General features: G+C 65.0%; 203 protein-coding genes, 11 tRNA genes, 1 other RNA gene and 4 pseudogenes (2 of these 219 only partly in view). 121 read left to right on the top strand and 98 right to left on the bottom strand.

Features of this window, described 5'->3' with window-relative positions:
• Positions 1-1,056: the 5' portion of a translational GTPase TypA gene (gene typA / locus XaplCFBP3123_RS04330; RefSeq protein WP_104532911.1), read on the bottom strand. The gene continues 774 nt to the left of window position 1, outside the view; 1,056 of the gene's 1,830 nt are visible here — the first part of the coding sequence; it begins with the start codon at positions 1,054-1,056; the stop codon falls past the left edge of the window.
• A 217-nt stretch (positions 1,057-1,273) separates the two neighbouring features.
• On the opposite strand from typA, the gene XaplCFBP3123_RS04325 reads away from it, so the two are divergent.
• On the top strand, positions 1,274-1,768 hold the full coding sequence (locus XaplCFBP3123_RS04325) for a peptidylprolyl isomerase (protein ID WP_016904578.1): 495 nt from the start codon (positions 1,274-1,276) through the stop codon (positions 1,766-1,768).
• 116 nt (positions 1,769-1,884) lie between these two features.
• The gene (locus XaplCFBP3123_RS04320) at positions 1,885-2,871 is read left to right on the top strand and encodes a malate dehydrogenase (RefSeq protein ID WP_104532910.1); all 987 of its coding nucleotides are present in this window, start codon (positions 1,885-1,887) and stop codon (positions 2,869-2,871) included.
• Between the two features lie 190 nt (positions 2,872-3,061).
• Here the strand turns inward: XaplCFBP3123_RS04320 and XaplCFBP3123_RS04315 are convergent, their stop codons facing one another.
• From XaplCFBP3123_RS04315 to XaplCFBP3123_RS04295, 4 genes are all read right to left on the bottom strand, one after another.
• Positions 3,062-3,676, bottom strand: a complete 615-nt coding sequence (locus tag XaplCFBP3123_RS04315; RefSeq protein ID WP_104532909.1) for a glutathione S-transferase family protein — start codon at positions 3,674-3,676, stop codon at positions 3,062-3,064.
• A gap of 64 nt (positions 3,677-3,740) precedes the next feature.
• A complete protein-coding gene (locus tag XaplCFBP3123_RS04310; protein WP_016905076.1) occupies positions 3,741-4,202 on the bottom strand; it encodes a cell wall hydrolase in 462 nt (153 codons plus the stop codon).
• 1,212 nt (positions 4,203-5,414) lie between these two features.
• Complete coding sequence (locus tag XaplCFBP3123_RS04300) at positions 5,415-7,454, bottom strand: NADPH-dependent 2,4-dienoyl-CoA reductase (protein WP_104532908.1); 2,040 nt, start codon at positions 7,452-7,454, stop codon at positions 5,415-5,417.
• Positions 7,455-7,992: 538 nt separating this feature from the next.
• Positions 7,993-9,015 carry a zinc-binding alcohol dehydrogenase family protein gene (locus XaplCFBP3123_RS04295; RefSeq protein ID WP_104532907.1) on the bottom strand — a complete coding sequence of 341 codons (1,023 nt, stop codon included), beginning with the start codon at positions 9,013-9,015 and terminating at the stop codon, positions 7,993-7,995.
• Positions 9,016-9,431: 416 nt separating this feature from the next.
• Here XaplCFBP3123_RS04295 and XaplCFBP3123_RS04285 point away from each other — a divergent pair, with 416 nt between their 5' ends.
• The 3 genes from XaplCFBP3123_RS04285 to XaplCFBP3123_RS04275 all read left to right on the top strand — a co-directional run bounded on the left by XaplCFBP3123_RS04285 (position 9,432) and on the right by XaplCFBP3123_RS04275 (position 12,097).
• A complete protein-coding gene (locus tag XaplCFBP3123_RS04285) occupies positions 9,432-10,529 on the top strand; it encodes an OmpA family protein (protein ID WP_104532906.1) in 1,098 nt (365 codons plus the stop codon).
• Between the two features lie 190 nt (positions 10,530-10,719).
• Positions 10,720-11,235: a hypothetical protein gene (locus tag XaplCFBP3123_RS04280; RefSeq protein ID WP_104532905.1), complete on the top strand. Its 516-nt coding sequence runs from the start codon at positions 10,720-10,722 to the stop codon at positions 11,233-11,235.
• Between the two features lie 19 nt (positions 11,236-11,254).
• Positions 11,255-12,097 (top strand): pseudouridine synthase, encoded by an 843-nt coding sequence (locus XaplCFBP3123_RS04275; RefSeq protein ID WP_104532904.1) that lies wholly within the window; start codon positions 11,255-11,257, stop codon positions 12,095-12,097.
• Here XaplCFBP3123_RS04275 and XaplCFBP3123_RS04270 read toward each other — a convergent pair.
• Entirely contained in the window at positions 12,051-12,440 is a 390-nt protein-coding gene (locus tag XaplCFBP3123_RS04270; RefSeq protein ID WP_104532903.1) for an HNH endonuclease, read from the bottom strand. The genes XaplCFBP3123_RS04275 and XaplCFBP3123_RS04270 overlap by 47 nt on opposite strands.
• Complete coding sequence (gene kbl / locus XaplCFBP3123_RS04265; RefSeq protein WP_104532902.1) at positions 12,440-13,648, bottom strand: glycine C-acetyltransferase; 1,209 nt, start codon at positions 13,646-13,648, stop codon at positions 12,440-12,442. The genes XaplCFBP3123_RS04270 and kbl overlap by 1 nt, the downstream gene beginning before the upstream one ends.
• A gap of 89 nt (positions 13,649-13,737) precedes the next feature.
• Here kbl and XaplCFBP3123_RS04260 point away from each other — a divergent pair, with 89 nt between their 5' ends.
• The 5 genes from XaplCFBP3123_RS04260 to XaplCFBP3123_RS04240 all read left to right on the top strand — a co-directional run bounded on the left by XaplCFBP3123_RS04260 (position 13,738) and on the right by XaplCFBP3123_RS04240 (position 18,703).
• On the top strand, positions 13,738-14,838 hold the full coding sequence (locus XaplCFBP3123_RS04260; RefSeq protein ID WP_104532901.1) for a sulfate ABC transporter substrate-binding protein: 1,101 nt from the start codon (positions 13,738-13,740) through the stop codon (positions 14,836-14,838).
• A gap of 3 nt (positions 14,839-14,841) precedes the next feature.
• A complete protein-coding gene (gene cysT / locus XaplCFBP3123_RS04255) occupies positions 14,842-15,702 on the top strand; it encodes a sulfate ABC transporter permease subunit CysT (RefSeq protein WP_104532900.1) in 861 nt (286 codons plus the stop codon).
• On the top strand, positions 15,699-16,652 hold the full coding sequence (cysW, locus tag XaplCFBP3123_RS04250; RefSeq protein ID WP_104532899.1) for a sulfate ABC transporter permease subunit CysW: 954 nt from the start codon (positions 15,699-15,701) through the stop codon (positions 16,650-16,652). Before cysT ends, cysW begins: the two co-directional genes overlap by 4 nt.
• Before the next feature lie 7 nt (positions 16,653-16,659).
• Positions 16,660-17,691, top strand: coding sequence for a sulfate/molybdate ABC transporter ATP-binding protein (locus XaplCFBP3123_RS04245; RefSeq protein WP_104533284.1), 1,032 nt, complete (start codon positions 16,660-16,662; stop codon positions 17,689-17,691).
• Between the two features lie 295 nt (positions 17,692-17,986).
• Positions 17,987-18,703 carry a TorF family putative porin gene (locus XaplCFBP3123_RS04240; RefSeq protein ID WP_104532898.1) on the top strand — a complete coding sequence of 239 codons (717 nt, stop codon included), beginning with the start codon at positions 17,987-17,989 and terminating at the stop codon, positions 18,701-18,703.
• A gap of 698 nt (positions 18,704-19,401) precedes the next feature.
• Here the strand turns inward: XaplCFBP3123_RS04240 and tdh are convergent.
• Together tdh and XaplCFBP3123_RS04225 are read right to left on the bottom strand one after the other, a co-directional pair.
• Positions 19,402-20,436, bottom strand: a complete 1,035-nt coding sequence (gene tdh, locus XaplCFBP3123_RS04230) for an L-threonine 3-dehydrogenase (protein ID WP_172453076.1) — start codon at positions 20,434-20,436, stop codon at positions 19,402-19,404.
• Between the two features lie 525 nt (positions 20,437-20,961).
• Positions 20,962-23,307, bottom strand: a complete 2,346-nt coding sequence (locus tag XaplCFBP3123_RS04225; protein ID WP_104532897.1) for a TonB-dependent receptor — start codon at positions 23,305-23,307, stop codon at positions 20,962-20,964.
• 194 nt (positions 23,308-23,501) lie between these two features.
• Between XaplCFBP3123_RS04225 and XaplCFBP3123_RS04220 the strand changes: the two genes are divergently transcribed.
• The 11 genes and pseudogenes from XaplCFBP3123_RS04220 to XaplCFBP3123_RS04170 all read left to right on the top strand — a co-directional run bounded on the left by XaplCFBP3123_RS04220 (position 23,502) and on the right by XaplCFBP3123_RS04170 (position 35,505).
• Positions 23,502-25,583, top strand: coding sequence for a phosphocholine-specific phospholipase C (locus tag XaplCFBP3123_RS04220; RefSeq protein WP_104532896.1), 2,082 nt, complete (start codon positions 23,502-23,504; stop codon positions 25,581-25,583).
• An 11-nt stretch (positions 25,584-25,594) separates the two neighbouring features.
• Positions 25,595-25,786 (top strand): annotated as a pseudogene (locus XaplCFBP3123_RS04215) (S46 family peptidase); the annotation flags it as partial.
• A 94-nt stretch (positions 25,787-25,880) separates the two neighbouring features.
• Positions 25,881-26,525, top strand: a complete 645-nt coding sequence (locus tag XaplCFBP3123_RS04210) for a histidine phosphatase family protein (protein WP_104532895.1) — start codon at positions 25,881-25,883, stop codon at positions 26,523-26,525.
• Positions 26,526-26,557: 32 nt separating this feature from the next.
• On the top strand, positions 26,558-27,169 hold the full coding sequence (locus XaplCFBP3123_RS04205; protein WP_429001608.1) for a hypothetical protein: 612 nt from the start codon (positions 26,558-26,560) through the stop codon (positions 27,167-27,169).
• 115 nt (positions 27,170-27,284) lie between these two features.
• A complete protein-coding gene (folC, locus tag XaplCFBP3123_RS04200) occupies positions 27,285-28,577 on the top strand; it encodes a bifunctional tetrahydrofolate synthase/dihydrofolate synthase (RefSeq protein ID WP_104532894.1) in 1,293 nt (430 codons plus the stop codon).
• A gap of 59 nt (positions 28,578-28,636) precedes the next feature.
• Entirely contained in the window at positions 28,637-29,710 is a 1,074-nt protein-coding gene (locus tag XaplCFBP3123_RS04195) for an SPOR domain-containing protein (protein ID WP_104532893.1), read from the top strand.
• A gap of 224 nt (positions 29,711-29,934) precedes the next feature.
• Entirely contained in the window at positions 29,935-30,681 is a 747-nt protein-coding gene (locus tag XaplCFBP3123_RS04190) for a CvpA family protein (protein ID WP_104533282.1), read from the top strand.
• Between the two features lie 30 nt (positions 30,682-30,711).
• A complete protein-coding gene (gene purF / locus XaplCFBP3123_RS04185; protein ID WP_016902228.1) occupies positions 30,712-32,178 on the top strand; it encodes an amidophosphoribosyltransferase in 1,467 nt (488 codons plus the stop codon).
• 268 nt (positions 32,179-32,446) lie between these two features.
• The gene (locus XaplCFBP3123_RS04180) at positions 32,447-33,250 is read left to right on the top strand and encodes a ferritin-like domain-containing protein (protein ID WP_104533281.1); all 804 of its coding nucleotides are present in this window, start codon (positions 32,447-32,449) and stop codon (positions 33,248-33,250) included.
• 446 nt (positions 33,251-33,696) lie between these two features.
• Positions 33,697-34,950: a zinc-dependent metalloprotease gene (locus tag XaplCFBP3123_RS04175; protein ID WP_104532892.1), complete on the top strand. Its 1,254-nt coding sequence runs from the start codon at positions 33,697-33,699 to the stop codon at positions 34,948-34,950.
• Between the two features lie 135 nt (positions 34,951-35,085).
• The gene (locus XaplCFBP3123_RS04170) at positions 35,086-35,505 is read left to right on the top strand and encodes a hypothetical protein (RefSeq protein ID WP_104532891.1); all 420 of its coding nucleotides are present in this window, start codon (positions 35,086-35,088) and stop codon (positions 35,503-35,505) included.
• A gap of 264 nt (positions 35,506-35,769) precedes the next feature.
• On the opposite strand, the gene lpxH is transcribed toward XaplCFBP3123_RS04170, so the two are convergent.
• The 8 genes from lpxH to XaplCFBP3123_RS04130 all read right to left on the bottom strand — a co-directional run bounded on the left by lpxH (position 35,770) and on the right by XaplCFBP3123_RS04130 (position 46,358).
• Complete coding sequence (lpxH, locus tag XaplCFBP3123_RS04165; protein ID WP_104532890.1) at positions 35,770-36,513, bottom strand: UDP-2,3-diacylglucosamine diphosphatase; 744 nt, start codon at positions 36,511-36,513, stop codon at positions 35,770-35,772.
• A 166-nt stretch (positions 36,514-36,679) separates the two neighbouring features.
• Complete coding sequence (locus XaplCFBP3123_RS04160; protein WP_104532889.1) at positions 36,680-37,222, bottom strand: phosphatase PAP2 family protein; 543 nt, start codon at positions 37,220-37,222, stop codon at positions 36,680-36,682.
• Positions 37,203-38,339 (bottom strand): glycosyltransferase family 4 protein, encoded by a 1,137-nt coding sequence (locus XaplCFBP3123_RS04155; RefSeq protein WP_104532888.1) that lies wholly within the window; start codon positions 38,337-38,339, stop codon positions 37,203-37,205. Before XaplCFBP3123_RS04155 ends, XaplCFBP3123_RS04160 begins: the two co-directional genes overlap by 20 nt.
• Before the next feature lie 235 nt (positions 38,340-38,574).
• Positions 38,575-40,101 carry an exopolyphosphatase gene (gene ppx / locus XaplCFBP3123_RS04150; protein WP_104532887.1) on the bottom strand — a complete coding sequence of 509 codons (1,527 nt, stop codon included), beginning with the start codon at positions 40,099-40,101 and terminating at the stop codon, positions 38,575-38,577.
• A 57-nt stretch (positions 40,102-40,158) separates the two neighbouring features.
• The gene (gene ppk1 / locus XaplCFBP3123_RS04145; protein ID WP_104532886.1) at positions 40,159-42,261 is read right to left on the bottom strand and encodes a polyphosphate kinase 1; all 2,103 of its coding nucleotides are present in this window, start codon (positions 42,259-42,261) and stop codon (positions 40,159-40,161) included.
• Between the two features lie 122 nt (positions 42,262-42,383).
• Positions 42,384-43,712, bottom strand: coding sequence for a phosphate regulon sensor histidine kinase PhoR (gene phoR, locus XaplCFBP3123_RS04140; protein ID WP_172453074.1), 1,329 nt, complete (start codon positions 43,710-43,712; stop codon positions 42,384-42,386).
• Positions 43,713-43,789: 77 nt separating this feature from the next.
• Positions 43,790-44,479: a phosphate regulon transcriptional regulator PhoB gene (gene phoB / locus XaplCFBP3123_RS04135; RefSeq protein WP_002806631.1), complete on the bottom strand. Its 690-nt coding sequence runs from the start codon at positions 44,477-44,479 to the stop codon at positions 43,790-43,792.
• 172 nt (positions 44,480-44,651) lie between these two features.
• Positions 44,652-46,358: a M48 family metalloprotease gene (locus XaplCFBP3123_RS04130; RefSeq protein ID WP_172453073.1), complete on the bottom strand. Its 1,707-nt coding sequence runs from the start codon at positions 46,356-46,358 to the stop codon at positions 44,652-44,654.
• Positions 46,359-46,446: 88 nt separating this feature from the next.
• Between XaplCFBP3123_RS04130 and grxC the strand changes: the two genes are divergently transcribed.
• The 3 genes from grxC to XaplCFBP3123_RS04115 all read left to right on the top strand — a co-directional run bounded on the left by grxC (position 46,447) and on the right by XaplCFBP3123_RS04115 (position 48,505).
• Positions 46,447-46,755 carry a glutaredoxin 3 gene (gene grxC / locus XaplCFBP3123_RS04125; RefSeq protein WP_104532884.1) on the top strand — a complete coding sequence of 103 codons (309 nt, stop codon included), beginning with the start codon at positions 46,447-46,449 and terminating at the stop codon, positions 46,753-46,755.
• Positions 46,752-47,147 carry a carboxymuconolactone decarboxylase family protein gene (locus XaplCFBP3123_RS04120; protein WP_104532883.1) on the top strand — a complete coding sequence of 132 codons (396 nt, stop codon included), beginning with the start codon at positions 46,752-46,754 and terminating at the stop codon, positions 47,145-47,147. Before grxC ends, XaplCFBP3123_RS04120 begins: the two co-directional genes overlap by 4 nt.
• Positions 47,148-47,497: 350 nt before the next feature.
• Positions 47,498-48,505 (top strand): isocitrate dehydrogenase, encoded by a 1,008-nt coding sequence (locus tag XaplCFBP3123_RS04115; protein WP_104532882.1) that lies wholly within the window; start codon positions 47,498-47,500, stop codon positions 48,503-48,505.
• 142 nt (positions 48,506-48,647) lie between these two features.
• On the opposite strand, the gene XaplCFBP3123_RS04110 is transcribed toward XaplCFBP3123_RS04115, so the two are convergent.
• Entirely contained in the window at positions 48,648-49,409 is a 762-nt protein-coding gene (locus XaplCFBP3123_RS04110; RefSeq protein ID WP_104532881.1) for a Bax inhibitor-1/YccA family protein, read from the bottom strand.
• Between the two features lie 152 nt (positions 49,410-49,561).
• Between XaplCFBP3123_RS04110 and XaplCFBP3123_RS04105 the strand changes: the two genes are divergently transcribed.
• From XaplCFBP3123_RS04105 to XaplCFBP3123_RS04085, 5 genes are all read left to right on the top strand, one after another.
• Positions 49,562-49,638 (top strand) — tRNA-Pro (locus XaplCFBP3123_RS04105).
• A 42-nt stretch (positions 49,639-49,680) separates the two neighbouring features.
• Positions 49,681-49,757, top strand: a tRNA-Arg gene (locus XaplCFBP3123_RS04100).
• A 30-nt stretch (positions 49,758-49,787) separates the two neighbouring features.
• Positions 49,788-49,864 (top strand) — tRNA-His (locus XaplCFBP3123_RS04095).
• 83 nt (positions 49,865-49,947) lie between these two features.
• A tRNA-Lys gene (locus tag XaplCFBP3123_RS04090) sits at positions 49,948-50,023 on the top strand.
• Positions 50,024-50,095: 72 nt separating this feature from the next.
• On the top strand, positions 50,096-50,713 hold the full coding sequence (locus XaplCFBP3123_RS04085; protein ID WP_104532880.1) for a hypothetical protein: 618 nt from the start codon (positions 50,096-50,098) through the stop codon (positions 50,711-50,713).
• A gap of 17 nt (positions 50,714-50,730) precedes the next feature.
• Here XaplCFBP3123_RS04085 and XaplCFBP3123_RS04080 read toward each other — a convergent pair whose 3' ends face one another.
• The 16 genes from XaplCFBP3123_RS04080 to XaplCFBP3123_RS04010 all read right to left on the bottom strand — a co-directional run bounded on the left by XaplCFBP3123_RS04080 (position 50,731) and on the right by XaplCFBP3123_RS04010 (position 58,610).
• Positions 50,731-51,912, bottom strand: coding sequence for a site-specific integrase (locus XaplCFBP3123_RS04080; protein ID WP_172453072.1), 1,182 nt, complete (start codon positions 51,910-51,912; stop codon positions 50,731-50,733).
• The gene (locus XaplCFBP3123_RS04075; RefSeq protein ID WP_074056798.1) at positions 51,912-52,133 is read right to left on the bottom strand and encodes a hypothetical protein; all 222 of its coding nucleotides are present in this window, start codon (positions 52,131-52,133) and stop codon (positions 51,912-51,914) included. The genes XaplCFBP3123_RS04080 and XaplCFBP3123_RS04075 overlap by 1 nt, the downstream gene beginning before the upstream one ends.
• Positions 52,130-52,336, bottom strand: coding sequence for a DUF7696 family protein (locus XaplCFBP3123_RS04070; RefSeq protein ID WP_104532879.1), 207 nt, complete (start codon positions 52,334-52,336; stop codon positions 52,130-52,132). The genes XaplCFBP3123_RS04075 and XaplCFBP3123_RS04070 overlap by 4 nt, the downstream gene beginning before the upstream one ends.
• Positions 52,333-52,605, bottom strand: coding sequence for a hypothetical protein (locus XaplCFBP3123_RS21455; RefSeq protein WP_104532878.1), 273 nt, complete (start codon positions 52,603-52,605; stop codon positions 52,333-52,335). The genes XaplCFBP3123_RS04070 and XaplCFBP3123_RS21455 overlap by 4 nt, the downstream gene beginning before the upstream one ends.
• The gene (locus tag XaplCFBP3123_RS21450) at positions 52,602-52,847 is read right to left on the bottom strand and encodes a hypothetical protein (RefSeq protein WP_104532877.1); all 246 of its coding nucleotides are present in this window, start codon (positions 52,845-52,847) and stop codon (positions 52,602-52,604) included. Before XaplCFBP3123_RS21450 ends, XaplCFBP3123_RS21455 begins: the two co-directional genes overlap by 4 nt.
• Positions 52,844-53,119 carry a hypothetical protein gene (locus XaplCFBP3123_RS04055; RefSeq protein ID WP_104532876.1) on the bottom strand — a complete coding sequence of 92 codons (276 nt, stop codon included), beginning with the start codon at positions 53,117-53,119 and terminating at the stop codon, positions 52,844-52,846. The genes XaplCFBP3123_RS21450 and XaplCFBP3123_RS04055 overlap by 4 nt, the downstream gene beginning before the upstream one ends.
• Positions 53,112-53,288 carry a hypothetical protein gene (locus tag XaplCFBP3123_RS21445; RefSeq protein WP_164517441.1) on the bottom strand — a complete coding sequence of 59 codons (177 nt, stop codon included), beginning with the start codon at positions 53,286-53,288 and terminating at the stop codon, positions 53,112-53,114. The genes XaplCFBP3123_RS04055 and XaplCFBP3123_RS21445 overlap by 8 nt, the downstream gene beginning before the upstream one ends.
• Entirely contained in the window at positions 53,281-53,691 is a 411-nt protein-coding gene (locus XaplCFBP3123_RS04050) for a hypothetical protein (protein ID WP_104532875.1), read from the bottom strand. Before XaplCFBP3123_RS04050 ends, XaplCFBP3123_RS21445 begins: the two co-directional genes overlap by 8 nt.
• 78 nt (positions 53,692-53,769) lie before the next feature.
• Positions 53,770-54,033 carry a hypothetical protein gene (locus XaplCFBP3123_RS04045; protein WP_104532874.1) on the bottom strand — a complete coding sequence of 88 codons (264 nt, stop codon included), beginning with the start codon at positions 54,031-54,033 and terminating at the stop codon, positions 53,770-53,772.
• Entirely contained in the window at positions 54,030-54,308 is a 279-nt protein-coding gene (locus XaplCFBP3123_RS04040) for a hypothetical protein (RefSeq protein ID WP_164923345.1), read from the bottom strand. The genes XaplCFBP3123_RS04045 and XaplCFBP3123_RS04040 overlap by 4 nt, the downstream gene beginning before the upstream one ends.
• Positions 54,305-54,523 carry a hypothetical protein gene (locus tag XaplCFBP3123_RS04035; protein WP_104533278.1) on the bottom strand — a complete coding sequence of 73 codons (219 nt, stop codon included), beginning with the start codon at positions 54,521-54,523 and terminating at the stop codon, positions 54,305-54,307. Before XaplCFBP3123_RS04035 ends, XaplCFBP3123_RS04040 begins: the two co-directional genes overlap by 4 nt.
• A gap of 320 nt (positions 54,524-54,843) precedes the next feature.
• Positions 54,844-57,540: a toprim domain-containing protein gene (locus XaplCFBP3123_RS04030; protein ID WP_172453071.1), complete on the bottom strand. Its 2,697-nt coding sequence runs from the start codon at positions 57,538-57,540 to the stop codon at positions 54,844-54,846.
• A gap of 9 nt (positions 57,541-57,549) precedes the next feature.
• A complete protein-coding gene (locus tag XaplCFBP3123_RS04025) occupies positions 57,550-57,762 on the bottom strand; it encodes a hypothetical protein (RefSeq protein WP_104532873.1) in 213 nt (70 codons plus the stop codon).
• Positions 57,759-58,037 carry a hypothetical protein gene (locus XaplCFBP3123_RS04020; protein ID WP_104532872.1) on the bottom strand — a complete coding sequence of 93 codons (279 nt, stop codon included), beginning with the start codon at positions 58,035-58,037 and terminating at the stop codon, positions 57,759-57,761. The genes XaplCFBP3123_RS04025 and XaplCFBP3123_RS04020 overlap by 4 nt, the downstream gene beginning before the upstream one ends.
• A 10-nt stretch (positions 58,038-58,047) precedes the next feature.
• On the bottom strand, positions 58,048-58,368 hold the full coding sequence (locus XaplCFBP3123_RS04015; RefSeq protein ID WP_104532871.1) for an ogr/Delta-like zinc finger family protein: 321 nt from the start codon (positions 58,366-58,368) through the stop codon (positions 58,048-58,050).
• A 2-nt stretch (positions 58,369-58,370) separates the two neighbouring features.
• Positions 58,371-58,610 carry a DNA-binding protein gene (locus XaplCFBP3123_RS04010; protein WP_228426897.1) on the bottom strand — a complete coding sequence of 80 codons (240 nt, stop codon included), beginning with the start codon at positions 58,608-58,610 and terminating at the stop codon, positions 58,371-58,373.
• An 88-nt stretch (positions 58,611-58,698) separates the two neighbouring features.
• On the opposite strand from XaplCFBP3123_RS04010, the gene XaplCFBP3123_RS04005 reads away from it, so the two are divergent.
• Positions 58,699-59,136: a helix-turn-helix domain-containing protein gene (locus tag XaplCFBP3123_RS04005; protein WP_104532869.1), complete on the top strand. Its 438-nt coding sequence runs from the start codon at positions 58,699-58,701 to the stop codon at positions 59,134-59,136.
• Between the two features lie 369 nt (positions 59,137-59,505).
• On the opposite strand, the gene XaplCFBP3123_RS04000 is transcribed toward XaplCFBP3123_RS04005, so the two are convergent.
• From XaplCFBP3123_RS04000 to XaplCFBP3123_RS03875, 26 genes are all read right to left on the bottom strand, one after another.
• Positions 59,506-60,291, bottom strand: coding sequence for a hypothetical protein (locus XaplCFBP3123_RS04000; RefSeq protein WP_253254131.1), 786 nt, complete (start codon positions 60,289-60,291; stop codon positions 59,506-59,508).
• Between the two features lie 896 nt (positions 60,292-61,187).
• Positions 61,188-62,171, bottom strand: a complete 984-nt coding sequence (locus tag XaplCFBP3123_RS03995) for a phage late control D family protein (protein ID WP_104532867.1) — start codon at positions 62,169-62,171, stop codon at positions 61,188-61,190.
• Positions 62,168-62,569 carry a phage tail protein gene (locus XaplCFBP3123_RS03990; RefSeq protein WP_104532866.1) on the bottom strand — a complete coding sequence of 134 codons (402 nt, stop codon included), beginning with the start codon at positions 62,567-62,569 and terminating at the stop codon, positions 62,168-62,170. Before XaplCFBP3123_RS03990 ends, XaplCFBP3123_RS03995 begins: the two co-directional genes overlap by 4 nt.
• A gap of 12 nt (positions 62,570-62,581) precedes the next feature.
• Positions 62,582-65,890, bottom strand: a complete 3,309-nt coding sequence (locus tag XaplCFBP3123_RS03985; protein WP_104532865.1) for a phage tail tape measure protein — start codon at positions 65,888-65,890, stop codon at positions 62,582-62,584.
• Between the two features lie 29 nt (positions 65,891-65,919).
• A complete protein-coding gene (locus XaplCFBP3123_RS03980; protein WP_005922203.1) occupies positions 65,920-66,033 on the bottom strand; it encodes a GpE family phage tail protein in 114 nt (37 codons plus the stop codon).
• Positions 66,034-66,041: 8 nt separating this feature from the next.
• Positions 66,042-66,344, bottom strand: coding sequence for a phage tail assembly protein (locus XaplCFBP3123_RS03975; RefSeq protein ID WP_011038109.1), 303 nt, complete (start codon positions 66,342-66,344; stop codon positions 66,042-66,044).
• A 45-nt stretch (positions 66,345-66,389) separates the two neighbouring features.
• On the bottom strand, positions 66,390-66,899 hold the full coding sequence (locus XaplCFBP3123_RS03970; protein WP_006450505.1) for a phage major tail tube protein: 510 nt from the start codon (positions 66,897-66,899) through the stop codon (positions 66,390-66,392).
• Positions 66,900-66,929: 30 nt separating this feature from the next.
• Positions 66,930-68,096: a phage tail sheath protein gene (locus XaplCFBP3123_RS03965; protein ID WP_104532864.1), complete on the bottom strand. Its 1,167-nt coding sequence runs from the start codon at positions 68,094-68,096 to the stop codon at positions 66,930-66,932.
• Between the two features lie 11 nt (positions 68,097-68,107).
• On the bottom strand, positions 68,108-68,467 hold the full coding sequence (locus XaplCFBP3123_RS03960) for a GPW/gp25 family protein (protein ID WP_039816912.1): 360 nt from the start codon (positions 68,465-68,467) through the stop codon (positions 68,108-68,110).
• Positions 68,464-69,027, bottom strand: a complete 564-nt coding sequence (locus tag XaplCFBP3123_RS03955) for a phage baseplate assembly protein V (protein ID WP_039816910.1) — start codon at positions 69,025-69,027, stop codon at positions 68,464-68,466. Before XaplCFBP3123_RS03955 ends, XaplCFBP3123_RS03960 begins: the two co-directional genes overlap by 4 nt.
• Before the next feature lie 78 nt (positions 69,028-69,105).
• Positions 69,106-69,333 carry a hypothetical protein gene (locus tag XaplCFBP3123_RS03950; RefSeq protein WP_039816908.1) on the bottom strand — a complete coding sequence of 76 codons (228 nt, stop codon included), beginning with the start codon at positions 69,331-69,333 and terminating at the stop codon, positions 69,106-69,108.
• A 1-nt stretch (position 69,334) separates the two neighbouring features.
• Positions 69,335-70,540 (bottom strand): phage tail protein, encoded by a 1,206-nt coding sequence (locus tag XaplCFBP3123_RS03945; protein WP_104532862.1) that lies wholly within the window; start codon positions 70,538-70,540, stop codon positions 69,335-69,337.
• A 3-nt stretch (positions 70,541-70,543) separates the two neighbouring features.
• Positions 70,544-71,092 carry a phage tail protein I gene (locus tag XaplCFBP3123_RS03940; RefSeq protein ID WP_104532861.1) on the bottom strand — a complete coding sequence of 183 codons (549 nt, stop codon included), beginning with the start codon at positions 71,090-71,092 and terminating at the stop codon, positions 70,544-70,546.
• Positions 71,085-71,975 (bottom strand): baseplate assembly protein, encoded by an 891-nt coding sequence (locus tag XaplCFBP3123_RS03935; RefSeq protein ID WP_104532860.1) that lies wholly within the window; start codon positions 71,973-71,975, stop codon positions 71,085-71,087. Before XaplCFBP3123_RS03935 ends, XaplCFBP3123_RS03940 begins: the two co-directional genes overlap by 8 nt.
• Before the next feature lie 106 nt (positions 71,976-72,081).
• Positions 72,082-73,335, bottom strand: a complete 1,254-nt coding sequence (locus XaplCFBP3123_RS03930) for an STAS-like domain-containing protein (RefSeq protein ID WP_104532859.1) — start codon at positions 73,333-73,335, stop codon at positions 72,082-72,084.
• Positions 73,336-73,582: 247 nt separating this feature from the next.
• Positions 73,583-74,029, bottom strand: coding sequence for a phage virion morphogenesis protein (locus XaplCFBP3123_RS03925; protein ID WP_104532858.1), 447 nt, complete (start codon positions 74,027-74,029; stop codon positions 73,583-73,585).
• Positions 74,017-74,436 carry a phage tail protein gene (locus tag XaplCFBP3123_RS03920; RefSeq protein WP_104532857.1) on the bottom strand — a complete coding sequence of 140 codons (420 nt, stop codon included), beginning with the start codon at positions 74,434-74,436 and terminating at the stop codon, positions 74,017-74,019. The genes XaplCFBP3123_RS03925 and XaplCFBP3123_RS03920 overlap by 13 nt, the downstream gene beginning before the upstream one ends.
• Complete coding sequence (locus XaplCFBP3123_RS03915) at positions 74,433-74,921, bottom strand: hypothetical protein (RefSeq protein WP_104532856.1); 489 nt, start codon at positions 74,919-74,921, stop codon at positions 74,433-74,435. Before XaplCFBP3123_RS03915 ends, XaplCFBP3123_RS03920 begins: the two co-directional genes overlap by 4 nt.
• Positions 74,921-75,559, bottom strand: coding sequence for a glycoside hydrolase family 19 protein (locus XaplCFBP3123_RS03910; RefSeq protein ID WP_172453070.1), 639 nt, complete (start codon positions 75,557-75,559; stop codon positions 74,921-74,923). Before XaplCFBP3123_RS03910 ends, XaplCFBP3123_RS03915 begins: the two co-directional genes overlap by 1 nt.
• Positions 75,559-75,834 carry a phage holin family protein gene (locus XaplCFBP3123_RS03905; protein ID WP_104532854.1) on the bottom strand — a complete coding sequence of 92 codons (276 nt, stop codon included), beginning with the start codon at positions 75,832-75,834 and terminating at the stop codon, positions 75,559-75,561. The genes XaplCFBP3123_RS03910 and XaplCFBP3123_RS03905 overlap by 1 nt, the downstream gene beginning before the upstream one ends.
• Positions 75,827-76,183, bottom strand: coding sequence for a phage holin family protein (locus XaplCFBP3123_RS03900; protein ID WP_005929454.1), 357 nt, complete (start codon positions 76,181-76,183; stop codon positions 75,827-75,829). Before XaplCFBP3123_RS03900 ends, XaplCFBP3123_RS03905 begins: the two co-directional genes overlap by 8 nt.
• Positions 76,184-76,187: 4 nt before the next feature.
• Positions 76,188-76,397, bottom strand: coding sequence for a tail protein X (locus tag XaplCFBP3123_RS03895; protein ID WP_005917735.1), 210 nt, complete (start codon positions 76,395-76,397; stop codon positions 76,188-76,190).
• The gene (locus XaplCFBP3123_RS03890) at positions 76,397-76,864 is read right to left on the bottom strand and encodes a head completion/stabilization protein (protein WP_104532853.1); all 468 of its coding nucleotides are present in this window, start codon (positions 76,862-76,864) and stop codon (positions 76,397-76,399) included. Before XaplCFBP3123_RS03890 ends, XaplCFBP3123_RS03895 begins: the two co-directional genes overlap by 1 nt.
• A 98-nt stretch (positions 76,865-76,962) precedes the next feature.
• A complete protein-coding gene (locus XaplCFBP3123_RS03885) occupies positions 76,963-77,682 on the bottom strand; it encodes a terminase endonuclease subunit (RefSeq protein ID WP_104532852.1) in 720 nt (239 codons plus the stop codon).
• Between the two features lie 3 nt (positions 77,683-77,685).
• Positions 77,686-78,702 carry a phage major capsid protein, P2 family gene (locus tag XaplCFBP3123_RS03880; protein WP_104532851.1) on the bottom strand — a complete coding sequence of 339 codons (1,017 nt, stop codon included), beginning with the start codon at positions 78,700-78,702 and terminating at the stop codon, positions 77,686-77,688.
• Between the two features lie 51 nt (positions 78,703-78,753).
• A complete protein-coding gene (locus XaplCFBP3123_RS03875) occupies positions 78,754-79,596 on the bottom strand; it encodes a GPO family capsid scaffolding protein (protein ID WP_104532850.1) in 843 nt (280 codons plus the stop codon).
• A gap of 142 nt (positions 79,597-79,738) precedes the next feature.
• Between XaplCFBP3123_RS03875 and XaplCFBP3123_RS03870 the strand changes: the two genes are divergently transcribed.
• Together XaplCFBP3123_RS03870 and XaplCFBP3123_RS03865 are read left to right on the top strand one after the other, a co-directional pair.
• Entirely contained in the window at positions 79,739-81,502 is a 1,764-nt protein-coding gene (locus XaplCFBP3123_RS03870; protein ID WP_172453111.1) for a terminase ATPase subunit family protein, read from the top strand.
• A complete protein-coding gene (locus XaplCFBP3123_RS03865; protein ID WP_104532848.1) occupies positions 81,502-82,515 on the top strand; it encodes a phage portal protein in 1,014 nt (337 codons plus the stop codon). The genes XaplCFBP3123_RS03870 and XaplCFBP3123_RS03865 overlap by 1 nt, the downstream gene beginning before the upstream one ends.
• Here the strand turns inward: XaplCFBP3123_RS03865 and XaplCFBP3123_RS21645 are convergent.
• Positions 82,484-82,690 carry a hypothetical protein gene (locus tag XaplCFBP3123_RS21645; RefSeq protein WP_253254147.1) on the bottom strand — a complete coding sequence of 69 codons (207 nt, stop codon included), beginning with the start codon at positions 82,688-82,690 and terminating at the stop codon, positions 82,484-82,486. The two genes, XaplCFBP3123_RS03865 and XaplCFBP3123_RS21645, sit on opposite strands and share 32 nt — an antisense overlap.
• Here XaplCFBP3123_RS21645 and XaplCFBP3123_RS03860 point away from each other — a divergent pair.
• A pseudogene (locus tag XaplCFBP3123_RS03860) lies at positions 82,601-82,786 on the top strand (Com family DNA-binding transcriptional regulator); the annotation flags it as partial. The gene XaplCFBP3123_RS21645 and the pseudogene XaplCFBP3123_RS03860 sit on opposite strands and share 90 nt — an antisense overlap.
• Positions 82,704-83,411: a DNA-methyltransferase gene (locus XaplCFBP3123_RS03855; RefSeq protein ID WP_104532847.1), complete on the top strand. Its 708-nt coding sequence runs from the start codon at positions 82,704-82,706 to the stop codon at positions 83,409-83,411. The pseudogene XaplCFBP3123_RS03860 and the gene XaplCFBP3123_RS03855, both read left to right, overlap by 83 nt.
• A gap of 103 nt (positions 83,412-83,514) precedes the next feature.
• Here the strand turns inward: XaplCFBP3123_RS03855 and XaplCFBP3123_RS21640 are convergent, their stop codons facing one another.
• Entirely contained in the window at positions 83,515-84,519 is a 1,005-nt protein-coding gene (locus XaplCFBP3123_RS21640) for a DUF4238 domain-containing protein (RefSeq protein ID WP_253254130.1), read from the bottom strand.
• Positions 84,520-85,540: 1,021 nt separating this feature from the next.
• Between XaplCFBP3123_RS21640 and XaplCFBP3123_RS03840 the strand changes: the two genes are divergently transcribed.
• Entirely contained in the window at positions 85,541-87,781 is a 2,241-nt protein-coding gene (locus tag XaplCFBP3123_RS03840) for a methyl-accepting chemotaxis protein (RefSeq protein ID WP_104532846.1), read from the top strand.
• A gap of 432 nt (positions 87,782-88,213) precedes the next feature.
• The gene (locus XaplCFBP3123_RS03835) at positions 88,214-88,651 is read left to right on the top strand and encodes a hypothetical protein (RefSeq protein ID WP_104532845.1); all 438 of its coding nucleotides are present in this window, start codon (positions 88,214-88,216) and stop codon (positions 88,649-88,651) included.
• Positions 88,652-88,761: 110 nt separating this feature from the next.
• On the opposite strand, the gene XaplCFBP3123_RS03830 is transcribed toward XaplCFBP3123_RS03835, so the two are convergent.
• Positions 88,762-90,057 carry a two-component system sensor histidine kinase NtrB gene (locus tag XaplCFBP3123_RS03830; protein ID WP_104532844.1) on the bottom strand — a complete coding sequence of 432 codons (1,296 nt, stop codon included), beginning with the start codon at positions 90,055-90,057 and terminating at the stop codon, positions 88,762-88,764.
• Positions 90,058-90,331: 274 nt separating this feature from the next.
• On the opposite strand from XaplCFBP3123_RS03830, the gene XaplCFBP3123_RS03825 reads away from it, so the two are divergent.
• From XaplCFBP3123_RS03825 to XaplCFBP3123_RS03780, 10 genes are all read left to right on the top strand, one after another.
• A tRNA-Leu gene (locus XaplCFBP3123_RS03825) sits at positions 90,332-90,416 on the top strand.
• A gap of 201 nt (positions 90,417-90,617) precedes the next feature.
• On the top strand, positions 90,618-91,910 hold the full coding sequence (gene tig / locus XaplCFBP3123_RS03820) for a trigger factor (RefSeq protein WP_104533275.1): 1,293 nt from the start codon (positions 90,618-90,620) through the stop codon (positions 91,908-91,910).
• 98 nt (positions 91,911-92,008) lie between these two features.
• Positions 92,009-92,635, top strand: coding sequence for an ATP-dependent Clp endopeptidase proteolytic subunit ClpP (gene clpP / locus XaplCFBP3123_RS03815; RefSeq protein WP_002806026.1), 627 nt, complete (start codon positions 92,009-92,011; stop codon positions 92,633-92,635).
• A 125-nt stretch (positions 92,636-92,760) separates the two neighbouring features.
• Positions 92,761-94,047, top strand: coding sequence for an ATP-dependent Clp protease ATP-binding subunit ClpX (clpX, locus tag XaplCFBP3123_RS03810; RefSeq protein ID WP_003483788.1), 1,287 nt, complete (start codon positions 92,761-92,763; stop codon positions 94,045-94,047).
• A gap of 146 nt (positions 94,048-94,193) precedes the next feature.
• The gene (gene lon / locus XaplCFBP3123_RS03805) at positions 94,194-96,665 is read left to right on the top strand and encodes an endopeptidase La (protein WP_104532843.1); all 2,472 of its coding nucleotides are present in this window, start codon (positions 94,194-94,196) and stop codon (positions 96,663-96,665) included.
• 214 nt (positions 96,666-96,879) lie between these two features.
• Positions 96,880-97,152, top strand: a complete 273-nt coding sequence (locus XaplCFBP3123_RS03800) for an HU family DNA-binding protein (protein ID WP_024938423.1) — start codon at positions 96,880-96,882, stop codon at positions 97,150-97,152.
• Positions 97,153-97,163: 11 nt separating this feature from the next.
• Positions 97,164-97,238 (top strand) — tRNA-Val (locus XaplCFBP3123_RS03795).
• 28 nt (positions 97,239-97,266) lie between these two features.
• Positions 97,267-97,343 (top strand) — tRNA-Asp (locus XaplCFBP3123_RS03790).
• Between the two features lie 95 nt (positions 97,344-97,438).
• A tRNA-Asp gene (locus tag XaplCFBP3123_RS03785) sits at positions 97,439-97,515 on the top strand.
• A gap of 164 nt (positions 97,516-97,679) precedes the next feature.
• Positions 97,680-99,650, top strand: a complete 1,971-nt coding sequence (locus tag XaplCFBP3123_RS03780; protein WP_104532842.1) for a peptidyl-prolyl cis-trans isomerase — start codon at positions 97,680-97,682, stop codon at positions 99,648-99,650.
• 428 nt (positions 99,651-100,078) lie between these two features.
• Here the strand turns inward: XaplCFBP3123_RS03780 and XaplCFBP3123_RS03775 are convergent, their stop codons facing one another.
• On the bottom strand, positions 100,079-101,263 hold the full coding sequence (locus XaplCFBP3123_RS03775; protein WP_104532841.1) for a lytic transglycosylase domain-containing protein: 1,185 nt from the start codon (positions 101,261-101,263) through the stop codon (positions 100,079-100,081).
• Positions 101,260-102,027: a hydroxyacylglutathione hydrolase gene (gene gloB / locus XaplCFBP3123_RS03770; protein ID WP_104532840.1), complete on the bottom strand. Its 768-nt coding sequence runs from the start codon at positions 102,025-102,027 to the stop codon at positions 101,260-101,262. The genes XaplCFBP3123_RS03775 and gloB overlap by 4 nt, the downstream gene beginning before the upstream one ends.
• A gap of 12 nt (positions 102,028-102,039) precedes the next feature.
• On the opposite strand from gloB, the gene XaplCFBP3123_RS03765 reads away from it, so the two are divergent.
• From XaplCFBP3123_RS03765 to dnaQ, 3 genes are read left to right on the top strand one after another with little or no spacing between them, the layout of a single operon-like run.
• Positions 102,040-102,696, top strand: coding sequence for a hypothetical protein (locus tag XaplCFBP3123_RS03765; protein ID WP_026064332.1), 657 nt, complete (start codon positions 102,040-102,042; stop codon positions 102,694-102,696).
• Between the two features lie 31 nt (positions 102,697-102,727).
• Complete coding sequence (gene rnhA / locus XaplCFBP3123_RS03760; RefSeq protein WP_016902541.1) at positions 102,728-103,180, top strand: ribonuclease HI; 453 nt, start codon at positions 102,728-102,730, stop codon at positions 103,178-103,180.
• A 12-nt stretch (positions 103,181-103,192) separates the two neighbouring features.
• A complete protein-coding gene (gene dnaQ / locus XaplCFBP3123_RS03755; RefSeq protein WP_104532839.1) occupies positions 103,193-103,927 on the top strand; it encodes a DNA polymerase III subunit epsilon in 735 nt (244 codons plus the stop codon).
• Positions 103,928-104,092: 165 nt separating this feature from the next.
• Here dnaQ and XaplCFBP3123_RS03750 read toward each other — a convergent pair whose 3' ends face one another.
• The gene (locus XaplCFBP3123_RS03750; RefSeq protein ID WP_024938430.1) at positions 104,093-104,797 is read right to left on the bottom strand and encodes a PP2C family protein-serine/threonine phosphatase; all 705 of its coding nucleotides are present in this window, start codon (positions 104,795-104,797) and stop codon (positions 104,093-104,095) included.
• Positions 104,798-104,995: 198 nt separating this feature from the next.
• Between XaplCFBP3123_RS03750 and XaplCFBP3123_RS03745 the strand changes: the two genes are divergently transcribed.
• Both XaplCFBP3123_RS03745 and XaplCFBP3123_RS03740 read left to right on the top strand, forming a co-directional pair.
• A tRNA-Ser gene (locus XaplCFBP3123_RS03745) sits at positions 104,996-105,086 on the top strand.
• A 98-nt stretch (positions 105,087-105,184) separates the two neighbouring features.
• Entirely contained in the window at positions 105,185-105,589 is a 405-nt protein-coding gene (locus XaplCFBP3123_RS03740) for a DUF6165 family protein (protein WP_104532838.1), read from the top strand.
• Positions 105,590-105,826: 237 nt separating this feature from the next.
• Here XaplCFBP3123_RS03740 and XaplCFBP3123_RS03735 read toward each other — a convergent pair whose 3' ends face one another.
• Positions 105,827-106,876, bottom strand: a complete 1,050-nt coding sequence (locus XaplCFBP3123_RS03735) for a glycosyltransferase family 9 protein (protein ID WP_104532837.1) — start codon at positions 106,874-106,876, stop codon at positions 105,827-105,829.
• A gap of 20 nt (positions 106,877-106,896) precedes the next feature.
• On the opposite strand from XaplCFBP3123_RS03735, the gene XaplCFBP3123_RS03730 reads away from it, so the two are divergent.
• From XaplCFBP3123_RS03730 to XaplCFBP3123_RS03705, 6 genes are all read left to right on the top strand, one after another.
• Positions 106,897-107,646, top strand: a complete 750-nt coding sequence (locus tag XaplCFBP3123_RS03730; protein ID WP_104532836.1) for a 3-deoxy-D-manno-octulosonic acid kinase — start codon at positions 106,897-106,899, stop codon at positions 107,644-107,646.
• The gene (locus XaplCFBP3123_RS03725; RefSeq protein WP_104532835.1) at positions 107,646-108,395 is read left to right on the top strand and encodes an MBL fold metallo-hydrolase; all 750 of its coding nucleotides are present in this window, start codon (positions 107,646-107,648) and stop codon (positions 108,393-108,395) included. Before XaplCFBP3123_RS03730 ends, XaplCFBP3123_RS03725 begins: the two co-directional genes overlap by 1 nt.
• Complete coding sequence (gene moaA, locus XaplCFBP3123_RS03720) at positions 108,395-109,426, top strand: GTP 3',8-cyclase MoaA (protein WP_104532834.1); 1,032 nt, start codon at positions 108,395-108,397, stop codon at positions 109,424-109,426. The genes XaplCFBP3123_RS03725 and moaA overlap by 1 nt, the downstream gene beginning before the upstream one ends.
• 76 nt (positions 109,427-109,502) lie before the next feature.
• Positions 109,503-110,000: a cyclic pyranopterin monophosphate synthase MoaC gene (moaC, locus tag XaplCFBP3123_RS03715; protein WP_104532833.1), complete on the top strand. Its 498-nt coding sequence runs from the start codon at positions 109,503-109,505 to the stop codon at positions 109,998-110,000.
• Positions 109,997-110,242: a MoaD/ThiS family protein gene (locus tag XaplCFBP3123_RS03710; protein WP_104532832.1), complete on the top strand. Its 246-nt coding sequence runs from the start codon at positions 109,997-109,999 to the stop codon at positions 110,240-110,242. Before moaC ends, XaplCFBP3123_RS03710 begins: the two co-directional genes overlap by 4 nt.
• The gene (locus XaplCFBP3123_RS03705; protein WP_104532831.1) at positions 110,239-110,688 is read left to right on the top strand and encodes a molybdenum cofactor biosynthesis protein MoaE; all 450 of its coding nucleotides are present in this window, start codon (positions 110,239-110,241) and stop codon (positions 110,686-110,688) included. Before XaplCFBP3123_RS03710 ends, XaplCFBP3123_RS03705 begins: the two co-directional genes overlap by 4 nt.
• Before the next feature lie 48 nt (positions 110,689-110,736).
• Here XaplCFBP3123_RS03705 and ffs read toward each other — a convergent pair.
• Together ffs and XaplCFBP3123_RS03695 are read right to left on the bottom strand one after the other, a co-directional pair.
• Positions 110,737-110,833, bottom strand: an RNA gene (ffs, locus tag XaplCFBP3123_RS03700) — signal recognition particle sRNA small type.
• A gap of 69 nt (positions 110,834-110,902) precedes the next feature.
• Positions 110,903-110,995, bottom strand: a tRNA-Ser gene (locus XaplCFBP3123_RS03695).
• A 244-nt stretch (positions 110,996-111,239) separates the two neighbouring features.
• On the opposite strand from XaplCFBP3123_RS03695, the gene dnaX reads away from it, so the two are divergent.
• From dnaX to XaplCFBP3123_RS03675, 4 genes are all read left to right on the top strand, one after another.
• A complete protein-coding gene (gene dnaX / locus XaplCFBP3123_RS03690) occupies positions 111,240-113,255 on the top strand; it encodes a DNA polymerase III subunit gamma/tau (RefSeq protein ID WP_104532830.1) in 2,016 nt (671 codons plus the stop codon).
• A gap of 6 nt (positions 113,256-113,261) precedes the next feature.
• Positions 113,262-113,582 (top strand): YbaB/EbfC family nucleoid-associated protein, encoded by a 321-nt coding sequence (locus XaplCFBP3123_RS03685; RefSeq protein WP_005913896.1) that lies wholly within the window; start codon positions 113,262-113,264, stop codon positions 113,580-113,582.
• Positions 113,583-113,679: 97 nt separating this feature from the next.
• Positions 113,680-114,273 (top strand): recombination mediator RecR, encoded by a 594-nt coding sequence (gene recR / locus XaplCFBP3123_RS03680; protein WP_104532829.1) that lies wholly within the window; start codon positions 113,680-113,682, stop codon positions 114,271-114,273.
• Between the two features lie 127 nt (positions 114,274-114,400).
• Complete coding sequence (locus XaplCFBP3123_RS03675; protein WP_104532828.1) at positions 114,401-114,751, top strand: histidine triad nucleotide-binding protein; 351 nt, start codon at positions 114,401-114,403, stop codon at positions 114,749-114,751.
• Between the two features lie 109 nt (positions 114,752-114,860).
• Here XaplCFBP3123_RS03675 and XaplCFBP3123_RS03670 read toward each other — a convergent pair whose 3' ends face one another.
• From XaplCFBP3123_RS03670 to XaplCFBP3123_RS03655, 4 genes are read right to left on the bottom strand one after another with little or no spacing between them, the layout of a single operon-like run.
• Positions 114,861-115,394: a Slp family lipoprotein gene (locus tag XaplCFBP3123_RS03670; protein WP_024938444.1), complete on the bottom strand. Its 534-nt coding sequence runs from the start codon at positions 115,392-115,394 to the stop codon at positions 114,861-114,863.
• Positions 115,391-117,343: a transglutaminaseTgpA domain-containing protein gene (locus XaplCFBP3123_RS03665; protein ID WP_104532827.1), complete on the bottom strand. Its 1,953-nt coding sequence runs from the start codon at positions 117,341-117,343 to the stop codon at positions 115,391-115,393. Before XaplCFBP3123_RS03665 ends, XaplCFBP3123_RS03670 begins: the two co-directional genes overlap by 4 nt.
• The gene (locus XaplCFBP3123_RS03660) at positions 117,336-118,292 is read right to left on the bottom strand and encodes a DUF58 domain-containing protein (RefSeq protein ID WP_104532826.1); all 957 of its coding nucleotides are present in this window, start codon (positions 118,290-118,292) and stop codon (positions 117,336-117,338) included. The genes XaplCFBP3123_RS03665 and XaplCFBP3123_RS03660 overlap by 8 nt, the downstream gene beginning before the upstream one ends.
• A gap of 5 nt (positions 118,293-118,297) precedes the next feature.
• Positions 118,298-119,251, bottom strand: coding sequence for an AAA family ATPase (locus XaplCFBP3123_RS03655; protein ID WP_104532825.1), 954 nt, complete (start codon positions 119,249-119,251; stop codon positions 118,298-118,300).
• Positions 119,252-119,287: 36 nt separating this feature from the next.
• On the opposite strand from XaplCFBP3123_RS03655, the gene XaplCFBP3123_RS03650 reads away from it, so the two are divergent.
• The 3 genes from XaplCFBP3123_RS03650 to XaplCFBP3123_RS03640 are packed head-to-tail and all read left to right on the top strand — an operon-like array spanning position 119,288 to position 123,965.
• Positions 119,288-121,129, top strand: a complete 1,842-nt coding sequence (locus XaplCFBP3123_RS03650) for a glycosyltransferase family 39 protein (protein WP_104532824.1) — start codon at positions 119,288-119,290, stop codon at positions 121,127-121,129.
• 8 nt (positions 121,130-121,137) lie between these two features.
• Complete coding sequence (locus tag XaplCFBP3123_RS03645; protein WP_172453069.1) at positions 121,138-122,133, top strand: glycosyltransferase; 996 nt, start codon at positions 121,138-121,140, stop codon at positions 122,131-122,133.
• Positions 122,133-123,965 carry a hypothetical protein gene (locus tag XaplCFBP3123_RS03640; protein WP_104532823.1) on the top strand — a complete coding sequence of 611 codons (1,833 nt, stop codon included), beginning with the start codon at positions 122,133-122,135 and terminating at the stop codon, positions 123,963-123,965. Before XaplCFBP3123_RS03645 ends, XaplCFBP3123_RS03640 begins: the two co-directional genes overlap by 1 nt.
• A 113-nt stretch (positions 123,966-124,078) precedes the next feature.
• Here the strand turns inward: XaplCFBP3123_RS03640 and XaplCFBP3123_RS03635 are convergent, their stop codons facing one another.
• Positions 124,079-124,654: a Maf family protein gene (locus XaplCFBP3123_RS03635; RefSeq protein ID WP_104532822.1), complete on the bottom strand. Its 576-nt coding sequence runs from the start codon at positions 124,652-124,654 to the stop codon at positions 124,079-124,081.
• Positions 124,655-124,764: 110 nt separating this feature from the next.
• Between XaplCFBP3123_RS03635 and XaplCFBP3123_RS03630 the strand changes: the two genes are divergently transcribed.
• The 13 genes and pseudogenes from XaplCFBP3123_RS03630 to XaplCFBP3123_RS03570 all read left to right on the top strand — a co-directional run bounded on the left by XaplCFBP3123_RS03630 (position 124,765) and on the right by XaplCFBP3123_RS03570 (position 135,389).
• A complete protein-coding gene (locus XaplCFBP3123_RS03630) occupies positions 124,765-125,274 on the top strand; it encodes a YceD family protein (RefSeq protein WP_104532821.1) in 510 nt (169 codons plus the stop codon).
• A gap of 97 nt (positions 125,275-125,371) precedes the next feature.
• Entirely contained in the window at positions 125,372-125,566 is a 195-nt protein-coding gene (rpmF, locus tag XaplCFBP3123_RS03625; RefSeq protein ID WP_003483870.1) for a 50S ribosomal protein L32, read from the top strand.
• Positions 125,567-125,656: 90 nt separating this feature from the next.
• On the top strand, positions 125,657-126,634 hold the full coding sequence (locus XaplCFBP3123_RS03620; RefSeq protein ID WP_104532820.1) for a beta-ketoacyl-ACP synthase III: 978 nt from the start codon (positions 125,657-125,659) through the stop codon (positions 126,632-126,634).
• Between the two features lie 60 nt (positions 126,635-126,694).
• A pseudogene (locus tag XaplCFBP3123_RS03615) lies at positions 126,695-127,463 on the top strand (serine/threonine protein phosphatase); the annotation flags it as partial.
• Between the two features lie 107 nt (positions 127,464-127,570).
• Positions 127,571-128,515 carry an ACP S-malonyltransferase gene (gene fabD, locus XaplCFBP3123_RS03610; protein WP_104532819.1) on the top strand — a complete coding sequence of 315 codons (945 nt, stop codon included), beginning with the start codon at positions 127,571-127,573 and terminating at the stop codon, positions 128,513-128,515.
• 82 nt (positions 128,516-128,597) lie between these two features.
• On the top strand, positions 128,598-129,341 hold the full coding sequence (fabG, locus tag XaplCFBP3123_RS03605; RefSeq protein ID WP_104532818.1) for a 3-oxoacyl-ACP reductase FabG: 744 nt from the start codon (positions 128,598-128,600) through the stop codon (positions 129,339-129,341).
• Positions 129,342-129,497: 156 nt separating this feature from the next.
• Entirely contained in the window at positions 129,498-129,737 is a 240-nt protein-coding gene (gene acpP, locus XaplCFBP3123_RS03600) for an acyl carrier protein (protein WP_002814322.1), read from the top strand.
• Between the two features lie 140 nt (positions 129,738-129,877).
• Complete coding sequence (gene fabF, locus XaplCFBP3123_RS03595) at positions 129,878-131,113, top strand: beta-ketoacyl-ACP synthase II (protein ID WP_104532817.1); 1,236 nt, start codon at positions 129,878-129,880, stop codon at positions 131,111-131,113.
• A 182-nt stretch (positions 131,114-131,295) separates the two neighbouring features.
• On the top strand, positions 131,296-132,651 hold the full coding sequence (locus tag XaplCFBP3123_RS03590; protein WP_104532816.1) for an aminodeoxychorismate synthase component I: 1,356 nt from the start codon (positions 131,296-131,298) through the stop codon (positions 132,649-132,651).
• Between the two features lie 60 nt (positions 132,652-132,711).
• Positions 132,712-133,776, top strand: a complete 1,065-nt coding sequence (gene mltG, locus XaplCFBP3123_RS03585) for an endolytic transglycosylase MltG (RefSeq protein ID WP_104532815.1) — start codon at positions 132,712-132,714, stop codon at positions 133,774-133,776.
• Positions 133,773-134,732, top strand: a complete 960-nt coding sequence (locus tag XaplCFBP3123_RS03580) for a DNA polymerase III subunit delta' (protein WP_104532814.1) — start codon at positions 133,773-133,775, stop codon at positions 134,730-134,732. Before mltG ends, XaplCFBP3123_RS03580 begins: the two co-directional genes overlap by 4 nt.
• Positions 134,729-135,082 (top strand): PilZ domain-containing protein, encoded by a 354-nt coding sequence (locus XaplCFBP3123_RS03575; RefSeq protein ID WP_104532813.1) that lies wholly within the window; start codon positions 134,729-134,731, stop codon positions 135,080-135,082. The genes XaplCFBP3123_RS03580 and XaplCFBP3123_RS03575 overlap by 4 nt, the downstream gene beginning before the upstream one ends.
• Before the next feature lie 232 nt (positions 135,083-135,314).
• Positions 135,315-135,389: transfer RNA gene (locus tag XaplCFBP3123_RS03570), tRNA-Val, on the top strand.
• Positions 135,390-135,594: 205 nt separating this feature from the next.
• Here the strand turns inward: XaplCFBP3123_RS03570 and XaplCFBP3123_RS03565 are convergent.
• Both XaplCFBP3123_RS03565 and XaplCFBP3123_RS03560 read right to left on the bottom strand, forming a co-directional pair.
• Positions 135,595-135,852, bottom strand: coding sequence for a Txe/YoeB family addiction module toxin (locus tag XaplCFBP3123_RS03565; RefSeq protein WP_104532812.1), 258 nt, complete (start codon positions 135,850-135,852; stop codon positions 135,595-135,597).
• Positions 135,849-136,100 (bottom strand): type II toxin-antitoxin system Phd/YefM family antitoxin, encoded by a 252-nt coding sequence (locus tag XaplCFBP3123_RS03560; RefSeq protein ID WP_104532811.1) that lies wholly within the window; start codon positions 136,098-136,100, stop codon positions 135,849-135,851. Before XaplCFBP3123_RS03560 ends, XaplCFBP3123_RS03565 begins: the two co-directional genes overlap by 4 nt.
• A 184-nt stretch (positions 136,101-136,284) precedes the next feature.
• On the opposite strand from XaplCFBP3123_RS03560, the gene XaplCFBP3123_RS03555 reads away from it, so the two are divergent.
• Complete coding sequence (locus tag XaplCFBP3123_RS03555) at positions 136,285-136,611, top strand: hypothetical protein (protein ID WP_104533273.1); 327 nt, start codon at positions 136,285-136,287, stop codon at positions 136,609-136,611.
• 204 nt (positions 136,612-136,815) lie between these two features.
• Here XaplCFBP3123_RS03555 and prpR read toward each other — a convergent pair whose 3' ends face one another.
• Positions 136,816-138,417 carry a propionate catabolism operon regulatory protein PrpR gene (gene prpR / locus XaplCFBP3123_RS03550; RefSeq protein WP_104532810.1) on the bottom strand — a complete coding sequence of 534 codons (1,602 nt, stop codon included), beginning with the start codon at positions 138,415-138,417 and terminating at the stop codon, positions 136,816-136,818.
• A gap of 147 nt (positions 138,418-138,564) precedes the next feature.
• Between prpR and prpB the strand changes: the two genes are divergently transcribed.
• Both prpB and prpC read left to right on the top strand, forming a co-directional pair.
• Positions 138,565-139,461, top strand: a complete 897-nt coding sequence (prpB, locus tag XaplCFBP3123_RS03545) for a methylisocitrate lyase (RefSeq protein WP_104532809.1) — start codon at positions 138,565-138,567, stop codon at positions 139,459-139,461.
• Positions 139,462-139,536: 75 nt separating this feature from the next.
• A complete protein-coding gene (prpC, locus tag XaplCFBP3123_RS03540) occupies positions 139,537-140,691 on the top strand; it encodes a bifunctional 2-methylcitrate synthase/citrate synthase (RefSeq protein WP_104532808.1) in 1,155 nt (384 codons plus the stop codon).
• A 23-nt stretch (positions 140,692-140,714) separates the two neighbouring features.
• On the opposite strand, the gene XaplCFBP3123_RS21440 is transcribed toward prpC, so the two are convergent.
• The gene (locus tag XaplCFBP3123_RS21440; protein ID WP_216361726.1) at positions 140,715-140,903 is read right to left on the bottom strand and encodes a hypothetical protein; all 189 of its coding nucleotides are present in this window, start codon (positions 140,901-140,903) and stop codon (positions 140,715-140,717) included.
• Positions 140,904-140,944: 41 nt separating this feature from the next.
• Here XaplCFBP3123_RS21440 and acnD point away from each other — a divergent pair, with 41 nt between their 5' ends.
• The 12 genes and pseudogenes from acnD to pbpC all read left to right on the top strand — a co-directional run bounded on the left by acnD (position 140,945) and on the right by pbpC (position 162,919).
• Positions 140,945-143,536, top strand: a complete 2,592-nt coding sequence (gene acnD / locus XaplCFBP3123_RS03530) for a Fe/S-dependent 2-methylisocitrate dehydratase AcnD (protein ID WP_104532806.1) — start codon at positions 140,945-140,947, stop codon at positions 143,534-143,536.
• A 91-nt stretch (positions 143,537-143,627) separates the two neighbouring features.
• Positions 143,628-143,870 carry a type II toxin-antitoxin system ParD family antitoxin gene (locus XaplCFBP3123_RS03525; protein ID WP_104532805.1) on the top strand — a complete coding sequence of 81 codons (243 nt, stop codon included), beginning with the start codon at positions 143,628-143,630 and terminating at the stop codon, positions 143,868-143,870.
• A 20-nt stretch (positions 143,871-143,890) separates the two neighbouring features.
• Positions 143,891-144,184 (top strand): type II toxin-antitoxin system RelE/ParE family toxin, encoded by a 294-nt coding sequence (locus XaplCFBP3123_RS03520; RefSeq protein WP_253254128.1) that lies wholly within the window; start codon positions 143,891-143,893, stop codon positions 144,182-144,184.
• Positions 144,185-144,277: 93 nt separating this feature from the next.
• On the top strand, positions 144,278-145,477 hold the full coding sequence (gene prpF / locus XaplCFBP3123_RS03515; RefSeq protein ID WP_104532803.1) for a 2-methylaconitate cis-trans isomerase PrpF: 1,200 nt from the start codon (positions 144,278-144,280) through the stop codon (positions 145,475-145,477).
• A gap of 188 nt (positions 145,478-145,665) precedes the next feature.
• Entirely contained in the window at positions 145,666-147,882 is a 2,217-nt protein-coding gene (locus tag XaplCFBP3123_RS03510; protein ID WP_104532802.1) for a TonB-dependent receptor, read from the top strand.
• 105 nt (positions 147,883-147,987) lie between these two features.
• Positions 147,988-148,959 carry a nucleoside hydrolase gene (locus XaplCFBP3123_RS03505; RefSeq protein WP_104532801.1) on the top strand — a complete coding sequence of 324 codons (972 nt, stop codon included), beginning with the start codon at positions 147,988-147,990 and terminating at the stop codon, positions 148,957-148,959.
• A 571-nt stretch (positions 148,960-149,530) separates the two neighbouring features.
• Entirely contained in the window at positions 149,531-154,432 is a 4,902-nt protein-coding gene (locus XaplCFBP3123_RS03495) for an alpha-2-macroglobulin family protein (protein WP_172453068.1), read from the top strand.
• A 150-nt stretch (positions 154,433-154,582) separates the two neighbouring features.
• Positions 154,583-155,050, top strand: a pseudogene (locus XaplCFBP3123_RS21820) (REP-associated tyrosine transposase).
• Positions 155,051-155,264: 214 nt separating this feature from the next.
• Positions 155,265-158,363: a TonB-dependent receptor gene (locus XaplCFBP3123_RS03485; RefSeq protein WP_104532799.1), complete on the top strand. Its 3,099-nt coding sequence runs from the start codon at positions 155,265-155,267 to the stop codon at positions 158,361-158,363.
• Between the two features lie 165 nt (positions 158,364-158,528).
• Positions 158,529-159,476 carry a glycerophosphodiester phosphodiesterase family protein gene (locus XaplCFBP3123_RS03480; RefSeq protein WP_172453067.1) on the top strand — a complete coding sequence of 316 codons (948 nt, stop codon included), beginning with the start codon at positions 158,529-158,531 and terminating at the stop codon, positions 159,474-159,476.
• Positions 159,477-159,611: 135 nt separating this feature from the next.
• Complete coding sequence (locus tag XaplCFBP3123_RS03475; protein ID WP_253254125.1) at positions 159,612-160,388, top strand: CPBP family glutamic-type intramembrane protease; 777 nt, start codon at positions 159,612-159,614, stop codon at positions 160,386-160,388.
• Positions 160,389-160,498: 110 nt separating this feature from the next.
• Entirely contained in the window at positions 160,499-162,919 is a 2,421-nt protein-coding gene (pbpC, locus tag XaplCFBP3123_RS03470; RefSeq protein ID WP_104532797.1) for a penicillin-binding protein 1C, read from the top strand.
• Positions 162,920-163,235: 316 nt separating this feature from the next.
• On the opposite strand, the gene XaplCFBP3123_RS03465 is transcribed toward pbpC, so the two are convergent.
• Together XaplCFBP3123_RS03465 and XaplCFBP3123_RS03460 are read right to left on the bottom strand one after the other, a co-directional pair.
• Positions 163,236-163,796 carry a ferritin-like domain-containing protein gene (locus XaplCFBP3123_RS03465; RefSeq protein WP_104532796.1) on the bottom strand — a complete coding sequence of 187 codons (561 nt, stop codon included), beginning with the start codon at positions 163,794-163,796 and terminating at the stop codon, positions 163,236-163,238.
• Between the two features lie 43 nt (positions 163,797-163,839).
• A complete protein-coding gene (locus XaplCFBP3123_RS03460; protein ID WP_016903926.1) occupies positions 163,840-164,322 on the bottom strand; it encodes a peroxiredoxin in 483 nt (160 codons plus the stop codon).
• Between the two features lie 161 nt (positions 164,323-164,483).
• Here XaplCFBP3123_RS03460 and XaplCFBP3123_RS03455 point away from each other — a divergent pair, with 161 nt between their 5' ends.
• The 8 genes from XaplCFBP3123_RS03455 (at position 164,484) to XaplCFBP3123_RS03420 (ending at position 172,409) form a co-directional block, all read left to right on the top strand.
• Complete coding sequence (locus XaplCFBP3123_RS03455; protein WP_104532795.1) at positions 164,484-164,960, top strand: Hsp20/alpha crystallin family protein; 477 nt, start codon at positions 164,484-164,486, stop codon at positions 164,958-164,960.
• 140 nt (positions 164,961-165,100) lie between these two features.
• Complete coding sequence (locus XaplCFBP3123_RS03450) at positions 165,101-165,997, top strand: DnaJ C-terminal domain-containing protein (RefSeq protein ID WP_104532794.1); 897 nt, start codon at positions 165,101-165,103, stop codon at positions 165,995-165,997.
• A gap of 379 nt (positions 165,998-166,376) precedes the next feature.
• A complete protein-coding gene (gene pilH / locus XaplCFBP3123_RS03445) occupies positions 166,377-166,763 on the top strand; it encodes a twitching motility response regulator PilH (protein ID WP_104532793.1) in 387 nt (128 codons plus the stop codon).
• 513 nt (positions 166,764-167,276) lie between these two features.
• Complete coding sequence (gene hflK, locus XaplCFBP3123_RS03440; RefSeq protein ID WP_047130417.1) at positions 167,277-168,416, top strand: FtsH protease activity modulator HflK; 1,140 nt, start codon at positions 167,277-167,279, stop codon at positions 168,414-168,416.
• Positions 168,416-169,279, top strand: coding sequence for a protease modulator HflC (gene hflC / locus XaplCFBP3123_RS03435; protein WP_016903921.1), 864 nt, complete (start codon positions 168,416-168,418; stop codon positions 169,277-169,279). The genes hflK and hflC overlap by 1 nt, the downstream gene beginning before the upstream one ends.
• A 422-nt stretch (positions 169,280-169,701) precedes the next feature.
• Positions 169,702-170,166, top strand: a complete 465-nt coding sequence (locus tag XaplCFBP3123_RS03430) for an REP-associated tyrosine transposase (RefSeq protein ID WP_104532792.1) — start codon at positions 169,702-169,704, stop codon at positions 170,164-170,166.
• Between the two features lie 329 nt (positions 170,167-170,495).
• Positions 170,496-170,681, top strand: a complete 186-nt coding sequence (locus XaplCFBP3123_RS03425; RefSeq protein ID WP_039407247.1) for a DUF2065 domain-containing protein — start codon at positions 170,496-170,498, stop codon at positions 170,679-170,681.
• A 435-nt stretch (positions 170,682-171,116) separates the two neighbouring features.
• Positions 171,117-172,409: an adenylosuccinate synthase gene (locus tag XaplCFBP3123_RS03420; protein WP_016903917.1), complete on the top strand. Its 1,293-nt coding sequence runs from the start codon at positions 171,117-171,119 to the stop codon at positions 172,407-172,409.
• A 262-nt stretch (positions 172,410-172,671) separates the two neighbouring features.
• Here XaplCFBP3123_RS03420 and XaplCFBP3123_RS03415 read toward each other — a convergent pair whose 3' ends face one another.
• The 3 genes from XaplCFBP3123_RS03415 to bdcA all read right to left on the bottom strand — a co-directional run bounded on the left by XaplCFBP3123_RS03415 (position 172,672) and on the right by bdcA (position 175,854).
• A complete protein-coding gene (locus XaplCFBP3123_RS03415) occupies positions 172,672-173,997 on the bottom strand; it encodes a Smlt3024 family type IV secretion system effector (protein ID WP_172453065.1) in 1,326 nt (441 codons plus the stop codon).
• 25 nt (positions 173,998-174,022) lie between these two features.
• Positions 174,023-174,886 carry a Smlt3025 familytype IV secretion system inhibitor gene (locus tag XaplCFBP3123_RS03410; RefSeq protein ID WP_104532791.1) on the bottom strand — a complete coding sequence of 288 codons (864 nt, stop codon included), beginning with the start codon at positions 174,884-174,886 and terminating at the stop codon, positions 174,023-174,025.
• 254 nt (positions 174,887-175,140) lie between these two features.
• Entirely contained in the window at positions 175,141-175,854 is a 714-nt protein-coding gene (gene bdcA / locus XaplCFBP3123_RS03405) for an SDR family oxidoreductase (RefSeq protein ID WP_104532790.1), read from the bottom strand.
• Positions 175,855-175,924: 70 nt separating this feature from the next.
• Here bdcA and XaplCFBP3123_RS03400 point away from each other — a divergent pair, with 70 nt between their 5' ends.
• The 11 genes from XaplCFBP3123_RS03400 (at position 175,925) to XaplCFBP3123_RS03345 (ending at position 188,724) form a co-directional block, all read left to right on the top strand.
• Positions 175,925-176,515: a TetR/AcrR family transcriptional regulator gene (locus XaplCFBP3123_RS03400; protein WP_104532789.1), complete on the top strand. Its 591-nt coding sequence runs from the start codon at positions 175,925-175,927 to the stop codon at positions 176,513-176,515.
• 789 nt (positions 176,516-177,304) lie between these two features.
• Positions 177,305-177,940 carry a hypothetical protein gene (locus tag XaplCFBP3123_RS21435; protein ID WP_172453109.1) on the top strand — a complete coding sequence of 212 codons (636 nt, stop codon included), beginning with the start codon at positions 177,305-177,307 and terminating at the stop codon, positions 177,938-177,940.
• A 23-nt stretch (positions 177,941-177,963) separates the two neighbouring features.
• Positions 177,964-179,604: an XVIPCD domain-containing protein gene (locus XaplCFBP3123_RS21430; protein ID WP_429001607.1), complete on the top strand. Its 1,641-nt coding sequence runs from the start codon at positions 177,964-177,966 to the stop codon at positions 179,602-179,604.
• Positions 179,605-179,918: 314 nt separating this feature from the next.
• Positions 179,919-180,182, top strand: a complete 264-nt coding sequence (locus tag XaplCFBP3123_RS03380) for a YlcI/YnfO family protein (RefSeq protein ID WP_104532787.1) — start codon at positions 179,919-179,921, stop codon at positions 180,180-180,182.
• Positions 180,183-180,188: 6 nt separating this feature from the next.
• Positions 180,189-180,497: a type II toxin-antitoxin system RelE/ParE family toxin gene (locus XaplCFBP3123_RS03375; RefSeq protein WP_104532786.1), complete on the top strand. Its 309-nt coding sequence runs from the start codon at positions 180,189-180,191 to the stop codon at positions 180,495-180,497.
• Positions 180,498-180,576: 79 nt separating this feature from the next.
• Positions 180,577-182,958 carry an EcoAI/FtnUII family type I restriction enzme subunit R gene (gene hsdR, locus XaplCFBP3123_RS03370; RefSeq protein WP_104532785.1) on the top strand — a complete coding sequence of 794 codons (2,382 nt, stop codon included), beginning with the start codon at positions 180,577-180,579 and terminating at the stop codon, positions 182,956-182,958.
• Positions 182,959-183,045: 87 nt separating this feature from the next.
• Positions 183,046-183,657 (top strand): transcriptional regulator, encoded by a 612-nt coding sequence (locus tag XaplCFBP3123_RS03365; RefSeq protein WP_253254124.1) that lies wholly within the window; start codon positions 183,046-183,048, stop codon positions 183,655-183,657.
• Positions 183,657-184,379 (top strand): hypothetical protein, encoded by a 723-nt coding sequence (locus XaplCFBP3123_RS03360; RefSeq protein ID WP_104532783.1) that lies wholly within the window; start codon positions 183,657-183,659, stop codon positions 184,377-184,379. Before XaplCFBP3123_RS03365 ends, XaplCFBP3123_RS03360 begins: the two co-directional genes overlap by 1 nt.
• Before the next feature lie 4 nt (positions 184,380-184,383).
• Positions 184,384-185,853: a type I restriction-modification system subunit M gene (locus XaplCFBP3123_RS03355; protein ID WP_104532782.1), complete on the top strand. Its 1,470-nt coding sequence runs from the start codon at positions 184,384-184,386 to the stop codon at positions 185,851-185,853.
• Entirely contained in the window at positions 185,850-188,075 is a 2,226-nt protein-coding gene (locus XaplCFBP3123_RS03350) for a restriction endonuclease subunit S (RefSeq protein WP_104532781.1), read from the top strand. Before XaplCFBP3123_RS03355 ends, XaplCFBP3123_RS03350 begins: the two co-directional genes overlap by 4 nt.
• 388 nt (positions 188,076-188,463) lie before the next feature.
• A complete protein-coding gene (locus tag XaplCFBP3123_RS03345; protein WP_104533269.1) occupies positions 188,464-188,724 on the top strand; it encodes an XAC0095 family protein in 261 nt (86 codons plus the stop codon).
• A 283-nt stretch (positions 188,725-189,007) separates the two neighbouring features.
• Here XaplCFBP3123_RS03345 and XaplCFBP3123_RS03340 read toward each other — a convergent pair whose 3' ends face one another.
• Positions 189,008-189,460, bottom strand: a complete 453-nt coding sequence (locus XaplCFBP3123_RS03340; RefSeq protein ID WP_146091266.1) for a hypothetical protein — start codon at positions 189,458-189,460, stop codon at positions 189,008-189,010.
• A gap of 99 nt (positions 189,461-189,559) precedes the next feature.
• Positions 189,560-190,189 carry a TetR/AcrR family transcriptional regulator gene (locus tag XaplCFBP3123_RS03335; protein WP_104533268.1) on the bottom strand — a complete coding sequence of 210 codons (630 nt, stop codon included), beginning with the start codon at positions 190,187-190,189 and terminating at the stop codon, positions 189,560-189,562.
• A gap of 173 nt (positions 190,190-190,362) precedes the next feature.
• On the opposite strand from XaplCFBP3123_RS03335, the gene XaplCFBP3123_RS03330 reads away from it, so the two are divergent.
• Both XaplCFBP3123_RS03330 and XaplCFBP3123_RS03325 read left to right on the top strand, forming a co-directional pair.
• Positions 190,363-191,151, top strand: coding sequence for a histidine phosphatase family protein (locus XaplCFBP3123_RS03330; protein ID WP_104532779.1), 789 nt, complete (start codon positions 190,363-190,365; stop codon positions 191,149-191,151).
• A complete protein-coding gene (locus XaplCFBP3123_RS03325; RefSeq protein ID WP_104532778.1) occupies positions 191,151-192,020 on the top strand; it encodes an NAD(P)H-hydrate dehydratase in 870 nt (289 codons plus the stop codon). Before XaplCFBP3123_RS03330 ends, XaplCFBP3123_RS03325 begins: the two co-directional genes overlap by 1 nt.
• 268 nt (positions 192,021-192,288) lie before the next feature.
• On the opposite strand, the gene XaplCFBP3123_RS03320 is transcribed toward XaplCFBP3123_RS03325, so the two are convergent.
• Positions 192,289-192,585 carry a hypothetical protein gene (locus tag XaplCFBP3123_RS03320; RefSeq protein WP_146091265.1) on the bottom strand — a complete coding sequence of 99 codons (297 nt, stop codon included), beginning with the start codon at positions 192,583-192,585 and terminating at the stop codon, positions 192,289-192,291.
• Here XaplCFBP3123_RS03320 and XaplCFBP3123_RS03315 point away from each other — a divergent pair.
• Positions 192,483-193,943 carry a glycoside hydrolase family 30 protein gene (locus XaplCFBP3123_RS03315; protein ID WP_104532776.1) on the top strand — a complete coding sequence of 487 codons (1,461 nt, stop codon included), beginning with the start codon at positions 192,483-192,485 and terminating at the stop codon, positions 193,941-193,943. The genes XaplCFBP3123_RS03320 and XaplCFBP3123_RS03315 overlap by 103 nt on opposite strands.
• Before the next feature lie 313 nt (positions 193,944-194,256).
• Here XaplCFBP3123_RS03315 and XaplCFBP3123_RS03310 read toward each other — a convergent pair whose 3' ends face one another.
• Both XaplCFBP3123_RS03310 and XaplCFBP3123_RS03305 read right to left on the bottom strand, forming a co-directional pair.
• On the bottom strand, positions 194,257-195,159 hold the full coding sequence (locus XaplCFBP3123_RS03310; protein ID WP_104532775.1) for an SDR family oxidoreductase: 903 nt from the start codon (positions 195,157-195,159) through the stop codon (positions 194,257-194,259).
• A gap of 179 nt (positions 195,160-195,338) precedes the next feature.
• Positions 195,339-197,693 (bottom strand): GH92 family glycosyl hydrolase, encoded by a 2,355-nt coding sequence (locus tag XaplCFBP3123_RS03305; RefSeq protein WP_104532774.1) that lies wholly within the window; start codon positions 197,691-197,693, stop codon positions 195,339-195,341.
• A 309-nt stretch (positions 197,694-198,002) separates the two neighbouring features.
• Here XaplCFBP3123_RS03305 and XaplCFBP3123_RS03300 point away from each other — a divergent pair, with 309 nt between their 5' ends.
• Together XaplCFBP3123_RS03300 and XaplCFBP3123_RS03295 are read left to right on the top strand one after the other, a co-directional pair.
• Positions 198,003-198,641, top strand: coding sequence for an alpha-ketoglutarate-dependent dioxygenase AlkB family protein (locus XaplCFBP3123_RS03300; protein ID WP_104532773.1), 639 nt, complete (start codon positions 198,003-198,005; stop codon positions 198,639-198,641).
• Positions 198,642-199,009: 368 nt separating this feature from the next.
• Positions 199,010-200,704 carry an FAD-dependent oxidoreductase gene (locus XaplCFBP3123_RS03295; protein ID WP_104532772.1) on the top strand — a complete coding sequence of 565 codons (1,695 nt, stop codon included), beginning with the start codon at positions 199,010-199,012 and terminating at the stop codon, positions 200,702-200,704.
• Positions 200,705-200,837: 133 nt separating this feature from the next.
• Here XaplCFBP3123_RS03295 and XaplCFBP3123_RS03290 read toward each other — a convergent pair whose 3' ends face one another.
• Positions 200,838-201,584 (bottom strand): EAL domain-containing protein, encoded by a 747-nt coding sequence (locus XaplCFBP3123_RS03290; RefSeq protein WP_104532771.1) that lies wholly within the window; start codon positions 201,582-201,584, stop codon positions 200,838-200,840.
• Positions 201,585-201,732: 148 nt separating this feature from the next.
• Between XaplCFBP3123_RS03290 and XaplCFBP3123_RS03285 the strand changes: the two genes are divergently transcribed.
• Positions 201,733-202,371, top strand: a complete 639-nt coding sequence (locus tag XaplCFBP3123_RS03285) for an HD domain-containing protein (protein WP_104532770.1) — start codon at positions 201,733-201,735, stop codon at positions 202,369-202,371.
• A 639-nt stretch (positions 202,372-203,010) separates the two neighbouring features.
• Positions 203,011-205,554: an excinuclease ABC subunit UvrA gene (locus XaplCFBP3123_RS03275; RefSeq protein WP_104533267.1), complete on the top strand. Its 2,544-nt coding sequence runs from the start codon at positions 203,011-203,013 to the stop codon at positions 205,552-205,554.
• Between the two features lie 523 nt (positions 205,555-206,077).
• Here the strand turns inward: XaplCFBP3123_RS03275 and XaplCFBP3123_RS03265 are convergent.
• Positions 206,078-208,360: a glycoside hydrolase family 3 N-terminal domain-containing protein gene (locus tag XaplCFBP3123_RS03265; protein ID WP_104533266.1), complete on the bottom strand. Its 2,283-nt coding sequence runs from the start codon at positions 208,358-208,360 to the stop codon at positions 206,078-206,080.
• A gap of 173 nt (positions 208,361-208,533) precedes the next feature.
• Here XaplCFBP3123_RS03265 and XaplCFBP3123_RS03260 point away from each other — a divergent pair, with 173 nt between their 5' ends.
• Positions 208,534-209,040: a DUF421 domain-containing protein gene (locus XaplCFBP3123_RS03260; protein ID WP_104532769.1), complete on the top strand. Its 507-nt coding sequence runs from the start codon at positions 208,534-208,536 to the stop codon at positions 209,038-209,040.
• Between the two features lie 88 nt (positions 209,041-209,128).
• Here the strand turns inward: XaplCFBP3123_RS03260 and XaplCFBP3123_RS03255 are convergent, their stop codons facing one another.
• The 5 genes from XaplCFBP3123_RS03255 to XaplCFBP3123_RS03235 are packed head-to-tail and all read right to left on the bottom strand — an operon-like array spanning position 209,129 to position 216,870.
• Positions 209,129-210,307: an SGNH/GDSL hydrolase family protein gene (locus tag XaplCFBP3123_RS03255; RefSeq protein WP_253254123.1), complete on the bottom strand. Its 1,179-nt coding sequence runs from the start codon at positions 210,305-210,307 to the stop codon at positions 209,129-209,131.
• A gap of 20 nt (positions 210,308-210,327) precedes the next feature.
• A complete protein-coding gene (locus tag XaplCFBP3123_RS03250; RefSeq protein WP_104532768.1) occupies positions 210,328-211,080 on the bottom strand; it encodes an SDR family NAD(P)-dependent oxidoreductase in 753 nt (250 codons plus the stop codon).
• Between the two features lie 50 nt (positions 211,081-211,130).
• A complete protein-coding gene (locus XaplCFBP3123_RS03245; protein WP_104532767.1) occupies positions 211,131-212,441 on the bottom strand; it encodes an MFS transporter in 1,311 nt (436 codons plus the stop codon).
• Positions 212,438-214,681 carry an oligoalginate lyase gene (locus tag XaplCFBP3123_RS03240; RefSeq protein ID WP_104532766.1) on the bottom strand — a complete coding sequence of 748 codons (2,244 nt, stop codon included), beginning with the start codon at positions 214,679-214,681 and terminating at the stop codon, positions 212,438-212,440. The genes XaplCFBP3123_RS03245 and XaplCFBP3123_RS03240 overlap by 4 nt, the downstream gene beginning before the upstream one ends.
• Positions 214,678-216,870 carry a polysaccharide lyase 6 family protein gene (locus XaplCFBP3123_RS03235; protein WP_253254122.1) on the bottom strand — a complete coding sequence of 731 codons (2,193 nt, stop codon included), beginning with the start codon at positions 216,868-216,870 and terminating at the stop codon, positions 214,678-214,680. The genes XaplCFBP3123_RS03240 and XaplCFBP3123_RS03235 overlap by 4 nt, the downstream gene beginning before the upstream one ends.
• Positions 216,871-217,133: 263 nt before the next feature.
• Here XaplCFBP3123_RS03235 and XaplCFBP3123_RS03230 point away from each other — a divergent pair, with 263 nt between their 5' ends.
• Positions 217,134-220,019: a TonB-dependent receptor gene (locus XaplCFBP3123_RS03230; protein WP_429001606.1), complete on the top strand. Its 2,886-nt coding sequence runs from the start codon at positions 217,134-217,136 to the stop codon at positions 220,017-220,019.
• An 81-nt stretch (positions 220,020-220,100) separates the two neighbouring features.
• Positions 220,101-220,844 carry a FadR/GntR family transcriptional regulator gene (locus XaplCFBP3123_RS03225; RefSeq protein WP_104532764.1) on the top strand — a complete coding sequence of 248 codons (744 nt, stop codon included), beginning with the start codon at positions 220,101-220,103 and terminating at the stop codon, positions 220,842-220,844.
• Positions 220,845-221,106: 262 nt separating this feature from the next.
• Here XaplCFBP3123_RS03225 and XaplCFBP3123_RS03220 read toward each other — a convergent pair whose 3' ends face one another.
• The 3 genes in view from XaplCFBP3123_RS03220 to XaplCFBP3123_RS03210 are tightly spaced (each overlapping or abutting the next) and all read right to left on the bottom strand, a layout consistent with a single transcriptional unit that may run on beyond the window.
• Positions 221,107-223,404: a xanthine dehydrogenase family protein molybdopterin-binding subunit gene (locus XaplCFBP3123_RS03220; RefSeq protein ID WP_104532763.1), complete on the bottom strand. Its 2,298-nt coding sequence runs from the start codon at positions 223,402-223,404 to the stop codon at positions 221,107-221,109.
• The gene (locus tag XaplCFBP3123_RS03215) at positions 223,401-224,489 is read right to left on the bottom strand and encodes an FAD binding domain-containing protein (protein WP_172453063.1); all 1,089 of its coding nucleotides are present in this window, start codon (positions 224,487-224,489) and stop codon (positions 223,401-223,403) included. The genes XaplCFBP3123_RS03220 and XaplCFBP3123_RS03215 overlap by 4 nt, the downstream gene beginning before the upstream one ends.
• Positions 224,462-224,774, bottom strand: the 3' portion of a protein-coding gene (locus XaplCFBP3123_RS03210; protein WP_104532762.1) for a (2Fe-2S)-binding protein. 263 nt of this gene lie beyond the right edge of the window; 313 of the gene's 576 nt are visible here — the last part of the coding sequence; the start codon falls outside the window, past its right edge; its stop codon occupies positions 224,462-224,464. Before XaplCFBP3123_RS03210 ends, XaplCFBP3123_RS03215 begins: the two co-directional genes overlap by 28 nt.

Here is a 224,774-nt window from a genome sequence, read left to right as displayed (position 1 = left end):
GACCTTCAGTGCGACGTTGTGCACCTTCTCGCGGTCCAGGCGGTCGCGCAGCTGGCGGCTGGTCAGGAACTTGCCACCGGACAGGTCCTTGTTGCCGGCGAACGGCGAGTTGTTGACCTGGAAGGTCATCGAGATGGTGGGTTCGTCCACGGTCAGCGCCGGCAGCGCTTCCGGGGTGTCGAGCGCACACACGGTGTCGGAAATGGTCAGCTCCGAGACGCCGGAGATGGCCACGATGTCGCCGGCTTCTGCGGTGTCCTGCTCGATGCGCTCCAGGCCCAAAAAGCCCAGCACCTGCAGCACCTTGCCTTGACGCTTCTTGCCTTCGCGGTCAACCACACTGACCGGCATGTTCTTCTTCAGCACGCCGCGCTGGATGCGGCCGATGCCGATCACGCCGACGAAGTTGTTGTAGTCCAGCTGGCTGATGCGCATCTGGAAGGGGCCGTCCGGATCCACGTCCGGTGCCGACACGTGCTGCATGATCGCTTCGTACAGCGGGGTCATGTCGCCGTCGCGCACGCTCGAATCCAGGCTGGCGTAGCCGTTCAATGCGGAGGTGTAGACGATCGGGAAATCCAGCTGCTCGTCGGTGGCGCCGAGCTTGTCGAACAGGTCGAACACCTGGTCGATCACCCAGTCCGGGCGTGCGCCGGGACGGTCGATCTTGTTGACCACCACGATCGGCTTGAAGCCCATCGCGAAGGCCTTCTGTGTCACGAAGCGGGTCTGCGGCATCGGGCCGTCCATCGCGTCGACCAGGATCAGCACCGAGTCCACCATCGACAGCACGCGCTCGACTTCGCCACCGAAGTCGGCGTGTCCCGGGGTGTCGACGATGTTGATGCGGTTGCCGTTCCAGGTGATGGCCGTGTTCTTGGCCAGGATCGTGATGCCACGCTCCTTTTCCTGATCGTTGCTGTCCATCACGCGCTCAGCCAGCACGGTGCGTTCGGACAGGGTGCCGGACTGCTTCAGCAGGCAGTCGACGAGGGTGGTCTTGCCATGGTCAACGTGCGCGACGATGGCGATATTGCGGAGTTTTTCGATAGACATGCGGAAAGGGCCCCTGTCTGGCGCCAGTCTTGAGATGAGGTAAGCCCGACATTATAGCGGTTTCGTTGCCGTGCCGTTGCGTTCGGCCGCCAAGCGGTCCGAAACGCCCATTCAGCTTGCCCGGGCACCCCGACGATGGCCCAACCTGCATGGTCGCCTGCACGGCCGGGTGTATTCTAGGGAGCTGTCATACACCCTGAAACCTGCAAGGATTTCCATGTCCCTGATTGCCCATTTCGACACCACCCGCGGCCCGATCGTGGTCGAGCTGTTCGCCGACAAGGCCCCGCTGACCGTCGCCAACTTCGTCAACCTGGTCCAGCGCGGCTTCTACGACGGCCTGAGCTTCCACCGCGTCATCGCCGACTTCATGATCCAGGGCGGCTGCCCGGAAGGCTCCGGCCGCGGCGGCCCGGGCTACCGTTTCGAGGATGAAGCCAACAACGGCGTCGGTCACGAGCGCGGCGTGCTGTCCATGGCCAATGCCGGTCCCAACACCAACGGCAGCCAGTTCTTCATCACCCATACCGCCACCCCGTGGCTGGACGGCAAGCACACCGTGTTCGGCAAGGTCACCCAGGGCCTGGACGTGGTCGATGCCGTCGCCCAGGGCGATGTGATCAACAAGGTGACGATCGAAGGCGATACCGACGCCGTGCTGGCCGCCAAGGCCGACCGCGTCGCGGAGTGGAACAAGATCCTCGCCGCCTGATGGCTTTCCCCGAACGGCCGCCCTGTGCGGCCGTTCGTCTGTCACTGCGCGCCGCCAGGCCTCGCGCCACGCCAGCGCGTACTTCCACCCACGTTTTTTAGCAGAGGAAACTCCCCATGAAAGCACCTGTTCGTGTTGCCGTGACCGGCGCTGCCGGCCAGATCGGCTATGCCCTGCTGTTCCGCATCGCCTCCGGCGAAATGCTGGGCAAGGATCAGCCGGTGATCCTGCAATTGCTGGAACTGTCCAATGAAAAGGCCCAGGCCGCGCTCAAGGGCGTGATCATGGAGCTGGAAGACTGCGCATTCCCGCTGTTGGCTGGCGTGGTCGGCACCGACGACGCCGAAGTGGCGTTCAAGGACATCGACGTCGCCCTGCTGGTCGGTGCGCGTCCGCGTGGCCCGGGCATGGAGCGCAAGGACCTGCTGCTGGAGAACGCCAAGATCTTCACCGCGCAGGGCGCGGCGTTGAACAAGGTCGCCAAGCGTGACGTCAAGGTGCTGGTGGTCGGCAACCCGGCCAACACCAATGCCTACATCGCGATGAAGTCGGCGCCGGATCTGAACCCGAAGAACTTCACCGCCATGCTGCGTCTGGACCACAACCGTGCGCTCAGCCAGCTGTCGCAGAAGCTCGGCAAGCCGGTCGGTGGCATCGAGAAGCTGGTGGTGTGGGGCAACCACAGCCCGACCATGTATCCGGACTACCGTTTCGCCACCGCCGATGGCGCGTCCATCGGTGATGCGATCAACGACCAGGAATGGAACGCATCCACCTTCATCCCGACCGTGGGCAAGCGCGGCGCTGCGATCATCGAGGCGCGCGGCCTGTCCTCGGCAGCGTCGGCCGCCAATGCCGCCATCGATCACGTGCGTGATTGGGTGCTGGGCAGCAATGGCAAGTGGGTGACGATGGGCGTGCCGTCCGACGGCTCCTACGGCATTCCGGAAGGCGTGATCTTCGGCTTCCCGGTGACCACTGCCAACGGCGAGTACACCCTGGTCAAGGATCTGCCGATCGACGACTTCAGCCAGAGGTACATCGACAAGACCCTGGCCGAGCTGGAAGAAGAGCGCAGCGGCGTGTCGCATCTGCTGGGCTGAGTTTCTCGGCTTCGCAGCACATAAAAACGCCGGGCAATGCCCGGCGTTTTTTATGTGTCGCTTTGGTGATGTGTTGCGTTACATGCGGTGGGCGGTGGCGCGAGGAAAGCGCAATCACGCCCATCGATCGTGCAAGGCCAATGCGACACGCGTTGCCGTTGCAGTGATCACACTGCGCGATGCGCTCGGCTCAGGCCAGGCCTTCGGCCTGCAGTGCGGCCTGCACATCGGCATCGTCCAGCATGCGCTGCACGAATGCAGCCACTGCGCTCAGGCCGCTCAGGTCCACGCCCGCCTTCTGCGCCCATCGCAGCGTCACGAACAGATACGCATCGGCACCGGTGTGGGTGTCGCCGGCCAGCCAGTTGCGCCCCTGCAGATGCGCATCGACACGTTCGTACAAGGCGCGCAGCTTGCTGCGTGCGTCGTCATGGCTGCGCGCAATCAGTGCGTCGTCCTGCAGATAGGCGGTGCTGCCGAAGATCGGCTTGAAGGCCGGATGCACATCGGCATTGGCGAATGCGATCCAGCGATTGATCTCCGCACGGCTGCGCGCGGTGCCATCGCCGGACAGACCGGTGAGTGGTGCGATGTCGGCGATGTAATTCAGGATGGCGGCGTTCTGGGTCAGTGCCCAGTCGTCGACGACCAGCATCGGCACGGCACCGACCGGGTTGAGGCGCAGATACTCGGGGGACTTCATCGTGGCGGCGTCGACCACCTCCAGATCGAAGGGCAGCCCCGACCAGCGCAGCACGATGTGATCTGCCAGCGAACACGCGCCCGGCTTGGTGTACAGCTTCATGAGAATTCCCGCACAAGCAACGAAGACGCAAGCTTAGCGGCAACGCGTGAGCGCGTGGGTGGCGTCAGGATGCGGTGCGCGGGCGCAGCTTCTGTACGCGATAGAACGTGTGGTCGCCGATGGTGGCCACCTGATACGCATTGCGCCAGCTCGGGCTTGCGATCGCGCTTGCGGCAAAGTGACTGGCGCCCGGCACGATTTCCTTGCGTTGACCCACCGGCAGCGCCCAGTTGCGCTCTGCAGCCAGGGCCACATCCAGCGCCTTGTTCCAGGCATCGTCATTTTTCAGCTGCGTTCCCGGAGCCACGATGGTGGGCGCGAACTGCTTGCGCGCGGTGACTACCTGACACATCGAATCGCCCCACAAACCGCTGTCAAGCCGACGCAACGCAACTTCCGCGACGGCTTGTTGGCCGCGCAAGGTCTGATCACGCGCTTCCAGGTACACGGTGGTGCTCAAGCACAACGAATCTGCAGCCGGCTGCGGCAACAATTGCGACAGCCAAAGTATCCAAACCAGTTTCATAGAACTCCTTGCTCCGTATGGGCCGATCCGCAGAGCATCCAAGGTGGATGCACCAGTACAGAGGGCTTGGCGTCATGGGGAGGCGGCCTGTCACGGGTCGCCCGGTCTCCGGCGAAAGAAGGGTCTGCCGGAGCTGCCCACCAAATGCGGTGGGTCAAAAAGTTGGCGCAAGGTAGGCGTCGATCACAGAATCGCGGCTGAATAGGCGAGGTTGACGCGAATGATCGCTTGCTGCATCTACGGTTTCGTTCGATGACAACAGCGCGATGCATTCGTTGGATGCGTCGCATCGCGGTGGCGACGGCGGATGTCGCAAGAGATATTGGCGTAGCGTGCGTGCGATGTTGCGCGTCTGCGCAATTGTTCGAGATGAGCAATGCGTTGCGCGTAGGCTACGCATGCAGCGCCGTCTGCAGTCTGCACTACACATCATCGTCACTGATGGATGTGCTTGCGCGCTGGCGTTTTGCCGCATTAGCGATACATCGAGATGCGAACGCTGAGGTGCAGCAATGATCTGTCAGTGCGCGATGTTTGCTGTTCGAACGTATCAAGCGTGTTGAATCACACGCATCAAGTTCGCATGGTGGGAAATAATTTCATGCAGACATGCAGACATGCAGACATGCAGACATGCAGACATGCAGACATGCAGACATGCAGACATGCATGGCGATTGCCGAAGATCGCGATTGCAGTCAGCGCAGCACCTCATGCGCACTCGTCGAAATCGTTGTGGTCTGGTCGAGATTCCAGGTCTGACTTGACGGCATTGGTGTTGCAACAGGTCTGCGTTTTTAGGCATTGCAAACGCGCTGTCGATTCAGGCGATCAGCACGCATGACACGCCGCAGAGCATCGGCCCAAGGCCATCGCCCACGCCAGATGCGCATCGTTTCCCTGGCGATAGTCGGATGCGCCGAGCAGCAGTCCGATCAAGCCACTGCCGGCCGCCGGTGCGAGTTGGGCTGTGGCGGTGAGTGCGGCACATTCGCGGGCCTGCTGTGCGGGTCCATGCACGGGGCAAGTTCTGCATGGCGTGCCCAGACCCATTGCCCGGCACTCCCCGCCGCCAAACCCAGGCCGAAGGCCAGGCTGGCATCCAGTACGGACTGCCGCGACGTGGGGACGGCGAAGATCAGTCCCAGTCCGGACAACGCGGCTCCACTCAGGCCCAATCGACGCATTGCCATCGTCGGCCAACGCGCTGCGTTACAACCTCGCCGCCAATCGGCAGGCCTGATTGATCGCACGCTTGGCATCCAGTTCGGCGGCGACATCCGCACCGCCGATCAGATGCGGTTGCCGGCCAGCCGCCTGCAGCGCGGCAAGCAAGTCGCGGCGCGGTTCCTGCCCGGCGCAGATCACCACCGTGCCGACATCGAGCAGTTGTTCGGTACCCTCCACGCGGATCCGCAAGCCGGCGTCGTCCACGCCCAGATATTCCACGCCGCCGAGCATCTTGACGCCCTTGGCCTTGAGCGTGGCGCGGTGGATCCAGCCAGTGGTCTTGCCCAGGCGCGCGCCGGGCTTGCCGGGGCTGCGCTGCAGCAGCCAGACCTGGCGGGCAGGGCGCTCGGGCTGTGGCCTGGCCAATGCGCCAGCTGTCTCGAAGCTGGGGTCCACGCCCCATTCGGCCATCCAGCGCGCGGTGTCCAGCGACGGTGATTGCCCTGTGTGCACGAGAAATTCGCCAACATCGAAGCCGATCCCGCCGGCCCCGATGATCGCGACCTTGTCGGCAGCGACATGGTGGCCCAGCACCACGTCGAGATAGCTCACAACCATCGGGTGATCGGCGCCGGGGAAGTCCACCTTGCGCGGCTCGATGCCGGTAGCCAGCACGATCTCGTCGAAGTCTCTTAGATCGGCCGCTTGTACGCGGGTATTCAGGCGCAACTGCACTCCGGTCGCGTCGATGCGGTGACCGAAGTAGCGCAGCGTCTCGTTGAATTCTTCCTTGCCCGGAATGCGCCTGGCGATGTTGAATTGCCCACCGATCGCATCGCTTGCATCGAACAAGGTGACGCGGTGGCCGCGCTCGGCCGCTACCGTCGCGCAGGCCAGGCCGGCCGGGCCGGCACCGACCACCGCAATGCGCTTGGTATTGGTGGTCGGTGCGTAGATCAGTTCGGTTTCGTGCGCTGCGCGCGGATTGACCAGGCAGCTCGCCAGCTTGTTGTCGAACACATGATCCAGGCAGGCCTGATTGCAGGCGATGCAGGTATTGATGGCCTGCGACTGGCCGGCGCGGGCCTTGTTGGCCCACTGCGGATCGGCCAGCAGTGGGCGCGCCAGCGACACCATGTCGGCCGCGCCGTCGGCGAGGATGCGCTCGGCCACGTCCGGCATGTTGATGCGGTTGGTCGCCACCACCGGAATGCGCAGGTGCGGCTTGAGCTTGGCAGTCACACCGGCGAATGCCGCGCGCGGGACCGAGGTGGCGATGGTCGGAATGCGTGCCTCGTGCCAGCCGATGCCGGAATTGATGATGGTCGCGCCTGCCGCTTCGATCGCCTGCGCCTGCGTCAGGATGTCCTGCCACTGGTTGCCGTCTTCGACCAGGTCCACCAGCGACAGCCGGTAGATGATGATGAAGTCCGGCCCGCAGGCCTCACGGATGCGTTGCACGATCTCCACCGCAAAGCGCATGCGTTTTGCGGCATCACCACCCCAGGCATCGCTGCGCCGGTTGGTGCGCGCAGCGGTGAATTCGTTGATCAGGTAGCCTTCCGACCCCATCACCTCCACGCCGTCGTAGCCGGCGTCGCGCGCCAGCCGCGCCGCACGCGCGTAGGCTGCGATCTGCCGGTCCACCGCACGTGCCGAGAGCGCGCGTGGGGTGAACGGGTTGATCGGCGCCTTGAGTCTGGACGGCGCCACCGACAGCGGGTGGTAGGCGTAGCGGCCTGCATGCAGCAGCTGCAGACAGATCTTGGCGCCGTGTGCATGCACCGCCTGGGTGACCTGACGATGCGGGCGCACCTCCCACGGCCACGAGAGCTTGCCGCCGAACGGCTTGAGCCAGCCCACCACGTTCGGCGAAAAGCCACCAGTGACGATCAACCCGACCCCGCCGGCAGCGCGCTCGGCGAAATATGCGGCCAATTTAGGGAAATCGCGCGCACGGTCTTCCAGACCGGTGTGCATCGAGCCCATCAGGACGCGGTTGCGCAGTTGCGTGAAACCCAGATCGAGCGGTGCGAACAGGTGCGGATAGGACGAGACGGACGGGCCGGTGGCGGGCGACATGGTGTGGATACGCTGGCGTACGGAGTGCGCACGATGCAGGCAAACGGGCGTGGCGGCAAGTCTTGACGCGCGTAGCCGGTGCTGTCGGCAGCTTGAGGCTGCGGCGGGGCATGCGGATGGCTTCCGCAGCGGGCGCGCGCCAGTTAGGCGCGCTGAACTTCTTCAGTGCGATCCGGCTGCGCGAAAAATACCGGATGAGACCGTCTTGGATAGCTGGCGTTCGATCAGGCGCTTGCCGGCTTGCTGATCAGCGGCTCCCGATTGGCTGCCGCGTCCAAAGCGTCACGCGGGCCGCGGCGACCGCAGTGGCGGCTATCTATAGAGCAGGACCGATCCATCCGCGTGGCTGCCGCGCAACAGATCGCCTTGCAAGCATTGCGACTCACATGGCTGCGATTGCGCGGACGCAGCAGCGACGCTGTCCGCGCGATCCAGATGCCAGTCCCGCATTGCCGCTGACTCGAGTGCGCGCGCTGTGGCCTTGCTTGCCAGCAGGCCCGTGCACCACGCCGCAGCCGAACTCAAGCGGTAATGCCGATCACCAACCCGCCAGCACCAGCTTGCCGATCGTGCTTCCGCTTTCCAGGCGTCGATGCGCTTCACGCAATTGCTGCGCATTGATCGGCGACAGCGTTTCGGTATGGGTGGTGCGCAGCTCGCCCGCATCGATCAGGCTGGCGGCGCGGTTGAGGATGCGGTGTTGCTCGACCATGTCCTCGGTCGCGTAGCGGGCACGTGTGAACATCAGCTCCCAGTGGATGCCGATGCACTTGGATTTGTACGGATCGCCGATCGGCAGCGGGCCGCGCGGCTCCACGATCAAGCCCACATGCCCCTGCGGTGCCAGGATCTCGCCCAGCTGCTGCCAGTAGCGATCAGTGTCGGCCAGGTTGAGCGCGGCGTCCACGCTCAGCATCCCCAGGGCCTGCAACTGCGGCTGCAGCGGCTGGTGATGGTCGATGACATGCTGGGCGCCCATCTGCCGCACCCATTCGATGGTCTCCGGCCGCGAGGCCGTGGCGATCACGCTGAAGCCGGCATGCCGCGCCAGCTGGATCGCGATCGAGCCCACGCCGCCCGCTCCACCGATGATCAACACGTGCTTGCCGCGATTGCGTGCGCCGTCGAAAGAGAACGGCATGCGCTGAAACAGCAGTTCCCATGCGGTCAACGTGGTCAGCGGCAGGGCCGCCGCCTGGGCGAAGCTGAGCGAGGTGGGCTTGCAGCCGGCGATGCGCGCATCGACCAACTGATATTGCGCATTGCTGCCCGGTCGCCCGATGTCGCCCGCGTAATACACCTCGTCGCCGACTGCGAACGCGGTGACATCGGGGCCGACCGCTTCGACGACGCCGGCGGCGTCGTAGCCCAGGATCTTCGGCGCATCCAGCGTTTGCGGCTTGGGTGCACGCACCTTGGTGTCGACCGGATTGACCGAGATCGCCTCGACACGCACCAATAAGTCATACCCCGAAGGAGCCGGCGGTGCCGGAAGTTCCATGTCAAGCAGTGCGGCGGGATCGTCGATTGGAAGGTGACGGGTGATGACGACAGCTTTCATCGGGTCGCTCCATGTGGGGGGTTCAGGGTGCGTTGTGAAGCCGTCGCGCCGCAACCACCGACCCGACAATTCAGCTCGGACGGGGCCTGGCGTTCACCAATGTGGTTTTCGCATCACTGCGCAGCTGGCCGGCAGGCTCGATCGGTCAGCGTATTCAACTGGGTTAATTGGGCTGCGGTTCATGCGGGCGGGATGTGCAAACTGCGTGCGCGGTCCTTCCCTTCATGAAACTGTATACGTAATATTGAAAGGGATCGTCGGCCCTGGTGATTGCTTTCACATGTTATATGACCGTTAACGCGATCTTCACTAAGGCCGGCTTAATCTGCGCCCCGATGGCTCTGGATGTGACGAGCATCTTTACCAAGAACAACGCCTCTATCGGTTTTATCTCCCAAAGAAGGAGCTGTATACACATGAACAAGAAAATTCTCACTGCCGCGTTGCTCGGCGGTCTGGCGGTTGCCCAGGCTGCTTCCGCGCAGGAGTTCGATGACCGTTGGTACCTGACCGGTAGCGCTGGCTTCAACTTCCAGGACAGCGATCGTCTGACCAATGATGCCCCGTTCGTCACCCTGGGTCTGGGCAAGTTCGTTAGCCCGAACTGGTCGATCGACGGCGAGCTGAACTATCAGAACCCGAACTTCGATGCCAACCAGGACCAGAACTGGAGCCAGTACGGCATCTCGTTCGACCTGCGTCGCCACTTCATCCAGGAAGGCCGCGGCTGGAACCCCTACCTGCTGTTTGGTCTGGGCTACCAGCGTTCGGAAGAAGAGTTCGACGCCACCCCGAACCCGGTTTCGCCGGGCCAGCAGAAGGACGGCAACTTTGCCGCCAAGGCTGGTGTCGGTCTGCAGACCACCTTCGACAAGCGCGTCGCCGTGCGTGCCGAGTTGGCCTACCGCGCTGACTTCAACGACCAGAGCGTTGCTGCTCCGCAGGAAGACTGGTTCGGCGACGTGCTGGCGTCGGTCGGCGTCGTGATCCCGTTGGGACCGGCTCCGTCGACCGCTCCGCCGCCGGCTCCGGCTCCGGTTGCCCCGAGCTGCGCAGACCTGGATGACGACGGTGACGGCGTCAACAACTGCGACGACAAGTGCCCGGCTTCGCAGCCTGGCCAGACCATCGGTCCGGACGGTTGCCCGGTTCCTGTGTCGATCGATCTGAAGGGCGTGAACTTCGACTTCAACAAGTCGACCCTGCGTCCGGACGCCGTCTCGATCCTGAGCGAAGCGACCGAGATCCTGAAGCGTTACCCCGACCTGAAGGTCGAGGTTGCTGGTCACACCGACTCGAAGGGTACCGACGCGTACAACCAGAAGCTGTCCGAGCGTCGTGCGACCACCGTGTACGACTACCTGACCAAGAACGGCGTTGATGCGTCGCGTCTGGTTGGTCCGATCGGCTACGGCGAGAGCCGTCCGATTGCTCCGAACGCCAACCCGGATGGTTCCGACAATCCGGAAGGCCGTGCGAAGAACCGGCGTACCGAGCTGAACGTCCAGAACTAATTGGACCGCTAGCTGTTGCATACAAAACCCGGCCTTGCGCCGGGTTTTGTCTTTGTGGGAACCGGAAACCTGCGCCTTCTGGGTGCAAATCCTGTCTGTGTTGCCATCCGGGCACGGTTCCGGTTGAAACGGCGTTCATCGCTGCCTACACTCGCCGCGTCAACACCACACTCATAATTGGAAGAACCCGATGCTGCGTACCGCTACGGCAGGATTGCTCTGTCTCGCCTTGATTCCCGCTGCCTACGCCGCTCCGAACTGCGCCGGCAGCACGGTGTCCCAGCCGCTGCCGTTGCCCGCCACCGTCATTGCGCCGGCGGCTGCCGAGTTCTACACCCGTAGCGTGCAGCTGGGCATGCCCACCGGCGTGCTGGCACAGCCCTACACCACCGAGCAGTCGGTGGACCGTGTGTTGCTGCGTCTGCGCGTGGAAGGCTGCCAGGACCTGGCCAAGGTCATTCCGCCCGGCGGCACCGTCAATCCGAACGATCCGGCCGCCTACAAGGCCACCACCGCGTTCGACAACACGCCGTGGCGCTTTGACATGAGCCAGAACGGCAAGCGCATGACCGCCGAAGAATTCGATGCCTGGATGAAGGCGCGCGGTGTGCGCGTGGTCAAGGCGCGTCCGGTCGCTGCGCCGGCCCCGGCTGCTGCGGCAACCGCAACGCCCCCGGCCGACGCCAAGTCGGTCGAAAACAAGTAAGCGGCGCGGTCGGGACGGCATGATCCGGCGGCCTGCGCCGGCGACGTCCCGGCAGCGCAAGCGTGTTCCGGCGGGCGCGTCGCGCGCCTCCGGTACGACCGCCGCGCCGCGCCATGGGCTGGCGCGCGTGCTGTCCAAACTGGGCGTGTGTTCGCGCACCGAAGCGGCGCGCTGGATCGCCGCAGGACGGGTCAGCGTGGCCGCACGCGTGGTGCGCGATCCCGCCTATCCGGTCCGTGCCGACCAGCAGTCCATCATTCGCGTCGACGGGCAGCCGTTGACCGGGCCGGCGCGCTGCTACCTGATGCTCAACAAGCCGCGCGGCGTGGTCACCAGCGTGCGCGACGAGCAGGGCAGGGACACGGTGTATCGCTGCTTCGATGACGCCGGCCTGCCGTGGATCGCCCCTGTCGGGCGATTGGACAAGGCCAGTGAGGGCCTGCTGCTCTTCAGTAACGACCCGCAGTGGGCAGCGGCGGTGACCGACCCGGCGACCGGTCCTGACAAGACCTACCACGTGCAGATCGATTGCCGCCCGAGCGCTGCGCAACTGGCGCAGCTGCAGGCCGGCGTGGTCGATCCCGATCCGGAGAGCGAGGGCGTGCTGCTGCGCGCCAAGCGGGTCGTCATGCTGCGCGAAGGCGAGCGCAATGCGTGGCTGGAGATCGTGCTGGACGAAGGCCGCAATCGGCAGATCCGTCGTCTGTTGGCGGCGGTGGAGATCGGTGTGCTGCGGCTGGTGCGGGTGGCGATCGGCTCGCTGGCCATGGGCGAGTTGGGCAAGGGGGCGTGGCGGATGCTCAGTCCGGAGGAAGTCAGCGCGCTGACCTCGGCTCCCGCCAACGCGCCAGGCGCGCGCTGAGCAAGGCGCTGACCACCTCGACGGCGCGGGCGTCGCCGGCACCGTTGGCATCGTGACGACGGCCCTTGGCGTGGTTGCAGCTGGCACAGGCCAGGGCGAGATTACGCGCTGCATTGGCATCGTCGCCGACCAGCGCGCACAGCGCTGCCGCCGCGCGACGGCCAAACCAGGCCTGCGGTACCACGTGTTCCAGCGTGGTGTGCCCGAGCGGTTCGCCATCGGCGCGCAGCTGCAGGCGCCGACGGCAATGCAGGCAACGGGTTTCCCAGTTGCCGTCCAGCAGTTGCGCGTGGGTATCGGTCTGCGCCGCCAGCAGCAGCCGTTGGCGCAGTACCGTGCGCATCAGTGCTTGATGACGTCGAGTTCGCGGCCGATCTTGATGAACGCGTCGATCGCCTGATCCAGCTGCGCGCGGGTGTGCGCGGCGCTGATCTGGGTGCGGATGCGCGCCTGCCCCTTGGGCACCACCGGGAAGAAGAAGCCAATCGCGTAGATGCCTTCTTCCAGCAGACGCTCGGCAAATGTTTGCGCCAGCGGTGCGTCGTAGAGCATCACCGGGCTGATCGGGTGCACGCCGGGCTTGAGGTCGAAGCCGGCGGCGGTCATGCGCTCGCGGAAGTAGCGGGTGTTGTCGACCAGTTGCGTGCGCAGCTCGCCGGCGGCTTCCAGCATCTCGAAGGCCTTGATGCCGGCTGCCACCACATGCGGCGGCAGCGAGTTGGAGAACAGATACGGGCGCGAGCGCTGGCGCAGCAGTTCGATGACTTCGCGCCTGGCGGTGGTGAAGCCGCCCAGTGCACCGCCCATCGCCTTGCCCAGCGTGCCGGTGATGATGTCGATCCGGTCCAGCACGCCCTTGACCTCGGCCGAGCCGCGGCCGGTGGCGCCGAGAAAGCCGGTGGCATGGCATTCGTCGATGTGCACCAGCGCGTTGTATTTGCGGGCGAGGGCGGTGATCTCGTCCAGCGGGGCGATGAAGCCGTCCATCGAGAACACGCCGTCGCTGGTGATCAGCTTGGTCTTGCAGCCGGCCGCATCGGCGGCCTGCAACTGCGCTTCCAGATCGGCCATGTCGCAGTTGGCGTAGCGGAAGCGCTTGGCCTTGCACAGGCGCACGCCGTCGATGATGGAGGCGTGGTTGAGCGCGTCGGAAATGATCGCGTCCGCTTCGCCGAGCAGCGGTTCGAACAGGCCGCCGTTGGCATCGAAACAGGCCGCGTAGAGGATGGTGTCCTCGGTGCCGAAGAAATCGGCGATGGTGCGCTCGAGCTGCTTGTGCAGATCCTGGGTGCCGCAGATGAAGCGCACCGAGGCCATGCCGAAGCCATGCGTGTCCAGCGCGTCCTTGGCGGCCTGGATGATGTCCGGGTGGTCGGCCAGGCCCAGATAGTTGTTGGCGCAGAAGTTGAGTACGCTGCGGCCATCGGCCAGGGTGATCCGGGCCGACTGCGGGCCGGTGATGATGCGCTCGGACTTGAACAAGCCCTGGGCCTGGATGGTGTCCAGTTCGGCGGCGTAATGGGCGGTCAGCGCGGCGGGAGCGTTGGTCATGGCGATCGCAGTGGCAGGAGACGCATGATTTTAACGATCACGGTGGCATACCACTACGTCATGCAAAATCGGCATAAGGCGCGGCCTTGATGTCATTTCACCGCCTGCGTGCCGCTGCGCAGCATGGCATGCTTGCTGTTCAGCTGCGCCCCAACGGTTTGGAGATTGCTGTGACCCACCCCCGCTTCCGTTTTGTATCGACCGTGTTGTGCAGCCTGCTGGTCCTGGCCGGCCAGGCGGGCGCGCGCGACATCGGCCTGCTCAATGTCAGTTACGACCCCACCCGCGAGTTCTACCGCGACTACAACAGCGCCTTTGCCGCGCAGTGGAAGCAGCAGCATCCGCAGGACACCGTGACGGTGGAGACCTCGCACGGCGGCTCCGGCAAACAGGCGCGCGCGGTGATCGACGGCATCGAGGCCGATGTGGTCACGCTGGCGCTGGCCTACGACGTCGATGCGATCGCCGAAAAGGCCAAGCTGATCGACAGCGACTGGGAAAAGCGCCTGCCCGACAACAGCGCGCCGTACACCTCGACGATCGTGTTCCTGGTGCGCAAGGGCAACCCGAAGAACATCCACGATTGGCCGGACCTGCTGCGCTCGGGCGTGGCGGTGGTGACGCCCAACCCCAAGACCTCCGGTGGCGCGCGCTGGAACTATCTGGCTGCCTGGGCCTACGCCGACCACATCTTCAAGGGCGACCGCGAGCGCATCGTGCGCTACATGCAGGCGCTGTTCCGCAATGTGCCGGTGCTGGATACCGGTGCGCGCGGCGCCACCACCACGTTCGTGCAACGTGGTATCGGCGATGTGCTGCTGGCCTGGGAGAACGAGGCGCTGCTGGCGCGCGAGGAGCTGGGCAAGGACAAGTTCGAGATCGTGGTGCCGAAGCTGTCGATCCTGGCCGAGCCGTCGGTGGCGCTGGTCGACAAGAACGTCGACAAGCACGGCACCCGCGAGGTGGCCGAGGCCTATCTGCGTTACCTGTATGCGCCGGAAGGGCAGAAGCTGGCGGCCAAGCATTTCTATCGCCCGCGCCATCCGGAATTTGCCGACCCTGCCGATCTGGCGCGGTTCCAGGACATCAAGCTGGTGACCATCCAGGAAGCGTTCGGGTCGTGGGACAAGGCGCAGCAGGAACACTTCGCCGACGGTGGTGTGTTCGATCAGATCCAGGCAGCAAAGTAGGCGATGCAGATGTCGGTTGCACCCCACCCAGCGCCGTCACCGCGCCGACGCGTGATGCCGGGGCTGGGCTTGAGTCTTGGAATCACGCTGACCTGGCTGGGATTGATCGTGCTGATCCCGCTGCTGGGCATCTTCATCAAAACCAGCGGGTTGGGCTGGGACGGCCTGTGGCGGGTCTGGAGCGAGCCGCGGGTGCTGTCGGCGCTGCGGGTGAGTTTCGGCACCGCGTTTGCGGCCGGCGCCTTCAATGCGGTGATGGGAACCTGGGTGGCCTGGGTGTTCGTGCGCTACAACTTCCCGGGCAAGCGCCTGTTCGATGCGGTGATCGACTTGCCGTTCGCGTTGCCGACCGCGGTGGCCGGCATCGCGCTGACCGCGTTGTACGGCGGCAACGGTTGGGTCGGACGCTGGCTGGAAGCGGTCGGCATCAAGGTGGCCTACACCCAGCTGGGTATCGTGCTGGCGCTGGTGTTCGTGGGGTTGCCGTTCGTGGTGCGGGTGGTGCAGCCGGTGCTGGCCGAGAGCGAGCGCGAGCTGGAAGCGGCCGCCGCCACGCTGGGTGCATCGCGCTGGCAGACGGTGTGGCGGGTGGTGCTGCCGGGACTTTGGCCGGCGGTACTGACCGGGTTCGCGCTGGCATTCGCGCGCGGCGTGGGTGAGTACGGTTCGGTGATCTTCATCGCCGGCAACCTGCCCAATTCCACCGAGATCGCACCGCTGCTGATCACCATCCGGCTGGAGGAATTCGACTACGCCGGCGCCACCGCGATTGCCGCGGCGATGCTGCTGCTGTCGTTCGTGATCCTGCTGGTGGTCAATACGCTGCAGGCACGCCTGCTGCGCTATCAACGGAGGACTGCATGACCGATGCTGTTTCGCCGCAGCCCGCCATGTTGCAGACCCGCCAGATGACCGAACAGGCGCGCCGTATCACCGACTCGGCCACCAACGAGCCGCGTTGGGTGCAGTGGTTGATGATTCTGGGTGCGCTGCTGTTCCTGCTGGCGTTTTTGCTGCTACCGCTGATACTGGTGTTCGCCGAGGCGCTGCGCGGCGGCTGGGACACCTTCGTGCATGCGATCGTCGACCCGGATGCGTTATCGGCGATCAAGCTGACCCTGATCGTCACTGCCATCGTGCTGCCGCTGAATCTGGTATTCGGCGTGGCGGCGGCGTGGGCCGTCAGCAAGCACCAATTCCCCGGCAAGCGCTTGCTGATCAGCCTGATCGACCTGCCGTTCTCGGTGTCGCCGGTGGTGGCGGGTCTGATCTTCGTGCTGATCTTCGGCCGCAGCGGCTGGGCATGGCCGCTGATCGACGAAGGCTGGCAGCTGCAGTTGCCGTTTCTTGGCGAGGTGCTGATCCAGCTGCCGCGCATCGTGTTTGCATTGCCCGGGATCGTGCTGGCGACGACCTTCGTCACTTTCCCGTTCATCGCGCGCGAGTTGATGCCGCTGATGGAGCAGCAGGGCAGCGATGAGGAACTGGCCGCATTGAGCCTGGGCGCGACCGGCTGGCAGATGTTCTGGCGGGTGACCCTGCCCAATATCCGCTGGGGCCTGATGTATGGCGTGTTGCTGTGCGCGGCGCGCGCGATGGGCGAGTTCGGCGCGGTCTCGGTGGTGTCCGGGCATATCCGTGGGCGCACCAACACGCTGCCCTTGCATGTGGAAATTCTCTACAACGAATACGCCTACAGCGCCGCGTTTGCGTGTGCCTCGTTGCTGGCATTGACCGCGCTGCTGACGCTGGCGCTGAAGACGTATCTGGAATGGCGGCACGGCGATTCGCTCGCCGCCAACCACCGACATTGAGGTGAACATGGGCATCCGCATCCACCGCCTGCGCAAGCAGTTCGACACCTTCACCGCGCTGGACGACATCAGCCTGGACGTGCGTCAGGGCGAGCTGCTGGCCTTGCTGGGGCCGTCCGGTTCGGGCAAGACCACCTTGCTGCGGATCATGGCCGGGCTGGAGCATGCCGATGGCGGGCAGGTGCTGTTCGGCGACGAAGATGCCACCCGCATGAGCGTGCAGTCGCGCCGGGTCGGTTTCGTGTTCCAGCATTACGCACTGTTCAAGCATATGGACGTGTTCGAGAACATCGCCTTCGGCCTGCGGGTGCGACGCGGTCCCGAGCGTTGGGCCGAAGCGCGCATCCGCGCACGCGTGGAGGAACTGCTGGCACTGGTGCAGTTGCAGGGGCTGGAGCAGCGCTATCCCACCCAGCTGTCCGGCGGTCAGCGGCAGCGCGTGGCCTTGGCGCGTGCGTTGGCGATCGAGCCGCGCGTGCTGCTGCTGGACGAGCCGTTCGGTGCGCTGGATGCGCAGGTGCGCCGCGATCTGCGCCGCTGGCTGCGCGAGCTGCACGAACGTACCGGCCTGACCACGGTGTTCGTCACCCACGACCAGGAAGAAGCGCTGGAGCTGGCCGACCGGGTGGCGATCCTCAACCGTGGCCGCATCGAGCAGCTCGACACGCCGGCGATGATCTACGACAAGCCGGCCTCGCCGTTCGTGTATTCCTTCGTGGGCGCGGTGAACCGAATTCCCGGTGTGCTGGCGCAAGGCCAGATCCAGGTTGCCGGGCATGCCTTGCCGGCAGCCAATGCCGCGCTGGCGGCCGGCCCGGTAGAGGTCTACGTGCGGCCGGAAGATCTGGTGCCGGACGATGCCGGTTGGCCGGCCACGGTGGCCTGGTCGCAGCGCAGCGGGGCGCGTCTGCGTCTGCGCGCAACGTTGGAGCCGACAGGCAATGAGGTGGAAGTGGAACTGCCGGCATCGGCAGGAAGCTTTCAGCCTGGGCAGCAGCTGCGACTGGTAGCGCGGCATTACGGCGTGTTTCCGGTCTGACTTGGGCTGGCTGGCGCCAGCCGAGAATGGTGAATCGAGAATAGGGAATTGGAATTAGCGGTCGGCAGCGGTGCGCATTGCTGTTGCGAATCCCCAATCTCCACTCCCGGCCCATCAAGATTCCACGCAGCGGGTCGATGAGGCAGAAACTTCGACCAGCGTCATCGGATCTGAAGCTTGTGCGCCAGGTCAAGCGAGCGCGAGTTGTCTGTTGCGCTGCAATGACGGTTGGACTAATACGTCATGGCAGTCCCGCCTTGCGCAATCCGATCTCCCATCGTTTCAGGAGATGTCCATGAAGCCGTCCTTGCTCGCGTGTTGTCTGTCGTTGCTGCTGCTCGGTGTCGTGCCGTTGGCACAGGGGCAGGACGAACAAGGCCCCGTTTCCCCCTTCAGCGGCACTTTTGCGGTCACCAGCGACTATCTGTTCCGTGGCATTTCGCAGACCAATGAAGAACCCGCCTTCCAGGCCGGACTCACCTATACGACGCCGTTCGGCCTTTACATCGGCACCTGGACGTCCAACGTCGACTACGGTGCCGGCGATCCGGATTGGGAAGTGGATGGCTTTGTCGGCTACAACACCGATCTGGGCGCCAACTTCAATGTCGATGTCATGCTCAATCGCTACCAGTATCTGGGAGCGGGCGCGTCCAACTACGCCGAGCTGACCACCAAGACCACGTTCCTGAAAACCTATAGCCTCACCGTTGCCTATACCAACGATCTCTACGGCACCAACACCGATGGCTATTACTACGCGCTGGATGCCAACTGGTCGCTGCCCTACGACTTCACCTTCGGGGCGCATGCGGGGCACAGCGTCTATACCTCCTCGCTGAGTCAGGTGGACCACGACTACAACGACTTCGGCGTGAATGTCGGCAAGGCGTTCGGTCCGCTGGGCTTGAGCGTGGGGTATTACGACACCAGCGAGGCGGCGGAATTCGGCTTCGGGCGGCAGAATTCGCAGAACCACCTGGTGGCGACTGCCACAGTCACCTGGCCGTAAGGGCAATCGCCTGAACAGCGGCTCTGACGATTTGGCTGTGAAGTGATGAGGCGGCAAGAATTGATGCCCGGGCTTCTAGGTGCCTGAAGTTGAACGACCCCAAGACTCAAATCTCGTTTGTTTTGTCTTTGAGTGATTGCAAAGTGCGGATGGATCACTTGCAGATGCAGAGCGGCTGATCTGCTGCCTGGCTGCAGGGCCCTTGCCCGCCCACCATGGCGGGACACGCTGCAAGTACGTCCTTGTAAGCGCTTACGCGGCATCCATGCCGCGTAAGGTCCCGCGACGGTAGGCGGGCAAGGACCTATCGGGTTGGTCGGTGTGTACGGGAGAGCCGTGCTGAATGCGCCTTGTTCGACCATGAAGTATCGGCTCCATGTCTGATGCACGCCACACGACAGACAGCTTTTCGAACGAGCGCCGACCAACTGTCTGGTGCGGTGCACTCGCCGGTTGCGGGACCGTGTGGCGGCATGGATGCCGCCACCGAGCCTCCAGGGATGGATTCACGGCGTGTCCCGCAAGTGGTGAGGGCATCGCACCCTCGATCAAGTGAGCCTTTGCCTGCATCCTCGCCGACCATGCGTTTCCTGAAGTGCTCCGCGCGCATCAGGATTGCTCGCCGCGTTTGTACTTCTGAAGATGGACATGCAAAAGGCGCCTCGCAGCGCCTTTTAGCGTTGAAACGCATTGGCCGATCAGTTCCAGCTCAACACGACCTTGCCGGCCTTGCCTTCTTCCATCAGGTCGAAGCCCTTCTGGAAGTCGTCGATCGGCAATTGATGGGTCAGCACCTTGTGCAGCGGAAAACCCGACAGCACCAGTTGCGTCATCTTGTACCAGGTCTCGTACATCTTGCGGCCGTAGATGCCCTGCACCGTAAGGCCCTTGAAGATGATCTTGTCCCAGTCGCAGCCGGCGCCGCGCGGCATGATGCCGAGCATGGCGATCTTGCCGCCGTGGTACATGCAGTCGAGCATGTCGTTGAAGGCGCGCGGGTTGCCGCTCATTTCCAGGCCCACGTCGAAGCCTTCCATGTGCAGGTCGGCCATGACGTCCTTGAGCGAGGTCTTGGACACGTTGACCACGCGCGTGGCGCCCATGTCTGCCGCCAGCTTGAGACGGAAGTCGTTGACGTCGGTGACCACCACATTGCGCGCACCGATGTGCTTGCAGATGCCGGCGGCAATGATGCCGATCGGGCCGGCGCCGGTGATCAGCACGTCCTCGCCGATCACATCGAATTCCAGCGCGCAGTGCGCGGCGTTGCCGTAAGGGTCGAAGAACGCGGCCAGCTCGGAAGGAATCTGGTCGGGAATCGGCCACAGGTTGCTGGCCGGCATCACCATGTACTCGGCGAAGGCGCCGTTGACGTTGACGCCGATGCCGACCGTGTTGGGGCACAGGTGCGGGCGGCCGCCGCGGCAGTTGCGGCAGTGTCCGCAGACGATATGCCCTTCGGCCGATACGCGCTGGCCGACCTGATAGCCGGTCACCGCCGAACCGAGCTCGGCCACGCGGCCGACGAACTCATGGCCGATCGTGAGGCCTGGCTTGATGGTGCGCTGGCTCCATTCGTCCCACAGGTAGATATGCAGATCGGTGCCGCAGATTGCGGTCTTTTCCAGCTTGATCAGCACATCGTTGGGGCCGGGGCTGGGGACGGCGACCTGTTCCAGCCAGATGCCCTTGTTCGCTTCGCGCTTGACCAGCGCCTTCATCGTCTGCGCCATCTGGCGGGACCTGCTGAGTGAAAGTAAGGCGGCGATTATATGCGGCGCGCGGTGAGTGCATGTGGTGGTGCAACAGCAATGGTCCCCGTGCAGTCGGGGGGCGGCGGTGGCGCTGGGTTGGTTGGCAGACAGCATGCGTTTGTTGCGGGGCGGTTGCCCCCATCCGCCCTTCGGGCACCTTCCCCCGCAAGCGGGGGAAGGGCGGGGAAGCCAACAAGCACGTCAGTCAACAAGCAGGCAAGTCGGCGCGCAGGAAGGGCCACCACGCAGGGAAGGGAGACACGCAGGGAAGGGAGACACGCAGGGAAGGCAGAAAGGAAAAGCAGGGAAGACAGAAGAAAAAGCAGGGAAGACAGCGAGCAGGTGAGGCCGAGATATGGAGCGGCCGAGCAGGCGTGGAGGCTCGGAAAAGGTAGCTGCCGAGCTGCTTGAGGCCTCGGGGCACTGTCGGCATGCCTTCTCCCGCATGCGGGAGAAGGTGGCGCGTAGCGCCGGATGAGGGCGCCTTAGGTGGTGCAGAGCTGCTTAGAACTTCACATCCAGGCTCATGAAGTACTGCCGCGGTGCGCCGATCACCATGGTCTGGTTGTAGCCATCCGGATCGGAGGCCACGTAGCCGTTGGTGCCGGTGCTGGCGAAATAGCGCTTGTCGGTGAGGTTGGTGATGTTGAGTGCCAGCGCTACATCGGCCACCCCGCCCACGCGACCGAAGTCGTAACGCGCACCGGCATTGAACAGCCAGTACGAGGGCACCTGCGAATCGTTGAGGAAGGTGATGTAACGCTTGTCGACGTACTTGCCGTCCAGATCCAGGCGCAGGTTGCCGAGCTGGTAGCTGGCGCTGGAGGAGAACATCAACGCGGGGATGCCGACCACGTCCTTGCCGGAGGTGGCGACCACGCCGTTGTTGAGATAATCGTCCTGATAGTGTGAGCGATTCCACGACAGCGAGTTCAACCAGCTCAGGCCCTCCATCGGACGCCACATCAATGCCAGATCCGCACCTGCGCTGTGCACGGCACCGACATTGCTCAGGATCGCCGCGCAGGTCTGCACCGCGCTACACGGCGAGGTGGTCAACAACCGATTGGAGAACTTGGTGAAGTAGGCGTCGGCCGACAGCTGGAATTGCGCATCCTGCACGCGGTAACCCACCTGCACGGTCTGCGATTGTTCCGGCTCCAGCATGGAGCGGCTGCGGTCGAACGCCGCCTGCGAGGTACCGAACGGGGTGAAGCCGAACGCGGCGATGTTCTTGCTGTAGGAGGCGTAGATGTCCTGGCGCTCGTCCAGTTTGTAATTCACCCCGACCTGCGGCAGGAAGTTGTCTTCGGCGCGGATGCGGCCCTGTGCCAGCGCGGTGGTCGGCACCAGCGATTGCGCGCGCGTGGTGGTGCTGAGCGCCTTTGCGCCGTAGTTGAGGGTCAGGCGATCGTCGAGCAGGCGCACGCTGTCCTGCAGGTACAGCATGCGGGTCTGGGTGGTGTAACGCTGCAGGAAATCGCGGCGGAACGGCGTCTGTACCTCGTACACGTTGTACAGCGAGGTATAGCCCTCGTTGCCGAGCGCGAAGTAGTTGCGCTGCTGCGTGGTACGTGCGTTTTCTGCCCACAGGCCCACTTCCAGATCGTGGTTGCCCCACGACCATTTCAATGCGCTGGTGCCGCCATACCGATCCAGGCCGTAGTCGGTGGTGCGCATCGACAGCGGAACCTGCGCAGACGTCGGCACATAGGGCGTCACCCACTGACCTTCACCACGGTTGGCATGGTAGTAGCCGGTGGCATCCAGCGTGGCGCCGCCGAACACGAACGTGCCCGACAAACCGGCCAGGTTGTCGCGGCGCAGACCGCCGCCGGCGTAGTAACTGGCGTCGAGCCAGCTGTAATCGTCGGGCAGCCCGGCCAGCGATTGCGGATAGCCGTTGGCCACGCCGCTGGTGGCACCGGTGGTTTGATACGCACGCGCCATCTGCACCGCGGTGGCCCAATCCGGCTGCAGATAGTCGTGGTCCCAGCCCAGCGCGCGCTGGCTGGTCAACGACAGGTCCATGTAGTCGTATTCCTTGCGCCGCGAGGTATCCACGAACAGGCTCAGACGGTTGCCATCGCCCCACTGGTAGACGGTCTTGAGGTTGGCCTGCTCGGACTGCTGGTCGCCGAAGCCTTTCCACTTGTCGGTGCTGGCATTGGCGTAGGACAGATACGCCGACAGGCCATTGCGGTCGCCGGTGTCGCCACGCACGAAGGTGCGCCGCGTGGCATCGCTGCCGACCGTCTGTACCAGGCGCAGGCCGGGCGTGGTCTGCGGGTCGGCCGAGTAGAACTGCATGGTGCCGCCGAGGTTGGTGTTGGACGCAGTCCCGAGCGCACCGGCGCCTTGCGCGATCTCCACCGAGCCGAGGTTCTCCGAAATGATGGCGCGGGTGACGTGCAGGCCGTTGGTGACGCCGTAGCTCATGTTGCCGAGCGGAATGCCATCGAGCGTATAGCCCAGCCGGCTCTGGTCGAAGCCATGTAGGGTGACCTGTGCGGACCACTCGTAGGTGCCGAACGGATCGGCCGACTGGAACTGCACGCCCGGCAGTTTTTCCACCGCCTTGAAGGCGCTGCTACCCGGTGTCAGCTGCTCGATGTCCTGCCGGCTGATGCGCTGGACCTGGCGGGTGCTGCCTTGCGACACCACGTTGATCGCATCCAGCTGGGTGGCGTTGGTGGCGGCATCGGCCACGGTGGCCGGGGCATCGGCCACCGGCGCATCTGCAAGCACTACCGGATCGGCCGCCGGTGTGGCGGCCGATGCGACGACCGGAAGCAGCGCGGCCAGGGCAAGCGCCAGCGGAGTGACATGAAAACGGCGAGCGGACGTCATGGGGGAATCCTGTTCGAGCACGGCTGAGGGCAACGCACGGTGCAAGACCGGCGTTTCGCGACGCAGGGTGTCAACGACATATGAAACATTGATGACGGTGACTGTCGCAAAACTGTCGTGCTTGCCCGCTATACGTGTCGTACCCAGTCGCACTGTGCGGCGATGTACACGTATTTCTCGCAGGTCCCGTAGCCATGACGTCTTCCCACTCGCGCCGCGATTTCCTCAAGCGCGTCGCCGCGCTGACTGCCGCCGGCGCCTTGCCGTCCTCGATCGGCCGCGCACTCGCGCTGCCGGCCAACTCGCGCACCGGCACGCTGCGCGACATCGAACACGTGGTGATCCTGATGCAGGAAAACCGCTCCTTCGATCATTACTTCGGCGCGCTACGTGGCGTGCGCGGCTTCGGCGATCCGCGTCCGTTGCAGCTGCGCGACGGTCACCCGGTATGGAGCCAGCCGGCTGCGGACGGCCGTCGCCTGCTGCCGTTCGCCTTCGATTCGCAAAGCACCTGCGCGCCGTTGATCAAGAGCCTGGATCATTCCTGGAAAGCCGGCCACGGGCAGGACCCGGCGCGTTGGGCCGAGTACGACGCCTGGGTGCCGTACAAGGGCGAATTGACGATGGGGTATTTCCAGCGTCACGACATCCCGTACTACCACGCGCTCGCCGACGCGTTCACCATTTGCGACGGCTATTTCTGTTCGCTGCACGGGCCGACCAATCCCAATCGCATGTACCTGTTCACCGGCACCAGCGGCCCGAGCGTGGGCAACGTCGGCGCGCAGGCGGTGACCAATGCCGACGACGGCAACTGGACCGCCGACATGGCGCGCGACAAGCCCGGTTATGCGGCGATGGACTGGACCACCTATGCGCAGCGCCTGCAGGCCGCAGGCGTGGACTGGCGCGTGTATCAGGAGTACGACAACTTCGGCTGCAACTCGCTGGCGTATTTTTCGCACTACCGCGATCTGCACCCAGACGACGAACGCTATCGACGCGCACGTGCCTGCGTGCCCGGTTCCACTGCCGACAATGCCGCCACCACGCAGGCCGATCATCTCATCGCCGCAATCGCCGCCGATGTGCAGGCCGATCGCTTGCCGCAGGTGTCCTGGATCGTGCCGCCCACCGCGTACTGCGAACATCCGGAAGCGCCGCCGGCCTATGGCGAATCGCTGGTCGCGCGCTTGATCGATGCGCTCACCGCCAATCCGCAGGTATGGGCGAAAACCGCGTTGATCATCAACTACGACGAGAACGACGGCTTCTTCGATCACGTGCCCGCAGCGCTGCCCGCACTGGATGCGCGCATGGGGCGCAGCAACGTCGACACGCGCGGGGAGGTCTACGAGGGCGTGCCGATCGGCTTGGGCATCCGCGTGCCGATGCTGGTGATCTCGCCCTGGACGCGCGGTGGCTGGGTCAATTCGCAGGTGTTCGATCACACCTCGGTGCTACGGTTGTTGGAACGCCGCTTCGGCGTGGCCGAGCCGAACATCAGCCCGTGGCGGCGCGCGGTGAGCGGCGATCTGACCAGCGTGTTCGATTTCCGCAAGCCGGACGATTCGGCAGTGAGCGCACTGCCATCGGTGGACGACTACCGCGCGCGCACCGCCGCCGTGCGCAACAAGCCGCTACCGGTGCCGCCGACCAGGGCCAGCATGCCGCGACAGGAGCCGGGACAACGTCCGGCACGCGCGTTGCCGTATGCCTTGCAGGTGCATGCGCGCGTGCCGGACGACAGCGGCGTGCAACTGCAGTTCGTCAACAGCGGCGCTGCGGCGGCCGCGTTCAATGTCTACACCAGCGCTGCAAGCGGCGGCCCGTGGTACTACACCGTGTTGCCCGGCACCCGGCTCGACGATGTGCCGGTGGGTGCTGCGCACAATGGTGCCTACGCGCTGAGCGTGCATGGACCCAATGGCTTCCTGCGCGAATTCGCCGGCGACCTCGCTGCCGCCGGGACGCAATCGGCTGCGCCATGGTTGGAGGCGTGGCAGGACGGCGAGGTGCTGGTGCTGGACATCGGCAATGCCGGGCAGCAACCGTGCACGCTGCAGCTGCGCGCGCTGGACTATGCAGATCCGACCGTGCGCTCGCTGCACCTGGCCGCAGGTCAGCGTCAGACCGTGCGTCTGGCGCTTGCTGCCAGTGATCACTGGTACGACGTCGTGCTGGAACAGCCCGGATCCGCATTCCGCCGCCGTCTGGCCGGGCATCTGGAAACCGGTAGGCCCAGCCGCAGCGATCCGGCATTCGGGCGCGCCTGAGCCGGCGCCCGGGCGCGCCGGTGATGGACGCGCAGGGCAGGCTGGTTGGCCTGGCCTTCGACGGCAACTGGCAGTGGGTGAGCAGCAACTGGATCTTCGATCCGGCGATGACCCGCATGATCGCCGTGGATAGCCGGTATTTTCGCTGGGTCATGACAGAAGTCGCCCCGGCGCCGCCGCTGCTGAAGGAACTCGGCGTGCGCAGACGCGGGCGGCCGGCACCGCAGCGGGAGGGGTTATCATGCGCTCCCGTTTCGCTGCGGCGAACCGGCCCCTTCCCCAAGGAATCCCTCGCGCATGCGCATCCTGCTTGCCCGTCACGGCGAGACGCCGTGGAACGCCGAAGGCCGTTACCAGGGCCAGATCGATATCCCGCTGTCCCCGGTGGGCGAAGGCCAGGCCGCCGCCCTCGGCGCGCGTCTGCAATCGTTGGAGATCACCCGCGCGGTGGCATCGCCGCTGTCGCGTGCGCAGGCCACCGCCAGGCTGGCGCTGGGCAGCAACCGCGAAAGCCTGCTGCAGACCGATGCGGACCTGCAGGAAATCGCCCACGGCGAATGGGAGGGTCTGCTGGCCAGCGAGATCAACGACAAGGATCCGGCACGTCTGCGCGCCTGGCGCGACGAGCCCGATACCGTGCTGATGCCCGGCGGCGAATCCCTGCGTCAGGTGCTGGACCGCAGCTGGCGCGGCCTGGCGCGCGCGGCCGATGGCCTGGGCGCGGACGACACCTTGTTGGTGGTCGCCCACGATGCGGTCAACCGCGTAATCCTGTGCAAGATTCTGGGCCTGCCGCTGTCCCGGCTGTGGACCTTCCGCCAGGCACCGACCACGCTCAACCTGCTCGAAGGCGAGGACGTGGATCACCTGGACGTGGTGCGACTCAACGATTGCGCGCACCACACGCCGTTTTTCGGTGAAGCCAAGCATCGGGCGCTGTAAGACAACGCCCGGCACGAATGCTGGATGAGGCTGTGGTCCGTCCTATCGGCACGATTGCCAAGTGGCCCAGGGCGCTTCGCTACGCTGCTTTGGGCAGCGTGTCCGGCCTGTTGGCGCTGGGGGCGTTCTCCGACTTCATTCCCGCACCCTTCCTGTCCGGTCGGGCCTGGATAGCGCCGATGTTGCTGCTGGGAAGCGGATTGACGGTGTTGATCGTCGCGCCGGCCTATCGCATCGGCGGATGGAAGGCGGTCGTTGGCAAGCAGCTGTTCAACACCGTGCTGGCGATCTGCCTGGCGCCGCCGCTCCTGGGATTGCTGTGCTGGCTGGTGCTGGCTGGTGCTGGCCAGAGGTGGGCCCTGGATCTACACCCGCATCGCCGGCGTCGATTTCGAAGAAGTGCATGTCATGCAGACCGCATCGGTGCCCAGCGCGCGGGCGTGCAAGTACCGGTTGAGTGGCGGGCCGCTCGCGCATCGTTTTCCGGGCCATCTGTGCATCGACCAAGCGCAGTATCGGCGCCATCCCGAGCAACGCGTATCGGTGCTGTTGCGCGGTCAACGCTCCGTGCTGGGCATGCGCATTGCGGCCATTTCCGATGCCCCTTGAATGCGGGCGACAGCGTTCCTCCAGTTGCCGACTGAGGTGCGCGCACCCAGTCGACCCATGCAACGGCGCGCGATCTTCGGGCATGCCTGGTGATGTGCGTTGCACGCCGGCAAACGGCGATAATGCGGTTCCTCTCGCGCAGCCCTGACCGTGAACGCAATCGACTCCCTCTCCGACTGGCTCGCCTACATCGAGCAACAGCACCCGCAGAACATCGCCATGGGGCTGGAGCGCGTGCGCGAGGTTGCGGCGCGTCTGCAGCTTGCTGCGCCTGCCGGGCACGTCATCGTGGTCGGCGGCACCAATGGCAAAGGGTCCACCGTGGCCTTTATCGAGGCGATCGGGCAAGCCGCCGGCTGGAAGGTGGGCACCTATACCTCGCCACATCTGCTGCGCTACAACGAGCGCGTGCGTATCGACGGCAACGAGGCCAGCGACGCGCAACTGGTGGACGCCTTTGCCGCCGTCGAAGCGGCGCGTGGGCAGACCGCACTGACCTATTTCGAATACGGCACGTTGGCGGCGCTATGGCTGCTGCAGCGCTCCGGGCTGGACCTGGCGGTACTGGAAATCGGCCTGGGCGGGCGCCTGGATGCGGTCAACATCATTGATTCGGATGTGGCGGTGATCACCACCGTGGATATCGACCACACCGATTGGCTGGGCAACGACCGCGAGGCGATCGGCACCGAGAAGGCCGGCATCATCCGCGCCTGGAAGCCGGTGGTGCTGGGCGACATCGACCCGCCATCGAGCGTATTGCGGCGTGCCTATCAGCTGGGCGCCAACGCGATCCGCGCCGGCAGCGATTATTTCTTCGAGCCGATCGAGGTGCAGCAGTCGGACGTGCCGCGGTGGCGCTGGCGCGATGTTGCGGTGACGCTGGAGCTGCCGATGCCGGCCCTGCACGCGCCGGTGCAGCTGGCCAACGCCGCCGCGGCGATCGCCGCGCTGCAGGCCTTGCCGGTAGAACTGCCCGATGCCGCCTGGGCGCAAGGCATCGCCGATGCACGGGTGGCCGGGCGCCTGCAGCGTTGCGACGTTAATGGCGTGCAGGTGCTGCTGGATGTCGGCCACAACCCGCAGGCCGCGCGCGCGCTGGCCGACGCGTTGGGAGCGCAGACACACGCCGGCAGCACCCATGCGATCTACGCCGCACTGGCGGACAAGGATGTGCTGGGCGTGGTGGAGGCGGTGGCCGCGCAGGTCGACCACTGGACCCTGGCCGGGCTGGACGGCGCGCGCGGGCAGTCGGCGCAGGCCTTGCAGGCCCGTCTGCAGGGCAGTGCCGCAGCGCAGGCGGCCTGCCATGGCGATGTCGCGGGCGCACTGCGCGCGGTGCTTGCGCAGGCCTCACCCGGCGATCGGGTGCTGGTGTTCGGCTCGTTTCATACCGTTGCCGACGCGCTAAACGCACTTCGTTCAGTCCAGCCGGGTCGGTAGCCCGGCTGCGGCCTTATAATCGCCGCGGCACCCCGCCACGCCGCCTCTCGTCTCTTTACGTGGATACTGCTCTGAAACAGCGACTGATCGGCGCCATCGTTCTGGTGGCGCTTGCCGTGATCTTCCTGCCGATGCTGGTCAAGGGCCCTGCGCCGTCGAGCGGCGTGGCCGATGTGCCGCTGGAGGCACCTGCCGCACCGGCCAATGGCGAGTTCGAAACCCGCGAATTGCCGCTGGTCACGCCGGGCGATGCGCCAGCCGGTGGCGCGCTGGGCATGCACGGCGCCGCCACTGCGCCGGCCACTGTGCAGGACAACCCGGATGCGGCCGATCTGGCCAACCCGTCCAGCGCGCCATCGGCGCCTGACGTGGCGGCCGGCAACTACGCGGTCAACTTCGGCGCCTACGCCACCAGCGCCGATGCCGACGCGGTGCTGGCGCGGCTCAAGCAGGCGCAGCTGCCCGGCTTCAGCGAAAAGACCCAGATCAACGGCCGCCCGGCCTGGCGCGTGCGCGTGGGGCCGTATGCCGATCAGGCCCAGGCCGAATCGGCGCGCCTGCAGGCGGTGAAGGTGCGCAGCGACGTCAACGCCCAGGTGGTGACGCTGGATGCCAATGCCGCAGCGCCGGCGCCTGCAGCCAGCACACCGGCGCCTGCGCCCGCGCCGGCTGCCAAGCCAAACAGCAGCGTGGCCGCCGTCAGCACCGCCGCGCCGACCAAGACCGAAAGCCTGCCGCCGGAGCCGGCCAAGCCTGTGGCCGCCGCGCCCAAGCCGGCCGAAGCGCCCAAGCCTGCTCCGGCCAGGCCGGAGGTGGCGAAAACGGAGCCGGCCAAGCCCGAGCCCGCCAAGCCGGTCGTCGCGGCGCCCGCCGCGCCGGCAGCACCTGCGGCCAGTTCGGTCGGCTTTGCGGTGCAGCTGGGCGCCTTCGGTCGCGCCGAAGACGCCGACGCCTTGCGCGACCGCGTGCGTGCCGCCGGATTCAGTGCTTTCGTCGAACAGGTGCGTACCGACAAGGGCGCGCTCAACCGTGTGCGGGTCGGCCCGGTGGCCAACCGTGGCGATGCCGAACAGCTGCGTGCGCAGGTGGCGGCCAAGGTTGGCATTTCCGGCATGGTGCGTCCGCATCCGTAAACCACGGCGCCGCCAACCGGCGGGCGCGCGGCATGCCGGAGATCGGCATGCCGGCTGGTTCGCTACGCGCAGTGCGGCTCGTCCGCAGCCCGCCTGATCGCCGCTTGCGTGGTATCGCCAGCGACGAGCGGATTTCCTGATCGCCTCACACCCATGGAGGGGAGCGCAATGAACACCGAGCCAGGTTGGACCAGCAGCGCGCGCGCCGCGCGGAGAAGTGGGCAATGATCGACATGGTGCTGGGCGTCATCATCCTGGTGTCGGCCCTGTTGGGCCTGCTGCGCGGGTTTGTCGCGATCGTGGTCGGCACGCTGTCGTGGTTGCTGGCCGGCTGGGCGACGTTCCAGTTCGGCGGCCCGGCCGCGCGCTGGATCGCCGACGGCAAGCATCCCTCTGCCACCGAATCGTTCGGCGGCTACGCGATGGTGTTCGTCGGCGTGCTGATCACCGTGGCGGTGATCGGCATGGTGATCCGCGCCGGCGTGGACGCGGTGCGCCTGGGCGGCATGGACCGCATGCTCGGGTTCGGCCTGGGTTTAGTGCGCGGGGCTTTTCTGGCCAGCGTGCTGGTGCTGCTGATGAGCTTCACGCCGCTGCCGCGCGAGCCGTCCTGGCGCCAGTCGCTGCTGATGCCGATGCTGTCGCCGGGCGCGAGCTGGATGCGGGCGCAACTGCCGGCCTGGCGGATGCCGTCGATGGACATGCCATCGATGGAACTCGGCAACTTGCCAACGGAGTTGGGGAAGTTGCCTTCGGCAGGCGATAATACGGATCTGGGCAAGGCGCTGTCCGGGTCCGGTCTGAGCGACACCATCACGCGTGCGCTCGGGCAACCCGGTAAAGCCGCCAGCGACGGACGCGATCCGGCGCAGGCGATGCCGGCCAATATCGATCCGGCGCAGGTTCGCGGCGGAGAAAGCGACCCGGCTCGGGTCGAGTCCCAAGGCCAGGCACGGCCCCCTTCACAGTAACGGCGCAAGCCGTAGCGGAGAACGCGCACCATGTGTGGCATCGTCGGTATTGTCGGCAACCAGAACGTCGCCGGGCAGCTGTATGACGGCCTGACCGTCCTGCAGCATCGTGGGCAGGACGCCGCAGGCATCGCCACCGCAGACGGCACGCGCTTGCGCGTGCAAAAAGCCAACGGGCTGGTGCGCGATGTCTTCGACGAAAAGAAGATGGCGGTGCTGGAAGGCCGCGTCGGCATCGCGCATTGTCGCTATCCGACCGCAGGCTCGGAAGGCATGGACGAGGCGCAGCCGTTCTACGTCAACTCGCCCTACGGCATCGCGCTGGCGCACAACGGCAACCTGATCAACACCGAGGCCTTGCGCCAGCAGGTGTTCGAAGCCGACCGCCGCAACATCAACACCGATTCGGACAGCGAAGTGCTGCTGAACGTGTTCGCCTACGAGCTGGACGCGCAGCGCATGCTCACCCCCGAGGCGGCGATCCGTGCGGTGGCCGGTGTGCACCGCCGCTGCAAGGGCGGCTATGCGGTGGTCAGCGTGGTGCTGGGCCTGGGCCTGGTGGCCTTCCGCGACCCGCACGGCATCCGTCCGCTGGTGCTGGGCAAGCGCGAGCATGCCGAAGGCACCGAATACATCGTCTCCTCCGAATCGGCCGCGCTGGACATCCTCGGCTACCAGCGCGTGCGCGACGTGCGCCCCGGCGAGGCGATGGTGATCACCGCGCGCGGCGAGCTGTTTTCGGAAGTCTGCGCCGCGCCGACCGTCAACGCGCCGTGCATCTTCGAGTACGTGTACTTCGCGCGTCCCGATTCGATGATCGACAACATCTCGGTGCACAAGGCGCGCATGCGCATGGGCCTGAAGCTGGGCGAGAAGATCCTGCGGCTGCGCCCGGACCACGATATCGACACCATCATTCCGATCCCGGACACCTCGCGCGATGTGGCGCTGGAGATGTCCAACGTGCTCGGGGTGAAGTACCGCGAGGGCTTCGTCAAGAATCGCTACGTGGGCCGGACCTTCATCATGCCGGGGCAGGGCGAGCGGCAGAAATCGGTGCGGCGCAAGCTCAATCCGATCCACCTGGAATTCCGCAACCGCGTGGTGCTGCTGGTCGACGATTCGATCGTGCGCGGCACCACCAGCCGGCAGATCGTGCAGATGGCGCGCGATGCCGGGGCGCGCAAGGTGTATCTGGCCTCGGCCGCGCCGCCGGTGCGTTACCCCAATATCTACGGTATCGACATGCCGGCGGCCGAAGAACTCATCGCGCATGGCCGCAGCGAGCTGGAAATCCAGGAATTCCTGGGCTGCGACTGGCTGATCTACCAGGATCTGGAAGACCTGGAAGTGGCGGTGCGCGAAGGCAACCCGGACATCCAGCAGTTCGATTCCTCGTGCTTCAACGGCGAGTACATCACCGGCATCGAGCCGGGCTATTTCGAACGCATCCAGCAATTGCGCTCGGACGATGCCAAGAAGCGTCGCCGCGCGTGAGGGCATGCGGTAGCGCTGTAGCTCGGCGCTATCCAGGCGTGGCCTAGAGTCACTGTGCCACGCAGGGTTACCTGGGTGGTGATCGTGCTATTTGATTGCTGCCGGTCGACAAGCGGTTGCGCCGCGCTGGTTCGATAGTGCCGCCAGCCGCTATGCAGGTTTGCAGACCGAACGGGCAACGGCTGGGTGGTGGTCTGGATCGCCGCTGCAGATCGAAGCGCAAGTTGTCGGTCCTGCGGCTTATTGCAACGACGGAGTGATGGACACGATGGATCTTCTGCAAGCCGCATACGCCTGCCTGCAAGCGGCCGATCCGCTGGAGAAGGTCGCGTTGACGCAGCGACATGCGGCCGCGCTCCGCGCCGGCACCCTGCCGCCGCCACCGCCGCAGGCAGCGCCACCGGAGCCGATCCGCATGCCCGGCCGACCCGCAAGCCCGGTGCTGGTGCATCCGCGGCAGGTGCCGCGGCGTGGGCTTGGCAGCTTGGAAGGCCGTGCCGCCTTCATCCACGCCATTGCACATATCGAACTCAACGCCATCGACCTGGCCTGGGATGCGGTGTACCGCTTCCGTGGGTTGCCGGCGGCGTTCTATGCCGACTGGGTTGGCGTGGCCGACGACGAATCGCGCCACTTCATGCTGCTGCGCGCACGCTTGCACGCACACGACCACGACTACGGCGACTTCGCCGCGCACAACGGCCTGTGGGAAATGTGCGAGAAAACCGCGCACGACGGCCTGGCACGCATGGCGTTGGTGCCGCGCGTGCTGGAAGCGCGTGGGCTGGATGTGACACCGGCGATGATCGTCAAACTGCGCTCGCTCGGCGATACCGCCACTGCCGAGGTGCTGGACACCATCCTGCGCGAAGAAGTGGCGCATGTGGCGGCCGGCTCGCGCTGGTACCGCTGGTATTGCGCGCAGGCGGGCATCGAGCCGCGCGCGCGCTTCAAGGCGCTGCTGCACGAGTACGCCAACGGTTATCTGCATGGGCCGTTCAATCTGCAGGCGCGGCTGCTTGCCGGCTTCGATGAGCAAGAACTGGCCGATCTGGTGGAGCAGGCCGGCTGAGCAATCGGTGGTGGGTGCGTGGGCGGCCTGTAGTGGGCGATTTGTCGATCACCGCTTGCTTGCAGATCGAATCGCCCGTACCGACGCCGCGATGCGCGTTCGCAGCGTCGCTCGTGAGCGATGAACTCAGTGCGTGGCGGAACGATTGCAGCGCGTTAGATCGACGCGCATCGCGGCCCTTCGTCATGACGTCGTGCCCGCGCCCGGTTGCCGCCAGACGCAACAGGCCACCTGCGCGGCAACGCCCCTTCGACCACCGGACTGTGCGCTGGGTCCTCCCGCGCAGCTGCCGGAATCGCATCCATTCAACGGCAGGCATCACAAAACTGTAATTTTCTTTTGTAACAACTTGCAATCGGTACGGCCCCGCGCGCCTTAATGGCGTCCCGGGGGCAGGGGCCCGGTGTTTCACATCCGTTACTTCCATGTCTAAGGAGAGAGAGGCGATGAAGTCGAAGTCGATGTGCACCACGGTGGGTCTGATCGCCATGTGTCTGGCCGGTTCGGCCGCCGCTGCCGGCAAGCCGCTGTATCAATCCGGCCCTGCGCTGAGCCGCAGCGCGACCGCCACGGCCATTGCCGAACCCTCGTTGCAGCGTCTGCTCAGCGCACCGTCCACCGCCAACGCGCAGGTGGTCCAGCTCGACGCCGATGCCGTCACCGCCTCGGAGAAGCTGCTGGAACTTCAGTTGGACGGCCAGACCATCACCGCCACCCAGGCCAAGGTCGATGCCCTGGAAGGCGGCGATAGCGTGTGGTACGGCAATCTCGGCCCGCGCGCTGGTACCCGTGCACGCACGCTGTCGGGGGTGGATCCGCTGAACTCGGCCATCCTGGTACGCAGCGGCGACACCGTCACCGGCACCATTCGTTACGCGGGCAAGTTGTATCGGCTGCGCCCGCTTGCCGATGGCCGTCATGTGCTGGTGCAGGTGGAGGAAAGCCGCTTGCCGCAGGAGCACCCGGCCGAATACAGCCTGTTGCCGAAGATCGAGATGCCCAGCGACGGGCGCGTCACCGCGGCCGCCGCATCGTCGGGCAGCCCGGCCACCATCCGCGTGCTGGTGGTGGCGACCAATCAGGCGGTGACCGCCTACGGCGGCAACATGCAGTCGCTGGTGCAACTGGCAGTGGCCGAGGCCAACCAGGGCTACATCAACAGCAATGTCGGCATCACCTTGCAGCTGGCGCGTTACGAGACCACCAGCTACAGCGAAACCGGCGATTTCACCACCGACCTGCAGCGCTTCCGCGTGACCAACGACGGCTACATGGACAGCATCCACACCAGCCGCAACACCTACACCGCCGATGTGGGCGTGATTGTGTTGAACAACAGCAGCTACTGCGGCCTGGCATCGGGCATCGGTTCCACCGCCGCGACCGCGTTCGCCTCGGTGTACTGGGATTGCGCCACCGGCTATTACAGCTTCGCGCATGAAATCGGCCATCTGCAGAGCGCCCGTCACGACGCCAGCAACGACCCGAGCACCTCGCCCTACGCCTACGGGCACGGCTATCGCTACGGCAACAGCTGGCGCACCATCATGGCCTACGACTGCAGCAGCGGCTGCCCACGCCTGAACTACTGGTCCAACCCCAACATCAGCTACAACGGCGTGCCCATGGGCAATGCCAGCACCGCCGACAATCAGCGCGTGCTGGTCAATACCAAGGCCACCATCGCCGGCTTCCGCTGAGGACCGCGCGTCTCGTTCCGCTGTCGGCCCGGTACCGCAGGTGCCGGGCCTTTGCCGCTACACGCAGGCGCAGCGATCGCGCAGACTAGAGGCACTGCCGGTTGTCGCCGGCGTGTCCTGCGGAGCGGAGCATCCATGTCCAAGTCCCTGCGTTACGCGGCGCTGTGCCTGGCCGCGCTGGCAGTTGCCGGCTGCAAACAGCAACCTGCCGACCCAGCCCCTGCGCCACCCAAACCGGCCGTGTCCGCGCCGGCCGCGCCGACCGGCAACGATGCCCGGGCCCGTGCGCTGCATGTGCTGGAAACCCGCCTGCAGGGCGACCACTTCTATCCGGACAACTGCATCAGCATCATCGCCGAAGACGACGCTGCGCCGACGCCGGATGCTTTCGAATTTGCAGTCCGCGAGCGGCATGGCAACGAGTGCCCCGGCGACCCGCAGACCAGCCCGGTGCGCGATCGTTTCCGCGTGCAGGCCGATGGCACGGTGCTCTGGTACGACGTGGTCAACGCCGACTTTGTCGATTACGCCGAGCATGCGCGCAGCATGCAGTGATGCCTCTGGATGCTGCATGGACTGTGTGGTTGCGTATCAGCACGCTGGCGCGATCACACTTGCCGACAGAGCTTCGATACGTCCAGCTGGGTTTTTTTACCGGCGTGATCAGCACGCCGAGCGTGCGCAGGCCTGATGTCGAAACCGCGGCGCTCACTTGCAGAAGGCGCGACCGATGCCCATCGCGGTAGTCGCTTGCAAGCTGGTTACGAGCGAGCGGCCCGCGCCCAGCTGGCTGCTGCTCGCTATGTGCTGTCAGCTACGTTAAAGCGTCAGCTGCTCCAGCGAAGCACCGTCGGCATCCACATGCAACACCGAGCCTTGTTCATACCAGTCGCCCAGCACGATGCGTGTGCAGGTCTGGCCGCCGGCCTGCAGGGTGTGGATCGCAGGGCGATGGGTATGGCCGTGGATCAGGCGGTCCAGACCGTACCGCACGAAGGTGGCCTCCACTTCGGCCGGGCTGACATCGGTGACGGTCTCGAAGCGCGATTGGTCGCCTTGCTTGAGTTCTGCATGACGCGCCTGGCTGGCAGCGCGTGCCTGTTGTGCGAAGGCCACCCGCGCGGCCAGCGGCTGCGCCAGGAACTGTGCCTGAAAGACCGGATCACGCGTCTGCGCACGGAATGCCTGGTAGGCGGTGTCGTCGGTGCACAGCAGGTCGCCATGCATCAGCAAGGTCTGGTGTCCGTACAAATCGACCACGGTGGGATCGGGCAGGATGCGGAAACCCGCACGTTGCGCGTACGCCTCGCCAACCAGGAAGTCGCGATTGCCCGGCATGAAGAACACCGGCACGCCGCTATCGGCCACCGCATGCAGTGCCACGGCCACCGCATCGGCAGCGGTCGATGGCGTGTCATCGCCGATCCAGGCTTCGAACAGGTCGCCGAGGATGTAGAGCGCGTCGCTACCGGGCACCTGCGTGCGCAGGAAGTCCAGAAACAGCTCGGTGATCGCCGGCCGGGCCGGATCCAGATGCAGGTCGGAAATGAACAGGGTCGTCATTGCGCCATTGTACGGCGGCAGCGCGGGACGGGAATCGCGAATGGGGAATCGGGAATCGGGAATCGGTGGAGCGTTTCATCGCGGCGCGAGTGCCGGGTGAACGGCCGGCTGCGCGACGAGGGCCTCGGCTTGGTCAGGCAAGCGCGGCGATGGCAGATCTCACGCTTTACCCCAACAACACCGGCAATCCCCACAGCGACAGACTGGCCAGCACCGCGCCGATCGCCGTAGCAGCCAGCACGTCGCTGGGATAGTGCAGGCCCAGTACCACGCGCGACAGCGCCACGCCGGCCGAAAACGGCACCAGCAGGGGCGCCAGCCACGGGTAGTAGGCCAACGCCACGATGCTGAAGGACACCGCATGCAAGGTGTGACCGGACGGGAAACTGAATTCGTCCAGCGGCGCCACCCAGGCGCGGATGCGCACATCGGCCGCATACGGGCGCGGCCGACGCGTCCAGCGTTTGAGTGCCTTGTACAAGGTCAGCGCGAGCACACCGGTGGCGGCCATGTGCGCAGATGCGCGGACGCCATCCATGCCATCGGCCAGCACCAACAAGCCCATCAGGCTGTACCAGAACAGGCCATCGCCGAGCCGGCTGATGGTGGCGAACGCGCGCCGCACCGGGTGGCGACGGCACCAGCGATTGGCGCGCCGGCACCAGCGCGCCTCGCGACCGCGCAGGAGCTCAAGCCGCGTTGCCGACATAACGCCCCCGTGTCGCGGTGATACCCATCAGCAAGGCCTCGAAGTCGGACACCACCGTGTCCGGATGCAGTTTCTTCATCGCCTGCGCAGCCGCAGCCCCCAGGCGCTGGCGCATCGCATCGTCGTCGGTGAGTGCGACGGCGGCCTGGATGAACGCTTCGTCGTCATCCACTGCCGCACCGCTGTGACCGCTGCGCAGATACTCGCGCGCGGCGCCGTAGTCGAAGGCCACGGTGGCCACACCGCTGGCCATCGCCTCCAGGGTCACGTTGCCGAAGGTCTCGCTGCGGCTGGGGAACAGGAACAGATCGCCGCTGGCGAAGTGGCGCGCCAGCGCCGCGCCGCGCTGGATGCCGCAGAAGATGAAATCCGGATTCTCGTGCGCGATCTTTTCGCGTGCCGGGCCATCGCCCACCCAGACGAAGCGTGCCTTCGGCCGGATCTGCTGCAGCTTGCGGAAGGCGCGAATCGCCAGCGGCAGATTCTTTTCGTTGGCGATACGTCCGACATAGATCGCGGCGAAGCCTTCGCCTTCGATGCCCCATTCGGCACGCAAGTCCGGATCGCGTCGGGCCGGATCGAACTGCTGGCTGTCTACCGCGCGCGCCAGCAGTTGCACCCGCTCGAAGCCGCCGTCGCGCAGGAATTGCTGTAGCTCGCGCGTGGGCACCAGCGTGGCCTCGGCCTGATTATGGAAGCGGCGCATCCAGCGCAACGCGGTGCCCTGCAGCCAGGCGGCACCGTAGTCGGGCAAGTATTCGTCGAAACGTGTGTGGAAGCCGGTCGCGACCGGGATGCCCAGTCGGCGTGCCGCACGCATCGCCGACCAGCCCAAGGGGCCTTCCGTGGCCACATAGACCGCATCCGGTTGCGTGATGTGCCAATGACGAACCAGGCGTTGTGTTGCCGGTAGCCCGAATTTCAGTCCCGGGTAGCGCGGCAGCGATGCGCCGCGCACCAGCAGTGCCGCGGCCGCATCGGTATCGCCGCTCTGCCGTGGACGCACCACGTCCACCTGGTGTCCGCGTGCGCGCAGGCCGGTTTCCAGCCCGTGCACGGTCAGCGCAACACCGTTGACTTCGGGGGGATAGGTTTCGGTAACGATCGCGTAGCGCATGCCCGTTCTCCGGTTTTGGCTAGCTTCCGGGAGGGCGATGGCATGGATGTTGCGCCCATAAGTCGCGGCGGTGACAGTGGAGCCGGGAATGGGGAATGGGGAATGGGAATGGGGAATCGCAAAGGCAGCGTGCTGCACTCGTTTAGCGCAATCGCCACCAGTCAGAACTTCTCAGAGCTCCGTGGTCGACTATTCCCGAATCCCCATTCCCGATTCCCGCCTGAGGCCGCAGGCCTCAGGTCACAAACGGTTTGAACGCGATCCCCAGCCCGGCCATGCTTTCGACTTCTCCGATCAGGTCGGCGCGCAACAGCGGGCGCGAGTCGATCCAGCTTTGCGACAGGATCAATGACAGGCGCGTGTCGTCGGCGGTGAGTTCCAGGGTCGGAATCGGGTCGGATTCGTGCGCGCGATGCAGCAGCACCGCCAGCCGCAGCAGCGCGGCCTTGCGTCGGGTCGGCAGCAGCAGGCGATCCGGCAGCGCCTCGAACGCGGTCTTGGGCACATTGCGCCGATGCGTGCGCACCAGCGATGCCAGCACCTGCTGCTCCTGCCGCGAGAAGCCGGCGATGTCCGAGTGCTCCAGGATGTAGCTGCCGTGCACGTGATACTGGCTGTGCGCGATGATCAGCCCCAGCTCGTGCAGGCGCGCGGCGCGGCGCAACACCTGCGCGTCGTCGCCATCCAGCTGCCAGGATTCGCAGACCTGATCGAACAGGCGGCACGCAGTGGCTTCCACGCGCTGCGCCTGCACTTCGTCGATGCCGTAGCGCTGCACCAGCGAGGCCACCGAGCTGTCGCGCGGGTCGTTCTCGCCGCCGCGGCCCAGCATGTCGTAGAGGATGCCTTCGCGCATCGCGGCCTTGCTGACCATCAGCTTTTCCAGCCCCAGGGCCTGGAACGCCGCTTCCAGCACCAGAATGCCGCCGGCGATGATCGGCCGGCGTTCGGCGGCCAGGCCGGGCAACTGGATGTCTTCGATGCGCTTGGCCTTGAGCAGTTCGTCGCGCAGCGCCGGCAGCGCTTCGGCAGTGATCGCGCCCTTGGTGAGCTTCATCGCCGCACAGATCTCGCCAATGGCCTTGTGCGTGCCGGACGAACCGATCGCCTCATGCCAGCCCAGTGCCTTGTACTGATTGGCGAACTGCTGGAACTCGGCGCCGATCTCGGTCAGCGCATCCTTCCATTTCTTCTTCGACAGCTTGCCGCCGGGGAAAAAGCGGCGCGTGCTGGCGATGCAGCCGGCCTGCAGGGATTCGCGTTCCAGGGTCTGGAACCCGCGGCCGATGATGAACTCGGTCGAGCCGCCGCCGATGTCGATCACCAGCCGGCGTTGATCGGGTTTGGGCGGTTGCGCATGCGCAACGCCGAGATAGATCAGGCGCGCTTCCTCGCGTCCGCTGACCACCTCGATCGCATGCCCGAGCGCGGTTTCGGCCGGCATCAGAAATGCCTGCGGCGAGCGCAGCTGACGCACGGTATTGGTGGCCAGCGCGCGTACGCGCAACGACGGCACTTCGCGGATGCGCTGGCCGAAGCGTGCCAAGCATTCGAGCGCACGCTGGCGCGCTTCGTTGGAGATGCCACCTTTGCCATCCAGGCCGTCGGCCATGCGCACGGTTTCGCGCAGGCGATCGACCACGCGCAGCTGACCCATCAGGTAGCGCGCAATGACCATGTGGAAACTGTTGGACCCTAAGTCAATGGCGGCGAGAAAATCGCCATCGCTCAGGGGCGGGATCGTGGGGGAGGGCGTTGGCATGAGCGCATGGTAGCCGATGGGCCGTTGGCCCCGTGAGGGGCCGCGCCCGCACCGCTTTCAGATCCGCTCGAGCAAGGTCATCTGCGCCGAATGTGCCGGCTCGCCGGGGCCGGGTATACGCTTGTGATAGACGCCGTCGGCATCCAGCTCCCAGGCGTTGACGTTGTCGTCCAGGTAGTTCTGCAGCACTTCGCGGTAGACGCGCTTGGCCAGATCCGGATCCAGGATCGGGAAGCAGGTCTCCACGCGCCGCAGCAGATTGCGTTCCAGCCAATCGGCGCTGGCGCAGTACAACTCTGCCGCGCCATCGTTGCCGAACCAGTACACGCGGCTATGTTCCAGAAAGCGCCCCACGATCGAACGCACGCGGATATTGTCGGACACGCCGGGTACGCCAGGCCGCAGCGTGCAGGCGCCGCGCACGATCAGATCGATCTGCACGCCGGCTTGCGAGGCGGTATACAGCGCGCGCACGACTTGCGGCTCGTTGAGGGCATTCATCTTGGCGATGATGCGGCCCGGGCGGCCATTGCGGGCCAGCCGCGTTTCGCGCTCGATCCGCTTCAACACCCCGGCATGCAGCGTAAAGGGCGACTGCAGCAACTGCTCCAGCTTCATGCGCGGAGCGAGCCCGGACAATTGCTGGAACAGCATGTGTACATCGTTGCCGATCTCCACATCCGCCGTGATCAGGCTGATGTCGGTATACAGGCGTGCGGTGCCGCTGTGGTAGTTGCCGGTGCCCAGATGCACATAGCGTTTGAGCTTGCGTCCCTCGCGGCGCACGATCAGCAGCATCTTGGCGTGCGTCTTGAAGCCGACCACGCCGTACACCACCTGCACGCCGGCTTCCTGCAGCTTGTCGGCCAGTCCCAGGTTGGCTTCTTCGTCGAAGCGCGCGCGCAGCTCCACCACCACGGTGACGTCCTTGCCGTTGCGCGCGGCCAGGATCAGCGCATCGACGATCAACGAGTCCTTGCCGGTGCGGTACAGCGTCTGCTTGATCGCCAGCACGTTCGGGTCGACCGCGGCCTGACGGATCACGTCCAGCACTGCAGTGAACGCATCGAAGGGGTGATGCAACAACACATCACCCTTGTTGACGATCTCGAAGATGCCGTCGTTGTCGCGCAAGGTGCGCGGATTGAACAACGGATACTTCAGTTCGGGGCGCTGCACCAGATCGTAGACCTGGGTGACGCGGCTCAGATTGACCGGCCCGACGATGCGATACACCGCGTTTTCGTTCAGGCCGAAGTTCTGCAGCAAGGTGCGCATGATCGGCGCCGGACAGTCGTGCGCGATCTCCAGACGCACCGCCGGGCGATAGCCGCGCGTGACCAGCTCGTCGCGCAAGGCCAGCGCCAGGTTCTCGACCTCCTCCTCGTCCACCACCAGCTCGGAATTGCGGGTGACGCGGAACTGATACGAGCCCTTGACCTGCATGCCCGGGAACAGCTCGTCGACGAACTCGGACAGCACCGAGGACAGGAACACGAAGCTCTGCGCGCCCTCTGGCGACAGGCTCGCCGGTAGCTGGATGATGCGCGGCAACGAACGCGGCGCACGCACGATGGCCAGATGACCGGCGCGCCCGAATGCGTCCTGGCCCTCCAGCACCACCACGATGTTCAAGGTCTTGTTGAGGATCTTCGGAAACGGATGCGCCGGGTCCAGACCCAGCGGCGACAGCACCGGCATGATCTCGTTGCGGAAGTACGCCCGCAGCCAGCGCTTCTGGCGCGAGGTCCACGCCGTTCGGCTGAGCACGGCCACGCCGGCATCTTCCATCGCCGGGCGCAGCACCTCATTCCATGCGTGGTATTGCTGTTCGACCAGCTTGGCCGCGCGGTCGTGCACTGCGTTGAGGATGGCGGTCGGGCTCAGGCCATCCGGCGCCGGCGGCAGGCCGAACTCTTGCGCATGCCGCACGGTGGCCGCGCGGATCTCGAAGAATTCATCCAGATTGGTGCAGGAAATGCACAGGAAACGCAGCCGTTCCAGCAACGGCATCTGCTCGTCCAACGCCTGCGCCAGCACCCGGAAATTGAAGTCCAGCTGCGACAGTTCCCGGTTGATGTACAGCGCCGGATCGCGCAACGGATCGGTGGCGATGTCCTCGGAAGGTGTGACGTCGTGCAGTTCTTTGGCGTGGCCCATTGGAATCGGTCATCAAGACGGAGATGGTGTGCGGCGTGACAGCGCGCCAGGTGCAGCGCAGGCAATGCGGCGCGTCGTTCGCGCGCGCATCGCCCCGCGTTGCGGCGCGCACCCCTTACATATCACGCCGAACGTGACAGTGGCAGGGACTGATCGCGCTGCACGACGCGCGCAGCGACAAAATGGCATGAGAATTCGCTACCGCGTCCGACTTCGCTTTCGATTTCCAGACGCGCCTGATGCAGTCCCAGGATGTGCTTGACGATCGACAGCCCCAGCCCGGTGCCGCCACTCTCGCGCGAGCGGCTGCTGGAGACACGATAGAAGCGCTCGGTGATGCGCGGCAGATGCGAGGCGGGAATGCCGTAGCCGGTGTCGCGCACCGCCAGGGCCGCGCCATCGCCCTCGCGCACGAGGCGGATCGTCACCGTGCCGCCGCCGGGCGTGTAGCGCACGGCGTTGGTGACCAGGTTGGAGAAGGCGCTATGCAGTTCCTTGTTGGAGCCGAGCAGGTCCACGCCGGCCTCGTCGAACACTTCCACCGTGTGGCGGCCCTGGCTGTGCGCTTCGGCTTCGCGGCGCAGCGTCGACAGCATCGGCGCCATCGCCACGTGTTCCTCGCCGAGTTCTTCCTGCGATTCCAGCCGCGACAGCGTCAGCAGATCTTCGACCAGCTGCGCCATGCGCTGCGACTGCTTGCGCATCTCGGCCAGCATCGGGCCCGAATCGGGAAAGTCTTCCGGGTCGAGCATGTCCAGATAGCCGTGCACCACCGTCAGTGGCGTGCGCAGTTCGTGCGAGACGTTGGCCACGAAGTCGCGGCGCACCTGCTCCAGCCGCAGCAGTTTGCTGACATCGCGCGCCACCAGCAGCCAGTAATCGTCGGAGTAGGGGATCAGGCGCAGATTCAGGCGCAGGTCCGGATCCACCGGCGAGGCGGCGTCGAGCATGGGCTCGGCATTGCGGCCGGCGGCCAGCCAGTGCGCCAACGGCAACGGCTGCAACCGCTCCACCACCGACACGCCCATATCGCCCGGATGATGCAGGCCCAGCAGGCCGCCCGCGGCTCGGTTGAACCACTGCACGCGCTGGCTGTTGCGATCCACCACCACCACCGCATCCGGCAACGCCTGTGCGGCGGCGCGGTAGGTCCGCAGCATTTCGATCAGGCGACGCTTGCGCCCGCGCATCTCGGCTTGGCTGCGATAGAGCAGGCGGTCCAGTTCGTTCCAGGCACCGATCCCGGCGGCGGGTTCGGCGCGCTGCCGGGCGGTCAGGCGGCGCAGCACCTGGCGCAGCCGCCAGTAATGCCAGGCCAGCACGCCCAGGGCAGTCAGCGTCAACGCCATCCACACATGCGCGATCAGCACGCCGACCAGCACGGCAGCGCCCAACAGCAGCGCGAGAGTGCCGAGCGTCTTGAGCCAGGCGGAACGGATATGTCGAGGCATGGAAGGCGTTACCACGGAGCGTCAGATGGGCGTGCGAGCCGGCCGGCCTGCGTGGCCGACCGGCCGTGCGGCAACCACTAGGTTGCCGAAGAGAAACGGTAGCCCGAGCCACGCACGGTCTGCACCATGTTTTCCAGGCCGAACGGTTCCAGCGTCTTGCGCAGGCGGCGAATATGCACGTCGATGGTGCGCTCTTCCACGTACACGCTGCCGCCCCAGACATGATCCAGCAGCTGGGTGCGCGTGTACACGCGCTCGGGGTGTGTCATGAAAAAGTGCAGCAGGCGGTATTCGGTCGGGCCGATCGGCACCGGCGCGTCGCCGGCAAACACCCGGTGCGCGGCGCCGTCGATGCGCAGGCGGCCCACGGCCACGCTGCCGTCTTCGTCGTCCTCGCGGGTGCGGCGCATCACCGCACGGATGCGCGCCAGCAACTCGCGCGCCGAGAACGGCTTGACCACGTAATCGTCGACCCCGGCTTCCAGGCCGCCGACGCGGTCGTTCTCTTCGCCGCGCGCGGTCAGCATGATGATCGGAATCTCGCGGGTCAGCTGTTCCTTGCGCCAGCGCCGCGCCAGATCCAGCCCGCTGGTGCCGGGCAACATCCAGTCCAGCAGGATCAGGTCGGGCACGCGGTCGGCGATGGCGGTCTGCGCCTCGCGGGCATCGCCGGCATGGATGGGTTCGAACTCGCCTTTGCGCAGCGCGAACGCCACCATGTCGCGAATCGCGGGTTCGTCGTCGACGATCAGAATGCGTTTTTGCACGCGGGGCTTACCGTCTGGCTTTGGTGATCGCCAGTAGACTACGGTTTTGTGACTCTAATGTGACATCCCCGGCGGCGGCGACCCTGGCGACAGCGGCCTGCACCGGTGGCGGGCGCAGTGCGGGACGCCCCGGCGCACGCCGGGATAACCATTGCGCCCATTGTCACAAGCGCTAGCGGGTCGACAGATCCGGGTCGCGAATCCCTTGCCGGCGCAGCTCCAGCACGGTTGGCGTGATCGCTGCGATGCGCGCATCCACCCGTGCCCGTGTCACATAGTCGAGATCTTTCTTCTTCAGCGCTTCCAGCTGGATCAGCGCCTGTTCCGGGCGTCCATTCAAATACGCGGATTCGGCATAGGCCTCGCTGGCGCGCAGATGGTCGCCGGACAGCTCGCAGGCGCGTGCGTAGGTCTGTTGCAACAAGGGGTCTTCGCTACTGCGATGCAGCAGCGGCTCCAGCACCTGGCGCGCGCGCTGGCCGGAGTCCTTGCTGGCTTGCTCGTTGAGCGCGCCGGCATAGGTCAGCGCCACCGCGCGGTTGTTCGGCAGTTGCTTGAGCAGCGCGTCGAAGCGCGCATTGGCCACCTCGCGCTGGCCCACCCGCGCCTGCGCTTCGCTCAGGCCCAGCGTCAGCCACAAGTTATCCGGATGCGCCTCCAGCAGGCTGGTCAGTTCGGCCACCGGCTCGCTCGGCCGGCCGCCGCTGTTGCGCAGGCGCGCCAGCGCCAGTCCGTAGCGCTGGGCATCGGTCAGGCCGTGCTTGGCGCTGCGGCGCAGGGTCTCGTATTCGCGGATGGCCGCATCCGGCGTGGTCGCGCTGAGCACGCGCAGGCGCTCCTTGGCCCAGTCGAAGTTCTGCTGGTCGCCGCCGCGGCTCAGCGCATCCACCGGCAGCCGCAGCGCATACGGAAGGAGCGCGTTGCCGTTGCGGCTCAGCGGTTCGGACAGCGACGGGTCGGCCGGGTCCACCCGTTCCTGGCGCGTTCCGCCCGGCACCGAGGTGGTCAACACCACGGTGTTCTTCTTCATCTGCTCGGCGCGCGCCTTGGCCTCGCTGATGCGCGTGACCGTGACCGGGTGGGTCTGCAGAAAGTCCGGCGCGCTGTAGCCGCCCTCGTTGGCGCGCATCGCCACCGACATGCGCTCGAAGAAGCCGGCCATCGCATCCACGTCGTAGCCGCTGCGCACCAGCGTGCGGATGCCCAGCCGGTCGGCCTCGGATTCGTTGGAGCGGGTGTAGTCGATCTGGCGCTGCTGCATCAGCCCCATCGCGCTGGTGATGCCGGCCATGGTGGCATCGCCCTTGGAATTGCCGCCGGCCTGTTGTGCGGCGACCACCGCCGCCAGCATGCCGAGCAGGATCGGGATCTGGTCGCGCTGCGCCCGCTCCACCCCACGCAGCACGTGCTGCTGGGTGACGTGGGCGATTTCGTGCGACAGCACCGCGGCCACTTCGTCCTCGCGCTCGGCGGTCAACACCAGCCCGGCATTGACCGCGATATAGCCGCCTAGCGTGGCGAAGGCGTTGATCTGGCGGTCGCGCAGCATGAAAAACGTAAACGGCTGCTGCGGCTGGTCGCTGTTGGCGCCGAGCCGGGTGCCCATGGTCTGCAGCCAGTCGGTGATCAGCGGATCGTCCAGCACGTAGTCGTAATTGCGCAACTCGGCCAGCATCATCTTGCCGTACTCGGCCTGGCGGGCCGGGGTCAGCAGCTCGCCGGCGGACGAGCCGATGTCGGGCAGGCGGTTTTCCTGCGCCGGTGCCACGCCCATGGCAACGGCCAGCGTGAGCGCGGTGGCGAGCGGTAGCAGGCGCAAGTGGAACTCCCAGGTGGTGCGCGGAGCATGCGGGCAGCACGGCGCAATGGCGTGAATCATCGGTTAATCCACAGTGTTGCGGTGACGACGTGGAAATTCCAGTCGCCCGGTACCATTGTCAGACCTCAGACCAACCGCGGAGTTTCCCGTGAGCCAAGACCCCAATGTGCAGGATGCGGCCGCCGGCCCGCAGATCACCCTGTATTCCTCCGCGATCTGCCCGTACTGCGTGGCGGCCAAGAACTTCCTCAAGAGCAAGGGCCGGACCTGGACCGAGGTGCGCATCGACCTGGACCCGGCCGAGCGCAACAGGATGGTCGCGCTGGCCAAGCGCACCAGCGTGCCGCAGATCTTCGTCGGCGACGTCCATGTGGGCGGCTACGACGACATGATGGCGATGCACCGGGCTGGCAAGCTCGAGCCCTTGCTGGCCGGCAATCCAGGCGGCCAGGCATGAGCGAGACCGACAGCGGCAGCGACGACAGGCTGCGCGAGTTCACCGAATTCCGCCAGCGCATGAATCAGCGCATCCTGGCCGAGCCGAACCAGGTGGTACGGCGGTTCTTTGCGCTGGACACCCAGACCTACCAGGCCGGCGCGCTGGACGTGAAGACCAAGGAACTGCTCGGTCTGGTCGCCTCGATGGTGCTGCGCTGCGACGACTGCATCAGCTACCACGTCGCCCAGTGCAAGGAGGCCGGCGTGACCCGTGAAGAATTCTTCGAGACCTTCTCGGTCGGCCTGGTGGTTGGCGGCTCCATCGTCATCCCGCACCTGCGTCGCGCGGTGGACTTCCTCGACCAGCTCGAAGGCGGCGCACCGGCACCGGAGCAGCACGCGCACGGTTGATCGGTGCCGATTGGAGGGAGTCGGGAGCAGTGATTCGGGATTCGTAACAGCGGGCGAGGGCGCGCCGCCCTTTGTGGGCTGCGTTGCCTNGGGGGGGGGGGGGGGCAGTATTTTCAGGGCACCTGGACGCTGGGGTTCCGGTAGGCCTGTATGTGGTGGCAAACACGGCCGTTCTCTGCCGCCACTGACTGCACCGGCTTGCCGCCGTGCACGTCCGGGCCGTGCTTAGACCAAGGTCGATTTGGGCGCCTTCACCGGCATCGGGCATAATTGCCTGTGAAACCTCCTCGCGCCGCTCTGCCGGGTATTGCGGCTGGCGCTCCCCCCTTCAAGTTCGGAAACCCAACGTTATGACGCAGACAATCACGGTCATCCGCGGCGACGGTATTGGCCCGGAGATCATGGATGCCACGCTGTTCGTGCTCGACGCGCTGCAAGCTGGCTTGACCTACGAGTACGCCGACGCTGGCCTGGTCGCGCTGGAAAAGCACGGCGATCTGCTGCCCGAGTCCACCCTGGCCTCGATCACCAAGAACAAGGTCGCCCTGAAAAGCCCGCTGACCACCCCGGTCGGCGAGGGCTTCAGCTCGATCAACGTCGCCATGCGTCGCAAGTTCGACCTGTACGCCAACGTGCGTCCGGCCAAGTCGTTCCCCAACACCAAGTCGCGTTTCGCCGATGGCGTGGACCTGATCACGGTGCGTGAGAACACCGAAGGCGCCTACCTGAGCGAAGGCCAGACCGTGTCCGAGGACGGCGAGACCGCGTTCTCCGGCGCCCGCGTCACCCGCAAGGGCTCCGAGCGCATCGTGCGCTATGCCTTCGACCTGGCGCGCGCCACCGGCCGCAAGAAGGTCACCGCGGTGCACAAGGCCAACATCATCAAGTCGACCTCGGGCCTGTTCCTGAAGGTGGCACGCGACGTGGCCGCGCAGTACCCGGAAATCGAATTCCAGGAAATGATCGTCGACAACACCTGCATGCAGCTGGTGATGCGTCCCGAGCAGTTCGACATCATCGTGACCACCAACCTGTTCGGCGACATCATCTCCGACCTGTGCGCCGGTCTGGTCGGCGGCCTGGGCCTGGCCCCGGGCGCCAACATCGGTGTGGACGCGGCGATCTTCGAAGCCGTGCACGGCTCGGCGCCGGACATCGCAGGGCAGGGCAAGGCCAACCCGTGCGCACTGCTGCTGGGCGCCGCGCAGATGCTGGACCACATCGGTCAGCCGCAGAACGCCGAGCGCCTGCGCGAAGCGATCGTGGCCACCCTCGAAGCCAAGGACGCGCTGACCCCCGACCTGGGCGGCACCGGCAACACCATGGGCTTCGCCAAGGCGATCGCCAGCCGCCTTTGAGCGCGCCGGTAGGTCGCACAAAAGAAAGGGCGCCGACGGCGCCCTTTCTTTGTGTTGGAAGCGGGTTGCTTGAAGCCAGTGTCACGCCATCAGGCGAAGGGATCGCTGTTGCGATTCCCCAATCCCGATTCCCGATTTCCACTCAGTTGCGCGACTGCAGCTTCGACAGCAAGCGCAGGAACTCGATGTACAGCCACACCAGCGTCACCATCAGGCCGAACGCGCCGTACCATTCCATGTGCTTGGGAGCGCCCTGTTCCACGCCGCTTTCGATGAAGTCGAAGTCCAGCACCAGGTTCAGCGCAGCAACGACCACGACGAACAGGCTGAAGCCGATCCCGATCAGGCCCGAGTCGTGGATGAAGGGAATGCGCACGCCGAACAGGCCCAGCACGATCGTCGCCAGATACACCAGCGCAATGCCGCCGGTGGCCGCCACCACGCCCAGCTTGAAGTTCTCGGTGGCCTTGATCATGCCGCTGCGGTAGGCGAACAGCAGCGCGAACATGGTGCCGAAGGTCAGCAGCACGGCCTGGAACACGATGCCGTTGAAACGCGCCTCGTAGACCGCCGAGATCGAGCCCAGGAAGAAGCCCTCCACCAGCGCGTACAGCGGCGCGGTAACCGGGGCCCAGGTCGGCTTGAAGCTGGTCGCCAGCGCGAACACCAACCCGCCGATCGCACCGGCGATCATGTAGAGCCGCGCGGCAGGCAACGGGGCGCCATCGGCGCCGATCGACTGCGACCAGGCGAAAGCAGCGGTGACCACCGCCATCAGCAACAGCAGGCCGGTCTTGTTGACGGTGCCGTTGAGGGTCATCGCCTGACCGTCGCGCGTGACCACCGCGCCGGAGCCCAGGTCGAGGAAGGTGGATTCCCGAAGGGCGGGATTGCCGCTACGCATACGTGTTCTCCATGAAATGTAGATGCCTGCCGACTTGGCGAGCGATGCCGCGAGGATACCGGATCGCCCGATTTACACAGAGTGATTGACAGCAAGGCCAATCATTCCCAAAATAGCCGACCTTTCCAGCCTTCGGGATTGAAAGGTCCCGCCGGGGTATAGCGCAGTCTGGTAGCGCGCCTGCTTTGGGAGCAGGATGTCGGGGGTTCGAATCCCTCTACCCCGACCATTCCGAGCTCTTGACGGCGTGGGAATGCGAAGTTCGGTCCGGGCGCCCGTAGCTCAACCGGATAGAGCACCGGCCTTCTAAGCCGGCGGTTACAGGTTCGAGTCCTGTCGGGCGCGCCATCGGCGGTGCGGTAGGAAGTAGTTTCAGTGGTGGCTGTAGCTCAGCTGGTTAGAGTACTGGATTGTGATTCCAGATGTCGGGGGTTCGAGTCCCCTCAGCCACCCCACTGATTGCAGGAAAAGTTGGACCCGATGCATCGCGGGTGTTGCAACGAGGCAAAAACGCACATACAATGTGCGACCAGTTTCAGGGCCGTTAGCTCAGTTGGTAGAGCAGTTGACTCTTAATCAATAGGTCCAAGGTTCGAATCCTTGACGGCCCACCAATTAAAACAGCCACTTAGCGCAAGCCAAGTGGCTGTTTTTCTATGTGTCGGGAAAATTGCCGGGAAAATTACGTGCCGATCATTGTGCAGGTGCCGAAAAGTGGCTTCGAGTGGACGGCTTTGTCAGTGGCCTTCGCCGTCTTCGTGTTCCTCTGGAATCTTGCTGTCCAAAGGCGCTCGAAGCGCGCAGCCGGTCGAGTGCTTGCGGCAGTCATAGAGCTTGAGCTTCAACACATCATTCGGCTGGCGTCGGACCTGCGCGATTACTTGACGGACAAGACCTATGCCTCAAATGGCTCGGTCGAAGGTCCCCGTGGCGACGCATTCTTGGAGAGGAGGCGTGATGCGCTCGACCTGCCAATGATGCGCAGAGATGCCTCACAGCTTTCGCAACTTCCCCACCAGTTAACGCAAGCGCTCGCGGATTGTTTGGGCCATATGATTAGCCTCAAGTCAGCCATCGATTTGATGGTGCTCCCAGATGGAGCACTGGGCTTCACTCCGAGCGATCGACCATCTCCCGCCTCGGCTGCAAAGCAGATGCTCAAGGCGTGTGCCGACCTCAGTGGTTCAGCGCGCCTGGCAAGCGAGTGGGCAACAGCGGTTCGTACCGGCGAGGCCGGAACCATACGTGATCACCTTGAGCGGCTTGAACAGTGGTGGTGGGAGAATCGCCCTAGTTGGCTCTAGTGCGATTACCCGCCGGGTTACCTGCGTTTCGGTGGCTGAACTACTGGCACGTCGTGTGCGTACCTATTGGTCATCTGCTGTGTCGCGTGGCCGGCGGCCTCTTGCTTGTCAGCACGGGTGCCTGCTGTGTCCGTGATGCCGCGATGTTTCAATCCATGCAAGCTAAATCGCTGTTCGGCTGTGATGATGCCATCCTTGATGGCCAGCGCGATCATCCGCTGCCAAGCACTGTCGAGCGCCGACTTGCTTAGGGGCGTACCCGACTGATTCACCAAGAGCCGGCGCCGCTCAGGTTTCATGAGCACGGGCCGTCCATGAGCATTCATCGCCCTTTGGCGATAGGCGGCTAGCCAGGCCCATGCTTGGCGTAGGTCGTCATTCCAGGCTGTGACCGTGTCACGCGAGCCTTTGCGGCGACTGCTGCGTATGCCTTCTGTCTCGGCGTGCGCATCTGTCAAGTCGGTGACCTCGATGCCGCGCAAGCGCACGTTGTAGGCGAGCAACATCACGGCGTGGAGGTAAGGCGGAACGCTGCCACGAGTGTGCGCCTTGAGGGTGCCGCGTTCGAGCGCGAAGGTCAGCACAGTGGCAAATACATCGGATTCGGGCATGTTGTGCTCGCCACGCTCCTTTGCCTGGCGGACACCCTTGGCAGGGTTGTGCTCGCATAAGCCCATGCGGATGCCCCAGCCGAAGGTGCGGCGCAGGTAGCGCAAGACATGGTTGGCTTTGCTGGGGCGTGGTTCGATTGCCGGCTGCAGTTTCGTTGCTGGCCGACCTCCCGCAAGCGTCTCGACCAAGCGCTGCATCGCGGGCACGTTAATGCGCGCGATCTGCATCTTGCCGAGCAGGGATCCATCCTTGAGCAGGTAGGTAGTTGCTGTCTCCGCGCACCATCGGTAATCCCGCTGAGTGTCCTTCGACAGCTCGGCAAATTCCGTGGACTCGTCGAAGCGCTCAGTGAGGTAAGCCAATGTGCCCCGGACCTCATTGCCGGCGGCGGCTTCAGCAATGCTGTGGAGCTCAGAGAGTCGGATCTCAGCATGGGCGACCGTCCGCTTTCGCGGACGGCCTCCTTCGGGGTGAGCCTCTAGGAGATACCAGCGGTTGTCCTCCCAATAGATCGCCTTGGGAAGCGCCGCCTGGTCAATGTGCGCCGGAATAGCCGGGTTGAACTTCCGTTTTCTACCGCGTCCCATCAGATCAGCTCCATGGCATTTTCTTGGTTGGCCGCAGGCTCAGCGATCCCGAGCGCGGCGTTCACTGCATCGATCGTCGTCCAGATCCGGCCTTTGCGGTCGTAGCGATAGCGGATGCCTTCGCGGTCTGCCCAGCGGCAGACGACCGTAAGGCGCGGTGCCGGGCCTTCCGGCGAACAGATCCGCTGCAGGTCGGCAAAGTGAAGTATTCGCCCGCTCATAGCACTTGCTCCTGCTGCCACTTACGGCAGGCCTTCCATTGCTGCCGCATCTCGTCGCGCAGATCCTGTGCCGCCTTGACGCTGCGCTTGGCGGCGATCATCTGCTGCAGGAGGCTCACCGACCTGGTGTCGGTGTAACCCTGCTGCAGCCAGTGGCGCGCCTCGCACTGACACCGGTGTGCTTCCGTTTCCTCATCGCTCATTGGTTGGTGCCTCCGCGCAGGCGTAGGCCCAGCTGCACCACGTTGCTGTCGGTCGGCGCCGCTTGACGTGGCACGCGGATGCGGTGCATCCGCTTCCACTCGGCCAGTGCCTGGTCAAAAGCGGCGTGCTTCTTCGTTCGGCCGCACCGACACTCGATGACGTGCCCGCCGCCGGCCTGCAGGCGACGACCGTCAACGATGTGTCGGCCCGCATGACCGGCCCTGCAAGCGGGCAGCGGCTCAGGGTGCGAGATCTCGCGCTGTGTCATGCGGGGTTTTCCTCCGCTACCCCCGCGCCGTTTCCGATCGCTCGCTCTGCCTGCCGTAGATGCGCAATGGTGTCTTCATCGATCCGATCGAGCGCCTGCGCGATGGTGTAATCCATGTCCGCGAGCCAGTCGTGCCGGTTGAGCACCAGGGCAGCGGTCAACGCTTCCCCGGTGGACAGCGGGCCGGGGCCGTTGTAGCGCTGCGCAGCGCGGGATACAGCAATGATGCGATCAAGGTTCATCGCGGCGCCCTCCAGCCGGCACCGACCCGCTCACGCGCCTCGACAATGGCCACCGTCTGGATACGCATGCGCTGGGCAGTGCGCTCGGCCAGTGCATGGTCGTTGGTGAGCATGAGCACGTCATTCTGGCTCAGCTGCCAGTCCTCGCCTTTGCGTTGCAGTCGCTCATCCAACTCGAGCACGCGCTTGAGTCCATAGGCCTGGCAGATCGCCTCGGCGTTGAGCGTCTTGCCGCTGGCCATCGGCCCATAAACCACGATTGACTCAGCCATGGGCCACCACCCGGCGCACGGCCATAGCCCGACGACGACGCAAGCGTTGCGGAATCTGTCCCACTGCCAGCCCGATATGTGCGGTACGCGTCGGGCGCGAGATCCACAGGCGGTAGAGCAGTGCGCCGCCGATCGTCGGCGCAATCATGATCAGGACCAGATTAAGCATGCGCCACCTCCCGCGCGGCAGCAGCGATCGCCGCCTCGGCAGCGGCGGTCGGGCGGCGCGGCAGCATGTTGGCCAGGTCGAAAGGAAAATCCAGATCGTCCATAAATTCGGCCAGCGCATTGCTGATCCGGTCGGCCTCGCTGGTGAACAGGCGTGGGCCGCTGATCAGCTTCCATCCTTTGCCAGGGCCTCGGCGGCGCTCCCAGCGCTGGGCGGCACTGCTGTGCTGCCCCATGGTCAAAGCGGCCACCACCACGACTGCGTCGTGGGTGATGTAGAGCGTGGCGATCGCGCTGCAGTCCTTGCCTGCGGCTAAGTCGAAGGCGGCTTCGACGGGCGTGGTAGCCTCCTGGCCGGGTCCGGCACTGGAAATCTGCGAGCGTGTGACAGCGTGCTGTTGCATGTGGCTCTCCTCGAGCTTCGTTGATGGAAGGTCCAGGGGCGGTGTTGACGCACCGCCCGCCGGACCCGCTGGAACAGGTCAGATCAAATCGGCGCCGGTTGGCGGCTTGGTGGGTTCGCGCAGGTGCCCGGCGTTGCAGGCGATGTCGAGCAACTCTTCGCGCATGAAATCGGCAACAGCGGCAATGCCGTCGTGACTGATCCCTGCGCGTGTGGCGATGTCGTGATTGAGGGTGGCGAGCAAGCTGGCTGCTTGCTGCACGCGCCACAGGCGGTCGTGTTCTTCTTCGCTGATCGTATAGTCGGCGTCTTCTGGATAAGCGGTTGCACGCACGCTGTTCATCGTGCGGCTCCATTCGCGCGCGCCTGTTTCTGCAGCCAGGTGAGCACGTCGACGGCAAGATCCACACGCATGCAGACATGCAGCCGGCCTAGCACGACGCTATGCGCATCGCCCCCCAACAACACGTCATCAAAGCCCGTTGCTTCGCAAGCGATCAGCACAGGCGCCACATCGTGTTGCGCGTCGGAATGCAGCATTGCCAGCACATAGCCTTGCATCATCTCGAAGCTGAGGATGACGCCTGGGCAGACGCGAAATTGCTTGTTGGCACTCATCGCTGCGCCTCCGCAAACGCGGTATCAACGGCAGCAATCGCGGCTTCAACGTCGGCAAGCGTGAGGGCTTGGATAGCCTTGCCAGTGCCTTCGAGGCGAGCCATCAGGCTCAGCCACGCGGCATGGTTCCATTCAAGGGTGTTGGCGATCAGGCCGAAATAGTGTGCGACCTGGCGCGCCGCAGACGCGGGCGCTTCTTGGGTGTCGTAGGACATGCTGGACTCCTGAGTAGATTGGAGTCCGCCAACCTGCTGCCAAGCAGGGTGGCGGACGGCACGGGTTGGCAGACCGGACTCAGGAGCCGGCAGGGCCGAAGCCCTCCACGTACCGCCCGCCATAAAGATGGCAAGCACGTGCCCGGCGCGATGCAGGGCAACAAAAAAGCGCCTTGCATCGGTCGATGGGCGCTGGTGCGCCTGAGTAATCGGGCTGCCAAGCCCGGTCGCCGATTGTGCGGCGACGGAGTAATGGTTGCTCCGCTCCTGGGCGGATGTCAACGAAAATTTCCCAAAATTTCCAACATGAGGAAGCGCGCTCATTTGGCGAACACCCAGCACTTCACGGTGGTGCCGACGCCGGTCAGATCGTCCTTGAGAACGGCGCTGTTGACGGCCACGTTCGCGCCGATGAACTTATGCCGGCGCGAGTCACCGAGCAGCGCACGCAGCACCTTCAGATCGGGCACGGCCTGACTGAACTGCGAAGCACGCGCAGCGAAGTGATTGAGGTTGATCGCAATCCTCTGCGCGTCGCGGCTGTGGTTGACCACAGCTTTTCCGTGGCCGGTCGCCTCGAGGTATTCGTAGACTTCCCAGAATTCGTTGACCATCGCGTGGTCCGCGCTGATCGCCTTCTGTCGTTCCAGGGCCATGTCCAACAGAGCTAGCCGCGTCTGCTCGACCATCTCGTCAGGAATAGTGACGACTAGGCGCAGGCAGTCGAACAGCGCCAGCATCTGCGCGTGGTTCTTGATGACACGCTCCAGGCGCAGATCCTGCTGCGCGCGCAGCTTGGCTTCGAATACCTTCACGCGCTCGGCGAACAGATCGAGGATGGCGCGCTCCTGGCGAACGGCACGCACGAGGAAGTGGCTGACTTCTTCGACCTGCAGCGTGTTGAGATTGTCGGCCGCGATGCGGCTTTCGGTGGTGACTTGAGGGCGCTTGAAATGCAGTTTGACGATACGCGTCAGGATTGCTTCGCTGGCGTCCACGGCTGCGTTCTGGGTAATTACGATCGTGCCGCGAAAGGGCGGCTCATAGGTCTCGTTGCCGCCATTGCGCACGCCGCGCGTTGCCAGGGTGCCGCCGCCGAAAAAGTCCTTCAGTTCATCCCACTCGAATGTCTTTGAATGCGCCTTGTCTGGCTCGCTGCGATCGGCTTCCAGCAGGACGACGGGCATGCCGGACACCTGGCCCATGGCGCGCGCACGGCCGGCCTTGGACGACTTGGCCGGGTCGAAGCCCTCGTAGTCCGAGCGGCCCAGCAGCTTCCACAGGAACGTCAGCAGCGTGGTCTTGCCGGCGCCGGCTTCACCGGTGGCCTCAAGGAACGGAAAGCTCTTGTGCCCGGCGCGGATCTGCTCGGCGAACAACGAGCCAAACCAGAACGTCATGGCGACCATGCCGTGCGTGCCGAAGCACTGCCACAGCCATGGCAGCCAATCCACGCGGAACGCCTCGGCGTCGCGCTGGATCTCCAATCGGATGGACTTCTGCGTGGTCTTCAAACGCAGCTTGTCGAACTCGAAGTAGTCCTCCTCGTTGGCCGTCACCAGCTCGCCGTCGCGCACGGCCATATCGCCGAGCAGGTAGGCGCGGTGTTCCCTGCTGTAGCCCACGAAATCGATGGCGTCGACCGTCTTGATCGCCTCGGTCTGCTCTTCGATCAGACGGTCCAGCTGGTGGCCGGTGCCGGTGAACATGGCGCCGGCCGCCAGGGAGATCAGGCGCTTCTTGAACTCGGACGCGCTGGAGACATGACCACCGGTAAAGGTGCCCTTTACGCTGGGACCGTCGTGCGGAAAATCGACGCGGAAGTAGTACCAGCTCTCATCCGTTACCTCTTGGCGCTGGAAATACAGCGCCTCCGGGTAGCAGTTGGCGATCTTCTGGACGGAGCACGCGGCGCGCTTGATCTTCTTCAGATCCTCGGCCGCAACCTCGTCGCCGTCGTCGGCATCGATGTCACCCAGCTTCTCCTTGCGCAGCTTGTCGAAGCGCTGCGTGTCGAAATCGAACCAGTACAGGCGTGAGCGGTACTCCAGCCAGAAGTCGTTGCGGCCGTCGTGCTCGAACATGAGCAGGCCTTTGTCCACCGCCGAGCGGGCCACAAGCAGGTCGCCCTGGTAGCGGGCTTCCTTGACGTCGTTGTCCCACTGCTTGGGATCATCGGACGCAATAGCGCGCAGATGTAGGTCGTTCCAGTCGGTCTTCTTGCTATCGCGCTGGACGATCTGTGCTGCCCGCGAGTCGAAGCCCAACGCTGCTGCACGCTTGATGTGCTTGTGCGTGTACGCACGGGCGCCTGGCTCGTTGTCCAGTGCCCACACAAGCGTCGGAAGATCGGCCATGCGTGCCTTGCACAGCTCGCGCAGCGATTCCTCTGGGAATGCGTTGGAAGACATGGCCGATACCGCGCACACGCCGTGCTGCAGGAGCGCGATCGCATCGAAGATGCCCTCAACGATCCACACCTCACGTGCCGTCTGCATGGCTGTCAGCGCGGCAGGCGCCGCCCACCACACACCCGCATAGCTCTGGCCTGGAGCAAAGCGCGCCTTCTGTTTGCCGAAGCGGTGCGGGCGATCGATCAGGCGCTCCCACCAGCCGCCCTTGACCAGCGCAAAGCGCACGGTTGCGGTGCCGGCGGTGATCTTGCGATCGTAGTAGCTGTCCTGGGTGTAGAGACCTTTCAGCGGCGCCAGGTCGAAACCACGCGAGAACTGCAGGTAAGCATCGGCTGCAGCATTGGGAGCCGCAGGCGTTGGCTGAAAGCGCTTGGACCAGTCGTCGAACAGGTCGTCATACAGATCCTTGACGTGCAGTTCCCGCCCGCACTTGGATTGACGGCCGCACTTCACCACCCATGGCTTGAGATGGTTGGTGTAGAGCTCTTTTTTGCCGCACGACGGGCACTTGCCGCCGCGCATGTACTCGGTACCACTCCGGTGCTTGAGTCCGTAATCCCGTTCTAGTCGGGACAGCACCTGTTGCCGCAGATCCTCTTGCATCGAACTTCCTTAGACGCCGAGCCGGCGCTGAGGCGCGAGCGAAGCTGTAGCGTTGTCGATCACGACATAAGTGCCGCCGGCACGACGGTGCGCGTCAACGGCGGCTGCGAGCAGGCGTGCCTCTTCGTGCTTGGCGTGCGGCGCGATGCGCTGCGGCACATTGCTTGCCGCATCAACGAATCGCGGCTCCTGTGCGGTGAACCAGCTGTTGGCGTGCATCACGAGCCGACCTCAGTGTTTGCGTGTTGGAGATGGAACAAGACGGCGGTGGCATCGGTCAGCACGACAAGGCGCTCATTGGCGCTGTCAGACGTTGCAAGTCCTTCGCGCATGAGGGTGGCCACCACCACCGCACCGAAGCGCTGCGCGGTCTGCGCAGGCGCAGTGCGGCCGATGTAACCGTGCTCAGTTTTCAACAGGCCGCCATGAACTAGCGCGACTTCCAGGCAAAGCTTCGCCGTGGGCGGCAATGCCGCCCAATCAAGGGTCTTTCGCATTAGGGGTGCCTCAGAGGTGAGGGAAGAGCGGCTCGCCGCCTGCGGGAATCAGATCCAACTGGCGATCGCCCAGCGATTCACGGTAGGCCTGCAGGGCTTGGGCGCGCTCATACGCAGGTGTCGGTGGAAGCTCGCTGTGTGAGGTGGGCACGCCGCTGGGGCTGGCAATACCTGTTAACTCCGAATGGCCCGTGTAAGTAGCACCACACATCGGGTTCTCGCACACATAGGAGTCATGCCGAAGGAACTTATGCGCGAGGAAACTGGTTCGTTTGATGAGCCTTGCGCTGCACGCCTCGCAGCGAAAAACGATTTTTTTCCGACCGAACATGCTCACCCCCTTGAGCTTTTGGCGGTTGGGATTTGTGTGGCACTATTGGGTGGTGCCTTGAGACCCAAAGCGATTGCCGCCTTGTGGGACTCGCCATATTTGCCTTGAGAACGGCCACGGAGCAGGTCATGCACGACCGACCGATCCACGCCGTTCTGCCTGGCGAATGCCGAGACCGTGATGCCATTTGCTTCAAGCCACTGTCGCGCCTGTTCCGGGCTGCGGGGCGTGAACTGCTGCATTTGACTCTGACGGGGCATGTGGCGGTTCCGTTTACTTTTGGGAATTTTGTGGACTTAACTCAACATTGTCAAGTAAGGAAATGCCTGAATGACCGTAGGGAAACGCCTGAAGGATGAGCGCAAGCGGCTTGGCCTGACGCAGGACGAGATGGCTGTGCAACTCGGCCTCACGCGCTATGCGCAGTTGAACTTCGAGAAAGACATCAATCTGCCGGGTGGAGCGTACCTACTGGCCGCTTTAGACCGTGGCGTCGATGTTTTGTATGTGCTGTCTGGACATCGCGCGCAGTTGGATCCCGCTGATAGGTTCCTGCTGTCTGCCTTCAAAGATGCATCACCAGCTGCCCGCAACGCTGTGCTTGCTGCATTGGGCTTGGTAAGCGATGCCTCGTCTTCCAAGGCTAGTGCTGGCCCGGTCCTGTCGTTCAACAACAACGAAATCGGCTCGGTGGTTTCTACCACCGCATCGATCGATCAAAGCAACATGCAGATCGTTGTTGGTGGACGCAAAAAAAAGAGCAAGTGATCAGCATCGCGATTGGACAGCTGCTCGTGGGAAATTTGCCGTTATCGGCTATACCAGCCTGAACTGTAGAGTTCGCTTGTGATCAACAACAAAAAAAGCCGCCAGTCTATGACCGGCGGCTTTCCCAGGTGTCGGCGCATAGCTCCTTGCGATCCATTCGCTGCCATCCTGGCAGCGCGAGTTGACCTGACAACCGAAATCAGAATGCCTAATCGCCCGCGTGCCAGCTGTAAGAAATCTCCGCTTGTGTGTGTAGGCGGTGCGCCCGATAAGCGATGAAAGGCAGCTGTCAAAATTAGTTATAGATTTGGTGCTTGGGGATGGCGCCCTGCCTGCATCAATGAGTTACTACGATGCCATCCTCAATGCCTATCTGCAGCAGTTTTCATAGATCGCCTCAGCCTGCTCATGTGCTGCGCGCATCTGGTCTCGTGAAAGGGTGCTGGAGTAGTTATCCACGATTTTATCGAGGTAGACATTCGATCCAGTTTTTTGAGCTGCCATGTAGTATGCGAATGACTTCACAGGGTCTTTTGGCGCCATGATTCCACGCTGACTGTCGCCCGCAATCGCGAGAAGAGCGTCAACACTACCTTGCTGTGCGGCTCCTTCAAGGAATCGTGCAGCATCCTTCTTGTATTGAACTAATTTCTCGGGATCCTTTAGGTAATCCTGCCTTGATCCGATGATGGAAGAGGTGTCTCTGGCGTACATCAACTGCGCCTCCAGAGAACCTTGTTCGGCTGCCTTCTTTAGCCACTCACCGTTCAGAAGCTCTGGGCGATTTGCCAAATTAGCGCAATCATCTAGGCTTGACTCTGCGCTCTTCAGATAGCCTTCGCCGGTCGCCGACGCCTGGTGCGCAAGAGCACTTCTGCTAGCAGACCCACTCAAAGTGTTCTTGCACTCGAGTGCAGCGAGATATATTGAGTAGGTGGCAACAGCATCACCTGATTCTGAACGTTGAAGAAGAGAGTCGATGTACTTCGCAACATCTCCAGGAGGCCGCTTCTTATTCCTTACAATGCTGAAAGCCTTTGGGCCTTGTCGTTTGACAACATCGCTATCTATTTTTCTGTCCGCTATCAGAGTTGCCACTGGTGCTGAAACTCTAGGCTGTGCCCTCTGTTTCGCCCCCTCTGTGTTGTCGTCCACCGTCGACCCTGGTGAACGGGTGGGACTGTAAAAGACGTAGGTGAATACGCCTGCGATAACCAATAACGCGGCAGCAGAAAAAAAGTACTTATTTTTTTTAGATCTATTCAATTAAAAAACTCCGCCGCAGCACTATGGTGTTCATGCCACCTCTCAGACACGACCTTAAATGGATTCAAGCGCACAGGCAACGCCATGCGCTTGACCCTAACTTAGTTTTCTTGGGTGGGTGGGCCAACGATGACCACGCCGCCGCCGCCAATACCGCCGCCGCCGCCGCCGCCGCCGCCGCTGCCGCTGCCGCCGCCACCAGTGCCAGGTTCAGGCGGGTACGTTGTGATCGGTGTGGCGGTTCCCCCCATAACATTTCCGCTGTCAGTGCCTGTGTAAGTCACACATGCGCCCCCGTTGCAGATTGTGATTGTGTGTCCGGGTTGGAGATCGTATGTGTATCGAAAGAACCCAGGTCTCGACATCTCAGACCGCCAAGTGTCAATGAACACCTGAGTAATGGGATCGGGCATTGGAGTGCCCAACAAACATGTATCGCAGTTGAAAGGTCCCCAGATCTCATTCACCGCTTCCTGTGCGTAGGCATAGCCTCCAATTGCCAAGAGCAAGCCAGTACCAAGAGCAAGGCGTTGCTTCTGTTTTGTGGATAGCTTGGGTGAGAGATTAAATCCATTCATGTGCATACTTCCTTCTGTAGTGAATTGGTGCAGCTATGCGAAGTCGGCATCGCCATTTCTGGGCAGCGTTTAGATTTGCCACTCAATCGATTCGGTCCATTGACTTCAGTAGCGAGGTTAGCTCGACTCGGGCTAAAAGTTTGTAGGGGAAATCTGACATGTTCTGGTGGCGCCTGATTGCAGTGGCGTGCAGCGCATGAATTGAAGTCAACTTGAGCTATCCAGGTCGATTTGTGTAGCGAAGCCAGTGGCCTTGATCGTATGAATTGCCTTGGATATGAGCCATTTCATGCCTGAAATTTCAGATTTAAACCCATTGACCGTGACTTCTTGTTCGGGTGACAAATCGGCGCGGCCTGTAGCAAGCACGTACTCAAATTTAGACACACCGCGTTTGATCCGCTCCAACTCAGCGTGCGCATGCTGGCGTGCTGTTGCCTCATCGGCATAGGACTCGCGAAGGCGCTTGGCGTTGTCGTCTGTGCCCACCAGCACCGACTGCCGCCGCGCCTTGCCCTTGTCCACCCAGTAAGCACGCACGCCGGTGTAGGCATCGCGGTCGGCCACGGAGTAGCGGTGTTGGTCGCCATCGCGCCGCGTCAGGGTGACAGTCGGCAGCGGTTTGCCGGTCGCCGTGGTGCCAGCGCCGATCGGCGCAAAGACCAGCGCACCTACCTTCACCGTTGCCACCGCATCGAAGCGCTGTCCCAAGCGGGTGAGCAGATTCATGTCGCTCTCGTTGGCCTGGTCGAGATGGGGCAGTTTGATGCGCGCCAGCGCGTCGGCCACACGAGGCGTCAGTCCATGTTCTCCAGCCAGCGTTTTGAGGACAGCGCCCAGCGTGGTGTTGTGCCAGCTTCGCTCGCGCCGCGTGCGCATGTCTGCAGTCAGATCCGCACTACGCGCACGCACGGTGATGATGTCGGGCGCACCGCTGTACTCCACCTCGTCCACGATGAAGGTGCCTTTGTCGACCAAGCCAGTGGCTTTCCACCCCAACGCTACGGCTAGGCGCACGCCGCGTTTGGGCAGCGCCATCTTGCCGTCATGGTCGTGGATGCGTAGGTCCAGTTGGTCGGCTTCGCCGCCACGGCATTCGGTAAGCGTGAGATCGAGCAGGCGCGGTGCGATGCGCTCGGTGAGGTCGGTGCCATCGAGCACGACGCGCCACTGCGGAATCGGGTAGCTCATGCGGCGGTCGCCTCAGGCGCAACGTCGTCTGCACGGCGCAGGCTCAGCTGAAATTCAATCCGTCGCGGTGTGCCGTCTTGGAAGAACAGCGAGGCCGTCTCATTGACCGACAGCAGCACATATGGCCCGTAGACCATGCCCGTCCCATCCACCAGCGGCAACGGCTCGCCGGCTGCAGCAAGCGTGCGCAATGTGTCCAGCGAGGTTCGCGTGCCCGTCAGGTCCGGCGCGATCAGCCCCGACAGCTCGATGGTCTCATCGCCTGGGCCCAGGAACTGGCTGGCCGCTCGAGCACCGACGCGCTCGCTGGTGGGGTGGCGCCAACTCATCTGCCGCTGCAGCTGCAGATATGCGGCGCTATCGAGGGCAAACACAAACGTGCCGTAGGACATCATCATCGGGGGTGATCCTCAGTCGTCGCGCAGGCTGGAGCGGCGGGTAGCCGCCGTGCGCCGGTCGCGCTCTTCAAGTTGGCGGGCGACTTCGCGCGCCAGTGCGGTCGCATCCATGCCCGGTGCGGCATGGACGTGGATGACGTAGCTGTTGCCGCCTGCAGGCGCGCTGGCCGCGCGCGTAGGGGCCGACAGCGGCGCCCGGCTGTCGATCGCCGCCACCGGCGCTGTGGCCGTTGCCAGGGCCAAGCCGGCGCCCACGGCACGCATCCGGTTGCCAAGCGCCATGACGGCCTGCACAGGCGCGCCCTGGCCGCGCTGCAGGCCCACGGTGAGGCCCTGCATGGTGAAGTCGCCTAACTGGGCGAACACGCGCGAGGGGCTGTGGATGCCCAGCAGGCCCTTGAAGCGATCGACCACGCCAGTGCCGACGCTGGCGATCGCATTGCTGGCGGCGCCGAGTTTGGAGCGGATGCCCTGGACAAGGCCGCTGATCATGTCGGCGCCGGCCTGCAGCATCCGGGCCGGCCAATTGGCCAGCTGCAGGTTGATGCCGGCCCACAGCTGCAGCAGCCCCTGGCGGATGCGATCGCCGTTGCCGGTGAACACGCCCACGATCAGCGACCACGTGCCCTGGACCGTTTGCCACACGCCGCCGAGGATCTGCTTGATCACCGGCAGGACGAACGCGAACGGCTTGATCAATCCGCTGATCATGTCGGCGCCGGCCTGCAGCATCTTGGCCGGCCAGTTGGCCAACTGCATGTTGATGCCCGCCCATAGCTGCAGCAGCCCTTGGCGAATGCGATCGCCGTTGCCGGTGAACACGCCCACAATCAGCGCCCAGGCGCCCTGGACCGTTTGCCATACGCCGCCGAGGATTTGCTTGATCACCGGCAGGACGAACGCGAACGGCTGGAGCAAGCCGCTGATCATGTCCGCACCGGCCTGCAGCATCCGCGCCGGCCAGTTGGCCAGCTGCTGGTTGATGCCGGCCCACAGCTGCAGCAGCCCCTGGCGGATGCGATCGCCGTTGCCGGTGAACACGCCCACGATCAGCGACCACGTGCCCTGGACGGTTTGCCACACGCCGCTGAGGATCTGCTTGATCACCGGCAGCACGAACACAAACGCCTGCACCAGCCAGCCGATCGCCTTGACGGCCAGCTGCAGCTGGGTGACCAGTACCGCGCCAATGATCTGTCCGAACCCGCGACCGGCCTGCGTTGCACCGTGCAACTGTGCGGTGGTGGCCTCAAACGGCGTCAGTAGCTGCTTGATCCACGCCCAGGCCTGGCCCATCGCAGTGGCCACGGTGTCCCACACCGGCGCCAGTGGCGCGAGCGCGGTCTTCAGCTCGGCGAGGACCGGCGCGGCGACATCGACGATGCCTTGCCAGACGCCGATGGCGAAGGCCTTGATCGGCCCCCAGTACTTCCAAACTAGCAGCGCCACCGCAGCGACGGCCGCACCGATCGCCAGCACCGGCAGGCTGACGCCGCCGAGCAGCGGCAGCAGCAGACGCGCACCATTGGCGAGCATCGGCAGCACGCGGCCGCCGAACGCCAGCCCTTGCCGCAGCAGCGCACCAAAGCCGCCACCGCCCGACAGCAGCGCCACAGCGCCGTGGATCTGCGAAAACGCCATCGCGGCCACGCCGCCGGCCACCAGCGGACCGCCCAGGATCGTGACCAGCGCGGCGCCGGCGATCGCCGTCTTGGCGATCGCGCCCACCAGCACCGGATTGGCGCGGATCCACGTCGTGACCTGGCCGACCACCGCAGCCGTGCGCTCGGTCAGTTGCTTGAACTGCGGGAGCAGGGTCTGGCCGATCGATTGCGACACCACCACAGCGGTGTTCTTCAGCAGCTGCAGCGAGTTGGCCGAGGTGGCCACCCGCGATGCGTACTCGGCCGACATCGAGCCGCCATAGCGCTGTGCGTCGGCCACCTTGGCGAAGTTGCCCTGCAGCAGCTCCAGATTGGTTAGCAGCGGTGCGATCGCACCAATCGACTCGCGCCCGAACAGCTGCGTCATCGTCGCGGCCTGCTCGGCCTTGGGCAGTGCGCGCAGCTTCTGCAGCACCGACATGATCGCCCCGCCTGCGTCCTTCTGCATGACCTGGGCCATGGTCTTGGCCTTGATGCCGAGTTTGTCGAAGGCCTCGCGCTGGCTCTTGGTGGCCGATTCGCCCGATGCCAGGGTGAGTAGCATGTTCTTGATGCCGGTGGCCGAGACTTCCGACTCGATGCCCATGCCGGCGACGGTGGCGCCCAGCGCGGCCAGCGGCCCGCTCTGCAGGCCGGCCACTTCGCCCAGGGCACCAATGCGGTTCACCACCGCGCTGATCTTGTTGACGCTGGCCGGGCCGGTGTTGCCGAGGTAGTTGATCTTGTCAGCCAGCACGACCACTTCGGCTTGGCCCATGCGGAAGGCGGTGCGCCAGGTCGCCATGGTCTGGCCGGCGTCCTCGGCGCTGCTGTCGAAGGCTACGCCCATCTTCGCCGCGTCCTCGGCGAAGCGGACCAGCTCCTGGCGCGGGATGGCCGCCTGGCCGGCGGCCGCGACGATCTTGGCGATGTCGGCCGGTAGCATCGGCAACCGCATCGAGAGGTTCTCGACATCGCGGCCCATCTGCGCGAACTGCTGCGGCGTCTTGAAGTCCACGACCTTGCGCACGTCGGCCATCGCCGACTCGAACTCCATCGCATCGCTGATCGGCAGCGCGGTGGCACCCAGTGCGCGCTGGCCGGCGAACGCCATGCCGGCGCCGTAGGCGCTCGCCTGCAGGCCGGCGTTCTGGATGCGGGCGCTGCGACGCTGTGCGGCATCGATCGCCGCCAGGCGCTGCTGCTGGGCGCGCATGGCGGTGTTGGTGCTCTCGATCTCGCTGCGTAAACGGCGCTCATGCGTGACCAGTTCGCGGGTGCTGATTCCGGCCGTCTCCAGACGACCACGCAGGCGCTGCAGGCCGGCCTCCTGCGCGCCGTGCGCGGTCTTGAGTTCACGTGCGGTGCGCACGGCACGCTCGAACTCGGCATTCATGGCAGCGGTGGGCGTGCCGGTGGCCTTGATCTGTTGGGCAAGCGTGCGCACCGATTGGCGCTGCGCATCGAGCGCGGCCTTGGCACGCTGTGCCAACACCACCTGTTCGCGATATGCACCGATGTCGCGGTGCTGGCTGTTGAGCTGACGCAGCGCGTCGCGCTGATTGCGCAGCGCGGTGGCAACGCCGCGGCTACCGCTCAGCACGCGCCGGAACGGGCCGGTGGCGCGGTCGACGGCGGCCAGGATGACCTGCAGGCGCAGATTGTCGGAGGCCGCCATTTAGGCGGCCTCGTTCGTTGGGTGGGGCATCATTCGGCTCCGCTTCGTAGGCGGGCACGCTCGCGCCACGCCGTGAGTTCGTGCAGCGACCAGCCGTCCATTTCAGACGGTGGCCAGTGGAAGATGGCCGCGATGTCGGCCATCGCATCCTCTACGCAGTCGGGAAATCCGCTTCCCTCTGCGCCTTCGGCAAGAAAAAAACCTGCACCTCCTGGCCGACCGCCAGCAGGTCGGCAGGATCCATCGCATTGACGTCGGCGGTGGTTAGCGTGGGCGAGGAAATGCGCGGCAGCAGTGTTGCCAGGGCGGTGACATCCAGCTGCAGCACGTCGGTCAGCTTGAGGCCGCGCAGTTCGCCGGCGCCGGGCTTGCGCACCTTGAGGTCGGTGATGGTCTGCTCGCCGCGCGTGATGGGCTGGTCGAGGGGAATGGCTGGGGAAAAGGTCGGGGTCATCGGAAGGTCTCAGGGCTGAGGCCTGGCGGCGCCAGGCCGGAAGGGTCAGGCGCCGATGGCGCGGCGATGCGGGGCGAGCAGATCCACGCCGTTGACGATCTCGATCATGTTCATCAGATCGATCTCGATCACGGTGGAGCCGTTGATCATCAGCTTGTAATAGCTGGCGGAGGTCTTGACGGAGAACTCGGTGTCGTCGCCGGACTTACCGGTACCGGGATCAATCTCTTTGTGACGGCCGCGCACCACAAATTCGACGGCATCCACCGCGCCGCTGTCGTCGCGCTGGTAGGCGCCGGCAAAGCGCAGCTGCACGGCGTTGTGCGTGGTGGCGCCGTACTGATTCAGCACGCTGCGCATCATGCCGCCGCACTTCCATTCGAGCTCGATCTTCTCCTGGCCGAAGTCGATGTCGACCGGGCCATTCATACCGCCGCCGCGATACTCCTCCATCTTGCGGGACAGCGTGGGCAGCTTCACCTCGACCACCTGGCCGAGATAGCTCTCACCGTTGTTGAACAGGTTGAGCGCTTTGAGTTTCTTGGGCAAAGCCATGCGTTTCTCCGGGAATCTAAGGCGGGTGCGTTACGCGTTGACGCGTTCGGCGAAGTCGGCCAGGTAGCTGGTGGTGATCTTCTGGTACAGCTGCAGGTTCTCCAGCGGCGGTACTGGCGTGTAGTCGTAGTCGATGCGCAGCGCGCCATCGGCGAGCGTGGTGGCGCTGTTGACGGTGCTGTCGAACCAGGCGGTGGCATCGATCAGGTAGCCGGACGCTTTCAGGTCGCGGAACTTGGCGTTGATGTCTTCGACGATGTCTTTGACCAGCGAGGGATGCATCGGCTTGTCGACGTAGAACGCCACGCCCTCGGCGATGGTGTCGGCCAGGACCTGTGCGGTGCGCGTGGCTGTCTCGAAGGCGAACATGTTGTCCTCGGCGCACGTGCGCGATCCCCAGAAGCGTTGCCCGTTGAAGTTGACCAACGTGGTGATGTCGCCCTCGTTGAGCACACCCGCATCGGTAGCCGGATCCTGCAGATCCCAGTGCACGTCCTTGGAAATGCCGGTGACGCCCGCCACAGGCACATTGGACAGGCTCTTGTGCCAGCCCTGCTCGGTGTCAATCTTGGCGCGCAGGCCGAGCGCACGTGCAGTGGCATACGCCGCTGTCGTGGTGCTGGTGGCGGTGTCGAAAGCCAGGAAGTCCGGCCAGATCAGCATCAACTCGCGATCGCCGAACTGCCCACGGTAGGTGATCGCCTCGGCCACGGTATCGGCGACCGGCCGCACATAGGCCATGGCGCGCAGCTTCTTGGCGATGGTCGCCAGTGCCTTGGCCACCGGCAGTGTGTCCAGACCCGGCGCGCCCAGGATGCGCGGGCGCACGCCCAGCTGTGCTTGCGCCGCGAGCAGCGCATACAGGCCGGTGTACCCGCTGGACTTGGCCTCGCCAATGACGTTGGACGAGGTCTTGTCCGCGTCTTCGCCATCGGCCACACGCACCACGACGGTCACCGGGTTGGTCTGGTCGGCGATGCCCTGCAGGGTGTCACGCAAGGTGCCTTTGGTGCCGGCACTGGCGATGGCACCGAGCACATTAGTGACCAGCACGGCCTTGTTGAGCGGAAAGATTTTCTCATCCGCATCGGAGGCCGTGGCGACCAGGCCGACAATGGCGGTGGAGACGGTGCGGATGACGCGCGCACCTGCGCTGACTTCGATGACGCGAACGCCGTGGTGGTAGGCAGTAGACATAGGTTCCTCAATCAGGACGAGCGGAAGCGGAGCGGGATGGTCATGCGCGAGCGCGCATTGGCGGGAGCGACGTCGGTGCGTTCGCCATCGACTGTCAGCACGAAGCTGCCAGGCACATCGCCGATGACCAGGTCGACGCGGGTCAGGCGCAATCGCGGCTCCCAGCGCATCAATGCGGTGGCCGTGGCCCCGTAGAGCAACGTGCGGGTGGCGCCGTTGAATGGTTGGTCGATCAGTTCGGGCAGCAGCGAGCCAAAATCGCGGCGCTGCTCGCGCGTGCCGATGGGCGTGGTGAGGATGCAGGCGATCGATTGGGCCAGGTGCTGCTCGCCCTCGATCACACGGCCGGTGGTGGCATCAACGCCGATCACTGCGGGCCACCGCTGAGTGCGCTGCCTGCCGTCACGCCGGTGGTCTTGTGGTTCTTGAGGCTGATCCCGCCGCCGATGACATCAGTGGTCGCCTTCGCGGTACCGTTGATGGTCGCATCACCATTGAGCATCGTCTTGCCGTTGACGGTGAGCGGGCCATTGAGCGTGATGCCGCCATCGGCAGTAATGGATGCGGTGCCGCCGCTGGGTAGCGTGGCCTGCAGCGCATGCGCCTCGGTGTCGTAATGGATCTGCGCGCCATCGGGGAAGCGCAGCACGTGGAGCGTGTCGGACGCGGCAGGCGCTGCGAATTGGTCGGAGTACAGGCCCCGTAGCACCACGCCATCGGCCAGGTCGCCAGCCGGCGAGAGCACTACGACTTGCTCGCCGATCGCTGGCGCCGACCAGATGATGGTGGTGCCGGCCAGGGTGACCACCCAAGGCAGGTAGTCGGTCAGCATCTCGCCGACCTGTACGCGGCATCGCGCGGTGGCGAGATTCACCTCGGCGACGGTGCCGAGGCGAATGGCGTTACTCAGTGCGGAGGATGCGTTGCCCATGCAGTCATGGTCGTCGCGCGCGTGCAGGATGACACTGCAGTTGTGCTGTAGCTGCGTGATCTACGCAGCGCAGCGGTGCTACAAATTCGCAGGCGATTCCGGTGCGATGACTTCGCGCTGGGTGAACGTTGCGTCGAAGTAGTAAAGCCCGTCGCCGCGATTGAAGTACATTCCAGGCTCGCACACGGACTTGTCTTGGAGTGCGCGGAACTCGAAACCGTCAATGGTGAAGCCGCTATCGGAAACGATGATGTTGACCACCACGTCGGTCCCGGTTTGGATCATCGCGTAACGTCCAATCGTCATTTCAGCACCACTCAATGAAAACGAAACCGGGGCACCCGGTGGAACCATCCTTGCCAAACGTGCTTGCCGTGGAGCCATTGGACACGCCGCCCCCACCGCCACCGCCAGCGCCAAAGCCATAGCCTTTACGACTGGCCGATGTCGTTTCGCCTGCACTACGCCCGCCCGGCCCGCCGCCGCCGAATGCACAGGAGCCACCGGTACCTGCCGGGCCATAGGGTGCGTTGACTGAGATCGATGCCGAATCGCCGCCGGCTGGGTAGCCGTCTCCACCGGTTGCACCGCCGACCTGCGTTGCACCAACGAGACCGCCGCCGCCACCCTGACCTGCAGCCAGGGTGATGAGATTGCCGATGACGGTTGCTCCGCCTGCACTGCCGGCTACGCCGTTTGTCCCGTCCGTCCTTGAGCCTGCACCAGCGGATCCACCGGCACCAATGACGATCGGGACACTGGCGCCAGGCACAACCGCGAAGCGCAGGCGCTGAATCGATTGCCCAGCGCCGCCACCGCCACCACCGGTCGCGGTGTAACTCGCTGACCCAAGGACTTTCTCGGCCCGCGTTGCACCACCGCCTCCACCGCCGCCGCCTGCACAGGCGCTGACGTAGATCGCAGTTACCCCTGCCGGAACAACGAAGGTTCCGGATGCCTCAAAGCGCGCACGGCCACTGCGGCTGTCGATCGCTGCTTTCAAAGAGTCGGGTGTGACGGCACGTTGCGCATCTGTGCCTGCAATGGTCTCTGCGCGCGTGGCAAGTTCGACGATGCCTTCCTTCTCGGTGGTCGCGGCCGGGTTGGTGAAGTTGGCATTGCCAAACGTCACCGAAGACACCGTGACCCCAGAAAACAGGATGTCGGCGGACATCAGCAGGTCCGAGGCGGCGGCCTTCTCCATGATCAGCTCGGGCTGGGAATAGCTGCCCAGCAGCGTGCCGTTTTCCAAGTACAGCCCAAAGCCGCGAACCTCATAGGTTGCCCGGCTCGTGTCGCTGACAGTGACGTGGATGGTGGTGGACGACGTGGTGCCGCCTGAGATGCTGGAGAGCGTCAGGTGCTGGCCTGGGACTGTCTTCAGGTCATCCGTTGCAGCGAATGCGGCCGCAGTGAAACCGATGCTGGTCAATTTGACGGCGTTGGTGCCGTTCTTCTCGGCGTTGATCAGCGCTGCACGACCAGCGGTGGTGAGAACCAGTTGTAATGCCATGGCTTATCCCTGCGCCGTCATCGACAGACGGCGGTAGTTGATGATGCGAATACCAGTCACCAGCGAGACGTTGCCGGTGGTTTGCAGCCCCTGCACGAAGCCGAAGTGCGAGCGAACCGGCTTGGTGCGCTCAACCTCGGCGATGACTTCATCGACAAACCGAGCGCTTGCAGCCCTGCCATCGGATCCATTGAGCGTGAGCGTCAGCTCGAAGGTGTGCGGCTGGCCGCGCGGCTGCTGCTGCCACCACTCGCGGATGGTCACGGCACCCCCGAACGAGGCCACCACCATGCGGACGCTGTTGGCGGTGCCCTTGCGGCGTTGGATCGCCATGGCGCTACGCAGGCGCGAGCGCTTGACCGCATCGCTCCAGTCGGCTTTCCAGTCATCGACCGAGAGCGTCCACGCCAGCCACGGCAGCTGGCCGGCCGGGCATGTGTCCGGATTCCACAGGTCTGGATACGGCAACGGAATCGCTTCCAGGCGCTCGGTGACAGAGGCCAGGGCGCGCTCCATCGGCGTGGCATTCGGCGGCAGCGGGGAGTTACTCATCGATGCCGGCGTGCACGATGTCGATCGCGGTGCAGTACGCAGCCTGCGTGCGGCTGATCCGAATGTCGGCTGCCGGCGAATCCAATTCCACGCGCTGCACACCATCGGCGAACAACTTGGCCTTGATCGCTGACTCGGGCACGTCGCGACCGATGCGGTGTGCCTCGTCCAGATACGCCTGGAGGCTGCGCAGCGCCTCGCGCATGACCACCGCCGAGTCGGGGCCGGCGTAGGTGTAGACGCGCCCACGAATGGCATACGGGACGATCTGGGCGCTCTGGACCGTGACATTGTCGGTCAGCGGGCGCACGTCGTCGTTGGTGAGGATGGCAGCGACTTCGTCTAGCAACGCTTGCGGAGCCGTGCCGTCGCCCGTGCGCGATTGCACGGTGACCAGGACCTGGCCAGGCGCGGGGCTGGTGGCGCTGGCGTCCATGACATCGGCCGCCGCACTGAGCGCGTGGTAGATGTAAGCGCCTTCGGGGCCGGCCACGCTGAAGCCTTCGGGCGCCAGCTGGATGCGGCGGCGAAAGTCCACGTCCGACTCAAAGCTCGGCGCGACGCCGGCATCGGGTTGGCCCGGATCAAGCACCAGGCGAGCGACGCCAAACAGGGCGCCCAGGTGATCGAGGTTGGTGCCGGTAGCGAAGGCCAGCATGGTCTGCTGCGCCTTGTCGTTGGCGCGCTGGCGGATCAGGAGTTCGCGGGCTGCAAATAGCTGCAGCAGCTTGTAGACCGGGTCGGCTTCCGTGAGTGCCGAGAACTCAGGCATGAGCCGGCGGAACTGGGCAAAGGACTCAGCGAAGATCGTCTCAAAATCCAAAGCCTCGATCAGGTCAGGCGCCTGCAGCCTTGATAGATCGACAGCGGTAAAGGAGGCCATATTGGGTCCACGTGCGAAGCTGCATTCTTCGTCTGTGGACCTTAGGCGTAAAGTGTTTCTCTATGTAAAGTCACTGTCTACAGGGATGCGCTTTCGTGAATTTTTGTTAGCTGCCCAGTCCGGTGCTGACGCGTTGTGATATGGCTTTATCTATAAGCATGCGAACAGTGTTTTCGACGTTTTTGAATCTGATTCTTTGCATGAACTCCAGTGGGCCTAACTTAACAAATAATTTTCCAAATACTTCGTCGGCAAAGCTGCTAGAGACTAAAGGAACGCCCAAGAAGTCAATCTCGATAGGTTGTCCCGAGCATATTTGAACTAAGTTATAAAGTTTGATGTGTATTGGTGTGCCAGCAACTCTGCTCCCGAAGGACTGAGTTTCTTCTAACAGAACAACATGGATTATGTTGTCTGAGTCACCCTCATACTTTGTTTCAATATAGTCAACAGGCTTGTGGGACTTTCCAGAAAAATTAAGCGCATCCTTTAAAAGGTCAGGGTCGCTAAAATTTATCTTAGCTATGACGAGGGTTCCTTTTACAGGAATCTTTTGGTCGCGGATTTCCAGGCCATACGGGCTTGGCCTAGAAAGAAGTCGGGCATGCCCTGACTCGATTTGAAACGCGCCACCACTATGACAGCAGATCTGATAGCTACCAAATAAGCCGTTACCTTGTCCTATCGATTTGTCTCTTGTCACGCCTTCGCGGATCGCGCGATCTAGGGCGTCTGTGTCAGAGCCAGAGAACTCTTTTCCTGATCTAAGGGTCGCGGGAATTCCAAGGCCAGAATCAGCAATAGTAAATTCAACAATCTTAGAATTGCGTTTGAAGCTTGATACCTGGACTAGTCCGCCGATAGCGGATTGGGAGTGAACAATTACGTTGTCAGTAAGTTCGTTTACAGCCCACTCTAATGCAGCGAAATGCTCTCGCCTAATGTCTGGAATTCCGCCTAGAATTGCGTTGACGATGCGGTTTACTGCTTCGTACTGCTCTACAGGATTTGTGAATTGAGTTGCCGGGATTTGGGTGTGCCCACGGAAGCGCGAGGCGTTATGAGCTCTTGGCTCAAGAATATGAGCCCAGTTAGCATTAATGAAGAGGCGCGCTAGATCTGGCTTAGTTGGAAGAATCAATTGCGTATCGATCATTTCTGTTCGCAGACGTAGCACTTCAACGCAAAGGCTTAGCATTGGCCCCGGATAAGTCTCGGTGCATAAAGAAAAATCTAAAATAATGTCTCGATAGCCAAGGTCGTTCACGGCATGGTGAAAGCAAGCTAACGGCGCATGAATGTCGGAGTCTCGATATTGACCTTGAAACCGAATGATGTTGGCCTCTCGAATTACTGTCATGGGCGGCTAGTAACCATCTTAAATGAAAGTTGAAGGCGGCCCATAGCTGAATCACATGGTCCAATATGCGTCTTTGAAATTTTTCATGTCTATTACTATTTCAGGGCTAACGTCTCATGATTCACATGCGTCAACATGCAGCCTTCCACATTGCGAGTCGAATAAAATTCGACGCTATCATTTTGATCTAATGCCTTCAACGATTGCATGGTCGGGTCTGCTCTCGCGTGGCTTCCATGTGCAACTCTTATGCTAAGTGATCAAGTAGTTGGTCGCGTACGATCTGCCGGTCTTCAGCTGAGAGGCCCAAGAGCACGCGCCTCTCGTAACGTGCCATCGGACCACCCGGCCGCACCCGTTCGGTCAGCCCGTCCTGGTGCACGCGGGCAATGCGCGAGACGCTTCCCACAAATCCCACGCTCACCTGGTCAAAGCTGGCGCTGACCTTGAAGTACTTGGCCTGCCGTAGCTTGGCAAACATCTTGGCGCGTTTGACGCGCCCGGACTTCTGCCGCAGCTGCTGCTTGCGCGGTGCGTAGGGCGAGCCATCCGGCGCCTGCTGTTTGCCGATGCGCTGGCTCTGTGAGCGCCTCAGTTCCGTTCCGATCTTGCGCGCCAGCGTGCGGCGTTCGCCGGGCTGCAGGCGCGCCAGCAACGGCGCGGCCCAGGTCTCCAGCGCGCTCAGCTCATCCATGTCGTATCGATCAACGGCTCGGGCGCATGCGTCATGTCATACCCTCCGCCGTCTTTCGCCGTCACGACCACGCGCTCGGTCAGCGGCAACTTGATCGACAGATCCACCGCATCGTTGGCGAGGATGTCTGCCTCGAAGGCGATCTCGCCACGGCGCGCCGGGTTGGAGAGCAGCTCGGACTGATTGGCCTGCACCCACTCCAACAGCGGCAGCATCACGCTGTCCGGGTGGCCGGCGTAGTCGGTCACGATCAGGTTGAGCGTGTATTGGTACTCGAACGACAGCCCCGGCTGGAACGTGCTGACCAGGCTGCCGGCGTCGATGAACACCAGCAGCCGGTCGGCATCGCGTGCCAGGTCCGGCAATGCCGCGACCAGATGCGCGCGCAGGCTGGCGGGCTTAATCACGGCGCCGGCTCCGGCACGTGCTGATCGATCCAGTCCTGCAGCGCGCTCAGTTGCGTGGCGGTGGCGTGGCAGCTGGTGTAGTTGTCGGCGACGGTGCCGGCGATGGCAGAGAGCGTAATGCCGGCGGCCGGCGCATCAGGATCTGCGGTGGGCGGCCCGGCAGGCTGGCCCGAGGCGGCGGCGTCGTGCAGCCGCACAAAGCCAGCAGGGATAGCGCAAGCAGCGTCGGCTTTCTGGGTGACATAGATCGGGATCTCGCGGGTGATGGTGGCGCCGGCCTCGCGCACGATGTGCACGCGGTCGACGTACTCGACAACGACCTTTATGGAACTCTTTGCGCTGTCGCGCTCGGCGATAGCGGCAGCTTTTGCGTCTAGAGCTTGCTTGCGTTCGCGTTGCGCGGTGTTGACGCGCTGCTCTTGCCACACGCAGCCACCAACGAGCACTGCAATCAGCGCCAGCAGGATGATCAGGCGCGTGACCATCAGCTCACGCCCAGGATCTGCAGGGCGCGCTGCGTGCGCGTGACGCGATCGCTGTGGCCTTCGGGCAAGCGCTTGGCACGCACGTTGCCCAAGTTGATCTTGCGGCCCAGGCCAAGCACGTCGCCCGTATCGGCCAGCACGTTGAGGCCGTTGTCGTGCCAGTACGCCGCCGCTCCCAGTGCGCTTGGCTCAACCTGCAGCAGCAGATCCGGCTGTTCTTCCACCGGCAGGCCAATCAGCTCACCGATGCGGCGGTAGTTGCCACGGAACGTGTGCTGCATCGGGCCACGGCCCCGGTAGCGGTGACCGTCGCCGCTGGCGGTGTTGCCGTTGCCCAGGCGGTCGGCGTAGACGAAGTTGGCCAGGCCGACCGGATTGCGCAGGAACTTGGGCGCCTGGGCCGGTGTGATGCGCGTGCCGAACACTTCCAACAGCCGAGCGCTGGTGGTGTAGGTCAGCCCTTCTTCCATGCGCGACAGGCTCAGGCTTTCGTGGCCGACCTGGCCGAGCCAGTGCGCGGCACGGCGCTTGGTGGTGATGCCAAAGCGGTTGGCGGCGGCAAGCAGTGGGCCGTGCCAGAGCTGTGCGCGTTGGGGCGAGCACTGCATGATCGAGGCGAGCTGGGTATCGGTGAACATCAATCAACCTTAAGGATGCGCGCCACATTGCCCTGGGCGCGGTAGGTGAGCACCGCCAGCACGATCAACGTGCCCAGGTGCCAGAGACTGACTTGCGAGCCGGCGCCGGCCAGCAGGATGTGCAGCGCCTGGCCGCCGGTGCTGGCGATCAGCAACCACGCGCACCAGCCCGCGCCGCGTCGATGGCGCGCATCGACGCGGCGGTGGTAGGTAAGCAGGCGGACGCAGATGGCGAGCGAGGCCATCAACGTCAGGACGGTGACCAGGCTATGCACTGGGCGGACCTCCACGACGTAGGAAGGAAAAGTCGAAGGACTTGCTCTTTTCGATCAACCCCAGCGTGACGGTGATGGCGCACGCGGCACTGGCGAAGGCAGCCACGCCACTGGACTTGATCGGCAACCAACGCAGGATTTCCGGCGCCAGCTGGTAGCCGGCGATCACGCTCACCGGGAAATAGATCAGCCGCGCCAGCAGCGGTTGCTTGGCGGCCGATACCACGAACAGCGCGCCGCCGGCGAAGGCACCGATCAGCGCATCGCCGTCGATGCCAGGCAGCACGGAGGCAAGGCCCACACCGGTGGCGATCAAAAAGCCGCTCGATACGGAGGTGGGTTCGGTCATCAGATCAGTCCCATAGCTGCACTAGCGGCGTCATCGCCGCTGTGGTGGTGGTTACCTCGGGCAACTCCACCGGCGTGCCGTGCGGGAGCACGGCGCCCAGTTCGGCCAGGCCGGGATTGAGGAGATAGGTGCGCTCGACCAGGCCGGCCGTGCTGCCCAGGTGGCGCCAGCACAGCAGGTCGACGGTGTCGCCTTGCATGGCATGCACGCGCATCAGATGAGCTCCACCGTGCTGCGCGGCAGGTTCTGCAGGTCACGCACGGCCCAGCGCTGGTCGCGGCGTAGCTCGGTGATGCTCGGTGACAGGTCATCGGCGCGCTGGTTGGCGCTGTCGGTGGCATCGAAGCTGCGGTAACGCTCTGCCACCTCGACAGCGGTGGCACATGCAACGGCGCGTAGGTAAAGCTGCACGCGGCGCGAGACGCCATCGACCGTGGTGCTCGGCACATCAGCCAACACCGCGTAGCCAGCCGCCTGCTGCGTCTGCGCCCAGGTCTGCAGCTCATCGTTGACCGCGAGCATTGCGGCGACGATGGCGTGGCGCAGGCGCGCATCGGTGACGGTGCCATCCAGGCGCATGCTCGCGCGCACGGCACCCGGTGCGATCGCCGGCCAGAAGGGCGCATTGGCGATCGCATCAGGCGTGGCGCTGGTGGTGCCGGTGGCAGTGAATCCGCTCATGGATGGCTCGGAATAGATCGCCGGTGGTCGGGGCGTCACCGCAGCGATGGAGTGCTGTGGATCAGCCCCGAGCCGGCGAGGGTTGCGGGGACGCTCGGTTATGCGTTGGTGCCCGCAGGCTCAACGCTGAACTTCTTCAAGAGGCGCTCGGCGCGCTCCAGATCCTTCTTGCCGCCGCAGCTGCCGTGCAGTGCGATGGCGCGCTGCAGGTCGGCCACAGCGACGGCGGCGATGGGCTGCGCCTGGTCGGCAGGCGTCTCATCGGTGATGCCCGCCAGCGATGCGCGTGCCAGTGCCAGGTGCAGCTTGGCGCGCACCTCATCGGGCATGTCCTGCTCGGCGGTCAGCGCGGCGGTGTCGGCCAGCACGGCCGCATCGAACGGCTGGCCGGTCTTCTGTGCCGACAGCGCCGCCTCGGCAACTTCCTCGGCCAGCACGCAGCCCACAGTCCGGGAGAAGCGATCGGGCATCTGCAGGCCATGCTTGAGCACATAGGCGCCCAGCTCCAGCGCGCCGGCATAGTCGCCGGCATCAATGCGCCACACCATGCACGTCATGACGATCTCGTCCTGAGCGCCCTGGCCGCCGGCCAGCACGCCGGCTAGATACGGCACGTAGGTCGGCAGCAGCTGCACCTTGAGCGCCGCCTTGCCTTGGGTGGACTGGATCTGTTTCAGCCGCAGGCGATCGCTCTGCAGCTGCGCCATGTGCTGCTCGTAGGCCGTCGCACCGGCCATCAGCTGGTGCGGTGCGCGTTGGGCGGCTTCCAGCTCGGCGAGCACGCGGCTGTGGTGACGCTTGGCGGGACTGTCGGCCATGGCTTAGGCCTCGATCTCGATGTGCTCGACCACGCAGCCCAGGCCGTAGTCTTCGACCACGTAGGCATCGTTGGAGGACTCGTAGTTCTCGATGCGATCGCGGGCGGGCACTTCCTGGATGTAACGGCGACGGCCGCCGGTTTGGTAGTAGATCGACAGGTTCGCCAGCGAGGTGACCATCAGCGCGCCGTCCGGCAGGTACGGCACCTCGGCCACCTGCAGGCCGCCGACGCGGCGCTGGCTCAAGATCAGGTCGGTGGCAATCTTCTCGCTGGCCGCCTGGTCCTTGTTGACCATCGGGAAATACTTGTCGTGCATCAGGTCGCGGCCGAGCACCACCACCAGGCTCGGATCCTTGCGGTGCCACGGATCCAGCAAGTTGCTCACCACATCGAACACCAGCGCATCGAGGTTGCGGTAGTCCGCGCCATCGCCGGCGCCGATGACCATCTTGCCGGCCGTCTTGCCGCTCGCCAGCACGCGCTGGGCAGCGTTGGTGCGGTACTGCTGCAGCCAGCCAATGTTGACGTCTTCCAGCAACGGGAACGCGGCGCGGTCGGTATCGGCAGCCGCATGCGTGCCGTTGAAGCCGATCTGCAGCCGGTCCAGCGCCTGACGCTTGACGATGGCATCGCGCAGGCGCGCCTGGAAGTCCGGGAACTTGGCCCAGGCATCGAGCAGCGCATACGGGATGGCGGTGTCGAAGTCGGTCTTCTTGGCGACGTACTCGTTCTTGTCGAGCGCGGCCACGTTGCGCGGGGTGCGGGTCTTACCGGCGCCGGTGTCGGTGCGGCTGGCGATGCTGCCGGTGACACCGATGCCCACCTTTTGGCCGGACAGTTCGTCCACCGGGATGATGTTGATCTTGGACAGGAACTCGCTGGATTCCTGCATGCGCGTTTCCAGCTTCTGCTGCACGGTCGGATCGACAGCGAAGGAATGGAACGCGGAGGTGATGCCGTTGAGCTTGGCGATCTGATCGGCGAACTGATTGAACTGCAGGCGGGTGGCGTTTTGCATGGTGGCTCCGAAGATGTGGCGCTGGCGGCGTGTGCGTGTGGTGGTGTGGGATCAGCAGTCGGTCAGCACAGCGGCGCCGCCGCCGCTGACCACCGGGCGCGCGGGCTGTGCGGGGTCGGGCTGCTGCGACAGCGACTCGCGCAGCTGCGCCAGGTCGTTTGCCAGCTGTTCGTGCTTGGTCTTCTGCTCGGCGTGTTCGGCCTGCAGGCGGTTGAAGCGTTCGTCCTGATTGCGCACGTGTTCGGCGATCTCTTCGACGCCTTCGCCAAGCTCTGCGAACTGCTCGGCGGTGATGCTGGTGGCGTCCTCGCTCTTGAGCGCGGTGCGGATCCGGCTGAGCAGATTGGCGACCGGGCCTTCGCTGACTTCGCTGAATTCCAGCGCGGTTTCCTCGGCGACGGTGAACAGGTTGCCCGGTGACTGCTTACGATCGGCCAGCGGATTGGCGTCGGGGTTCTGGCTGGCGAAGCTGAGCATGGAGGTGCCCAGGCTGGCCGGCGAATCAGTGACGGCCAGACCGACCAGATACGCCTTGCCGGTATTGGCGAACTTCTCCTGCACCTCGATGCTGGTGTAGAGCTTTTGCTTGGACTTGTTGATGGTGATCAGGTCGGCGGTCGGCTCGATCTGGGCAAACAGCGCCAGACGCTTGGTGCCGTCGATCTCCACCTCTTCGGCCTTGACGGCGGTGACATCGCCATACGCACGGAACGGCGAGTCCGGCAGCAGGCTGCGCATGTGCTCGATCCAGATGCGGGCGTTGTAGGTCTCGCGGTTGTAGGTGGCCGCCATGTCGTCGATCCAGCTGCGTTGGATCGTGCGGCCATCGGTGGTGGCGCCTTCGACGGCCACGCGGAACCAGTTGGAACGGAACTTCTTGGCCTTGGCCGACATGGGTGTCCTCTGCGCTGGATGCGTTTGCGATGACCCATGGTCAAACGCGACGCACAGCGCAGCAACGAAATCACCGTGTAAACAAGGCGATTACGCGTCGTTCAACTGTCGGGATTAAGAGGTGGGCCGCACCCTGGTCGGCATGCAAAGCGTTGCCACCCAGCTCCCGATGGACACCCGCAGACAGGCCAAGTTCCTGTACTGGATGGGATGGCGCGTGACGGAAATTGCGCAGGCCATCGGCGAGAACGAGAAGACTGTACACAGCTGGAAGTCGCGTGACGAGTGGGATCGCGCAGACAACGTTGAGCGCATCGGTGGTGCACTGGAAGCGCGCCTGGTCGTGCTGATCATGAAGCCGGAAAAGTCCGGCGGCGACTTCAAAGAAATTGATCTGCTGCACCGGCAGCTGGAGCGCCAGGCGCGCATCCAGCGCTACCAGGGCGGCGGCAACGAAGCCGACCTGAATCCGGCTGTCGCCAATCGCAATGCCGCGCCGAAGAAGAAGCCCAAGCGCAACGACTTCACCGAGGAACAGATCGAGCAGCTGACCACGGCATTCGTCGACGGCTGCTTCGATTACCAGCGTGACTGGTACCGGGCCGGCAACGAGCGCACCCGCATCATCCTCAAGTCGCGCCAGATCGGTGCAACGTTCTACTTCGCCCGCGAGGCGCTGATCGATGCGCTCACCACTGGGCGCAATCAGATCTTCCTCAGTGCGTCCAAGGCGCAGGCGCATCTGTTCCGCGGCTACATGCAGCAGTTCGTGCGCGAGACGATCGACGAGACGCTCTCCGGCGGCGACAGCATCGTGTTTCCCAATGGCGCGGAGCTATTCTTCCTCGGCACCAATGCGCGCACCGCGCAGGGCTATCACGGCAATTTCTACTTCGACGAGTTCTTCTGGACCTACGGGTTCAACGAATTGAACAAGGTCGCCAGCGGCATGGCGATGCACAAGAAGTGGCGCAAGACCTACTTCAGCACGCCATCGAGCATGGCCCATGAGGCCTACACGTTCTGGACCGGCGAACGCCGCAACAAGGGCAAGCCGGCTGCGCAGAGGATCCAGATTGATGTTTCGCATGACGCGCTGGCCGGCGGTCGCCGCTGCCAGGACCGCGCCTGGCGCCAGATCGTCAACATCCTCGACGCCCAGCGCCGTGGCTGCGACCTGTTCGATATCGACGAGCTGCGCGAGGAATACAGCCCGGACGCGTTCGCCAACCTGTTGATGTGCGAGTTCGTCGACGACGGTGCCAGCATCTTCCCGCTGGCGATGCTGCAGCCGTGCATGGTCGATAGCTGGGTCGAGTGGGGCCAGGACTACAAGCCCTTCGCCGCGCGCCCCTACGGCGATCGCGCGGTATGGATAGGCTACGACCCGGCGGAGACCGGCGACACCGCAGGCCTGGTCGTTGTGGCGCCACCGCAGCAGCCGGGCGGCAAGTTCCGGCTGCTGGAGCGGATCCAGTTCCGGGGCATGGACTTTGCCAAGCAGGCCGCCGAGATCGAGCGCATCACGCGGCGGTACTGGGTGACCTATATCGGCATCGACACCACCGGCATGGGGAGCGGTGTGGCGCAGCTGGTGAAGCAGTTCTTCCCGAATCTGGTCACCTTCAGCTACTCGCCGGAGGTCAAGACGCGCCTGGTGCTCAAGGCGTTCGACGTGATCCACAACGGGCGGCTGGAGTTCGACGCCGGCTGGACCGATGTGGCGCAATCGTTGATGGCCATCCGCAAGACCATGACGGCCAGCGGCCGGCAATCCACCTTTACTGCTGGCCGTTCCGAAGAGACCGGCCACGCGGACCTGGCGTGGGCACTGTTCCACGCGCTGCAGAACGAACCGCTGGAAGGGCGCACCGCGCGCAACTCCGGCTTCATGGAGATCTCTTGATGTTGACCGACCAGCTGCCCGCGACCGCGCCTGCAGTGCCCGCACGCAGCGAAGCCTTCACCTTTGGCGACCCGACGCCGGTGCTCGATGGGCGCGGCGTGCTGGACTATCTGGAGTGCTGGCAGAACGGACGTTGGTACGAGCCGCCGGTGGCCCTGGATGGCCTGTCCAAGACCACGCGCAGCAATCCGTTTCTGCAGTCCGGGCTGATCTTCAAGCGCAACATGCTGGCGCGTACCTTCAAGCCGCACCGGCTGCTGACCCGCGAGGCCTTCGAGCAGTTGTCGCTGGACTGGATCACGCTGGGCAATGGCTACCTTGAGCGCCGCCGCAACCGCATGGGTGGTGCGCTGTCGTTGACTGCGCCGTTGTCCAAGTACATGCGGCGCGGCATCACTGAGGGCGAGTACTTCCAAGTGCGCACCTGGCACGACGAGCACGTGTTCGAGCCGGGCAGCGTGTTCCAGCTGCGCGAAGCCGATGTCGATCAGGAACTCTACGGCCTGCCTGAGTGGATGCCGGCGATGCAGTCGGCGCTGCTCAACGAGTCGGCCACGCTGTTCCGCCGCAAGTACTACAACAACGGCTCGCATGCCGGTTTCATCCTCTACCTGACCGACCCGCAGCAGAGCCAGGAAGACGTCGACGCGCTGCGCAACGCCATGAAGGGCGCCAAGGGGCCGGGCAACTTCCGCAACCTGTTCCTGTACTCGCCCGGCGGCAACAAGGACGGCCTGAAGCTGATCCCCGTCAGCGAGGTGGCGGCCAAGGATGAGTTCAGCGGCATCAAAGGCATCACCCGCGACGACATGCTGGCCGCGCTGCGTATCCCGCCGCAACTCATGGGCATCGTGCCGCAGAACGCAGGCGGCTTCGGCTCGATCCGTGAGGCTGCAGCTGTGTGGGCCGCCAACGAGCTGGAACCGCTGCAAGCGCGCATGTTGAAGATCAACGACTGGGTGGGCGATGAGGTGATCGCCTTCACCCCCTATGCGCCGCCAGCGGCCGCGTAATCCTTTCCCACTGCAAGACCACGCAATGCTCAAGAACCTCCGTTGTGGCGAATGCGCCCGCCTGCTGTTCAAGGCCGGCGCCTTCGATGAAATCCAAATCAAGTGCCCGCGTTGCGGCACGCTCAATCACCTGAAGGCCGAGAGCCTCACCTCCGATCGCCGCGAGCGAATCCAAGAAGGCTCTCACCATGAAAAACCAGCTCCTGCAGGGCGACGCCCTGACCATCCTGCCCACGCTCGAAGCGAATTCGTTCGACGCGCTGATCACTGATCCGCCCTATGCCAGCGGTGGGCTGCATGCCGCCGCGCGGGCCAAGCCGCCCTCGGCAAAGTACGTTCAGGGCGGTGGCGCGCAACTGCATGCCGACTTCGTCGGCGACGAACGCGACCAGCGCTCGCACCTGAAGTGGATGCACCTGTGGCTGTCCGAGTGCGCGCGCGTGCTCAAGGACGGCGCACCGGTGCTGCTGTTCACCGACTGGCGGCAGCTGCCGCTGACCACTGACGCGCTGCAGATCGCCGGCTTCACCTGGCGCGGCATCACTGTCTGGGACAAGACCGAAGGCGTGCGGCCGCAACTGGGCCGTTTCCGCAACCAGGCCGAATACATCGTCTGGGGCAGCAAGGGCAACATGCCGCTGGATCGCCGTGCGCCGGTGCTGCCAGGTGTCATCCGTGAGTCGGTGCGTAAAGCCGACAAGCACCACCTGACCGGCAAGCCCACCGAATTGATGCGGCAGCTGGTGCGGATCTGCGAGGCAGGCGGGCGCGTTCTCGACCCGTTCGCTGGCAGCGGAACTACGCTGCTCGCCGCCGATGTAGAGGGCTTCTGCTGGACGGGTATTGAAATGTCCGAAAACTACATTCAGGTAGCGCGATCACGGCTGGTGAGGTGACGCCTTGGGGCGAGTTCACACTCGCCCCATCCGTCGTGAGAACCTTGTTGTTAGATGCATACATCTAAGTAGATTCTGCAACGGCCTGCTTGCGGAGGCGACGTTAACCAACGTGAAACCTCGGCTTCCAACTGTTCTCTTTCATTCGTGCGGCACGACTGACAGCTGCTGCATGACGATCATCACGCGCGAACAGGAACCTTTGCGCGTGATCAGCCAGACTTAGATTGATTTCACGGACCTTTTGGCTGTCTATTCGCCATCTATTAATTGCGGGGCCCGTTCCAAACATGGCTATCGCATATCCACTGGATAGTGGCAGGAGCGTCAGTGCATCAGGCGACCCGTGCCCCAGCCCAAACCTATGAGGGCGCCTAGCTAGCGATGTCAGCATCATGGCTGCGTCCGTTGTTACAAACGAACTTCCACGTGGGGCTTCAAGTATGGTCCAACTGCGCCGGAAGAAGATAGGCGCGACGGTGTCGGCTAGCGGAAGGGCGGTAAGAACTGCCTCGCTATGGGCAGTGATCACTTCGAATTGGTCTTCCTCCATGAAGTCCACGAGCCTGAGCGCATCATCGAAGAGCTCAGCATCGCTTTTTTCGAAATTAGCCGGTTTCGCTCTCAGTGCTTTCATCGCCTGCTCGGGAGTGCTGAGCATGATTTGCGAAACGCGCTTGAGTAGTTGGCCATTGGCGTGCTGAATGCTTTGGATAAATTCCGGAGTTCGTACTGCCATTGCCGCAAAAAAATATGACAGAGCTAGGCGCGCGTCCTCCGATAGTGGGGATCCTTCTATGAGGGTTGGTAGGTGATTAGAAGCGTCGCCTTCAATAGCGGCTAGCGTCGCTTCCAACTCAAAGCGCTTGCGTCCTTGATCATCAGTCAGCGTGTAAAGGTGCCCGGTTACCGCAGTGTTATCGGGCGATTGTCTGCGTACCTGGCCTGTAGTGCGGTCGTATACCGACAGCAACTCATCGTCCCCAGTGAAACCCTTCAGGTAAAAGCGGGGTAAGAAGTGCTGGCGCTTTGGCCCCGTCAACAAAGGGGCGCCTTCGGCTTCCGCTGGCGTGCCATCGTCGCTGGTTGTATCCGTGGGATGTCCCATTGCCTGATCCTACCAGCCCTTTGGGTGCGGGCGGTCCGCCGAGATCCAATACCTGGGAGGCCTGGCGCGCAATCGTCGCCCCGCCACGCCTGCGGTCTTCATGGGTGGGTTTCGCTGCACGCCTGCACCGGCGGAAACAGACCGCCTGCATTGGCGCTGCGGCGCCTTGTCACCTGCTTGCAGTCCCTGCGGAACCCTGCATGAGACGGGGGTCTGGTTCGACGGTTTGGGATCACTAGAACCAGGTCCAGTGAGTGCGGGAATTTCGATGTGGCCATCGGGATAGGGTAATCGGTAATTTCCCCACTGCTATCCGGCATAGGGGGTTGATTTTAAAGGAAAATAGCTGATTACCTTTTGAGGTGATCAAAGGTAATCTCTTAGCTTCTAAAAGGTAATCTCTTTGATTTATAAGGATTTTTTCGACTGTCAGATTACCTGGCCAAAAGGCAATGGGGTTACCTTGAAATTACTCTTTTATTACCTTTAGAGATTTCATATAAGCATTTGATATGCAAGAAAAAATGTTCTGTTTTTCAGGCCGATTACCTAAATTACCTCACCCCGATGGCCGCTTCCAAAATTGCCCCAATTTGCCCGGCTGTATTGTCCAGGCCGCTCGCCTCGTCGGAGATCTGCGCATCCATGCGCAGCGCAGCACCTGAGTGCATGGCCGGGTCACACAGGAGGGTAGGGGCCGGCCCTTCAATGAGGCCTTGGCGCTATCAACAAGTGGCGCGGGGAAGATCAGCCAGGGAGGAAGTGAACCGTCCGGAGAGGGGGTCTTGCCGCGATGCCCAAGCCGGCTACGACTGCCACCCGCTTGTTCCGAGCCTAGCAGTACCTCGCACGAATCGGCGATTACCCAGCGAACTGGGCGACCCGATGCGATGCAGTGAAGCTGAGATGACCATTATGCATACGAGCACTTTAGAGAAAGCTCTGGAGGCCGCTAGCTGGGCTAGACGCTCGATGAAGCATTTATTGCAACTGAGCCCACCCACAGTGCCGAGGACATTTGATGAACGCTTTCCTGCAACGCCTTAACGTTGGCCGCCGCTTGGGCATGGCTTTCGGCCTTTTGATTTTGCTGTCGGGCTTGCTTGTTGCCACTGGCCTAATGGCCATGTCCAACGCTCGCACCGAGCTTGATGCGATTGTCAACAGCAACATGGAGCGCATTCAACTCTCAAACGAAATGCTCGATGCAAATACCAATGTGGCGATCAGCCTGCGCGACATCGTGATGGTCGATGGCGAAGAGGGTAATCGCCGAGCGATGGCACTAGTTGAGACCAATCGTAAGCGCTACAAAGACGCCCATGATGCTCTAGCTGCCCTGCCTAGCAGTGATGCAGAGAAAGGAGCGCTTAGGCTTGTGAACGAGAAGCGCGACGTGTCAGTCAAGTACAACAATCAAGTGCTTGAGTACGGCGGCCGCGATCAGAACGACGAGGCAAAGGCGATTCTTGTGGGAGCGGGCGCGGTTGCAATGGACGAGCAGCAGGCGGCTATCCGTGCCAATGCGTCGTTAGAGCGTCAGCTCAGCCAGGACGCATATGCCGCAGCATTAGCATCGATGCACCGTGGCAAGATTATCCTCACGACCGGTGGCACCGCAGCTCTATTGATCAGTGCGCTACTGGCTTGGCTAATTACGCGGAGCCTCACTGCGCCGCTGAGCCAAGCTACCCAAACTGCAGAATCCATTGCCGCAGGCAATTTAAACAACGATGTGCATAGTGTTGCTACGGATGAGACAGGGCGTCTGTTGCAGGCAATGGAGAAGATGCAGCTACAGCTACGTAACCTCATCGCCGCGCAGACCGACATGGCCAAGCGGCATGACGATGGCCAGATCAGCTTCCGTATCGATGCCTCCGCATTCCCGGGCGACTACGGTCGCATGGCCAACGACACCAACCTGCTGGTGGCCTCGCACGTCGCCGTGCAGACCGATCTGGCACGCATCATGGGGCGCTATGCCATTGGCGACCTCAGCGACGACATGAGCAAGCTGCCGGGCGAAAAGGCCGTGTTCACCGACACCATGGCGCAGGTCAAGGCCAACCTCGGCGCGATGAATGGGGAGATCAAGCAATTGGCACAGGCCGCAGCCAACGGCGACTTCAGCGCTCGTGGCGATGCCGAGCGCTTCCAGTACGACTTCCGCGTGATGGTGGACAGCCTCAACACCTTGATGGCCACCGCCGATGGCAACTTGCAATCGCTGTCCGGCCTGCTGCAGTCCATCGCTGCGGGCGACCTCACCGCACGCATGAGCGGCGAGTTCCGCGGCGTGTTCGCACAGATGCGCGACGACGCCAATGCCACCGCCACACAGTTGGCCGAGATCGTGGGCAGCATCAAGACCTCGGCCATCTCGATCAACGGCGCGGCCAGCGAAATCGCTGCCGGCAACCAGGATCTATCGCAGCGCACTGAACAACAGGCCGCCAATCTCGAAGAAACCGCTGCCTCGATGGAGGAGCTCACCTCCACCGTCAAACAGAATGCCGCGGGTGCGCGTCAGGCCAACCAGCTCGCCATCGGTGCCGCCAGCGTGGCGGTGCAAGGCGGCGAAGTGGTCAACAAGGTGGTCGACACCATGTCCGGCATCGAAGCCTCGTCCAAGAAGATCGCCGACATCATCTCGGTCATCGACGGCATCGCCTTCCAGACCAACATTTTGGCCTTGAATGCCGCAGTGGAAGCGGCACGTGCCGGTGAGCAGGGCCGCGGCTTTGCGGTGGTCGCCTCGGAAGTGCGGACGCTGGCCCAGCGTTCGTCGGGTGCGGCCAAGGAGATCAAGGACCTCATCGACGACTCCGTGCAGCGCGTGGCCGAAGGCTCCGCGCTGGTGAACACCGCCGGCAAGACCATGGGCGAAGTGGTGGCCAGCGTGCAGCGCGTCACCGACATCATGGGTGAGATCTCCGCTGCCTCGCAGGAACAATCGGCCGGCATCGAACAGGTCAACCAGACCATCACCCAGATGGACGAAACCACCCAGCAGAACGCAGCCCTGGTGGAAGAAGCCACCGCCGCTGCACGTGCGCTGGAAGAACAGGCAGTTGGCCTGACCGAGGCGGTTGCCGTGTTCAAAATCGAGGAAACGGCCGCACCCACTACGGCTTCTTCTACTACCCGTTCGTCCACCGCGGTGAAGGGGAAAGCCTCCGTGGCAGTGCCAAGTCCGAAATCAAAGCTACGTGTTGTGCCCCTGGCAGCAAGCCATGAAGCAAGCTGGCAAGAGTTCTAAGCGGAATACGTTAGGAGGACTCCAGCACAGGCGGGCTGCCACTTATCGCCCCATGTCGCCGGGAGAATTCACCTGGGAAGCCTTGTAGCACTAAGGCGTTCGATACGCGGCGCGGGAAAAAAATTCCAAATATCTACTTGATTTTGAAACAAAAACGTGTTTACTCTTAATCAATAGGTCCAAGGTTCGAATCCTTGACGGCCCACCAAACAAAAGCACTTAGGCAGCAGCCTAGGTGCTTTTCTTTTTGTGCTGAGGAATAGGGATGGCGCAAGGAACTGGCTGCAGCGTTGTTGTCGTCTCGGTCGGCGGCCGCGCGACCGTAGTGACCATTCCGGCTCGGCGCGATGCCTTGCCTGCGTCGGGTGCGCAATCGCAGGGCGCCCACGCACCGACGAGCGGACGCGAATGAGGACTGATGTGTCTGGAGTCATGCGGCATTCCATCCTGGGCCAGGTCGGCGTCTTTGCGATCCTCGGTCCTCCGCTGGGCGGGCTGCTGGGCCTGGTGCGGTGGAGCCGGCTCGATCTCCAGGCTGTATTGCCGATTGTCGCCTGGTCGTATGGGCTGGTGCTGCCGGTGATTGCCTGCGCTGCCGCGGGATGGCTGTGCGCGCGCATATGCGCCTGGCTGTACCGCGGGCGCCGGCCCAACCTGCTGGCCCATGTTGGCATCGGTGCGTTGAGCGGTCTGCTCTCGGCCGGGGTGATGGTGCTGCTGCTGGCGATCATCGGCGGCTGGTCGATGATGTCCGATCGCGCGGTGATGCTGACGCTGCTGCAGTGTGGGCTGGCGGCAGGCAGTGCCTGCGCCGCGATTGTCTGGCTGATGTGGTCGCGCCTGACAGTGTCTCCCCACGCCAGGGGATAGGCCCAGCATGCGCAGGAAGACATTCCTGGTTGCGTCGGGCGGCGCTTTCGATACGCCCCATGGTGATGCGATGCGCCGAGTGGCTGCGGGCGACGGCAGCCATGGCCGCCTTACGGCGATGCAGCGGGCGCGGGCGCCTGGCTTTGCTGCATGCGCGGAAACGCCAGCGTAAAGCGCGCGCCCTGGCCGGGCGCCGATGTCACTTCGACAAAGCCGCCTGCCTGACGGACCGCGCTATACACCTGCGCCAGCCCCAGGCCCGCGCCTTTGTCGGCATCCTTGGTGGTGAAATACGCTTCGAACAGATGCGCCTGCACGTGCGCATCCATGCCATGCCCGTTGTCGGCCACGGCGAGGGTGACGTAGCGCCCGGCCGGCCTGGTGAGGCTGGCCTGTTCTTCAGCGACCACGGCATCGCCCGTCTCCACGCGAATGACGCCGCCACCTTGGCAGGCATCGCGGGAGTTGATTACCAGGTTCAAGATGGCGCGTTCCACCGTGTGGCGATCGAGCATTGCGCAGCATCCACCTTCGGTGGTGCGCACCTGCAACTGCAGATCTGCGCCGATCACCTGTTCTAGCAACGGGCCGAGCTGTTCGGTCAAGGCGGCCAGATCCACCGCTTCCGGGCTGTACGGGTATTGCCGGGAGAACCCGACCAGGCGCTGTGCCATGACCGTGCCATGTTGAAGCGCCGCGTCGGCCACGCGCAACAGCTGGGCGTCGTGCGCGTCGATCCGGGCGCGCCGTACCACCAGGTCGATGGCCGAGGTGGCGGCCTGCAGGACGTTGTTCAAATCGTGCACAACGCCGGCCAGCAGTTGTCCTACCGCTTCGCCTTTTTGCGCCTGCTCGGAAATCTTTTCGGCAGCGCCTTGCGCGGCGCGCGCGATGTCCAGATCGCCTTCGATGCGCTCTTGCAGGTCGCGCAGGCTGTGCAGTTCGCTCGACAGCGAATGTTCGCGCGCGCGCGCCAGTCGCAGCGCGCCGTTGGAGAATGCGCGCTCTGCCGCCAGGGTCGAATCCAGTGTGCGAAAGGCGGTCTCCAGCGCCCGGCGGTCGGAGATGTTCCTGCTCACCGCCAGGATCGCTTCGACCTTGCCAAGCGCATCGAACAGCGGGCTTGTGACGACCTGCCAGGTCTGGCGCACGCCGGCGAAGTTCACGCTGGCGGCTTCGAATTCCTGGATCGAACCGGCGCGGGAGCCGGCGATCGCCGCGTCCACCAGCTCGGCCGCCTCCGGTGGCCATAGATCGCGCCATGGCCGCGCAATCAGCTGATCCTGGTGGCCGGCACCCAATTCTGTCAGGCCATTGACGTTGATCGCGGTAATCCGCCCGTCGAGGTCGATCTCCTTGATGCAGTCGCGGGACAGGGCCACGATCTGCCGATACCGATCTCTCATCGCGATGACTGCCTCTCACTGGTGTTAACGGAATTTTAGCGAACTTCAGCTTTACCCAGCGCTAGCGGAGCGCAAGCCAGGGACGTGAGCGCGTGTCGCGTCGCATGATGAATATGTTTACCTTCAGTCTATCGGATTCAAGGCCGGTCAAGCCCGCGCTGTCCGTGCAGGCGTGCAGGAGGCAAACTGCAGTCCCATTCATCGGCTTCATCGCTCCCGCGATGCTTTTTCTTTCCCGGCATCCCTGCAACAATGGCCGGGCAAGGGCAGCATCGCGAAAGTGGCGGAATTGGTAGACGCACCAGATTTAGGTTCTGACGCCGCAAGGCGTGGGGGTTCGAGTCCCCCCTTTCGCACCAATGCAGTGCGGCCGTGCGTGTTCCGGCCGCTTCCAGCCGCAGGCCTGGGGTCTTGCCATTGCGCGGTGCAGTGACGCGTATTCCGCTGGCAGCGGCCGCCGTTATCGGCGAAACTACAAGGCTCGGCGGCTTTCTCGCCATCCGTCAACCCGCATCTTCCATCTCGTGCCGACGCTTGTGCAGTCGGTGGCAGGAGTCAACATGCAAGCATCGATCGAATCCACCGGCAATCTGGAACGCCGCCTGACCTTCACCCTGCCGCAGGAGCGCCTGGAGACGCACGTCGGTGGCCGTCTGCGCGAACTTGCGCGGACCACGCGCATCAAGGGCTTCCGCCCCGGCAAGGTGCCCACCAAGGTCATCGAGCAGCGCTTCGGTCAGCAGGTGCGTGCCGAGGCGATGGAAGGCCTGCTGCGTGAGACCTTCGACTCGGCGGTGCGCGAGCATTCGCTGCGTCTGGCCGGCAATCCGCGCATCGATCAGGGCGAGAGCGATTTCGACTTCGTCGCCACCTTCGAAGTGGTGCCGGATTTCGGCGATATCGACGTGGCCAAGCTGTCGGTGGTGCGTCATACCGCCGACGTGACCGATGCCGACATCGATCAGATGATCGAAAACCTGCGTCTGCAGCGCCGCACCTGGAACCCGGTCGAGCGCGGCGCGCAGGTCGGTGACCTGGTGGCGCTGGAGACCTGGTCCCAGGCCGGCGACGAGCGTCTGCCCGCCGAAGGCGTGGAGACCGGCAGCAGTGTGCTGGGCTCGGGCGTGATGTTCGACCAGATCGAAAAGGGCCTGGAAGGTCTTGCCAAGGGCGAAGACAAGACCCTGACCATCGACTTCCCGGCCGAGTGGCGCGTGCCGCAATTGGCCGGCAAGACCGTGCAGGTGCACGTCAAGGCGGTCGAGGTCTCCGAGCCGGTGTTGCCGGTGGTGGACAAGGAGTTCATCAAGAGCTTCGGCGTGAAGAGCGGCGATGATGAGCAGTTCCGCGCCGACATCCGCACCAACCTGGAGCGCGAGCTCAAGGGCGCGCTGATGAACCGTCTGCGTCGCGAAGTGGGCGAGCAGCTGATCGCCGCCTATGCGCATGTGGAAATGCCGCCGCGTCTGGTCGAGAACGAAGCCCGTTCGATGCTGGCGCAGCAGGTCGAGCAGGTCCGCCGCAGCGGCCGCAACCCGGGCGAGATTCCGGCCGATGCCCATCAGGGTTTCATGGACGCGGCCGCCAAGCGCGTGCTGGTCGGTCTGCTGGTGGGCGAGGTGGCCCGTCGCAACGAGCTGCGCCTGGAATCCAAGCGCGTCAGCGAAACGCTGCGTCTGATCGCCTCGACCTACGAAGAGCCGGAACAGGTCATTGAGATGTACCGCAACGACCCCCAACTGATGAGTGGACTGCAGAGCCGTGTCATGGAAGAGCAGGTGATCGACTGGATCGCCGAGCGCGCCCAGCATACCGAGCAGTCGCTGTCGTTCCAGGACGCCATTCGGGTCTAAGGTAACCGATTGCGTGACACCAACCCGCATCCCGATGGCTGGGATACGGATGTCAAACCCGGGCATCGGCGCAAGCCGCTGCCACTACAGGAAGACTGATGAGCATTGTGACCAAAGCCCTGAACCTGGTGCCGATGGTGGTCGAACAGACCAGCCGCGGCGAGCGTGCGTATGACATCTACTCGCGTCTGCTGAAGGAGCGTCTGATCTTCCTGGTCGGTCCGATCGACGACCACATGGCCAACGTGATCGTGGCCCAGCTGCTGTTCCTGGAAGCGGATAATCCGGAAAAGGACATCAGCATCTACATCAATTCGCCAGGCGGCGTGGTCACTGCCGGCATGGCGATCTACGACACCATGCAGTACATCAAGCCGGACGTGAGCACCATCTGCGTCGGCCAGGCCGCTTCGATGGGCGCGCTGTTGCTGGCGTCGGGCGCAGCCGGCAAGCGCTATGCGCTGCCCAATTCGCGCGTGATGATCCACCAGCCGCTGGGTGGCTTCCAGGGCCAGGCCACCGATATCGACATCCATGCGCGCGAGATCCTGACCTTGCGTTCGCGTTTGAACGAGATCCTGGCCAAGCATACCGGCCAATCCCTGGAGACCATTGCGCGCGACACCGAGCGCGACAACTTCAAGAGCGCGGTCGATGCGCAGGCCTATGGCCTGGTCGATCAGGTGCTGGAACGCCGTCCGGAAGAGTCGATCCAGCCGTCTTGATCGCCAGATTGCTGAAATTGCAGGAAAAACCGGCAGGGTCGGGCTGGGCGGATGTCCTCCCGACCCTGTGCTATTCTCGAAATCGAACCCCCGTGCATCGGGTGGGGTAACTGGGTAACAGAAGCATGAGCGAAGACCGCCAAGGTCGTTCCGGCGACAGCAACAAGATTCTCTACTGCTCGTTCTGCGGTAAGAGTCAGCATGAAGTCCGTAAGCTGATTGCCGGTCCCAGCGTATTCATCTGCGATGAGTGCGTTGAGCTGTGCAACGACATCATCCGCGAGGAACTCGAAGAGAAGGCGCAGTCGGCACGTTCCAGTCTGCCCAAGCCGCGCGAGATTCTCGAGGTGCTGGATCAATACGTGATCGGGCAACTGCGCGCCAAGCGCACGCTCGCCGTGGCGGTGTACAACCACTACAAGCGTATCGAGAGCCGCAGCAAGAACGATGACGTCGAGCTGGCGAAATCCAACATCCTGCTGGTCGGTCCGACCGGCTCGGGCAAGACGCTGCTGGCCGAAACGCTGGCACGCCTGCTCAATGTGCCGTTCACGATCGCCGATGCCACCACGCTGACCGAAGCCGGCTATGTCGGCGAGGACGTGGAAAACATCATCCAGAAGCTGCTGCAGAAGTGCGATTACGACGTCGAAAAAGCGCAGCAGGGTATCGTCTACATCGATGAAATCGACAAGATCTCGCGCAAGAGCGAGAACCCGTCGATCACCCGCGACGTGTCCGGCGAAGGCGTGCAGCAGGCGTTGCTGAAGCTGATCGAAGGCACGGTGGCCTCGGTGCCGCCGCAGGGCGGTCGCAAGCATCCGCAGCAGGAATTCCTGCAGGTCGACACCAAGAACATCCTGTTCATCTGCGGCGGCGCGTTCGCCGGGCTGGACAAGGTGATCCAGCAGCGATCCAACGATGCCGGCGGCATCGGCTTCGGTGCCAAGGTCAAGAGCAGCGAGCGCAAGCAGGAAGTGGGCAAGATCCTGGCCGAGGTCGAGCCGGAAGATCTGATCAAGTTCGGCCTGATCCCCGAGTTCGTCGGCCGCCTGCCGGTGGTCGCCACGCTCGAGGAACTGGACGAGCCGGCGCTGATCAAGATCCTGACCGAGCCCAAGAATGCCATCACCAAGCAGTTCAAGAAACTGTTCGACATGGAAGGCGTGGAGCTGGAGTTCCGCCCGGACGCCCTGTCTGCGATCGCCAAGAAGGCGCTCAAGCGCAAGACTGGCGCACGTGGTCTGCGTACCATCGTCGAATCGGTGCTGCTGGACACGATGTACGAGCTTCCCTCGCAGGAAAATGTCAGCAAGGTGGTGGTGGACGAGTCGGTGATCGAGCACAAATCCGAGCCGTATCTGATCTACCAGGCGCAACCGGCTCCGGCCAAGGCAGCGTCCGGCGATTGAGTCCCTGATGCCGCTGCGCCGGGCCCCGGCCTCGCTCGCGGATAAAGGGTTTCCGAGCGCTACTTGCAACACTCCGCCGATGGCCCCATAACGGGGCCATCGGCTTTTTTTTAGGCCCCAAAACCCCCATTCCTGCGGAGCGCCCCATGGCCCAGTCCCAACCAGAAGTTCTCGATCTGCCGGTGTTGCCGCTGCGCGACGTGGTGGTGTTTCCGCACATGGTGATTCCGCTGTTCGTCGGCCGTGACAAGTCGATGCGCGCGTTGGAAAAGGCCATGGAAGCGGACAAGCGTATCCTGCTGGTCGCGCAGAAGTCGGCCGAAACCGACGACCCGACCGCCAGCGATCTCTATACCGTCGGCACGCTCGCGCAGGTGCTGCAGTTGCTCAAGCTGCCCGACGGCACCATCAAGGTGCTGGTCGAAGGTCTGTCGCGGGTCACCGTCGACAAGGTCGTCGAGCTGGATGGTGCGCTGCAGGGCCAGGGCATCGAGATCGAAGCCAGCGACGCGCGTGAGCCGCGCGAAGTGGAGGCCATCGCGCGTTCGCTGATGTCGCTGTTCGAGCAGTACGTCAAGACCAACCGCAAGCTGCCGCCGGAGTTGCTGCAGACCCTGGCCGGCATCGACGAGCCGGGCCGTCTGGCCGACACCATTGCCGCGCACATCGGCGTGCGCCTGGCCGACAAGCAGCGGCTGCTGGAAATCACCGAGATCGGCGAGCGGCTGGAGCTGCTGGTCGGACTGGTGGATGGCGAGATCGATGTGCAGCAGTTGGAAAAGCGCATCCGCGGCCGGGTCAAGTCGCAGATGGAGAAGAGCCAGCGCGAGTACTACCTCAACGAGCAGATGAAGGCGATCCAGAAGGAGCTGGGCGATCTGGACGATGCGCCGGGCGAGCTGGAAGAATTGGCGCGCAAGATCGCCGAAGCGGGCATGCCCAAGCCGGTCGAGACCAAGGCCAAGACCGAGCTCAACAAACTCAAGCAGATGTCGCCGATGTCTGCTGAAGCGGCCGTGGTGCGCAACTATCTGGACTGGCTGCTGGGTGTGCCGTGGAAGAAGCGCACCAAGGTCCGCAAGGACCTGAAGGCCGCAGAGGACACGCTGGACGCCGATCACTATGGCCTGGACAAGGTCAAGGAGCGCATCCTCGAGTACCTGGCCGTGCAGTCGCGCGTGAAGCAAATGAAGGGGCCGATCCTGTGCCTGGTCGGGCCGCCGGGCGTGGGCAAGACCTCGCTCGGCCAGTCGATCGCCAAGGCGACCAACCGCAAGTTCGTGCGCATGAGCCTGGGCGGTATCCGCGACGAAGCAGAGATCCGTGGCCATCGCCGGACCTACGTCGGTTCGATGCCGGGCCGCCTGGTGCAGAACCTCAACAAGGTCGGCAGCAAGAACCCGCTGTTCCTGCTGGACGAGATCGACAAGATGTCGATGGACTTCCGCGGCGACCCGTCGTCGGCGTTGCTGGAGGTGCTCGATCCGGAGCAGAACAACTCCTTCAACGACCACTATCTGGAAGTGGATCTGGACCTGTCGGAGGTGATGTTCGTCGCCACCTCCAACTCGCTCAATATTCCCGGTCCGTTGCTGGACCGCATGGAAGTCATCCGCATCCCCGGTTACACCGAGGATGAGAAGCTCAACATCGCCATGCGCTACCTGGTGCCCAAGCAGATCAAGGCCAACGGCTTGAAGCCGGAAGAGATCGAGATCGGCAGTGATGCGATCCAGGACATCGTGCGTTACTACACGCGCGAATCCGGCGTGCGTAACCTCGAGCGCGAAGTCGCCAAGATCTGCCGCAAGGTGGTCAAGGAAATCGCCCTTGCCGGTCCGCAGCCGGTTGCCACGAAGCTGGCCGCCAAGAAGGTCAAGCCCAAGGCCCTGGTCACGGTCAACGCGAAGAACCTCGACAAGTATCTGGGCGTGCGTCGCTTCGATTTCGGCCGTGCCGAAGAGGAGAACGAAATCGGCCTGGTGACCGGGCTGGCCTGGACCGAAGTCGGCGGCGAACTGCTGCAGGTCGAGTCCACGCTGGTGCCGGGCAAGGGCAATCTGATCCTGACCGGTCAGCTTGGCAACGTCATGAAGGAATCGGCATCGGCTGCGTTGTCGGTGGTGCGTTCGCGCGCCGAGCGACTCGGCATCGATGTGGATTTCCTGCAGAAGCAGGACGTGCATGTGCACGTGCCCGATGGTGCGACACCGAAGGACGGCCCGAGCGCCGGTATCGCGATGGTGACCTCGCTGGTGTCGGTGTTGACCAAGGTGCCGATCCGCGCCGATGTGGCGATGACCGGCGAGATCACCTTGCGTGGTCGCGTGTCGGCCATCGGCGGCTTGAAGGAGAAGTTGCTGGCCGCATTGCGCGGCGGCATCCGCACCGTGCTTATCCCCGACGAGAACCGCAAGGATCTTGCCGACATTCCGGCCAACGTCACGCGCGATCTGGAGATCGTGCCGGTCAAGTGGATCGACGAAGTGCTGGACCTGGCATTGGAACGTCCGCTGGCACCGAAAAAGGCGGGCAAGGAAAAGGCCCGCAAGACCGCTTCGCGGGTTGCGGTCCGCGGCAAGTCGCGCACTACTCCGGGTACCCGAGTCAAGCACTAAAACCGATTGTCTAAACCCTGGCAAAACAAGCCAAAACCCGCGTCGTTATTGGGTTTTGGCTTGCGTGCGGTTGGGGGCGCTGGTATAAATGCACGACTCGTGGGCGCGGCAAATTGTGATGCGTCATGCGATACCACTTGTGTCGGGTTCTTCGCTAACGGCAAGAGCGCCGATTGTCGATTCCGCGGCATCTGCCGCAAAGGGAGTTTCAAGAATGAATAAAACCGAATTGATCGATGGCGTTGCCGCTGCGGCTGACATCTCCAAGGCTGAGGCCGGCCGTGCTGTTGACGCGGTTGTGAGCGAAATCACCAAGGCGCTGAAGAAGGGCGATGCCGTCACCCTCGTTGGCTTTGGCACCTTCCAGGTCCGCGCGCGCGCCGAGCGTACCGGCCGTAATCCGAAGACCGGCGACAGCATCAAGATCGCTGCTTCGAAGAATCCTGCATTCAAGGCTGGCAAAGCCCTGAAGGATGCAGTAAACTAATCGACTCGCCAGGGTGCTTAGCTCAGCGGTAGAGCGTCTCCCTTACACGGAGAGGGTCGGGGGTTCGAAACCCTCAGCACCCACCATTAAGCGCCAGGCAAACGTTTCAAGCGCGGAGCGGTAGTTCAGCTGGTTAGAATGCTGGCCTGTCACGCCGGAGGTCGCGGGTTCGAGTCCCGTCCGCTCCGCCAGTTATACCGAAGCCCCTGAGCGATTGGGGGCTTCGTTTTCTCCACCGCATTCGCATTGCGGAGACGGTGGAGAATCAGCAGTCCAAGTTTAAAGCGGAGCGGTAGTTCAGCTGGTTAGAATGCTGGCCTGTCACGCCGGAGGTCGCGGGTTCGAGTCCCGTCCGCTCCGCCAGTTATACAAAGCCCTCGGCTCCGTGCCGGGGGCTTTTTTTTGCGGCCATAGCGGTCATTGCGCGCCGAAAGCCATACCGAATCCAGCGTGGTGTGGGATTGGGCTGGGTACCCGGCGTCAGGCGCGTTACACTGCGCGGCTCGCCCACAGGCCGTGATTTGCCAATGCTGCAGAAACTTCGCGACAAGACGTCAGGCTGGATCGCTACCGCCATCCTGGGGTTGCTGATGATTCCGTTCCTGTTCGTCATCGACAACAGCTACCTCGGCGGCATTGGCGCCAATAACGTGGCCAAGGTGCAGGCGCCACCGACATGGTGGAAGTCGGCCCCATCGTGGTGGCCGGTCTCGCTGCTTTGGCAGCACCACGAGATCAGCACACAGGATTTCCGTGCACGCTTCGAGCAGGCACGCATGCAGGAGCGGCAGCGCCAGGGCGAGAATTTCGATCCGCGCACGTTCGAATCCCGCGAAAACAAATTGCAGGTGCTCGACCAGTTGGTCGACGAGCAAGTCGTGCGTCTGGGTGCCGAAGATGCCGGCATCGTGATCGGCGATGCGACGGTGCGCGATTACATCACCGGCATTCAGGCGTTCCAGATCGACGGCAAATTCAGCCCCGACCAGTACCGCGCTGCACTTGCGCAGGGCACGCCGCCGCGCACGCCGGCGCAGTTCGACGCATTGGTGCGCGACAGCCTGCAGCAGTCGGTGATTCCGCAGGCGATTGCCGAGTCGGGCTTTGCGACCAAGGCCGAGTTCGAGCGCTTACTCAAGCTGATGGGCGAAACGCGCGACGTGGAGCTGGCAATGCTGCCGCCACCGGCTGCCGATACCACACCGGTCAGCGATGCGCAGATCAAGCAGTGGTACGACGGGCATACGCAGGATTTCCGTCAGCCGGAGACCGTGACGATCGAGTATGTCGAGCTCGATGCCGCCAAGTTGCCGCCGGCGACCGCCGCTGACGAAGCGACGCTGCGCAAGCGTTATGACGAAGAGAAGGCACGCTTTGTCGAGCCGGATCAGCGTCTGGCATCGCACATCCTGATCAGCGCCGGCAGCGATCCCGCCGCACAGAAGGCCGCTGAGGAAAAGGCGGCCAAGTTGGCTGCGCAAGCCAAGCAGCCGGGCGCCGATTTCGCCGCGTTGGCCAAGGCCAATTCGCAGGATCCCGGGTCCAAGGGTGCCGGTGGCGATCTGGGCTGGGTCGAGAAGGGCACGATGGTCAAGCCATTCGAAGACGCCTTGTTCGCAATGAAGGCTGGCGAGGTGGTCGGCCCGATCAAGAGCGAGTTCGGCTATCACGTGATCCAGCTGCGCGAGGTCAAGGGCGGGCAGGGCAAGTCGTTCGAGCAGGTGCGCGATCAGCTCGCCGCCGAGCAGCTCAAGGCCGATGCCGACAAGGCGTTTGCGGATGTGAGCGGCAAGCTGGTGGATCAGGTCTACAAGAATCCCACCGCGCTGGAGCCGGCAGCCAAGCAGGTCGGTCTGCCGGTGCAGACGCTGGGCCCGTTCTCGCGCGCCAATGCCAGCGGTATCGCGGTCAATCCGGCGGTGCTGCGTTCGGCGTTCTCCGAGACGCTGGTGCAGGACGGCACGGCGAGCGATCCGATCACCATCGGGCCGAACCACAGCGTGGTGCTGCGCGTGACCAATCACACCGCCGAGGCGGCCTTGCCGCTGGACAAGGTGCGCGACAAGGTGATCGCGGCGGTCCACGCGGACCGCGCCGAGAAGGCGGCTGCGGCGGCTGCCGACGCCTTGCTGGCGCGTGTGCAGAAAGGCGAGACCTTGAAGGCGCTGGCCGTCAGCGAGAAGTTGCAGGTGCAGCCGATCCCGGGCTTGCCGCGTACCGCGCCGATTCCGACGCCGGCGGCAAATCGCGCAATCTTCAGTGCGCCGCGTCCGAGCGAGGGCAAGCCGTCGGTGGGCAAGGTGGAGCTGGATGGCGGGCGCTTTGCGGTCTTCGTCATCAGCAAGGCGACCCCGGGCGATCTGAAGCAGATGCCGGCCGAGCAGCAGACCATGCTGCGCGAGCAGCTGAGCCAGATCGACGGCAATAACGCGGCGCAGGCTTACGTCAAGGAGATGCGCAAGCGCTACAAGATCCAGATCGAAGAGGCGCAGCTGTAACAGCTGTTTTCGACTGGTGGAGAAAGAGCCCGGGTGACCGGGCTTTTTCTTTGGCCGGTGCTGCTGGCAGGTGCCAGCTTTTCGTGCGGAGTCAACGTCGTGTTGGCGGTTGGTGCCTCGACGGGTGGCTGCATGTGTCGGGTGGCGGCAGGCACTGCAGGCGCGTTCGATTAACTGCGATGTCGATCGGCTTGCAGCGATAGCTGGGTGCGAGCGCGTCGGCTCCCGATTGCGCTCAGTCGCCGATCCGCACGGCGTCGCTGCAGCCACGCAAGCAGCGAGCAAATGTCAGGGGCTCTGTTCGCATCCGAACGTCGCATGCGCAGCGCGACGTTCGACGACTCCCCATGCGCAGCGTCGGTAAAACGGAGCGTCGCTGTAGTGTCGGCAGCGCCGGACGGAGCAAGGCCTGGGTCAAGCGGCTTACGTCAGCGTGTGTCGTCGAACGACAACACCATGCCGGGCTTCAGCACGGCGCGCCTGTCCAGACCATTGCTGGTCAGCAGTGTCGTGACGGTGACGCCGTAGCGACGTGCGATGGCCCAGGCGGATTCGCCGTCGCGTACCGTATGCGTCGTGCGCGCTTGTGTCTTGTAGGCCTTGGTTGCCGCGGCGGCAACGATCGTGGGAGCGGCAGCGCTGTTGTCGGCAATGCTGTCCGTTTCGGCAGATGCGACCACGGCGCCTGCCGCACCCGGCCGCGCGGGTGCGATCGGGGCGAGTACTTGCACGCCGCGCGGTGCGCCGCGCGCGCTGGCCAGCGCCGGATTCAGCCGGGCCAGCAGTTGCGGCTCGATGGCGCGTTGTCCCGCAAAGGCGTTGAGGCTGGTGCCGACCGGCAATGCATGTTCGGTAAGAACTGGTACCGGGCGGTCGAGCGAGGTCAGCAGGTTGCCTTGCTGCTGCGCACGGTCCAGCACACAGGCGAGTGCGTGCAGCTTCTCCACATACTCGTAGGTGACCTTGGACATGCCGGGCAACTCGGACGGGCGGGCATTCTGCGCGTTCATCCCAGCACTGCGCATGGCCTGCAGCACGCGATACTCGCCAGCGTTGTAGGCCATCAGGGCCAGGCGCCAATCGCCACCGAACATGCCGTACAGCGTCTTGAGATAACGCACTGCCGCCGTGGTGGAATCCACTGCCGAGAGGCGACCGTCGTATTGCGCGCCAACCGGCACATGATGGTTGCGGGCGGTGGTGGCGATGAACTGCCAGAGGCCGGCGGGGCCGCTGCCGTTGCGGGCGCCCGGGCGGTAACCACTTTCGACGAACGGAATCAGCGCAAATTCGGTCGGCATGTCGGCTTCGCGCAGTTCATCGACCACGTAGCCGAACAGCGGCAACACATCCTGCGCATCGTCGGCCAGGCGCGCCGGTGCGCGCGAGAAATGCTGCTCCCAGCGCGTATCGCTATGGTCGCTGTCGCAGCCAGGGTCGGCGCGGCCGTCCAGGAATGACGAAAAGATCTCCCGTCCGTTCCGCACTTCGGGTGCGGCGGTCTGGGTGATCGAACTCTCTGTGGCTTTGGGGCGGCTTGCGTCGTTGGACGATGCGGCTGCGGGTGCAATGACCGCCGATGCGGTCAGCACTGCCAGAAGCAGGCGCCTCATGCGCGAAATTCGTCTTTCCAGCGCCGAAGTTCGGCGAAAACGTCAACTTCAGAGGAAGGTGCGCCGGCTGCGCGCGATGCTACGGCGGCGCGGATTTCAGGACTGCTGGTACGTAGGAACGGATTGGTGGCCAGTTCACTCTTGAGCGAAATCGGCAGGGTAGGACGGGCTGCATGACGCATGGCCTGGGCTTCCTGTTGACGGCGCTGCAAGGCAGCGTTGGTGGGATCGACGTGCAACGCAAAGGCCGCGTTGGCCAAGGTGTATTCGTGGCCGCAACACACGAGCGTTTCGCCAGGCAGGGAGGCCAGGCACTGCAAGGAGTCGAACATCTGAGGAGCGGTACCTTCGAACATCCGCCCACAGCCTAGGCTGAACAGGGTATCTCCGCTGAATAGATGGCGGTCGGTGACGAAGGCGAGGTGGCTGCGGGTATGGCCCGGCACTTCCAGCACATCGAAATGGATGCCAAGCAGGCTCAAGCGCTCGCCCTGGCCCACGCGGCGGGCATCTGCGGGGATGCGTTCGTCGGCAGGTCCGTATAGCGCAAGGTCCGGCCAACGCTGCTGCAGCGCCGCCACGCCGCCGATGTGGTCGGCATGGTGGTGGGTCAGCAGGACGGCGCTGGGACTGAAGCCTTCGCGCTCTGCGGCGGCGAACACCGGCTCGGCCTGGCCGGGATCGACGATGACTGCGCGGCCATCGGTGGCGACCAGCGCCCAGATGTAGTTGTCGTCGAATGCGGGCAGTGCAGTCAGTCGCATAGAATTGGGACCATGCCTGCCACGCCATTCTCCCGTCAAGCTGGCGTCTCATCCTGGTTTGAAACAGGTGCAGGGCGCAGCCTGCTCCAGTTGGAGCGCCGATTGGCGCTTGCGGCGCTGCAGACGCGTCCGTCGCAGCCCTGGCTGTGGCTGACGCCCACTCCCGAGCTGCCGCCACGCGAGCTCCTGCAGGGGCGAGGGCTGCGGCTGCATCGCAGCGCTGGCCGCTTTGCGGGCGACGCGCGCTGCGCCATGCCGTTTCCGTTGCCGACCGAAAGCCTGCAGGCCATCGTGGTGCAGCATGCGGTGGTGGGCGGCGCGGCGGAATTCCTGGCCGAATGCGAGCGGCTGCTGATGCCGGGCGGCCGGCTATGGCTGTTCACGCTCAATCCGCTGAGCCCGTACCGCTTCCGCTGGGCGCGGCGTGGTCCGGTGGCGTTGCGGCCGGATCGCTGGCGGCTGCTGGCGCAGCGTGCGGGGCTGCAATGCGTTCAGACCGAGCGCTACCTGGGGCCGATCTGGCGCACCGGGCGTGGCGCCACCGGCGCCGATCGCGCACCCTGGCGTGCGGTCTATCTGCTCGAAGTGGAAAAGCGCGCTGCCGCTTCGATCGGGCCGACCCCGATCGCGATGCCCTCGCGCTGGCCGCAGCCCGTAGCCACGATCTGACGATTGACCACTTTCCAAACACCAGAAGCCGATGAAATCCATTGAAGTGCATACCGACGGCTCCTGCCTCGGCAATCCCGGGCCGGGCGGTTGGGCGGCCCTGTTGCGTTACAACGGCCGCGAGAAGGAATTGTCCGGCGGCGAAGCGACATCCACCAACAACCGCATGGAGTTGATGGCGGCGATCATGGCGCTGGAAACGCTCACCGAGCCGTGCCAGATCGTGCTGCATACCGACTCGCAATACGTGCGCCAGGGCATTACCGAGTGGATGTCCGGCTGGGTGCGCCGCGGTTGGAAAACCGCCGGCGGCGACCCGGTCAAGAACCGGGAACTGTGGGAGCGGCTGCATACGGCCACGCAACGCCACAGCATCGATTGGCGTTGGGTGAAAGGCCACAATGGCGACCCGGACAACGAGCGCGTCGACGTGCTCGCCCGCAATCAGGCCATCGCCCAGCGCGATGGCAGCGCAACCGCGTAAGCAAGAGGATTCATGCGTCAGATCATTCTCGATACCGAAACCACCGGCCTGGAATGGCGCAAGGGCAACCGCGTCGTCGAAATCGGTGCGGTGGAGCTGCTGGAGCGGCGCCCGAGCGGCAACAACTTCCATCGCTATCTGAAGCCCGATTGCGATTTCGAACCCGGTGCGCAGGAAGTGACCGGATTGACCCTGGAGTTCCTGGCCGACAAGCCGCTGTTTGCCGATGTGGTCGAGGAGTTCCTGGCCTACATCGACGGCGCGGAGCTGATCATCCACAACGCCGCGTTCGATCTGGGATTCCTGGACAACGAGCTGTCGCTGCTGGGCGACAACTACGGCCGCATCGTCGAGCGCGCCACCGTGGTGGATACCTTGATGATGGCGCGCGAGCGCTATCCAGGGCAGCGCAACTCGCTGGATGCCTTGTGCAAGCGCCTGGGCGTGGACAACTCGCATCGCCAGTTGCATGGCGCCTTGCTCGATGCGCAGATCCTGGCCGATGTGTACATCGCGCTGACCTCGGGCCAGGAAGAAATTGGCTTTGCCAGTGCCGATACCGGCCAGCGCAACGAGCACGGCGAGGGCATGATCACCTTCGATCCGGCGCTGCTGTTGCCGCGCGCACGGGTGGTGGTGACCGCCTCGGAGTCACAGGCGCACGAGGCGCGCCTGGCGTATCTGCGCAAGAAGGCCGGGCGCGCGTTGTGGGATGCGCCGGTCGAAGAGGCGGCTGCCGCCGGGTAACGCGGTTGTCGGCAACTGTTGCCCGGATGTCACGCGGCATGTCCCGCAGCAGTGAGGACGCTGCGCCCTCGACCGACCAGGCGTTTGTCTGCATCCAGCAAGATGCGGGCAATAACACCTGCGCTCGCCGCCCGCCAGCCGGGGCTTGCTGGGTTTCGGCCGCGTTTAGTAGCTGCGCACCAGGATCGCGGTGATGTTGTCCGAGCCGCCGCCATCGAGCGCGGCGGCGACCAGGCATTCGACACACTCCTGCGCGCTGCAATCGGCCTGCGACAGGGTCGCGGCGATCGCGGCATCGTCGACTTCCTCGGTGAGGCCGTCGCTGCACAGCAGCAGCTGCATGCCGGATTTGAGTTCGCCCTGCATGGTGGCGACATTGAGGTGAACCGGATCGGTAACGCCCAGCGCCTGGGTCACCACGTTGCGATGCGGATGCGCACGCGCCTGCTCGCTGGTCAGGGTGCCCTGGGCGATGAGTTCCTGCACATAGCTATGGTCCTGGCTCAGTTGCGCCAGTCGCCCGTCGCGCCACAGGTACGCACGGCTGTCTCCGACCCAGGCCACTTCGAAGCGCTGGCCCAGTACGCGCGCAGCGACGACGGTGGTACCCATCGGCAAGGTGTCGTTGCAGCGGCGCGAGGTCTTGATGATCTCTTCGTCGGCGATGCGTACCGCCTGGGCCAGCGGGGTGCCGGCGCGCACCTCGCGCACGATGGTTTCGCGCGCCAGGGCACTGGCCACTTCACCGCATGCATGCCCGCCCATGCCATCGGCCACCAGCCAGAGCCCCAATTCGCTGTCGCCGTAGTACGTGTCCTCATTGAGGTCACGGCGCAGGCCGACATGGGTAAGGTGTCCGAATTCGAGCATGGGGGCGGGTCGCCAAAGGTAGGAGGTGCGTGACCATCATCGCGGGGCGGCCGGCCAGCAGCAACACGCCGATCGCCGCTGCCGCAGGGCGGGTTCACGCCCGGGCCTTGGATCGTGTCGGCGATGCCGGCCCGGGCCGCTTGTGGCTTGGCGCCCGTGCCCGTATGATGCACGGCCCCAGGACACTGGGGACCATCTGGAGAGGTGGCAGAGCGGTTGAATGTACCTGACTCGAAATCAGGCAGGCGTTTATAGCGCCTCGGGGGTTCGAATCCCCCCCTCTCCGCCAGATTCGCATCAGCCCCCGCAAGGGGGCTTTTGTTTATGTCTCGCCGCCGTCCGCTGCTGCGATGGCTACAATCGCCCGATATCCGTTGGAGGCCTGTCATGTCCGAGATCCTGGTGCCCGTGTCCTTTGGTGAGCTGCTCGACAAGATTGCGATCCTGCAGATCAAGTCCGAGCGCATGAGCGACCCGATCAAGCTGGCTAATGTGCGCAGCGAGCTGTCCGCGCTGGAGACCAGCTGGATGGCGCATCCGGCCGCCGGCCACGACATCGTGCGTCTGCGTGCTGCGCTCAAGGCCGTCAACGAGCGGCTGTGGGTGATCGAGGACGATATCCGGCTCAAGGAGCAGGCGCAGAGCTTCGACGACAGCTTTGTGCAGCTGGCGCGCAGCGTCTATATCGAAAACGACGAGCGCGCGCGCATCAAGAAAGAGATCAACCTGGCGCTGGGTTCGTCGTACGTGGAAGAGAAGTCGTATCAGGACTATCGCGCTACCGGTGCCTGAAGCCCGCTGATCGCAGGTCTGCGTGACCGAGAGGCGTGGCGATCGGTGGGTGAGCGGTGCATCCTGGTGCGTCGCCAGACGTTGAGTTAGCCGGCACCGCGGTGGTTGTCTGCCGCGTGGGTGAGTCGTCGGTGTTTCTCCCTTGTGTCCCGGCTGTTCTGGGCGATCGAGTCACGGTGCAGTGCGCAGATCGGCAGCGATTGAACGCCTGTCCGAGCGCCGATCAGTCGCCGATCCTCAGCGCGGATGATCGCCGCGATAACGCTCGAATGCGGCGATCGCATCGTCCACGGTGATCAGCGCCATCACCTCGTCGAACTCGATCTTGGTGCCCCATTTCAGCTGGTCGGCCGGCTTGCCCAGGTATTTGCGGGCGGCCGTGTCGTACCGGTCCACGCAATAGCGCACGTCCGAATACGGTCCGCTGCGCAGTGGATTGCTGGCCGCATGCAGGCCGAGCACCTTGGTGCCCATCGCATTGGCGATGTGCATCGGCCCGGAATCGGGGGTGACCACCAGATCGGCGCGGGCGAGCAGGGCAGGGAGTTGCTTGAGCGTGTCCTTGCCGACCAGATCCAGCACTGGCGCGCGCGCGGCCGCGACGATGGCATCTGCGGTGCTGCGTTCCAGCTCGCTGCGGCCACCGCACAATACGACCCGCCAACCCTGTGCAGCGGCATGGTCGGCCAGCGCGGCATGGCGGTCGGGATACCAGTTGCGGCGCGCGTGACTGGAGCACGGCGAAATCATCAGCACCGGGCGGCCGTCGTCATCCCATTGCGCGCGTGCCCAGTGATGCGCCTCGTCGGGGACCGGCAAGTCCCAGCGCACCCGGGTCTGGGTCAGGCCGAGCGGCCGGGCGAAGCTGCCGATGGCGTCGAGCACGTGGATGCCGGGGCGATCGGCGATGCGCTCGTTGATGAACAGGCCGTGCAGGTCCTTGGACCGGCTGCGGTCGTAGCCGATCCGCCGCCGTGCCGGCACGAAGGCCGACAGCACATTCGCGCGCAAGGCCACCTGCATCTGCAGCAGCGCATCGAAGCGACCCAGTGGCGCCAGCGACCGGCGTAGCGCGCGCATCCCGGCCACGCCGGTGCGCTTGTCGTAGGCATGGAACTGCACGCCGGGCAGGCCGTCGAGCAGTTTCAACCCGGCCTTGTCGATGATCCAATGCAGCTGGCTTGCCGGAAATCCCGCCTGCAGGGTGCGCACCAGCGGCACCACATGGGTGACGTCACCCAGGGCGGACAGGCGCAGCAGGCATAACGAAGCGGGCGTAGAAGCCATGGTGTTGTTAGACTCGATGGATGGTTTCTTTCGACGCCACTGAAGCGCTGACGCCGTACCGCGAAGGCCGCGGCTATGGCGCCATTCTGTTCGACCGCGAACGGCTGCGGCAAGCCGATGCGGGGCTGTTTTCGCCGCAACGCTGGGGCGACAGGGCACGGCCGGTCGACGAAGGCGGGCGGGGTGGGGCCTGGTTCGTGGATGCGCCGTTCGGTCGTAGCGTGTTGCGGCAGTACCTGCGCGGCGGCATGGCCGCGCGCGTGAGCCGCGATCGCTATCTGTGGAAAGGAGCTGGGCGCACGCGCAGCTTTGCCGAGTTCCGGCTGATGCGCGAACTGCTCAAGCGCAAGTTGCCGGTGCCGCGCCCGTTGGCGGCCTGCTATCTGCGTGAGGGGCTGAGCTATCGCGCTGCGTTGTTGATGGAACGCCTGGAGAACGTGCGCTCGCTCGCCGATCATGCACGGGTCGCCGGGCGCGGTGCGCCGTGGGAAGAGACCGGGCGGCTGATTGCGCGCTTTCATCGCGCCGGCCTGGATCATGCCGATCTCAACGCGCACAACATCCTGTTCGATGCCGGCGGGCATGGCTGGTTGATCGATTTCGACCGCGGCGTGTTGCGCATTCCGGCCACGCGCTGGCGCGAACGCAATCTCAAGCGCCTGCACCGCTCGCTGCTGAAGTTGCGCGGCAACCGCAGCCGCGAAGAGGTCGACAAGGATTACCAACGCCTGCACCGCGCGTACGAACTGGCCTGGGGCCGGGGCTACTGATGGACTGGGCGTTGCGTGTGCAAGGGGTCGGCAATGCGTCGGCGGTGGCGCTTGGTTCGCCGATGGCCACCATCGAGCGCGCCGGCGCGCCGTGGCTGACCATCGATTGCGGCAGCGAAGGGCTCACTGCTTATCAAGCCCAGTACGGTCATCTGCCGCAGGCAGTGTTCATCACCCACGTGCATCTGGACCACGTGGGCGGGCTGGAACGGCTGTTCGTGGACAGCTATTTCTCCGAACGCCGCGGGCGCACGCGCCTGTACGTGCCGGCGCCGGTGGTGCCGTTGCTGCAGCGGCGCATCGCCGACTACCCGAACGTGCTGGCTGAGGGCGGTGCGAACTTCTGGGACGCGTTCCAGCTGGTGCCGGTCGGTGAGGCGTTCTGGCACGACGGGGTACGGCTGGAAGTGTTCCCGGCGCGCCACCACTGGCCGGAGACCGCCTACGGGCTGCGGCTGCAGGGGGCGCTGGTCTGGAGCGGCGACACCCGGCCGATCCCGGAAATACTGGCCCGCTACGCCGGTGACGGCGAGCTCATCGCGCATGACTGCGGCGTTCACGGCAACCCGTCGCATACTGGGGTGGACGATTTGGAGCGGGAATACCCGCAGGACCTGTTGAGCCGCATGCTGCTGTATCACTACGCCAGCAACGCCGACGGCGACGTGCTACGCGCACGCGGCCATCGCGTGGCCGTGCCTGGCCAACATCTGCCGCTGGCAGAGCCGACTGCCGCCATGGCGCCCTGATGGGCGCCTTGCTGTTGCCGAATCTGACGGCCGCGCCGATGCAGGACCGCTATGGCCGGCCGCTGCGCGATCTGCGCTTGTCGGTCATCGAGGCCTGCAATTTCCGCTGCGGTTACTGCATGCCGGCCGACCGCGTGCCCGACGATTACGGATTCGATGCGCAGCAGCGCCTGAGCTTCGATCAGCTGGAAATGCTGGTGCGTGCCTTCGTCTCCGTCGGCGTCACCAAGGTGCGCCTGACCGGTGGCGAGCCACTGTTGCGTCGCGATCTGCCTAGCCTGATTGCGCGCCTGACCGCAATCGAGGGGATCGAGGATCTGGCGCTGACCACCAACGGCACCTTGCTTGCGCGTCAGGCGATGGCGCTGCGTCAGGCCGGGCTGCGCCGTATCACCGTGAGCATGGATGCCCTGGATCCGGAGCTGTTCAGGCGCATGAGCGGCAACCGCGGCGAGATTGCGCAGGTGCTGGCCGGCATCGCCGCCGCCGAGCAGGCCGGCTTTCGGCGTCTGAAGATCAACTGCGTGGTGCAGCGCGGCGTCAATGAAGATCAACTGCTGCCCCTGGTGGAGCACTTCCGTGGCAGCGGCCATGTGCTGCGCTTCATCGAGTTCATGGATGTGGGCAGCTGCAATGGCTGGACGGCCGATGCGGTGGTGACCTCTGCACAACTGCACGAGCGCATCCACGCGCGCTGGCCATTGGTGCCGCTGGATGCCAATTACACCGGCGAAGTGGCGCAGCGGCATGCATTTGCCGATGGCGCCGGCGAGGTGGGTTTTGTCAGTTCGGTCAGCGTGCCGTTCTGCGGCGATTGCCAGCGCGCACGTGTGTCGGCCGATGGGCAGTTGTACACCTGCCTGTTCGCCAGCCAGGGCCATGACCTCAAGCCGGCCTTGGCCGAGGGAGAGCATGGATTGTCCGAGCATCTGCGTGCGCGCTGGAGCATGCGTGGCGACCGCTACAGCGAGGCGCGCGCATCGACACCGCGGCGCGGCAAGCCGGTGGAGATGTTCTTGATTGGCGGGTAAGGCACTGCTGTTCCATCCAGGCACCGCGTTCACCGAGAATGCCGCATCCTGAGCGCCTGTCATCGTGTCGTTTCCCATGCCTGCAAAATCCCGTTCCGCACGCCTGACCCACCTGGACGATTCCGGACTGCCCACGATGGTGGATGTCTCGGACAAGGCGGTTACTGCGCGCAGCGCCACCGCCCAAAGCCGGGTGCGTTTTCCCGCCGCTGTCGCCGCACAATTGCGTGCCGACGGTTTGCGCAGCGCCAAGGGCGGCATCGTGGAGACCGCAGTGATCGCCGGCACCATGGCGGTCAAGCGCACGTACGAATTGATTCCGTTCTGCCACCCATTGCCGATCGATGCATGCCGCTTCGAGATCGACTGGGCGGGCGAGCAGGTGCTGGACATCAGTTGCACGGTGCGCTGCGTGCATCGCACCGGTGTGGAAATGGAAGCGCTCACCGGCGCCAGCGTGGCGGCCTTGACGGTCTACGACATGTGCAAGGCGTTGTCGCACAGCATGAGCATCGGCCCGACCAAGTTGGTGTCCAAGCGCGGTGGCAAGCGCGATATCGGAGCAAGCCAATGAGCGCCACAGTGACGGTGCTGTATTTCGCCAGTTTGCGTGAGGCGGCGGGCATTGCCAGCGAGCAGGTGCAATCGGCGGCGCAGGACCTGCGCGCACTGTATGCCGAACTCGAGACGCGCCACGGCCTGCGCTGGACGCCGACGCAGCTGCGCGTGGCGGTGGATGGCGCGTTCGCGCGCTGGGAGGATGGCGTGCGCGATGGCAGTGAAATCGTGTTCATTCCGCCGGTGTCGGGAGGTTGAGCATGAGCGAGCAGACAACCGCCCTCTTTGCACTTTCCGATGTGCCATTGCCGGTCGACAGCTTGCGTGCCGCGCTGGAGCACCCGCATGCCGGCGCGTTCGCCAGTTTCGAAGGCTGGGTACGCAATCACAACGAAGGCCGCAGCGTGGCCGGACTACGCTACGAAGCCTACGCCGCACTTGCCCAGGCCGAAGGCCGGCGCGTGCTCGACGAGGCGATGAGTCGGTTTGCCATCGTCAACGCCTGCTGCGTGCATCGCGTGGGCGAGCTGCGCATCGGCGACATGGCGGTGTGGGTCGGCGTCAGTGCGGCGCATCGCGGCGCCGCATTCGATGCCTGCCGCTTCATCATCGACGAGGTCAAGGCACGCGTGCCGATCTGGAAGCACGAGCATTACCTGGAAGGCGACGCCGGCTGGCTGCATCCGGAATCGCAGGCGCAGTAGACGCTCGCGACTCAAGCGCTGCGGGGACATCAAGGGGTTAGGGTGGTGTCCCCGCCGGTTGACCTCGGCGCCCGCATCAATCGATACCGTTGCTGCCTTCCGGCCCTGGCGGGATTTTCGATCTAGCGTCGCGAGGGACCGACGGGGCCACCATAAGACGTGGGTCACTGGCGCGACCCTGGATCCATGCAATCGCGTTGCAGGATCATGAAACTGGCGGAGAGAGGGGGATTCGAACCCCCGAAGCGCGGTTTAGACGCTTACACACTTTCCAGGCGTGCTCCTTCAACCACTCGGACACCTCTCCGTACCTGCCGTGCGACCGGGTCGTCGGCAGGAGCGGGATTCTAGCCGCCGCAGGCGGCATTAACAAGGTAAGTGATCTGCCGGTCCGGCATGACGGTGCCAGCGCAGGTGCCTGGCCGGTCGCCAACGCGTGTCCGGCCGCCCCCACCCCCCCGGTGCCTGGCGACGCCAGGGCACCCCGGCCGCTGAACGATCAACGTGACGCGCCGTGGCACAATATCGGTTCAGAGGAAGCTGGTTGCCCGATGTCTTATCTTGTTCTCGCCCGCAAGTGGCGCCCGAAGCGTTTTGCCGAACTCGTAGGCCAGGAACACGTGGTCCGCGCGCTCAGTAACGCGCTCGACAGTGGGCGTGTGCACCACGCATTTCTGTTCACCGGCACCCGCGGCGTGGGCAAGACCACGATTGCGCGCATTTTCGCCAAATCGCTGAACTGCGAGACCGGCACCAGTGCCGATCCGTGCGGCCAGTGCCCGGCCTGCCTGGATATCGACGCCGGCCGCTATATCGACCTGCTGGAAATCGACGCCGCGTCCAACACCGGTGTGGACGACGTGCGCGAAGTGATCGAGAACGCGCAATACATGCCCTCGCGCGGCAAGTTCAAGGTCTATCTGATCGACGAAGTGCACATGCTCTCCAAGGCGGCGTTCAATGCGTTGCTGAAGACGCTGGAAGAGCCGCCCGAGCACGTGAAGTTCCTGCTGGCCACCACCGATCCGCAGAAGCTGCCGGTAACCGTGCTGTCGCGCTGCCTGCAGTTCAACCTCAAGCGGCTGGACGAGGACCAGATCCAGGGCCAGATGACCCGGATCCTGGCCGCCGAGCAGATCGAATCGGATCCGTCGGCAATCGTGCAGCTGTCCAAGGCCGCCGACGGCTCGCTGCGCGATGGCCTGTCGCTGCTCGACCAGGCCATCGCCTATGCCGGCGGCGCGCTGCGCGAGGACGTGGTGCGCACCATGCTCGGCACGGTCGATCGCAACCAGGTCGGGGCGATGCTGCAGTCGCTGACCGATGGCGATGGCGCGCGCCTGATGCAGGTGGTCGCCGCGCTGGCCGAGTTCTCGCCCGACTGGAGCGGCGTGCTGGAGGCGCTGGCCGAGGCCTTGCACCGAATCCAGGTGCAGCAGTTGGTGCCGTCGGTGGCGTTTGTCGGCGACGGCATCGACCCGACCGCCTATGCCGCGCAGCTGCGCCCGGAAGTGGTGCAGCTGTGGTACCAGATGGCGCTCAACGGCCGTCGCGATCTGTATCTGGCACCGAGTCCGCGCGCCGGTTTCGAGATGGCGGTGCTGCGCATGCTGGCCTTCCGCCCTGCGGCGGCAGTGCCGGCTGGCGGCAATGACGACGGACGTGGGGCCAATGCCGGCGGTCACGCGCGTTCTGCAACTGGCGTGCAGGCCGCCGCACCGGTGGCAGCCGCGCCTGCGCCTGCAGCCGTGGCACAGCCGGCCGGCATGAAGGAAGTCGCGCCTGCTGCGGTCGCTGCGCCGGCACCGGCCACTGCTGCGCCAGCACCCGTCGTGGTGTTGCCCGCCGCGGAAGCATCGACCGACAGCCGCCCAGCGACAGCGTCCGCGCGCAGCGACGACACGCCGCCTTGGGCGATGGACGATGCGCCGGTGCGCGCCAACGCTGCCCCCGTCCCCGCAGCGACGCGTGCGCCCGCGCCGGAAGCGGCAATGGCGCCACCCGTGGCAGCCGATACGGCATTGCCCGCTGCGGTCGCGCCCGACGCTGCCGTGGCAGTTCCTGCCGCCGCCGTGGCTCCAGCACCTGCAGCGCCGGTGCTGGCGATGCCACCGGGGGCATCGCCCTCCGTACCGGCGCCGGCAACCGATCCGTCGGTCCTGCTCGACGGCGGCCACATCGCCGATGCGGAGCAGTGGCTGGATCTGGTCACCCGCAGCGGCTTGAACGGCCCCTCGCGACAGCTCGCCGCCAATGCTGCCTTCATCGGTCATCGCGACGGCGTGCTGCGCCTGGCGCTGGCGCCGGGCTTCGAATACCTCAATTCCGAACGGTCCATCGCCAACCTTGCGCAGGCACTCGCGCCCGCGTTGGGAAATACGCCGCGTATCGTCATCGAAGCCGGCAATGCCGATGTCGAGACCCTGCACGAGCGGGCCAATCGCCAGAAAGGCGAGCGCCAGAGCGCGGCCGAAACAGCGTTCATGAACGACCCGAACGTGCAGCAGCTGATCCAGCAGCAAGGCGCGCGGGTCGTCCCCGATTCCATCCGCCCTTACGACGAGTAACGACACATGCGTGGGAACATTGCCCAATTGATGCAGCAGGCGCAGAAGATGCAGGAAAACCTGCAGCGCGCCCAGGAAGAACTGGCCAAGCTGGAGGTCACCGGCACCGCCGGCGGCGGCATGGTCAGCGTGACGTTGACCGGCGCCAAGGAGTGCCGCAAGGTCCGCATCGACCCGAGCATCCTCTCCGACCAGGAAATGGCCGAGGACCTGATCGCCGCCGCCTTCAACGACGCCTCCAACAAGATCGACGCCGAATCCAAGGACCGCATGGGCTCGGCCACCGCCGGCATGCAGCTGCCGCCGGGCATGAAGTTGCCGTTCTGAGAGGCGGGGAATCGGGAGTAGGGAATCGGGAATCGTAAGAGCGAGATTGTCTTTGGCTTTTGCGATTCCCCAATCCCGAGTCCCGATTCCCGACCCAATGTCCTCTCTTCTCGAACAACTGATCGAGGCCTTCCGGGTGTTGCCGGGTGTGGGCCAGAAATCGGCGCAACGCATGGCCTACCACGTGCTCGAACGCGAGCGCGAGGGTGGGCGTCGCCTGGCTGCGGCGTTGGCCAGTGCGGTGGAGAAGGTCGGCCATTGCGCGCAATGCCGCGACTTCACCGAGTCGGAGATCTGCGCGATCTGTGCCAGCAGCAGTCGCGATCGGCAGCAGTTGTGCGTGGTGGAATCGCCAGCCGATCGCCTGGCGATCGAGCACGCCACCGGCTACCGCGGGCTGTACTTCATCCTGCAGGGCCGGCTGTCGCCGCTGGACGGCATCGGCCCGCGCGAGCTGGGGCTGGACCGGCTCGGCGAGCGTCTGGCCGCCGGTGAAGTCGCCGAAATGATCATCGCCACCAATGCCACGGTGGAAGGCGAAGCGACCGCGCATTACCTGGCGCAGCTGGCCCGCCAGCATGCGGTGCGCCCAAGCCGGCTCGCGCAGGGCATGCCGCTGGGCGGCGAGCTGGAATACGTCGATCGCGGCACCTTGTCGCATGCCTTTGGCACCCGAGGTGAGGTGCTTTGAGGGCCGGGAATCGGGATTGGGGAATCGGGAATCGGGAATCGGAGAAGCGAAAAGCAGTGGCGCGCGCGGTAAGCTCTTGCGATTCCCGATTCCCGATTCCCGATTCCCGATTCCCGATTCCCCACCCATGACCGACACCATCTTCGGCAAGATCATTCGTCGCGAAATTCCGGCCAACATCGTCTATGAAGACGACGAGGTGCTGGGCTTTCAGGACATCGCCCCGCAGGCGCCGGTGCATGTGCTGTTCATTCCCAAACAGCATGCCATTCCCACGCTGGACGATGTGCCGCCCGAGCAGGCGGTGCTGGTGGGCAAGCTCGCACTTGCCGCAGCGTCATACGCCCGCGCGCAGGGACTGGCGCAGGACGGCTATCGCATCGTGATGAACTGTCGCGAGCATGCCGGCCAGACCGTGTTCCATATCCATCTGCATCTGCTGGCCGGCGCGCCGCTGGGACGGTTCGGCACGCCCTGACCTCACTGCGCGAGCGAGCGCATGCGCCTGTTCGAGCAGCCGAGACGCACACACAAAAACGCCGCTCCCTGCGAGCGGCGTTTTTGCGTGTCACTGACTCAGCAGCCGGTTACCACCAGCCGCGGCCCCAGCCCCAGCCACCGCCCCAGCGCGGGCCCCACGGGTCGCCCCACGGGCCGTACGGGTAGGCCGGCACCACATCCACCTCGCGCACGACCGGCCACAGGTAGACCACGTCGGCATTCACCTTGGGCAGCTTGTAGTCGTACTCGCCGATCTTGGTGGTTTCGTAGCCTTCGATCTTGCCGATGAAGGTCACTTCGCGGCCGGGCTCGAACACGGCCGGATCGTAGAAGCCCGAGCGGCATGCCAGGAAGCGGCCATCGCTGGCGTCCACGGCGTTGCGGTCCGGACGGCCGCTGGCATTGAGCGGACGCGAGATCAGCTCGAAGCAGGTCTGGCCCTGGCCGGGTTTGGTCTGGATGATCTTGCCGCCCCAGCGCACCGACGTGCCGACCTGGGCGCTGGCGGTGGAATCGCTCGGACTGACCGTAGGGAACTGCCCCTGCAGCGGCTTGGGCGCGGTGGCACAGGCGGCGAGCCCGAGCACGGCGACAATGGGAAGAAGAAAGCGGGTACTCATGAGGAAGCTCCGGTTCGCGGGCGATGCTGCTGCAGATCTTTGAGGAGTGAGGCGCTGTCCGAATCAGCGCCAGCGTAGCGCGCGGCAGCGAAACGTTGGCTGAGCGCCAACAATGCCGGATTCGGGTGTGAACGGGCGACACGCTGCGCCCAGGCGATGGCCGGTTCGTGCGGTTCGCGGGCCAGGCCGAGCTTGCCGTAGCGGCGGCCCAGGCGATGCCAGGCACGCAGCAGCGGGTCGCGCTCACGCTCGCCGCGCGCCAGCAGCCAGCCCATCCACGCCAGCGCGCTGACCGCGAAGATGCCGAAAATGGCGGCCAGTTGTGAGCTGTCCAGGCGATCGATGCCGAACGGCTGCAACAGCCGTTGCTGGCGGTCGGCATCGAAGGACAGCACCAGGTCGTTCCAGCCGCGGCGCAGCAGGTCGCTGACCTGGCCCAGGCTGGCCCACATGCCGAGCTGGGCGAAATTGTTGCCCGCCCCGACCTGCACGCGGTCTTCCAGCGTGTCGTAGATGCGTTCCGGTGCCACCGCGGCGGTGGGGTCCACCCGCACCCAGCCGCGCCCGGCCAGCCAGACTTCGGTCCAGGCATGCGCATCCATGCGCCGCACCACCCAGTAATTGCCGAAGCCGTTGTAGGTGCCGCCGGCATAGCCGGTGACCACGCGCGCCGGGATGCCGGCCGCGCGCATCAGCACCACGAACGAAGAGCTGAAGTGCTCGCAGAAACCGGCCTTCTGCTGGAACAGGAATTCATCCACGCTGTTGCGGCCGAGCAGCGGGGTGTCCAGGGTGTAGGCAAACTCGCGGGTGATCCACTGCAGCGCGCGCTGCACCACGGCATCGTCGTTGCTGCCGGCCTCGCTACGCCATTGCCGTGCCAGCGTGAGCGTGCGTGGATTGAAACCGGGCGGCAGCGCGAGGGCGCGCTTGCGCAGCTGGTCGGGCAGGTCGGTGTCGAAGCGTGCCGGTGGCGCCGACTGCAGCTCCCAGCGGGTCAGCGCACTCAATGGCCGCCGTGCGAACAGTTCGTAGTCGGGCGACAGCTCGGCATTGGCCACCGCTTGCGTGGGCAGGTCCAGCGACACCAGTTGGCGACGATCGGTGGGCTCGTAATCCAGGCGATAGCGGTAGCTCCGCGGCCCCGCGGTGACCGTCGCGGGTTGGCTGCGACCGGTCCAGCGCGCGCGTTGCCAGGTGCGGCCGTCGAAGTCCCACATCACCGGCCCGCGCCAGTAGCGTTGCTGCGGCGGTGGCGCCTTGCCGGTGAACTGCACGCGCAGGGCCGGGCTGTCGTCGGCCATCAGGTCGATCCATTCGCCCGGCGCCATGTTGTCCGACAGGCCCGGCCGCGACAGCGCGCGCTCGGGCACGCCCCACAGCGGGGAGCTCAGACGCGGCAGCAGCCAGAACGTGGCCAGGGCCAGCGGCACGCCGATGGCGACCAGCTTGCCGATGCCGCGCAACTGCATCCGCAGCGCGGGCGTGGCGGTGCGGTGTTCTTCGTCGGCCAGCCGCTGCATGCTCAGCAGCGCGCTCACCACCGCCAGCAGCGCCAGCCCCATCGTCGCCGGCCCCTGGTCGAGCAGAAACGCCGCAAACGGGGCAAACAACGCAAACCCAAGCAGGCTGCGCGCATCGCGCAAGGTGCGCAGTTCGGAGGCCTTGATCGCCAGCATCGCGGCCAGCACCGCGCAGCCGGTGTCGCGACCGAAGCGCATGCCGATCTGCCAGTACACCGCGCCCAGCATCGCCACTACCAGCAACAGCCGCACCGGTGCCATCAAGGTGCCGCGCCAGCTCAGCATGCCGACCAGCACGGCGGCCACGGCAATGGTGCCGGCGAGCAGGCCGGGCAGCTGCAGCAGCAACGGCGCCAGTGCCAGCCAGCTGGTGGCCAGCACCCAGGCGCGGCTGGCCTGGGTGATCGGGACGGACGGCTCAGTCATGCGGAAGCAGGGCCAGGGCGCGCAGACACAGGTGATGGTGCGCCGGACCTTGCGCAGGCCCCAGCGGCGGTTGGCCCGGCAGCAGCAACCGGTAGCGCCGGCCCTCGCGTTCGGCCAGGTTGACCCAGCGCGCCAGCCGCGCGATGCGGCGCTCGTACGGCAGCGCGTTGAGCGTGCGCCAGTCCAGCGTGACTTCGATGCCCAGGGGTTGCTCGTATTCGCGCACCAGCAAACTGTCGCGGCGCGCCGAGTGCTTCCAGGAAATCGTGCGTGGCGCATCGCCGGCGCGATATGGGCGCAGTTGATGCAACTCCTCGCCTTGCGGGTGCAGGCGGGTCTGGTTGGGCGAACCGGCGCCCTCGGGCAATGCCGGCCCCTGTTCCTCGGGCCTGGGATAGGCCAGCAGCGGTGTTTCCGGCCAGACCCATGACCAGGCACGCACCAGCCCCAGCGGCTGGGTGCTGGACAGGCGAATGCGTTCGATCTCCTGCCAGCCCCGCCGCCCGGTGGGCACCGGCAGGTCGACCTCGGCGATGTCGTGCTCTAGCAGCGCACAGAAGCCGCTGCTGTCCAGATGATCCAGGCGCAGCCCACGCCGTGCGCGGCTGTCGCGACGTGCCAGCGACACCCGCATGCGCAACGGCTCGCCGGCGACCACCGGTTCGGCCGAGACCGCCTCAATGCGCAGCGCCGACAGCTGCAGGTGCGCCATGATGCTGCTGGCGATCCCGGCGGTGGCCAGCAACAGGGCCAGCAGCAGGGCCGGGTTGTTGTTGTAGTTCAACGCGCCGAGCAGCATCGCCAGCAACAAGGCGGTGACGAACAGCCCGAAGCGCGTCGGCAGCACGTAGATGCGCCGCCGATCCAGCATGATCGGCAAGGCCTCCGCGCCACGCGGACGCGCCAGCAGGCTGAGTCGGCGGGCAATGGCGCGCACGTGCGCTCGCACCTGTGTCAGTCCACCGGCACGCTGTGCAGCAGCGCCTTGGCCAATGCCGGCCCGGACGAGGATTCGGCCTCCGGCACCAGCCGGTGCCCGGCCACCGCCACGAACAACGCCTGCACGTCTTCCGGCAGCACGTGCTCACGCCCGAGCAGCAGCGCGTAAGCCTTGGCCGCACGCAGCAGCGCGATGCCGGCACGCGGCGACAGCCCGACGCGCACCCCGGCGTGCTGGCGGCTGCGCAGCAGCAAGGCCTGCACATAGCCGATCAGCGCATCGCTGGTGTGGATCTGGCCCACCACCGTGCGCAGCGCCACCACGTCGGTGTCGCTGAGTTGCGGCACCGCCTGGGCGATGAGTTCGCGCCGATCCACGCCGGACAGCAGCGCGCGCTCGGCGTCGGCGCTGGGGTAGCCCAGGCTGAGCCGCAGCAGGAAACGATCCAGCTGCGAATCCGGCAGCGGGAAGGTGCCGGACAGATCGACCGGGTTCTGCGTGGCGATCACGAAGAACGGCTCCGGCAACGCATGGGTGAGGCCATCGAGCGTGACCTGTTGTTCGGCCATGGCCTCCAGCAGCGAGCTTTGCGTGCGCGGCGGCGCGCGATTGATCTCGTCGGCCAGCAGCACGTTGGTGAACACCGGGCCTGGGTGGAACTGGAACTGGCGCGAGGCGGCGTCGTACACCGACACGCCCAGCACGTCCGCCGGCAGCAGGTCGGAGGTGAACTGCACGCGCTGAAAGCCCAGCCCCAGGCTGGAGGCCATCGCGTGGGCGAGGGTGGTCTTGCCCAGGCCGGGCAGATCCTCGATCAACAGATGGCCGCCGGACAGCAGCGCCACGAACGCCAGACGCACTTCCTGCGCCTTGCCCAGCAGCAGCGAATTGACCTGGTCTTGTGCGCGCCGCAGCGATTGGCGCAGCGCATCGGTTAGCATTTCCGTGGAACGCAGCGGTGTCGACATCACAATTCCGTAGGTGGAAGAAGAGTGCACAGGGCAATGCAAGGAGACCAACGCGCACATCGCACCTTCGTGATCCTGTGGACACTGGCGACGGCCGTCAAGCTGTTGATCGCCGCGCGGCTGCCGCTGTTCGTCGACGAGGCGTTCTACTGGCAGGAAGGCCAGCATCTGGCCGCCGCGTATTCGGATCTGCCGGGCATGACGGCCTGGCTGGCGCGGTTGGGCGTGGAACTGGGCGGGCATCACCTGCTGGCCCTGCGCCTGCCGTTTCTGGCCATTGCCGCGCTGATTCCGTGGTTGATCGCGCATATTGCCACGCGCTGGTTCGGCTCCACGCTGGGCTGGCAGGCCGGCAGCCTGAGCTTGCTGATGCCGCTATCGGCCACGCTCGGCATCCTGGCGGTACCGGACGTGCCGATGGCGCTGGCGGCGGTGCTGTGCATGGATGCCGGCGCGCGGCTGCTACGCGAGGTCGATGCCACCAGTGCGCTCGAGCTCGCCATCGGCCTGGTGATCGGCGCGCTCAGTCATTACCGTTTTGCCGGGGTGATCGGGGTGGGCTGTATCGCGCTGCTGTGCATTCCGCAGGGGCGCGCGGTGATGCGCGACCCGCGCATCTGGATGGCGCTGACGGTGGGCGCAGTGAGCTGGCTGCCGCTGCTGTTCTGGAACACCGAGCATGACGAGGCCGGGCTGCGCTTCCAGCTGGTCGACCGGCATCCATGGCGTTTTCAGGTCACCGGGCTGTGGTTCTTGCTGATACAGGCGGTGCTGGTGACCCCGCTGCTGGCCTGGGCGATGCTCAAGGTCGGCCTGGCCGGCACGCGCGCCGGTGGTGGCTCGCGTGCGCAATGGCGGTATTTCGGCCTGCTGGGCGGGATTTCGACCGTGGCGATCTTCGTGCTCGGTTTCTTCAGCGATGCCGAGCGGATCAGTTTCCACTGGCCGCTGCCGGGCTACCTGGCCTTGCTGGTCGCGGTGCCGGTGATCCTGATGCGTTGGCCGCATGCGCTGCGTCGCGCGGTCTGGGTGATCGCGCTGCTCGGCACCCTGGGTGCGTACGGCTATTACCTGGCGGTGTCGGTGCCGTCGATGCGCGCGCATGCGGCCGGCGAAAAATACTATCCGCGCAACTTCGCCGGGTGGAAGGATCTGGCGCGCGCGGTCAATACCCAGCTCGCGCAGATGCCGCCGGGCACGCGCGTGCTGGCGGAAAATTTCAAGGTCGGTGCCGAGCTGGGCTTTCAATTGCACGATGCCAATGTCGAGGTGCTGCATGCGGAGTTGAACGACAAGCACGGGCGCAGCGCGCAGTTGTTGCAATGGGGGCTGCTCAGTGACGGCACGCGCAATGGGCCGCGGCTGCTGGTGCTCTCACCCAGCGATCAGCGTTATCGCGACCTGTTGAAGCGCTATCACGCCATCTGCGAGATGGTCGGGCCGTTGCCGCCGCCCACCGTGGTGTCCACCGATCACGGCTATCAGCGCTTCCTGCTGTTCGCGCTGCCTGCGCAACGCCAGCCCGGGCCGTGCATCGCACCGGCGATGGCCTGGATCGATACGCCGCTGCCGGACGTGCGCGTGTCCGGGCAGGTGCAGGTGCGCGGCTGGGCATTCAAGGACGGCGTCGGCCTGTCGGAGGTGGAGCTGCTGCTGGATGGGCGTCCGGTCGCGCGGGCCGACTACGGCACGCCGCTGGATGTGCGCCCGTACTGGAAGATTTCCACCGACCCGCAGCATCCCAACGTCGGCTTCAGCGCCACCTTCGACACGCATGCGCTGCCGCCGGGCACGCACTGGCTGGGGCTGCGCCTGCACGGCCACGACGGCAGCGTCGAGGACTGGTGGGAACAGCCCATCACCGTTTCCACACCTTAGATCGCGCAATGACCGATGCCATGACTGTCGTGCCTCCCGTGGCTGTGCCCGGGATCCGAATCGCCGTGCTGGTGCCCTGCCATAACGAGGCGGCGACGGTCGCGTCGGTGGTCGGCGCGTTTGCGGCGGCCTTGCCGGGCGCGGCGATCCATGTGCTGGACAACAATTCCAGCGATGCCACCGCAGCGATCGCGGCGGCGGCCGGTGCGCAGGTGTGCCGTGTGGCGCTGCAAGGCAAGGGCAATGTGGTGCGGCGTGGGTTCGCCGATGTGGACGCGGACATCTATGTGCTGGTCGATGGCGATGCGACGTACGATGCGGCCGCCGCACCGGCGCTGGTGCACAAGCTGATCGACGAACGCCTGGACATGGTGGTCGGCGCGCGGCGCGATCAGCAGCAGGCCGCGTATCGGCCCGGTCATCGCGTCGGCAACGTGTTGCTGACGCGTTGCGCAGGGCTGCTGTTCTGCCGCAGTTTCGACGACATGCTGTCCGGCTATCGCGTGTTCTCGCGGCGCTACGTCAAATCCTTCGCTGCGCATGCGCAGGGATTCGAAACCGAGACCGAACTGGCCGTGCACGCATTGCAGTTGCGCATGCCGGTGGCCGAGGTCGAAACCGCCTACGGCGTGCGCCCGGAAGGCTCGCAAAGCAAGTTGAATACCTGGCGCGACGGCTGGCGCATCCTCACCACCATCGCCAAGTTGTTCAAGGCCGAGCGGCCGTTGCTGTTCTTCTCCATCGGCTTTGTGCTTAGCGCCACGTTGTCGATCGTGCTGGCAATTCCATTGTTCGAAACCTATTTCCAGACCGGGCTGGTGCCGCGGTTCCCCACGGCGATCCTGTGCGTGGCGCTGATGCTGCTCGGTTTCCTGTTGCTGGCGTGCGGGCTGATCCTGGACACGGTCACACGCGGACGCGTCGAAGCCAAGCATCTGGCGTATCTGGCCGAGCCGGGCGTCGCCACTCTTGTCGCACCGCGCGCGCGCGGCGCTGCCCGCTGATGGCATCCATCGCGACATCGGCGCCGCTCAACCGGCGCCAGCGGCTGTTGCACTGGGCCGATCGCCATTTCGGCTTTCATTCGCCACGCCAGATCGCCGCGGCGGCGACTGCGGTGTTGCTGCTGGGTGCGTTGCTGTCGCTTGGCCTGGGCCAGGACGCCAACTGGGACCTGCGCAATTACCACCTCTACATCGGCGATGCCTGGGCGCACGATCGGCTGGGGGTGGATCTGGCGCCGGCGCAGATGCAGAGTTACTTCAGCCCATTGCTCGATGCCGTGCATGCCTGGCTGATGCTGCAGCTTCCCGGGCCGGTGGCCGGGTTGCTGCTGGGTGCCTTGCACGCGGTGGTATTCGTGCCGGTGGCGGCAGTGGCATGGCGCGTACTGGCCCAGCAGTCGCGGCGCGCTCAGTGGGCGCCGCTGTTTGCAATGGCCGGGATGTGCAGCGCGGTGTTTCTGTCCGAACTTGGCGGCACCATGGGCGATACCGCCAGCGCGATCCCGGTGCTGGCGGCGTTGGCGCTGGTGTTGTCGGCGCAAGCGCGGGCGCGGCAGGGCGCGCACGCCGTGCATCGATGGGCCATCGCCGGCGCACTGGTCGGTCTGGCCGTCTCGCTCAAGCTCACCAATGCGCTCTACGCGTTGGCGTTGGTGCCGGCGGTCCTGTGCGATGGCGGGCGGCTGCGCTCGCGCGTGCTGGGCCTTGGCGTGCTGTCCGGCGTTGCGGCGCTGGTGCTGGTGCTGGTGATCGGGCCCTGGTATTGGCAGGTCTGGCAACACCTGGGCAATCCGCTGTTTCCGCAGTTCAACGGAGTCTTCAAATCGCCGCTGGCGCAGCCGGTCTCGGTCGCCGATGTGCGTTGGTTGCCGCGCAATCTCGGTGAGCAGCTGATCTGGCCGCTGCTGTTTACCTTCAAGCCGCAACGCATCGGCGATCTCGGTCTGGTACAGGCCGGCTGGGCAGTGCTGTATGCGGTGGCGTTGGTCGCTGCAGGGCGCACGTTGCTGCGCCGGCCCGTGCGGCAAGCCAGGCTGGATCGCTCGGCCCTCGTCCTGCTGGTGTTCTTCGGCGTCGCCTATGCGCTGTGGCAGGTCATTTTCAGCATCCATCGCTATCTGGTGGTGCTGGAGCTGCTCGCGCCGTTGGCGCTCTGGATCGTGTGCCGGCGCGCATTCGCAGCACACGCCGATCGCAAGGCGGCCTGGTTGATCGGGCTATGCGCCCTGGTTGCGGTGGTCGGATGGAAGGATTGGGGGCACGAGGCCTGGGCGCGCGGCAGCTTCCAGGTGCAGCAACCGGTGATGGGCGAGCCCGCCGCCTCCACGGTGTTGCTGGTCGGCGACGAGCCGCAATCCTGGCGGGTGCCGCTGCTTCCGCGGCAGGCCCGTTACATCGGTGTGGCGACGAATATCGCCGAGACCGACCGGTACCGACAGCGCGTGCGCACGCTGGTTGCCGAGCGGCCACAGCTCTACGCGATGTTGGGCGCGGCGCGCGACAAGCAGCAGCTGCGGATCGACCGGATGAATCGCTGGGCGCAGCAGCTGGGGTGGAGCGTGCAACCGCAATGCACGCGCCTGCGCTGGTTGATCGCGCGCGGCCTGCGCGCCGAGCTGGATGCATCGCAGCCGGGCCGCTGCGCGCTCAACGTTGCCAAGGGCCGGGCGCTGGACATTGCAGCCGCAGACCGCGCCGTGCGCGAGGCCGCGCAGCAGCGCCTGGCCGCGTACGGGCTGACGCTGGACCCTGCGCGTTGCCGCACGCTGTCCTCGCGCGTGGGGCAAGCTGATTATCCGTATCAGTTCTGTCGGTTGACTCGGCCCGATTAGGGCTGCGTGCGGCCAGAATTCGCCTGCCAGGGTGCCGGGATTGGGGATTGGGGATTTTTGCTCGTGCCCGATCTTTCCGTGCGCGGCCTCCACGCTTGGCCGCACCGCAGCTCTTACGGAATCTCGAACCCCGCCTGCCGCAGCAGGCGTGCCAGCGCGATCAGCGGCAGGCCGACCAGGGCGGTGGGGTCCTGCGAGCGGATGGCGTCGAACAGGCTGATCCCGAAGCCTTCGCACTTGAAGCTGCCTGCGCAATCCAGCGCTGGCTCGGCGGCCAGGTAGCGGTCGATCGCGGCTGGCGTCAGCGGGCGCAACTGCACCTCGGTCAGGTCCAGCGCGTGCGCTGTGCGGCCAGGGCCGACCAGGCTCACCGCCGTATGAAAGCGCACCACGCGGCCGGACATCGCAGTCAGTTGCGCATGCGCCCGTTCCAGCGAGCCCGGTTTGCCCAAGGTCTGGCCGTCCAGGTCGGCGACCTGATCCGAACCGATCACCCAGGCGTCGGGCGCGTGCGCAGCCACCGCCGCCGCCTTTTCGGCAGCCAGCCGGCTGGCCAGCGCGTCCGGGGCCTCCCCAGGTTGTCCCTGCTCATCGACCTCCGGCCTGGCGGTGCTGAAGTCCAGTTGCAGCCGGCCGAGCAGCTCGCGCCGATAGACAGAGGTGGAGGCAAGAATCAGGCGTGGCATCATGAGGCGCTGCGCAGGACGGGCAGGGGAGTCTGCCAGCCTTGGCGCGATGCGAGGAGCGTGAATAGGGGCATTTGACAGGGCGTCGGCGGATCTTTAACATTCTGCGGCTTATGTCCGCGAACGTACCCGAAATGCTGGATGCTTGGCGGATGGTCGCAGCGCGCAGGCGCTTCGATGGCCGCATCCCGCTGTCTGCGATGACCCGCCTGCAAGGCAGCCTGGTCGATACCGAGGGCGAGTGCGTCTATTCGCTCCAATTCGATCACGACGACCTGTTGAAGGTCGCCTACGTCGAACTCAGCGTGGATGTCGAGCTTCCGCTAGCCTGCCAGCGTAGCCTGAAGCGCTTTCTGTATCCGGTGCAAATCAGACAACGTCTTGGTTTGATCCGTGACGAAGCCGACGAAGCGGCGTTGCCGGCCGAGTACGAGGCCTTGCTGGTGCCGGAAGATGGCATGCTGCGGGCCGCAGATCTGGTCGAGGACGAGCTGGTCCTGTCGATCCCGGTGGTGCCGATGGCGCCGGGCAGCGAGGCCGTCGAGGCCGAGTGGGTTCCGACCCAGGAAGAGCAAGACAAGGCCAGTCCGTTCGCGGCGCTGGCAGCGTTCAAAAAACAGTAACCGCCGCTGTGAAGGGCGGAAAGACAGGTCGGCGCGGGCGTCAAGCGTCCTGTTCGACTCGACAGACAAGTTATCGAACTTAAGTTGGAGCAATCCCATGGCTGTGCAGAAATCCCGAGTTACCCCGTCGCGTCGCGGCCAGCGTCGTTCGCACGATGCCCTGACCGCCAAGCAGCTGTCGACCGATCCGACCAGCGGCGAGATCCATCTGCGCCACCACATCACCGCCGACGGTTACTACCGCGGCAAGAAGGTGATTGCGACCAAGTCGTCGGCCGTCCAAGAAGATTGATTCGTGGCACCCGGTGCGTTCGACGCCGCCGGGTGACCCTCGCTTCTTCCGGAGCCGCCGATCACCGCGGCTCTTGCAACAGGGAACAGTATGAGCAAGCGGATCTATTCCAGAATCGCGGGCACGGGTAGCTATTTGCCCGAAAAGGTGTTGACCAACGACGACATGTCCAAGATCGTCGACACCAGCGATGAATGGATCTTCTCGCGCACTGGCATCCGTGAGCGTCACATCGTCGCCGACGACCAGACCACCAGCGATCTGGCGTATTTCGCCTCGCTGAAGGCGATGGAAGCGGCCGGTGTCACCGCCGACGAGCTCGATCTGATCGTCGTCGGCACCACCACTCCGGACCTGATCTTCCCGTCCACTGCCTGCCTGTTGCAGGCGCGGCTGGGCAATGTCGGGTGCGGCGCGATGGACGTCAACGCCGCCTGCTCGGGCTTTGTCTACGCGCTCAGCGTGGCCGACAAGTTCGTGCGCAGCGGCGACGCCAAGACCGTCCTGGTGGTGGGCGCAGAGACCCTGACCCGCATCGTCGACTGGACCGACCGCACTACCTGCGTGCTGTTCGGCGATGGCGCTGGCGCGGTCGTGCTCAAGGCCGATGAAGAAACCGGCATCCTCAGCACCCATCTGCATGCCGATGGCAGCAAGAAGGAGCTGCTGTGGGATCCGGTCGGCGTGTCGGTGGGCTTCGGCGAAGGCAAGAACGGTGGTGGCGCGTTGCTGATGAAGGGCAACGACGTGTTCAAGTACGCGGTCAAGGCGCTGGATTCGGTGGTCGACGAGGCCCTGGCCGCCAATGGTTACGACAAGCGCGACCTGGACTGGCTGATCCCGCATCAGGCCAATCTGCGCATCATCGAAGCCACCGCCAAGCGGTTGGATCTGCCGATGGAACAGGTGGTCGTCACCGTGGATCGCCACGGCAATACCTCCTCGGCCTCGGTGCCGCTGGCGCTGGACGAAGCGGTTCGCTCCGGCCGCGTGCAGCGCGGTCAATTGCTGCTGCTGGAAGCGTTCGGTGGTGGCTTTACCTGGGGCTCGGCGCTGCTGCGCTACTGAGTTCCGCAGGCGCCGCCGCGTCCGCCGCCGATGCCTGACAGCGTCAGGGACGAACCCGTTTTGGCAGAGCCCATCGTCATCGCCGGACGGCGCGTCTGGCTGAAGCGGTGCCGCCGCGACAACCGGGCGGCACCGCTCGGAGCACTCGACTTCGTCGCCCGCCGCTGGGGCCTGGACGCCTTGCGTCCGCCGCACCGTGGTGGCGAGGCCGCGCGATCTGGAAGCGCGCCGGCTCGGCGAACTGCAGGCGCAAGCGGTCAATGTGCCGCGCGTGGTCGGTTGTGGGCAGGCAGCCCTGGTGCTCAGTGACAACGGCCGCTCCTTTGCCAGCTGCCTGCGCGAGGCCGATGCGCGCGACCGCCTGATCGCGCTGGCGGTGGCCGCCATTGCCGATGCCCATCGCGCTGGCGCGTATTTCGGCCAGCCGCCTCCGCGCAACATGCGCTTCGACGGGCAGGCGGTCGGCTTCATCGATTTCGAAGAAGACCCGCTGGAAGTGATGGACCTGGCGCAGGCCCAGGCGCGCGACTGGCTGGTGTTCGGCTACGGCGTGGTCAAGGACTACCGCGACCGCGGTGAGGTGCTGCAGCGGTTGATGACGCGCGCCTTCGATGCGGCCGGCCCGTCGGTGGCGGCGCATGCGCACGTGGTGACCGGGCGATTGCAGCGGTTTGCGCAGCTCACCGGTCGCCTGGGGCGCTCTGCCGGGGCGCTGGTACGCGCCATCTTTGTCATCCACGCGGCAACCTCCCTGGCCGTGGTGCTGGTGCTGCTGATGTGCGTGGACTGGCGCGCCGATGGCGAAATGGATCTGCTCAACGCCTTGCTGCAAGTGTGCCGGCGGTCGCGTTGGCCGGGCCTTGCATACGCGGCAGTACAGACGCCGGGGCGATTTCGCACGTATCATCCCGGCTCGATTTTTGTAGGCAGCAACGCGTGACCGAATCCACTCTAGCCTTCGTGTTTCCCGGCCAGGGCTCGCAGTCCTTGGGCATGCTGGCCGAACTGTCCGAGCTGCATCCGCAGATCCGCGAAACCTTCGCCGAAGCCTCCGAAGGCGCCGGCGTCGACCTGTGGGCCCTGTCCCAGGGCGGCCCTGAAGAGATGCTCAACCGCACCGAGTACACCCAGCCGGCCTTGCTGGCAGCCGGCGTGGCGGTGTGGCGGCTGTGGAATGCGCAGCGCGGGCAGCGCCCGGCGGTCCTGGCCGGGCACAGCCTGGGCGAATACACCGCGCTGGTCGCTTCCGGCGCCCTGTCGCTGCACGAGGGTGCGCACCTGGTCCGGCTGCGCGGGCAGTTCATGCAGGCCGCCGCGCCGGCCGGTGTCGGCGCGATGGCGGCGGTGCTGGGCGCCGAGGATGCGCTGGTGCAGGAGATCTGTGCCGAGGCGGCAGGCAGCCAGGTGGTGGTGCCGGCCAATTTCAATTCGCCCGGTCAGATCGTGATCGGTGGCGATGCGGCGGCGGTGGATCGCGCGCTGGCCTTGCTGGCCGAGCGCGGCGTGCGCAAGGCGGTCAAGCTGGCGGTGAGCGTGCCCTCGCACACCCCGTTGATGCGCGATGCGGCCAACCGGCTCGCCGAAGCGATGGCCGGTCTGAGCTGGCATGCCCCGCAGATTCCGGTGGTGCAGAACGTCGATGCGCGCGTGCACACCGGCAGCGAGGCGATTCGCCAGGCGCTGGCCGAGCAGCTCTATCTGCCGGTGCAGTGGACCGGCTGCGTGCAGACGCTGGCCGCCCAGGGCATCACCCGGATCGCCGAATGCGGCCCGGGCAAGGTGCTGAGCGGGCTGATCAAGCGCATCGACAAGAGCCTGGACGCCCGTCCGCTGGCCACGCCTGCCGATTACGCCGGCGCGCTCGAGGCGTGGACGCACTGATTCGACGCACCTGCCGGCCCTGTCGGCAGCCCTCACCGTTCGCGGCTGCGGTCGCGCGCTTCCCACTCGAGGAACAGCATTCATGAGCAAGCCTCTGCAGGGCGAGATCGCCCTCGTCACCGGTGCCAGTCGCGGGATCGGCGCGGCCATCGCCGCTACGCTGGCCGCCCAGGGCGCCACCGTGATCGGTACCGCGACCTCGGCCTCCGGCGCTGCGGCGATCGGCGAGCGCCTGGCCGCCCAGGGCGGCCACGGCCGTGAGCTCGACGTCACCGACGCTGCGGCGGTCGATGGCCTGATCGATGCGATCGGCAAGGAATTCGGCGCGATCTCGATCCTGGTCAACAACGCCGGCATCACCCGCGACAACCTGTTGATGCGGATGAAGGACGACGACTGGCAGGCGATCATCGACACCAATCTGACCAGCGTGTTCCGCACCTCCAAGGCGGTGATGCGCGGCATGATGAAGGCGCGCAAGGGCCGCATCGTCAACATCGCCTCGGTGGTGGGCGTGACCGGCAACCCCGGCCAGACCAACTATGCCGCGGCCAAGGCCGGCATCATCGCGTTCTCCAAGTCGCTGGCCAAGGAAATCGGCTCGCGCGGGGTGACCGTGAATGTGGTGGCGCCCGGCTTCATCGATACCGACATGACCAAGGCGCTGCCGGACGAGGCCAAGACAGCCTTGCTACAGCAGATCGCGCTGGGCCACCTGGGCCAGCCGGAAGACATCGCCAACGCGGTGGCGTTCCTGGCCGGCCCGAGCGCCCGTTACATCACCGGTGAGACCCTGCACGTCAACGGCGGCATGTACATGCCGTGAGCGTGCGGCGCCGGGAGGCGCTAAGTGGCTGATCGGCCGGGAGTTGTGATGCAATGCAAGGCCCGGTCGCTTCCACTACACTATCCAACGCGGCCATCGCAGAGGCGATGGCGTTTTTTTCGTACCACCACTACTCCATCTGGAGCGATATCCCCAATGAGCACCATCGAAGAACGCGTCAAGAAAATCGTCGTCGAACAACTCGGCGTCAAGGAAGAGGAAGTCACCACCAGCGCATCGTTCGTCGATGACCTGGGTGCCGACTCGCTGGACACCGTCGAGCTGGTGATGGCGCTGGAAGAAGAGTTCGAGTGCGAGATCCCGGACGAAGAGGCCGAGAAGATCACCTCGGTCCAGCAGGCGATCGACTACGTCAAGGCTCACGTCAAGAGCTGATGCGTTGTTCCTGACGGCGGTGGCGTGCGTCAAGCCGCTGCTGCGTCAGACATTCCATGGGGCCGCTGATGCGGCCCTGTGTTTTTCAGCGTCAATCGCAAACCGCAAGCACCGTCCGTTCCGTGGTGAGGAGATCTGCAATGAGTCGTCGTGTTGTCGTTACCGGCATGGGCATGGTGTCGCCGCTGGGCAATGATCTGGCCACCAGCTGGGATGGAATCATCCACGGGCGCTCAGGCATCGGCCCGATCACGCAGATCGATGCCTCGCAGTTCACCACCAAGATCGCCGGCGAGATCAAGAATTTCGATCCCACGCTTTTTGTGTCCGCCAAGGACGTCAAGAAGATGGATTCGTTCATCCATTACGGTGTCGGCGCCTCGTTCATGGCGCTGGACGATTCCGGCCTGGAAATCGACGAAAGCAATGCCGAACGCGTTGGCGCCATTCTCGGCTCCGGCATCGGCGGGCTGCTCGGTATCGAAGAGCAGACCATCAAATTCCACGAGGGCGGCGCACGCAAGATTTCGCCGTTCTATGTGCCCAGCACCATCATCAACATGCTGCCGGGCCAGGTCAGCCTGATCAAGGGCTTGAAAGGCCCGACCTTCTCGGCGGTATCGGCCTGCGCCACCTCCAACCATTCGATCGGCACCGCGATGCGCATGATCCAGCATGGCGATGCCGACGTGATGCTGGCCGGCGGCGCCGAGCGCGGCTCCTCGCCGAGTTCGGTGGGCGGCTTCTGCGCGATGAAGGCCATGTCCACCCGCAACGACGACCCGACCGGCGCCTCGCGTCCGTGGGACAAGCAGCGCGACGGTTTCGTGCTGGGCGACGGTGCCGGCGTGCTGGTGCTGGAAGAGTACGAACACGCCAAGGCGCGTGGCGCGCGCATCTATGCAGAACTGGTCGGCTTCGGCGCCAGCTCCGATGCCTTCCACATGACCGCGCCCAGCGAAGACGGCGAGGGCGCGGCGCGCAGCATGGTTGCGGCCATGCGCGATGCCAAGCTCAATCCCGAGCAGATCGGCTACCTCAACGCGCACGGCACCTCCACGCCGCTGGGCGATCTGGCCGAAACGATGGCGATGAAGCGTGCGCTGGGCGACCATGCCTACAAGACCATGGTCAGCTCGACCAAGTCGATGACCGGCCATCTGCTTGGCGCGGCCGGCGGCGTGGAAGCGATTTTCTCGGTGATGGCGCTGCACACCGGCATCATTCCGCCGACCATCAATCTGGAAGAACCCAGCGAAGGCTGCGACCTGGATTACGTGCCGAACGTGGCGCGCGAGGTGCAGGTGGACGCGGTGATGTCCAACGGCTTCGGCTTCGGCGGCACCAACGGCACGCTGGTGTTCAAGCGCGTCTGACGTCACTGCGCTGGTGTACCGCGAAGAATGCTTCGCGGTACACGACGGACGCTGGTTCCGGCCGCCGCGCAGGACGCGTGTATGCGGCCGAGCTGCGCTCCACGACCTGATCCATCTCATCATGCGTGCCCTGCCTCTCTCGCAGGGCGGCGCGTCTTAGCACCCCACGCCCAACCAGGCCGATGACGCTCACCAGACCCCTGCACGCAGACATCGACCTGCTGGCGCTGCATCGGCTGGCGCCGCAGCGCTATCCGGCACTGCTCGAATCCACTGCCTCCGGCACCGCCCACTGCCGCTGGGATGTGTTGCTGCTGGCAGAAGGCGCAAGCCTGCGGCTGGACAGCGACGGGCGCACGCGCGACGGTAATGGACGGGTGCTGGACGGTGGATTTCTGCAGGCACTGGATGCGGCCTGGCAGGCCGAGCGCCTGCCGCACGCGGCGAGCAGCCCGTGGCCATTTCGCGGCGGCTGGGCGGTGTTGCTGGATTACGAGCTGGCCGCGCAGGTCGAACCGATTCTGCAGCTGCCCACGCGCAGCGATGGCTTGCCGAGCGCACTGGCCTTGCGCGCGCCTGCCGCGGTGCTGCGCGACCGGGTGCAAGGCCGCTGCATCGCGCTGGCCGAGCCGGGCCGCGACGATCTGTTGACTCGCATCGTCGAGGATATCGCCGCCTGCGCCGCGCTGCCGCCGTTGCCCAGCTGGGTCGGTCCTGTGGCTGTCGAAGAAGATGCGCCGGAGCGTTTCACCGATGCAGTGGAGCGCGTGCTCGCTTATCTGCGTGCCGGCGATGTGTTCCAGGCCAACATCTCGCGCGCCTGGCATGCCGCGTTTGCCGCTGCGGTCGATCCGGCGGCGTTGCATGCACGCCTGCGCGCGGCCAATCCTGCCCCGTTTGCCGGCCTGTTCGTCGCGGCTGGCCGCGCGGTGGTGAGTTCCTCGCCGGAGCGGCTGGTGTCGGTGCAGGGCGATGTGGTGCAGACGCGGCCGATCGCCGGTACCCGCGCACGCTTTGCCGGCGACGACGATGCCGCGCGCATCCGCGAGCTGGTCGGCCATCCGAAGGAGCGCGCCGAGCACGTCATGCTGATCGACCTGGAACGCAACGACCTGGGACGCATCTGCGCGCCGGGGACGGTGGAAGTGGACGAGCTGATGGGCGTGGAAAGCTACGCGCACGTGCACCATATCGTCAGCAATGTGCGCGGCCGTCTGCGCGCGCAGGTCACCCCGGGCGAGGCGATCGCCGCGGTGTTTCCCGGCGGCACCATCACCGGTTGCCCGAAGGTGCGCTGCATGCAGATCATCGCCGAGCTCGAACGCACCGCGCGTGGCGCCTACACCGGCGCGTTCGGCTGGCTCAATCGCGACGGCGACATGGATCTGAACATCCTGATCCGTACCGCCGAGGTGGCCGGGGACCGGGTGCATTTCCGCACCGGCGCCGGGATCGTGGTGGATTCGAATCCGCAGCGCGAACTGGACGAGACCCGCGCCAAGGCGCGCGGCGTGCTGCGCGCCTTCGACCAGGCATGAGCGCTTCAACGGGACGTCACCGGCGCGCGGTATCCTGCGCGGCGCAGGGGCAATGACGAGGTGCGTGTGGCGGTGACTGGCAAACGTGGATGTCTGGCCGTGCTGGGCACGGCCCTGTTGCTCGTGGCGCTGCTGGCGATTTCGGGGCTGGCGGCGTGGCGGCATTACCTGCACTTCGCTCAGACACCGGTGAGCGCGAGCGCGCCCAGCGTGGTGATCGCGCCCGGCGATTCGCTCAGGGCCACGCTGCGCAAGTTGCGCGCCGCCGGCGTGGCGCAGGGCGCCGATCTGGAATGGCAGTTGCTCGCGCGCCAGGTCGATGCGGCCGGCAAACTGAAGGTGGGCGAATACGCGCTGACGCCGGCGCTGTCGCCGCGCGAGCTGCTCGAGCGCATGCGCCAGGGCCGGGTGATCCAGTACCGTTTCACCATCGTGGAAGGCTGGAACTTCCGCCAGCTGCGCGCGGCGATCGCCACTGCCACGCCGCTGCAGCAATCCATCGCTGCGCTGGACGATGCGGCATTGATGGCGCGGCTGGGTTTCGCCAATCAGCACCCGGAAGGCCGTTTCCTGCCGGAAACCTATCTCTACCAGCGCGGCGACAGCGATCTGGACGTGCTCAAGCGCGCCCACCTCGCCATGGACAAGGCGCTGGCACAGGCCTGGGAGCAGCGCGCCCCCGATCTACCGCTCGGCTCGCCGGAACAGGCGTTGATCCTGGCCTCGATCATCGAAAAGGAAACCGCGCTGGGTTCGGAGCGTCCGCTGATTGCCGGCGTGTTCCTGCGCCGCCTGCAGCTGGGCATGAAGCTGCAGACCGACCCCACCGTGATCTATGGCATCGGCAGCAGCTACGACGGCAACATCCGCCGCCGCGACCTGACTACCGATACGCCGTACAACACCTACACCCGTACCGGTCTGACCCCGACCCCGATCGCCATGCCCGGCCGCGAGGCCTTGCTGGCGGCAGTGCGTCCGGCGCCGGGGAATGCCTTGTACTTCGTCGCGGTCGGCGACGGCACCGGCGCGCACGTGTTCTCGGCGACCCTGGCCGAACACAATGCGGCGGTGGCGCGTTACCTGCAGCGTCGCCGCCTGCCGCAACCGGAGCCCACTCCATGACCACTGCGTTCTCGCCCTGGCAGCAGCGCGCCTACGACCAGACGCTGGCGGCACTGGACGCCGGCCGGCTCGGGCACGGCTTGCTGATCTGCGGGCCCGATGGCCTGGGCAAGCGGGCGGTCGCCCTGGCGCTGGCCGAACACGTGCTGGCCAGCGCGCCGGACCCGGCGCTGGCGCAGCGCAGCCGGCAGCTGATCGCCGCCGGGACCCACCCGGACCTGCAGCTGATCTCGTTCATTCCCAACCGCACCGGCGACAAGCTGCGCACCGAGATCGTGATCGAGCAGGTGCGCGAGATTTCGCAAAAGCTCTCGCTGACCCCGCAATACGGCATCGCCCAGATCGTGATCGTCGACCCGGCCGATGCGATCAATCGCGCTGCCTGCAACGCGCTGCTCAAGACGCTGGAAGAACCCTCGCCGGGGCGCTACCTGTGGCTGATCAGCGCGCAGCCGGCGCGCTTGCCGGCGACCATCCGCAGCCGCTGCCAGCGTCTGGAATTCAAGCTGCCGCCCGCGCACGAGGCGCTGGCCTGGCTGCTGTCGCAAGGCGTCGACGAGCGGGCTGCACAGGAAGCGCTGGACGCCGCGCGCGGCCATCCGGGGCTTGCCGCGCAGTGGCTGCGCGAGGATGGCCTGGCGGTGCGTCGCACAGTGGCGCAGGACCTGGAGCAGATCGCCGCCGGGCGCGCCAGCGCAGTGGAGGTTGCGCAGCGCTGGACCAACGACGGCCAGGCCGACCAACGGTTGCGCCACGCTGCGGACCTTGCGCTGGCACAGGCATCGGCCGGCTTGACCGATCCATCGCGGTTGCACAAGCTGGCGACCTGGTTCGACGCCGCCAATCGCACTCGCGATCTGCTGCGCACCACCGTCCGTGCCGATCTGGCGGTGACGGAATTGTTGCTGGCCTGGCGCGAGGGAGAGCGTCCGGCACGTTCTAGGGGAACTCGATGAGTGCAATGAATGCACGCCAGGGCATTTTGTCGCTGGCGTTGAAGGACAAGCCGGCGCTCTACAGCGCCTACATGCCGTTCGTGAAAGGCGGCGGCATCTTCGTGCCCACGCCCAAGCGCTACATGCTCGGCGACGAAGTCTTCCTGCTGCTGACCCTGCCGGACTCCAGCGAACGCCTGCCGGTGGCCGGCAAGGTCATCTGGACCACGCCGGCCGGCGCGCAGGGCAACCGCGCTGCCGGCATCGGCGTGCAGTTCCCGGACGGCCCGGAAGGCGAGGGCGTGCGCAACAAGATCGAGATGTTGCTGGCGGGCCTGACCACATCGGACAAGCCGACGCATACGATGTGAGGTGGTGTGTTGCGGTCGCGCGCGCGATCGCCGTCGTGCTGGAGGCGGGGCATCGAAGCTGCGTAGCGGGCATCTGAACGGTGCGGAATCGATCGCTGCGACATCGCTGCCAGCTAGTGGGAACGCCGCGCCCGTTCACCGTAACGAGGCGTTTTCGACCGCATCATCGCCGGCGTGGATGAACCTGTTGACGATCGCCGCAGCTGCCCTATAATGTGCGGCTCGCGTCACCGGGCGGTTAGCTCAGCGGTAGAGCATTGCCTTCACACGGCAAGGGTCACAAGTTCGAACCTTGTACCGCCCACCATCGAAACCCAACAGCAGCAAGGGTTTCAGCGCGAGAAGAAGAGCCGGCCATGTGCCGGCTTTTTTGTTGTCCTGCAACGGTCCTGCAAAGCCCTGGGCACCTGGATCAGTTGACGTGGTCGTATGGACTTGGCCGATGCCGTCGAATCGCTATTGTCGTCCGGTGCCGCACCTGGCGGTTGTTGCTGACAGTGGTTGCTTTGACGCTACGCGTAGTGATAACGCAGCTGGGCGATCAGAAGGATGCCGTTCTCGGCCTTGTAGACGATCCGGTGTTCGTCGTTGATGCGTCGTGACCAATAGCCCGCCAGTGCATGACGCAATGGCTCGGGCTTGCCGATGCCCTGGAAAGGATCGCGCTGAATGACTTTGATCAATTCGTTGATGCGTTTGAGCATCTTCTTGTCGGTCTGTTGCCAGTAGAGGTAGTCCTCCCAGGCATTGTCCGAAAACTGCAGCATCACTCAGTCAGTTCCCGTTCCTTGCCGCGACCGTCCTCAAGCTGAGCGATGGATTCCAGCAGACGTTGCGCGCTTTTTGGGCTGCGCAGCAGGTAGGCGGTTTCTTCCATGGCCTTGTAGTCCTCCAGTGACACCATGACGACCGCCCGCTCACCGCTGCGCGTGATGATGACTGGCTCGTGGTCGTTGACGACGCGGTCCATGGTGTCTGCGAGCGAAGCACGCGCGGCGCTGTAGGTGATGGTGTCCATGCAGTGATCCATATATGTACAGGAAATTGTACGTTGATACTCGGGTGAGTCAACTGCAGAGCCTGTTGGCCCAACGGCTTGTTCAAGTCGCTGACAGTCGTGTTCATCCGGTTGTGTCTGCTTGTTGCAGGCGCAGGAACGAATCGCCATCCTGCAGTTCCCCCGCGTTGAAGAAGGAGTGGCGATGAAGGCGCTGCTTGGAAGTGCTCTGGTTGCGATGGTGTTGGTGGCGGGCTGTGCCCGCGATGTTGGCGAGCAGTACGTGGGCAGGTGGGTCAATATGAAGTCGGAGAAGAACGTGCTCAGCATCGAGCACAACGGTGAGAGTTTCATCATTCGCGACACCACGCCGGAGCTGCTCGGCGGTGGCGTCAGGACGAAGAATCATCCGGCGATCTTGAACAAGGGCGTGCTGCAGGTGTCCAGCGCCGATGGCACCGTCAACTACGCGATCGACCAGGCGACCGGTCACTTGAGCACCGGTGATGCCGAATACACGCGAGTCAAGTGATCGCGGCGCGCTCGCTCGATGGGCGAGTGCTGTATAGCGGCGCTGCGTGTGCGGCGAGATCGCATCGCCAACGTCGCAGCGACCTGTCGTGTGGATCGCATCGCATGAGCTGTCGCCGCTGACCGCGAGTCTTGCGTTCCAAGGACTTGCGAACCAGGTCTGCACTTGCGGCCTGAGCGGGCGGCCAAAGTCCGCGCCTGCCTCTCAAGCACGTGATGGGGACGCGTGCGTCTGCATCCAGCGCCACAACGTCGTGCGCGAGACGCCGAGTGCCCGTGCGGCGAGGGCGCGATTGCCGTGTGCGCGATCCAGCGCTGCGCGGACTGCTGCTGCAGTGAGTTGCATGCGCGAGGTTGCAAGATCGGTATGTTCGGGTGTTGCCGCGCTGTCGCCAATGCGCATATCGAACAGCTCAGGTGCCCAGCTTTCCAATCGATCCAGGCCCAGGCTGTCGTCCGGTTGGGCCTTCCAATGAATGCACAGGCGCTCGACCAGATTGCGCAGTTCGCGCACGTTGCCCGGCCAGGCGTGCTGTTGCAGCCGCTGCAGCGCTGCTGGAGACAACGGCGACGGCAGCGTGCCGAGTTGCCGGAAGTAATGCGCCAGCAACAGCGCGATCTCGTCGGGGCGATTGCGCAGCGGCGGCAACGCGATGCGTAGCGCTGCCAGGCGATAAAACAGATCGCGGCGAAAGCGCCCCTGTTCGACCAGTGCCTGCAGCGGTTGCAGGCTGGCGGCGACCACGCGCACGTCGACGGCCACCGGCAGTGTGGCGCCGACCCGGAGCACTTCGCGCTCTTCCAGGACGCGTAGCAGGCGTGTCTGCAGTGGCATCGGCAGTTCGCCGATTTCGTCGAGAAACAGCGTGCCGTCCTGCGCGGCTTCGATCAGGCCGACATGGCCACCGCGGCGTGCGCCGGTGAAGGCGCCGTCGCTGTAGCCGAACAGTTCCGCTTCCAGCAGCGATTCGCTGATGGCGCCGCAGTTGATGGCGACGAAGCGGCCGCGTCGGCGGCTGCCGGCATGCAACTGGCGCGCGACCAGTTCCTTGCCGGTGCCGGTCTCGCCGCTGATCAACACGGTGCCCGGATGTGGGGCGTACAGCTGCACCAGCTCGCGCACATGCGCGATTGCAGCGTCTTCGCCAAGCAGTGCGTCGGTGCGCCGCACCCGGCGCGTGCTGGTGCGGCTTGCGGTGCGATCGTGGCCGGGTGCGCTACCCAGCGTGATGGCATGCTCGAGCGCCAGGCGGACCGAATCTGCCGAATACAGCAGCACGCCGGGCAGGCCGGCCTGCTCGGCGAAATCGATCGCCATGCCGGTGCCGACGATGACCTGGATGCCGCTGGCGCGCAGGTCGGCGATGCAGTCGCGCGCGTCCTCGGCGGTGACGAAGCGGCGGTGTTCGATGTCGAGATCGAAGCTGTCCTGAAAGGCGCGGAATGAGGGCACATCCGTGGCGTGGGTGACGACGCCGATGCGCGGTGCGATGCGGCGGGCGCGCGCCAGCGCTTCCATCAGATCGAACCCGGTGGCCTGGATCGGCGCCAGCGGCAGTGCGAGCCGGCTGCGCAGATAGGCGGCATTGGAGCCGCCGGCGACCAGCACGTCGCAGCGCTCGCGGCGCAGGCGCTGGCCGATGACCTCCACGGCCTCGGCAAAGCCGAGGTTGATCTGCTCGATGCGCGCGCGCTGGTCGAACTCGGGGATGACATCGGCCAGCAGGCCGGTCAGGCGAGAGACGCTGACGGTCCAGATGACGGGGGGAGAGCTCTCCGTAGGCTCGATAAATCGGGGGCTGCGCATCGGTGGTGTCGCGTTGCAATGATGTTGCATCTTGCTCGACGCGTTGCATTATTGCAACAGAAGGCAATGACTAGTCCTGTCAAATCAATGACTTGGCATTGGCATGCCATTTGCGCCCTGCCCCCGCATCCCAACCCTGGAATCGCCATGACGTCCTCACCCACCGCTTCCGCCGGCACGCGCTTCCGCGCTGCGCTGGCTGCCGAATCGCCGCTGCAGGTGATCGGCGCGATCAATGCCAACCACGCGCTGCTGGCGCAGCGCGCCGGCTATCAGGCCATCTACCTGTCTGGCGGCGGTGTGGCGGCCGGCTCGTTGGGGTTGCCGGACCTGGGCATCAACACGCTGGAAGACGTGCTGATCGACGTGCGCCGCATCACCGATGTCTGCGAGCTGCCGCTGCTGGTGGACGTGGATACCGGCTTCGGGCCGAGCGCGTTCAATATCGAGCGCACCATCAAGTCGCTGATCAAGGCGGGCGCGGCCGGTTGCCATATCGAAGACCAGGTCGGCGCCAAGCGTTGCGGGCATCGGCCGGGCAAGGAGATCGTCAGCCAGGCCGAGATGGTCGACCGGGTCAAGGCGGCGGCCGATGCCAAGACCGATGCGGCGTTCTTCCTGATTGCGCGCACCGATGCGATCCAGATGGAAGGCGTGGATGCGGCGATCGAGCGTGCGCTCGCCTGCGTGGAGGCCGGTGCCGACGGCATCTTCGCCGAGGCCGCGTACGACCTGGACACCTACACGCGGTTTGTCGATGCGGTGCGCGTGCCGGTGCTGGCCAACATCACCGAATTCGGCAAGACACCACTGTTCACGCGCGACCAGCTTGCGCAGGCCGGCGTGGCGATCCAGCTGTTTCCGCTGTCGGCGTTCCGTGCGGCCAACAAGGCGGCCGAGGCGGTCTACACCGCGATCCGGCGTGATGGCCACCAGCAGGCCGTGCTGGACACCATGCAGACGCGCGAAGAGCTGTACGAGCGCATCGGCTACCACGCCTTCGAACAGCGCCTGGACGGGCTGTTTGCACGCAAAGGCGCATGATCGCGCCTTGCTGCGTGCAGGTTCGGCCATTTCATCCGTGACACCGCAACACGACACCGTTTGGGAGCGCATCGCATGAACGACACCGTCAGTCCCGGCTTCAAGCCGAAGAAATCCGTCGCCCTGTCCGGCACGGCTGCAGGCAACACCGCACTGTGCACGGTGGGGCGCAGCGGCAACGATCTGCATTACCGCGGCTACGACATTCTGGATCTGGCCACCACCAGCGAGTTCGAGGAAATCGCCTATCTGCTGGTGCACGGGAAACTGCCCAACAATGGCGAATTGCGCGGTTACAAGGCAAAGCTGCGCTCGCTGCGCGGCGTGCCGGCTGCAGTGAAGGTCGCGCTGGAACAGCTGCCGCCATCGGCGCATCCGATGGATGTGATGCGCACCGGCGTGTCGGTGCTGGGCTGCCTGCAGCCGGAAAAGGACGATCACAATCATCCCGGCGCGCGCGACATCGCCGACAAGCTGATGGCCTCGCTGGGGTCGATGCTGCTGTACTGGTATCACTACAGCCACAACGGCAAGCGCATCGAGGTGGAAACCGACGACGACTCGATCGGCGGGCACTTCCTGCATCTGCTGCACGGATTCGCGCCGAAGGATGCGTGGGTGCGTGCGATGCACACCAGCCTGATCCTGTACGCCGAGCACGAGTTCAACGCGTCCACATTTGCGAGCCGGGTGATTGCCGGCACCGGCAGCGACATGTACAGCGCCATCGCCGGTGGCATCGGCGCACTGCGCGGGCCCAAGCATGGCGGCGCCAACGAAGTGGCCTTCGAGGTGCAGAAGCGCTACGACACGCCGGACGAAGCCGAGGCCGACATCAAGGCGCGTGTGGAACGCAAGGAAGTGGTGATCGGCTTCGGGCATCCGGTCTATACCGTGTCCGATCCGCGCAACAAGGTCATCAAGGACGTGGCGCGTGAGCTTTCCGAGGCGCAGGGCAGCCGCAAGATGTACGACATCGCCGAGCGCCTGGAGAGCGTGATGTGGGACATCAAGAAGATGTTTCCGAACCTGGATTGGTTCAGTGCGGTCAGCTATCACATGATGGGCGTGCCGACGGCGATGTTTACGCCGCTGTTCGTGCTGGCACGCACCGCCGGGTGGAGCGCGCATATCATCGAGCAACGCGTGGACGGTAAGATCATTCGGCCTTCTGCGAATTACACCGGCCCGGAAGATCGGGTCTTCGTGCCGCTGGATCAGCGCTCCTGAAAGCTGCTGCCTGCGACCGGCCCTCATCCGCCCTTCGGGCACCTTCTCCCGCGTTGCGGGAGAAGGGAGAGTGGCGAGCCGCACGTGGTGACTGGTAATACGAGCAGCAGCACCAGCGCCAGAAATAGCAACAACAGCAACAACAACAGCAACAACAGCAACAGCAACAGCAACAACAGCAACAGCAACAGCAACAGCAACAGCAACAGCAACAGCAACAGCAGACCCCGCCCGCTTTGTGATATCGCCAGCCATGAACAGCCAGTACCGCAAGCCCTTGCCGGGCACCTCGTTGGAGTATTTCGATGCACGCGCCGCCGTGGATGCGCTGCAGCCCGGCGCCTATGCAACGCTGCCGTACACCGCACGTGTGCATGCGGAGAATCTGGTGCGGCGCGCCGAACCGCAGATGCTGGAGGCCTACCTGCGCCAGTTGATCGAGCGCAGGCGCGACCTGGATTTTCCGTGGTTTCCGGCGCGTGTGGTCTGTCACGACATTCTTGGGCAGACCGCGCTGGTCGACCTGGCCGGACTGCGCGATGCGATCGCCGAGCAGGGTGGCGACCCGGCGCAGGTCAACCCGGTGGTGCCGGTGCAGTTGATCGTCGATCACTCGCTGGCGGTGGAATACGCCGGCTTCGACAAACAGGCCTTCGCCAAGAATCGTAGCGTGGAAGATCGTCGCAACGCCGACCGCTTCCACTTCATCGAATGGACTAAGCGCGCGTTCGAAAACATGGAAGTGATTCCGCCGGGCAACGGGATCATGCATCAGATCAATCTGGAGAAGATGTCGCCGGTGATCTACACGCTCGACGGCGTGGCGTTTCCCGATACTTGCGTAGGCACCGACAGTCACACCCCGCATGTGGATGCGCTGGGTGTGATCGCGGTCGGGGTAGGTGGATTGGAAGCGGAGAATGTGATGCTGGGGCGCGCGTCGTGGATGCGCCTGCCCGACATCATCGGCGTGGAATTGCTGGGCCGGCCGGCGCCCGGCATCACCGCCACCGACATCGTGCTGGCCTTGACCGAATTCCTGCGCCAGCAACGTGTGGTCGGTGCCTATCTCGAGTTTTATGGAGCCGGCGCCAGCGCGCTGACCATCGGCGACCGCGCGACCATTTCCAATATGACGCCGGAATTCGGTGCCACCGCGGCGATGTTCTATATCGACCAGCAGACGCTGGATTACCTGCGTCTGACCGGGCGCGAGGACGCACAGATCGCACTGGTGGACATCTACGCGCGCCACACCGGCCTGTGGGCGGACGACCTGGTGACTGCGCAGTACGAGCGTGTGCTGCAGTTCGACCTGTCGAGCGTGGTACGCAACATGGCCGGGCCGTCCAATCCGCACAAGCGCGTGGCCACCAGCGAGCTGTCAAACCGTGGCATCGCCGCTGCGTGGGACGACGTGCCGGGGCAGATGCCCGATGGCGCGGTGATCATCGCCGCGATCACCTCGTGCACCAATACCTCCAACCCGCGCAATGTCATTGCCGCCGGCTTGCTGGCGCGTAACGCGAACGCGCGTGGACTGACGCGCAAACCCTGGGTGAAAAGTTCGCTGGCGCCGGGCTCCAAGGCGGTGCAATTGTATCTGGAAGAAGCCGGCCTGTTGGGCGAGCTGGAACAACTCGGCTTCGGCATCGTCGCGTTTGCCTGCACCACCTGCAACGGCATGAGTGGCGCACTGGATCCGGCGATCCAGCAGGAAATCATCGACCGCGATCTGTATGCCACCGCGGTGTTGTCGGGCAACCGCAATTTCGACGGGCGCATCCATCCGTATGCGAAGCAGGCGTTCCTGGCATCGCCGCCGCTGGTGATTGCCTATGCCATCGCCGGGACGGTGCGCTTCGATATCGAAAAGGATGTGCTGGGCATCGACGCCGATGGCGTGGCGGTGACGCTCAAGGATCTGTGGCCAAGCGATGCGGAGATCGATGCGGTGGTGGCGCGCAGCGTCAAGCCGGAACACTTCCGCAGCGTCTATGACCCGATGTTCAAGCGCAGCGTGGGGCAGGGCATCCGCGTCAGTCCGTTGTACGACTGGCGGCCGACCAGTACCTACATCCGGCGCCCGCCGTATTGGGAAGGCGCGCTCGCCGGTGCACGCAGTTTGCAGGGCCTGCGCCCGTTGGCGGTGCTGGGCGACAACATCACCACCGATCATCTGTCGCCGTCGAACGCGATCCTGGCCGGCAGCGCGGCCGGCGAATATCTGGCGCAGATGGGCGTGCCGGAGGAAGACTTCAATTCCTACGCCACCCATCGCGGCGACCACCTCACCGCGCAGCGCGCCACCTTCGCCAATCCCAAGCTGGTCAACGAAATGGCGGTGGTCGATGGACAGGTCAAGGCAGGCTCGCTGGCGCGCCTGGAACCGGAAGGGCAGGTGCTGCGCATGTGGGAGGCGATCGAAACCTACATGTCGCGCAAGCAGCCGCTGATCATCATTGCCGGTGCCGATTACGGCCAGGGCTCCTCGCGTGACTGGGCCGCCAAGGGCGTGCGTCTGGCCGGGGTGGAGGTGATCGTGGCCGAAGGCTTCGAGCGGATTCACCGCACCAACCTGATCGGCATGGGTGTGTTGCCGCTGGAGTTCAAGCCGGGCACCGATCGCAAGACGCTGGGCATCGACGGTAGTGAAACCTTCGATGTGGTCGGCGAGCGCACGCCAGGCGCCACGCTGACACTGTCGATCCATCGCCGTAATGGCGAGCAGTTGCAGGTGCCGGTGACCTGTCGCTTGGATACCGCCGAAGAAGTGTCGATCTACGCGGCGGGCGGTGTGCTGCAGCGCTTTGCGCAGGATTTTCTGGAAGCCTCAGTGGCCTGACACCTCCGATGCTCAAGGACACCAGGTCGCCTGCTTGCACTCACCCAACCAGACGCGCACACTTTGGCAATCTTTGCCATCAGGAGGTCGCATGGCCACGATGAACATCTCTTTGCCTGACGAGCTCAAGCAGTTCGTTGATCAGCAAGTCCTGGAGCATGCCTACGGTTCCAGCAGCGAGTACCTGCGCGAACTGATCCGCAAGCAACGCGATGTGGAACAGCTGCGTGGGTTGCTGCTGGACGGGGCCAACTCCGGACCAGTCGTGGCGATGGAGCCTGATTTCTTCAACAGCATGCGTGAGCGCGCCAAGGCGCGCACTGCGACCAAGTGAAGCCGGCGCGCTGGCGTCCATTGGCGCTGCACGACGTCGACGAAGCCGCTGCCTGGTATGGCGAACAGGCCGGGCTCACGCTGGAACTGGCGTTTACCGACGCGCTGGAATCGGCTGTCACCACGCTGATGCAGCACCCCGGTGTCGGTTCCAGTCGACATGCGGTGCTGCTGAAGCTGCAGGACCTGCGTGTGTGGCCGATCAAGGGATTTCCCTATTTGATTTTCTACATCGAACGCGACACGGACATCGTCATCTGGCGTGTGCTGCAGATGCAGCGCGATATTCCTATGTGGATGAGCGACGACCCCTGAGTGTTCTGACCCGCGTTTCGTGCAGAGCCTCGGGCAACGCCGCAGTCGGCGCGTCTACGCTGCGATAACGCTCAACCGAGACAGACCAAACCCATGACTCATCTTCCCCAACTCCGCATCCCCGCCACCTACATGCGTGGCGGCACCAGCAAGGGCGTGTTTTTTCGCTTGCAGGACTTGCCCGCTGCCGCGCAGCAGCCCGGGCCCGCGCGCGATGCGTTGTTGCTGCGGGTGGTCGGTAGCCCTGATCCGTATGGCAAGCAGATCGATGGCATGGGTGGGGCGACCTCCAGCACCAGCAAGAGCGTGATCGTATCGGCCAGTGAGCGCGCCGGGCACGATGTGGACTATCTGTTCGGGCAGGTGTCCATCGACAGCGCATTCGTGGACTGGAGCGGCAACTGCGGCAACCTGTCGGCAGCGGTGGGGCCGTTTGCGATCGCCAATGGCCTGGTCGATGCCGCGCGGGTGCCGCGCGATGGTGTGGCGACGGTGCGGATCTGGCAGGCCAATATCGGCAAGACCATCGTGGCGCATGTGCCGATGACCGATGGCCAGGTGCAGGAAACCGGCGACTTCGAACTGGACGGGGTGACCTTTCCTGCCGCCGAAGTGCAGCTGGAATTTCTCGACCCGGCCGACGATGCCGAAGGCGAGGGCAGTGCGATGTTCCCCACCGGCAAGCTGGTCGACCAGCTGGAAATTCCCGGCCTGGGCACGATCGCCGCGACGCTGATCAATGCCGGCATTCCGACCATCTTCGTCAACGCGCGCGACTTGGGCTACACCGGCACCGAGCTGCAGGAGGCGATCAATGGCGACCCTCGCGCATTGACGATGTTCGAGACCTTGCGTGCGCACGGCGCAGTGCGGATGGGCCTGATTGCGAAGGTGGAAGACGCAGCGACGCGGCAGCACACGCCGAAGGTGGCGTTCGTGGCGCCGCCGGCCGATTACACCGCGTCCAGCGGCAAGCCGGTGTACGCGGCCGAGATCGACCTGCTGGTGCGCGCGCTGTCGATGGGCAAGTTGCACCACGCCATGATGGGCACCGCCGCCGTGGCGATTGGCACTGCGGCAGCCGTGCCCGGCACGTTGGTCAACTTGGCGGCGGGCGGTGCGGCGCGTTCTGCGGTGCGTTTCGGGCATCCGTCCGGCAGCTTGCGCGTCGGCGCCGAGGCCCAGCTGGTGGACGGCCAGTGGCAGGTGACCAAGGCGTTGATGAGCCGTAGCGCGCGGGTGTTGATGGAAGGCTGGGTGCGGCTGCCGGTCGACTCCGCCCGGGTCGGCTGATCGCCTGCTGAGACCGGGCCCGGCGCAATCCACAAATTGCATCCGCGTGTTGCATTAATTCGAACGAATTTTCGAATTCGGAAAACTTTTTCGCACGCGCTCTGCCAAATTTGTGTAAATCGTGTTAATTCTGTTGCAACGCGGCATGCAGATCAGGCCGCCCCGCCAACCGAATTCGGAGTCTTCCCATGTCCGCCAGCCGGTCGCTCAAGATCAGCGCGCTCGCCGTTGCCGTCGCTTCCCTTCTCCCGTTCCATGCCGCTGCACAGCAGGCGCCTGGCGACGACGGTGTCGTGCGTCTGGACGCGGTCAAGGTCACTGTCGAGCGCCGCTCGGAAGATTCCAAGGACGTGCCGGTCTCGGCATCGGTGCTGCGTCCGGAATTTCTGGATGCCATCTCCACCAGCGGCTCGGATATCCGCGTGCTCGCCGGCAAGGCGCCCAGCCTCAACATCGAATCGTCCAACGGACGTGTGTTCCCGCGCGTGTACATCCGCGGCTACGGCAACACCGATTTCAACACCTACGCCTCGCAGCCGGTGTCGTTGATCTATGACGACGTGGTGCAGGAAAACGCGTTCCTGAAGGGCTTCCCGATCTTCGATCTGGAAGGCCTGGAAGTGCTGCGCGGCCCGCAGGGCACGCTGTTCGGTCGCAACACGCCGGCCGGCGTGGTCAAGTTCAATTCGGTCAAGCCGACCATCGGCGCCAATGACGGCTACGCCAGCCTGTCGTACGGCACCTACGGCACCATGACCCTGGAAAGCGGCCTGAGCATCGCCATGGGCGAGCATTGGGCGGCGCGTCTGTCCACGCTGGGCCAGCGTCGCGACGACTGGGTGGAAAACCGCGACGGCCGCGATCTGGAAGGCTATACCGATTCGGCCGTGCGCCTGCAGCTGCTGTACCAGGCCAGCGACGATTTCAGCGCCTTGTTCAACGCGCATGCGCGTCACCTGGACGGCACCGCGCGGCTGTTCCGCGCCAACGTCATCCAGCCCGGCACCAACCAGCTGGTGGACGGCTTTGATGAAGAGAAGTCCTTCATCGACGGCGCCAACAACCAGGAACTGCAGACCTACGGCGGCAGCGCCAATCTGACCTGGGACCTGGGCGACATCGCGTTGCACTCGATCACCGCCTACGAAGGCATCGGCAAGTACTACAGCCGCGGCGACATCGACGGCGGCTTCGGCGCGGTGTTCGCACCGCCGTCCGGCCCGGGCGTGATTCCGTTCCCGGTGGAAACCGCCGGCGGCATCAAGAGCCTGGACCAGTACAGCCAGGAACTGCGTGCCGAATCGCAGTACGAGGGCCCGCTCAACTGGCAGGCCGGCCTGTACTACTTCCACGACGATGTGGAAGGCGAAAACTACACCTACAACACCTTCAGCGGCGGCGATCTGGCCAGCTACCAGCTGACCCGCCAGCGCAACACCTCGTGGGCGGCGTTCGGCTCGTTGAACTATGCGGCCACCGATCGCCTGAACCTGCGCGCCGGCATCCGCTACACCTACGACAAGAAGACCTTCGACGTCCTGGCGCTGGACCGTGTCACCCTGGTCGAACCGTCCAGCGGCGAGACCGACAACTCCAAGGTCACCGGCGATCTGGCGGCCACCTTCGCCATCAACGACGACGTCAATGTGTACGCCCGTGCCGCACGCGGTTTCCGCGGCGCCAGCTTCGGCGTGCCCTCGGGCACCGCGCCGCTGACCGTGGCCGAGCCGGAGACGGTTGATTCATTCGAGATCGGCATCAAGTCCGACCTGTTCGACAACCGCGCGCGTCTGAGCTTCGACATCTACGATTTCCGCGTCAAGAACCAGCAGCTCACCGCGGTGGGCGGCGTCTCCAACGACGTGCGTCTGCTCAATGCCGACAAGACCAAGGCGCGCGGCGCCGAGTTCGACTTCGAAGCGCTGCTCACCCAGAACCTGCGCGTCACCGCCGGCGGCGCCTACAACTGGACCCGCATCGACGACCCGGCCCTGTCGGTGGGCGTGTGCCGCAGCTGCACCGTGACCGACCCGCTCAACGCGGCCGGCAACGCCATCATCGACGGCAACGATCTGCCGCAGGCCGCCAAGTGGATGGCCAACGCCACTCTGCGTTACGGCATCCCGATGGGCAACGACGGCGAGCTGTTCTTCTACACCGACTGGTCCTACCGCAGCGAAGTGAACTTCTTCCTGTACGACTCCAAGGAGTTCACCGGCCAGCCGCTGGTCGAGGGCGGCGCCAAGATCGGCTACAACTGGGGCGCGGGTGCGTACGAGCTGTCGGTGTTCTGCCGCAATTGCACCAACCAGATCCGGGTGACCGGTGCGATCGACTTCAACAACCTCACCGGCTTCATCAACGACCCGCGCATCGTCGGTGCGCAGTTCCGCGCCAACTTCTGATCGGCGTGGTGGTGTAGCACTATCGAACCGCCGGCCAACATGCCGGCGGTTTTTTATGGTCGCAGGAGTCGGTGCATGCAGCGGAGATGGCGAAACGCGTGGTGGATGCTGGGGCTATGGTGCGCATCGGCAGTGGCATGGGCGCAGACACCTGCTGCCACTGCGGCGCAGGCGCCGCCAACGCCCACGTCCACGGAGTTGCTGGTGGTCTCCACCGATATCGGCGACGACATCGACGATGCGTTTGCGCTGGGGTTGTTGCTGCGTAGCCCGCAACTGCGTGTCCTGGGCATCGCATCGGCCTGGGGCGACACCGGCTTGCGCGCGCAGTTGCTGCAGCGCCTGTTGCAGCAGGCCGGGCGCAGCGAGATTCCGTTGGCGGTGGGTGCACGCACCACCAGCGCGATCCCCTTCAGCCAGGCGCGCTGGGCCGCCAGGGGACAGCTGCCAGGCAAGCTGCCGGATGCGGCGGCGATGATCCTGCAGCAGGCGCGCCTGCATCCCGGTGAGGTGACCTTGCTGGTGTTGGGGCCGATGACCGACGCCGCAGTGGCGCAGCAGCGCGACCCGGCCGGCTTTGCCAAGCTCAAGCGCATCGTGGCGATGGGCGGGTCGGTACGCGTCGGCTACGGCAAGTCGGCCTATCGGCCGGCCAGCGCGCCAGCGCCGGAGTACAACATCCTGGCCGATGTACCGGCGGCGCAGCGGGTGTTCGCGGCCGGCGTGCCGATCGTGTTGCTGCCCCTGGACGCCACCCAGATCACGCTGGAAGAACCCGAGCGCATCGCCTTGTTTGCACATGGCGATGGGCTCACCGATGCGCTCACCCAGCTGTACTACCAGTGGCGCAATACCGACCAGCCCTGGGCCAGCGCCACGCCGACCCTGTTCGACGCAGTGCCGGTGGCCTGGCTGCTGCGCCCCGACCTGTGCCCGACCACGCCGTTGTATCTGGACGTCGATGCGCAGGGCTACACCCGCGAAGGCGTAGGCACGCCGAACGTGCAGGCCTGCCTGCGCGCGCACAAGTCGGCGTTGATCGAGATGTACATGCGCACGTTGTTGCAGTTGCACTAAGAGCGTCGAGCAGAACGAGTTCGTTTGCGTCTGATGGGCCAGTTGCTGGGCGATAGGGCTGCAACCTGGCTGCCGGGACCTTGCCCGCCCACCATCGCGGGACACGCTGCAACGTCCCTGTAAGCTCTTACGCGGCATCCATGCTGCGTAAGGTCCCGCGACGGTGGGCGGGCAAGGACCAGTCGAGATGGTCGGTGGACATGGTGTTCAACAAAACAACCGGCAACTGTCTGGTGCGGTGCCCTCGCCGATTGCGGGACCGTGTGGCGGCATGGATGCCGCCACCGAGCCTCCATGGACGGATTCACGGCGTGTCCCGCGAGCGGTGAGGGCGCCGCGCACTCGACCAACCAGGCTTTGACTGCATCTAAAGAATCCGGCTAGCAAAACCAATGCGTTTACCGTCGGTCGGGCGTGCCGCTACATCGCAACGCTCGCCCGGCCGCGCATGATCACCGCCCATCGGTCAATCCCTGCGCTGCCCCATGGCCACGATCAGTGACGTGAACGGCATCGCTATACTTACGTCCTCAGTCATGGGGTAGCGCGAATGGACAGCAGGGAATCAGGGATGAGGTGGTCGGGCACGCGGCGCATGTTGCTGTGGGTGGTATTGCTGTGCGTGGCGATCGGCGCGGTGGCGTGCAAGCGCAACGAAAGCGGCCAGCTGCCTGCCGCCAGTGGCGAGGCGATCAAGGCCGACAAGCAGGCGATCACCGGTTTTGCGCTGGCGCGCGCCTATCCCGACCAGACCAGCGACGGCCTGTCGCTGGCGCTGGAGTTCTCGCGGCCGCTGGTCGGCACCCAGGACTTCGATGCGCTGGTGCGCTTCGAGGAAAAGGTCGGCACCGGCGACAGCAGCTGGTCGCTGTCCGATGACGGCAAGACGTTGCGCTACCCGTACGTGGAAGCGGCCAAGGACTACACCGTGCTGGTCGACGCCAACCTGCTGGCGGCCGATGGCAGCCGCCTGGGCAAGCCGCTCAAGCAGAAGGTCTACACCGGCGCGCTCAAGCCGGTGGCCGGGTTCGCTTCGCAAGGCAGCGTGCTGCCGGCGCGCGAGAGCCGCGGCCTGCCGGTGGTGTCGGTCAACGTGCCGGAAGTGGACGTGGAGTTCCTGCGCGTGCGCGAGAAGTCGCTGCCGGCGTTCTTCCAGCAGTTCCAGCGCGGCGGCCGTCGCGGCAGCTGGGAGCTGGAGAGCGACTACAGCGACAAGCAGCCGTTGTCCAAGCTGGCCGACCCGGTCTACGTCAATCGTTTCATTCTTGGCGGCAAGCAGAACGAGCGCGTGCTGACCTACCTGCCCACGCAGGACATCAAGGAGCTGCAGGAGCCCGGCCTGTACTTTGCGGTGATGAAGCGCGCCGGCAGTTTCGACGATGGCTTCGATACCGCCTTCTTCACCGTCAGCGACATCGGCCTGCACACGCGCGCCTACAAGGACAAGCTGTTCGTGCACACCGCCTCGTTGCAGAGCGGCGAGCCGATCAAGAACGTGGAAGTGCGCGTCCTCGATGCCAAGGGCGAGCTGTTCCTCAAGGGCGCCACCGACGGCAACGGCAATGCGCTGCTCAACTACACGCTCGATGCCGGCCACGTGCTGGTAGCGCGCAGCAAGACCGATATCTCGGTGCTGCCGTTCAATCAGCCGGCACTGGATCTGAGTGAATTCGCGGTGGCCGGGCGCGACAGCGCGTGGTTCGACGTGTTCGCCTGGGCCGGCCGCGACCTGTATCGCCCCGGCGAGACCATGCGCGTGTCGGCGATCCTACGCGACAACGACGGCAAGCCTACCAAGCCGCAGCCGGTGTTCCTGCGCCTCAAGCAGCCGGACGGCAAGACCTTCCGCGAGACCAGGCTGCAGCCGGGCGAGCAGGGCTATTTCGAGTTCACCCAGCAGATTCCGGCCGATGCGCCGACCGGCCGCTGGCAGGTGGAATTCCGCACCGATCCGGCCAGTAAGGACGCCGTGCAGGGCATGACCGTGCGCGTGGAAGAGTTCCTGCCCGAACGCATGAAGCTGGACCTGGACAGCACGCAGAAGACCCTCGGCGCCGGCCAGCCGTTCACGCTGGTCGCCAATGCCGCGTACCTGTATGGCGCGCCGGCCGACGGCAACCGCTTCACCGCCAAGCTGGCGGTCAGCGTCGAGCAGCATCCGCTCGCGTCCTTGCCCGGCTGGTTCTTCGGCGACCCCACGCTGGAACTGCCGCGCGAAGCCAAGGACGTGATCGATACCACGTTCGGCAGCGACGGCGTGTTGCGCGAAGACATCGCGCTGCCCGCCGAAGCCAGGCCGGTCAGCACGATTGCCGCGGTGGTCTCGGGCAGCGTCTACGAGACCGGCGGGCGCACCGTCACCCGCACCGTCAAGCGCGTGCTGTGGCCGGCCAAGGCGCTGGTCGGCGTGCGCCCCTTGTTCGACGACAAGGACGGCACCGATGCCAATGGCACCGCACGCTTCGAACTCACCCGCGTGGACGCCGATGGCAAGCCGCAGCCGGCCAAGGGCCTGAAGGCCACGCTGGTACGCGAGCTGCGCGACTATCACTGGAACTACACCGACGACCATTGGGATTACGACTTCACCCGTCGCTTCGAGAACAAGGACACGCGCACGCTCGATATCGCCGGCGGCAATGCCAAACTCGAGGTCCCGGTGGAGTGGGGCGAGTACCGCCTGGACGTGTTCGACCCGGCCACCGGGCTGACCACGCGCTACCCGTTCCGCGCCGGCTGGAGCTGGAACGACGAAAACCGCGGCCTGGACGCGCGCCCGGACAAGGTCAAGCTGGCCTTGGACAAGACCGCCTATCGCGCTGGCGACACGCTCACCGTCACGCTGACCCCGCCGCATGCCGGCAAGGGCGTGTTGCTGGTGGAAAGCGACAAGCTGCTGTACGTGCAGGACATCGACGTCAAGCCGGGTAGCACGTTCGACATTCCGGTGACGGCAGCCTGGGAACGCCACGATGTGTACGTCACCGCGTTGGTGTTCCGCGGCGGCAGTGCGCCGAGCAAGATCACCCCGGCGCGCGCGGTGGGCGTGGCGTATGTGCCGATGGACCGCAAGGCGCGGCGTGTCGCGGTGGGCTTGGCTGCGCCCAAGCAGATGCGCCCCGAGCAGGCCTTGCCGGTGACGGTGAGCGTGCCGGAGCTGGCCGGCAAGGCCGCGCACGTGACCATCTCGGCGGTGGACGTGGGCATCCTCAACATCACCCGCTTCCCGGTGCCCGATGCCAACGCGCAATTCTTTGCGCAGCGTCGCCTGGGTACCGATGCGTACGATATCTACGGGCGGGTGATCGAAAGTTTCGAAGGCGCCAGCGGCAAGCTCAAGTTCGGCGGCGACATGGCGCTGGAAGCCTTGCCGCAGGCCAAGCGCCCGACCGCGCGCGTGCAGACCGTGGACCTGTTCTCCGGCTCGGTGAAACTCGATGCCCGTGGCAATGCGCGCGTGCAACTGCCGGTGCCGGATTTCAACGGCACGCTGCGGGTCTCGGCGTTTGTGTATTCGGATGCGCGGTTCGGCAATCAGGCCATGGAAACCGTGGTGCGCGCGCCGATCCTGGCCGAGGCGAGCATGCCGCGCGTGATGGCGCCGGGCGACCGCAGCACGGTGACACTGGATGTGCAGAACTTCACTGGCAAGCCGGGCGAGTTCAATGTGCGCGTGGACGGGATCGGCCCGCTGGCCATTGCCGAGGCGGCGCGCAGCGTCAAGCTCGGTGTGGATGCCAAGCAGACGCTGAGCTTCCCGCTGAGCGCCACCGAAGGCTATAGCGTGGCCAAGGTGCGCGTGCGTGTGGACGGCAACGGCTTCAAGGCCGACCGCAGCTACGACCTGCCGGTGCGTGCCGGTTGGCCGCAGGTGTTGCGTGCGCAGACGCGCGTGCTCGATCCGCTGGCACCGATCAGCCTGGACAGCGGCTTTGCCGATGGCCTGATGGCCGGCTCGGTGACCGCGCGCATGGTGGTCAGCCCGCTGCCGCCGATTCCCTTCGCCAGCGCCTTGCAGGGTGCGTTGGACTATCCGTATGGTTGCGCCGAGCAGACCACCAGCAAGGGCTACGCCGCGCTGTTGCTCGACGATGCCACCGCCAGGGCGCTGGGCACCAAGGGGCTGGAAGCGGCCAAGCGCCGCGAGCGCATGGAAGGCGCATTCGGTCGCCTGGCCTCGATGCAGATCGCCAGCGGGCATTTTTCGATGTGGGGCGACGACGGCTACGTCAATCCGGGCCTGACCCCGTACATCGCCGAGTTCCTGCTCGATGCCAAGGACGCCGGTTTTGCGGTGCCCGACAACGTGCTGCAGAAGGCGCTCAATCGGCTCAGCGAAGACCTGCTGTCCGGTGGCAACGAGTTCTACGGGCAGGACCGCCGCGATAGCCTGAAGTTCGCCAACCAGGCCTGGTCCGGCTACGTGCTGGCACGCGTCAATCGCGCCCCGTTGGGCACGCTGCGCGCGCTGTACGACAACCAGCGCGACAAGGCGCTGACCGGCTTGTCGCTGGTGCATCTGGGTGCGGCGTTGTCGCTGCAGGGCGATACCAGGCGTGGGCAGGCGGCGATCAAGGCGGGTTTTGCCAAGGACAGCAGCGAGCGTCCGCCGTACTTCGCCGATTACGGCAGTGCGATCCGCGACGATGCGTTGATGATGGCGCTGCTGCACGAGCGTGGCTTGTCCAAGCCCGAGTACGACACCCGCGCTGTTGCGCTGGGCCGCGCGCTGGATGCGCGTCGCGCCACCGGCTGGCTGTGGTTGAGCACCCAGGAACAGGTGGCGCTGGCGCGGTTGGGCAAGGCCTTGATGGTCGGGCAGGGCAAGCAGGTCTCCGGCACCTTGACAGTGGGCGGCCAGGCGCAGGAGATCGCTCCGGCGCGCCTGTTCGGGCGCAGTTTCGACAGCGCCGCCTTGGCGCGCGGCGTGCAGTTTGCGCCGCAGGGCGAGGCCCCGATGTACGCCAGCCTGGAAGTGGCCGGCATCCCGCGCAGCGCGCCGGAGCCGGACACGCGCACCCTCAGCGTGGAGCGCAGCTGGTACACCACCGACGGCAAACCGTGGGCGCCGCGTGCATTGAAGGAAGGCGAGGCGTTGATCGTGCGCGTGGCCATCACCGCCAACAGCGACATGCCCGACGCCTTGCTGACCGACCTGTTGCCGGCCGGGCTGGAGATCGAGAACTTCAATCTCGGCGATGCCAAACAGTGGGCCGATGTGGTGGTGGACGGCATCGGCATCAGCGAGCGTTCCAGCGCTGCCGACGTCAAGCACGAAGAGTTCCGCGACGACCGTTATGTGGCCGCGCTGGCGCTCTCCTCGGGCAGCAAGGCGCAGCTGTATTACCTGGTGCGCGCCGTCACGCCGGGTACCTACACGGTGCCGCCATCGTTGGTGGAAGACATGTACCGCCCCGAGCTGCGCGGCGTGGGGCGCAGCACGCCGGCGACGATGACGGTGGTGCAGCCGTAGGGCATCAACGTAGGAGCGCGCTTGCGCGCGATGAGGCCTCCCGGTAACGCCCATCGCGCGCCAGCGCGCTCCTACGTTTGGAAGTTTTCTCACCGAAGCGAGCGTCCGATTCCCATGCAAGCGCTTGCAGGGGTGGGCCAGCATGCATCGATGATCAGCTCTACTTTCGCGGGACATCGTGCGCTACGTCGTGGCCGTCGCTCGCTGGCAAATTGCTGCTATCTCCTCACCGTCACAACCTGCCAGCGGCGACGTGTGTTCGAGGATTTTCAGCTGGCCGCGTTAGCGTGCCGCGCGTTCGTCGCCGCGCTTCCAGAAGATGCCACGTTGCTTGCCTGGGTGCTGATGCCGGACCATGTCCACTGGTTGGTGTAGTTGGGAGATGCGACGCCATTGGCGCGGACGGTGGCATGCATGAAGGCAGCAAGCACGCGTGCAGTCAATGAGCAACGCGGGGTGCGCGATGCGGTCTGGACGCGCGCCTACCACGACCGTGCCTTGCGCAAGGACGACGATCTGCGCAGCGTGGCTCGCTACCTGATCGCCAGTCCGCTACGCGCCGGGCTGGTTGAACGGGTGGGCGCCTATCCATTCTGGGATGCCATCTGGCTCGCGTAGGAGCGCGCTTGCGCGCGATGCGGAATCACCGGGAAAGCCTTATCGCGCGCAAGCGCGCTCCTACGCCAGCAGAGCCGCTGCTTCGCATGTGGGGACATCGTTGCGCACTGTCTTTTCGATGCGATGCAAGCGACACGCAAGGGTCATTTTTACGGGCTACGGTGGCGTGCTTTCTCACCGGCGCGGCGCCCTTGCTGCGCGATCCCGGGATTCCATGCAGCGCTCCGATCCGTACCGTTTGCACCTGTCCGTTCTCGCCGTGGCCATTGCGGCCTGTTCGCCTGTTTCGCAGGCATGCGCAAACGCGCGTGCGGCCATTCCAGTCGACGCCTCAGCTCAAACGTCTTCTGCGGCCATGGCCACGACCACGAGCGCATTAGCGAGCGCAGCTCAAGCTGGAGCTCCAGCTACAGCTACAGCCAATAATGACGAGGCAACGACCTCCGATGCTGAAGTTGCGCCTGCAAAGCAACGTTCTCCATTGTCAGTAGATGCATCTGCTGATTCCACAGACGCTGCATCGATAGGCCCTGCATCGCGGGTATCGTCGCAAGGCGATGCATCCAGTAGAGACGCACCGGCCGCCACCACCGGAACCGGCATGCAAACCCTCGATGCCATGCAGGTCACCGGCGTGCGCCGTGCCAATGCCGCCGCGGTGGAAAGCAAGCGGGCGGCGACCAACATCACCGACGTGATCAGCGCCACCGATGTACGCGCCTTGCCCGACAGCACCATCGTCGAAGCGCTGCGTCGCGTGCCCGGCCTGTCGGTATTGCCGGCCACCGACAACGAGCATCCGCGCGACGAGGCGGCCACACCGGTCTTGCGCGGCCTGGGCCCGTCCTACAACAACGTCACCATCGACGGGCTGACCATCGCCTCGCCCGGCACGCCGAACGGCACGCTCGGTTCGATCACCCGCGGCGTGCGTCTGAATCTGCTGCCGGCGTCGATGGTCAGCGAGTTGCAGGTGGTCAAGACCTTCACGCCCGACCTGGACCCCAACGCAACTGGCGGCGCGATCAACCTCAAGACGCGCAGCGCGTTCGAAAACGGCGGCAAGCCGTTCTTCAGCGCCGAAGCCGCGCTCGGCCACGCCAACGATGTCGGCAAGCCGCGCGATCAGGACGACCCCGGCTATCGTTTGAACGCCACCGGCAGCCGCACCTTCGGCAGCGAGCAACAGTACGGCGTCACCCTGTCGGCCAACTACCAGACGCTGAGCAGCTACACCGAAACCCATATGACCACCGACACGGTGCATTACGGGTTCTACGACAACAACGGCGTGCTGCAGACCGGCGCCAATCTCGGCAATGGCTGGGCGGTGCCGCAGCAGGACAAGTACTGGTACGTGCAGAATCAGCGCGACCGCTATGGCGTCACCGGCAAGTTCGAAGTGCATCCCAGTGCCGCGCTCGAAGCCTATGCAATGGCCGGCTATTACTATTTCAAGGACGACATGCAGCGCAACGAGGTCCTGATCGACCCGCGCGAGCGTGGCCAGGTGTCCAATCAGACCGCCACCTCCGGCAGCTATCCCGGTGGCGATATCGAAGTGGGCTATTCCAACCAGATCGTCACCACGCGCACCAAGGTCGCGCAACTGGGCACGATCTGGCGGCCCACCGATCGGCAGCAGCTCTCCGCGCGCGGCGCGTGGTCCGATGCGACCTACGACGAGCCGATCCGCATGATCAAGTACGCCACCGGCATCACCCGCGCCGCGCCGGTACCGGTGGGCCAGACAGGCAGCGGTGTAACCATCAATGCCACGCCCAATTACGCATTCGACTACGACACTTCCGGCTTCGACCAGCGCTTCGGTGTGTCGCCGCAGGCCTACAACGATCTGGGCAACTACAGCCTGTCGTATTGGCGGCCGGACTATAAACGCACTGCCGCCGATCGCATTCTTACCGGTCGGCTCGATTACGGCTTCAATCAGGGCGAGAGCGATCAAGGCATCGGCTTTGCGGCAGGCGTGTCGTACACCACCGATAAACCGTCCTACGACATCTATCGGGTCGAATATCAGCCCAACACCAGCGCGCCGGCGTTCGGCCTGGCCGATGTGGCGGGCACCGGCAGGGCGCCGATGCGCTATGCCGGCCTGAACCTGATCACCATCGATCCTGACAAGGCCAATCGCGCGTTGGCTGCGACGCCGCTGAGCGCGTTCAACAGCACCGACCAGCAGGCCTTCAGCAATCAGGACAACTTCACGCATACCGAAAAAATCTTCGGCAGCTACGGCCTGGTCAGTTATCGCAGCGAGCGTTTCAACGTGCAGGCTGGCCTGCATTTCGACAGCACCAGGCTTGATACGGTCGGTCGCCAGCGCCAGCTGGATACCGCGACCAACCGCTATGTGTATGTCGATAACCCGACCGATGCGGATTACAACTATCTGCTGCCGTCCGCGATCATGACCTATCACCTGACCGATGCATTGGACCTGCGCGCCGGTGCAAGCCGCACGCTCGGCCGCCCGCCCTACGATGCGTACGCGGCGCGCACCTCGATCGGCTTCGTCAACACCGCCGATGCCGGCAACCCGAATGCGCAAGGCGTCACCGTCACCATCGGCAACCCGGACATCAAGCCGCGCGTGTCCAATAACCTGGATCTGTCGCTGGAATGGCGCCTGCCTGGTGATTTCGACGCGTTTGCGTCCACGGCCGTGTTCGACAAGCGCATCCAGGACGAGATCTTTACGCTTTCGCGCACCGACAGCGTCACGTTCGACGGCACCACTTACGCCAACGCGTTGATCAGCACGCCGGCCAATGCCGCCAAGGCGCGTATCCGCGGGGTGGAGTTCAACGGCATCGTCAATACCCTGGCGCCCATCGCGCCGTGGTTGAGTGGGGTCGGTTTCAGCGCGAATGTTGCGGTGCTCGATGGCAGCCTGGATGTGCCCTATAGCGTCGGTAGCGGCAGCAATGTGCGCCAGCGCGAGCGCAAGCTCGACAACCTGGTCGGCCAGCCCGACTACACCGCCAATGCCACGCTGTTCTACAACACCGGCGGGCTGGAGCTGCGTGCGGCCTACAATCGCCAGGGCAAGGCCTTGCGCGCCATCGTCAGCAATATCGATTGGCAGGATCTGTACTGGTCACCGCGTTCGCAGCTGGATGTCACCGCGACCTATGCGCTCAGCAAACAGCTCAGCCTGATCGGCCAGGTCAGCAACCTCACCCACAGCCGCATCACCAGCGTGACCGGCCCCGGGCAGAACCTGCTCAAGGACAGTTATTCGGTGCCCACCACCTATTGGTTCGGGTTGCGCTTCACGCCGACGTTCTAAGCGCGGCGAATGACGCGTCGCCAGCGGTCGTCAGATGCGTGCGGGCGGCTCGGAAAAAAGTGGAGTGTGCAGGTGGGTGGATGCCGCACCGAGCACCGTGCATCGGCCGCGCTCGCTCGACGCACGCGCAGTCGTTCTGTTTATTCTTTCAAGCGGAGTCGTTCGATGACCTTACGTTCTGTCGCCACCCTTGCGGCCATGCTGTGCGTGGCGCTTGCCACCACTGCGAGCGCAGCGCCCACCGGTGTCGCCGCGATCCAGGCCCGGCTGACCAATCCGGACGGCGGCATCGTGGTGGTGGCCCATCGCGGTTGCCACGCGCCGGCGCCGGAGCATGGGTTCAAGGACAGCGCACCGGAGAACTCGCTGGCCGCGCTGGAGCGCTGCATCGCCATCGGTGCCGACGTGATGGAGACCGATGTGCGCCGCGCTGCCGACGGCACCCTGGTGATGCTGCACGACGCCACCGTGGACCGCACCACCGACGGCACCGGCAAGCTGTCCGAGCTGACCCTGGCCGACCTGCAAAAATTGCGGCTGCGCAGCGACGAAGGTGGCGCGCAGGCACCGCTGACTGATCAACGCGTGGTCACGCTCGAGCAGATGCTGGCCAGGTCCAAGGGCCATATCCTGCTCAATCTGGACGTCAAGGATGCGATCTACGTGCAGGTGGTCGATGCGGTTGCCCGTGCCGGCATGCAGCACCAGGTGATCGTCAAGGCCGAAGCCGGCATCGCCACACCGCCACTGGCGGCGATGCTGCCGTTCGACACCGTGTATTTCTTCCCGATCCTGATCAAGGCCCATGGCACTGCCGATCTGGCAGCGATTGCCACTGCGCAGACACGCAACGCGCATCCGGTCGCGTTCGAGCTGCCCAAGATGACAGCAGCGCAATTGCCGGCGTTGGTTGCAGTGAGCAAGGCACACAACGTGCGGCTGATGGTCAACTCGCTGTGGGAAGGCTTCATCGCCGGCTACGGTGGCGACGCCGATGCCGGGCGCGACCCGGACAAGGTGTGGGGTCGCCTGTACCGCGAGGGCGTGTCGATCATCCAGACCGATGCGCCGGAAGCCTTGCTGCGTTATCGCGCCTCGCTGGAGCCGCGGTAAGCGTCGCATTGCATCGCGGCATGCAGCCGGCGCGCGACGCGGGCGGGATGCTGTCGCGGCGCATGCAACCTGACACTGCGGCGATGTCGCTGCCAGCGGTATAGTCGCACGCTGTTTGCACGCAAGGACGTCTGCATGCCGCTCGATACACCCTCGCGTCGCTTCGGTCGGCATGTTGTCTGGTTGGTGGTGCTGCTGGTCGCGCTGCAGGTGCGCGATGTGGCCAAGGCCATGGGTCTGCCCATCCCGAAGATTCCGGTGCCCTACGGCGGCGGGATTGCCGACAATCTGCTCAGCGTGGTGGTTGTGCTGGTCGCAGCGGTAGTGCTGCGTCCTGGCATGCCAGGCGAACTCGCGGCATGTCTGGGGCTGCGTTGGAACGGCGTGCGCGGCCCGGCGCTGACGTTGCTGGCCACACTGCCGTGCTGGCTGGGGCTGTGGATTCAGTCCAGCTCGGTCGGCACCGACGATCTGCTGGGCCTGCTGTGGTTGGCGCTGCTGTTTCCGCTGGCCGAAGAAATCGTCTTTCGCGGTTTTGGCTTCGTCTTTGCCTGCCGCGCGCTGGCCTGGCGCCCGGCGACCGCCGCGCTGGTGCAGGCGCTTGTGTTTGGCGGCGTGCATTGGCTCGGCGCAGGTGGCGGAGGCGGCGAGGCGTTGCTGATCTTCGCCCTTACCGGTGTCGGTGCGCTGCTGTTTGCCATTGTCGACGCGCAGGATGGCTACACGATCTGGAGCGGCTGGGTGTTGCATGTCTCGCTCAACGCGGCCTGGACCGTCTTTGCCGTCTCCGATTCGGCCGCCAGTGGCTGGCTGGGCATGGCGTTGCGCCTGTCTGCGGTGTTCCTGGCAATGGGGTTGCTGCGGCTGTTCGTAAGGCTGCGTCGCTCGCCGCGTGCGGAGGTCGTGGGTTAGGGCGCTTGTCGTCGCGTAAGGCAGTAGCGCGCGGCAACGTTGATCGCTCAACGCCGAAGAGTGCCGCGCGATAGTGGCCGAAATGCGTTTTGCCCTGCATCCTTGGCAGGATGGATGAGCAGCAGCACGTGCAGGCAAGGACCGACCGGACGCAGGGGCGCGCCGCTGGCCAGGATGGTGTGGCTCGGCGTAGCCGCCGCTGGTTGACAGGGCTACGTTGGACCGCCGTGGCATTGTTGTCTGCTGTGTTGCTGTTGGACCTGGCCTTCCCACTGCCACTGCCCAGATCCCGCGACACCTCCACGCTGGTGGTTGCACGCGATGGCACGCCGCTGCGCGCCTTCGCCGACCGCAATGGGGTGTGGCGCTATCCGGCCAGCCCGCAGAGTGTGTCGCCGCTGTACCTGCAGGCGTTGCTGAACTATGAGGACCGTTGGTTCTGGCGCCATCCCGGGGTCAATCCGTGGGGCCTGCTGCGTGCCGGCGGGCAGTGGATCGGGCAGGGGCGCATCGTCTCCGGCGGCTCGACGCTGACCATGCAGGTGGCGCGCATCCTGGACCCGCACACGCGCACACCGTGGGGTAAGGCCAAGCAGTTGTTGCGCGCGCTGCAGCTGGAAGCGCACCTGAGCAAGCGCGAGATTCTGACGCTGTACCTGGAGCGCGCGCCCTACGGCGGCACCATCGAAGGCGTGGAAGCGGCCAGCTGGGCGTACCTGGGCAAGCCGGCCAAGGCTCTGTCGCAGGCCGAAGCCGCATTGCTGGCGGTATTGCCGCAATCGCCCAGCCGCCTGCGCCCGGATCGCCATCCCGAGGCTGCGCAACGCGCGCGCGACAAGGTGCTCGACCGCATGGTGGAGCTGGGCGTGTGGTCGCGCGCGCAGGTGGACGATGCGCGGATCGAGCCGGTGGTGACGCGCTCGCTCAAACCGCCGTTGCACGCGGCGCTGCTCGCGCAGAGGTTGCATAGCGCGCAACCGCGCGCGGCACGCATCGTCACCACCCTGGATGTGGAATTGCAGCGCACGCTGGAAGAACGCGTCGCGACGTACTTTTCGCAACTACCCGAGCGCACCTCGGCCGCCTTACTGGTGGTGGACAACGTCACGATGGAAGCGCGCGCGTATGTGGGCTCGGCCAGCTTCGGCGATCGCAAACGGCTGGGGCATGTGGACATGGTGCAGGCCTGGCGCTCGCCCGGCTCCACCCTCAAGCCGTTTCTGTATGGCATGGCCCTGGACGATGGGGTGATCCACTCCGAAAGCCTGTTGGTGGATGCCCCGCAGAGCTTTGGCAGCTACCGGCCCGGCAATTTCGATGCGGCCTTCAATGGCCCGGTGAGCGCGGCGACGGCGTTGCGGTTGTCGTTGAACGTGCCGGCCGTGGACCTGCTCGATCGGATCGGCCCGGCGCGGTTTGCCGCGCGGCTGTCCAATGCCGGCATCGAGCTGCGCTTTGCGCGCGGCAGCGTGCCCAATCTGGCGCTGATACTGGGCGGTACCGGCGCGCAATTGCAGGAGTTGGTCGGTGCATTTGCAGCGCTCAATCGCGGTGGCATCGCCGGGCGCGTGCGCTACACACCGGCCGATCCGCGTATCGAGCGCCGGCTGATGTCGCCGGGTGCGGCCTGGATCGTGCGCGAGATCCTGCAGAGCAATCCGCGCCCGGGGTATGGCGGCGTGACCTTCGACACCGCCGCGCGCCCGGGCGTGGCCTGGAAGACCGGCACCAGCTACGGCTACCGCGATGCGTGGGCGATCGGCGGCACGCGCCGTTACACGGTGGGGGTGTGGGTGGGGCGGCCGGACGGCACGCCGCTGCCCGGCCAGTACGGCGCCGTCACCGCGTTGCCGTTGATGTTCGAAGTCATCGACACCTTGCCCCGCAGCGCTGGCGACAGCGCGCCGGTGCCGATGCCGACCACTGTGCAGGCGCTTGCCATCTGCTGGCCACTCGGCGGCGCGGCCGATCAGACACCACCGGCGCAATGCGCACGCCGCGCCGACGCCTACGTGCTCGATGGGGCAGTACCGCCCACCTTTGCCGAGCGCGATGCGCGGCTATGGCAAAGCGGGCAGCTGCATTTCGATGTGGATGCGCGTAGTGGGCAGCGGTTGTCGCAGGAGTGCAGCCAGCCGCATGCACGCGTGCCGCAGGCAGTGGCACGCTGGCCGGCATTGGTTTCGCCCTGGCTCAGCGCCGCTGAGCGCAATGCCGCGCAATTGCCGCCGCTGGCTGCGGACTGTCTGCCGGATGGGCGCATGACCGGCGGCGGTGTGCTGCGTATCGATGGGCTGAGCGACCGCGCCACGCTGGCGCGCGCCAACGCCACCTCGCGCCCGGTGCGCCTGCACCTGCGTGCCCTGGGCAGCGACGCGCGTATCGACTGGCTGCTGGACGGCCGCTGGATCGCACAGACCAACGGACGCCAGGGATTTCAGCGCGATTTCGCCGAGGTCGGCACGCATACGCTCACCGCAATGGCCAGCGACGGTGCCTGGACACAGCTGCGCTTTCGCGTATTGCGCTGACCGGGCACGTACTGCGCCCGGTCAGCGTGCACACACCCGTAGGAGCGCACCTGGGCGCGATAAGGCATTCTCTGTAACGCCCCATCGCGCCCGGGTGCGCTCCTACGGGCGGCGGCGCGGCGAAATCTGGTCGGACGCAACCGCACATGCACCATCCAGCGGCACAGAAAACAGACAGGGCGCTCGAGGCGCCCTGTCTGTTTCATCATCGAGTCGACTTCGACTTCGACTTCATCTTCGACTTCAACTTCGATGTGGATGTCGATGTCGACTCCGATCACCGATCGCAACCCATCGCTATATTGCAAAACTCAGCTCACTCGCCGATCCAGCCTTCCAGCATGTCGGCGAACTCGTCGGCATGCTCTTCTTCCTGGGCCAGGATGCTTTCCAGGATGCGCTTGGTGGTGGTGTCCTTGTCGCCGATGAAGTCGATCATCTCGCGGTAGCTGTCGATGGCGATGCGTTCGGCAATCAGGTTCTCCCTGACCATGTCGCGCAGGTCGGTGCCTTCCTTGTATTCGGCATGCGAGCGCTTGGTCAGCGTGTCCGGGTTGAGGTCCGGTTCGCCGCCCAGTTGCACGATGCGCTCGGCAAGCTTGTGCGCGTGTTCCTGCTCCTGCTGCGCATGCTCCAGGAACTCGCCCTTGACCGCGTCGGCAAGCATGCCCTTGGCCATGAAATAGTGGCGGTAGTAGCGCAGGGTGCACACGTATTCGGTGGCCAATGCGGTGTTGAGCAGATCGATCACCGCCTCGCGGTCGGCGTGGTAGCTCTCGGTGATGGCACCGTCTTCGATGCTCTGGCGTGCGCGGCTGCGCAAGGTGGCGGTATCGGTGATGCCGTCGGGGAGTTGCTTGGCTGGCTGGGTAGACATGGCTGGCCGTTTTCCTTCTGAGTGGTTGGGGGGAATCAATGCATCAATCTGGCAGGTGCTGCAGCACGTAATCGGCGGCGGACACCTTGAATTCGCCGGGTTCTTCGACAAACAAGGCCTTGACCACGGCGTCGTCGGCATACAGCGCGTAGCGGCGCGAGCGCAGGCCCATGCCCGAGCCGCTGGCGTCGATCTCCAGGCCCAGTGCGCGGGCCAGTTCGGCGTTGCCGTCGGGCAGCAGGTGCAGGCCGTCGGGGATCAGCTGGCTGCGGCCCCAGGCCTGCATCACGAACGGGTCGTTGACCGCGGTGCACAGCACCTCGATGCCGCGTTTGCGGAATGCGTCGAAGTGCTCCACATAGCCTGGCAGGTGCTTGGCCGAGCAGGTCGGGGTGAAGGCGCCCGGCACCGCGAACAGCAGCACCTTGCGCCCCGCGAACAGGCTGTGGGTGTCGACCGCCTCGATGCCCTCGCGCAGGCGCTTGAGCACGACTTCGGGAATGCGGTCACCAACGTGGATGGTCATGGGGCGGGCTCCTGTGGCTGAACGAAGTCTAGAAAGGGGCAGGGGAAAAGCGCGTCAACGCGCTTGAAATCCACGCCGGCACGCCTATCTGACGCACATGGCCGGCGCAGTGGCGCACGCCGCGGCAGCCGGCCGCTCACCCAACCTTTTGGAGGCTCGCAATGAATATCGTTCGTTATCCGCAGTGGCCCACCCATGCGCTGCAAAACGAGATCAAGCATGTGTTCGACCGTTTCTTCGAGCACAACGGCGACACCGACGAATCGGCGGTGGTGACCGCGCAGTGGGTGCCGCGCGTGGACATCAAGGAAGAGGCCAACCACTTCGTGCTGTACGCCGACCTGCCGGGCATCGACCCCGGCCAGATCGAGGTGCAGATGGACAAGGGCATCCTGTCGATCAAGGGCGAGCGCAACAGCGAGTCCAGCACCGAGACCGAGCGTTTCTCGCGCATCGAGCGCCGCTACGGCAGCTTCCATCGCCGCTTCGCGCTGCCCGACAGTGCCGACCCCGACGGCATCACCGCGACTGGGCACAACGGCGTGCTGGAAATCCGCATCCCCAAGCGCCCGGCGGCCACCCCGCGCCGCATCCAGGTCGGCAACGGCCAGGACCCCGCCGGCAATACGGTGCAGTAAGGCAGCAAAACCTGGAGCGGAGCGGCGTGCTTCGCTTCCCGGTGGCAACCGCACCGTAGAATAGGTGCGGTTGCCCGCCCGGCTGCAATATGACTGGCTCGTGGCCTCGGCTGCGGGCCGTTTTTTTCAGAGGTGATTAGATGGAATTCAAGGATTACTACGCAACGCTGGGCGTGGAGCCCAGCGCGGGCGATGCGGAGATCAAGACCGCCTACCGCCGGCTGGCGCGCAAGTACCACCCCGACGTCAGCAAGGAGGCCGGCGCCGAAGACAAGTTCAAGGCGATCAACGAAGCGTACGAGGCGCTGCGCGACCCGGCCAAGCGCAAGGCCTACGACCAGCTCAAGGCGCAGGGCTTCCGCCCGGGCGACGAGTTCCAGGCCCCGCCCAGCTACGGCGGCGGGCAGGGCTACGACTACGAGGAAGTGTTCGGCAACGGCGGCGCCGGTGGCGGCTTCAGCGATTTCTTCGAAAGCCTGTTCGCCGGCCAGCGCGGCGGCCGTCCGCGCGGCCCGGGCGCCGGTCCTGGTGCAGGCGCGGGTCCGCAGGCGCGCGGCGACACCCGCGCCAAGCTGGCGGTGCCGTTGGAAGCGGTGCATGCAGGCGATAGCGTGCGCATCACCATCAACGGCAAGCAGCTGGATGTGCGCGTGCCCAAGGGCGTGCAGCCCGGTCAGGTGATCCGCCTGAGCGGGCAGGGCAACGGCGGCGGCAACCTGCTGCTGGAGATCGAATACGCCGCGCACCCGCAATTCGAGGTGGACGGGCGCAACATCCTGTACACCCTGCAGGTCATGCCCTGGCAGGCGGCACTGGGCACCACCATCAGCGTGCCGACCCTGGGCGGGTCGGTGGAGTTGAAGGTGCCGGCCGACTCGGATGCCGGGCGCAAGCTGCGCCTGCGCGGCCGCGGCCTGCCGGGCGCGACCCCGGGCGACCAGATCGTGGAGCTGGAAATCCTGGCCCCGGCCCCCACCGACGATGCCCAGAAGAAGGCCTACCGCAATCTGGCCAAGGCGTTCGGCGAATCGGTGTAGGCCGCGTGGGGCGACGCGCAGGATGGGGTGAGGGCTCGGCGGGCGGGCGGTGCGCCAGTTAACGCCGATCTGCGAGGTTGAAGCGCCGTCGTACCCTCATCCGGCGCTATGCGCCAGCTTCTCCCGATGGGAGAAGGGACCAATCGCCTCGCCTGTGGGTGAAGGATTGAGGTCAGGGCACGCGATGCATGAGCGAACGGCCTTCTGCGACGTTGTTGAATCCAGCTGCTCCCTGTTCAACGTAGTACGCGTTGCACACGACACCAGCAACGTGCCACCGGATCACGCATCGCAACAGCATCGCCGGGCGCACAGCCTGGCCCAGCTACCGAAAGCGCGGCCGGCGCACTACACTCGCCGCGCACACTAGGGGAAACGCATGGCACGCATTCTGATCGTCGACGACTCGCCGTCGCAGCTGCTCGGGATTCAGCGCATCGTCGAGAAGCTGGGGCACGACACCATCACCGCAACCGATGGTGCTGCCGGCGTGGAAGCGGCCAAGTCATCGCTGCCGGACCTGGTGCTGATGGATGTGGTGATGCCCAACCTCAACGGCTTCCAGGCAACGCGCACGCTCAAGCGCGAGCCGACCACCCGGCACATCCCGGTGATCCTGGTGACCACCAAGGACCAGGACACCGATCGCATGTGGGGCATGCGCCAGGGCGCGCGCGCCTACATCACCAAGCCGTTCTCCGAAGACGAGTTGCTGGAAGTGATGGAGCGCGTGTTCAACCAGAAAGACGAACCGCCGACCGTATAAGTGCGTCGGTGAGGTATGGCCGGGGGGCGGTTTCGCTCTGCAGTGCAATAAGCCGGGCGCGTGACCGCAGCCGGTGCGACCGACGAAGGCATGCGTAGGGACCATGTCCCACCGCGCTAGTCAGTAGCCAGTGCGATGCGCCGCCCGGCGCGGATGCCACAACCCGCTGCACGACCATCTGGGGGGAGGGGTTCGCATGCCATCGGCAGCATCCCGCACGATCGCCGCGGCCGGCAGGTTGATCTGCAGGTCCGGCTGTATCGCTTGGCTGCTCGCCAACAAGCCAAGGCCAGGACGCGTGCCCCTCTCCGGCCCGCAACATCGCGTCGACTCCGTGCCACCGACCGGTCCGCGCCCGGCCATCGGCTCGATCCACCCCAGCGGCTAAACCGGGATGCGCCAATTGGGGCCTTTCAAAACGGTCGGTCTGCCCCATCTAGTAGAATCATCGAATCACACAACACGGCGGCACTGCGGGACTGGCCCGCACAGCCCCTCGATCATGGAGCGTGCATGGCCTGGAACACACCCGGCAACAAGGGCGGAGACGGCCCGGACCCCAACCGTCGCAGATCCTGGGGCCCGCGCGGTGGTGGCAACGGTGGTGGTTGGGGCAATCTGCCCGCCCCGTTGAAGGAGCTGTTCGATGGTGGCGTGGGGCGCTGGATTCTGGTCGCGGTGGTGGCGATGGTGCTGTTCTCCAGCTTCCAGCTCATCGGCGAGCAGCAGCGTGGCGTGGTGCTGCGCTTCGGCCAGTTCTCGCGCATCCTGCAGCCCGGCCCGAACTTCAAGCTGCCCTGGCCGGTCGAGTCGGTGCGCAAGGTCAACGCCACCGAGATCAAGACCTTCAGCAACCAGGTGCCGGTGCTGACCCGCGACGAGAACATCGTCAACGTCTCGCTCAACGTGCAGTACCAGATCAGCGACCCGCGCCAGTACCTGTTCGGTTCGCGCAATGCCGATCTGGTGCTGGAGCAGGCCGCGCAAAGCGCCGTACGTGAGCAGGTGGGTCGTTCCGACCTCAATACCGTGCTCAACAACCGCGGCCCGCTGGCCATCGCCTCCAAGGACCGCCTGCAGGCGGCACTGGATGCCTACAACACGGGTCTGTCCGTCACCGGCGTGACCCTGCCGGACGCGCGTCCGCCGGAAGAAGTGAAGCCGGCCTTCGACGAGGTCAACGGCGCCCAGCAGGTGCGCGAGCGCCTGATCAACGAAGCCCAGGCCTACGCCGCCAAGGTGGTGCCCGAGGCGCGCGGCCAGGGTGCGCGCACCCGGACCGGCGCCGAAGGCTACAAGCAGGCGGTGATCTCCAAGGCCGAGGGCGACGCCGATCGCTTCACGCTGTTGCAGGAGCAGTACGCCAACGCCCCCGAGGTCACGCGCAAGCGCCTGTGGCTGGAAACCGTGCAGAAGGTGCTGTCGGAGAACCGCAAGGTGATCGGCAGCGATGGCCGCCAGGTCATCTATGTGCCGTTGCCGGCCGACGCCAGCAAGTCCGCAGGCAATAGCGGCGCTGCGGGCAACAGTGGTATGCCGTCGATGGTGCCGCAGGATGTGCTGTTGAATCCGCCGCAAACCAGTGGCGGCAGCGAGAGCATCCGCAATCCGGAGCGCGGCCCGCGCCCGACCGGCCGCGAGGGAACCGAATAATGAAGAATTCGCTAGTCATCGGCCTGATCGTCGCCGTGTTGCTGACCCTGATGGGCTCGGTGTTCGTGGTGCGCGAGGACCAGACCGCCATGGTGCTCAACCTGGGCCGTGTGGTGCGTGCCGACCTCAAGCCCGGGTTGCACTTCAAGATCCCGGTGGTGGAATCGGTGCGCGTGTTCGACCGCCGCTTCCAGGTGCTGGACACCGCCCCGGCGCGTTACTTCACCGCCGAGCAGAAAGACGTGAGCGTGGACTTCTTCGCCATCGGCTACATCTCCGATGTGCGGGCGTTCTATCGCGCCACCGGTGGTGAGGAGTCCGTCGCCAATTCGCGCCTGGCCCCGATCATCACCGACTCGCTGCGTAACCAGATCAACTCGCGCACCCTGCAGCAGCTGGTCTCCGGCGACCGCAGCGAATTGATCGCCAACCAGCTCAAGGGCATCAACGGCGCCATCAAGGGCTTAGGGATGCAGATCACCGACCTGCGCATCAAGCAGATCGACCTGCCGACCGACAGCCAGGTGATCACCGACGTCTACGAGCGCATGCGCGCCCAGCGCAAGCAGGAAGCCAGCAAGCTGCGTGCCGAAGGCGAAGAGCAGGCCCTGACCATCCGCGCCCAGGCCGACCGCGAGTCCACCGTGATCGTGGCCGACGCCGAGCGCGATGCGCAGAAGCTGCGCGGCGAAGGCGATGCCGACGCCGCCCGCATCTACGGCCAGGCCGGTTCCAAGGATCCTTCTTTCTACGCGTTCTATCGCAGCCTGGAGGCGTACCGCGGCTCCATGACCGACGGCAACGGCGTGGTGGTGCTGGACAAGAACGATCCGTTCCTGCAATACCTCAAAAGCGATCGTTGATCGCGCTGCTTTGAGGCGACAACGCCCGCGTAATGCGGGCGTTGCCGTATGTGCTTCTCACTGCCGAGCAGGCATGCGCGCGCCACACCCGTAGGAGCGCACCCGGGCGCGACCGCTTTACCGGCAATGCCCGTCGCGCCCAGGTGCGCGCCTACGCGTGGTGCGTGTGGGCTGATGGGTCGGGCGCATGGCCTTTCGTGGACCGCGATGCTGATGGTCATGTCTGGAATCAGCAGATGCCTGGCGCGCCTCTCCCGTCTTGTTGACCAGACTCGGCCCGGTAGGAGCGCACCCGGGCGCGACCGGCCTTCCCGACATACCTGGCTATTGGTCTTCAATACCCAGGTGCCAAGGAAATTCCCGAGCGCAAAACACCCCAACCGCCGATATCACGCCTTGTCCAAGGCCGTCAGCATCGAGCCATGACCAACATCCATTCTCCAGGGCATCGCGCGCTGCGCCGTGGCAGGCATTGCGCCCCCAACAGCGTTTACCTGCTGACCACCACGACATGGCAGCGTCGCGCCGTGTTCGCAGATTTTCTGCTTGCAGCAACCGCCTGCCGGGCATTCATCGCAGCAACGCCCTCCGATGCCAGGCTGCTGGCCTGGGTATTGATGCCGGATCATGTGCATTGGCTGTTGCAGCTCGGACGCACCACCGCGTTGGCCGACGCCGTCTCTCGCATGAAAGCGTGTGCAGCGCGCGCGGTAAACGATCAGCGCCAGCATCACGCACCGGTCTGGAGCCGCAGCTATCACGACCACGCATTGCGCAAAGACGACGACCTGCACGCAGCCGCGCGCTACCTCATTGCCAATCCACTGCGGGCCGGGTTGGTCACCCGCGTGGGTGATTACCCATTCTGGGACGCAGTCTGGCTCTGAGAGGTGAGTAATGCGCATCCAACCCTGTTAGCCGCGTAGGAGCGCACCCGGGCGCGACCGCTTTACCGGCAATGCCCGTCGCGCCCAGGTGCGCTCCTACGAGGTGCGGCATGTGGGGGCGTTGATTCGGTTGCTTCTCGTGAACCGGTGATCGTGCTTCGGACGGTCTGCAGATCTTGCGAGGCTCGCCACCTTGCCGCGTAGGAGCGCACCCGGGCGCGACCGCTTTACCGGCAATGCCTGTCGCGCCCAGGTGCGCTCCTACGGTGTGGCGTGTCGGGGTGCCGAACCGGGCACACTGCAGCTCCCTCGTTGTCCTGGTGTTGCTGATGCACGAGTTCCTGTCCGCGTTATGCCTGATCGCCGTCATCGAAGGCCTGCTGCTGTTCGCCGCGCCCGCCGCCTGGAAGCGCATGGTCGAGCAGCTGTTCAGCCTGCCCACGGCCCAACTGCGTGCCATCGGCGGTGTGACCCTGGTGCTGGGCGCGATCGCGCTGTGGATCGTGCGTCACTGAGTGGGTGGTCCATTCCGACCGCAACGGGCAGCGTAGGAGCGCACCCGGGCGCGACAGGCGTTACCGGTGAAGCAGTCGCGTCCGGGTGCGCTCCTACGACCCGCGATGGGGGGGGATTTTTGCCATGGGATACTCCCAGGCTAGGGACTGGCAGGGCCCGGAGCACCGCGCAACCGATAGCCAGCGGCAATCCGACCAGCCCCCCGATCCGCCGTTCGCCGGGGGTAGTGCATGTCACCGGAAACCCGGATAATGCACAAAAGCCGGCCGGGCACGCTCACACAGGGCACCTCGTTCGGCTTTTTCCGTGTCAGGGCTTTACGCGCCGCTGCAACGCTCCCCGATGGAGCCGCGCGCCGGGTGGCGCCGTCAGCCGTGAACCGGTCCCATCCCGCGGCCCCGATGGCCGCAGCAAAACTCAGGAGTTCACCCGTCATGGGTCAGTCAGTTGTCGTGCTCGGTGCCCAGTGGGGCGATGAAGGCAAGGGCAAGATCGTCGATCTGCTTACCGAAGAGATCGGTGCGGTCGTCCGCTTCCAGGGTGGCCACAATGCCGGCCACACGCTCGTCATCAATGGCAAGAAGACCGTCTTGCACCTGATTCCGTCCGGCATCCTGCGCGACGACGCGCTGTGCCTGATCGGCAATGGTGTGGTGATCTCCCCGGCCGCGCTGATCAAGGAAATCAGCGAACTGGAAGGTGCCGGCGTGGAAGTGCGCTCGCGCCTGAAGATCTCCCCGGCCGCGCCGTTGATCATGCCGTACCACATCGCCCTGGACCAGGCGCGCGAGAAGGCCGCCGGCGGCAAGGCCATCGGCACCACCGGCCGCGGTATCGGCCCGGCGTACGAAGACAAGGTCGCCCGCCGCGGTATCCGCATCGCCGACCTGCACTACCCGCCGCAGCTGGAAGAACTGCTGCGCACCGCGCTGGATTACCACAACTTCGTGCTGACCAAGTATCTGGGCGTGGAAGCGGTGGACTTCCAGAAGACCTTCGACGAAGCACTGGCCTTCGGCGAGTACGTCCAGCCGATGAAGTCGGACGTGGCCGGCATCCTGCATGACCTGCGCAAGCAAGGGAAGCGCGTGCTGTTCGAAGGCGCGCAGGGCGCGCTGCTGGATATCGACCACGGCACCTATCCCTACGTCACCAGCTCCAACACCACCGTCGGCGGCGCACTGGCCGGCACCGGCGTGGGCGCTGACGCCATCGACTACGTGCTGGGCATCGCCAAGGCCTACGCCACGCGCGTGGGTGGCGGCCCGTTCCCGACCGAGCTGGACGACGCAGTGGGCCAGGGCATCCGCGACCGCGGCGCCGAGTACGGCGCCTCCACCGGCCGCCCGCGTCGCTGCGGCTGGATGGACATCGTCGCGCTCAAGCGTGCGGTGGCCATCAACGGCATCTCCGGCCTGTGCATCACCAAGCTCGACGTGCTCGACGGCATGGAAAAGCTCAAGGTCTGCATCGCCTACGAATACCGCGGCAAGCGCACCGAATACGCTCCGCTGGACGCGCAGGGCTGGGAAGAGTGCACCCCGGTGTATCTGGAGTTCCCGGGCTGGACCGAGAACACCCACGGCATCACCGAGTGGGACAAGCTGCCAGTGGCCGCACGTGCCTACCTGCGCGCGCTGGAAGAACTGGCCGGCTGCCCGATCTCGATCGTCTCCACCGGTCCGGATCGCGACCACACGATGGTGCTGCAGGACCCGTTCGCCTGATCGGCTGACGCCGACGCGGCATCGTCCAACGGCCCGGCTTGTCCGGGCCGTTGGCGTTTGAGGGTTGCTGATTTGCCATGAGTTCCAGCGGCGCCGGGGCGCAGCTGGCGCGGTTACGCCGGTGCTTTGTCATCGTGGGGCACGCTGCGTTGTCGTGGATGCGCGCAGACCTGCACTGGCCGGCTACGGTAGGGCCAGTGCCGCGCGTCATGCATCGAGATCGGCCGGAAGTAGACAGGTAGGTGCTCTGAGCAGCGCTGCCTTATCCCATGCGCATCGACGCACTCTCACGCTGCCGGTTGTCCGTCTCCTGCTGCTGGCCCTGCGCCAAGGCCTGCTGGCGATCGGCGCTAGCGACTTCCAGTTGCTGCAGCGATTGTTCCACCGGCGTCTGCACGGCCACGTCGGTCGGCATGTGGGCGCGCAGGTGCGCCGGGTTGTTCAACTCGCCCTGCACCACAAACACGGTGCGGCCGGCCGGGCTGTCGGCAGTCTGTCGGCTCAGCACCACGTGGTCGGCCCGGTCCAGATTGTTCTGGCGGGCGAGGGTCATCACGCTGGCGATGAGGCGCTCGCTGTTCTCGTCCGGTGTGCGCCCGGCGTGCGCATCGATCGCGTTCACGCCCGCGCGCACCTGCTGCAGTAATGCGTAGTCCCGGTGATCAGGGCCGATCTCGGCGAGTTTGGTAGGCGCCTGCGTCCGCTCGGGCATACCATCGGCCGATGCCGTGAACGGGCTGCGGGTGATGGAGCGGTACGGGTCGTCTTCGTGGAACTGCGTGGCTTTCTGCTGCCGTTCCAGACGCACGGCGCGGGCATCGTCGAGTTCGGCGATACGGCCGGCATTGGTCTCTTCGCGCATGGACAGATGCCCGCCGCCTGCGCTGACGTTCACCCACTTCTGTTCTTTCTCGAAGTACATCGCATAGAAGCTGTTGCTGCCGATCACATTCGGGTCGACGGCGGAGCGGCCTTCCAGCATCTGGATCGCCTCGGTGGTGCCGAGCTTGGCCAGGTACTGGCTGCCGGCCGCCAGTCCCATCTGCGCAAAGGTCTCGTAGCCGGTGTTGCTGATGCGAGTGGCGCCGACGTACGCGTTGTCGAGCATGTTGGTCCAGATTTGTTCCAGCTTCTGGGGGCCGCTTTTTTCCAGGGCCGCTTGCAGGAGGACGCGTGGGGTCCAGCAGTTGGGGTCGAGCTCATGGTCCAGGAAGGCTTGGTCGTGTGCTCGCATGACGTCCTTGCCGGGAAGGTTCAGTGCCATATCCGGACGCTCTTTGTCGAACCAAGCTTGTCGAAGCTCAAAATCCTTCTTGAGCAGCGTTTGCCCGAACTCTTCCCACTGGCGTTCGCTCAATTCAGCATTGGCAAAACGAGAGCCAGTATCGTGCTGTGTCCTGGCATAGTCTTGCGCGTAATTGTTAGCCACTTGCCCTGGCAAGCTGTCGTTGCGCACTACGCCTAATGCCAGCGTCCCATAGCCGTCTGCTCCATCAAGCTGCGAGAGATAGTTCCAATATAGCTCGCGATTGCCTTTATTCGCATAGTTGGAAAGAATTTCCAGATCCTGCTCACTCAGTCCGCTCACCGGCTACTCCCTGTAAATACGCTAATCACTGAATTTTAGTGCGGGTTAATACGTTCCTCACCGCATCTTCCATGCGCTTCCAGTCCTTCAGGAATGCACGCTTGTAGTTGAGACTGATGGAAAGTTTGTTTTCGATGTCAGAGAAGTAGTGGACGCAACTTGCAGCAACGGCACCTTTTTCATGGACCACTTCAGATCCCTCCAGCCGAACGCCATCTGCTCGAAATTTTTTGCTGTCGCACTTGATGAACGTGGTCAAATTGCCGCTGGAGTCGCGCGCGACGTACCAGTCGTCTTCAAACGCAGGGTTGCGCGTCGGAGGCTCGCCGTGGTGGGCTTCATACGCTTTTACATATGCCGCCATCTTCTCCTCATCAATGGCATAGGGCGTTAATCCGAATGCTTCAGGCTGTGCGATGCGGAGATCGAGCCGGGCGACAGGATTGCCCCGCTCAACTGAGTCTGCCTCTGTACGCCTATCGTTTGACGAGAAACGCTCAAGCAATACCTCAATGGGAACACGGTCGATGTAGTCGATCGACACGGAAATTTCCTTGCGGAAATCATTCGTACGCGGGTTGGCCCGTGCCCCGGGCGGGGTGGGGGTCATGTCTGGCCACTCGATGACCAGCGTGACGCCTTCGCCCGGCCATGGCGCGATCTGGCTGTCCAGGTAGTTGGCGGGGATGCGGAAGGTGTTCGGCCCCAGCTTCACGTCAACCGGAGCGTCCGAATAGGTGTGCCCGTTGATGGTGCGGCCTGTGGTGACGTTGTCTGGCATGGGGGAAGTCCTTTTCTGTTCGGGTGATGGCGTCCGTGCACAAGCACTGCCGGTCACAGCAACGGCGAGTGCAAGGGCCAGGCACCGGCCGGATGACATCATGCGCATTGGTCAATCCATTGCAGGGTTCGCCGCAACTATAGGCAACCTGGGATGAGCGCGACAGCAAGGACCAAGCCTGCGATGACCCGTGCCATGCGCCGCATGACATGGGAATGCGATCACGCGCTGCCGGCAGGAGATGCCGGTGAATCAAGACGCTGGCGGTGCAACGTCAGCTCGCCATGTGTGTTGACGGAGGGCGTTTGCCGCCATCGGTCGCACGTGTCGAGCCGCAGTGCCATCAACGCAGCGTCGCCGCGTCACGCCCCAAACGCACCATCGATCGTATGCATCGCCCCGGTGACAAAGCCTGCTTCCGGGCCAGCCAGCCAGGCCACCATGCCGGCCACTTCGTCGGCGCGGCCGTGGCGCTTGATCGCCATGAAGCTGTGCATCAGGTCTTTCATCGGCCCGTTTTCCGGGTTGGCGTCGGTATCGATCGGGCCCGGTTGCACCACGTTGATGGTGATGCCACGCGGCCCGAAGTCGCGGGCCAGCCCGCGCGCCAGCCCTTGCAACGCGGATTTGCTCAGCGCGTAGGACGCCATGCCGGGCAGCGGCATGCGGTCGCCGTTGACCGAGCCGATCACGATGATCCGCCCGCCGGACGGCATCTGCCGCGCTGCCTCCACGGCGGCGTGGTAGGGCGCGTGCACGTTGATGCGGAACAGCCGGTCCACTGCGTCCGGATCCTGTTCCAGGGCGTCGCCGAACAAGGCGATGCCGGAGTTGACCACCAGCACATCCAGCGGCCCGCTGCGGCGCACCGTGGCGATGACCGCATCACGGTCGGCGCTGTCGGCCAGCACCGCAGTGCTGCCGGTGTCACCGGCCAGGCGCTGCGCCGCGTCGGCAGAACCGGCATAGGTAAACGTCACCCGTGCGCCCTCGGCCACGAAGCGCCGCACGATGGCGGCCCCAATCCCCCGGCTGCCACCGAGCACCAACACCGACTTGTCTTTGAACGCTGACATGCATCACCTCGCAATTAATGTAGCGAGCAATACATAATAGATTTCGCCTGCCGTCAAGGATTTTGTAACAATGACTACAGAAACCTCCCGGGCGCGCGGCCGGCCGCGCGCATTCGACCCGGATCAAGCGGTCGCCACCGCGCAGCAGCTGTTCCATGCGCGCGGCTACGACGCATTGAGCGTGGCCGACCTCACCCAGGCGCTGGGCATCAACCCGCCCAGTTTCTACGCCGCCTTCGGCAGCAAGGCTGGCCTGTATGCGCGCATCCTCGACCGCTACGCGCAGACCGGGGCCATCCCGCTGCCACAGATCCTGGACACCGCCCGCCCGCTGGCCGACGCCCTGGCCGACGTGCTGGAGCAGGCCGCCCGCTGCTACGCCGCAGACCCCGCCGCCACCGGCTGCCTGGTGCTGGAGGGCACGCGCAGCAACGACGCGCAGGCGCGCGAGGCGGCCTGCGGTTTTCATGTCGCCGCCCAGGAGTTGATCCGCTCCCACATCGCCCAGCAGTGCCCGCACGACGCCGACCGGCTGGCGGACTTCGTGAGCACCACCATGGCCGGGCTGTCCGCCAGCGCCCGGCATGGGCAGAGCCTAGAGCGTCTGTTGGCGAGTGCGCGGTTGGCGGGGGAGGGGATTCGGGCGGCGCTGCGCGGATAGGCAGGGCGCGAGTAGGCAAGGTGCGAGCGGGCAGAGGGCTTTCGATGGCGTGCGCGCACCTGCTCGCTAATCGAGGTGCGCTTGCCGCTGCCCAGTACGGTCAATGGGCAGGTGGTACGAGATGGTCGTGATCGGCCGTCGCTCAGGCGAAGTCGTTGTCGGATGACTGGTGCGGTAAATCAGGAAGGGACGGGGCAGCGCCTATGGGTCATCCATGTTCTAGGCTGGCTTTAACACAGGCCACTTCGACCTCTTTGTGCAATGCTGGCGATCACATGGAGCTGCACGCAGCGCGTTGGTTGAACGTTCCGAACCATCCGAATTGCTGCTCACCCCGGACAGTCGCGCTGAGTCCATACCAGATGGCGTCTTTGCGGGATGCAGCGTCTATTTCGGTCCCGAAATGAGAGTGTCGCCGAACCGTTTTCGTCTGCGATCAGTCACTTGACCGAGCCTCCTCATGCGGCCACAGTCCGTGGCGTTCGTCCTCTCCGTTCAAGGATGCCCGTGAAGAAGCTGACGCATTGCATCGTGGCGACCGCGCTGGTGCCCATCATGACGCTTGGGTGTGCACGGCTTTCGATGGAACAGGCTGCCGCAAAACCCCCAAGTGGTGCACACGAAGCATCGTCCTTTCCTCAGGCGCCTGCTGCCACGCCTTCACCTTGGGTGTCCTTCAAGCTGGAACGGCAGATGGGCGCCGTCTGTGTGGACCGTACGCAATCACAGGGCTCCTCGCCTGCGCCTTTGCTAAGGGACGGGTTTTGCAAAGGCCCGGCACCTGCGCATATGGCGGCTGCATTGCTTGCCCTGCCTGCAGATGCGGTCGATGCCTCGCCGCAAGCGCGCGAAGCGAGCCTGCGCGATGCCGTATACGTGGCCGCACTCGGCCTGGGACGGCGCGCGGACTTCACCGTGGTTGCGGGTGATCTGACGATCCGTTCTTTTGAAAGTGCGGATCCTGACAAAACGGTGTACCTGGTCTGGCCGGTGAAATGTGGCGCGGGCGAAGCTGGCCTCGCGTGCCAGTCAGGCAAAGGGCGAAAGGCGTATCGCGTCACCAAGGACGGCACCGCACGCGATGTCAGTGCAGCGGTGTTTCCGCCAGCGCCTGGCCTGACTGTAGAAGATGTTGCCAGGCAAAACGACCACGGCGGCTCGGAGCTTTTTCTGTTCGACGACAAGCTGCCCTTGGCACCGACGATGCGATGGTTGATGGAATTCGATCCTGACCAGCCGCTGGCCACCGATGACCCGAAGCGTGTCGGGTCTTACGCCCATTTTGGTTTTCTTCGGTGGACAGGCGAACGCTTCGAGCTGGTAGAACGAGTCGCTAGAGCGCAGTGGCCGTGTCGCCAGCAGCGCACAGGCGAACCGGCATGTGCGGATTATCCAGATGGTGAGGACCGTTTCATCAGCGAGTGACCACTTCTGCAAGGAGCATCGAAATGGCGAGATCCAACGATTTAGACATCCGTGCGACCGCCGACCAGATTTCTGCGTTGTTCAACGCCAATCGACAGGCCGAGGCGCTGGGCATGCTTGATGAGCGCAGACAAGGCCAGTCAGAGGTCGTGCGTGACGCACTGGATCGCTACGTCGGCGCAGCGTCCGCCGGTGCAATCGCCAATCAACAACAAGGGCCGGTCGCCGCTGCGGATGCCAGTGTGCTGCAACGCTTGCAACTAGCCGCGTCAAACCAGCCAGCAATTCCGCCGCAGGCGCAAATGGCTGCCTTGAGCGACGCACAGCGCTATGACGTCTATGCGAGCATCGTGCAGGTGAGAGGTAACGAGGCCGCGCACGAGACACTCTCGCGACCCAACGAGCGCGTGGTATTGGGCCTTCGCCAGGAAAACTCAACGCTTGCGGCCATGCAGGATCGCGCGCATGCCGGAAGCTTGCGGAGCGACGATCCGGCAACCCCTGCCATCAACGAAGCTCAGGGCGGCACGGGCGTCTACAACGATCGACTGGTCGTGCTTTGGAAAGATGCCGATGGCACGCGTCATACGCAGGTGGCCCAGCAAGCAAACACCGAGCCGACAGCGCAATACGATCATCATGCAGGCAACACGGGGCGGCGCCCGCGTGCGGAAGGCGGCATAGAGAACAGGACATTTGCACCGTCGCCGGGCTTTGAGAGCATCACAAGGCCAAGGAAGATCGAAGGCGAGGATGTCAATGCCGATGGCATCAGGGATCTCGGTCGCCTGAGCGAAGGCACCATCGAGATGCGGATGGGGCAGCACCCAAATCCCAGCCGGCCAGGCACCCAAGACAACGCATTACGCCCAAGTCAGGCGGCAGTCGATGCAGGGAGGGGCGGCGTACAGCGGGATAGCAATGCGGACGGCTGGTTTGATCAAGCCGATCTCAACGGTGTGCAAAATCTCAACGACACCTTCAAGATTCATCGCGGTTCCAGCGGCAGTACCGATTCGGCTGGCTGCCAGACAATTCATCCAGCCGAGTACGATGGGTTCATCGCGGCGGTTCAAGGCAACCCTGCGCAGACGCGCTGGCAATACGTGCTGACCAGCACCACACCCGGGCCGGTGCGGGAGCAGCATCAGGACCAAGGGCGAGGGCGTGAAGGGGTACAGCCAGGGCAGGAGGAGCGGCAGAACGGCGGGCCTGCAGCGCCTGTGCCTGGGAGGCCACGACAGGCAGACGCAGAAGACGCCCAACCCGCGCCTCATCCGTTGCATGCACAGGCCAGCACCTTGGTTGGCCGGTTGGACGCCAGCATGGGTCGTACCAGCGATGCGCACAGCGAGCGGATGAGCGCCAGCCTGGCCTATCTGGCAAAGGAGCACGGGCTCGAGCGCATCGACCACGTAATGCTGAGCAACCAGACGCCGCGTGCAGCGGCCGGTGCCACCGTGTTCGTGGTACAGGGCGAACCCAGCAACCCGGCCCATCTGCGCGCCAGCATGCCCACTGACGTGGCAGTCAGTACGCCGGTGGAGCAATCGCTGGCAAAGCTGCAAGAGCTAGATGCGCGTACCTTGGCGCAAGCGCAGAGTCAGGCGCAGGAAAGACTTGTGGCGCAGGAAGAGGCTGTCAAGCCACGAAGCATTGGGTGAGAGCTTTTGGCTTTTGCTTTTGACCTGTAGACCCACCGGTCCAGGCAGCGTGTAGCTGAGACTGCCTGCACAAACACGTTGTTCGCCGCATTCCATATTCCGGAATATGGAATGCGGCAGACTCGGCTGTGGCATTGAAGCCCAAGGATCTCGTGGTGCCATACAAGCAGGGTCGCCCAGGCGGGCCACGACCTGTGCATCCCTTGGAGAAGTGCTGTGTATGCGACATCGTCAGCTTAGGTTCGCAAAGAAAACTTGAAGCACCGCCGCTCGCTTGCGATGATGCATCGCAATTGCAACGCACTGGGCATGCCATGAAATCCGCATCTCTTCCATCGCTCCGGGTAGACCCGGCGCTGCGCCAAGCGGCCGAGGACGTGTTGCAGGAGGGTGAGACCCTTTCCAGTTTCGTCGAGCACTCCGTGCGTGCCCAAGTGCAGCAGCGCCAGCAGCAGGAAGCCTTCATTGCCCGTGGGCTGGCCTCGCGCGACAGCGCCAAGGCATCCAACCGGTATAGCGACGCGAAGGATGTGCTGGCCGGGCTGCAGTCCCAACTGGACAAAGCGCGCAAGGGCTAGGCTAACGTGAGATTTTCTGTCCGCTTCACGCAGGAAGCGCGCGAGGATCTCGCGCGGCTTTACGACTGGCTGCTACAGCGTGCCGAAGGCGACTTCACCGTGGCCGAGCGCGCGCTGCAGGCCATCGGCGATGGCGTCACCGTGCTTGAACTGGCCCCGTTGAGCTGCCGCAAGGCGGGGTTGGCGGACCCGTTCTTGCGGGAGCTGGTGATCGGTTTCGGTGCCAGCGGCTACGTGCTGCTGTTTGAGGTGGAAAGCGATCAGGTCGTCATCGTTTTGGCAGTCAGGTATCAGCGTGAAGACGACTATCATTAGGCGGCGAGTCAATCGATAAGTGGCGTCTGTGCCTGGAGCGCGTCGCCAATTACGGGAATGTGGAGACACAGGGGATTGAATGGACAAGTCGTCGTTAACCGAGCGCGATATCTGCACGAAATTCATCATTCCGTCGATCGTCGCTGCGGGCTGGGATCTGGATCTCCAGGTGCGCGAAGAGGTCGCTTTTACCAAGGGGCGTGTCGTCGTTCGCGGCAAGCTGCACAGCCGAGGGTTGGCGCGTCGTGCCGACTTCGTGCTGTACCACCGCGCCAATCTTCCTTTGGCCGTGATCGAGGCAAAGGACAACAAGCATACCGTTGGTTCCGGCATGCAACAGGCGCTGGGATATGCAGATGCGCTGGATGTTCCGTTTGTGTTTTCAAGCAACGGCGACGGATTCCTTTTCCACGATAGAACCGCAACCGGCGACAAGGTCGAATCCGAATTGACGTTGGATCAGTTTCCCTCGCCAGAGGAATTGTGGCGTCGCTATTGCCTTTGGAAGGGGCTTGGTGAGGACGCGCGACAGGTGGTCGAGTCCCCGTACTACGATGATGGCAGCAGTCGCTCGCCGCGCTACTACCAGATCAATGCGATCAATCGAACGATCGAAGCTGTGGCCAACGGTCAAAACCGCATCCTGCTTGTAATGGCCACCGGAACCGGCAAAACCTATACCGCTTTCCAGGTCATCTGGCGGCTTTGGAAGTCGCGCCAGAAGAAGCGCATCCTGTTCCTGGCTGATCGCAACATCTTGGTCGATCAGACAAAAAACAACGATTTCAAGCCGTTCGGCGCGGCGATGACCAAGATCGCCAAGCGCCAGATTGATACGTCCTACGAGATCTACCTGTCCCTGTACCAGGCGGTGACCGGCGTAGAGGACGTCAAGAACATCTACAAGCAGTTCTCTCGGGAATTCTTTGACCTTGTTGTCATCGATGAATGCCATCGTGGCAGTGCGGCTGAGGATTCTGCGTGGCGGGAGATCCTGGAGTATTTCTCTGGTGCCACGCATATCGGCCTGACCGCAACGCCAAAGGAGACCAAGGAAGTCTCCAGCAGTACTTACTTTGGAGAGCCCGTCTACAGCTACACGCTGAAGCAGGGCATCGATGACGGCTTCCTGGCACCGTACAAAGTGGTGCGAATCGACTTCGATGTCGATCTGCAGGGCTGGAGGCCTCCCAAAGGGACGCGCGACAAAAACGGCGAGTTGATCGAAGATCGCATCTACAACCTGCGGGATATGGATCGCCAGCTTGTGGTCGAAGCGCGGACGTATCTGGTCGCGCAGAAAGTCACCGAATTCCTCACTGCCACCGGTCCATTCCAGAAGACCATTGTTTTCTGTGACGACATCGATCATGCCGAGCGTATGCGCCAGGCCTTGGTGAATCTCAATCCGCAGCGTGTCGCGGAAAATCGCAAGTACGTCATGCGCATCACCGGCGATGACAACGAAGGAAAAGCCGAGCTCGACAATTTCATCAATCCGGAAATGCGCTACCCCGTCATCGCGACCACCAGCAAGCTGATGACGACCGGCGTTGACGCGCAAACCTGCAAGCTCATCGTGCTGGACCAGCACATCCGGTCGATGACCGAGTTCAAGCAGATCATCGGTCGCGGGACGCGCATCAATGAGGACTACGGCAAGTACTGGTTCACCATCATGGATTTCAAGAAGGCGACCGAACTGTTCGCTGATCCATCATTCGATGGAGACCCGGAGGTGATCTACAACCCCTCGCCCAATGACAGTCCGGTACCGCCTGAGATCGGGGGCGGCGAGGGTGGCGACGGCGGTGGGATCGGCGATCCTCCAGATGGCGGTGATGACGTCACCACCGGAGGTGAAGGTGGGCCGAAGCGCATCAAATACGTCATCGACAAACTGCCGGTATCGGTCGTGGCCGAGCGCGTCCTGTATTACGGATCCGATGGCAAGCTCATCACCGAGTCGCTGCGCGACTACACCCGCGAGCGCGTCCTGCGCCAGTTCGCGTCGCTCGATGACTTCCTGCGGCGCTGGAGCGATGCCCAGCAGAAGAAGGCCATCATCGATGAGTTGGCTACGCAGGGCGTGTTATGGGAAGAGCTGGCCGGCGAGGTCGAGAAGAAGCTCGGCCAGTCACTCGATCCGTTCGATCTGATCTGTCACGTGGCCTTTGATCAACCGCCGCTGTCGCGCAGGGAGCGGGCGGAGGGTGTGCGCAAGCGCAATTACTTCGCCAGGTATCAGGGCAAGGCGCGGCAGGTACTCGAAGGCTTGTTGGACAAGTACGCCGACACCGGGGTGGAGCACATCGAGGACATCAGGATCCTGCAGCTCGACCCGTTTCGTACCCTTGGAGCACCGGTCGAACTTGTGGCGGCCTTTGGCGGCAAGACGAATTACCACCGGGCCATCCTGGACCTGGAAAGCCAGCTATACAGCAGTGCGGACGTTGCCTGACCTACTTTCCATAGTATTCTTGTCCTTTGTTTCAGGACGGGGGACGGATCCTTTCCGTTATTCATGAAAAGTCAAGACATCCTGCTCTTGCTGAAGCTGGTCAGCCTTGAGCGCCAGCAGTCGGTCCCTGTGGGCGGCGAGAAAGCAGCGCTCGGCATTCCCGATGACTGGCGCGGCTGGGCCATGTCGGCGGCTCAGGAGGATGGGGGGGCGAGCGGCTTGGCCGAAGATGCGTTCTCCGTGCGTGGCCTTGAGGAATCCACCGGCATCAGCAAGTCGGAAGTCAGTCAGGCGCTCCGGCGTTGCACCGACGTGGGGTTGGTCCTGGCCGAGCGCGGCAGTGGCATCCCGCGCGCCAACACGCGCGCCCTGCTGGGCTTTGTGATGAACGGGCTGAAGTATGTGTTCCCGGCGCGCCCGGGCCCGATTGTCCGCGGCATTCCCACGGCACACGCCGCGCCGGTGCTGGTCGGTCGCCTGTTGTCCGCAGGCGAACACATCTACGTCTGGGAGGACGGCTACGGCAGCGAGCAGGGCCAGCGCGTGGAGCCGCTATACAAGAGCGTGCCGCGTGCCGTACGTCGCGATGCGGAGCTGTACGCCATGCTGGCGCTGGTGGACGCGATCCGGCTGGGGCGTGAGCGTGAGTCGGCGCTTGCCGGCAGTGTGCTGACCCAATACCTGCGGGAGGCGCCGTGATGGGCACGCCTGGAAACTGGGATATCCAGCAGCACATGCTGGCACGCGTGGCCGAAGCGCTTGGGCCGGATCTGCTGCCGGAAGTCGCCTTCGTCGGCGGCTGCACCACCGGTCTGCTGATGACAGACTCGGTAAGCCGGGAAGCTGTTCGCTTTACCGAAGACGTCGACTTGATCGTGCACGTCATGGGCTTGGGCAGTTGGTACCGCCTGCAGCAGGTGCTGGCCGGTAAGGGCTTTCGCACCTCGCCCAGCGACGACGTCGTCTGCCGCACCCGCCTGCGCGATCGGCATCCCAGCGAGCTGATCGTCGATTTCATGCCTGATGACGCTGCCGTCCTCGGATTCAGCAATCGCTGGTATGCCGATGCGCTGCGTGAGGCGTACGATCACGCACTGCCGACCGGTGTGAAGATCCGCGTGGTCGCTCCAGCCTACTTTCTGGGCACCAAGCTGGAGGCCTACCGGGGGCGCGGCAACCGTGATCCACTGGCCAGCCGGGATGTCGAGGACATCCTCAATGTCGTGGATGGTCGCGCCAGCCTGTGCGATGAGGTCGCGCAGGCGTCAACGGCATTGCAGTTGGATATCGCACAGGGGATCGCTGAACTCCTGCGCCACCGCGACTTCAACTATGCCGTTCAAGCTACTTCCAACAACAACCGCCAGCGCGAGGAGTTGATCATCACGCGGCTGGATGCACTTGCATCATTCAACAGGTAACACGATGTCGATCAGCAGTACCATCAAATCCATCCAGGACATCATGCGCAAGGACTCCGGTGTCGACGGAGACGCCCAGCGCATCGGCCAGCTGGTGTGGATGTTGTTCCTCAAGATCCTCGATGACCGTGAGCAGGAATGGGAGCTTATCCACGAGGACTACCGTTCGCCGTTGCCGCAGCGGCTGCGTTGGCGCAACTGGGCAGCCAATCCGGAAGGCATGACCGGTGGGGATCTCAAAGACTTCATCGACCTTGAGCTGTTTCCTAATCTACGCGACCTGACACCTCGCCACAGCAAGCCGCTGGGCTTCGTCGTGCGCGATGTGTTCCAGGACGCCTACAACTACATGAAGTCCGGGCAGCTGATCCGCCAGGTGCTCAACAAGATCCAGAGCGGTGTGGACTTCAACAAGGCGCAGGAACGCCACGCCTTCGGCGACATGTACGAGCAGCTGCTGCGCGACCTGCAGAGCGCCGGCAACGCAGGCGAGTTCTACACACCGCGCCCGGTTACCGAATTCATGGTGCGCATGGTCGATCCCAAGCTGCATGAAAAGGTCATGGACCCGGCCTGTGGTACCGGCGGCTTCCTCACCTGCGCCATCGAACACAAGCGCCAGCGCTATGTGCGCACCGCCGAGGACGAGGCCATCCTGCAGGCCAGCATCTTCGGCGTGGAGAAAAAGCCGCTGCCGCACCTGTTGGCCACCACCAACATGGTGCTGCATGGCATCGAGGTGCCCAGCCAGATCAAGCACGACAACACCCTGGCACGCCCGCTGATCAGCTGGGGGCCGGGCGAGCGGGTCGAGTGCATCGTCGCCAATCCACCGTTTGGCGGCATGGAAGAAGACGGCATCGAAACCAGCTTCCCCGCCGCCTTCCGCACCCGCGAAACCGCCGACCTGTTCCTGGTACTCGTCATGCACCTGCTCAAGGACGGCGGCCGCGCCGCCGTGGTGCTGCCCGATGGCTTCCTGTTCGGTGAAGGCATCAAGAGCCGCATCAAGGAAAAGCTGCTCACCGAGTGCAACCTGCACACCATCGTTCGCCTGCCCAATGGCGTGTTCAACCCCTACACCGGCATCAAGACCAACCTGCTGTTCTTCACCAAAGGGACACCCACCAAGGACGTGTGGTTCTACGAGCACCAGTACCCGGTCGGTTACAAAAGCTACTCCAAGACCAAGCCCATGCGCGTCGAGGAGTTTGCCATCGAGGAGGCTTGGTGGGGCAGCGAGGCAGATGGCTTTGCCAGGCGGGTGGAAAACGAGTTCGCCTGGAAGGTCAGCTTCGACGAGCTGCAAAGCCGCAACTGGAACCTCGACAGCAAGAACCCTCACGTCGGCGAGCAGATCAGTCACGACCCGGACGAGCTGCTGCGCAACTACGCCGCCCTGCAAGGCGAGATTGACGGGCTGCGTGACCAGCTCAAGGCCGTGCTGGCCGAAGCGCTGGAGCGCCGGGTATGACGGCGCTGCTTACCGACAATCTGCCGCTGCTGGCGGGCGCGCCCAATGGCATCAAGAAGCTGCGCGAGCTGATTCTGGAACTGGCGGTGCGCGGCAAGCTGGTGCCGCAAGATCCGAGTGATGAACCGGCCAGTGAGTTGCTTAAGCGGATTGCCGAGGAGAAGGCGCGGTTGGTGGCAGCGGGGAAGAATAAGGAGCAGAAGGCTCTGGCTGAGATTGGTGGGGATGGCGAACCGTTTGAACTACCAGCAGGTTGGAAATGGGGGACATTAGCGCAAGTAGCATTTATCAACCCCCGCAATGCTGCGCCGGATTCACTTAAAGTCTCGTTTGTGCCTATGGCGTTTATTGGTACACGCTTCGATGATCAGCATGCGCAAGAGTCTCGTCTCTGGGGGGAAGTGAAAAACGGCTTTACACATTTTGCAGAGGGCGATATTGGTGTGGCGAAAATCACACCTTGCTTTGAAAATAGCAAGGCATGCGTATTTTCGAATCTCGTGAATGGACTGGGAGCTGGGACTACCGAGTTGCACATTGTTCGACCTATCGGCGGAACACTTGATCCACGATTTGTGCTGGCCTATCTGAAGTCGCCGCAATTCTTGCTTGGTGGCGAAACCAAGATGACAGGGACTGCAGGCCAGAAACGGTTGCCAAAAGACTTTGTTGAGACAAATCCGTTTCCACTTCCACCGCTCCTCGAACAGCACCGCATCGTCGCCAAAGTCGACGAGCTGATGGCCCTGTGCGACCGGCTGGACGCCCGGCAGGCCGATGCCGACAGCGCCCATGCCCAACTGGTGAAGGCGCTGCTGGGCAGCCTGACCCAGGCCCGCGATGCCGAGGATTTTGCGCAAAGCTGGCAGCGCCTGGCCGAACACTTCCACACACTGTTCATCACAGAATCCAGCATAGACGCCCTCAAGCAAACACTGCTGCAACTGGCGGTGATGGGAAAGTTGGTACCGCAAGGCATTAACGATGATGGAAATAGTGAGCTGCCCGCAGGTTGGAGTAGCTACAAAATTGGCGAGTTCTGTACTGTTCAAGGCGGAATCCAAAAGACTCCGCTAAGGCGTCCAGTTTCCCAGCACTTCCCTTATTTACGGGTAGCGAATGTGCAGCGCGGACGCATTGATATCAGACAGCTTGAGCGATATGAACTGTCCCTAGATGAGCTCGAAAAGTGGCGTCTAAACGCAGGCGATCTTTTGATTGTTGAAGGGAACGGTAGCGAAAGTGAAATCGGTAGATGTGCTATCTGGCAAGGCGAAGTCGAGGACTGTGTCTACCAAAATCACCTTATGCGCGTCCGCCCGCAGATTAGTGAGCAGGTTGAATATCTAGCTCTGTATCTAAACTCGCCAGTTGGAATGGCCCATATGAGGCGTCTTGCTATTACAACGAGTGGTCTTTTCAACTTGAGCGTCGGGAAAATCCGAGGCATCCCAGTAGCATTGCCGCCGCTAGAAGAGCAAAGTCGCATCGTCGCCAAACTCGATCAACTGATGGTGCTTTGTGATCAGCTCAAATCCCGCCTCAGCGAAGCCCGTCAAGTAAATGAGCATTTGGCTAATGCATTGATTGGCCAAGCCTTGAATAACGAGAAGAAATCACGCGCCGAGGCTGTTGATTTCAGTGCCTACCTGATTTCAAAGCTCGCGTCACAACGCACCTTTGGGCGTGTTGCGCATATGAAGTTACTGTTTTTGGCGGATTCCCATCTGGGCTTGGGTTTGATGGATGGATATCGTCGCCATGCTGCGGGTCCGCTCGATACGTCGATTTATCGGGTGGAGGAGCGTGCCGCTCAAGAAGGGCTGTATTCGACCTTGATCGAGGTGCTCAAATCGGGGCAGGAAAAGGTTTCGTATCACATCGGGGCGAACATCAGTCGCTCTGTCGAAACAGCAGCTTCCGCACTCGGTTCTGCTCAGAAGGAGTTGGATCGTCTTATCGCGCTATTTGAGGGGCGTAAGACTGACGATCTGGAGGCTGTCGCAACGCTATACGCGGTCTGGAACGATGCGCTTGCCGGGGGGCTTCATCCCAATGACGCGTGGTTGATCAACGAGTTTCGTGGCAACTGGCATGAGGCGAAGGAGCGTTTCACGCCGGACATCTTAGGTAAGTGGCTTGGTTGGATGCGCGATAATGGACTTGTCCCGACGGGTAACAGTGCGGTGACGAAGTCACAGGCAGCTTTCTTGTTCAATTGAATCTGCAGTGTGCGGGGTACGGGCTGATGGCAACGAGTCGGGTGAGCTCCGACGAGGAAACCTCGTTGCCGCTGGCTAAGTATGCGTTTCCCAGCTCGCATCGGCGTTCGTTATCCATGCTTGACGTAGGAATTTTTCGGTAGCAACCTTGCTGCACGGAGCCTCGAAACTCCCCGAACAGCGGTACCCACCTCCGACAAACCGGTGGGTTTTTTGTGCCTGCAACTTTGCTGGTGCAACCGACGTGATGCTCTGCGTCGGGAGGGCGGCTAATACAACACTCGCAAGGGGAATACGCCCGCCGGCTGTTCGCGGTTTCGAGCCTCCCGACTTCCCGTCCGCCGCCTTGCGGCGGGCGGGGGCGATTCCATGGAATGAGGAGCAGGCCATGTCGGACCTTGTACGAGATGCGCAGTCACAGCCGGGCTACTACCTGCCAGAAGGCGCGCAATATCGCTTGCAGCAACTGCGCGACCACATGCGGTTTCTGGCGCGCCTGGCGCAGCCACGCACGCAGGCCGAAGAGCGGGCGCGGCAGCCGGCTATCTGTATGGATGAGTTGGCGGTCTGTCTGGAGCTACTGGCGACGCAGGTGACCCATGTGCTGGAAGAGGTGCAATGGCATGCGGCGGTGGAGCGCAAGGTGTGATGGCTGGCAGACAAAAACGGCAGGCTGATTGCTCAACCTGCCGTTGATCTTTTACCGATGTCTACTCGCTTAGAAGCAGGATTTGCGCCAGGCTGATGGTGTCGACGTATCCGTCGATGCCGTTGAACTCACGCTAGTGGCAGGTGTTCCTGACGCTCAGCTCCTAGCTGCTGATGAAGTTGTAGCCGAGGTTGACGCTGTAGCGGCAGTAGAATGCGCATGGACTGTTGAAGCAGCCTTAATAGTAGAAAGAGGGCCAGCCATGCGCTGCGTAAAGGGCGCTTCATTGTCCGTCTTTGCGCATGTGCCGTGGTTCCCACGTGCTCTCGGGGGCGTAAGGACCAGCGATCCATGATGCCGTCCCTGGTATGACGCGCTTGCCCACGATCAGGCGGCCCTCGTTTCCCTCAATCTCAAGAGTGAAAGATGGAGGAACCTCTGGGTCACTGGTATTCATGTATTTAGCACCGGCGCGGGTCATCGCCTTGTCCATGTGGTACTTCACCCCGTTGAAGGGCAGTCCCATATGTTCGTAGCCGGGCCATTTGATCATGGCACCCGCAATTCCGCCGCTCTCCTCGGAGCCGCCGCCAACGTAGAGCTCCACTTCGTATTGGTTGTCCGGCGTGTGGAAGGTGACTACCGTGCTCGTCGCACCGACAGACCAACTGGAGACGGCAAGCGCTGCGAAAAGCGTTAGCAATGCAGCTCCCCTGCTGAAGACTCGATCACGCATGGCATCCCTCCTTGGTATGTGGGGTGATCTTATCCGATCGATTCCCGGTGCCAAGCCATCCGCGCAGCGCTGTCCGTGAGATTCGGTGGCTTAGCGGCGCTAAACCGGCGCCGACTTCAAAATCCCCGACAAACTCTCCCGCAGGATCAACTGCAGATGCATGCGGTTGAGCTCCATGCCGCTGGTCATCACGCTGTGCAGGCCGCCGCACATGGCGGCGACGGCGAAGACGCGGGCCTGGAATTCCTGTTCGCTGCTGGCCGGGTCGGCGTGGCCGCGCAGCAGGCGCTTGAGCAGGGCGCTGAGGTGTTCGATCAGCGATGCGCTCTGCCGGCGCATGAAGGCGGCCAGCACCGGGTCGCGCAGGGTGGCCAGGTGCAGTTCCAGGTCGATGCGGGTGCGCTTGATGTTGATTTCCTGCAGCAGCCATTCTTCGAGCAGGCCGGCGATGAAATCCACCACGTGCACGTTGGCCGGGCGTTCCACCAGCCACATCTGGCGGATGGCGCGCATGTAGTTGCGCTCCAGCAGTGCGCGCACCAGCGCGTCCTTGTCTTCGAAACGTTGCAGCAGGCTGCCGCAGCTGACCCTGGCGCGCTCGGCGATCAGTTCGAAGCTGGTGGCGCTCAGGCCGATGGCGTCGATGCACTGCTCGGTGGCGTCCAGCACCTCTTCCAGCAGCAGTTCTTCGCGCTCTTTTGCCGTGCGCAGCAACAGGACGTTGGACATGGGCGGCGGGCTGGTGGGGGGCTGCAGTATAGCGGCGCGGCGTTCGTCGTCCGTTGCGTTCGCTTGTTGCTGTGCCATCAGTCATGGATGCGCGTGCGTATTGAAACGCCGGTCACGGATGCGCTGGTCGACCATGTTTTCACGGCGGCTGTGCGACACGTGAGGTCGACGTTGTGCAGGAGAAGCATGTGAGTGAGAACAGTGCGGTAGCCGGTGTCTCGGCGCAGTGGCCGGCGCGGTTGTGGGTGGTGCGGCATGGGCAGAGCGCGGGCAATGTGGCGCGCGATGTGGCCGAGTCCAACGGGGCGGCCTTGATCGACCTGGAGCACCGCGATGCGGATGTGCCGTTGTCGGCGCTGGGCGAGCGCCAGGCCGAGGCGTTGGGGGCGTGGATGGCCGGTTTGCCCGAGCAGGAGCGCCCGACGCTGATCCTGAGTTCCACCTACGTGCGTGCGCGCCAGACCGCCGCTGCGGTGGCGCGTGCGCTGGGGCAGCGGGCCGATTCGGTCAGCGTGGACGAGCGTTTGCGCGAGAAGGAATTCGGCGTGCTCGACCGCTACACCACGGCCGGCATTCTTGCGACCTTTCCGGAGCTGGCCGAGCAGCGCAAGCTGGTGGGCAAGTTCTACTTCCGCCCGCCCGGTGGCGAGAGCTGGTGCGATGTGATCTTCCGCCTGCGCGGGGTAGTGGGTGACCTGCAGCGCAACCATGTGGGCGCGCGCGTGCTGATCGTGGGGCACCAGGTGATCGTCAATTGCTTCCGCTACCTGATCGAGCGGATGGACGAGGCCACCATCCTGGGCATCGACCGCGAGGGCGATGTGCCCAATTGCGGCGTCACCGAGTACGCGGCTGCGGCCGATGGGCAATCGCTGGAGTTGCTGCGCACCAAGTTCGTGCCGCCGGAGCTTGCCGACGAGCCGGTGACCACCGAATCCGACCGCCCGGCCGGGGCACGCTGATGGCCACCCCGCGCGTGCGCATGCTCACCGCGCCCGCCTTGCGGTCGATGCCGTTGCCGGCCCCGGGGGGCGACAAGGAGCAGCGCGGGCGCGTGTTGATCGTGGGTGGCTCGATGCGCGTGCCGGGCGCGGTACTGCTGGCCGGCGAGGCGGCGCTGCGCACCGGTGCCGGCAAGCTGCAGATTGCCACCGCCGCCAGTGTGGCGCCGGGTATGGCCTTGGCGGTGCCGGAGGCGCTGGTGCTGGGGCTGGCGCAGAACGGGCAGGGCGAGATCGTGCGCGGGCACCGCGCACTGGACGGGGCGATGGCGGCCTGCGATGCGGCAGTGATCGGGCCGGGGATGGCGTCGTCGGCCACCACCACGGCGATGGTCAGGCGCGCTGCCGAACAGGCGGTGTGCACCTTGGTGCTGGATGCCGGCGCGTTGTCGCGTGGCCTGCGGGCGCCGATCGGGCGGCCGTTCGTGCTGACGCCGCACGCGGGCGAGATGGCCACCCTGGCCGGCGACGACAAGGCGGCGGTGGAAGCGGCGCCGGGCGCGTACGCGCTGAAGTTTGCGCAGAAGCTGCGCAGCGTGGTGATCGTCAAGGGTGCGGACAGTTTTATTGCCGGGCCGGATGGTGCGCTGTGGATGCATCGCGGAGGCGCATCCGGGTTGGGCACGTCCGGGTCTGGCGATGTCCTGGCGGGATTGATTGCCGGGTTTGCCGCGCGCGGCTGCGATGCGTTGGGCGCTGCGTTATGGGGCGTGTTTGTGCATGCGGCGGCGGGCAGGCAGTTGGCCAAGCGGATCGGGCCGGTGGGGTTTCTGGCGCGGGAGCTTGGGGCGGAAGTACCTGGAATTCTGGATCGGTTGGCGCGCGGGTGATGGAGGTTCGTTGCTTTGATGCCGCGCGCAGACCAGAAGCCCCTTTCCAGCGGGAGAGGGGTTGGGGTGAGGGTACGTTTGCTGGAGTCGTGGGGCTGTCTTTCCAGTTGGGGTTTATGTTGTTGCCTTGATTGCGGGGGCGCGGTTGCAGTTTCGGCAGACGTGCCCTCATCCGGCCCTTCGGGAAGGGAAAGTCCGGTGGTGGAAGGATGCATGGTTGCGCTCGTTTGTTGCGCGATGTTGCGCTGCGTTGGTCGGTTAGGCTTGGTCACCAACCTGGGAGGGTGCACGGTGAAGCGAGCGATTGCGTGGTCGGTGATGGGAGCACTTGGGATTTGGAGCGCTGCGACTGAAATAGTGTTGGCATCTGCATCTGCATCTGCATCTGCATCTGCATCTGCAGCAACAACAGCAGCAACAACAACAACAGCAACAACAGCAACAACAGCAACGCCAATTCCGATGCCGGTATCGACGGCATCGTCTGCATCCACGCCCGCATCGGAGGCGGTAGAAGCTGCGGTTGCGGGTGCTGCTGCTCCGCCAGCAGCACCCGGCGGCGCACTACGCGTCTATACCTCTGCCCAAGGTGCAACGCAGCAGATGCGCGCCAGCACTGCCGAGGCGCCCAAGACCGGGCATGCGTTGACCGAGAAGGAGAACTCCATCTTCGTCAATCCGCAGCGCCGCTTTCAGCAGGTGCTGGGCATTGGCGGGGCGATCACCGATGCCAGTGCGGAGACCTTTGCCAGGCTGCCCAAGCCTGCGCAGCGCGCCTTGCTCACTGCCTACTACGACCCGCAAAAAGGCATCGGCTATACGCTGGCGCGCACCACCATCCACAGCTCGGATTTCAGCAGCGGCAGCTATACCTACATCAAGGACGGCGATGCGGCGCTGAAGAGCTTTTCGGTCAGGCACGATCAACGTTATCGCATCCCGATGCTGCGCCAGGCCATTGCGGCGGCCGGCGGCACGTTGACGACATTCGCCAGCCCGTGGAGCGCGCCGGCCTTCATGAAAGACAGCCACAGCATGCTCAAGGGCGGCAAGTTGTTGCCCGCGTATGCGCAGGCCTGGGCGACCTACTACACGCGCTTCATTGCGGCGTACGAGAGGGCCGGCATCCCGATCTGGGGCATCAGCCTGCAGAACGAGCCGATGGCGGTGCAGACCTGGGAGTCGATGGTGTTTTCCGCCGAGGAAGAGCGCGACTTCCTGAAGAACCACCTCGGTCCGACGATGGAGCAGGCGGGCTATGGCGACCGCAAGATCATCGTGTGGGACCACAACCGCGACATGATGCTGCACCGGGCGCACGTGATCTTCGACGACCCGGGCGCGGCGAAATACGCGTGGGGTATGGGCTTCCATTGGTACGAGACCTGGGCCGGGTTCGCGCCGATGGTGGAGAACGTGGCGGCGGTGGCGCAGGCGTATCCGGACAAGCCGCTATTGCTGACCGAAGCGGCGGTGGAGAAGTTCGACCCGGCAAAGCTGCAGCATTGGCCCAACGGCGAACGCTATGGCACCGCGATCATCAATGATCTCAATCATGGGGCGGTGGGCTGGACCGATTGGAACATCCTGCTCGACCAGAACGGCGGGCCGAACCACGTGGGCAATTACTGCTTTGCGCCGGTGCATGCCGATACGCGCACAGGTGATGTGATCTATACGCCGAGCTATTGGTATATCGGCCACTTTTCCAAGTTCATCCGCCCCGGTGCGCGGCGGGTGAGTGCGGCCAGCAGCCGCAGCAATCTGGCAACGACGTCCTTTCTCAATACTGATGGCAGCCTGGCGACGGTGGTGATGAATGCCAGCGACGTGGCGATCCGCTACAACCTGTATGTGGGCGCCGCGTCCAGTGAGTTGGAGATCCCGGCGCATGCGATCCAGACGGTGGTGATGATGCAGTAAGCGCGGACCTTGGGCGGAGCGTTGGTGGGAGATTGCGTTCCCTCATCCGCCCTTCGGGCACCTTCTCCCGGTGGGAGAAGGGGAGCTTACGGTGCTCTTAGCCAGCGTTGCGTCGCCGGTTGGACCATCGTGCGTGTACGTCCCGCTGATGCGTCACCCGTTGATGCTGTCGCCAGTACCAAGAACGCCGCCGAAGAAATGCCCACCGAAGAAACGCTTGCCGATCGCTGCGCACGCAGCGGTCGGCAGGGTTCTGGTGGCGTTACGCTGTAAACGCGCTTTCAGCCTGGCTTAGGACACGCTTTCAGCTGGATTAGGACAGCAGCAAGCCGCCGGTGGCACCGAACACTTCGCCGGTGACATAGCTGGATTCCTGCGAGGCCAGAATCACGTACAGCGGCGCCATCTCCACCGGCTGGCCGGCACGCTTGAGCGGGGTTTCCGAGCCGAACTCGGGAATCTTTTCCGGCGGCTGGCCGCCGCTGGGCTGCAGCGGGGTCCACACCGGGCCGGGTGCGACCGCGTTGACGCGGATGCCCTTGTCGGCGACCTGCTGGGCCAGGCCCTTGGTGAAGTTGACGATGGCCGCCTTGGTGGAGGCATAGTCCAGCAGCGTCGGCGAGGGCTGGTAGGACTGGATCGAGCCGGTGTTGATGATGGATGCGCCCGGCGGCAGGTGCGCGATGGCCGCCTTGCAGAGCCAGAACATCGCATACACGTTGGTCTTGTAGGTGGCGTCGAACTGCTCGGTAGTGATGTCGGCGATGTCCTTCACCGCAGTCTGCTTGCCGGCGATGTTGACCAGCAGATCCAGCCCGCCGAGCTCCTTGACCGCGCGTGCGACCAGTTCATTGCAGAACGCTTCGTCCTTGAGGTCGCCCGGGATGCTGATGGCGGTGCGGCCTTCGGCCTGGATCAACTGCACCACCTCCGCCGCATCCTGTTCTTCCTCCGGCAGGTAGTTCAGCACGATGTCGGCGCCTTCGCGTGCATAGGCAATCGCGGTGGCGCGGCCGATGCCCGAATCGGCGCCGGTGATCAGCGCCTTGCGGCCCTTCAGGCGGCCGAAGCCCTGGTAGCTCTGCTCGCCGTGGTCGGCCTTGGGCTGCAATGCGTGGATGGTGCCTGGCGCTTCCTGGGTTTGCTCCGGGAATTTAGGCTGCGGAAACTGGGTGAGCGGGTTCTGCATTTCGTACTGGTTCTTGGTGCTGGACATGCACTGGCTCCTGCAGTGGGGGATGGCAGGGCCGCAGCGTGCTGCGGCCGATGCAGTGCAGTCTGGAAACCACGGCGATGCGTGCGGGTGAACGAATGTTGTGCATGGCGTGAACGCATCAGCCAGGCAGACGTAGCGAGTGCCTGGCTTGTCGTTGCGCGATGGTGTCGATGATCGCGTCAGCGCGTCTGGGTGGACATCGAATACGGCCGCTGCGCCGGATCGGTGGCCCATTGCGTGTTCGGCGTGGCCTGCATGCGGAAGCGCAGCTCGCCGCCGGCCTGGATTTCTTCGTGCGTGAGGTAGGCGCGGGTCAGCGGCTGGCCGTTGAGGGTGACGCTGCCGACGTAGCTGCGCGCCTTGCTCAGGCCATCGGCGATCACGCTGAAGCGCTTGCCATTGGGCAGGTGGAGCGTGGCGCGCGGCAGGAACGGGCGGCCGATGATGTACTGGTTGCTGCCCGGTGCCACCGGATAGAAGCCCAGCGTGGTGAACACGTACCAGGCCGACATCTGGCCGAGGTCGTCGTTGCCGGCCAGGCCTTCGGGGCCGGCGTGGTACTGGGTGTCCATGATCTGGCTCAGCCGCGCCTGGGTGCGCCAGGGCTGGCCGGCGTAGGCGTACAGATAGGCGACATGGTGGCTGGGCTCGTTGCCGTGCGCGTACCAGCCGATCAGGCCGGTGATGTCTTCCATATGCGCGAACACCTTGGGGTCGACCTTGGCATCGAACACCGCATCCAGGCGCGCGAGCAGTTGGTCGTCGCCGCCATGTGCGGCTGCAAGTCCTGCGACGTCCTGCGGCACATACCAGGAGTACTGCCAGGCATTGCCTTCGGTGTAGTCGCTGCCGTAGCCGCTGGCCGAGGGATCGAACGGCGCGCGGAAGTCGCCGGCACGGGTGCGTGCGCGCATGTAGCCGGTGGCCGGGTCGAAGGCGTGTTTCCAGTTGCCGGCGCGCTTGCTGAATTCTGCGGCGATGGCGGGCCTGCCGAGCTTGTCGGCCATGCGCGCGATGGTCCAGTCGTCGAAGGCATATTCCAGCGTCTTGGAGGCGGCTTCGCCTTCTTCATCGATGGGCACATAGCCCAGCTCGCGGTACTGCGCGATGCCGTCGTAGGGGCCGTAGTTGGCGCTGGCGACCATGGCGTCCAATGCTTCGTTGGCATCGAAGCCGCCGATGCCTTTCATGTAGGCGTCGGCGATCACCGGCACGGCGTGGTAGCCGATCATGCACCAGGTTTCCAGGCCGTGGAATGCCCAGACCGGCAGGATGCCGTAGGCGCTGTCGCGGCGCGAGGCGAGCAGGGAATTGACCATGTCGCTGCTGCGTTGCGGCGGCTGCACCAGGGTCAGCAGCGGGTGCAGCGCGCGGTAGGTGTCCCACAGCGAGAAGGTGGAGTAGTTGGTCCAGCCACGCGCCTGATGCACGGCATTGTCCGGCCCGCGGTACTGGCCATCGCCGTCCATGAACAGGGTGGGACCGAGCAGGGTGTGATACAGCGCGGTGTAGAGCTGGGTGCGTTGTTGCGGCGTGCCTTGCGCGTCGATCGCCGACAGCGCCTGCGTCCATTGCGCACGCGCGTCGGCGCGCACGCGGTCGAAATCGAAACCGGGCACCTCCGCATCGAGATTGGCGATGGCACCGGCTTCGCTGACCGGCGACAGCGCGACCTTGACCACCAGCGGCGTGCCATCGTTGGCAACATCGAACACGCCGACCAGCTGCCGGCCTTCGATCTGTGCGCGCTGCGCGGGGTTCTTCTCGCCCGGTGGCGGAAAGCCCTTGTACGGGATGTCCTGCTCGGTGTCGTGCAACTGCGTGGCGGTGAGCGGGCGCGAAAAGCGCATGGCGAAGTACAACTGGCGGCCGGGCGCCCAGCCACGGGTTTCGCGAAAGCCGGTGACGGTGCCATCGCCGCGCACGCGCAGCCGCGACCACTGCACCTTGCCGGGGTAGTCGTACAGGCTGGTGCGCAGGTCCACCAGCACATGCGCCGGTACGCCCTTGGGGAACTGATAGCGATGCACACCCACGCGCGCACTGGCGGTGAGTTCGGCGCGGATGTTGCGGTCTTTCAAGGTCACCGCGTAATAGCCGGGCTGCGCCTGCTCGCTGGCATGGTCGAACTGCGCGGTGTAGCCGCTGCCCGGTGTGGCGACATCGCCGCGTTCGAGCTTGACCTGGCCGGTTTGCGGCATCAGCAGGACATCGCCCAGGTCCGAATGCCCGGAGCCGGAAAAGTGCGTGTGCGAGAAGCCGACAATCGTGGTGTCGCCATGCCGGTAACCGGCGGCCCAGCCATAGGCCTCCTTGCGTGGCTTGATCTGCGTGTCCGGGCTCAGCTGCACCATGCCGAACGGCACCGTGGCACCGGGATAGGTGTGGCCTTCGCCACCGGTGCCGATGAACGGATCCACCGCGCTGAAACCCGCGTCGTCCGTGCGTGGCGCCGCATTGCCGGCAAAGCTGACGCAGGCGGCAAGCAGCGCCAGCCAACGCAGGGGAGAGAAGGCGATTGAGCGATGCTGCATGCGAACGGTTCCAGGCGGATGCAGCGCCGGACCGTAGCACAGCTGTCGGGCCTGATCGCATGGCCTCCATGGCTGCATCGTTGAGCTCGCTAATGCATGCGCGGGCCGCGGTAGGCGATGGACGCGCGTGGCCGCCACGGGTTGCCAGCCTTGCGCGCAGGAGGTTGCGGGTGCGCAGGTCGGTCGTCTTTCTGCACGCAGCAAGGTCTTGCAGCAGATGCGAGACAGCGTGCACCTGCACTGCTCCGGCCGCAGGCAAGCGCAACGCCCGGCTGCTGAAATCGCGCAAACCGCCCGCATATGATCCCGATGGATCTGTTCGATGCTCCCACCGCGCCGGTGCAGCTGCTGCACGATGCGCAAGGCGGCGTGCGCTATTGGCCGCAGTTGCTGGCGCCTGCCGTGGCGCAGCAGTGCTTTGCCGCGTTGCGCCAGGCGACCGACTGGCGCAGCCAGCGCCGCGAGATGTACGACCGTGTGGTGGAGGTGCCGCGCCTGCTGGCCTCGTATCGGCTGGATGCGCCGCTGCCGCCGGGTTTGCCGTTGCAGGCGCTGCTCGATGCGGTGCAGACCGTGTTGCCTGCGCCCTACAACGCCGTGGGCCTGAATCTGTATCGCGATGGCCGCGACAGCGTGGCGATGCATCACGACAAGCTGCAGACGCTGCTGGCGCCGTATCCGATCGCATTGGTGTCGCTGGGCGCGACGCGGCGGATGCAGCTGCGCGCAAAAGATGGCAGCACGCGGGCGATCGGTGTGGAGCTGGCGCCCGGCAGTCTGCTGGCGATGAGCCATGCCTCGCAACTGAGCCACGAGCACGGCATTGCCAAGACCGCACGTGCGGTGGGCGAGCGCATCAGCGTGGTGTTTCGCGTGCGCCCGGCCGAGCGCATGGCCGCCGGTCAGCACGGGCCGCACTGGGAGCCGGTGCAGACGCAGCGTGGCTGACAAGAGGTGGTGCACGTTCGTCGGCACGGTGCGGAGCAACCGGAGCAACCGGAGCAACATGCGCGTTCGAGTGCTGCGTGCCGGGTACCGGGCAGGGCCGTGTTCGCTTGGCGGCCAGCGCAGCAGGTGCTTCAGCTACGTTTTGCGCACACGGTTGCGGCTGGTCGTGCTGATCACCTCGGGTGCACGCGCACACGACGGGCACCCGCCTGAGGCCGTGATGCCTGCACGAGCAGCGCGCCGGCGCACGCGCGTACGCTGCTCGCGCAGGCACGCTCTGTCGCGCCCGGCATGGCCCGTTCGGGTGATTGCCATCGCCCTCACGGCTGGCCATGCTTGCATGTACTGCCCCTCAGCGTCGCCATTCCATGTCCCTGGCCGATACCCGCCACCATCAGATGTTTCCCGAGCTGGACTCGGGCCAATTGGCGATCACGCGGCGTTTTGCCAGCGGGCCGGCGCAGCGTTTCGACGCGGGCGAGATCGTGTTCGACGTGGGCGATGCGCACGCGCCGGTGTGGGTGGTGCTGGAAGGCGCCATCGAGGTGGTGCGGCGCGACGGGCTGGGCAACGAAAAGCCGGTCACCTCGCACACGCCCGGCCAGTTCACCGGCGAGGTCAGTCAGCTGGCCGGGCGCGCGTCGCTGGCCGGTGGGCGGGCCGGGCCGCAGGGCTGCCTGGCGCTGCCGTTCGACACCGCGCATCTGCGCGCGCTGATGATCAGCTCGGCGGAAGTGGGCGAGGTGGTGATGCGCGCGTTGATCCTGCGCCGCGTCGGCCTGATCGAAGGCGATGCCTCGGGCTCGGTGTTGATCGGCGAGCCGGACGATCCGCATCTGACCCGCTTGCAGGGCTTTCTGACCCGCAACGGTTACCCGAACACGGTGATCGATGCCTCCGACGAGGAAGGCCGCGCGTTGGTGCATCGCTTCGGCATCCAGAAGCAGGAACTGCCGGTGATGGTGTGCCCGAGCGGGAGGGTGCTGCGCCAGCCCAGCGATGCCGAAGCGGCGCATTGCCTGGGCATGACCCCGGACATCGACCCGGACAAGCGTTACGACGTCGCGATTGTTGGCGCCGGCCCGGCCGGTCTGGCGACGGCGGTGTACGCGGCGTCCGAAGGGCTGTCGGTGCTGGTGCTGGACCAGCGCGCCATCGGCGGCCAGGCCGGCGCCTCGGCACGCATCGAAAACTATCTGGGCTTTCCCACGGGTATTTCCGGCCAGGCGCTGGCCGGGCGCGCCTATAACCAGGCGCTCAAATTCGGCGCCGAGCTGGCGATTCCGATCGAGGCCGGCACGCTGGAATGCGGGCGCGACGATGGCGCGCTGAAGCTGGATCTGGCCGATGGCAAGCAGCTGCTGGCCAGCACCGTGGTGGTTGCCTCCGGGGCGCGTTACCGGCGTCCGGAGATCGACGGGCTGGCGCGTTTCGAAGGCCATGGCGTGTCGTACTGGGCCTCGCCGGTGGAAGCGCGGCTGTGCGAGGGCGGCGTGGTGGCGCTGGTGGGCGGCGGCAATTCCGCCGGCCAGGCGGTGGCGTTCCTGGCGCCGCGGGTGAAGGAACTGCACCTGATCATTCGCGGCGACGGGCTGGAATCGTCGATGTCGCACTATCTGATCGACCGCATCGCCGTGCTGCCGAATGTGCAGCTGCATACCGGCACCGAAGTGTCCGCGCTGCAAGGCGATCCGGAGCGCGGTCTGCAGGCGGCGGTGTTGCGCACGCGCGCCGATGGCCAGACCACGCGGGTGGAATTGCGGCATCTGTTCCTGTTCGTCGGCGCCGACCCCAACACCGGCTGGCTGCAGCAGTGCGTGGAGACCGATGCGCGCGGCTTCGTCGTCACCGGCAACGCGCGCGGCGATGGCGTGCCGGCCTGTCTGCCGCTGGAAACCAACCGCCCCGGCGTGTTCGCCATCGGCGATGTGCGGGCCGGCTCGGTCAAGCGGGTGGCCGCGGCGGTGGGCGAGGGCGCGGCGGTGGTCGCGCAGATCCATCAATACCTGGCACATCAGGCCAATCCGGTGCCGGCATCGGAACTTGCCAGTGCCGGGGAATAGGGAATAGGGAATAGGGAATCGGGAAAGCGGATTGCGTGCTGTTTGATTTCTGCGGGTGCGGATTTTGTGTGTTGGGCGATTGCGCGCCTGCTGAGGGGGGGGCGGTTCGCGTGCTTCTTGCGCACGCACCCTCTTACTCCGGCCAGTGCACCTGCGGCAGCTCGCCGATCTGTGGGCGGGCGAACAGGTAGCCTTGCTGCAGGTGGATGCCCATGTCGCGCAGGGCGCGGCATTCGTCGGGGTGTTCGATGCCTTCGGCGATGACTGCGATACCGAGTTCTTCGCACATGCGGGTGGTGTGGCGGACGATGGCCTGGCGGCTGCGGTCGGCGTCTATGCCGCGTACCAGGGCGATATCCAGCTTGAGCAGGTCCGGCTGGAAGTCGGCCAGCAGGCCCAGGCCGGAGTAGCCAGCGCCGAAGTCGTCGATGGCGGTCTTCAGGCCGCGTGCCTGATAGGTGCGCATGATGTCGAGCAGATGCGCCGGCTCGGCCAGGTGTTCCTGTTCGCTGACTTCGAAAATGATGGCGTCCAGCGGCCAGCCGTACTGCGCGGTGGCCGAGAGCGTGGCGCGCAGGCAGTGTTCGGGGTTGTAGACCGCGTTGGGCATGAAGTTGATCGACAGCAAGGCCGGCAGCGCGATCTGCGCGGCGCATTCGATCGCCTTGATGCGGCAGGCCTGGTCGAAGGCGTAGCGGTTGCGCTCATCCACGGCAGCCAGGATGCTGCCGGCCGATTCGCCATTGACCCCGCGCACCAGCGCTTCGCCGGCGTAGATGCTGCGGGTGGATACGTCCACGATCGGCTGGAACGCCATGGTGATGGCGGTGGGAAAGTCCTGGCCGTCGCGGCAGGCGTTGCAAACGGGGAGCGTGGGCATGGCTGGGCAGTCGTGCGGCGTGGGGTGAGCCTAGCGGTATCGGCCGCAACAGCGCGTCATTGAGGCTGCACATGCATCGTCGCGCCATCCTCACCTGGCGCGTCACCCGGCTCGGCGATAATGCGCCATTGCCCGCATCGGACGCCCCATGACCGCTCTCACCGAACGTTACGCCCTGGCTGTGGATTACGCGCGCATCGCCCATGCCGGGCAGGTGCGCAAGGGCACGCAGATTCCGTATCTGAGCCATTTGCTGGGCGTGTCCACGCTGGTGCTGGAATGCGGCGGCGACGAAGAACAGGCCATCGCCGGGCTGCTGCACGATGTGGTGGAAGATTGCGGCGGCGGTCATGAGGCCTCGATCCGCGCGCAGTTCGGCGATGCGGTGGCCGACATCGTGATGGCATGCACCGATGCCACCGCCGAAGACAAGGCCGAGGTGGACAACACCGCCAGCGCACGCAAACGCGACTGGCGCGAGCGCAAGCTGGCCTACCTTGAGCACCTGCGCAACACGCCCGAACGCGCCTTGCTGGTGTCCGGCTGCGACAAGCTCTATAACGCGCGCACCATCGTGCAGGACCTGGAAAACCCGGCCGTGGGCCAGGACATCTTCAACGTGTTCACCGCCGGGCGCGCCGGCACGCTGTGGTACTACGGCGAGCTGGAAGCGATCTTCCGCACACGCGGGGCCGCTACCACGCGGTTGTTCACTGGCGTGGTGACGCGCATGCAGGACTTGGCCGAGACCGGCGAGCAGCCGGTGCCGGCGCACGCGCTGGGCTGATCGCGTTGTAGCGCAGCTGATCTGCGGCCTGGCTGTAGGGACCTGTCACGATGGCCGGCGTGCAGAGCTTTCAGTAAAACAATCAGCACACTGTCTGGTGCGGTGTCCTCGCCGCGCCCTCGACGCTGTGATTTTGCTGCAGGGTCCTTGCCTGCCCACCATCGCGGGACACGCTGCAAGTACGTCCCTGTAAGCTCTTACGCGGCATCCATGCCGCGTAAGGTCCCGCGACGGTGGGCGGGCAAGGACCAGTCCAGATGGTCGGTGTGCATGGCAAGAGCAGTGCTGGATGTGTCTTGTTCGATCATGAAGCGTCGGCTCCACGTCCGATGCGCGCCGCACGACAGACAACCTTTCAGATGAGCGCCGACCAACTCTCTGGTGCGGTGTCCTCGCCGGTTGCGGGACCGTGTGGCGGCAAGGATGCCGCCACCGAGCCCCCCAGGGACGGGTTCACGGCGTGTCCCGCGAGCGGTGAGGGCGCCGCGCTCTCGACGCTGCGAGTTTGCTGCAGGGCCCTCGACCGACGCATTTCAAGGCGATCAGCGTCAGGCGCCGCAGGACTGGCCGTTAACCCTGACATTGGCTGCATGCGTCCCGCGCTAGGCTAGTGCGTTGTCGAACGTCGGTCTGGTGGTCATGTCCAATCCAATCTCATCGTCCTCCGGCCTGGTGCGCGTGCGCGGTGCGCGCGAGCACAACCTCAAGAACGTGGACGTGGACATCCCGCGCGATGCGCTGGTGGTGTTCACCGGTGTGTCCGGCTCGGGCAAGTCGTCGCTGGCGTTCGGTACCGTGTTCGCCGAAGCGCAGCGGCGTTACCTCGATTCGATTTCGCCATATGCGCGGCGCCTGATCGACCAGGTGGGCGTGCCGGAAGTGGATTCCATCGAAGGGCTGCCGCCTGCGGTGGCCTTGCAGCAGGCGCGCGGCGCGCCGAGCGCGCGCTCGTCGGTGGGCAGCGTCACCACCATCTCCAATTCCCTGCGCATGCTGTATTCGCGTGCGGGCAGCTACCCGCCGGGGCAGGAGATCATCTATGCCGACGGCTTTTCGCCCAATACCCCCGCCGGTGCCTGCCCGACCTGCCACGGCCTGGGGCGCATCTACGACGCGACCGAAGCGACCATGGTGCTGGATCCTGCGCTGAGCATCCGCGAGCGCGCGGTCGCCGCCTGGCCCGGTGCCTGGCATGGCCAGAACCAGCGCGACATCCTCACCACGCTCGGCCACGACGTCGACCTGCCGTGGCACACGCTGCCGAAGAAGACCCGCGACTGGATCCTCTACACCGACGAGCAACCGGTGGTGCCGGTGTATGCCGGCTATAGCCTGGACGAGGCCAAGCGCGCGCTGCGCCGCAAGGAGGAGCCCAGCTACATGGGCACCTTCACCAGTGCGCGGCGCTATGTGCTGCACACCTTTGCCACCACGCAGAGCGCGCAGATGAAAAAGCGCGTGGCGCAGTACCTGATCAGCACCCAGTGCCCGCAGTGCGATGGCAAGCGGCTGCGGCGCGAGGCGCTGTCGGTGACCTTTGCCGGCCTGGATATCGGCGAGCTGTCGCGGCGTCCGCTGGATGAGGTGGCCGACCTGCTGCGTCCGGCTGCGGAAGGTGACGGTGACCAGCGCAAGCGCAACGACAAGCGCACGCAGGCCGGCATGCATCCCGAGCAGGCGATCGCCGCGCAACGCATCGCCGCCGACCTGCGGGCGCGGATCGCCGTGGTGCAGGCGCTGGGTCTGGGCTATCTCAGCCTGGAGCGCAGCACGCCGACGCTGTCGCCGGGCGAGCTGCAACGGCTGCGGCTGGCCACGCAGATCCGCTCGCAATTGTTCGGCGTGGTGTATGTGATGGACGAACCGTCGGCGGGCCTGCATCCGGCCGATGCGCAGGCACTGCTGGGCGCGCTGGATCAGCTCAAGGCCGCCGGCAATTCGGTGTTCGTGGTCGAACACGAGGTGGATGTGATCCGCCACGCCGACTGGATCGTCGATGTCGGCCCGGCGGCCGGCGTACACGGCGGGCAGGTGTTGTACAGCGGCCCGCCGGCGGGACTGGAGCAGGTGGAAGCCTCGTCCACGCGCCGCTACCTGTTCGGCACCCCGCCGCAGGTGCACAGCCATGCGCGTGCAGCCACCGGTTGGCTGCAGCTGCGCGGCATCACCCGCAACAATGTGCGCGACCTGGATGTGGACCTGCCGCTGGGTGTGTTCACCACCGTGACCGGTGTGTCCGGCTCGGGCAAGTCGTCGCTGGTGAGCCAGGCATTGGTGGAATTGCTGGCCGCGCATCTTGGACAAACCCAGGCAGAGGAAGACGAAGCGCTGGATCCGCTGGAGCGCGGCACGCAGGTGCCGCTGGGTGGCGCGATCGTCGGCGGGCTCGACCAGGTGCGGCGTCTGGTGCGTGTGGACCAGAAACCGATCGGCCGCACGCCACGTTCGAACTTGGCTACCTACACCGGCCTGTTCGATCCGGTGCGCAAGTTGTTCGCCGCCACACCGGCTGCGCGCCGCCGCCGTTACGACCCGGGGCAGTTTTCGTTCAATGTCGCCAAGGGGCGCTGCGCCACCTGCGAGGGCGAGGGCTCGGTGCACGTGGAATTGCTGTTCATGCCCAGCGTGTACGCGCCATGCCCCACCTGCCACGGCGCGCGCTACAACGCCAAGACCCTGGAGATCGCGCTGCGTGGGCACAACATTGCGCAGGTGCTGGAGATGACGGTGGACCAGGCCGCCAGCTTCTTTGCCGACGATGCCAGCGTGTTGCGCCCGCTGCAGGTGTTGCGCGAAGTGGGGCTGGGCTATCTGCGGCTCGGCCAGCCGGCCACCGAACTGTCCGGTGGCGAGGCGCAGCGCATCAAGCTGGCGACCGAACTGCAACGCGCGCAGCGACGCGACACCGTGTACGTGCTGGACGAGCCGACCACCGGCCTGCATCCGGCCGACGTGGATACCTTGATGCGTCAGCTGCAAGACCTGGTGGAAGCCGGCAATACGGTGATCGTGGTCGAACACGACATGCGCGTGGCCGCCAGCAGCGATTGGGTGCTGGACATGGGCCCGGGCGCGGGCGGTGCAGGTGGCGCTGTCGTGGTGGCCGGTGCGCCGGAGGCGGTTGCGCGGCAGCGTGGCAGCCGCACCGCGCCGTTCCTGGCGCAGGTGCTGCGCGGGGAATAAGCGTGGCTAATAACTCTTTTCGAACGTCGTAGCGATGGCGGAACGTGTTGGCCAGACGCGTCTTCGTTGACGAGTGAAGTGATGTCGGCATGGCAGCGAGATTGCTCGCATCGCAGAGAACCGATCACACCGCACTGCCGCTCATCGCATCGCACGGCCGTACGGCATGCATGGCTCGTCCATGCACACCGACCATCTCGCCTGGTCCTTGCCCGCTCACCGTCGCGGGACCTTACGCGGCATGGATGCCGCGTAAGAGCTTACAGGGACGTACTTGCAGCGTGTCCCGCGATGGTGGGCGGGCGAGGGCCCTGCAGCAAACCCGCAGATCGTCCGCTGTACCGAGGCTCACGCACCGTCCAATCCCCCCTCAAGACCCAGTCACCTCTAAAGACGACCGATAGCGTGAGCGTCAGCGCAATGGGGATGTTCCCGAGCCGATCTGTGCGCGATGCCCTCTGCGTTAGCGAGACACGCCCTACATCCATCCCCTCAGCTGAGCCATTCCGATTGCGGCTAGCGCTCAGCCGATCAATTCAAAACTCGCAGACACGCCCTCGGCCTCTGCAGAGGGCGCCACCCAGAGATCGAATACGCCAGGCTCCACCGTCGTCTTCAATGCCTGGCCGATAAACAGCAGGTCCTCACGGCGCAGCACGAACTCCACCACCGCGCTGCCGCCTGCCGGCACCGCCAGCTTGCGAAAGTCCTTCAGCTCGCGCACCGGGCGGGTGACGCTGGCGCTGCGGTCGCGGAGGTAGAGCTGCGCCACTTCCTCGGCATCGCGGGTGCCGCGGTTGCGGATGCGCGCGCTGATGCGCAGGCTGCCGGTCGCTGCCAGCCGTGCATCGCTCAGGCGCAGTTCGCCGTATTCGATGCGGCCATAGGTCAGGCCGTGCCCGAACGGAAACAACGCGGCATTGGGCGCGGTGCGGTAGCGGGTCTTGAACGGCTGCAAGGCATCCGGGCGCGGGTCGGCACGGCCGCTGGGCTTGTGCGCATAGCTATAGGGCACCTGCCCGGCGGTGTGCGGAAAACTCACCGGCAGGCGCCCGGACGGACCGTGCTCGCCAAACAGGATGTCCGCCAGCGCGGCGCCCGATGCCGAGCCCAGGAACCAGCCGACCAGAATGGCCGGTGCCTTGAGTACCGGGCCATCGATCACCAGCGCACGGCCATTGCTGAGCACCACCACCACCGGCGTACCGGTGGCCGCCACGGCCGCCAGCAGCGCTTGCTGCCCGGACGGGATGACGATCTCGCTGCGCGACTGCGCTTCGCCCGAGTAGCGCATCGGCTCGCCGATCGCCAGCACCGCCACATCGGCGGATGCCGCTGCGGTGACGGCCGCCTGCACGCCGCCGGGCAGGCCATGTTCGAAGTCGCAGCCTTCCACCACCTGCAAGCTGCTCGGGTCGCTCAGCCGCGCGCGCAGTGCGGTGGCCAGGTCGTTGCCGCTGTCGTCGCCGCCGAACAGGCTCCATGGGCCGGCGGTGTCGGTCCAGTTGCGCGCCATCGGCCCGATCAACGCGATGCGTTGCCCTTGCGTCTTCAGCGGCAGCAGCTCGCCATCGTTCTTGAGCAGCACGATGGATTTGCGCGCCGCCTCGCGTGCCAGTGCCAGCGTTTCGGCGCGTCGCTGCCGCGCCTGTGCGCGTGCCGGCACGATGCGCAGGAACGGATCGTCGAACAGTCCAAGTTCGGCCTTGAACTGCAGCACGCGCCGCACCGATGCATCCAGTTGCGCCATCGTCACTTCGCCGGCGGCGACCAGCTCGGGCAGATGCTGCAGATACAGCCCGCTTTGCATGCTGATGTCCACACCGGCCAGGAACGCCAATTTGGCTGCCTCGCGCGCATCGCTGGCAACCCCGTGCCCGATCAATTCCAGGTCGCCTGTGTAGTCTGAGACCACCAGGCCGCGGTAGTCCCACTCGCCGCGTAATACCTCGCTCAGCAACCAGCGATTGGCCGTGGCAGGGATGCCGGCGATCTCGTTGAACGCCGCCATCGTGGTCACTGCGCCGGCATCGAACGCGGCCTGGAACGGCGGGAAGTAGAGTTCGCGCAAACTGCGCTCGGAGATGTCGACGGTGTTGTAGTCCAGCCCCGCTTCGGCGGCTCCGTAGGCAGCGAAATGCTTGGGGCAGGCTGCAAGTGCGTCGGCATGATTCAGGCCCTCGCCCTGGAAGCCGCGCACGCGTGCCTGCGCAAAACGCCTGCCGAGCAGCACGTCTTCGCCGCTGCCTTCCACGCCGCGCCCCCAGCGCGCATCGCGCGCGATATCCACCATCGGCGCGAACGTCCAGTCGATACCGACCGCGCTGGCTTCCAGTGCGGCGGCACGCGCGGTGCGTTGCGCCAGCGCCGGCTCGAAGCTGGCGGCCTCGGCCAACGGCACCGGAAACACGGTGGTGAATCCGTGGATCACATCGGCGGCAAACAGCAGCGGAATCTTCAAGCGGCTCTGCAGCGCGGCCTGCTGCAACTGCCGATGCCACAGCACATTGGAGCCATTGAAGATGCCGCCCACTCGCCCGGCGCGCGCAGCGGCGAGCTGGCCCTCGGCCGTGGGCATGGTATCGACCGGATTGGCCGCCGCCGCCGCATCGGTCTGCTGCGCCGAACCGGACAGCGTCAGCTGCCCGGCTTTTTCCTCCGCGCTCATGCGTGCGATCAACGCATCGATAAAGGCCGACGCCCCGGCCGCACGACGCGGTAGCGCAAACCCCACCGGCACCTGTGCCAACACTGCTGCCGAAGCGGTCCCCAGCAGCAACCTGCGACGCGTGATCCCCGTCCCCATGCCCGCCATCCCCGTCTGTCCAGGCCAGACGCTAACGGATCGCCAGCGAAAAGCCGTGATGCGGTGCACGATGGGTGCCGAGCGGGCTGTCCCGGCAACAATGGCAACAGCACAGCGCCTTCACCGTTTCCGCACTAGCGTGCGCAATCTATCAACGGCGGTCAGGGCAAACGATGCTGGACGTGCAGACACGCGTGCGCTTCTACGAAATGATGCACCTTGACATGCCGTGGTGGGAGTTCGTGCTGCGTGCGGTAGCGGTCTATACCGTGGTCCTGCTGTTGACGCGCATGACCGGCAAACGCGCGCTAGGCCAATCCACGCCGTTCGACGTGCTGCTCATCGTGCTGCTGGGAACTGCGGTACAGAACTCGTTGATCGGCAAGGACGTCTCGTTGCTGGGCGGCATGATTCTGGCGGTCACCTTGCTGGTGTTGAACTGGCTGGTGGGCATGGCCACCGCGCGCAGCCGGCGGATCGATACCTGGGTGCAGGGCACCCCTGCGCTGCTGGCGCGTGGTGGCGAGATCTACTGGAAGGAACTGGTCCGCCACAATGTCAGCTATGCCGATTTCGAGGTGGCAAAACGCAAGGCCGATTGCCGCGACGATGCCGATATCGACATGGCGATCCTGGAGACCTCCGGCGACATCAGTATCTTGAAAAAACGCCAGAGCTAAAGACAGGCGGCGTGCACGCCGGCCGTGCCGCCGCATCACCGTGGCAGCCCGCTCGGCGCATGCGCGCCACTGCGTGGCGACTGCCGACTCAGCGGGCCTTGCAGAACAACGACAGGTCCACCGACTCGGCCATGCGCTGGTAACCGGCGTCGTTGGGATGCAGGAAGTCGCGGGTCAGTGCGGCAGGTAGCCACTCCGGCCTGGCCGGGTCGCGCAGCGCGGCGTCGAAGTCGATCACCGCATCGAATGCCTGCCCATCGCGGATGAAACCGTTGAGCGTCTGGCGTGTGGCCGCCGCCACCGGCTCGTAGCGATCGGAGTTGCCGAACGGCGTCAGCGTGGCGCCGATCACGGCGATGCCGTGTTGCTGCAGCCGGGCCACGAGCTGGCGATACCCCAGCACCATGTCGGCGGCAGTGCGACCGGTAATCGCATCCGGCGGACCGCTGTGACGGATGTCGTTGATGCCTTCGAACACGATCACCTGGTCCACGCCGGGCAGCGACAGCACGTCGCGATCCAGCCGCGACAGTGCGCTGGGGCTGCGGCCATCGTCGAGCAGCTTGTTGCCGCTGATGCCGGCATTGAGCACCACCACGCTGCCAGGGCAACGCTGCTCCAGCCGCCTGGCCAGCAGGGCCGGCCAATCGCCATTGGCGCCGCGCGTGGCGGTGGCGCCTTCGGTGATCGAATCGCCCAGCGCCACCACCACCGTCTGGCGTGGATGGGGCGGTTGTGCGTAGAGGGCGGAGATGACGTTCTGGCGATACGCCAGCGCTTTGCTGTCCGGCACCTCGGCCTGGCCCTTGACCACCCGCACTGCCGTGCGGCGTACCGCCGGGCGCGCCGGCGTGGGGAAATACAGGCTGACCGCCACCTCGGCCAATGCCGGTGCGCGCAGCGGCACCGGGTCGCTGAGCAGCACGCCACCGGGCGGCACGGTCACGCTGGCGCGTCCATCGAAGCGCAGCGGTTGCGCGGCCCCGGTGCCGCCGGGCAGACGCGCCGTGCCCGCACCGATGGTCAGCGGCGCGGTGCCCAGCTCGTTGCTGATGCGCACGCGCAAGGCCACCGCCGCACTGCCCAGGCGCATGTCCTGGCGCACCGTCTCATCGGCAAAGTGCAGCGGCGTGTCGGCGCCGCCGTCGAGTCGGTCCGGGGTTGCCGAGGCGATCCAGGCCGGCACCCAGCGTGGTGCGGGGTGTGCAGTGGCCGGGCCCGCCAGCAAGACGCTCAGCGTCGCAGTCATCATCCATCGCCAGGCCATGCGCAAGCCTCCTTTGTCGATCAGGAAAAGAACACGCCGCCGTTGACGTCCAGGTTGGCGCCATTGATGAAGCTGGCCGCATCCGATGCCAGGTACAAGGCCGCATCGGCGGCTTCGTCGGGGCGGCCTTCGCGTCGTAGCGGGGTGGCATTGGCGACGAAGGCACGCACTTCCGGCTTGGTGAAGTCGTCGTGGAAGCGGGTGGCGATCATGCCGCAGCACAGTGCGTTGACGCGGATGCCGCGCGGGCCCAGCTCCTTGGCCATCGCGCGCGAGAACGTCATCACCGCCGCCTTGGCGGTGGCGTAGATGGCCGCGCCCGGCCCGCCGCCATCGCGCCCGGCAAGCGAGGCGAAATTGACGATCGCGCCGCCTTCGCGCATATGCGGCGCCACCGCCTGGGTGGTCAGGTAGACCGATTTGAGGTTGAGGTCCATCACCTGATGGAAGAAGGCCTCGTCGATGTCGGCCAGCGGCTTGCGCGCCAGCATGCCGCCGGCCACGTTGATCAGCACATCGATGTGCTGGCCGAATGCGGTGCGCGTGGCGGTCAGCAGGCCGGCCACGGCGGTGGCATCGGTGACGTCGGCGCGGTGCAGGATGCCCTGGCCGCCGGCGGCCTGCAGTTGCGCCAGCGTGTCGCGCGCGCTGGCGTCGTCGTTGGCGTAGTTGATGCAGACCTTGGCGCCGGCCGCAGCCAGCTTGAGCGAGATGGCGCGGCCGATATCGCGGCCACCGCCGGTGACGATGGCGACCTTGTCGTGGAAATGCATGCGGGTATGTCCTGTTGGTGTGGGGAAAGCGGGGTAGGCAGCGGGCACGCTCAGGTGCCCGCTGCGTCGAGTCGGTGGATGCGGCCGGTGACCAGCCACAGCGCGGCCAGCGAGGCCGGCACCAGCGCGGCGACCAGAATGAACATCGGTGCGTACGAGGTTGCGGTCATCACCGGGACCAGCCAGGTGGTGATCAGGGTGCCGGCCACCGCGGCCATGCCGCCGATACCGGCCAGCGAGCCGACCGATTTACCGGCGAACAGGTCGCCGGGCAGGGTCTGGATATTGCCGATGGCGATCTGGAAGCCGAACAGCACCGCGGCAATGGTCAGCACCGCCATGCGCGGGTCCGCCGCCTGCACGGCGCCGAGCAGCGCCGGCGCCATGATGGCGCCGCCCAGGGTGATGGTCCATTTGCGCGCGCGGTCCACGCTCCAGCCGGCTGCGATCAGGCGCCCGGACAGCCAGCCGCCGCACAGGCTGCCCAGCATCGCGCCGACGAATGGCACCCAGGCGAACGCACCGATCTGCTTGATGTCGAAGTGGAAGGTTTCGGCCAGGTAGATCGGCAGCCACGACACGAACAGCCACCAGATCGGATCCAGGAAGAACCGCGCCAGCACGATCCCCCAGCTTTGCCGGTGCGACATCAGCTGGCGCAGCGTGGGCAGGTAGGCCGGCGGCGGCGCGCTGCCGGCCTCGGGCGCATCCAGGATCAACGCCCGCTCGGCCGCGTTGACCCAGGGATGCCGGTCCGGCCCGGCGCGGTAGATCACCAGCCACGGCAGCAACCAGAGCATGCCCAGCACGCCGACCAGCACGAACGTACCCTTCCAGCCGAACGACAGGAACAGCAGCGCGATCAGCGGCGCCGAGACGATCGCGCCGATGGAGGCGCCGGCATTGAAGATGCCCTGCGCCAGCGCACGCTCGCGGGCGGGAAACCATTCCGCATTGGCCTTGACCGCGCCCGGCCAGGCGCCGGCTTCGCTGATGCCCAGCAGCGCGCGCACCACCGAGAACGCCATGATGGAGTGCGTGACCGCATGCAGCGCGATGGAGATCGACCACACCGCGATGGACAGGGCAAAGCCGAGCCGGGTGCCGATGATGTCGAACAGCCGCCCGAACACGAACTGCCCGGCGGCATAGAACAGCATGAAGATGGTGACCAGCAGCGCGTAGTCTTCCTTGGTGGCGCCGATGTCGCGCGAGATCGCCGGCCACATCACCGCCAGCGCGTTGCGGTCGATGTAGTTGATCACCGTGGCCACCGCGATCAGCGCCACGATCAGCCAGCGCACCGCCGAGCGTTTGCCCGCGGGACGCGTGCGGGTGGTGGAGGTGGAGTCGGTGCTCATTTTTCACCTGCAGCGCGATCGAAGCGCGCATAGCCGCCGCGCCAACGGTAGTGCTGGCCGGCGGCCTGCACCTGGTGGGCGCGTTGTGCATCGGCATCGTCGGCCACCGCCAGCGCAATGCGCTTGCCGCCGACCAGGGTGAGCACGATCACCTCGGCATCGTCGCCGCGCACCCGCTCGATGGCGCGGATGCGGCTGTTGGCCCCATGCACGTATTCGGCGGTGCCGTTGTATTCGCCATGCGGTTCCAGCACGCCGAAGAAGCTGACATTGGCTTGCCCATCGACACGCTGGATCAGCGCGGGTTCGCGGCGCAGGTTGAAGTTCGGATCGTTGGCGCCGCTTTCCACCAGCAACGCACGTGCAGGCGCGCTGCTGCCGAAGCGGTAGCTGTAGAAGCGGCCGGCGAGCAGCCAGCTCAGGCTGCGCGTGTCGGTGCTCGCCTCGCTGGAGGCATCCACCCACAGATGCTGGTAGCCGTTGGCCTTGCCCAGCACCGCACGTTGCGTCAGTGCGCGTTCTGCGGTGAAGCCGACCTGCATGATCTGCCCGTTGAAGTGCAGCGGCAGGTCGTAACGTGCCGGAGTGCTGGCGGTGACGCGCAGCAGGTCGACCACCACCGGCAGGCGCAGCTCCGGGTGCGACAGCAAGGCCTGGGTGCGGGTGAAGGTGACTCCGTCGTAGGCCTGCTGCATGCGCGCCGACACGATCTGGGTGTCGGCACCGCCGGCGAACAGCAGCTGCGTCGGCGCGTGTTGCTCGCCCACCTTCCAGTCGCCGTTGAAATGGCTGGTCTCGTTCACCACCAGCGTGTTGTGCGCAATGGTCTGCTTGGCCCAGCTGGTGTTTTCCGGCAGATAGATGCCGCCGGCCTTGGCTTCCACATTCAGGAAGCGCGCCGCGCCGTAGTCGGTAACCACGCGCTGGCCGTTGTCGTAGAACAGCCAGTTCAACTTGTCGAAATGGCCGTGGCCCATGCCTTGCGAGGTGTTCTTCATCACCAGCGTCTGGCCGTCGTCGTCGCCGCTGCGCAGGATCGCCAGCGCGCCCTGGTCGCCCTGTGCGCCATCGCGTAGCAACACGCTGCCGAAGGCGAACGGTTGGGCGCGGTCCTGCGCGAGCGCGCTGGCCACGGCCAGGCCTTCGGGCGTCAGCAGCACGCGGCGCTGGCGTTGTGCGATGGACAGCAGCTGCGCGTCGTGGGTCTGCGCATAGGCGATGCCGATGCCGGCCACCAGTTCCTCGGTGTCCAGGCCCTTGTCGAGGATGGCGTCGTTGATCGGGAAGAAATAACCGCCGTAGCTGCTCTGCACCAGGCTGTCCACGGCCTTGAGCAGCGCGCCGTCGCGGCGCTGGAAGATGCGCTGCTGCGGCTGGTTGCGCGCGATCGCGTTGGCGAACAGCACGAACGGCGCCAAGGCGTAGCGTTGGTAATACGGGCCTTCGGCGTAGTAGCCGTCCGGCGAGAACAGTTGGTCCACCTGCGCCAGGAAGCCGGCCTTGCCATCGCGCTTGCTGCCGCGCAGCGCCTTGTCCACCAGCGCCTGGTCGCGCAGCACATAGCCGGTCATGCCGACGGCGGCCACCGCCCAGGTGGCGTGGTTGTGGATCTTGTCGAAGTTGTCGGCGCTTTCGTCGCACAAAAAGTGCGCCATGCGCGCGAACACGTCGCGGTCGATGGTGGCGCGGTCCTGCGCGCTGAGCGTGTCGCGGATGGCGTCGTAGCCCTGGCTTGCGTAGACCAGCCACACCGAGTCGTTCAAGGACTGCCAGAACAGCCGCCCCGGCACCTGGCCGCGCCCGGCCGGGTGTGCGCCCAGCGTGGGATACAGGCGTGCGTAGGCCAGCAGCACGTCGCGCGCATAGTCGGCATAGGCGCGATCGCCGGTGAGCCGGTACAGCGCGCCGGCGGCCTGGATGGCCTGGTAGTTGCGTTTGTGCTGCTCGTGGCTGGCGCCGCCGCCGGGGTCCCTGGGCACCGGCACGTCCACGCCGGCCCGCATCGCCGCGCGCACGCTGGCTTGTGCGCGTGCCTGTTCGCGGGCGAACAACGGCAGCCTGGCGCCATCGCTGGCCATGTCGCGCCATTGCTGGGCGGTGACCAGCACCGGTGCGGCATCGGTCGCGCGCTGTTGCGGCTGCGCCGCTGGCTCGGCCGCCGGTGACGGGGCGGCGATGCAGGGCAGGGCGCTGCCGGCGCCGACCAGCACCAGCAGCAACAGGCGGGTGGAACGGGTCATAGCAGGGGCTCCGCTGCGTCGGCATGCAACGCCGGGGTGCCGACGAACCGGTTGCCGCTGGCGATGAGGTGCGGCGTGCCGGTGGTGCGCTGCGCCAGGACCGCGGCGCTGTCGACGAAGCGGTTGTTGCGCAGCGCAATGCGCTGCACGCCATGCAGGCGCAACGACGCACCTGCGCCGCGGCCGACCTGCGTGAAGTGCGAGTCGCTCACCTGCAACACCGGGCCGAAGGTGCTTTCGTCGCGGCCACCGCGATACAGATCCAGCACCGGCCCGGCGACGCGGTGGAACTGCGACTGCCGCACCGTCACCTGTTCGACGTTGTAGGTGCCACGGTCGTCGGTCTCGGCGTGCGCGGACAGCACCCGGCCGGAGACGTCTTCGACCAGCAGCCTGTCCAGCAGGACGTGGTCGGCCAGGCTGCCCTTGCCGAGTGCGATCACATCGAAGCCGGGTTGCGCGTCCAGATGATGCAGGTGCGTGTCGCGCAGCGTGAGCTGGTACTGCGCCACGGCGGTGCCGGGTGCGGTGCGGATCACTGCATTGCCCGGCTGCGCGGGCGCGGCGCGGCCATCGATCTCGAGCCGGGACAGGCTGAGCGAGCCGCCGGGCGCGATCTGGAACAGCGCCGGCTGCGAAAAGCGGATCCGCGCGCGTCCGTGTTGCGGACCTTCCAGCGTCAGTGGCCGGTCCACGTCGAGGATGTCATCGACCTGGTAGCGCCCTGCATCCAGTTGCAGGCGATCGCCAGGGCCGGCCTGCGCCACGGCGTCGGTCAGGCTGGTCGGGCCCGGCCGCACGCGCGTACGGCGGCCGCTGTCGGTGACTGCCTGCGCTGCCTGCTTGGGATACCAGCTCACGCCCACCTGGTCGCGTGCGATGTAGCTCAGGGCCGGGTCGGCGCCGACGCCGGTGGCGTTGTCGGCGACCAGCAAACCGGTGCTGGCACGGGTCATCGTCACCTGGCGGCTGTTGACACCGCCGGGCAGGCGGGTGGATGCCAGTGGGCTTTGCAGGTTGCTGGCAAACGCAATGCCGGACAGATCGCCCAGCACGCGCACCGGGTCGGACGCGGCCACGATCAGGTTGCCGGCAAAGCGGCTGTTGATCGGCGCGGCGGTGCGCTCGGCATCCATGCCGGCACCGAAGAACAGCTGGTTGACGGTCACGAAGGTGTTGCGCTCAATGCGCGCCTGGTCCACCTGCACGTAGCGGTTGGCGGGCGAGTTGGGCACGCCGTACATGATGCTCAGCGCCGACGAATAGCCATCGCCGGCCAGGTTTTCCAGGTAGTTGTGGCGCACGGTCTGCTTGCGGTTGATCACGCGGATGCCGCCGGTGTCGGCCTTGCCGTCGCCGAAGAACACGTTGCGCTCGACCAGGTTGCCATCGCCATGCCGCAGCACCAACGCGCCGCGCGATTGCTTGAACACATTGCCACGGTAGGTGTTGCCACCGGACTTGTTGGAGACCACCTCCACCTCGCCGTCGCAGCCTTCGAACCAGTTGTTGTCCACCACCGAGTTGGAGGCGCTGTCGGCATCGCTGCTGGTGCCGATGCGCAACGTCTCGCCGCCATTGGCGCCCAGGTTGGGGCGTGGCCCGAACCAGTTGTGGTCGATGCGATGGCGATTGTCCAGGCCCTGGGTGGCGTCGCGCACCACCACCAGGGTGGGGCCGGCATTGGTCTTGCCGACCAGCTGGTTGTGGTCGAAGCGGTTGTCGCTGTCGTACAGCGCCACCCAGTTGTCCGAATCGCTGCGGGCGGGCTTGCTGAAGCCGTCCACCACCACGCCGGTGATGCGGCTGTGGCGCGCGCGTTCCTTGCTGGAGATGCGGTACGACAGCACCGCATCGCCCGGGCTGTGGCCGTCGCGGAACACCAGGTCCGACACCACCAGGTAGGTGCCCGCCATACGCAGGTCGGAGGTGCCGCTGATGATCACCTTGCCAGGCGTTTGCGCGGTGAGGGTGATCGGCTGCTCGGCGGTGCCTTGCCCGCGCAGCACGATGGCGAAATCACGCCACTGCCCATCGGCCAGCACGATGCGATCGCCGGCACGCAGCGCGGCCGCCGCGACGGCGTACTCGCTCTGGTCGTGCACCAGGTACGAGGTGGCCTTGGCCGAGCCGATCCAGGCGGGCGCGCACAGCAGCAACAGGCAGGAAAGGAAGACGGGGGATCGCATCGGTGTGCTCCTGGACGCTGGCGCGTCGGTGATGGCCGAGGGTAACAGTGCAGGCTGGATCTTCAACCAAAATAGTAGTCCAGTTGCTCGCTATTGAAGCGCGAGAAACGCCTGATGTCATGCTGCGTACGCACAAAAAGTTTTTACAAAATTGGCCTAATCAGGTGGCTCGTCCGGTAAATCGAGGAAATGATTGACTTGGCGTTGATCCGCGTGGAGTCTCCACCACGCTCGGTTTCGAGCGTCCTTTGGGAGGAGGAATTGTGCGGTATATAAAACTAGTCCAATCATCTAGACCAATTAACCGTAACGTGTTGGCTCAGGCGCTGCTGGGCGCCCTCGCACTAACGAGCGCACAGGCGGCCTTGGCCCAGCAGACCGATGCTGCCCAGCAGGCACCGCAGCAAGCGCCCACCACGCTGGACCAAGTCAAGGTCACCGGCATCCGCAGCTCGATCCAGTCGTCCATCGACAGCAAGCGCGAGCAGACGGTGGTGGCCGACGTGCTGTCGGCCGAGGACATCGGCGACCTGCCGGCGCTGTCGATCGGCGAGGCGATCGAGACCATCACCGGTGCGGCCACGCACCGCGAGAAGGGCGGCGCGTCGGAGATCTCCATCCGTGGCCTGGGGCCGTTCCTGGGCTCGGCCACCTTCAACGGGCGCGAGGCCAGCAACGGCAGCGGCGACCGCTCGGTGAACTTCAACCAGTTCCCCTCCGAACTCATCAACACCGTGGCGATCTACAAGACCCAGCGCGCCGACTTCGTCGAAGGCGGCATCGCCGGCACGGTCAACATGCAGACCGTGCGGCCGCTGGAATTCGGCAAGCGCCGCGTGCAACTGGACGGGCGGGCGACCTATGCCGATGGCGACAGCAAGTTGCGCAACGCCGATGGCGTGGGCTGGCGCGGCACCGTCAGCTACCTGGACCAGTTCGATCTGCGCGGTGCCGGCAAGCTGGGGGTCTCGCTCGGCCTGCAGCGGCTGGAAGGCACCAACCCGGAAGAGGTGATGAGCAGCAGCTTCACCTGGACGGCCTGCAACGCCAACGAGGTGGTGGGCGCCAGCCGCAACTGCACCGCCGTGACCCCGGCGCAGGTGCAGGCGGGGACGCCGTATTACCTGGCGCCCGGCAGCCGCGTGTACCGCCAGATCAGCGAGCATGATCAACGCGACGCGGCCTTCGCCGCGCTGCAATGGCGGCCGTTCGACGGCCTGGATGTGGCACTGGATTACCAGGACTCGCAGCGCACCGTGACCGAAGACCGCGCCGAGCTCAACTTCTCCGAAACCTTGCGCAACCTCAACAACCGCCAGGTGGGCGACAACGGCGCCTTGCTCGGCCACACCGGCAGCAGCACGGTGGAGTCCTCCACCGACTACAAGGTGCGCGACGAGCAGTATCGCGGTGGCGGGCTGCGCGTGGAATGGCGCCCGAACGCGGCCTGGATGCTGTCCACCGACCTGTCGTATTCGCGCACCGAGCGCAGCGAGATCGACCGCCTGATGCGGCTGCGCTCCAATGCCACCGACATCAACGGCAACCGCGTGCCCGGGATCAACGGACAGCGCGTGGACTACACCTATACCTATGCCGGCGATGTGCCGGGGATCGTGGTCGATCCCGCGTTCGACCTGAATAATCCGGACAACTTCAGCGCGGCCGCACGCGCGCGCCGCGACGAGTTGCGCCGCGAGCACACCATCCGTGCCTGGCGTTTCGATGGCGCCTTCACCCCGGAAAGCGGGCTGCTCACCTCCATCAAGGGCGGCGTGCGCCTGTCCGAGGCGACCTACCGCGACCTGGACGACCGCGTCGAGCGCAATGTCACCGATGCGGCCACGATCCGCGCCGCCAACCTGGCCTGCCGGCAACCGTTCCCGCAGGAGGATTTCCTCTCCAGCGCCAGCGGCAACACCATCCAGCAGTGGGCCACCTTCGACAGCCGCTGCCTGTTCGGCGCCATTACCGGCGTGGACGACACCGGCCGCAATGCCGACCCGCGCGGCACCGCCGACGCCGACGTGGAAGAAAAGACCCGCGCGCTGTACGTGATGGGCGAGTTCGCCAGCACGCTGTTCGGGCGGCCGCTGGACGGCAACCTGGGCGTGCGCTGGGTGCGCACCGATGTGAGCTCGGTGGGATTGCGCGGCGAACTGGACGTGGTCGACAACCCCGACGGCACCATCCAGTTGGTGGAAACCGGACGCTTCGCCGCGCAGACGGTGCGCGCGTCCAACCGCGTGTTCCTGCCCAGCTTCAACGCCAACATCGGCCTCACCGAGCAGACCCAGCTGCGCTTCGGGCTGTACCGGGCCATGGCCCGCCCGGATCTGGTGGCGCTGTCTGCCGGGCGCACCTTCATCCTGGAACCGGGAACCGAGTTCACGACCGTCGGCGAGGCGATCGGCAGCATCACCGCCACCGGCAACCCGCGCACGCGGCCGCTGCTGTCGTCCAATGCGGATGTGTCGCTGGAGTGGTATCCCAATGCCGACTCCCTGCTCAGCGCGGCGGTGTACTACAAGCAGTTCACCGGTGGCGCGGTGCCCACGGTGGTGGACGAGCGCTTCGTCATCGACGGCACGTCGGTGGTGGTGCCGGTGGTGCAGGACGTCACCACCCGGCAAAAGAGCGATCTCACCGGGCTGGAGCTGACCGGCACCCACCGCTTCTCCTACCTGCCGGCGCCGTTCGACGGCCTGGGCGTCAAGCTGAGCTACAACTACGCCGATTCCAACTACAAGACCCAGGATCTGCGCCTGGGCGACCAGATCGATCCGGCGACCGGCCTGGTGAGCAGCGGCATCGTCGCGCCGGCCAACATCTTCGGCCTGTCGCGGCACGTATTCTCCGGCCAGCTGTATTACGCCATCGGCGCGGTCGACCTGCAGGCCATCTACAAGTACCGCTCGGAGTATTTCCAGAAGTTCGTCGGTGCCCCGGCGCAGAACCGCTACGTGCGCGACAGCGGCACCCTGGACCTGCGTGCCAGCTACCGTTTCAATGCGCAGCTGTCGGTGTCGCTGGAGGCGTCCAACCTGACCAATGAGCCACGGATCTCCGACATGCCGGTGCCCGGCAGCTTCCGTGAGTACAACACCTACGGGCGACGCTATTATTTGGGGGTGCGCTACCGGTTCTAGCGTCGCCACCGGCGGTTTCCGCCGCGCCACCTGTCCGGCACCCGCGTGCCGGGCCGATCACCTCGAGGGTTTGAGTCGCCGATGTCCGAAAACCGCCTGTACCACTCCGTTGCCGCCAAGATCCGCGCGCTGATCGACACGGGCGAATTCCCGGTCGGCTCGCGCCTGCCGGGCGAGCGCGAGTTGGCCGAGCGCTTCGGCGTCAGCCGCGTGACCGTGCGCGAGGCCGAGATCGCGCTGGAGGCGCAAGGCCGCATCGTGATCAAGATCGGCTCGGGCGTGTACGTCAAGCCACGCCTGGCCTCGGACGAGGGTGCATTGCCGGATGTCAGCGCGTTCGAGCTGACCGCCGCGCGCGCGGTGATCGAGGCGGAAGCGGCCGCACTGGCGGCCAGCCACATCACCGATGCGGAGCTGGATGAATTGAATGGCATGATCCAGGCGCTGTCGGCGCCGGGGCTCAGCGATGCGGCCGCCGCCGACTACGACCGCGCCTTCCATCTGGCGATCGCGCGGATCAGCGGCAACCCGGTGGTGGCGCACTGCGTGCAGCTGATCTGGCGCATGCGCAACGAATTGCCGCGCGTGCGCGAGGTGTACGCGCGGGTCTGCCACGACGATGGCGCCACCCGCGTGGACGAACACACCGCCATCTTGCAGGCGCTGCAGCAACGCGACCCGATGGCGGCACGCACGGCCATGCGCAACCACTTCCAGCGGCTGTTCGAATCCATGCTGGAAGCGACCGAGAACGATGCACTGGCGGAAATCCGCCGCCGCACCCAGCAGGACCGCGCGCATTTTCTGGCGGCTACGCGCACCTGACTGCATGTAATGGTTTGTTGGACGCGCTGCGTCGACCACGAGCGGCACTTTCGTTCCGCTGACGCTTGATCCTCCAAAAGAGACGTACTCCACTCAGCTGTACGCGCCGTCTGCCCTGATTCGGCACCACCGACACGTGGCTGATCTGATTGTTGCGCCAGCGGTTGTCGCAGACGCTGCAGCGATAACACGCTGCTGGCGCGTCCGCCCTCAGGCAAATGGCTCTACCTGAGGGCGCGCGCGGGCACCTGCAGTGCAGGCATCAGTCCGCCATCACCTTGTCCGGCGTCATCGGGGTGCTGCGGATGCGCTTGCCGGTGGCATGGAAGATCGCATTGCAGATCGCCGCCGAGACGCCGACCAGGCCGATCTCGCCCACGCCCTTGGCACCCAGGCTGCTGACGATGCGGTCGTCCTCGTCGGCGAAGATCACATCGATGTCGTGGATGTCGGCATTGGCCGAGACGTGGTACATCGCAAAATCGTGATTCATGAAACGGCCGAAGCGGTGATCGGACTGGGTGTGTTCGTGCAGCGCCTGGCCGATGCCCCACACCACGCCGCCGACGATCTGGCTGCGCGCGGTGATCGGGTTGAGGATGCGCCCGGCTGCAATCGCGCTGACCACGCGGGCGACCCGCACCGTGCCGAGCTCTTCGTCCACCCGCACTTCCACGAACACCGCGCCATGGGTGGCGCGGGTGTACTTGCGTTGCTTGAGCACATTGGGCAGCAGCAGGAACTTGTCTTCGATCTGTTCCAGATCAGCGGCACGCAACAGTGCGGTCAGGGCGATGGTAGTGCCGGCATCGGCGCGTAATGCCAGCGTGCCGTCGGCGAACACCACCTCGTCCGGCTTGGCCTTGGTAAAGCGCGAATTCGGTAATGCCTGGGCAAGCCGTAGCAGCCGCGCGCGCAATTTGCCGCACACACCATCCACCGCCGAGCCCACCGTGGCCACGTGCGAGGAGCCGCCTTCGATCGGTGCGACCGGCAGGGTCGAATCGCCCAGCTGGAAGGTGACCTGTTCCAGCGGCAGACCCAGTGCTTCGGCCGCGATCATCGCCATCACCGTATAGGTGCCGGTGCCGATATCGCTGGCCGCGCTGCTGACCACCAGCCGGCCATCGGCGTGCAGCACCGCATGCGCGCGCGCAAACATCTGCATTGCATCCCATTGTCCGGTGGCCATGCCCCAGCCGACCCACTCGTTGCCTTCCTTGCGTGCGCGCGGCTGCAACGGACGCTGCGCCCAGCCGAAGCGCTCGGCGCCTTGCTGGTAGCACGCGCGCAGCGCCTTGGTGGAGTAGGGCTTGTCGTCGGCCGGGTTGACCTCGGCGTAGTTCTTCAGGCGCAGCGCCAGCGGATCCATGCCCAGCTCATAGGACAGCTCGTCCATCGCCACTTCCAGCGCATGCACGCCGTGTGCGGCGCCGGGTGCGCGCATGTCCATCGGGCTGAACTGGTCCAGGCTCACCAAGTTGTAGCCCAGATGCACGTTGTCGCAGGCATACAGCTGCCCGCTCCAGTTGACCACCACCTCGACGTAATCCTCGATGCGCGAGGTCTCGGCGATGGCCTCGTGCCAGATCGCACGCAGGCTGCCATCGCGGTCGGCGCCCAGCTTGAGCCGCTGCAATGTCTCCGGGCGATGGCCGAAGGTGAACATCTGTTGCCGCGTCAGCACCACGCGCACCGAGCGGTCCAGCAGGATCGAGGCCATCACCGCCAGCGGCAACTGATACTGCGGGCGCAGCCCGGAGCCGAAAGCGCCTCCCACGTAGGGATTGCGCACGGTGACCTTGCGCTTGCTCAGACCGAACACATGCGAGACGTACCAACGGCTGTTCTGCGAGCCCTGGGTCTTGTCGTAGATGGTGAAGTGGCCATCGGCGTCGCGGATCACCGTGGAGGCGAACAACTCCATCGGATTGTGGTGCTCCACGCCACTGTAATAGTCGGCCTGCACCTGGACGGCGGCGTTCGCGAAGGCGCTGTCCGGCTCGCCCTTGTCCTTGGGCGGTGGCGAGAAACCGGCCTTCATGGCCTTGGGCTTGTGCGCACGGTCCAGGTTGGTCATCAGGTTGGTGTCGTGCGGGTCCTGCAGCAGTTCCACCTCCACCAGATGGGCCGCGTGGCGCGCCGCTTCGAAGGTTTCCGCCACCACCAGGGCGATCGGCTGGCCGCTGTACAGGATCTTGTTGTCGTACAAGGGCCGGAACGGCGAGCCGGCCGGTGCGGTCATGTCCTTGTAGAACAGGTCCATGCCGCGCATATGCGGGCGGTTTTCATGGGTGACGATCTCCAGCACGCCGGGCACCGCGCGTGCGGCGGCGAGATGAAAGGCGACGATCTCGCCCTTGGCGATGCTGCTGTTGACCACCACGCCATAGGCCAGGTCCGCGACCGGCCATTCGGCGGCGTAGCGCGCCTGGCCGGTGACCTTGGCGCGCCCGTCGATGCGGGTGACGCCGGTGCCGGTAGGGCGATAGCCGGTGCCGCTGTCGGCAACCGGCGGGCTCATGTCGTTGTCGGGTGCATCGGTGCTGCGTGCGTTCATGGCGCTTGCTCCAGCGCGCTGGTTCGCCCGCGGTTGTCGATGGTGCCCTCGCGGGCGACGTTTAGGGCACGCACGATCGCGCGGCGTGCCAGCGGCAGCTTGAAGGCGTTGTTGCCTTGCGGTTGCGCACCCTGCAGCAAGGCATCGGCCAGGCTGTCGAAGCTCTCTGCCGTGGCCGGTTTGCCCACCAGCTGCGCTTCGGCGTCGGGATTGCGCCAGGGCTTGTGCGCCACGCCGCCCAGGGCGACGCGCACCTCGCGGATGCTGCCGTCGTCGGCCAGGTCCAGCGCCGCCGCCACCGACACCAGCGCGAATGCATACGACAGGCGCTCGCGGATCTTCAGGTAGGCGCTGTGCGCGACGAAGCGCTGTGCATCGGGCAGGTCGATATGCACGATCAACTCGTCCGGGGCCAGGGTGCTGTCCAGCTCAGGGTGCTCGCCGGGTAGGCGGTGGAACTGCGCGAACGGGATGTCGCGCTCCCCGTTGGGGCCTTGCACGTGCACCACTGCGTCCAGCGCAGCCAGCGCGACGCACATGTCCGACGGGTGCGTGGCAATGCACTGCGCGCTGGCGCCGAGGATGGCGTTGTAGGTGGTGAGCCCGCCGATGGCCGAGCAGCCGGTACCGGGCGCGCGCTTGTTGCACGGGGTGGCGTGGTCGTAGAAATACAGGCAGCGCGTGCGCTGCAGCAGGTTGCCGCCATTGCTGGCCATGTTGCGGATCTGCGGCGAGGCGCCGGCCAGGATCGCCGCGCTCAGCAAGGGGTAACGCGTTTCCACGTCCGGGTGATAGGCGGTGTCGGCATTGCGTGCGAGTGCGCCTAGGCGCATGCCGCCTTCGGGGAGCGTACTGATGCTGTCCAGCGGCAGGCGATTGATATCGACCAGGCTGCCTGGCCGCATCAGCTGCAGCTTCATCAGGTCGGTGAGATTGGTGCCGCCGGCGATCAGGCGCACCGGGGCTTCGGCAGGCACCGGGTGCGGGTCGCTGCCACGGACCGACAACGCAGTGAGGGCCGCATCGACAGAGTCCGCGCGCGTATAGGTGAGCGGAATCATGCCGGCACCGTCCCTGGCGTCCACGGCGTGGCGGCGCTCTCGCTGCTGTCGTCAGGTTTGCCCATGACCTGCATCACCGCATCGGCGATCTGCGGATAGGCGCCGCAGCGGCACAGATTGCCGCTCATCAGTTCGCGCACCTGGTCGCGATCGTGCGCCTTGCCTTCCTTGATCAGGCCTACTGCCGAACACAACTGCCCGGGCGTGCAATAGCCGCACTGGAAGGCATCGTTGTCGATGAAGGCGCGTTGCAGGGGATGCAGCTGGTCGCCCTCGGCCAGGCCTTCGACGGTGGTGATCTCGGCGCCG

Origin of the sequence: Xanthomonas arboricola pv. populi, from assembly GCF_002939945.1 — a bacterium.
GTDB lineage: Bacteria > Pseudomonadota > Gammaproteobacteria > Xanthomonadales > Xanthomonadaceae > Xanthomonas > Xanthomonas arboricola_A.
This window is presented reverse-complemented; position numbering and strand designations above follow the sequence as displayed.

Excerpts from the sequence above, each read along its gene's own strand:
- XaplCFBP3123_RS04325 (WP_016904578.1), top strand. The coding sequence starts at position 1,274 with ATGTCCCTGATTGCCCATTTCGACACCACCCGCGGCCCGATCGTGGTC.
- XaplCFBP3123_RS04320 (WP_104532910.1), top strand. The coding sequence starts at position 1,885 with ATGAAAGCACCTGTTCGTGTTGCCGTGACCGGCGCTGCCGGCCAGATC.
- XaplCFBP3123_RS04315 (WP_104532909.1), bottom strand. The coding sequence starts at position 3,676 with ATGAAGCTGTACACCAAGCCGGGCGCGTGTTCGCTGGCAGATCACATC.
- XaplCFBP3123_RS04310 (WP_016905076.1), bottom strand. The coding sequence starts at position 4,202 with ATGAAACTGGTTTGGATACTTTGGCTGTCGCAATTGTTGCCGCAGCCG.
- XaplCFBP3123_RS04300 (WP_104532908.1), bottom strand. The coding sequence starts at position 7,454 with ATGTCGCCCGCCACCGGCCCGTCCGTCTCGTCCTATCCGCACCTGTTC.
- XaplCFBP3123_RS04295 (WP_104532907.1), bottom strand. The coding sequence starts at position 9,015 with ATGAAAGCTGTCGTCATCACCCGTCACCTTCCAATCGACGATCCCGCC.
- XaplCFBP3123_RS04285 (WP_104532906.1), top strand. The coding sequence starts at position 9,432 with ATGAACAAGAAAATTCTCACTGCCGCGTTGCTCGGCGGTCTGGCGGTT.
- XaplCFBP3123_RS04280 (WP_104532905.1), top strand. The coding sequence starts at position 10,720 with ATGCTGCGTACCGCTACGGCAGGATTGCTCTGTCTCGCCTTGATTCCC.
- XaplCFBP3123_RS04275 (WP_104532904.1), top strand. The coding sequence starts at position 11,255 with ATGATCCGGCGGCCTGCGCCGGCGACGTCCCGGCAGCGCAAGCGTGTT.
- XaplCFBP3123_RS04270 (WP_104532903.1), bottom strand. The coding sequence starts at position 12,440 with ATGCGCACGGTACTGCGCCAACGGCTGCTGCTGGCGGCGCAGACCGAT.
- kbl (WP_104532902.1), bottom strand. The coding sequence starts at position 13,648 with ATGACCAACGCTCCCGCCGCGCTGACCGCCCATTACGCCGCCGAACTG.
- XaplCFBP3123_RS04260 (WP_104532901.1), top strand. The coding sequence starts at position 13,738 with ATGTCATTTCACCGCCTGCGTGCCGCTGCGCAGCATGGCATGCTTGCT.
- cysT (WP_104532900.1), top strand. The coding sequence starts at position 14,842 with ATGCAGATGTCGGTTGCACCCCACCCAGCGCCGTCACCGCGCCGACGC.
- cysW (WP_104532899.1), top strand. The coding sequence starts at position 15,699 with ATGACCGATGCTGTTTCGCCGCAGCCCGCCATGTTGCAGACCCGCCAG.
- XaplCFBP3123_RS04245 (WP_104533284.1), top strand. The coding sequence starts at position 16,660 with ATGGGCATCCGCATCCACCGCCTGCGCAAGCAGTTCGACACCTTCACC.
- XaplCFBP3123_RS04240 (WP_104532898.1), top strand. The coding sequence starts at position 17,987 with ATGAAGCCGTCCTTGCTCGCGTGTTGTCTGTCGTTGCTGCTGCTCGGT.
- tdh (WP_172453076.1), bottom strand. The coding sequence starts at position 20,436 with ATGGCGCAGACGATGAAGGCGCTGGTCAAGCGCGAAGCGAACAAGGGC.
- XaplCFBP3123_RS04225 (WP_104532897.1), bottom strand. The coding sequence starts at position 23,307 with ATGACGTCCGCTCGCCGTTTTCATGTCACTCCGCTGGCGCTTGCCCTG.
- XaplCFBP3123_RS04220 (WP_104532896.1), top strand. The coding sequence starts at position 23,502 with ATGACGTCTTCCCACTCGCGCCGCGATTTCCTCAAGCGCGTCGCCGCG.
- XaplCFBP3123_RS04210 (WP_104532895.1), top strand. The coding sequence starts at position 25,881 with ATGCGCATCCTGCTTGCCCGTCACGGCGAGACGCCGTGGAACGCCGAA.
- XaplCFBP3123_RS04190 (WP_104533282.1), top strand. The coding sequence starts at position 29,935 with ATGATCGACATGGTGCTGGGCGTCATCATCCTGGTGTCGGCCCTGTTG.
- purF (WP_016902228.1), top strand. The coding sequence starts at position 30,712 with ATGTGTGGCATCGTCGGTATTGTCGGCAACCAGAACGTCGCCGGGCAG.
- XaplCFBP3123_RS04180 (WP_104533281.1), top strand. The coding sequence starts at position 32,447 with ATGGATCTTCTGCAAGCCGCATACGCCTGCCTGCAAGCGGCCGATCCG.
- XaplCFBP3123_RS04175 (WP_104532892.1), top strand. The coding sequence starts at position 33,697 with ATGAAGTCGAAGTCGATGTGCACCACGGTGGGTCTGATCGCCATGTGT.
- XaplCFBP3123_RS04170 (WP_104532891.1), top strand. The coding sequence starts at position 35,086 with ATGTCCAAGTCCCTGCGTTACGCGGCGCTGTGCCTGGCCGCGCTGGCA.
- lpxH (WP_104532890.1), bottom strand. The coding sequence starts at position 36,513 with ATGACGACCCTGTTCATTTCCGACCTGCATCTGGATCCGGCCCGGCCG.
- XaplCFBP3123_RS04160 (WP_104532889.1), bottom strand. The coding sequence starts at position 37,222 with ATGTCGGCAACGCGGCTTGAGCTCCTGCGCGGTCGCGAGGCGCGCTGG.
- XaplCFBP3123_RS04155 (WP_104532888.1), bottom strand. The coding sequence starts at position 38,339 with ATGCGCTACGCGATCGTTACCGAAACCTATCCCCCCGAAGTCAACGGT.
- ppx (WP_104532887.1), bottom strand. The coding sequence starts at position 40,101 with ATGCCAACGCCCTCCCCCACGATCCCGCCCCTGAGCGATGGCGATTTT.
- ppk1 (WP_104532886.1), bottom strand. The coding sequence starts at position 42,261 with ATGGGCCACGCCAAAGAACTGCACGACGTCACACCTTCCGAGGACATC.
- phoR (WP_172453074.1), bottom strand. The coding sequence starts at position 43,712 with ATGCCTCGACATATCCGTTCCGCCTGGCTCAAGACGCTCGGCACTCTC.
- XaplCFBP3123_RS04130 (WP_172453073.1), bottom strand. The coding sequence starts at position 46,358 with ATGATTCACGCCATTGCGCCGTGCTGCCCGCATGCTCCGCGCACCACC.
- XaplCFBP3123_RS04120 (WP_104532883.1), top strand. The coding sequence starts at position 46,752 with ATGAGCGAGACCGACAGCGGCAGCGACGACAGGCTGCGCGAGTTCACC.
- XaplCFBP3123_RS04115 (WP_104532882.1), top strand. The coding sequence starts at position 47,498 with ATGACGCAGACAATCACGGTCATCCGCGGCGACGGTATTGGCCCGGAG.
- XaplCFBP3123_RS04110 (WP_104532881.1), bottom strand. The coding sequence starts at position 49,409 with ATGCGTAGCGGCAATCCCGCCCTTCGGGAATCCACCTTCCTCGACCTG.
- XaplCFBP3123_RS04080 (WP_172453072.1), bottom strand. The coding sequence starts at position 51,912 with ATGGGACGCGGTAGAAAACGGAAGTTCAACCCGGCTATTCCGGCGCAC.
- XaplCFBP3123_RS04075 (WP_074056798.1), bottom strand. The coding sequence starts at position 52,133 with ATGAGCGGGCGAATACTTCACTTTGCCGACCTGCAGCGGATCTGTTCG.
- XaplCFBP3123_RS04070 (WP_104532879.1), bottom strand. The coding sequence starts at position 52,336 with ATGAGCGATGAGGAAACGGAAGCACACCGGTGTCAGTGCGAGGCGCGC.
- XaplCFBP3123_RS21455 (WP_104532878.1), bottom strand. The coding sequence starts at position 52,605 with ATGACACAGCGCGAGATCTCGCACCCTGAGCCGCTGCCCGCTTGCAGG.
- XaplCFBP3123_RS21450 (WP_104532877.1), bottom strand. The coding sequence starts at position 52,847 with ATGAACCTTGATCGCATCATTGCTGTATCCCGCGCTGCGCAGCGCTAC.
- XaplCFBP3123_RS04055 (WP_104532876.1), bottom strand. The coding sequence starts at position 53,119 with ATGGCTGAGTCAATCGTGGTTTATGGGCCGATGGCCAGCGGCAAGACG.
- XaplCFBP3123_RS21445 (WP_164517441.1), bottom strand. The coding sequence starts at position 53,288 with ATGCTTAATCTGGTCCTGATCATGATTGCGCCGACGATCGGCGGCGCA.
- XaplCFBP3123_RS04050 (WP_104532875.1), bottom strand. The coding sequence starts at position 53,691 with ATGCAACAGCACGCTGTCACACGCTCGCAGATTTCCAGTGCCGGACCC.
- XaplCFBP3123_RS04045 (WP_104532874.1), bottom strand. The coding sequence starts at position 54,033 with ATGAACAGCGTGCGTGCAACCGCTTATCCAGAAGACGCCGACTATACG.
- XaplCFBP3123_RS04040 (WP_164923345.1), bottom strand. The coding sequence starts at position 54,308 with ATGAGTGCCAACAAGCAATTTCGCGTCTGCCCAGGCGTCATCCTCAGC.
- XaplCFBP3123_RS04035 (WP_104533278.1), bottom strand. The coding sequence starts at position 54,523 with ATGTCCTACGACACCCAAGAAGCGCCCGCGTCTGCGGCGCGCCAGGTC.
- XaplCFBP3123_RS04030 (WP_172453071.1), bottom strand. The coding sequence starts at position 57,540 with ATGCAAGAGGATCTGCGGCAACAGGTGCTGTCCCGACTAGAACGGGAT.
- XaplCFBP3123_RS04020 (WP_104532872.1), bottom strand. The coding sequence starts at position 58,037 with ATGCGAAAGACCCTTGATTGGGCGGCATTGCCGCCCACGGCGAAGCTT.
- XaplCFBP3123_RS04015 (WP_104532871.1), bottom strand. The coding sequence starts at position 58,368 with ATGTTCGGTCGGAAAAAAATCGTTTTTCGCTGCGAGGCGTGCAGCGCA.
- XaplCFBP3123_RS04010 (WP_228426897.1), bottom strand. The coding sequence starts at position 58,610 with ATGCAGCAGTTCACGCCCCGCAGCCCGGAACAGGCGCGACAGTGGCTT.
- XaplCFBP3123_RS04005 (WP_104532869.1), top strand. The coding sequence starts at position 58,699 with ATGACCGTAGGGAAACGCCTGAAGGATGAGCGCAAGCGGCTTGGCCTG.
- XaplCFBP3123_RS03995 (WP_104532867.1), bottom strand. The coding sequence starts at position 62,171 with ATGAGCTACCCGATTCCGCAGTGGCGCGTCGTGCTCGATGGCACCGAC.
- XaplCFBP3123_RS03990 (WP_104532866.1), bottom strand. The coding sequence starts at position 62,569 with ATGATGATGTCCTACGGCACGTTTGTGTTTGCCCTCGATAGCGCCGCA.
- XaplCFBP3123_RS03985 (WP_104532865.1), bottom strand. The coding sequence starts at position 65,890 with ATGGCGGCCTCCGACAATCTGCGCCTGCAGGTCATCCTGGCCGCCGTC.
- XaplCFBP3123_RS03980 (WP_005922203.1), bottom strand. The coding sequence starts at position 66,033 with ATGGCCGACATCGCGGCCATCTTCCACTGGCCACCGTCTGAAATGGAC.
- XaplCFBP3123_RS03975 (WP_011038109.1), bottom strand. The coding sequence starts at position 66,344 with ATGACCCCGACCTTTTCCCCAGCCATTCCCCTCGACCAGCCCATCACG.
- XaplCFBP3123_RS03970 (WP_006450505.1), bottom strand. The coding sequence starts at position 66,899 with ATGGCTTTGCCCAAGAAACTCAAAGCGCTCAACCTGTTCAACAACGGT.
- XaplCFBP3123_RS03965 (WP_104532864.1), bottom strand. The coding sequence starts at position 68,096 with ATGTCTACTGCCTACCACCACGGCGTTCGCGTCATCGAAGTCAGCGCA.
- XaplCFBP3123_RS03955 (WP_039816910.1), bottom strand. The coding sequence starts at position 69,027 with ATGGGCAACGCATCCTCCGCACTGAGTAACGCCATTCGCCTCGGCACC.
- XaplCFBP3123_RS03950 (WP_039816908.1), bottom strand. The coding sequence starts at position 69,333 with ATGACGATTGGACGTTACGCGATGATCCAAACCGGGACCGACGTGGTG.
- XaplCFBP3123_RS03945 (WP_104532862.1), bottom strand. The coding sequence starts at position 70,540 with ATGGCATTACAACTGGTTCTCACCACCGCTGGTCGTGCAGCGCTGATC.
- XaplCFBP3123_RS03940 (WP_104532861.1), bottom strand. The coding sequence starts at position 71,092 with ATGAGTAACTCCCCGCTGCCGCCGAATGCCACGCCGATGGAGCGCGCC.
- XaplCFBP3123_RS03935 (WP_104532860.1), bottom strand. The coding sequence starts at position 71,975 with ATGGCCTCCTTTACCGCTGTCGATCTATCAAGGCTGCAGGCGCCTGAC.
- XaplCFBP3123_RS03930 (WP_104532859.1), bottom strand. The coding sequence starts at position 73,335 with ATGACAGTAATTCGAGAGGCCAACATCATTCGGTTTCAAGGTCAATAT.
- XaplCFBP3123_RS03925 (WP_104532858.1), bottom strand. The coding sequence starts at position 74,029 with ATGGATGAGCTGAGCGCGCTGGAGACCTGGGCCGCGCCGTTGCTGGCG.
- XaplCFBP3123_RS03915 (WP_104532856.1), bottom strand. The coding sequence starts at position 74,921 with ATGGTCACGCGCCTGATCATCCTGCTGGCGCTGATTGCAGTGCTCGTT.
- XaplCFBP3123_RS03910 (WP_172453070.1), bottom strand. The coding sequence starts at position 75,559 with ATGTTCACCGATACCCAGCTCGCCTCGATCATGCAGTGCTCGCCCCAA.
- XaplCFBP3123_RS03900 (WP_005929454.1), bottom strand. The coding sequence starts at position 76,183 with ATGACCGAACCCACCTCCGTATCGAGCGGCTTTTTGATCGCCACCGGT.
- XaplCFBP3123_RS03895 (WP_005917735.1), bottom strand. The coding sequence starts at position 76,397 with ATGCGCGTGCATGCCATGCAAGGCGACACCGTCGACCTGCTGTGCTGG.
- XaplCFBP3123_RS03890 (WP_104532853.1), bottom strand. The coding sequence starts at position 76,864 with ATGAGCGGATTCACTGCCACCGGCACCACCAGCGCCACGCCTGATGCG.
- XaplCFBP3123_RS03885 (WP_104532852.1), bottom strand. The coding sequence starts at position 77,682 with ATGGCCGACAGTCCCGCCAAGCGTCACCACAGCCGCGTGCTCGCCGAG.
- XaplCFBP3123_RS03880 (WP_104532851.1), bottom strand. The coding sequence starts at position 78,702 with ATGCAAAACGCCACCCGCCTGCAGTTCAATCAGTTCGCCGATCAGATC.
- XaplCFBP3123_RS03875 (WP_104532850.1), bottom strand. The coding sequence starts at position 79,596 with ATGTCGGCCAAGGCCAAGAAGTTCCGTTCCAACTGGTTCCGCGTGGCC.
- XaplCFBP3123_RS03870 (WP_172453111.1), top strand. The coding sequence starts at position 79,739 with ATGCAAAGCGTTGCCACCCAGCTCCCGATGGACACCCGCAGACAGGCC.
- XaplCFBP3123_RS03865 (WP_104532848.1), top strand. The coding sequence starts at position 81,502 with ATGTTGACCGACCAGCTGCCCGCGACCGCGCCTGCAGTGCCCGCACGC.
- XaplCFBP3123_RS03855 (WP_104532847.1), top strand. The coding sequence starts at position 82,704 with ATGAAAAACCAGCTCCTGCAGGGCGACGCCCTGACCATCCTGCCCACG.
- XaplCFBP3123_RS21640 (WP_253254130.1), bottom strand. The coding sequence starts at position 84,519 with ATGGGACATCCCACGGATACAACCAGCGACGATGGCACGCCAGCGGAA.
- XaplCFBP3123_RS03840 (WP_104532846.1), top strand. The coding sequence starts at position 85,541 with ATGAACGCTTTCCTGCAACGCCTTAACGTTGGCCGCCGCTTGGGCATG.
- XaplCFBP3123_RS03835 (WP_104532845.1), top strand. The coding sequence starts at position 88,214 with ATGCGGCATTCCATCCTGGGCCAGGTCGGCGTCTTTGCGATCCTCGGT.
- XaplCFBP3123_RS03830 (WP_104532844.1), bottom strand. The coding sequence starts at position 90,057 with ATGAGAGATCGGTATCGGCAGATCGTGGCCCTGTCCCGCGACTGCATC.
- tig (WP_104533275.1), top strand. The coding sequence starts at position 90,618 with ATGCAAGCATCGATCGAATCCACCGGCAATCTGGAACGCCGCCTGACC.
- clpP (WP_002806026.1), top strand. The coding sequence starts at position 92,009 with ATGAGCATTGTGACCAAAGCCCTGAACCTGGTGCCGATGGTGGTCGAA.
- clpX (WP_003483788.1), top strand. The coding sequence starts at position 92,761 with ATGAGCGAAGACCGCCAAGGTCGTTCCGGCGACAGCAACAAGATTCTC.
- lon (WP_104532843.1), top strand. The coding sequence starts at position 94,194 with ATGGCCCAGTCCCAACCAGAAGTTCTCGATCTGCCGGTGTTGCCGCTG.
- XaplCFBP3123_RS03800 (WP_024938423.1), top strand. The coding sequence starts at position 96,880 with ATGAATAAAACCGAATTGATCGATGGCGTTGCCGCTGCGGCTGACATC.
- XaplCFBP3123_RS03780 (WP_104532842.1), top strand. The coding sequence starts at position 97,680 with ATGCTGCAGAAACTTCGCGACAAGACGTCAGGCTGGATCGCTACCGCC.
- XaplCFBP3123_RS03775 (WP_104532841.1), bottom strand. The coding sequence starts at position 101,263 with ATGAGGCGCCTGCTTCTGGCAGTGCTGACCGCATCGGCGGTCATTGCA.
- gloB (WP_104532840.1), bottom strand. The coding sequence starts at position 102,027 with ATGCGACTGACTGCACTGCCCGCATTCGACGACAACTACATCTGGGCG.
- XaplCFBP3123_RS03765 (WP_026064332.1), top strand. The coding sequence starts at position 102,040 with ATGCCTGCCACGCCATTCTCCCGTCAAGCTGGCGTCTCATCCTGGTTT.
- rnhA (WP_016902541.1), top strand. The coding sequence starts at position 102,728 with ATGAAATCCATTGAAGTGCATACCGACGGCTCCTGCCTCGGCAATCCC.
- dnaQ (WP_104532839.1), top strand. The coding sequence starts at position 103,193 with ATGCGTCAGATCATTCTCGATACCGAAACCACCGGCCTGGAATGGCGC.
- XaplCFBP3123_RS03750 (WP_024938430.1), bottom strand. The coding sequence starts at position 104,797 with ATGCTCGAATTCGGACACCTTACCCATGTCGGCCTGCGCCGTGACCTC.
- XaplCFBP3123_RS03740 (WP_104532838.1), top strand. The coding sequence starts at position 105,185 with ATGTCCGAGATCCTGGTGCCCGTGTCCTTTGGTGAGCTGCTCGACAAG.
- XaplCFBP3123_RS03735 (WP_104532837.1), bottom strand. The coding sequence starts at position 106,876 with ATGGCTTCTACGCCCGCTTCGTTATGCCTGCTGCGCCTGTCCGCCCTG.
- XaplCFBP3123_RS03730 (WP_104532836.1), top strand. The coding sequence starts at position 106,897 with ATGGTTTCTTTCGACGCCACTGAAGCGCTGACGCCGTACCGCGAAGGC.
- XaplCFBP3123_RS03725 (WP_104532835.1), top strand. The coding sequence starts at position 107,646 with ATGGACTGGGCGTTGCGTGTGCAAGGGGTCGGCAATGCGTCGGCGGTG.
- moaA (WP_104532834.1), top strand. The coding sequence starts at position 108,395 with ATGGGCGCCTTGCTGTTGCCGAATCTGACGGCCGCGCCGATGCAGGAC.
- moaC (WP_104532833.1), top strand. The coding sequence starts at position 109,503 with ATGCCTGCAAAATCCCGTTCCGCACGCCTGACCCACCTGGACGATTCC.
- XaplCFBP3123_RS03710 (WP_104532832.1), top strand. The coding sequence starts at position 109,997 with ATGAGCGCCACAGTGACGGTGCTGTATTTCGCCAGTTTGCGTGAGGCG.
- dnaX (WP_104532830.1), top strand. The coding sequence starts at position 111,240 with ATGTCTTATCTTGTTCTCGCCCGCAAGTGGCGCCCGAAGCGTTTTGCC.
- XaplCFBP3123_RS03685 (WP_005913896.1), top strand. The coding sequence starts at position 113,262 with ATGCGTGGGAACATTGCCCAATTGATGCAGCAGGCGCAGAAGATGCAG.
- recR (WP_104532829.1), top strand. The coding sequence starts at position 113,680 with ATGTCCTCTCTTCTCGAACAACTGATCGAGGCCTTCCGGGTGTTGCCG.
- XaplCFBP3123_RS03675 (WP_104532828.1), top strand. The coding sequence starts at position 114,401 with ATGACCGACACCATCTTCGGCAAGATCATTCGTCGCGAAATTCCGGCC.
- XaplCFBP3123_RS03670 (WP_024938444.1), bottom strand. The coding sequence starts at position 115,394 with ATGAGTACCCGCTTTCTTCTTCCCATTGTCGCCGTGCTCGGGCTCGCC.
- XaplCFBP3123_RS03665 (WP_104532827.1), bottom strand. The coding sequence starts at position 117,343 with ATGACTGAGCCGTCCGTCCCGATCACCCAGGCCAGCCGCGCCTGGGTG.
- XaplCFBP3123_RS03655 (WP_104532825.1), bottom strand. The coding sequence starts at position 119,251 with ATGTCGACACCGCTGCGTTCCACGGAAATGCTAACCGATGCGCTGCGC.
- XaplCFBP3123_RS03650 (WP_104532824.1), top strand. The coding sequence starts at position 119,288 with ATGCAAGGAGACCAACGCGCACATCGCACCTTCGTGATCCTGTGGACA.
- XaplCFBP3123_RS03645 (WP_172453069.1), top strand. The coding sequence starts at position 121,138 with ATGACCGATGCCATGACTGTCGTGCCTCCCGTGGCTGTGCCCGGGATC.
- XaplCFBP3123_RS03640 (WP_104532823.1), top strand. The coding sequence starts at position 122,133 with ATGGCATCCATCGCGACATCGGCGCCGCTCAACCGGCGCCAGCGGCTG.
- XaplCFBP3123_RS03635 (WP_104532822.1), bottom strand. The coding sequence starts at position 124,654 with ATGATGCCACGCCTGATTCTTGCCTCCACCTCTGTCTATCGGCGCGAG.
- XaplCFBP3123_RS03630 (WP_104532821.1), top strand. The coding sequence starts at position 124,765 with ATGTCCGCGAACGTACCCGAAATGCTGGATGCTTGGCGGATGGTCGCA.
- rpmF (WP_003483870.1), top strand. The coding sequence starts at position 125,372 with ATGGCTGTGCAGAAATCCCGAGTTACCCCGTCGCGTCGCGGCCAGCGT.
- XaplCFBP3123_RS03620 (WP_104532820.1), top strand. The coding sequence starts at position 125,657 with ATGAGCAAGCGGATCTATTCCAGAATCGCGGGCACGGGTAGCTATTTG.
- fabG (WP_104532818.1), top strand. The coding sequence starts at position 128,598 with ATGAGCAAGCCTCTGCAGGGCGAGATCGCCCTCGTCACCGGTGCCAGT.
- acpP (WP_002814322.1), top strand. The coding sequence starts at position 129,498 with ATGAGCACCATCGAAGAACGCGTCAAGAAAATCGTCGTCGAACAACTC.
- fabF (WP_104532817.1), top strand. The coding sequence starts at position 129,878 with ATGAGTCGTCGTGTTGTCGTTACCGGCATGGGCATGGTGTCGCCGCTG.
- XaplCFBP3123_RS03590 (WP_104532816.1), top strand. The coding sequence starts at position 131,296 with ATGACGCTCACCAGACCCCTGCACGCAGACATCGACCTGCTGGCGCTG.
- XaplCFBP3123_RS03580 (WP_104532814.1), top strand. The coding sequence starts at position 133,773 with ATGACCACTGCGTTCTCGCCCTGGCAGCAGCGCGCCTACGACCAGACG.
- XaplCFBP3123_RS03575 (WP_104532813.1), top strand. The coding sequence starts at position 134,729 with ATGAGTGCAATGAATGCACGCCAGGGCATTTTGTCGCTGGCGTTGAAG.
- XaplCFBP3123_RS03560 (WP_104532811.1), bottom strand. The coding sequence starts at position 136,100 with ATGGACACCATCACCTACAGCGCCGCGCGTGCTTCGCTCGCAGACACC.
- XaplCFBP3123_RS03555 (WP_104533273.1), top strand. The coding sequence starts at position 136,285 with ATGAAGGCGCTGCTTGGAAGTGCTCTGGTTGCGATGGTGTTGGTGGCG.
- prpR (WP_104532810.1), bottom strand. The coding sequence starts at position 138,417 with ATGCGCAGCCCCCGATTTATCGAGCCTACGGAGAGCTCTCCCCCCGTC.
- prpB (WP_104532809.1), top strand. The coding sequence starts at position 138,565 with ATGACGTCCTCACCCACCGCTTCCGCCGGCACGCGCTTCCGCGCTGCG.
- prpC (WP_104532808.1), top strand. The coding sequence starts at position 139,537 with ATGAACGACACCGTCAGTCCCGGCTTCAAGCCGAAGAAATCCGTCGCC.
- acnD (WP_104532806.1), top strand. The coding sequence starts at position 140,945 with ATGAACAGCCAGTACCGCAAGCCCTTGCCGGGCACCTCGTTGGAGTAT.
- XaplCFBP3123_RS03525 (WP_104532805.1), top strand. The coding sequence starts at position 143,628 with ATGGCCACGATGAACATCTCTTTGCCTGACGAGCTCAAGCAGTTCGTT.
- prpF (WP_104532803.1), top strand. The coding sequence starts at position 144,278 with ATGACTCATCTTCCCCAACTCCGCATCCCCGCCACCTACATGCGTGGC.
- XaplCFBP3123_RS03510 (WP_104532802.1), top strand. The coding sequence starts at position 145,666 with ATGTCCGCCAGCCGGTCGCTCAAGATCAGCGCGCTCGCCGTTGCCGTC.
- XaplCFBP3123_RS03505 (WP_104532801.1), top strand. The coding sequence starts at position 147,988 with ATGCTGGGGCTATGGTGCGCATCGGCAGTGGCATGGGCGCAGACACCT.
- XaplCFBP3123_RS03495 (WP_172453068.1), top strand. The coding sequence starts at position 149,531 with ATGAGGTGGTCGGGCACGCGGCGCATGTTGCTGTGGGTGGTATTGCTG.
- XaplCFBP3123_RS03485 (WP_104532799.1), top strand. The coding sequence starts at position 155,265 with ATGCAGCGCTCCGATCCGTACCGTTTGCACCTGTCCGTTCTCGCCGTG.
- XaplCFBP3123_RS03480 (WP_172453067.1), top strand. The coding sequence starts at position 158,529 with ATGACCTTACGTTCTGTCGCCACCCTTGCGGCCATGCTGTGCGTGGCG.
- XaplCFBP3123_RS03475 (WP_253254125.1), top strand. The coding sequence starts at position 159,612 with ATGCCGCTCGATACACCCTCGCGTCGCTTCGGTCGGCATGTTGTCTGG.
- pbpC (WP_104532797.1), top strand. The coding sequence starts at position 160,499 with ATGGATGAGCAGCAGCACGTGCAGGCAAGGACCGACCGGACGCAGGGG.
- XaplCFBP3123_RS03465 (WP_104532796.1), bottom strand. The coding sequence starts at position 163,796 with ATGTCTACCCAGCCAGCCAAGCAACTCCCCGACGGCATCACCGATACC.
- XaplCFBP3123_RS03460 (WP_016903926.1), bottom strand. The coding sequence starts at position 164,322 with ATGACCATCCACGTTGGTGACCGCATTCCCGAAGTCGTGCTCAAGCGC.
- XaplCFBP3123_RS03455 (WP_104532795.1), top strand. The coding sequence starts at position 164,484 with ATGAATATCGTTCGTTATCCGCAGTGGCCCACCCATGCGCTGCAAAAC.
- XaplCFBP3123_RS03450 (WP_104532794.1), top strand. The coding sequence starts at position 165,101 with ATGGAATTCAAGGATTACTACGCAACGCTGGGCGTGGAGCCCAGCGCG.
- pilH (WP_104532793.1), top strand. The coding sequence starts at position 166,377 with ATGGCACGCATTCTGATCGTCGACGACTCGCCGTCGCAGCTGCTCGGG.
- hflK (WP_047130417.1), top strand. The coding sequence starts at position 167,277 with ATGGCCTGGAACACACCCGGCAACAAGGGCGGAGACGGCCCGGACCCC.
- hflC (WP_016903921.1), top strand. The coding sequence starts at position 168,416 with ATGAAGAATTCGCTAGTCATCGGCCTGATCGTCGCCGTGTTGCTGACC.
- XaplCFBP3123_RS03430 (WP_104532792.1), top strand. The coding sequence starts at position 169,702 with ATGACCAACATCCATTCTCCAGGGCATCGCGCGCTGCGCCGTGGCAGG.
- XaplCFBP3123_RS03425 (WP_039407247.1), top strand. The coding sequence starts at position 170,496 with ATGCACGAGTTCCTGTCCGCGTTATGCCTGATCGCCGTCATCGAAGGC.
- XaplCFBP3123_RS03420 (WP_016903917.1), top strand. The coding sequence starts at position 171,117 with ATGGGTCAGTCAGTTGTCGTGCTCGGTGCCCAGTGGGGCGATGAAGGC.
- XaplCFBP3123_RS03410 (WP_104532791.1), bottom strand. The coding sequence starts at position 174,886 with ATGCGCATGATGTCATCCGGCCGGTGCCTGGCCCTTGCACTCGCCGTT.
- bdcA (WP_104532790.1), bottom strand. The coding sequence starts at position 175,854 with ATGTCAGCGTTCAAAGACAAGTCGGTGTTGGTGCTCGGTGGCAGCCGG.
- XaplCFBP3123_RS03400 (WP_104532789.1), top strand. The coding sequence starts at position 175,925 with ATGACTACAGAAACCTCCCGGGCGCGCGGCCGGCCGCGCGCATTCGAC.
- XaplCFBP3123_RS21435 (WP_172453109.1), top strand. The coding sequence starts at position 177,305 with ATGGCGGCTGCATTGCTTGCCCTGCCTGCAGATGCGGTCGATGCCTCG.
- XaplCFBP3123_RS21430 (WP_429001607.1), top strand. The coding sequence starts at position 177,964 with ATGGCGAGATCCAACGATTTAGACATCCGTGCGACCGCCGACCAGATT.
- XaplCFBP3123_RS03380 (WP_104532787.1), top strand. The coding sequence starts at position 179,919 with ATGAAATCCGCATCTCTTCCATCGCTCCGGGTAGACCCGGCGCTGCGC.
- hsdR (WP_104532785.1), top strand. The coding sequence starts at position 180,577 with ATGGACAAGTCGTCGTTAACCGAGCGCGATATCTGCACGAAATTCATC.
- XaplCFBP3123_RS03360 (WP_104532783.1), top strand. The coding sequence starts at position 183,657 with ATGGGCACGCCTGGAAACTGGGATATCCAGCAGCACATGCTGGCACGC.
- XaplCFBP3123_RS03355 (WP_104532782.1), top strand. The coding sequence starts at position 184,384 with ATGTCGATCAGCAGTACCATCAAATCCATCCAGGACATCATGCGCAAG.
- XaplCFBP3123_RS03350 (WP_104532781.1), top strand. The coding sequence starts at position 185,850 with ATGACGGCGCTGCTTACCGACAATCTGCCGCTGCTGGCGGGCGCGCCC.
- XaplCFBP3123_RS03345 (WP_104533269.1), top strand. The coding sequence starts at position 188,464 with ATGTCGGACCTTGTACGAGATGCGCAGTCACAGCCGGGCTACTACCTG.
- XaplCFBP3123_RS03340 (WP_146091266.1), bottom strand. The coding sequence starts at position 189,460 with ATGCGTGATCGAGTCTTCAGCAGGGGAGCTGCATTGCTAACGCTTTTC.
- XaplCFBP3123_RS03335 (WP_104533268.1), bottom strand. The coding sequence starts at position 190,189 with ATGTCCAACGTCCTGTTGCTGCGCACGGCAAAAGAGCGCGAAGAACTG.
- XaplCFBP3123_RS03325 (WP_104532778.1), top strand. The coding sequence starts at position 191,151 with ATGGCCACCCCGCGCGTGCGCATGCTCACCGCGCCCGCCTTGCGGTCG.
- XaplCFBP3123_RS03315 (WP_104532776.1), top strand. The coding sequence starts at position 192,483 with ATGCCGGTATCGACGGCATCGTCTGCATCCACGCCCGCATCGGAGGCG.
- XaplCFBP3123_RS03310 (WP_104532775.1), bottom strand. The coding sequence starts at position 195,159 with ATGTCCAGCACCAAGAACCAGTACGAAATGCAGAACCCGCTCACCCAG.
- XaplCFBP3123_RS03305 (WP_104532774.1), bottom strand. The coding sequence starts at position 197,693 with ATGCAGCATCGCTCAATCGCCTTCTCTCCCCTGCGTTGGCTGGCGCTG.
- XaplCFBP3123_RS03300 (WP_104532773.1), top strand. The coding sequence starts at position 198,003 with ATGGATCTGTTCGATGCTCCCACCGCGCCGGTGCAGCTGCTGCACGAT.
- XaplCFBP3123_RS03295 (WP_104532772.1), top strand. The coding sequence starts at position 199,010 with ATGTCCCTGGCCGATACCCGCCACCATCAGATGTTTCCCGAGCTGGAC.
- XaplCFBP3123_RS03290 (WP_104532771.1), bottom strand. The coding sequence starts at position 201,584 with ATGCCCACGCTCCCCGTTTGCAACGCCTGCCGCGACGGCCAGGACTTT.
- XaplCFBP3123_RS03285 (WP_104532770.1), top strand. The coding sequence starts at position 201,733 with ATGACCGCTCTCACCGAACGTTACGCCCTGGCTGTGGATTACGCGCGC.
- XaplCFBP3123_RS03275 (WP_104533267.1), top strand. The coding sequence starts at position 203,011 with ATGTCCAATCCAATCTCATCGTCCTCCGGCCTGGTGCGCGTGCGCGGT.
- XaplCFBP3123_RS03265 (WP_104533266.1), bottom strand. The coding sequence starts at position 208,360 with ATGGGGACGGGGATCACGCGTCGCAGGTTGCTGCTGGGGACCGCTTCG.
- XaplCFBP3123_RS03260 (WP_104532769.1), top strand. The coding sequence starts at position 208,534 with ATGCTGGACGTGCAGACACGCGTGCGCTTCTACGAAATGATGCACCTT.
- XaplCFBP3123_RS03255 (WP_253254123.1), bottom strand. The coding sequence starts at position 210,307 with ATGGCCTGGCGATGGATGATGACTGCGACGCTGAGCGTCTTGCTGGCG.
- XaplCFBP3123_RS03250 (WP_104532768.1), bottom strand. The coding sequence starts at position 211,080 with ATGCATTTCCACGACAAGGTCGCCATCGTCACCGGCGGTGGCCGCGAT.
- XaplCFBP3123_RS03245 (WP_104532767.1), bottom strand. The coding sequence starts at position 212,441 with ATGAGCACCGACTCCACCTCCACCACCCGCACGCGTCCCGCGGGCAAA.
- XaplCFBP3123_RS03240 (WP_104532766.1), bottom strand. The coding sequence starts at position 214,681 with ATGACCCGTTCCACCCGCCTGTTGCTGCTGGTGCTGGTCGGCGCCGGC.
- XaplCFBP3123_RS03235 (WP_253254122.1), bottom strand. The coding sequence starts at position 216,870 with ATGCGATCCCCCGTCTTCCTTTCCTGCCTGTTGCTGCTGTGCGCGCCC.
- XaplCFBP3123_RS03225 (WP_104532764.1), top strand. The coding sequence starts at position 220,101 with ATGTCCGAAAACCGCCTGTACCACTCCGTTGCCGCCAAGATCCGCGCG.
- XaplCFBP3123_RS03220 (WP_104532763.1), bottom strand. The coding sequence starts at position 223,404 with ATGAACGCACGCAGCACCGATGCACCCGACAACGACATGAGCCCGCCG.